The following is a 230,686-nucleotide window of genomic DNA, read 5'->3' on the forward strand; positions in this document are numbered from 1 at the left end:
GTCAAAGTGCTCTTGTTTTTAATTGTTTCGCGGTGTAGCTCAGCTGGCTAGAGCGTCCGGTTCATACCCGGGAGGTCGGGGGTTCGATCCCCTCCGCCGCGATTTAGGGCTTGGACCTTTAGCTCAGTTGGTTAGAGCAGACGGCTCATAACCGTCCGGTCGTAGGTTCGAGTCCTACAAGGTCCATATTATGGGTCTTTGATTTTATTATTTACATGGAGAATTACCCAAGTGGCTGAAGGGGGCGGTCTTGAAAACCGCTAGGTGGGTCAAACCACGCGAGAGTTCGAATCTCTCATTCTCCTTATTATCGCGGGATAGAGCAGTCTGGTAGCTCGTCGGGCTCATAACCCGGAGGTCGTTGGTTCAAATCCATCTCCCGCAATTATGGTTCGTTGGTCTAGTTGGTTTAGGACGCCTGCCTGTCACGCAGGAGGTCACGAGTTCGAGTCTCGTACGAACCGTATTTATAAAAGATCATCCTTATGGATAATCTTTTTTTGTTTTAAATTTTTTAGACCCGTTGGTCAAGTGGTTTAAGACACTGCCCTTTCACGGCAGTAACATGGGTTCGAATCCCGTACGGGTCATTTATTTATATGGAGAATTACCCAAGTGGCTGAAGGGGGCGGTCTTGAAAACCGCTAGGTGGGTCAAACCACGCGAGAGTTCGAATCTCTCATTCTCCTTAATAATAAAAAGAGTAGATACATATAAATATGCATCTACTCTTTTTTGTAACTCAGCGACATATTACTTAGATCCTTTATATTACATTTATTAAACCATTTATTGAAATCTGAAGCATTATTCCATTCAGTCATAACTATCAATTGCTTTTTACCCGAAATTTCTTGTAAAAGTTTAATCGAATTGATATTAAAATTTATATTATTACTTAGTTCCTTTAGTTTTGAATGAAATATTTTTTCATTGTTTTTATCTAAATTAAAATAAAGATAATTAACAAAATTACTTATATTATTAGTATTTTTTTGGAAAATAATTATATATTTAATTGTATTGTGAAATACTGAGGGTTTGTTACTCTCATCTATTATTTGATATTGGCCATAAGTATTCATTGATTTAAAAATTGATAACTTTCTATCGGGGTGCCTATTAGATATTTGTTCAAGAATATTTTTACTGCCAAAAGTTACTTTTATTTTATTTTTCATTATTTGCTCCTAGTTGTTAAATATTTTACAAACTACATTTATATATTTACACTAAAAGTATATTTAAACAAGTAAGAGGAGTTAAAATATGAAGATTAGAATATTAGGATATTATGGTGGATATCCATATGATGGAGTTGGAACTAGTGGTTATTTGGTTCAAAGTGGAAATTTTAATTTATTGTTAGATTGTGGTAGCGGCGTTTTATTAGGACTAGAAAAATACTTGGATCCGTTACAATTAGATGCAGTTTTATTATCACATTATCATCATGATCATAAGGCTGATGTAGGAGTTCTAGAATACTATTGGCAATTACATTCTGAAAATAGAAAAGAAAATACTCTTCCTATTTATGGAAATATAGATGACAAAATAAATTTTGATGGACTCACTTGGAATAATGATACAAAGGGTATTCCATATCATGAAAATGATACATTAAATTTAGGGCCATTTTTAATTAAATTTATGAAAACTCAACATCCAGTTTCTGCTTATGCGGTTAAAATTATTGAAAAAAGTACTAATAAAATGTTTGTCTTTACTGCTGATACAAAATACTTTGAGGGTTTAATTAATTTTTGTAAGAATGCTGATTTATTAATTACTGATACTAATTTTTATAAAAATAAGCAAGGTACTAAATGGCATATGACTTCTGAAGAATCTGGATATTTAGCCAAGCAATCTAATGCTAAAAATGTTATCATTAGTCATCTACCACAATATGGTAACCTTAATCAGTTATTATATGAAACAAGAGCTGAAGCTGGCTCTAATATAAACGTAAAGATTGCTAAGTTAGGGTTACAATTTAATATTTAAGTTAATATTGTTTACTTATAGTAACAATATGATATAAAATTTATATGTAGAAGAGGTGTGCCTAATTATGGAAATGCAACGTATAAATGAAGATACAATCAAAGTTATGATAAGTAATGACGAGTTATCTGAACGTGGAGTTGATGTATTATCTTTACTTGGTGATGAAGATCGTATTGAGTCTTTTTTGTATGGAATCTTAGAAGAAATTGATGCTGACAAAGAGTTTAAAGATACTTCTGCTGTTACATTTCAGGTAGTTCCTAATAAATCTGGATTGGAAATGTTTATCAAAAACAATCATTTGAGTGAAAATGATATTGATAAAAATAATTTATCTAGTGGCAAAATTAGTAAAGAAAAACTTTCTGAAATTACTGATAAAGATAATAAGTTTGAAGATACTTCTTTAGAAGGTATAAGTAATAATATTAAAAACAAAATTGACGAATTTAGTAAATTATCATTAACTGATGAAAGTAAAAATAATATATTAAATTATTTAAAGACACTAAAAAACAAGGTTGATGAATTAGAAGGTAAGAATGAAAATCATATGGTTAATAGTTCTATATCTCAATTAGTTAATGCTGCAAAAGGTATGGATAAAAATAGTAAGCCATCTAATTATATGATTAATAATATTGTCATTAAATTTAATTCATTTGATGATTTGGTTAGTTTATCTAAAGCCTTAAATAATAATATGCCAGAAACATATTTGTATAAATATGAAGGTAGTTATTATTTATATATGTCGTTACCAGAAGGATATAACGAAGATGATGCTCTTGTTTTTCAAAGAGATGTTGCGGTAGCACTGGAATATTCATCAAAGAGTAATATTCCTTTATCTAATTTGGAAGATAATGGTAAATTAATGATTTCAATTAGTGCATTACAAACGATAAAAAAATACTTTGCATAATTTAAAGCCAGTAGATTTTTCTGCTGGCTTTTTGCGTATATAAAATAATAGGGCGATAAAAATATTAACAGCAATTTATAATAATAGATTAGTTTTAGCTATTAATTCATCTAAAAACAAAAAATATCTTTGTCCAATATGTAAATCAGTAGTTATTTTAAAAAGAGGTACTGAAAAAATAAGTCATTTTGCTCATTCTAAAAATAATGATTGTCCCAATATTGGTGAACATGAAACGGATGAACATTTAACTGGAAAAATAAATTTATTTAAATTTATTAACAATAAGAGCACGAAAATTGAATGTTATATTACTAAAATTAATCAAAAGCCAGATCTTATTAATAATAAAATAGCATTTGAGTTTCAATGTAGTCCCATAACTCAAAAAAGACTTCTTGAAAGAATTAATGGCTATAAAAGTTTAGGAATACATTCATTATGGATACTAGGAAAAAATTATAGGAAAAAATTTAGTAGTAAAAATACTACTAAATTTTTTTATTATTCTTTTAACATTGGTTTTTATATTTTATTCTTACACAATAGTGGTTATGTAGAAATTAGATACAATTGTTTAGAAATAAATGGAATAATTAATTATCAATCTAAAATAATATATTCATTCAAAGAACTTTTATCTTTTATAAAAAGTAGACAGGCTTTATTGCAATATAATAATAATTTAAGACAAATCAATTATTTATTAAGAAATTTTAGAAAAAATATGATATTAGGCAATAAAGCAATTCTTAACCTTCAAAATGATTTTTATTTAAAAGGTCATAATATTGATGGAGCTCCATTATTATGTAACGAAAAGTATTTTTCTTATCCAATTTTTGATAATAAATTCTTTTTATGGAAAATTATTTGTTTAAATAACATTGAAGATGGAATTAATTTGGACTATTTATTCAAAACCTTATTTAAGTTTACATTTCCTTTAATAGAAAATATAAATATTTTTTATAAACATGAATTTAAAACTTTTATTAATATTCTGGTTAATGAAAATCTTATTAAAATTGAAAGCAATGTTATTCATTTATTAAAAGATCCCATATGGTTTAAAGATTATTTAGACAGAGAAAATATTCAAAATAAAAAAGACCTTTAAAATTTAAATAAAAAAGATCTTTACTTAACTATATGAAATCCAGAATTTTTGACTGATTTTTTTTGAGATTTTTTCATCATATCTTTTAAACTATTTTCTGTTAAATCTTGATTGCAACAAGCATTAAATAGTCCAGAATAGCAAACATTACTGGTTAAAACACCACTATTTGGTTTATTACAATTAAATATAACAGCAGACGCGGGTTTTTTAATTTTCATGTTTTTAACAATCTTTTGATCTTCTTCCACAGTATTTTTAGCAAGATTAGATCTACGATCTTCTTCAAACATTGGTATATCTAAATTATGTTTTTTAGCTGTTTCTAATGATAAATTGTCTGTATATTTTATACCTTGATCTAAAATCTTATTTTGCATATCCATTAAAAATGATTTTCCATTTTTCATACCTTGGAATAATGCTGCTTTATAATCTAAAACTACATCATGATATAAGTTATATAATTCATTTGAAGATAATACTTTTTTTATTTTATTATTAGAATGACAAAAATCAGTTTGGATTACTTTTAGGTTATATATAGGAATGAATTGAATCTTAAATTTTGAATCAATATCTTTTGATAACTTTAAGACAGTTTTTTCTGACTTTTCGCATTCTTTGCATAAAGGATCTACAAAAAGAAATATTTCAAACAAAATTTTACCTCCCTCAAATAATCAAAACATCTTTACAAATATATACAACATTCAGCATACCAAATTATTTATTAATTACAATAATTTTGCTTTTATATATATAAATTTTTTACTTATATTAAATTATGGTAAAATAATTTAATGAATGGCTTAAATAGAGGAGGTTTTCCTAGTGGTAAAAAATTGGGAACATTTTTTATTTCCTTATGAACAAGCAGTAGGGGAACTTAAAATAAAATTACGAGGAATAAGAAAAGAATTCTTGCAATTTGGTAAAAGAAGTCCAGTAGAGTTTGTTACTGGTCGTGTTAAGCCTGTATCAAGTATTAAAGAAAAAATGAATCGAAGGTATATATCTGAAGATCGATTATCTCAAGACATGGAAGATATTGCTGGCTTAAGGATAATGTGTCCTTTTGTTGAAGATATTTATCAAGTAGTAGATATTCTGCGTAAAAGAACAGATATAAATATTTTAGAAGAACGTGACTATGTTAATAAAGAAAAATCTAGTGGTTATCGTTCATATCATATTGTCTTTGAATATCCAGTTGAAATGTCAACTGGAGAACATAAGATATTATCAGAAATTCAAGTCAGAACTTTAGCTATGAACTTTTGGGCAACTGTTGAACATTCTTTAAATTATAAATACAATGGTGTTTTTCCAGAAGAATTAAAAAAACGTCTACAGGAATCAGCCGAAACTGCATTTAAATTAGATGAAGGTATGTCAGAAATTCGTGATGAATTAATTGAAAAACAATCTGAAAACCACAAAAATAATAGGGATGATTAATAATGAGAGTTTCAATATATAGTAATGATGGTTCAACTTCTAATGAAGTTGCAAGTCAACTAAAAGAGAAAATTGATAATTCCTCAAAACTACAATACGATGGACTAAATCCTCAAATTGTAATATCTGTTGGTGGTGATGGTACATTATTATCTGCATTTCATCATTATAATGATTCAATTAATAATATTAGATTTGTTGGAATCCATACTGGTCATTTAGGATTTTATACCGATTGGAGAGACTATGAAGTCCAACAATTGGTAGATAGTTTAGAAAATGATAATAGTCAAAGTGTTAGTTATCCACTATTGTCTATAAATATTAATTATAAAGATGGTGGGCCATCTGATAGTATGGTTGCCTTAAATGAATCAACGCTTAAAAGAATAAATGGAACTATGGTTACTGATATAAATATTAAGAATGAATTTTTTGAGAAATTTAGAGGTGACGGATTGTGTGTTGCTACTCCAACTGGATCTACTGCATATAATAAGTCAGTAGGTGGAGCAATTATTAGTCCTGAATTTGATGCTGTTCAAGTTTCTGAAATGGCTTCTATAAATAATAGGGTTTTTAGGACTTTAGGTTCTCCAATTATTATTCCTCCCGATGAATGGATCACAATTATTCCTGATAATCCATATCATAATATTTTAACTTGCGATCAATTGGTAGTTCAAAATAGGCCAATTCAATCTATTACTTATTCTATTTCAAATGATCGAATTTATTTTGCTCAATATCGACATACTCATTTTTGGAAAAGAGTAAGCAATTCTTTTATTGGGGTACATGATAATGACTGAATTTAATTGGGTGAACCATAACATTGAACCGATAAGATTAAGAACTTTTCTTGGGTCTAAGGGTGTCACTAGAACATTGCTGAAACAAGTTAAGTTTCACGGTGGGATGATGTTTGTAAACAATAGCGAAAGATACGCTAATTTTATGTTAAAAAATAATGACAAAATTAATTTAATTTTGCCTCCTGAAATTAGTGGTGATTACTTTAACGTTTCTAATTTACCCATAGATATTATTTATGAAGATGAACATTTTTTGGTAGTGAATAAACCAGCAGGAGTACCGTCAATTCCTTCAAGAATTTACACTAATGATACGTTAGTTAATCGTGTTAAGGGGTATTTTCAAAGAAAACAATATGAAAATCAAAAAATACATATTGTTAATCGATTGGATATGGATACTAGTGGCATAGTTATTTTTGCAAAACATCATTTTGCACACTCAGTTTTAGATAAACAATTTAAAGATGATAGTATTCAAAAATATTATATTGCCATTGTACAAGGTAATATTTACTCTAAACATGTTGATATTAATTTACCTATTGGTAGACAAAATGATTCATTTGTTAAACGAACCGTCAGTGATGTTGGAAAGATGTCTAGAACAGAATTTTGGGTTAATAAAAGGATAAATGGTTTAAGTGTGCTTAAAGTTAAATTACATACAGGAAGGACTCATCAAATTAGAGTTCACTGTAAAGCAATTGGGCACCCTTTGATTGGTGATTGGCTATATAATCCTGATAATCACATTATGAATAGGCAAGCTTTACACTGCTATAAAACCATTTTTTATAATCCATTTGTTGATAAATATGTTGAGTGTAATGCACCATTACCAGAAGATATGAAAAAAATTATTAAATAAAAGCTCCTTTATAAAGGAGCTTTTATTGTTTGTCTATATTAAAATTTTGCTTATATGATATACTATAATATTGAATAGAAGGAGATTTAATTATGAAAAAAATAGAAATTGCTAAGCAATTTTTATCAGACAATATTAATTTATTTAAATGCCCTACATGTGGTAAAGGTTATAAAAAAGTCAATGATTTTTCTATTATTTGTCCTAATAATCATTCTATGGATATATCTAAAAAAGGAACCTTATATTTTATCAGTCATAAAGTTAATACTGAATATGATAAGGAAATGTTAGTTTCTAGAAGAAAATTGATTAATGCAGGATTATTTGATGGTATTATCAATAAAATATCTGATTTAATACCTAGCGGGAAACAAACCATTTTAGATATTGGTAGTGGTGAAGGAACTCCTATAAAAAAACTTGAGGAAAATAGAAATAATCAAGATAGTGCAATTGGTTTTGATATATCAAAACCAGGAGTTAATTTATCAACTAGCGAATTAAGCAAAAATTTATTTTATTGTGTTGCTGATTTAGCACAATTGCCATTCAATGATAAAAGTATTTCAGTTGTTATGGATATGTTTTCTCCATCTTCTTATGAAGAATTTAATCGAATAATCAAAAAAGATGGTCACTTAATAAAAGTGATTCCTAATTCTAATTATTTAATTGAATTGAGAAGAAAATTATATAAAGATGATCATAAAAAGCAAGATTATGATAATACTAAAGTTTTGAATTTATTTATGGAACACTATCCTAATGCTGTTAAATATAACGTTAAATATACCTTTGCTTTACCTAAAAGTATTAGACAAGATATGATGTTAATGACACCTATGCATTGGGGTAAAAATGCTATTAACTTAGAAACAAACGAATTAGAGAATTTAAATTCAATTACAGTTGATGTAACAATATTAGATAATAAATTTTAATATAGGAGATAGTATAAATGACTAATCATATTGTTTTATTTGAACCACTTATGCCTGCTAATACAGGTAACATTGCCAGAACTTGTGCAGGAACTGATACTACTTTAGACTTAATCAAACCACTTGGATTCTCTGTTGACGATAAACACTTAAAAAGAGCTGGATTAGACTATTGGAATAAAGTTAATATTAATTATCATGAAAGTTTACCTGAATTTATGGATACCTTAGGTGATAAAGATAAATTACACTTAGTTTCAAAATTTGCTAGTAAAGATTATACTGATTGTGATTATTCGGATGATAATTATAATAATTACTTTATGTTTGGAAAAGAAACTACAGGGTTACCTGAACCATTTATGCGAAAAAATAGTGATAAAGCTATTCGTATACCTCAAGATGACACTCATATTAGAGCTCTTAATTTGTCTAACACATGTGCAATCGTTATTTATGAAGCACTTAGACAACAAAATTTTCCAAATTTAGAAAGAAGTCATGAATATGAACATGACAAATTAAAATAAATAATTTAAAGGAGTAATATATTTGGCTAGAAAACGAAAAAATAATTCTCATACAAAAAGATCAAATAAAAATTTATTCTCAATTGATAAAAAATATAATAATTGTTTATTTGGCTTATTTATGATATTTATTAGTTTATTTAGCTACTTACAATTAGGATTTTTGGGTATTACTATTAATAACTTTTTTCGTTTCTTTGTAGGTGACAGTGTTACTATTTTCTATTTAATTACTTTAATTACTGGAATCATATTTTTAATAAAAGGAAACAAACTTAGTCTAAATAAGAGAGTTATATTAGGTGTGATTGTTACATATTTAGGTCTATTAATGTTTTTATCTGCACTTTATTTTTCTGGATATAATAATAACGATTTTATTAGACAAACATTGAATATAATTTCTAACGACTTTATAGGAATGAAATCTAATAGTTCTGTTGGTGGTGGAATTATTGGAGCTTCCTCATTGACAATTTTTAACTTTTTAGTTTCTATTCTAGGAGCTGAAATTATTTCTATTATCATGATAATTGTTGGTGGCTTGATTTCATTTAACATATCAATGAATCAGATATTTGATAAATTTCAAAAGCATTCAGAAAAATTATCAGCAAAAATAGGTGAATCTTCACAAAAAATAGGTGAAAAAGTTCATGATATAAACAATAAAAAGCAAGTTAAAGAAGATACTAATAATAAAAAGTTAAATTCATACAATAATACTCCTAAGCCTAAATTATCTGGTTGGATGGATTCCTCAAAGAAAGATACAAAATCTGTATCCAAAAAAGAAAATGTTGAAGAATCAAGTGATGATATTAAAGACAATGATAAAGATTACAAATTAGCTAGTGAATATAATAACGATAATAAGAAATCTGAAAAAGTTTCTGATGTTATTAATAAACAAAATGATGATTTTAATGGTCCTATTATAGAAAATAATAGTGAAACTAATGACGAAGAATATGATTTGCCATCATCTAATCTATTATCTGAAATCAAACAAACTGATCAATCTGACGAGTATAAGGCAATTGATAAAAATACTGTTATATTGAAAAAAACGCTTAATAGTTTTGGTGTTGATGCAGAGATAAAGAATGTTAGTTTAGGACCATCAGTAACTGAATATGAACTTCATCCTGCAATTGGTGTAAAAGTTAGTAAAATTGTTAATTTAGCTGATGATTTGGCATTGGCACTTGCTGCTAAAGATATTAGAATTGAAGCGCCTATTCCTGGAAAGTCTTTGATAGGAATTGAAGTTCCTAATAAAAATGTTTCAACAGTTTCTTTTAAAGATGTTGTAGATTCTCAAGATAAAAACCATAGTTTAATGAGTGTCCCTTTAGGAAGGAATGTTAATGGGGATGTTATATCTACTGATTTAACTAAGTTACCGCATTTATTAATTGCAGGATCTACTGGGAGTGGTAAATCTGTTGCTATTAATGGAATTATTACTAGCATCTTATTAAATGCTAAGCCTAGCGAAGTTAAAATGATGCTTATTGATCCTAAAAAAGTTGAACTAGGTGTATATAATGGGATTCCTCATTTATTAACACCAGTTGTTTCTGAACCCAAAAAAGCAGCAAGATCATTGAATAAAGTTGTTACTGAAATGGAACATAGATATGATTTATTTGCTAAAAATAATCAAAGAAAAATAAGTAGTTATAATAAATATGTTAAAAAATTAAATAAAGAAGATGGTGGAGACCGTCAAACATTACCATATATTGTAGTAGTAGTTGATGAATTGGCTGATTTAATGATGACCGTTTCTAATGAAGTGGAAAGTGCAATCATTAGATTAGCTCAAATGGGACGTGCTGCTGGTATTCATATGATATTGGCTACTCAACGTCCCTCAGTAGATGTTATTACTGGTCTAATTAAATCTAATGTGCCATCTAGGATAGCATTTGCTGTTTCTAGTGGTGTTGATTCAAGAACCATTATTGATACTAATGGTGCTGAAAAGCTACTTGGACGTGGTGATATGTTATATCTACCTGTGGATAAAAATAAACCAATTCGTATTCAAGGTGCTTTCATTTCAGATGATGATGTGGAAAATGTTGTTGATTATATAAAAGAACAGCAAACTGCAGAGTATGATAATTCAATGATGGTTTCTGATGAAGATATTAAAAGAGAAGAAGAGGTTGAAGACCAAGATGAATTATTTGGTGATGCTTTAAAATTTGTTATTCATGAGCAAAAAGCAAGTACTTCACTATTACAACGTAATTTTAGAATTGGCTATAATAGAGCTGCTAGGATTATAGATGATTTAGAACAACGTGGTTATATTGGACCTCAAGAAGGTAGCAAGCCACGACAAGTTTACAAACAATCAAATGATGATTCTGATTAAATAAAAAATGGAACCATTATAATGGTTCCATTTTTTATTAATTTTGATTTTTAAGTATTTTAATTATCCTTCTAAATGATTATGATAATACTGTGTATAATGAACCTAGAACTAATCCACCTAAAGTGGAAATAATCATGATCCAAACGAAAATCATTGTAATGATTTGAAATCTAGATTTTTTCTTTTTAGCCATTAATTGCACCACTTTCTTAAAATATATATTATCAAGTTTACATTTGATATCTTTATATTGCAAATTCAATTAATAATATGAGAGGAGTTGAATATAATCGGTCCTTTTAAGTTTTTAGCATTAATATTATTTCAATCAATCTTAATTTTTATAATATCCTTAGTTTTTAATGCGATTAAAAAATCCCTTGGCAAACATTTTCCATTCAATTTTAATTCAAGTGATTTATTTCCATTTATTTTTGGATTATATATATATCAAATATCTTTGGATAAACATTCAATTTCTTGTTTACCACAAGTCTTAATGTTTTGGCTAATTTTAGGTATCATATTTGGAATATTTTATTTAATTAGATTTCAAGAATCCAGTATATTAAAATATTATAAAATATTCTGGAAAATGGGTATTATATACATGTTTGTTGCTTGGGTTGGTACAATTATTTTTTACGGATATCAAATATTATAAAAGTCATCTTTTTTAAGACGGCTTTTTTATTATAATTAATAGTGATATTGTGGTGGAATAAAGCCTTTTTGAGTGTTAAAATCTAATTAAGTAAACTTTATATTATATATAAACAAAATATTAACGATAAAAATTTTATTAAATAATAAAGAGGTGAGTTATATGGTTAAATTTAATCACGAAACGGTACTACTTAACGAGGCAGTTGATGGACTAGATATTAATCCAAATGGTATTTATGTTGACTGTACATTAGGCGGCGGTGGACATAGTCGTAAAATTTTAGAAAAATTAGATAAAGGCCATTTGTATTCGTTTGATCAAGACCAAGTTGCGATTGACTATAACAAAGAAAATTTAAAAGAATACATAGACGATGGTAAATTATCATTTATTAGAGATAATTTTAAAAATATTAATAAGGATTTAAATGAATTAGGAATCTATTCTGTTGATGGTATCATTTATGATTTGGGTGTTTCATCACCTCAATTTGACGATGCAAGTCGTGGCTTTAGTTATCAACATAATGCCAGATTAGACATGCGGATGGATCAAAGAAATTCATTAGATGCTTGGCAGATAGTTAATGAATGGCCATATAATAAGTTAGTCAAAATTTTCTTTAGATATGGTGAAGAAAAGTTTTCAAAACAAGTTGCCAGAGCTATTGAAAGTAATCGTGAAAGACATAGTATTGATACTACTGAAGAATTAGTAGAAATTATTAAGCAAGGCATTCCTGCTGCTGCTAGAAGACATGGTGGACATCCTGCTAAAAAGGTTTTCCAGGCATTAAGAATTGCTGTTAACGATGAGCTTGGTTCATTGGAAAGCTCATTAGAAGATGCAATTAAACTGATTGGATTTAATGGAAGAATATGTGTTATTACTTTTCAATCACTTGAGGATAGATTAGTTAAAAATATGTTTAAAGAACAGACTACTATTATGGATTTACCACATAACTTGCCTATCATTCCACCAGAAATGGAACCAGATTATAAATTAGTTAGTAGAAAACCTATTTTACCTAGTGATGAAGAACTTAAAGAAAATCATCGTTCGCATAGTGCTAGACTAAGAATAATACAAAGGATAAGTAAATAATATAGAAAAGAGTAATTGGGATGTCACAAAATAATTTAGCCAGAAAGAAATATAATAATTTTTATAATGGTAATACCAATAAAAAGAAAAATATTAATAGCACAGAAAAAATTAGTCTTTCTTTGTCTAAATTTGAAAAGGTGCTTTTGGTTACCGGAAGTGTAATTGTATTTACATTGATGTTATGTTTAGTTGGTGAAAAAATAAGTTTAAGTAACCATTCGACTAGTTTGCAATCAGTAGAGAATTCTTTAAATAAGGTTAACTCTGACAATAACTATTTAAAGCAAGAAATTGGGGAATTAGAAAGTGGTAATAGGCTTCAATCTGTTGCTAAAAAAGCCAATCTTTCTTTGTCTAATAAAAATGTAAGGAATGTAAACAAATGAGTAAGAAATTGAATAACAATCCTAAATTAAAAAAACGCCAAAGAAATCGTAGCCATATAGGACAATTTTTATTATTGCTATGTATGGGCGTTTTTTTGTGTATTGGTCTAAGATTTTCTTATATAGCTATTTTTAAAAATGTTCAAGGGGTTAATCTAAGTCAGCTAGCTAGAAATCTTTATACTCAAAGTAGTGTTATTCCAGCTAAACGTGGGACTATTTATGATGCTAATGGTCAACCTCTTGCTGAAGACACAAGTACATATACTTTGTACGCTGTTTTAGATAAGCATCAGATTGATACAGCTAATAATAATAAGCCTATGTATGTTACCGACAAAAAGAAATTTGCCAAAACTATTTCATCAATTATACCTATTTCCTATAAAAACGCATACAAAGCCCTAACACCAAAAAATAATACATTTCAAGTAGAGTTTGGAAGTGCTGGTTCAAATATATCGCTTATTACTAAGCAAAAATTAGAAGCACATAAGTTGAATGGAATGGGATTTATTCAACAACCATCTAGAATATATCCTAATGGAGAATTTGCTTCTCATATTATAGGATATGCATCTTCTGAGACTAATAAAATTGGAAATACTAGTCTTATTGGACAAATGGGGATTGAAAAAATATATAATAATCTTTTAACTGGTAAAGATGGATTTAGTCAAGAACAACTAAGTAATTCTGGAGTTGAGATTCCAGATAAGAATAATAAAAATAAAAAAGTAAAAAATGGTGATGATGTTTATACTACTTTAGATTATAGACTTCAATCATTATTAGAAACTGAAATGAATAGTGTTTATAAGCAAGCGCATCCTTCGACTATGAACGCCGTACTTGCTAATGCTAAAACTGGTAATATATTAGCAGCTACGCAAAGACCTACATTTAATGCAACAACTAAACAAGGGTTAGATAAAATTTGGAGAAATACTTTGGTTCAAGATTCTTATGAACCTGGATCAACTATGAAAGTATTTACAATGGCATCTTCTATTGACAGTGGAAATTATAATGGAAATGCTACCTATGCATCTGGTAAATATTTCATTGATGGAAAGTTAGTACCTGATTGGAACACTAATGGTTGGGGAGTTATTAATTTTGATAAAGGATTTGCTCTTTCTAGTAATGTTGCTATGGCTCATTTAGAACAAAATATGGGACCAAAAACATGGCGTAAATATATGGACAGATTTAAATTCTTCCAATCATCTAACACTGGTTTTCCTGGAGAAGAAACTGGTGGTTTACAATTCCAATATCCAATTGAGCAGGCTAATACTGCCTTTGGACAAGGAATTCAAGTGAACGCTTTACAAATGATTCGTGGACTAACATCGATTGCTAATGATGGTAAAATGTTACAACCTAGATTTATATCTAAAATTGTAAATCCAAAAAATAAGAAGACTATCAAATCTTTTGCTCCAGAAGTTGTTGGGAATCCAATTAAAGCAGATACTTCTAAGAAAGTTATAAAACATATGGAAGATGTTGTTTATAAACCATATGGAATTGGTGCTGATTATAAAATTCCAGGATATAAAATTGCTGCTAAGACTGGTACTGCTCAAGTTAGTGATGGTAAAGCAGGTTATGCTTCTGGAGATGATAGTTATCTATATTCAGTTGCAGGGATTGCTCCAGCTGATAAGCCAAAATATATTTTATATCTAACTATGAAACAACCTAAACTACCAGCAGGTAAAACTGCTTCTCAATTGATGTCACAAATATTTAATCCAGTTATGCGTTTAGCACTTGAAGAAAATGTTAATTCAAATGAAGAAAATAATATTGAAATACCAGATCTTCATAATGTAAGTACAGATACAGCCAAAGCTAAACTAGATAAAACAGGTGTTAAATATATCCTGATTGGTAATGGTGACAAAATATTGGATCAGTCTGTTGATTCAAATGAAAAAATAAATAAAAATCGTCTTGTCATTTTGCAAACTAATGGTGATAAAAAAATGGCTAATCTAAAGGGTTGGTCTAGGTATGACGTTGCAACTTATTGTAGGATGGCCGGCATATCAGTTGATTTAGATGGTGATGGATATGCATATCAACAAAGTATTTTACCAAATAGTTCAATCTATGATATGTCTAAATTAAGCGTCAAATTTAAATAGAAATGGAATGTATTTTATATTATGATAAACATTTTTTTACCAGCTATTTTAAGCTTTTTAATAACATTAATATTTATGCCAAGTTTGATTAGTTATTTTCGAAGTAAACATGAAGGTCAAATGATTAGAGAAGAAGGACCTAGATGGCATGAAAAAAAATCAGGAACTCCCACAATGGGTGGCTTACTTTTTATTGTTTCAATTATTATTGCAAGCATCTTTAATGGAATATTCATGCATAATTTGAATCCAACAATTTTAATTCTACTTTTTATATTATTTCTATATGGCTTATTAGGTATGTGGGATGATAGTATAAAATTATTTAGAAGACAAAATGAAGGACTAAAGGCTTGGCAAAAATTGTTAGGCCAAATTGTTGGTGGAGTTATATTTACATGGGTATATTCTCAAAATTTTCCTATGGCTTTAAGAATACCTTTTTATGGTGATATTAACATGGGCTGGTTTTATGTAATTTTTGTTATTTTTTATTTAACCGGATTTTCTAATGCTGTTAATTTAGCAGATGGGTTAGATGGATTAGTTGCAGGATTATCAATAATTTCTTTTGCAGCATATGGAGTAATTGCATATTGTCAAAGCCAAATCGATGTTGCTATTTTTTGTTTTGCAGTTGTTGGTGGATTGTTAGCATTTTTAATTTTTAATCATAAGCCAGCAAAAATATTTATGGGTGATATGGGATCATTAGCCCTAGGAGGTTCACTAGCTGCTGTATCAATTCTTTTACATCATGAATTATCATTGATCTGGATTGGTTTAGTTTTTGTTATTGAAACTTTAAGTGTAATGATTCAAGTTACTTCATTTAAATTAACTGGTAAAAGAGTATTTTTAATGTCTCCAATTCATCATCATTTTGAAATGTTAGGATGGTCTGAATGGAAAATTGATATTACTTTTTGGTTAGTTGCATTATTTACAGCAATTACTGGAATAATGTTTATTATTTAAAATATTAATGATTGAAAGGGCTTTTGGTTATGAAAAAAATAAGCAAGTATGAAAACAAAAATGTATTAGTGTTAGGTGCTGGAAAGAGTGGAACTAATGCTGCAAAATTATTAGTAAAATTAGGTGCTAAAGTTTTATTAAGTGATTCAAAGCCCTTAAATCAGATTACTGATAAAAATGAATTAGAAAAAATCGGTGTTGATGTTATCGGCGGTAAACAATCTGTTCAATTATTTAAAGATAATCAGTTTGATTTAGTTGTGAAAAATCCAGGAATACCATATGATACGCCCATAGTTGAAAAGGCTAAAGAATTAGGATTACCAATTATTGTGGAAGTTGAATTAGCCAGTGAAATTAATTCTGCAGAATTAATTGGTGTAACTGGTAGTAATGGAAAAACGACTACAACCACTATGATTAGTAAGATGCTGAATATGGAGAGGGATAATGGTAAATCACATGTTGCTGGTAATATTGGCATTCCAGCTAGTACCGTTACCGAAAAAGCATCTAAAGATGATGACGTAGTAATGGAATTGTCTAGTTTTATGCTTTTAGGAATTACTGAATTACATCCACATATTGCAGTTTTAACTAATATTTTTTCTAATCATTTAGACTATCATAAAACTCGTAAAAATTATGTAGACGCTAAGATGCGTATTACTATGAATCAAAATAGTGATGATTTTTTTGTAGTTAATTTTGACAGTGAAGAATGGAGAAAACTAAGCGAACGCAGTAAAGCCCAAGTAGTTCCATTTTCTAGAAAAGGTATTTCACAAGCCGGTTCTTATGAAAAAGACGGTAAATTATACTTTAAAGATGAATATATTATGGATGCTAATGAAATTAAAATTCCAGGAGAACAAAATGTTGAAAATGCTCTAGCTGCAATTGCGGTTGCTAAAATTAAACATCGTTCTAACGCTGCGATTAAACATGTTTTAACAACATTTGGTGGTGTTAGGCACCGTGTTCAATACGTTCTAACTTCTGATGGTAGAAAAGTATACAATGATTCTAAAGCAACTGACATTGAAGCAACTCAAATGGCCTTGCGTGGATTTAATGAACCAGTTGTTTTACTAGCAGGTGGATTAGATCGTGGATATAAGTTCGATAAATTAGTTCCTGACTTGAAAAAGCATGTTCATTCCATTGTTTTATTCGGTGAAACTAAAAATCTTTTAGAAGATGCAGCAAAAAAAGCGGGAGTAAAAAACATTAAATTAGTTGATAATTTAGATGAGGCTGTCCCCGTTGCGTATAATTTTAGTCATCCTGGTGATATTGTTTTACTTTCACCTGCTAATGCAAGTTGGGATCAATTTTCTACTTTTGAAGTTCGTGGAGACCAATTTATTAAGGATATTGAAAAAATAACAGGAAAGAAGGAAGAACAATGAGATTAATTGTTTCTGGTGGAGGAACTGGAGGGCATATTTATCCAGCCTTGGCTCTGATTGAAGAAGTAATTAAAAAGGAACCAGATTCCAAGATCCTTTATGTTGGGTCTACTAGGGGACTTGAGAAAGATATTGTTCCTAAAAAAGGAATTGATTTTAAAGAACTAGAAATTCAAGGATTTAAAAGATCAATATCTTTATATAATTTTAAGACAGTTGCTCTTTTCTTAAAAAGTGTTCATAAATCTAAAAAGATCATTAAAGACTTTAAACCAGACGTAGTTATCGGTACGGGTGGATATGTATCCGGAGCCGTTGTATATGCAGCCGCTAAACTTCATGTGCCTTCAATGATTCATGAACAGAACAGTGTAGTTGGTCTAACTAATCGTTTCTTAAGTAAATATGTTGATAAAATTGCAGTAGGATTTGAAGATGCCATTAAACAGTTTCCTAAAGATAAAACTACATATACTGGTAATCCAAGAGCACAACAAGTTGCTAATATTAAAAGTGATTTTAATTGGTCTGAATATGGACTTCAAAATGATGTCCCAACAGTACTGATTTTTGGAGGTAGTCAAGGTGCATTAAAAATCAATCAAGTTGTTTCTAATTCAATAAATCAATTTAATAAACGTAGCTACCAAGTTGTATTTGTTACCGGAGTTAAAAGATATGATTCTGTGATGGAGACACTTTCTAATGTAAAACTTTCTAGTAATATTATTATCAAAAAATATATTTCTGATATGCCTAGTGTATTACCTAAAGTTGATTTAATTGTTGGTAGAGCAGGGGCTACTAGCCTTGCTGAAATTACTTCATTAGGGATTCCATCTATTCTTATTCCCAGTCCATATGTCACTGCAGATCATCAAACTAAAAATGCACTTAGTTTAGTGAAAAATGATGCGGCACTTATTATTACTGAAAATGATTTATCTACTAATTCATTAATGAAAAATATTGATTTTGTTATGAATGATAAGAATAAAAGAGATGAAATGGCTAATAATTCTAAGAATATGGGATGTAGAGATTCATCAAGTAGATTATTCAATTTAGCTAAGTCAATTATTAAATAAGAGGAAATAATTTTATGAAGGACTTTTTACAGAATTACTTTAATAAAATAAAGAATTCGATTCTAAACTTTTTTAAAAATAGTTCATTTAAGAGTCGTATGGTTAAATTATATAAATATGTTATTGATAAATTTAAAATTAACTCTAAAAACTTTGAAAAAATAAATGGTGGTAAGTTTAAACAAAATTTAAAAAAATCTTTGTTATTATTTTTACCATTATTATTTTTTATCTTGATTCTTTCATATTTCATATCACCATTAAGTAAGATTGATTCAATTACAATTAATGGGAATGGTTATATTTCAAGATCTCATATATCAAGTAAAATGAATATTGAAAAAGGTGATAGTGTTTTTAAAGTAATAGGACATCGGAAAAATTTAACAAAATACATTTTAAGTGAAGATCATAGAATAAAATCGATATCATTTTCTCTTAATTCTTTTAATAAATTAGTTGTTAATGTTAATCCATATAAGCAAATTGGGTATGAAACAAGGAAATCTGGTCAATATTTGATTTTAGAAAATGGTAGTGTTTCTAATAATCCGGTTAATAATCCTAATGATAATAAATATCCTTATATTGTTAACTTTGATAATCGTAAAAATTTAAACACAATTATTGATAAGTATTTAAAACTCCCTAAAGATATACGTGATAATATAAGAGTTATATCTTATTCACCAACAAGAATTTATCCAGATGAATTACATGTGTATATGAGAGATGGTAATAAGATAATAATATTATTAAGCAATTTCAGTTACAAAATGCAATTTTATCGTTCAATAGCAACTAAATTAAAATCCAGAAGTGTTATTAATATGGAAGTTGGGGCATATTCTTATCCTATAAAAAAGTAGGATAATTGTATTCTTTAGTGTTAAAAAATAATGTGTTAAAATTAGTCTATAATTAATGGGTAAAAAAACGTTTTTCTAATAAAAAATTTTAATGGGGGTTCCCTTATACAATGAATTCGGAAATGTATGTTGGATTAGACATCGGAACTACATCAATAAAGGTGATTGTTGCTGAAAATGTTAAGGGACAGATGAACGTTTTAGGTTTGGGAAACGAACGTTCTGATGGAATTGACAGAGGAATAATTGTTGATATTGATAAGGCTTCTGAATCTATTAGAAGAGCTGTAGACCAGGCAGAAGAAAAATCTGGTATCCAGATTAATGATGTAATAGTTGGTATTCCTGCTAATCAATTGAAAATTGAACCATGCAGTGGGATGGTAGCTATTTCAGATCAATCTAGAGAAATTTCAAATGCAGATGTTAAAAATGTTACAGTTTCTGCTATGATTAAAAATTTACCACCTGAAAGAGAAATTGTGGACACTTTGCCTGATGAATTTGTTGTTGATGGTTTTGATGGTATTAAAGACCCGAGAGGTATGGTAGGTGTAAGACTTGAAATGAAGGGCCGTATTATTACAGGGCCTAAAACTATTATCCATAATATCAGAAAATCAGTCATTCAAGCTGGCTTAAACCCTTCTTCAATTATTAATAGTCCATTAGCTCAAGGAAAAACAATTCTTGATGATGGTGAACAAGACTTTGGTACAATCTTAATTGATATGGGTGGTGGACAAACTACTGCTTCTATCATTCATGATCATCAGCTTAAATTTACGACTGTTGATAGTGAAGGTGGAGAATATATTACCAAAGATATTTCAGTTGTGCTTAATACTTCAGTTGAAAGTTCAGAAAAGGTAAAAAGAGATTATGGATTTGCTGATGCACTTGAAGCATCTGAAAGTAATGAATTCCCAATTGAAGTTGTTGGTCAAAGCCAGCCAGTAAAACTTTCTGAAAAGTATTTGGCAGAAATCATACAAGCTAGAATTGATCAAATATTTAATCGCATTGCTAAAAGTTTAAGTAGTATTTCTGCTCTAGATTTACCTGGAGGAATTGTTTTAACTGGTGGTGTTGCTGCATTGCCAGGTATTTCAGAACTAGCAGCTGACCGCTTTAATTCTAATGTTAGAGTTTATATTCCTAATCAAATGGGATTAAGGCACCCTTCTTTTTCACTACCTTTGTCCTTAGTGACTTATCGTGCTAATATGAGTGAAATACAAGTATTAGTACGTTCTTCACTAGAAGGAAAGATTATTAGTGAAGATAGTAATGATGTTGAAGATGATAGTTTTATTCAAAATGATGTTTCAGATGATGACATGCAATCTGATGAAGTTTATGATAAAAATAAAAATGCTGATAGTAAAAATAAAAGAGGTATTATGTCTAAATTCAAAAGTGGTGCTAAAAATAAATGGCGTGGCTTTTACAAAGACTTTTTTGAATAAATAAAAAAGGATTAAACGGAGGAATTTTACATGGAATTTTCATTGGATTCTACAGAAGATCGTGGAGCAAAGATTAAAGTAATTGGTGTAGGTGKCGGTGGAAGTAATGCCGTTAACCGTATGATTGCTGAAGATGTTAAGGGTGTAGAGTTTATTGTTGCCAATACCGATGTGCAAGCTCTAAGTACATCTCAAGCTGAAACTAAAATTCAATTAGGACCTAAATTGACTAGAGGTCTTGGTGCAGGTTCTGACCCAGAAGTTGGGACTAAAGCAGCTGAAGAAAGTGAAGAAGCTATTGCTCAAGCACTTGAAGGATCAGATATGGTTTTTGTTACAGCTGGAATGGGTGGAGGTACTGGTAATGGTGCTGCCCCAATTGTTGCAAAAATTGCAAAAGACTCGGGAGCTTTAACTGTTGGAGTTGTCACAAGACCATTTACTTTTGAAGGCCCGAAGAGATCTAAATATGCAGCTGAAGGTGTAGCTGCTTTAAAGGAAAATGTTGACACTCTAATTGTGATTGCAAATAATCGCTTGCTAGAAATTGTTGATAAAAAGACACCGATGATGGAAGCTTTTCAAGAAGCAGACAATGTTCTAAGACAAGGTGTGCAAGGCATTTCAGACTTAATTACTAGTCCTGGATATGTTAACTTGGATTTCGCCGATGTTAAAACTGTTATGCAAAATAAAGGTTCTGCATTAATGGGAATTGGCGCTGCTAATGGCGAAAATAGAACTGCTGAAGCAACCAAGAAAGCTATTTCCTCACCATTACTAGAAGTTTCAATTGATGGTGCAAAACAAGTACTATTGAATATTACTGGTGGACCAGATATGTCATTATTTGAAGCACAAGATGCTTCTGATATTGTATCTCAAGCAGCAACTAGTGATGTCAATATTATTTTTGGTACATCAATTGATGAAGACTTAGGCGATGAAATTAGAGTTACTGTTATTGCTACTGGTATCGAAACCACACCAGAAGAATTAATGGAGAATAAAAGTAATGTAAGACAATCCTCATATAATAATAGTCGTGTTATGGATCAACCTGGAAAAGTTGTAAGTCCAAGAAGACACAAAGAATCTGATCATAATGATACTAATCATAAAGATGGCGGAGAACCGGTAAATTCAAAACCTAATAATAATCGATTTGCTAATGTTAAAAAGCAAGAATTTGATCCATTTGATGCTAATAATTCTTCAGATAATCAAAGTGATGATAGTTCAGCAGATGATGATTTACCACCATTCTTTAAGTTCCGCCACAAGAAAGACTAATCTTTATGTTTACATTTCTTGAAAGGAATGAATTAAATGACATCTAAATTTAGTTTTAGTAAATTTTTTGGAACTGATGACGAGGATTTATCTAATCCTAATGATCAGGAAATGGCTTCTAATCAAAAGATAGTTTCAATTAGTGATAATAAAAAAGGTGATAGCAAAATTGCTGTATTTGAACCTAGAATTTACACTGATGTTAAAACTATTGCTAAAAAACTTATTGATAATTCTGCGGTTATTATTAATTTTGATAGTGCAGATGATAAAACTACTAAAAGAATCATAGACTTTTTAAATGGTGTTATTTTTACTATTGATGGCAGAATTGAAAGAATTTCTGAAATGGTGTTCTTGTTTTCACCACATAGTTATGCTGTAGATGGTGAATTTAAAAAAAAGATAAACCGCAGATTAAATTAAAATTATTTGATTGAGGGATTTGATTAATTAAATGAACTCTAATGTTAAACAACATTTTAGGAAAGAAGAACTTCCATTTGTGGAATCATGCGATGATTTAGCAAATGAAGCTATTAATCAGTATCGACCAATTTTGACAAAGTTTTTAAATCCTAGAGAAATATATATATTAACTACTATTGTTAATGGCTATAATGATTTAGAGATTACTAGTTTTGGTGGTTATAGAACTTCTGAAATGAAGAGAGCAGTTATATATCCTGAATATTTTTCTCCTAACTACGGTGATTTTAATATCGTGGCCTATCAAATAATATATCCAATTAAGTTTTCTAAGCTAAAGCATAGCAAAATTTTAGGAACACTTATGGGTGCAGGAATTGAACGATCTACAATTGGTGATATCTTAACAGATGGCGAAATTTGGCAATTTTTATGTACAAAAGAAATTTCTGATTACTTAAAAATGACTATTGATAAAATTGGAAAAATTAAAGTTTCTATTAAACAAATTAATTTTTCTGACATTATAGTTCCGGAAGATGAATGGAAAGATAGGTCTCTTACTTTATCTTCTTTTAGAATAGACAATGTTATTGCTAGCTCTTTTAATATTTCGAGGAATGATGCTAAAACACTTGTTAGCCGTAAACGTGTTCATTTAAATTGGACGCTTTATGATCATCCTGATAATGAAGTTTCTGTAAATGATGTTATATCTGTTAGACAATATGGTAGGATAAAATTAAAAGGTCAAAATGGAGAAACAAAAAAGGGTAAAAAGAGAGCGCTTGTTTCAATATTAAGAAAATGATTTGGAGGAATTGATAAAATGGTACTTAGCCCACAAGATATTCATAATAAAGAATTTTCAGTTAAAATGAGAGGTTATAATATTGATGAAGTTAATGATTATTTAGATAGAATTATTAAAGACTATCAATTAACTTTGGAGGATAATGAATCATTAAAGAAAAAATTGTCTTCAGCTAATGAACAATTAGAGCATTTTAATGGAATGAAAGATTCATTAAATCAATCAATTATTGTTGCACAAAATGCTGCTGATAATTTGAAAAGCAATGCTGAAAGAGATTCCAAAGAAATCTATCAAACTTCTCAAAAAAAAGCTGATAAAATTTTGGATGATGCTAGTGATAAGGCTAACCTAATTATTAAAAATGCTTCAGATCGAGCAAAATCTTTATTAACAGTTAATGATGATTTGCATAAGAGTACTGCTCAATTTAAACAAAAAATTCAAAATTTATTAAGTAGTCAAATTGAATTATTAAATAACGATAAATGGGATCAAGTAATTAATTCTTCAGATGATAATTATGATAACGTTTTGAAAAAAGTAAATGAACTTGACAATAGTAAATCTGCAGGCGTAAAATCAGTAAATAATGATGAATCAAATGATAAAGACATCGAAGTATTTTATCCAGATGGTTCTTCTAAAATAATTAAATAGATAATTAAGTTAGAGAACAGAAAGTTTATATTGAAACATAAGCGAGCTAATGTATGGTGTGAGGTTAGTTGTTAATCAATATATTACAGATCATCTCTTTATTATACTTAAAATTAATCAAGATAGAATTATTATTCTAAAATTGGGTGGTACCACGGAAGATTTCGTCCCTTGTGATGAAGTCTTCTTTTTTTATTAAATTTTAAAGGAGTTGTTTGTTCATGCGAGTAAAAGATACTCTAAATTTAGGGAAAACTAAATTTAAGATGCGCGGTAATTTACCAGTTAAAGAAGCTGAGCGTCAAAAAGTATGGGAAGATAATCATGTTTATGAATTAAGACAAAAATTAAACCAAGGAAAGCCATCATTTATTCTTCATGATGGCCCTCCATATGCCAATGGTGATATCCATATGGGACATGCTATGAATAAAATTTCTAAAGATTTTATTGTTAGATATAAGTCAATGAATGGTTTTAGAGCACCGTATGTTCCAGGTTGGGATACTCATGGATTGCCTATTGAACAAAAGTTAACCCAAGCAGGTTATGATCGCAAAAAAATGTCTACTAACGACTTTAGAAAATTGTGTCATGATTATGCATTGAAACAGGTGGATCGTCAACGTAAAGAATTTGAAAGATTAGGTGTTTCTGCTGAATGGGATAATCCATACTTAACCCTTAAACCTGAATTTGAAGCAGCTGAAATTCGTGTTTTTGGTAAAATGGCTGAAAAAGGGTTAATTTATCGTGGTAAAAAACCAGTTATTTGGTCTTGGTCTTCTGAATCAGCATTAGCCGAAGCAGAAGTTGAATATCATGATATTACTTCACAAACTGCTTTTTATGCAGAAAAAGTTATTGATGGTAAAGGGGTATTAGACGAAGACAACACTTACATGGTTGTTTGGACTACTACTCCTTGGACTATTCCAGCGTCTGAAGGTATTACTATTGATGGCGGTTTTGACTATTCAGTAGTTCAACCTGAAGGTGATAATCGTAAATTTGTTTTAGCAACTGAATTAGTTGAAAAAGATGCTGAAGCATTTGGTTGGGACAACTATAAGATTGTTAAAACTGTTAAAGGTCAAGAACTTGAAGGGGTACTTGCAAAGCATCCATTTATGGATCGTAAGATTCTTACTATGATAGGTGACTTCGTTACTATTGATACTGGTACTGGATTAGTTCATACTGCGCCTGGATTTGGTGAAGATGATTATAATGTCGGTAAAGCTAATGGCTTAGATATTTTTGTGGATGTTGATGCACAAGGATATTTAACTAAAGATGCTGGTAAAGATTTTGAAGGTGTCTTTTATGATGATGCTAATGAAATTGCTTTGAATAAATTAAAAGATGCAGATTTATTACTTAAACAAGAACCCATTGTTCATAGTTATCCATTTGATTGGCGTACTAAAAAGCCAGTTATTTATCGTGCTACTGACCAATGGTTTGCTTCTGTTGATAAAATAAAGGATAACATTTTAAACGCAATTGAAGATGTTGATTTTAACCCTAGTTGGGGTAAAAAACGTTTACACAATATGATTAAAGATCGTGGTGACTGGGTAATTTCTAGACAACGTGTTTGGGGAGTTCCACTACCTATTTTCTATGGTGAAGATGGCGAAGCAATTATCACTAAGGAAACTACTGATTATGTTGCTGATTTATTTGCTAAATATGGTTCTGATATTTGGTTTGAAAAAGAGGCTAAGGAATTATTACCTGAAGGCTTTACTAGTGAACATTCTCCAAATGGTAAATTCACAAAAGAAAATGATATTATGGATGTCTGGTTTGATTCAGGTTCATCACACCAAGGTGTTTGTGCAGAACGTGATTATTTAAAATATCCAGCTGATTTATACCTTGAAGGTTCTGACCAATATCGTGGTTGGTTCAATTCAAGTTTAATTACTAGTGTGGCTTATGATAATAAAGCTCCATACAAGCAATTATTATCACAAGGATTTACTCTAGATGGTAATGGCCATAAAATGAGTAAATCACTTGGCAACACAATTGCTCCTATTGATGTAATTAAGAAAATGGGTGCCGAAATTGTTCGTTTATGGGTAACATCAGTTGATACATCTGCTGATGTTCGTGTATCAATGGAAAATTTTGTGAAAGTTTCTGATTCATACAAGAAAATTAGAAATACTATTAGATATATGTTAGCTAATACTAGCGATTTTGATCCTAAAGAAAATGCAGTTAGTTTTGATGAAATGCCATCAGTTGATAAATACATGCTAATTAAATTGAATAAATTTGTTAGTGAAATTAAGAATGATTATGATAACTATGATTTCTTAAGCTTAAATCGTAAATTACAATCATTTATTAATTCTGATTTATCAGCATTTTATTTAGATTTTGCTAAAGATATTCTATATATTGATTCAAAGGACAGTTTGACTAGAAGATCAATGCAAACAGTTCTATACAAAGCGGTTGTATCAATTACAAAATTGATTACTCCAATTCTTCCACATACTGCTGAAGAAATCTGGCCATTCTTGAAAGAATCCGAAGACTTTGCACAATTATCTGAAATGCCAGAAGTAGAAAATTATCCAAATGAAAATGATATTTTAGACAAATGGTCAAAATTCATGAATCTTCGTGATGATGTCCTAAAATCATTAGAAGAAGCTCGTGATAATAAACTAATTGGTAAACCATCAGAAGCAAAATTATCATTATATTTAAATGATAATAATAAAACATTAATGAATGAATTAAATGCTAATATTCAACAAATATTAATGGTATCTCAATTGTCTACTGATACTATCGAAAATGCACCTAGTGATGCTCAAAACTTTAAAGATGAAATTTCAATTAAGGTTGATCATGCAGATGGTGACACATGTGAACGTTGTCGTTTAATTAGTACTGATGTAGGGACAGATTCTGATTATCCTAAATTCTGTGGACGTTGTGCTAAAATTGTTCGTGCAAATTTCCCAGAAACTGCAACTGAAGGATTTGAAGAGAAATAATAAAAAATTCTGGGATGCTTTATCCCAGAATTTTTATTTTAAGGAGCATATTATGATAAAAGGTAAAGTAAATAATTTTAATCCAGAACATGATTTTGGATTCTTAAAAGGACAAGATAAAAATAAAGTTTTTTTCCATGCATCTTCAGTCACTAATAAAAAGGCCGATGATATTAATATTGGTGATCTTGTTGAATACCAAATTGCTGAGGGAAAAAAAGGTCCCCAAGCTGTGAAAATAACTTTTATTGAATCTGATAATTGAAAAAACATTTAAATATCGATAGAATAAAACTATTAGGATAAAGGTGATTATTTTATGGATTTGGAAGAAAAAGTTATTAAAAAAGAGCCTAAATATAAAGGCTCAATTATCAATGTTGAGGAACAAACTGTTAAATTACCTAACGGAGAAACTGCAACTAGAGATGTAGTTCATCATGCTAAAGCTGTTGGAATTCTTGTTGTAACTAAAAATAATAAGATGTTATTAGAAAAACAATGGCGTGCTCCAATTGCTAAAGCTACTTTAGAAATTCCAGCTGGTAAAGTTGATAATAGGGATGATGCATCTTCCAAGCATGCTGCTATTAGAGAACTTAATGAAGAAACTAGATATCATGCTAGAAATTTAAAGCGAATTACGGGCTTTTATTCAACAGTTGGATTTTCTGATGAATACATGGATCTTTATATGGCAACAGACCTAGAACCTGTTAGTGACGAATTGCCTAGAGATAAAGGGGAATATTTAAATATTAATGAATATAGTTTAGAAGAAGCTATGCAATTAATTGAAGATGGTAAAATTGAAGATGCTAAAACTATTACTGCAATTTTTTATTGGAAATTGTTGCAGAAAAAGTAGGTGTTTAGTGTTATGAAAAATGATACTGATAATTTAACTAGGGAAGCTTATAAAAAACACATAAAAGATTCCCGCAACAATCATATTAATAAAGAAGATAAACAAAAATTTGAATATACAAATAGTGGATTAAAAAGAAAATTAAATTGGACAATTTTTTTACTAATTATTGGAATAATAATTGTCTACTTAGTATTGTTCTTTTTTAATCCTTAGAATATGGAGTGCTAATTATGAAATTTGGAATTTTATGTGCAATGGATGAAGAAATTAAAACTTTAATTACTCAGTTAGATAATGATAAACGAACAGATATTCATGGAGTCGTTTTTCATGAAGGAAATATTCTTGGACAAGAAGTTGTTTTAGTTAAATCAGGAATTGGTAAAGTAGAAGCGGGATCAACTACTGCAATGTTAATTACCAATTTTAATGTGGATATTGTAATTAATTCTGGATCTGCCGGTGGAATTGGATCAGGCCTTTCTGTAGGTGATGTAGTAATTTCTAGTGAAACGGCTTATCATGATGTAGATGCTCGTCCCGCTGGATATGTTTATGGTCAATTACCTGGACAACCAGCCAGATTTAAAGCATCTGAATCATGGGTTAAGAAGATTGCTGAAGCATCAAAAGATGTTGGTATGAATGTAAAGATTGGATTAATTGTTACCGGAGATCAGTTTGTTGCATCAAAAGCTGATACAGATAATATATTAAAAGAATTTCCTGATGCATTATCATGTGAGATGGAAGGAGCTGCCGTCGGACAAATTGCTAACCAATTTGATATTCCTTATGTTGTCGTAAGGGCAATGTCTGATGTTGGCGATGAAGACGCTGATAATAGTTTTGATGAATTTATTCTTGAAGCCGGGAAACGTTCTGCAAAGATGTTATTAGACTTGTTTAATAATCGAAAATAGAGAGGGTTAGTTATACTTGAAAGAAGTTTATTTAGATAATGCTGCTACAACTAAGATGGATAATGAAGTTTTAGCAGATATGTATGATAAATTAAAAAATGTATATGGTAATGCTTCAACCCTATATAGAATAGGTAGACAGGCACATACTATTTTAGAAAATAGTAGGGATATAATTGCAAAAAGCATTAATGCCCAGTCTGATGAAATTATCTTTACTAGCGGTGGTACCGAAAGTGATAACACTGCAATTATGCAAACCGTTGAAGCTAGAAAAAATTTAGGTAATCATATCATTACGACTGCTATTGAGCATGAAGCCGTTTTAAAGCCATTAGAGTTCTTAGAAAAAAAGGGATTTAAAGTTACTTATCTTCCAGTAGACGAAGATGGTCAAATTAGCTTAGATGACTTAAAAGATGCTCTAGATGATGAGACAATTTTAGTTACCATTATGACTGGCAACAACGAAGTTGGTTCACATTTACCTATTCATGAAATAGGTGAATTATTAAAAAATCATCAAGCATGGTTTCATACTGACGCTGTACAAGCATATGGATTATCTGATATAGATGTAAAAGCTGACCATATTGATATGTTATCGACATCAGCGCATAAGCTTAATGGTCCTAAAATGATGGGTTTCTTATATAAAAATGATGACATTAGTTTTCCAAGCTTTATCAAAGGTGGGGATCAAGAGGATAAGAGACGTGCGGGTACAGAAAATATTCCAGCCATTTCTGGATTTGCAACTGCAGTTTCACTAGCAACACCTGATTTAAAGCAAAAATTATATGATCGTTATATTTCTTTTAAAGAGCAAATTATTAATCAATTTAATGAAAATGGTATTGAATTTGAAGTTAATGGCTCAATGAGTAGAGACAATTTACAACATGTTTTTAATATATGGATTAAGGGAGTTTCTACTGATCTATTACAAACTAATTTAGATTTAGATAATATTGCAGTTTCATCTGGTTCAGCATGTACGGCCGGAAGTATTGAACCATCACATGTTTTAATTGCAATGTACGGTAAAGATAGTCCCAGAATTAATCAATCAATCAGAGTAAGTTTTGGTAAATTTACTACTATGGATGATATTAATAGTTTTATTGAGTCAACAATTAAAATTGTTAAAAGAATTAAAAAATAACATGGGGTGATATTTAATGGCTTTTACAACAGAAAATCAAATTGACGGTGATAATCAAATTTATTCGATTAATCCATCAATCAAACGTTACACTTTAAGTGATACTGGTTTTATTAAAACTAATGCTGGTAATTTTGCTTTTGAACAATCTCTTGATACTGAAGATCCATATAATGGTATTAAATTAAAAATAACCTTTAAATCAGATTTAAAATCATTCAAAATGTCCACTGTAAGTGGTAATGGATTAAATAAAGTTAATATTTTTAAAAATATTAACAAAGATAAATTAGTCGAACAATTTCATTATTTAATGAATAACTTTATTAACAGAGAAGTATTTATTCAAAGCTAACAAAAAAGAAACACTCCAGGTGTTTCTTTTTTGTTGCAATTAATAATTAAAATATGTATTATATCAGATATGGGATATGCGACCTTCAAATCGTAGATTCTATGAATCTAGAAGAAATGATGGTGATTTTTGTATGACAGACAATAGTAATACTCGTGTTGTTGTTGGAATGTCAGGTGGTGTTGATTCATCTGTTTCAGCTTACTTATTAAAGCAACAGGGTTATGATGTTGTTGGAGTTTTTATGAAAAATTGGGATGATACTGATGAAAATGGTGTATGTACTGCAACTGAAGATTATAAAGATGTTGCTAAAGTAGCTTCTGAAATTGGTATTCCTTATTATTCTGTAAACTTTGAAAAAGAATATTGGGACCGTGTTTTTACTTACTTTTTAGATGAATATAAAAAGGGTAGAACACCTGATCCTGATGTAATTTGTAATAAAGAAATTAAATTTAGAGCGTTTTTAGATTACGCATTAGAATTAGGTGCTGATTATATTGCTACTGGTCATTACTCTCGTTTAGAAAGGGATAGTGACGGAAACAATCATTTACTAAGAGGTAGTGATGATAATAAGGATCAAACTTATTTCTTAAGTCAACTCTCAGAAGAACAGTTAGATCGTGTTATGTTTCCAATAGGTGATATGGAAAAGCCTAAAGTTAGAGAAATTGCCAAGGAAGCTGGTTTAGCTACTGCTGATAAAAAAGATTCAATGGGAATTTGCTTTATTGGAGAAAAGAACTTTAAATCTTTCTTAAGTAATTATTTACCTGCTACTTCTGGTAAAATGATGACTTTTGATGGAGAAGTTAAAGGTACTCATGATGGATTAATGTATTACACAATTGGTCAACGCCGTGGACTAGGTATCGGTGGAGATGGAACCGATAATCGTCCTTGGTTTGTTGTAGGAAAAGATTTATCTAAGAATATTTTGTACGTAGGTAAAGGATATGAAAATAAGCATTTGTATGCTGACTATTTAGAAGCCTCCGATATTTTTTGGATAAACGATATTTCTAATCGTGGTAATGATTTCCGTTGTACTGCTAAGTTCCGTTATCGTCAAAAGGATGTTGGTGTTACTGTTCATCTTAATGATGATGGTAAATCATTAAGAGTTGATTTTGATGAATCTGCTAGAGCAGTTACCCCAGGACAAGCAGTTGTTTTCTATGATGGTGACGAATGTCTAGGATCAGGTATTATTGATGCTGCATTTCAAAATGATAAAGAATTACAATATATTTAACGAAAAAGTCTTTAAAGTTTTTTAAAGACTTTTTTTATTTAATACTTTGAATTTATATCAATAAATTGAGATAATATACATAATCATTTTTGAACGAGGGATAAAATTGAAATTATATTTTATAAGACATGGAAAAACTAAATGGAATTTAGAAAGTAGATACCAAGGTGCAGGTGGTGATTCTGATTTATTACCACAAAGTTATAAAGAAATGGAAAAACTTGGAAGTTATTTAGAAAATATTAATTTTGCGCATGCTTATTCTAGCCCAATTAAAAGAGCTAGAATAACTGCTGAAAGAGTTATCTCACAATTGAAACATCGCCCAAACTTAACTTTATGGAGTCGCTTAGAAGAATTCAATCTAGGAAAAATGGAAGGCCAAAAGTTTGACGATGTAAAAATTAGGTATCCACAATCATTTGATAATTTTAGAAATCACCCTGAAAAATATGATGCTAAAGAAATAGATGGAGAAAGTTTTCAAGATGTTATTGATCGAATGAGACCTGCTGTTAATTATATGGTTAAAAATCATAATAATGATGATAACTTAATTGTTTTTAGTCATGGAGCAGCTTTAAAAGCTTTAATAAATTCATTATTAGGAACCCCAATTAAAAATATTAAACAGCGTGGTGGCCTTGCTAATACTAGTACTACCATTTTGGAAACTAATGATTGTGGTAATAGTTTTAATCTAGTTAAATGGAATGATACTGAATACTTAAATAAACATTTAAAATCTACTGATTTAATATAGGTGGTTAATTATGGTAAAAAATAATGAGAATCTAAAAAATTCACAATTAAAGATTCAAAAGGAACACGAGGAAAAACAAAAAAAAGCAGACGAAACTTTACACAAATTAGTTAATGATATTGATGAACATCCTAATGATTATCGTACTTACTATGATTTAGGAGCTTTTTTAGTGGAGTTGCATAATTTTACGCAAGCTGAAGAATTAATAATGAAAGCATTAGGTTTATTTGCCGATAAGAATAAAAAAGCAAAAGCAGTACTTACTTATGGGTTAGGCAATGTTTACTATGCAGCAGGTGAGTTTGATAAGTCTATTGAGCAATTTAACTCTTTAAGTAGCAGTGATATGAAAGCTGACGCTTACATTATGCTAGCTCAAAGTTACATGAGTAAAAAAGATTATAAAAAAGCAGTAGTATTTGCATTAACTGCTCAAGGATTTAGAAAACAAGATCCAGATGTTAATTATCTTTTAGGTAGTAGCTTGATGGCACTTGGTAATTTTTCTGAAGCTGCACAATTTTTAGATAATACATTACATGCTCAACCTAAAAATGGAAAAGCAAATTTTGATCGTGGAATTGTAGCAATGGTGTTAGAAGAAGACTTTGATTATTACTTTGAAAATGCAAAAAAATATGATAAAAAATATTTTGATAACGGACAAAAACGTTTAGCTGATATTGAAAAATTTGTTCAAGCAAAGCAAGGTAAAAAGTAAGGAGGATTATGCCCGTGTCAGAATCTATAAGTTTATTTTCAGACGTTAATGATAATTCTGATGATGATCAACTATATGTCAAAGGAAAAGTTGCGGCGACCTTCTTTGAAAGTAAAGATAGCTTTTATAAAGTAATTCTGGTTAAGATAATGGATACTAATATTAATGAATGGAATGAAGATGAAATTGTTATTACTGGTAATTTTGCTGATGTGGTTGAAGATAATGAATATTGCTTCTATGGTGAAGTTATAGAACATCCAAAATATGGTAAGCAATTTAAAGCCTTAAATTATGAAAGTAATGTGCCTACATCTCGTGAAGGCCTTATATCTTATTTGTCTGGTGAAAATTTTTCTGGAATCGGTAAAAAAACTGCAAAAAGGGTTGTTGATGCACTTGGAACTAACTTAATTCAAGAAGTTTTAAATGATTCTAATATTTTAGATAAAGCTAGCTTAAATAGTAATCAAAAAGCTACTATTACTAGTGCCATTAATAAAAATAATGGGATGGAACAGGTTATAATTGGATTAAACAGTTATGGCTTTGGTAGTGGTTTATCTTCGACAATTTATAATAAATATAAAAATGATACTTTAGAAGTTATTAACGAAAATCCATATCGTTTAGTGGAAGATATTAATGGTATTGGTTTTAAAAAAGCAGATGAAATTGCTGCAAAAATTGGGATGCCATCAAATAATCCTGCCAGAATAAGAGCAGGATTGATTTCTGCTCTACAAAATTTATCAATAAAAAATGGAGATACTTATACTTTTACAGGCCCAATTGTCGATGAAACCTTAAAACTATTAAACAATGGGACTACCCAAGTTATAAATGGTGAAGACTTATCTAGTCAGTTCATTGAATTAGCTAGGAACCAAAAAATAGTTGGTGAAGATGATCGAGTTTATTTAAAATCCCTATATGATGATGAATGGAATATTGCTGAACATCTTAATCGAATTATTAAAAACTCTGATTCTAGTAACTATAATGATGAAAATATTAATAAAAAAATTAGATTAGTAGAGAAAAAACTCAATATTAAATATGATGATTCACAGAATGCCGCTTTAAAAGATGCGGTTAATTCCAAAATGTTTTTATTAACTGGTGGTCCAGGAACTGGTAAAACTACTATTATTAAGGGGATTACTTATCTTTATGCTTATTTAAATGATTATTCTTTGGATTTAAATTCATATAAGGACAAAGAATTTCCAATTCTTTTGGCTGCACCTACTGGTCGTGCTGCTAAGAGAATGAATGAAGCAACTGGGATTCCTGCTAGTACAATTCATCGATTATTGGGATTAAATGGTCATGAAGGAGACAATGAAGAGCCTACCAAAGATTTAGATGGTGGCTTGTTGATTGTTGATGAAGTTTCAATGGTGGATACTTTTCTGTTTCAATCATTGGTTCGTGCTATCCCAAACAATATGAAAGTAATTCTTGTTGGGGATAAAGACCAATTGCCATCAGTGGGACCCGGACAAGTATTTAATGATTTATTAAAATCTGATTGCATAAATAAGATGCATTTAAATACTATTTATAGACAGGATAGTAATTCTACTATCATTCCTTTGGCCCATAGTATTCAGCAGGGCAAACTTCCTGATGATTTTACAGATAAAAAGCCTGACCGTAGTTTTATACCTTGTACTCCTAATCAAATGAGTAATGTTATCGAACAAATTGTTACCAAGGCTAAAATCAAAGGATTTACTGCTAATGATATCCAAGTGTTGGCTCCTATGTATCGTGGAGCAGCCGGAGTTAACAAACTTAATGATGTTATTCAATCTATTATGAATCCAAAAGCTGAGGGATTAGTCGAAGTTGATTATCGAGGTATAATATACCGGGAAGGAGATAAAGTATTACAATTAGTAAATAGTCCTGAAGATAATGTTTTTAATGGTGATATTGGACAAATAATTGAAATTATTAAAGATGATGCAAAATCTAGTAATGATAAGATTAAGATTGCTTTTGATCAAAGTGAAGTAACTTATAGTAGAAAAGATTGGCTACAAATCACCTTAGCTTACTGTACTACTATTCATAAAGCTCAAGGTAGCGAGTTCAAAATGGTTATATTACCAATAGTTCCACAATTTTCTAAAATGTTAAAAAAGAATCTTTTGTATACTGCTATTACTAGATCAACAAATGCTTTAATCATGATTGGTGATTATAATTCATTCCTAAGCTGTGCTAAGAGTGAATCTGATAACCGAAATACTAGTTTAAAAGAAAGAATTCAAAAATTATTAAATGGTAGCATCAAACCCACTAATAATAAATATAAAGTTGAATCTGACGAAAAAAATATTAATGATTATCGTTTAACTAGTAGTATGATCAGGGATGAATTAATTGATCCAATGATTGGCATGGAAGGTATTAAGCCTTAAAAATTCATGCTTTATTTATCATTTTATGTTAAAATTAACCATTGAATTATTTGATCGATTAGGAGGAAAATTCCATGACAGAAAATTCTGATAATAAGGGAATTAAAATTTTTTCTTTAAGTTCTAATAAGCCTTTAGCTGAAAAAATTGCTAAAACATGTGGAGTTGAACTGGGAAAAGCTACAATTAAAAGATTTAGTGATGGCGAAATTAAAATTCAAATTGATGAAAGTATCAGAGGTGATTCTGTTTATATTATTCAGTCAATGTCTGATCCTATCAATGATAATGTCATGGAACTATTTATTATGATTGATGCTGTTCGTAGAACTAGTGCTAAATCCATCAATGTTGTTATTCCTTATTATGGATATGCTAGATATACAGCTAAGAAGCGTGAACGTAAGCCAATTGTTGCTAAATTAATTGCATCTGTTTTGGAAAATGATGGCATTGATCGTGTTGTAACTTTAGATTTACATTCTCCACAAATTCAAGGTTTCTTTAATAAACCTGTTGATAATCTTAAAATGGATAAAATTATGTCTAATCATATGAAAAAAAATTATAATTTAGATAATGCAGTAGTTGTATCACCAGATCATGCTGGAGTTGCTCGTGCTAGGGGCTTTGCAGGTTTAATAGATTCACCAATTGCGATTGTTGATGACCGTGATCCTGGCAACGTAAAGCATATTCCCACGTTTGTTATTGGTAACGTTAAAGATAAGATTGCAATTATTGCTGATGATATGATTGATACGGGTAACGGTGCAATTAAAGCTGCTAATGTTTTGGCAAAGCATGGAGCCGCTAAAATTTATGTTGTTAGTACTCATGGAGTTTTTGCCAAAGATGCTTTAGAAAGAATTGAGCAATCACCAATTGAAAAGGTAATTGTTTCTGATTCTATATATCTTGATAATTCTAAAAAGACTAACAAGTTAGATATTGTTTCAGTTGCTGATTTAATCGGAAATGCAATTACTAGAATTCATGAAAATAAGTCAGTAGGTAAATTATTTAAATAAAGTTTTGTAAGCATCTGATTAAATCGGGTGCTTTTTATTTTAATTCGATATGATTTTCTGCTATACTATTTTTTGTTATAAATTATGGTAGGTGATAAATAGTGAAGTGGAAAAAATCAATTGTAGGAATGGCAACTGCTGCTTTGGCATTAGTCTTGGTAGCATGTGGTAGCCAAAATGCTCAAGATAAGCAAATTAGTAATAAAGAATTAAATTTAAGTTATCCAACTGAAATATCTTCAATGGATAATACCAAGGCTTCTGATGCTTCTAGTTTGACTATGTTATATCATACAACTGAAGGATTATATCGATTAGGTAAGAATGATAGTATCGATAATGCCTTAGCAAAAAGTTACAAAGTGTCTAATGATGGGAAGCAATACACTTTTAATTTAAGAGAAAATGCAAAATGGTTAAATGGAAAAAATGTTACTGCTAATGATTTTGTTTACTCATGGCGTCGAGCAGCTGATCCAAAATCAGCTTCTCAATATGCATATTTATTTGGACAAATCCGAAATTATGATGCTATTCAAAAGGGTCAAATGAGTCCTGATAGTTTAGGTGTTAAATCCGATGGTAATTATAAATTAGTAGTTAACTTAAATAAACCGGTCCCTTATTTTAGAAGACTTTTATCATTCCCAGTATTTTTCCCATTGCAACAATCAGTAGTGGATAAATATGGTAAATCATATGGTGAAAATAGTTTAAAGACTAATTCTGATGGTCCATTTATCTTAAAGAAATGGAATGGAACTAATGAAAATTGGCAATTAGTTAAAAATAATAAATATTGGAATGCAAAAAATGTTCATTTACAAAAGATAAATGTTTCTGTTGTAAAGAACCCAAGTACTTCATTAAATTTATTCCAACAAGGTAAACTAGATATTACTCCACTAAACGGTGATCAAGTAGTTAATTATAAGAACTCTAAAGGATTTAAATCATTTACTGGTGGAGCAACAGTTTATATGTTGTTGAACCAAAAGAAAAATCCTATTTTGAGAAATGAAAATGCTAGAAAAGCCTTATCAATGGCAATCAATAGAGATGAATTATCTAATAATGTTTTACGTGACGGTTCAGTTCCAGCCAAGGGATTAGTTCCATCTAAACTTGCAAACATGAAAGCTAATAATAAAGGCAAGACATTTGGTGAACAATCTTATGTTAAAGATGCAGTTTCATATAATTTAGATAAGTCTAAATCTCTTTGGCAAAAGGCTATGAAAGAAGAAAAAATGTCTTCTGTTAAACTATCATTATTAACTGCGGATGATGATCAATCAAAAGCTAATGCTGAGTTTTTACAAACTCAATTAAATAAATTACCAGGATTATCAATCAATGTTACTTCAATTCCTGATAAGACTAGAATGAGTCGTCAAGATAATGGTCAATTTGATATTGCTGTTAATAAATGGGGAGCTGACTTCTCAGATCCAATTAACTTTTTACAATTATTTGAATCTAATAACTCAATGAACTTTTCTAAGTGGAGTAATCATGATTATGATAACTATATAAACATGTCTAATAATCGTGATGCTAATGATTCTGGAAAACGCTTTAATGATTTAGTAAACGCTGAGAAAATATTAATGCAAAATCAAGGAGTTATTCCATTGTATCAACCTGCTACTGCAGAATTATGGAATACACATATTGATGGGTATATTTGGAATCCAGCAGGTATGAGTAGAAATTGGATTAATATTAACATTAAGTAAATAAAAAGCCTTTAACATATTATTGTTAAGGGCTTTTCTTGACTTTAGATAAAAAATCATTTTAAACTGTTTATAGTCTCTAATTAATAAATGAGGGTGATTATTATGTATAAAGCTTCAGATAAACGCTATGATAATATGAAAGTACGTCGAGCAGGTAATTCTGGATTACAATTACCTGCATTATCATTTGGAATGTGGCATAGTTATGGGGATGATGCCAATTTTAAAGATAGTGAAAAAGCAATGCTTAATGCATTTGATAAAGGAATCTTTAGTTTTGATTTAGCTAATAATTATGGACCTGGTTCTGGTGCAGCCGAAAGAATGTTTGGTCAAGTTTATCGTGCTGATTTAAAACCTTATCGTGATGAATTAGTTATTACTACTAAGGCTGGTTATCATATGTGGCCTGGACCATATGGATCATTCTCTTCTAAAAAGACTTTAGTTGCTGCAATTGATCGCTCATTAAAACGTATGGGACTGGATTATGTTGACATATATTATAGTCATAGATTTGATCCTAATACTAGCTTAGAAGAAACTGCTGAAGCACTTGATGGAATTGTAAAGTCAGGTAAAGCTTTATATGCTGGTATTTCTAATTATAATGGCGAACAAACTAGAGAAATTATTAAATACTTTAAGGAATTGCATACACCATTTGTTGTTAATCAAATGTCATACAATTTATTAAATAGACAAGTTGAAGAAGATGGGACTATTGATGCATTGAAAGAAAATAAAGATGGTTTGATAGCCTATGGTCCACTTGCAGAAGGTGTATTAACTGATAAATATTTAAATGGAATGCCTGAAGAGCTTAAATTACACTTTACAAATAGTTTTATGTTGAATGATAAAGATAATGTAGTTGAAAAACTTAATAAATTAAATCATTTAGCTAAAAATCGTGATCAAAGTCTTGCCCAAATGAGTTTAGCTTGGTTATTACATGATCCTGTAGTAACTAGTGTTGTTACTGGTGCTTCTAAGCCAGAACACTTAGATTCTAATTTAAAAGCTTTAGATAATTTGCATTTTACTCCTGATGAATTAGATGAAATAAATAATATTTTAAAAAAATAAGCTTTAATTAAAGTTATGTCTTTTTAGACATAACTTTTTTATATACAAAACATTATTTATTACGTTATAACATAAAACTATGTGATTTTTATATAAATTTAAAGGAGAGATAAAATGGGGAGTTCCTAAAAAAATTAAATCTATATGAATTAATTTTTTTAGTTATATGTTTAATAATTGGTGGGAAAATTTTTAATTTAATGAATAATATTTCTGCTAATGCTGGAACAGGGGGGTACTATTGGTTGGATTATAACTGGAATAGGAATGTTATCATTAGCTTTCACTTTTTAAAATTTAATAAATAAACGACCAGACTTACAAGTAGAAGTTTATAGTTATGCAGAAGCAGGATTTTGAAATTACATGGGATTTAATTCTGCATGGGGATATTAGTTGTCAGTCTGGCTAATGAGAATATTAGTCATATAAAAAACACCTCCGAATTATATTATTTTACCAAATTAAAATAATAATTTATCGAAAGTGTTTTTATTTATCTGTTTAATATAGTTCCCATCGAAGATGCTTTTTTATATAATAAAAGGGTATTTTATTGTTTTATAATCAATATCATAAAAGCGACTGCCAAGATTATCGCCATCTACTTTACCATATTCCAATGAAGGAATAGATAGGTGTATATTATTTCCATAAAAATTATGAATTGATTTTGATTTATGATTTTGGCCAATTAATATTATTAGAATTGTATATATTAATTTAAATATATTTCTTTTTTCTATTATTGATAATTTTAATGACTTTCCTTTATCATTATTTTGCATTTTGTTTTCTACTGAACAAAATATTGCTTTTTTAAAACTATATTTTGTTGAATCCACTTTTACATTTGTATTAAAAGAATCAATATTGTATAGCATTGGAATCAAAGTGATTAAGTGTTTTAATCTATGCAGCTTGTTATTACCATTTTTAGGATCTGTATCAAGCCCTATAATTATTTGATTGATAAAAATACCATTTTCTTGTTTTATGTTTTCCTTAAAGCTTCCAATACTAATTTTTTGAAATTTATCGTTGTTTATTATATTTAGAAGATTTTCTTTCCAGTCTAACTTATTATCATTATTAGATTTAACAAATTTATTGTTTTTTCCAAATGGTAGGATTCCTATTGGAATATTAGGAGTCTTTTTATCATTAATGACTGAACTTAACACTTCATTGATGGTTCCATCTCCACCAATTATAATTATGCATTTAGGAAATTTGTTTTCTTTATGCCATTTATTTAAATAATAATGCATAATTGATTTTGCATGATTTATTTTCCTTGTAATTCTAAGTTTATAGTTAGTTTTATTAGATTCTAATATATTTTTTATTTTAGGCCAATTCTTTTGAGCTTTTCCATTATTAGCTTTGGGATTCAAAATTATTAGGTAATCTGAAGGCAATTTATTTTCTCCTTTTTTGTTTAATGAAAAAGGGCGAATTCTATTAAGAATTCGCCTTTTAAATAAGATTAGACAATTATTTTGTATTCATTATAAGCATTGGTAAAATTAATGGATGTCTTTCAGTCTTATTATATAAGAATTCTTGCAAGTCTTCTATAATTGCATTTCTAATACTAGATTCATTTGCATTTCTATTACGCATAGCTCTTCGAATAGTTCTAAATACTAAACGTCGACCTTCATCTAATAACTGACCAGACTCTCTCATATAAACAAATCCTCTTGATAATAAATCAGGGCCTGATTGAATTTCTTGATCTTTTAAATTAATAGTTGCAACAACGACTACAAGACCTTCTTCAGATAATAATTGACGATCACGAAGTACCACATTGCCAACATCACCTATACCATTTCCATCAACATAAACATCTCCGGAAGTGAAATGACCAGCTATTCTTGCTGAATCCTTAGTTAGGGCAAGAACATCACCATTTTGCATAATAAAACTGTTCTTTAATGGTACTCCACATTGTTCGGCCAATTTTGTATGAATTTTTAACATACGGTATTCACCGTGAATAGGCATAAAGAATTTAGGTTTCATTAATCTTAGCATTAATTTTTGTTCTTCTTGACCACCATGTCCAGAAGTGTGTATTTTATTAATTTTACCATGAATAACTTTGGCTCCAGCTTCTTCTAACTCATTAATAACTCTATTTACACTTATTTTATTTCCAGGAATAGGGTTACTTGAAAATACAACAGTATCATTAGGTTGTATTGAAATTTGTCTATGAGTTCCATTAGCTATTCTTGAAAGGGCAGCCATTTGTTCACCTTGTGAACCTGTACATAATATTAATGTTTTTTCAGCAGGCAATGATTGAAGTTCTGATGCATCAACGAATGTATCATCTGGAACATCTAAATAACCTAATTCTTTACCATTCACAATTGCTGCTTCCATACTACGACCAAAAACAGCTATCTTTCTACCATGTTTGATGGCAACATCACATGCAGTTTTAATTCTGGAAATATTTGATGCAAATGTAGCAAATATTATTCTGCCAGTTTCTTCATCAAATATATGTTTAACTGCATGACCAATCCAGTTTTCAGATTTAGTCCAGATAGGACGCTCGGCATTTGTACTATCCGACATTAAACATAGTACACCTTCTTGTCCAAGGCGAGCCATTTCTTGTAAATCAGGTGGCTGTCTTGTGACAGGGGTCAAATCAAATTTATAATCACCAGTTTCAACAATTACACCAGAAGGTGTATGCACAGCGATTCCAATTGTATCAGGAATTGAATGTGTCGTTCTAAAAAACGAAACCTTGGTTTTATTAAATTTAAGCACACTCTTAGGTGTAATTTCATGTAATTCAGTTGTTCTTAATAAGCCATGTTCTTCTAGCTTACTTTTTATCAATGCTAGCGCTAATGGACCAGCGTAAATTGGAACGTTTAAGTCTTTGATTAGATAAGGCACACCACCAATATGATCTTCGTGACCATGGGTGATAACTAAAGCTTTAATCTTATCCTTATTTTTAACTAGATATTGGTAATCAGGAATAACATAATCTATTCCTAATAAATCATCTTCCGGAAATTTAATTCCAGCATCAATTAAAATAATTTCATCCTGGAATTGAACTCCGTAAGTATTTTTACCAATTTCGCCAAGTCCACCAACGCCATAAATAGCAGTTTCATTATTTTTGACGTTTAGTTTATTCATAATTATTTAAACTCCGTGATTTTAAAATCTGGGCTTTTTTGTTCATAAGCCAAGTGATTTCCTTCTAAAGGTTCGATAAATTCAATGTTATGATCAGTGTTCTTATCTACCAATTCTCTTGCTTCAACTTCTGTTTTACAGTCTAGATAAAGAGAATTAGTAAATTCCCTTTTTGGATTAGACTTTGTGTTTTCTTGATATAAAACTTTGAATATCATTTTAATAACTCCTTTTATGTTTTTTAACCGTACGATTGTGCGACTGCACAAATGATTAAGTTAATTTTATCATAGAAATTTTAATAAGTATAGTAAGCAGAAAAACGATAATAATGTTAAAATTTGATCTATATTAAAATAAATTAAGAGGTGAAATCAATGTTAATTTTTGAAATGATAGTTGGTTTTATCACAGCAATCATTATTTATAACGTTATTCATCATTTCTTTATTACAAGGCCTATTGATATAGGTAATAAAGAAACTATAAATGTTTTAGATGACTTTATTTATCATTTAAATGATAATTTAGATAATACTTTAAATATTGTTGAAAGAAATAATAATTCTGTAGTATGGGGAAGAAACATATATGATTATGAGTATATTTTAAAATATACTCATAATCATTTTAATGAAGAGCACCTAAGAATAAATATAAATAGTTTAATAAAAACTTTTAATAATAGTAAAAAATTTAATCATGACGTAATTGTAACTGATTTTTTTATTAGGGATGGTTTAATTCATATTGATTTAGCTTACCTATTAAATTCTGCAACTTATGAATATGTATTGGACATGAAGAAATTAGATAAATAAAAAGCTTGAGGATCATTTAGATTCTCAAGCTTTTTATTATTATTCAACAAATAAGTCGTTTTCTTTCTTAGAGAAAGGATTTTCTTTGTCAATATGATCATAGAATAATGTACCATGTAAATGATCAATTTCATGTTGGCAAACAATTGCAGGATAGTTTTTAAGCCTAATTGTATGTTCCTTACCATTCACATCTTGATATTTTAAAGTAATTCTGGCAGACCTATGAATATATCCTTCAAAATCCTTGTCTACTGATAGGCAACCTTCACCTTCAATCAAAGCACATCTTTGAACTGAGTTAGATAAAATAACGGGGTTGATGATTACATCCTTAAATATAGGATTTTCATCTTCATCTTCTGCTGGTACTAATACAGAAGCCATCATTTTTGATTCGCCAACTTGTGGTGCTGCAAGACCTACTCCAGCTCTTAGTCCATACTTTTTACATAATTTAGGATCTTGACTTACCTCAAGATATTCCATTAGATTCTTTGCTAGTTGTTTGTCTTCATTACTTAGAGGGAAATCAACTTTTTTTGCTTGTTGTCTAAGTACTTTATTTCCATCTCTAACAATATCTTTCATTAAAAACAAATCATTTACCTCCTTTGTTATTAGATAAATTATATCATAAGCAATTTATATTTGTTCTTTATAATTTTATCAATCGGTTCATTGATATATAATATCATTTGGAGGTGATTTAATGTTAAAAAATTTATTAATAAGTGGAGATAATAAGCGAATTTTAGCTTTTGTTAATTTTTTAATCAGTATTGATTATCCAATTAATTTACATATTTTAAATACGGATTTAAGTGTTAGTATTAATAATTTAATATCTACAGTTTTATGTGATCAATTTAATGTATCAATCTCTGATACAAGTGATTATAGTAATATTGATGGTTTTATTTACTTATATGATTTTCCAGAAAACATTAAGGATGATAATATTGACTTTTTAAAGGAAAAAATATCTAATTTTAGATTGTCTGTTAATGATATAATTGAAAAAGGTTTCACTGGGACAATTATTCTTAATGGATTTAGAGATGACTTATTGAATTATTTTGCTAATAAGTTTACTGGTAAGTCATCTAATTATTTAATAGGTACTGGTACATTACCTAGTACTTTGGTTTTAAAAAATATCTTAAAAAGATATTTTAATGTTGGATCATCAGATATAACAATCAGTATCTTTGGTAATAATATCAATAATTTTATATCTTGGAGTAGATCTTATATTGGACAAACGCCAATTCTTTCTTATTTATCTGATAAAAATAACTTATTTAAAGACGATGTTTTAGATGACATTAATTATCGTTTAGACGTAAAAGCTCTGTCAGAAGATGAGATTTTACAATTTAAATCAATAAAGGATATTTTAGATTCTTTATATTTAGATTTGCCACATATTATGGACTTATCGAACTTAAAATTAAGTAATGGTAAATTGTCATCATTAAGTTCTCCAGTTATTATTAATAATAAAGGATTATATCAATACATAAAGGTTTCATTATCCGATAATGAGGAGTCTACTCTTAATTCAATAGTTGACGAATCAAATATTGTTATAAATGAAATAATTAATGGGAGCAAAAAATAATGAATAATAACTACTCATACCCAATGTTTGAAAGTTGGAATAGGGATGAAGTTTTAACAATGATGAATTTATATACATCTGTAGAAAAAGCTTATGAAGATAAAAATGGTGTTGATAAAAGTTTAATTATTAAGCTTTATAACAATTTTAGATCCATCAATCCTTCTAAGATGGAACAAAAACAATTAGATAGAGATTTCTATCTAATTTCTGGCTATAGTTTATATAAAACTTGGCAAGCTGCTAAAAATAATAAATCAAAGAATGTCAGAATGAATTAGTAATTATTGGAGATGTTATTTTGAATAAAGACTGGCTCAAGATGATGGATGAAAAAATTCAATTCTGGTTACAAATAGCTAGAAAAAATGCTTTAGAATCGGTTAATAAAGACTTGAAGGTTGATACTAAAACTAGTAGAAAAGATTTAGTTACAAACGTTGATAAGGATAACGAACAATTTTTTGTAAGAAAAATTAGAGAAAATGATCCTAATTCCAAAATTCTTGGAGAAGAAGGATTTGGTGATAAATTTAATTCAATGGAAGGACATGTTTGGATAATAGATCCTATTGATGGAACTATGAATTTTGTTAAAGAACGAAATTATTTTGCGATAATGGTTTCATTGTATGTAGATGGAAAAGGTTTATTAGGATATATCTTAGACGTTGTTAATAATGATTTATATCATGGTATATTTGGAAAAGTTTACAGAAATAATGAGCTATTGAATAAACCAGATGATATTCATCTTGATTATGGACTTATGGGGATGAGTGCACCATTATTAATTGAAAATGCATATAATATGCAAACAATCGCTAAACAAAGCGAAGGAGTTAGAATATATGGTAGCGCAGGAATTCAATTAATATCTGTTATAAAGGGTGAATTAGTTGGATATATTTCCCATTTAAAGCCATGGGATATTGCGTCCGGTAGAGTAATGTGTGAAAGCTTAGGTCTCACTGTTACCACTATTGACGGGAATAAGCTCAATATGGTATCATCAGAAACTGTATTGGTAGCGACGAAGATTGCACATAAGGAAATACTTGATTTAGTAAAGTAATGCCTTATGTGTAAATTTATATAAATTAATAACTTGGTCCGAGTTGCTAAGTAAGAGATAAGTGGATACTTCGAAAGGAAGGTAAACATATGAAGACAAGAGACGATATTAGAAATATTGCTATTATTGCCCACGTTGACCACGGTAAAACAACTTTGGTTAACGAATTACTAAAACAATCAGATACTTTAGATGAACACGTTCAAATTGAAGATCGTGCCATGGATACAAATGATATCGAACGTGAACGTGGTATTACAATTCTTTCAAAGAATACTGCTGTTAGATATGGAGACAAACAAATTAATATTTTGGATACTCCAGGACATGCTGACTTCGGTGGAGAAGTTGAACGTATCATGCGAATGGTTGATGGTGTATTATTAGTTGTTGATGCTTTTGAAGGTACTATGCCTCAAACTCGTTTTGTTTTGAAAAAAGCTCTAGAACAACATTTAACACCAGTTGTAGTTATTAATAAGGTTGATCGTCCTGGCTCACGTCCTAGTGAAGTTGTTGATGAAGTTCTTGATTTATTTATTGAATTAGGTGCTGATGAAGAACAACTAGATTTCCCTATTATTTACACTTCAGCTATGAACGGAACTTCAAGTTATGATGATGATTTATCAACTCAAGAACACACTATGAAACCTGTTTTCGATACTATTGTTGATGCTATTCCAGCACCTATCGATAATTCAGATGAACCATTACAATTCCAAGTTGCAATGCTTGATTATGATGATTTCGTTGGCCGTATTGGAATTGGTCGTATTTTCCGTGGAACTATTAAAGTAGGTGACAGTGTTACTGTTATGAAACTTGATGGTTCAACTCAAGATTTCCGTGTTACTAAACTTATGGGATTCTTTGGTCTTAAGAAATTAGACATTAATGAAGCAAAAGCTGGAGATTTAATTGCTATCTCTGGTATGGAAGATATTAATGTTGGTGAAACTGTCGTTGATCCTTCTGCTAAAGAAGCATTACCAATTTTAAGAATTGATAAGCCAACATTACAAATGACTTTTGGTACAAATACTTCACCATTTGCTGGACAAGAAGGTAAATTTGTTACTGCTCGTCAATTAATTGATAGACTAGAACGTGAATTGCATACCGATGTTTCATTACGTGTTGATGAAACTGATGATCCAGGTTCATGGACAGTTTCTGGTCGTGGTGAATTACATTTATCAATTTTAATTGAAAACTTACGTCGTGAAGGTTATGAACTACAAGTTTCACGTCCACAAGTTATTATCCGTGAAATTGATGGCGAAAAATGTGAACCATTCGAATCAGTTCAAATTGATACTCCAGAAGAATACTCAGGTTCAATCATTCAAACATTATCTGAAAGAAAAGGTAATATGCAAAACATGGAAAATGTTGGTAATGGTCAAACTCGTTTGACATTCCTAGCTCCTTCTCGTGGATTGATTGGTTACTCAGCTGAATTCTTATCACTTACTCGTGGATATGGAATTATGAACCATACCTTTGAAAAATACTTGCCAGTTGTTAAGAACTGGAACCCAGGTAGAAGAAATGGTGCTTTAGTTTCAATTAATAAGGGTAAGACTACAACCTATGCTACAATGGGTATTGAAGATCGTGGTACTATCTTTGTTGATCCAGGTACTGAAGTATATGAAGGTATGATTGTTGGTAAAAACAGTCGTGACAATGATATTTCAGTTAATATCACTAAGGGTAAGAAACAAACCAACGTTCGTGCTGCTGGGTCAGATGACACTTCTAAGATTAATGAACCACAACATTTAACTCTAGAAGAATCTCTAGAATTCTTAAATGAAGATGAACTTTGTGAAGTTACACCTGAAAATGTTCGTTTAAGAAAGAGTATTCTAAATACTAATGAACGTGAAAAACAATCAAAACGTAATCGTCATAACAATTAAAAATATTTTAAAGAGTGAGCGATAAGCTCACTCTTTTTTTGTTTATTATTAAATGCAATATGTTTACTATGCTATAATATGATTAATATTAGTAAATTTTTGGAGATGTATTTATGTTTTTTAAACGACATATGTCGAATTTGAGAATTAGTTTATCGACGATGGATTACTATATTTTTGTTCCATATATTTTACTATCATTTATTGGAATTATTATGGTATATTCTTCAAGCTCAAATATTGCAACCCAAAACGGTGGTTCTCCTACGGGATATTTAATTAAGCAAGGTATGTATGTAATTGTTAGTTTGATTCTAATATTATTTTGCTTAATGGGTAACAATAAAATTGTAAGGAATCCTAAATTCTTAGGAATATTTTTATGTTTACTTTTTTTATCGCTTATTTATCTGAAATTTTTTGGACACAGCATTAATGGTGCTGCTGGTTGGATTGATTTAGGTCCTGTACATATTCAACCTGCTGAAGTTGTAAAGATATATATAATATTAAGATTTGCCTCATTTATTACCAAGAAAGAACCTTATTTAGAAAATCATTGGTGGTCAATTATGAGGGGACAGGTTATGACTACTATGGTTTTACTTTTATTAGTTGTTATACAGCCTGATCTTGGTGGAACCATTATTTGTTTTACAATATTGTTTATATTATTACTTTCTAGTGGAATAAATTGGCGAGGAGCATCTTTGCTATTATCTTTATCTTTTGTATTGTCTTATATCATTGTTAGAATATTAGCTTTTATATTTAGAAATGGTACTGATAACTATCAACTGCAAAGAATTATAACTTTTACTAATCCCTTTAAATTTACCCAGGGTAGTGGTGCTCAGTTGGTTAATTCATATTATGCATTAAGTAATGGTGGTATTTTTGGTGTCGGTTTAGGTAATAGTATCCAAAAGACAGGTTATTTGCCTGAACCTAATACTGATTTTATTATGTCAATAATTTCAGAAGAACTGGGTTTAGTTGGTGTATTATTTATTTTATTTTTATTGTTAGTAATTATAGTTAGATGTTTTCAACTGGGAATTAGGTCTCATAATACTTATGATTCATTAATATGCTATGGGCTTGCTTCTTATTTAACTGTTCAAGCTTTTGTTAATGTTGGTGGTGTGACCGGAATGTTACCAATTACTGGTGTTACTTTTCCTTTTATTAGTTATGGAGGATCAAGTATGGTTACATTAGCGCTTTGTATAGGAATGGTACTTGTAATTAGTTCAAAGCAGAAGAAAACAAGACCTAATTTATAAATATTTAATTGGTGGTGATTTGTCTTGGATAATATTTTGGAAGAAAGAAAATCATTAATTGTTTATGTTTATTCAACAAAACAAATTAGACAACTTAAAAAATATGGACTGATTTATTATGTATCATATAAAATGCATTATTTAGTTATGTATGTTAATTCCTCAAATTTTAATATGGTTAAAGAAAAGCTTAAAAAATTAAGGATAGTTAAATCAGTTGTAGATTCTCCATATATCAATCTATATAATCAATTATCTCAAAAAGAAGATATTGATGAACAAAAAGATGATGAGGAATATTAGAAAAGGAGTCCTTTTAATTGCGTGTTATATCTGGAAAATTTGGTAGTAGAAATTTAAAATCAGTTCCTAGTAATAAAACAAGACCTACTACTGACAAGGTTAAAGAATCATTATTTAATATGATAGGTCCTTATTTTAATGGTGGTAACTTCTTAGATTTGTTTGCGGGTTCTGGCGCTGTTGCTATAGAAGCAGTATCAAGAGGATTCGATAAAGCTACTTTGGTTGATAAACAGTATGCTGCTATTAAAACCATTAATGAAAATGTTAATATTACAAAACAAAACCAGTCATTTAATATTTTAAAAATGAATGCTGAAAATGCATTGCAATCATTATCAAATCAAAATGAAAAATTTGATATTATATTCCTTGACCCACCATATAAGGATCAGAAAATGATAAAACAATTGCAAGAAATATATGAATTAAAATTACTTAATGAAAATGGTATTGTTATTTGTGAAACCGATGATAATGTTTCTTTAAGCGATAATGTTAATCATTATCGCTTATCTCAGCAAAAAAAATATGGAATTACAATTATTTCTATATATAACTTACAGGGGTGATTAATGTTATGACGATTGCTATTTTTCCAGGTAGCTTTGATCCAATTACCAATGGTCATTTGGATTTAATTAAGCGAGCTAGTAAACATTTTAACAAACTTATTGTTACTGTTGGAAAAAATACTAGTAAAAACGGATTATTTTCTCTAGATGAAAGAATGAAAATGGTAAAAGATAATGTTGATAAGATAGATAATGTTGAAGTAATGATAGCTGATGGATTGATTGTTGATTTTGCTAAACGTATTTCAGCAAGTGTAATTATTCGTGGCTTAAGAAATGTTAAAGATTTTGACTCTGAAAATGCAATTTCAAATATGAATCATAATTTAGATAATTCCATTGAAACAATGTTTTTAATTGCAAAGCCTTCGTTTCAGGCAGTTTCTTCAAGTTTAATTAAAGAAATTTGTTATTTTAATGGTGATATATCTAATTATGTTCCTAGTAATGTAGAAAAAAGTTTGAAGGAGAAAATGAAATAATTGTTTAAAAATAGAAACAATAGACATATATTAATACTTTCCATAGTATTAATTTTAGGAATAATAGTAATGTTTACTCCATTTTTACCTAAATATATAGAAGGTCCAGGAGATGCCATAAATTTAAAACCAATTATTAATATTGATCATCATTATGATAAAAATAAAGGTAAATTTATGTTGACTACAGTTAGAGAATCTAAAGCATCTCCTGCTAGTTACCTTTATGCTAAAACCAATCCTCATTATTCTATTGAAAATATTGATGATATAACTAATGGCGAAAATAATCAAACCTATATGAAGGTACAAACATTTTACATGATGAATTCTATTAATGAAGCTATATATAACGCTTATCATTATGCCAATCAAAAAGTAACTATGAAGTATAATGGAATATATGTTTTGAACATAGATGATAAATCTAAGTTTAAGAATAAACTATCTGTTGGTGACACAATTATTAGCGTTGATGGACATAAATTTAATAGTTCTTATAATTTTAGAAAGTATATTAATGATAAAAAAATTGGTCAGCGCGTTAATATTGAATTTAATCACGATGGAAAAATAGTGAGCGCTAAAGAACCATTAATTAATTTAATGGGATCCAAACATCCTGGAATTGGTATCATTTTAATTGATAACGATTCAGTTAAACCAGAAATACCAATTAAAATTAATCCAGGTGCTGTTGGGGGACCTTCAGGTGGATTAATGTTTTCTTTACAAATATATGAACAGTTAACTGGGAAAAACATCAGACATGGAGAAAGTATTGCTGGTACTGGAACCATTGATAAAAATGGGAATGTTGGAGAAATTGGTGGAATTGATAAAAAAATTATTGCTGCTAAGAATGCAGGAGCTAAATATTTCTTGGCACCTTATGTTAAACCAACTAAAGATATTTTGAAATTTGAAGAAAACAATATGACCAACTATCAATCTGCAGTTGAAACCGCTAAAAAGTATGCACCTAATATGAAAGTTATACCAGTAACTAATTTTAAAGATGCATTAAACAAATTAAATAATATTTAAAGAACACATTTTTGTGTTCTTTTTTCGTATATATAATTGAAAGGGAGGAAAAGGTGAATAAGACGAAGTTAGAATTCATAATTATTAACATAAAGAAGATTTTAAATGATAATATTAATAAAATTATAATTGTTTTATTATTGTTATTAATTTCTTTAGGATTATCTTTTATAGTTTATGTACAGAAAAGTAATAAAAAGGTTTCATACAATAATTCAATAAGTTTGCAGAATAATAAATCTGATGCTAGTAACAGTTCTTTGAATAATGATATTAATAGTGAAATTTATGTTGATTTGAAGGGAGAAGTTAAACATCCAGGTGTTTATAAGGTTAAATCTGCTGATAGAGTTACCAATGTTATTAAATCTGCTGGTGGTTTTAAAAAACATGCAGATCAAAAAAGCGTAAATCTGTCTCAAAAATTAAATGATCAACAGGTTATTATTGTAAATAAAATAAGTCTAAATAGTGATATTCCTAATTCATCTAATGATGTATCGACTGCTAATTCTAAAAAAGTTAATTTAAATACATCAGATAATAAAAAGCTCCAAGAATTAGACAGTGTTGGTGAAAAAAAAGCTGATAAAATTATAGATTATCGTAATCAACATAATGGCTTTAAAAGTATTGATGAGCTAAAGCAAATTAGTGGGTTTGGTGATAAAACTTTTGAAAAATTAAAAGATTATTTAGAAGTATAATTATTTGATATAATGATAATTAATAATTATTTAGGGGTGAACATAAAATGAGTAAAAAAAGAATTCCTTGGGATCAATATTTTATGTTACAGGCAGTTTTATTATCAACTAGAAGTACTTGTAATCGATTGTCAGTTGGTGCCACTTTAGTAAGGGATCGTAGAATTATTGCTGGTGGATATAATGGTTCTGTTTCAGGTGATGACCATTGTATAGATGTTGGATGTTATATGCGTGATGGACACTGTATTAGAACGATTCATGCTGAAATGAATGCAATATCTCAATGTGCAAAGTTTGGTGAAGCTACTGATGGGGCTGAAATTTATGTGACTGATTTTCCATGCTTACAATGCACTAAAACTTTGTTACAAGCTGGAATTGTTAAGATTAATTATTTAAGGAACTATCATAATGATGAATATGCGAAAGAGTTAATTAAAATGAAAAACGTTAAGTTACATAAAGTAGAATTGAATTCTGAAACTATTAATCAAATTAAATTTAGTTCTTATTTACCAAAATAAATCGAAAAATTATATATATTTCCTGCAATGCTGTGTATATGTATAAGTATTTTATTTTTTGGCAATAAAATTTTAGGAATGATATTGATATTATTATTGTTAATACGTATTTTTGCTTTGAAAGAGATAAAAGTATGTTTATTTTGCATAATATTATCAATATTTTTTTGTTTATTATGTTTTAATGAATATAATAAAGATATTTATTCAGATGCTAACACAAATAATTTTAACTTCTTGGTATATCCAGATGAAATAAAATTTAAAGATAATACTTATAGTGGTGTTTTTACAGATACTTACTCAAATCAGAAATATTTATTATATGGAAATATTAGCGCTGATTATTTGGGTAATATGAAAAAAAGTTTTTACCTGAATGTTCAGGGTGATGTTACCAACATCAATGAACCGACTAATATTAATGAATTTAATGCTAAAGAATATTATCAATCGAATAATGTATATAAGATTATATATATTAAAAAAGTGGTTAAGATTAAGTTGTTGAATAAAAGTAATTTTTTTAGCTTTTTACATGATTTTAGGAAGCAATTACTATGTTATGGTGATGCATTACCAAAACCACTTAATTTGTATTTTAATAGTCTCTTTTTAGGAGAGATGGATGATTCTTTTAGTGAAGAACTTTCAGGGGTTAAAACTTTAGGCCTAATCCATTTATTCAGTGTTTCAGGTCTACATGTGTTTTATATAGTTAGTGTTTTAACAATGATACTCATTCATTTAAGGATTAGTAGAGAACGTTATTTAATCTTTTTAATAATTATACTACCGATATTTTTTATTATTTCAGGATCATCAATTGGATTACTTAGATCTATAATATCTGTTGAAATAGGACTAATTTTTGGTTTATTTAAAAAGAAAATGGGCTCATTGGATATATGGAGTATAACTATTATAATTAATTTATTTTTAGAACCGCAAATGTTGCTACAATTTGGTTGTCAATTGAGTTATTTGTTATCTTTTAGTTTAATTTATACCAATAAATTTTCTATAATAAAACAGACAATCTTTATGAACTTAATTAGCTTACCTGTTATTATTTATAAATTGTTTGAGTGGCATTTTTTAACAATGTTAGCTAATTTTATTGTTATACCAATTTTTTCTATCTTTATTATGCCAATTATTACTATAACTGCAATTTTGTATCCTTTATTTCCATTTTTAGGAATCTTTACCGCAATGTTCTTACAATTATTTGATAATATAATTAATTTTATAGGATCATTACCTGGAAATATTACATTTGGAAAACCAAATATATTTATATGTTTAATTTTATTTTTTATTACTTTACTTTTAGTTTCTAATTATTCTAATAAAAAATTATTTTTATTAATATCTATTTATTTATTATTATATTTGTCGATACATTTTCCATTTTATGGTGAAGTTACAACTTTTGATGTAGGACAAGGTGATAGTTTTTTAATTAGAGAACCATTTAATAAGTCTATTAATATGATTGATACAGGAGGAAAAATAAGATTTAATCAATCTAATAAAGTTAAATATCAAGCCCCAAGAATTTCAATTAATTACTTAAAAAGTATTGGTATTAATCATTTAGATAATTTAGTTTTAACACATCAAGATGCAGATCATACTGGGGATGTACCTAGTATTCTTAATAATTTAAAAGTTAAAAGATTATTTATCGGTATTGGTACTAATGATAATCAAAATTTTATGAAAAAAATATTGCCAAATATAAGAGATACTCAAATATTTTTCATAAAAAGTGATATGCGCATACCTAATTTTCCTTTTTATATTTATCATCCATTTAATCCAGGATTAGGAACTAATGAAGATTCTGTTGTTCTTAGCACTCAGCAAGGCGGACTAAAATTTTTATTTATGGGTGATTTAGGTCAAGAAGGCGAAAAAAATATAATCAAAATGTATCCTAATATAAAAGCTGATGTTTTAAAGTTAGGACATCATGGAAGCAAAAATTCTAGTAGTGATGAATTTTTGCGATATATTAATCCTAAAATTTCTATAATATCTGCTGGTAGAAAGAATCGATATAATCATCCAAATAAAGAAGTGCTAGATAAGCTTAAAAAATATAATTTATCATATTTTAATACACAAGATTCAGGTATGATATCATATAAATATAGTATCTTTGGTACTTATTGGACGAAAGCTTTAAAAGGAGAATGATTTTGCAAATTAATGAATTATTTCAGTCTTTAAAAGAATTAAATATTAAGCCTATATATTTAATTAAAGGGAATCAAGATTACTTAATACAAAAAATTAGAAATAAATTTCTTTCACTCATCCCTGAAAGCGAAAGAACAATGAACTATGCTAATTATGATATGGAGACTACCAATATATCGAATGCTGTCGAAGATGCAATGTCATTACCTTTTTTTGGTGAAAAACGTTTAGTTATTGTTAATAACCCTTATTTCTTAACTGGCAATCGTAGCAAAGAGAAAATTAATCAGGATATAGATAGTTTTGTAAATTATGTAAATAGTCCACAAAATAGTACCATTATGCTAATCATTGCTCCTTATGATAAGTTGGATTCTAGAAAAAAAATTACTAAAACAATTAAAAAAAATTCTGAGATTATTGACTTAAGTAATATGTCTGATTCAGACATTAAAAATTATTTAAAATCTAAAATTAACAATAATGGCTACACAATAGATAATGAAGCTTTAAATCAGTTGATACAGAGAACTTCTAATGATTTATCTAGTGCAATGAGTGAATTATCTAAGTTATTTCTTTATTGTTATAATCAAAAATCAATTAGTGTTAGTGATGTAAATAATGTTGTTACCAAGTCTTTAGATCAAAATGTTTTTGATCTGGTTAATTATGTAATAAATAATAATATTAATGAATCAATTAACTTATATCATGACTTAATTAACAGTAGTAATGAACCTTTACAAATAAATGCTATATTATTAAGCCAATTTAGGTTATTAATTCAAGTGAAAATTATGTCTGAAAAGGGTTATAGTCAAGGAAAATTAGCCAGTAAATTAAAAATTCATCCTTATAGAATCAAATTAGCACTACAAAAAGTTAAAAATTATAATTATAAAAAATTGTCTATAGCCTATTTGGGACTTGTTGATATTGAATCACAAATTAAATCTACTCAAAAATCGGCCGATTTATTATTTGAAATGTTTATGATTAAATTTGTTAATTAAAAAAGGACGACTATATTAATATAGTCGTCCTTTTTTGAAAATATATATTATATTTTCTTTGTTATTTCATCATTCCAGCTAAACGAGATTTGTTACGTGCAGCCTTATTAGGTTTAATTAAACCTTTAGAGCTTGCATGATCCAAAGCGCTAACAGCATTGTTGAATAATTCTTCAATATTGTCAGCACCCTTAGCTTCAGCTTTTTCAAACTTCTTAACAGCAGTTCTCATTTCGCTTAATTGGGATGCGTTACGTTTATTTGCTTTTTCGTTTGTTTTTACACGTTCAATAGCAGATTTGATAACAGGCATGAAATTCACCTCCATAAAATATCGAATTTTAACAAAAAATCCTCAAATTTCAACGACTTTTATTATACAAAATACAGTATACAAATGCAATAGTATTATCATAATTACATTTTTTGAAATTTAATATTTTCCTTGATTATTTATTTATAACATAGTAATATTACCTATGTAAATTATTACCTAAACTTAGTTTTAACGTTATCTCACTTTACGTATTACTCAGTTTAAGGTATATTTTATAAAATTCGAAAGGTGGGAAATGCAAATGGCACTTACACAAGCTAACAAAAATGATATTATCAAGAAATATGCTCGTCATGATGGTGATACTGGTTCTGCTGAAGTACAAATTGCTGTATTAACTGCAGATATTACTGAAATCAACAAGCATATGAAGGCTAACAAGAAAGATTTTCATTCACAACGTGGTTTGATGAAAAAAATTGGTCATCGTCGTAATTTATTACGTTACTTACGTAACAAAGACGTTACTCGTTACCGTGACTTAATTAAGAGTTTAGGTTTACGTCGTTAATAAAAAGAAAGATGGAACTATTTTTAGTTCCATCTTTTTTTATACATATTATTTTGTAAATTGAAAACAGTTATTAAAAAACATAAAATATGATACACTGTAAGAAGTTATATTTTGTTCGTATTTGGATATTGGAATTTCCAAAAATAAAAGTTAAAAAATTTTGTTACATCATGAGGTGAATTATGAAAAGTAGTATAAAAATTATTCCTTTAGGTGGCGTTAGGGAAGATGGTAAGAATTTATATGCCATAGAAATTAATGATGGAATTTATATTTTAGATTGCGGTTTAAAATATCCTGATAATGGAATGCTAGGTATTGATGTAGTTATTCCTGATTTTTCATATTTAGAAGATAATAAGGATAAGATAGTGGGAATCTTTTTATCTAATGGACAAGCTGATTCTATTGGTGCTTTGCCATATTTTTTGAGCAAATTTAATGTGCCAGTTTTTGGCTCAAAATTAACTATTGAACTAGCTAAAAATGCAATAAATGAAAATCCAAACTCAAGAAGCTTTGATGACTATAACGTTATTAACTCAAAGAGTGAAATTATTTTTGATGATGTGACTGTTACTTTCTTTAAGACTAGTTATTCAATCCCAGATTCTATGGGCATTGTACTGTCTGTTGATGACGGACAAATTGTGTACACTGGAGATTTTAAATTTGATCCTGCTTTGAAGGGGAAATATAAAACTGCATATGGTGATATTGCAAGAGTCGGTGATAAGAATGTAATTGTTCTTTTGAGTGATTCTGGTAATGCTGATAATCCTTATCCAATGGATAGTGAACTAAAAGTTGAAAAATATATTTTTGATGTATTTAAAGATAATGACGAAAGAATCATTGTAGCTGCTAATTCTGCTAATATTTTAAGACTACAACAAGTATTTGATGCAGCTTATAAGTCTAATCGCAAGATATATATTGGTCATGACCTATCTAAAAAAGTGATTACTGCTCTTGATATGGGATATCTTGTATTACCTGATAAAGATATGATTATTCAATCTGTTAAAGAGATGAATGATTTATCTAAAAATGAGATTGTTATTTTAGAAACAAATCCTGTTGGTGAACCAATTAAAGTAATTCAAAGAATGGCATCGCAAAAAGAAAAAAGTGTTAACTTAATTCCCGGTGACATTGTTTTAATTACAACTACTCCATCTCCAGCCTTAGATAATACTATGGCTAAAACTAGAGATATGGTTTATCGAGCTGATGGTGAAGTCAAAACTATTTCTGATGATTTAAACATTTCTAATCATGCTAGTGATGAAGATTTGCAAATGTTAATTGATTTATTAAATCCAGAATATGTTATTCCCGTTGGTGGTGAGTACATGATGATGGAAGCGCATAGACAAACCGCTAATGAATTAGGGATTGATAATCAACATATCCTTTTGATGAATAAAGGTGATGTTGCTGAATATGATGGATCGAAAATGCATCGAGGTAGCTCAGTTGAAGCTGGCAATACAATGATTGATGGTATTGGTATAGGTGATATTGGGAACATTGTTTTGCGTGATAGAAAAGTACTTTCTGAAGATGGTATTTTTATTATTGTTGTTACAATTGATCGCAAGAAAAAGTTAATTATATCTAGGCCAAAAATCACATCTAGAGGTTTTATTTATGTTAAATCTAATAAAGAATTGATGAATGAAGCATCTCAAATTGTATCTAAGACAATTCAACTAAATCTAGATAATAAAGAGTTTGATTGGAGTCATTTGAAGCAAGCAGTGAGAGAACAAATTAGTCATTTCTTATTTGATAAGACCAAACGCAGACCAGTTATATTGCCAGTTATTATGGAAGTAAATCAACATCATAGAAAAAATAAACATAGTTTTAAAAAGCATTCAAATGAGAGCAAAAAATAGGTGTTTTAAATGAACGAAAATTATTCATCTAATGAAGAAGTCATTAATGAATCTAAATTAGATATTAAGCAAAATAATATCCAACAAGCCATCAATAAATTGTTGCCCATTTATAATGAAGAAGAGGTATTTCCAGTAACAACATTACTAACAAAATGTTATTTTTTGAGTGAAAAATTGATTGATGCTAAAAAAATTGCTTACGATAATCTTAATGACTTCTTACATTCGCTTTCTGATTTTAAATTATTGATCTTGGTTTTAGTGAAAAATAGGGAATTTATTAAAGCAAGGGAAATAACTGAACAAATTCGTAGGATATCAAAACAATGGTATAAGATTTCCATAGATATTATTAGTAAAGAAGAAGGGTTCGTTTTGGAAAACGAACCTGCATATTTACAAAATATTTCGAATGAATTTTATCATATGAGCTTTAACAATAATTTATATGAACAAAAAGAGACTTTATTAAAAGGTGAAAAGTTACCATTTAATAAATTTATTAGTTATACAAAATATTTATTATTGGATCCTTTTGTGCAAGAAACTATTAAATCAGAGTTAGTTGATACTTTAAGAAAAATTGGTTATCAAGATATTATAAAATTTAGATGGATAAATGATAATGTATATTCAGTTAATATGAAAGAATTACAGCCATTATCTAAGTTAGAATCATATAATAATATTATGTCTAAAGTTGCTGCAGATTATGCTAATAACGATCCAATCTTATATTTAAGGGTTAAATCTTATTTTGAATATCAAAGCATTACTTTATATCCATTAAATGACCAAATAATTAATAATGTAAATGATTGGTATAAATTGTCTATTGATTTATATTTATACGGTCAAAATAATAATTTCAATAAAAAGAGCAATTATTATAAGTTAATATCTCTTATAATTAATAAATTTAGTGAAATTAGTTAAAATTTTGTTAAACTTACAGTAAAATTGCTATTTAAGTATTTACAAATAAAAATACAGTAGCTATAATATTAAAAGAATTCTTCTTGAGATTGATATGTTATTTTGTCTTTTTGAGAAGATGTAGTATAATAACTCATAAAGATACATTGTATTAATTCAATGTAAATCTTTCGAATTTATAGGAGGTTTTCATAAATGGCAAAAGAACATTATGAAAGAACAAAACCCCATGTAAATATTGGTACTATTGGCCATATTGATCATGGTAAAACTACTTTAACTGCAGCTATCACTAAAGTGCTATCAGAAAAAGGTTTAGCTAATGCTGAAGATTATGCACAAATTGATGCTGCTCCAGAAGAACAAGAACGTGGTATTACAATTAATACTGCCCACGTTGAATATTCAACTGAAAAACGTCACTACGCTCATATTGATGCCCCAGGACATGCTGACTACGTTAAAAACATGATTACTGGTGCTGCTCAAATGGATGGTGCTATTTTAGTTGTTGCTGCAACTGACGGCCCTATGCCACAAACTCGTGAACATATCTTACTTGCTCGTCAAGTTGGTGTTGAACACATTGTTGTATTCTTAAACAAGACTGATTTAGTTGATGATGACGAATTAGTTGACTTAGTTGAAATGGAAGTACGTGAATTACTTTCAGAATATGATTACCCAGGTGATGATATTCCTGTTGTTCGTGGTTCAGCTCTTAAAGCATTACAAGACGATCAAGAACAAAAAGATGTTATCTTACACTTAATGGATATTGTTGATGAATACATTCCAACTCCACAACGTGATGACACTAAGCCATTACTATTACCAGTTGAAGATGTATTTACTATTACTGGTCGTGGTACTGTTGCTTCTGGCCGTATCGATCGTGGTGTTGTTAAGGTTGGAGACGACGTTGAAGTTATTGGTCTTGTAGAAGACATTATTAAGACAACTGTTACAGGTCTTGAAATGTTCCGTAAGACTCTTGATGAAGGTGAAGCTGGAGATAACGTTGGTATGTTACTTCGTGGTGTAAACCGTGAACAAGTTGTTCGTGGACAAGTTGTTGCTGCTCCTGGTTCAATCAAGACTCATACTGAATTTGAAGCACAAGTTTATGCTTTAAGTAAAGAAGAAGGTGGACGTCATACTCCATTCTTCTCAAACTACCGTCCTCAATTCTACTTCCATACAACTGATGTTACAGGTGTTATTACACTTGAAGATGGTGTAGAAATGGTTATGCCTGGTGATAATGCTAAGTTTAACGTTAAGTTAACTAAGCCTGTTGCCATTGAAAACGGTACTAAGTTCACTATCCGTGAAGGTGGACACACTGTTGGTGCTGGTGTAGTTTCTGGTATTGACGAATAAAAAGAATTTATTCTTTTGTAAAGATTCGAAAAGTTAGCTTTTCGAATCTTTTTTTTATTGTTAATGGGTCAAATTCCCTTTAAATATTTACTTTTTACTGCTCATACGTTAAAATACGTATGTGCGCAATTAGAAGAAAATTGTATTAAATTATATTTTCATGTCGGAGGGAAAATAATGTCTACAAAATGGGAAAAGAAAGGTACTAATGATGGAGAATTAACATTCGAAATTAGTACTGACAAAATTAAAGAAGGTTTAGATAAAGCCTTTAATAAAAACAAGAAAAATATTAGTATTCCTGGTTTCCGTAAAGGAAAAGTTTCTCGCCAAATTTTTAATGAAATGTACGGTGAAGAAGCATTATACCAAGATGCTTTAAATATTTTATTACCAGAAGCTTACAGTAATGCTGTAAAAGAAGCTGGTATTGAACCAGTTGCTCAACCAGAAGTTAACATTGATTCATTAGAAAAGGGCCAACCATGGGTTCTAAAAGCTAATGTAACTGTAAAACCAGATGTTGAACTTGGTGAATATGAAGGTGTTGAAGTTGAAAAGCCAAACACCCGTGTATACCAAAAAGATATCGATGCTGAAATCGAAAAGAAACGTCAAAACCAAGCTGAATTAGTTCTTAAAGAAGGTAAAGCAGCTGAAAAAGGCGATACTGTAGTAATTGACTTTGATGGATATGTTGATGGCAAAGCATTTGATGGTGGTAAATCAACTAACTACTCACTTGAGTTAGGTTCAAATTCATTTATTCCAGGTTTTGAAGATCAATTAGTTGGTCATAAAGCTGGTGATGATGTTGATGTTAAAGTTACATTCCCTGAAAATTATCAAGCTAAAGAATTAGCTGGTAAGGAAGCTACTTTTAAGACTAAGTTACACGAAGTTAAGGCAAAACAATTACCTAAGTTAGATGATGAATTTGCTAAAGATGTTGACGAAGATGTTGATAGCTTAGATGAATTAAAAGACAAGGTAAAAGCTCAACTTAAAGACCAAAAGAAAACTGATGGTGAAAACCAATTAGAAGATGAAGCTATTAAGGCCGTAGTTGCTAATGCTACTGTTAAGGATATTCCTCAAGCAATGATTGATGAAGATGTTCAACGCCAAATGGATCAATACCTTGCAAACATGCAACAACAAGGTATTAATTCACAAATGTACTTCCAATTAACTGGTACAAAACCAGAAGATTTAAAGAAACAATTTGCTTCAGGTGCTGAAGAACGAGTAAAAACTAACTTAGTTCTAGAAGCAATTGTTAAAGATGCTAAGATTGAACCTACTAAGGAAGAAATTGATAAACAAGTTAAAGACTTAGCTACTCAATATGGTATGAAAGAAGAAGCTGTTCGTGGTGCTTTGACTGATGACATGTTGAAACATGATATTTCTATCCAAAACGCTGTTAAGATGATTACAGATAATGCTAAGAAAGAACCAAAATCAAAAATGAAAAAATAATTTTTGATTAAAAAAGAGTTCAATTAACTTAATTGTTAGTTGAACTCTTTATTTTGTTAAAGGTTATAAATGTGATACTATTTATTAAGTTAGCTTTATAGCTTAAAGAGGTGAATGATTTGTTCGAAGATGATAAAAAAGATGGTCCTGTAACTTGTTCTTTTTGTGGTAAATCACAAGATCAAGTAAAGAAAATTGTTGCTGGTCCAGGTGTTTATATTTGTAATGAATGTATTGATTTGTGTAAAGAAATAGTTGATGAAGAACTTGCGCAAGAAGATAATGATAAAACTATTAAAGCATTAAGTCCTAAACAAATTGTTGAAAAGCTGGATGAATATGTAATTGGTCAAGACGATGCTAAAAAAACATTGGCTGTTGCAGTTTATAATCACTATAAACGAGTAAACAATTTAGATAGTGATGATGGAACCGATTTACAAAAAAGTAATATTTCTGTAATTGGGCCTACCGGTTCAGGTAAGACATATTTAGCTCAATCATTAGCCAAAATCCTTAATGTACCTTTTGCAATTGCTGACGCTACTACATTAACTGAAGCTGGTTATGTAGGAGATGATGTAGAAAATATTCTATTGAAATTACTACAAAATGCAGATTTTGATGTAGAACGTGCTGAAAAAGGTATTATCTATATTGATGAAATTGATAAAATTGCCAAAAAATCAGAAAACGTTTCTATTACTAGAGATGTTTCTGGTGAAGGTGTTCAACAATCACTATTAAAAATTCTTGAAGGTACTGTTGCTAGTGTTCCTCCACAAGGTGGTAGAAAGCATCCACAACAAGAAAATATTCAAATTGATACTAAAAATATTTTATTTATTGTTGGTGGTGCATTTGATGGAATCCAAGGCATTATTAAACATCGTTTAGGTGATAAGACTATTGGTTTTGGAACTGATTCTGCAGAAGCAACTGAAATTACTGATGATAATGTTATGCAACATGTTATTCCAAGTGATTTGCTACAATTTGGTTTAATTCCTGAATTTATTGGTCGTTTGCCTATTCTAACTGCATTGAAGAAATTAAATGAAGATGATTTAGTTAGAATTTTAAATGAACCTAAGAATGCTTTAGTAAAACAATATACTAAGTTGATGAACTTAGACGGTGTAGATCTAACCTTTAAACCGGAAGCGYTAAAGGCAATGGCCAAATTAGCTATCGCTAGAAATACTGGTGCTCGTGGATTAAGATCTATTGTTGAAGATACAATGAGAGATGTCATGTATAATGTGCCAAGTGACGATAATGTTAAAGAAGTTGTTGTTACTAAAGAAGCTGTTGATGGCGAAAAAGAACCTGAACTTATTTATGACAATAAATAACTAAAATCAAAAACGCCTTCCTAATTATTTTAGGTAAGGCGTTTTAATTTCTTTTAAATAAATAATGATAAAATGTGTTAAAATACATTAAGAACTTTAAATGATAAGGGGAAGTACTACCAATGGACGTAAACAATGTTAATATTGATATTAGTGCAGTGGAGCCTAAACAATATCCTTCAAATGGATATCCTGAGATTGCTTTAGTTGGTCGCTCAAACGTAGGAAAATCTTCATTAACTAACGTTTTGATTAATCGTAATAGTTATGCAAGAACTTCAAATACCCCAGGTAAAACTCAGACTTTAAACTTTTATAATGTTGATGATAAAATGTTTTTTGTCGATATTCCTGGTTATGGTTATGCTAGAATTTCTAAAAAAGAACGTGAAAAATGGGGCCAAATGATTGAAACATATTTGACCACTCGTCGCCAATTAGACGGTGTTATTTTATTAATTGATGGTAGAAGAAAGCCAAGTAACGATGATTTGCAAATGTATGAATTCTTAAAATATTATAATATTCCTACATTAATTTTAGCCACTAAGATGGATAAAACTCCTAAAAGTAAATGGAATAAGGAAACAAGTTTGTTAAATAAAACCATCGAATTGAATGAAGACGATGAAATTATGTTATTCTCTGCTCAAACTAAATACGGTAAGGATGAAGTTTGGCAATGGATTGAAAAACATACGGGGGTAAAATAATTGAATTTTAATGAATATCAAAAGGCTGCTAATAAAACACTTCGTGGAAACGAACAAGTTTTAACTAACTGTGCATTAGGCTTAGGTAGCGAAACTGGACAAGTAGTGGATCTGGTTAAGAAATATACCTTTCATGGTGAAGAATTAAATCGTGAACAATTAGTTAAAGAAATGGGCGATGTTTTATGGTATCTATCACAGATAGCCGAATGGAATAACGTTCCTTTTGAGGAAGTAGCCGATTTTAACATTAAACGATTGAATAAAAGAAAAGATGCAATGTTAAAAGATTAAAAAAGGCTTCACAATAATATTATTGTGAAGCCTAATTAGATTACTTTTCTTTTTTCTTGTTTTTAGAATTCTTATTTCCGTTTTTGAGGAATTTATCGCGCTTTTTATCATTTGAGTCAACTTTTGCAATTTTATCGAACATAGCATTTAAGTCGTTATTACGTTGTATATTTAAACTCATAAGTATACATCTCCTTGCTTTTATAACTATATACTATCAAATTATTGTTTATTTGTCATATTAACTGGATTAATTAATTGAGGTGATAAATTTGGCTACTCCACATATTGAACATAAACTAAGATTATTACCAGACTTGCCTGGGTGTTACTTAATGAAAGACAGACTGGGTAAGATCATCTATGTTGGAAAAGCAAAAAATTTAAAAAATAGAGTTAGATCTTATTTTAAAAGTAGTCATGAAGGTAAAACAGCTAAATTAGTTTCTAATATTCGTGATTTTGAAACGATTATAACTTCTACCAATAAGGAAGCCTTTTTATTAGAGATTACTTTAATTCATAAGCATCGTCCTCATTTTAATATTCAATTAAAACAAGGAAATAGTGGATATCCTTATATTAAAATTACTAAAGAAAGAGATCCACAAATTAAAATTGTTAACCATATTAAACGTGATGGTGGATATTATTTTGGTCCTTATCCTAATGTATATGCTGCCGATGAAACTTTACATTTTTTGCAAAAAGTATATCCTTTGAGAAGATGTAATGGTTATCAGAATAGGCCATGTTTGTATTATCATATGGGGCAATGTTTAGGAGCTTGTTTTAAGAAAGTTCCTAAGTCTGTATATAATGAACAAATTAAACATATTAAATCATTTTTAAATGGAAATGTTGGGATTGCTAAAAAAATGCTCACTGCCAAAATGCTAAAAGCATCTGGAAATATGGAGTATGAAAGAGCTGCTGAAATAAGAGATCAATTAAAATATATTGAAATTACGGTCGAAAAGCAAAAAATTATTTCTAATGATACAACTCCTCGTGATATCTTTAATTACTATGTGAATGACGGTTGGATTTCTATCCAAATATTCTTTATTCGACAAGCCAGACTGCTTAAGCGAATTAAAAGGACTTTTCCAATTATTGATTCTCCAGAAGAAGAAATGGATAATTTTATTGCTGGATTTTATTCTCAAGAAAATCAACCTTTACCTAATGAAATTCTTATTCCTGAAAAATTAGATAAAGACATGATTGCAGAAGCCTTGGATGCACCAGTTAGAGTACCAAAACGTGGGCAAAAAAAGGATTTAATAGATATGGCCTATAAAAATGCAAAGCTAGTGTTAGATGAAAAATTTAGGCTAATGGAACTAGATAATATAAAAACTGTAGGTGCAATGGAAGATTTATGCAATTTATTAAACATTCCTAATGGTCATCGAATTGAGTCATTTGATCATTCTCATATTCAGGGTGCTGACTTAGTGTCTGCGATGGTCGTTTTTGATGATGGTAAGCCTAATAAGAATGAATACCGTAAATATAAACTTAAAAATGAAGATCATGCTGATGAAGCTGATAGCACACGTGAAGTTATTAGAAGAAGATATAGTTATCTTCTAAAGTCTCATCTTCCATTACCAGATTTAATATTGATGGATGGTGGGGTAATTCAATTAAATGCAGTAAAAGATGTTTTAGAAAATGAACTAAATTTACAAATTCCAGTTGCTGGGATGGTTAAAAATGATAAACATAAGACTGCTGATTTATTATTTGGTCAGCTAGATGAACATGTTTATTTAAATCCTAAGAGTCAAGCATTTTACTTAGTTCAAAGAGTTCAAGACGAGGTTCATAGGTTTGCCATTAATTTTCATAGAAAAGTTCATACCAAGCATTCATTAAGCTCAGAGTTGGATAATATTGATGGAGTGGGTCCTAAAACCAGAAATAAGTTATTAAGAGAATTTGGATCCTTAAATAACATTTCTGAATCACCTATTTCAAAAATTGAAGCCTTAGGTATATCACATAAGGTGGCTCAAAATATAAAATTTACCTTAACCAAGGTAAAAAAATAATTATGAATTATATTGAGTGTTTTACGTTAAATATAAATGCCGTTATACTCAATAAATAAAATAAAAAGTAGAGTTGATATAAAATATGTTCGTTGATCAAGTTAAAATAAATGTAAAAGCTGGTAATGGTGGTAATGGAATCGTTGCCTTTAGAAGAGAAAAATTTGTTCCTAATGGTGGGCCTGCCGGAGGTGACGGTGGACATGGTGGAAGTGTCATTTTTGCCGTTGAAACTGGAATGAGTACACTAATGGATTTTCATTATAAACGTAAATTTGTTGCGGAACGTGGTGCAGATGGTGGAAATAAAAAAATGACTGGTCGTAGTGCTGATGACCTAGTTGTATATGTACCTGAAGGAACTTCTATTTATGATAATGACACTAATCAACTCCTTTACGATTTAGTTGATAAAGGTGATAGTTATACAGTGGCCGCTGGTGGTCGTGGTGGTCGTGGTAATACTCACTTTGCTTCAGCTAAAAATTCTGCACCAGAAATTGCTGAAAATGGTGAACCTGGTGAAGAACGTAGTATTAGATTAGAATTGAAAGTTCTAGCTGATGTGGGATTAGTTGGCTTTCCTTCGGTTGGTAAATCAACATTATTATCGACAGTTACTAGTTCTAAACCAAAAGTTGCTCAATATCATTTTACGACTTTAGTTCCTAATTTAGGGATGGTTAAATTAGATGATGGTAGAGACTTTGCTATAGCTGATTTACCTGGATTGATTGAAGGGGCATCTTCTGGAGTTGGCTTAGGTTTTCAATTCTTGCGTCATGTTGAGAGAACTAGAGTAATTTTACATTTAGTTGATATGAGTGGACAAGAAGGCAGAACTCCAATTGAAGACTATCAAAAAATTAATGATGAATTATCTAAATACGATAATAATTTATTAAAACGACCACAAATTATTGTCGCAACTAAAATGGATATGCCAGATTCTGAAGAAAATTTAAAAGAATTTAAAAATGCTTTATCCAAAAATAATGATAATGTTTATGAGGTAATTCCAATTTCTTCTGTAACACATAGTGGTTTGAGTAAATTAATAAGTGAAACAGCTGAACTATTAGAAAAGACCCCTAAATTCCCTATTACTGATAATGAAGAACCAGTTGAAGATGAATCAGAATACAAATTTGATGCTGATGAAAAACCATTCGAAATTAGCCGAGATGAAGATGGTACTTGGATTTTATCTGGTAAGAAAATTGAAAAATTATTCAAGATGACAGATACTACACATGATCAAAGCATGTTGAGGTTTGCAAGACAACTTCGTGGTATGGGTGTTGACAATGCTTTAAGAAAAGCTGGAGCTGAAAATGGTGATTTAGTTTCAATTCTTGATTTTACATTCTCTTATGTTGACTAATATTTAAAGATGGGAATTGTTCCCGTCTTTTTTTATGTATTGAAATGTATCTTTATATGCTACAATTTATATTAGTGATTTTTTTAGATACGAATAAATAAAAAGGAATAGATCTTTATGCAATTAGAATTTTTAGGAACTGGTTCTGGTGTACCAGGTAAATTTAGAAATGTTTCAGCAACGGCTTTAAAACTATTAGACGAATGTAATTCCGTTTGGCTATTTGATTGTGGAGAAGGTACTCAACAACAAATTTTACGTTCAAACTTGAAGCCACGTAAAATTAACAAAATATTTATTACTCATTTACATGGTGATCATATTTTTGGGTTACCAGGTTTATTAAGTTCTCGTTCATTTCAAGGGGGTAATACACCTGTTACAATTTATGGTCCTAAAGGGGTTAGAGACTTTGTTGAAATTAGTTTAGGGGTTTCTCAAACTAAATTATCATATAAAATAAATTATGAAGAATTTGATGAACCAGGTGTTTTATTAAATAATAAACAATTTGAAGTCTATGCTGATAGTTTAGATCATCAAATTGAATCTTTTGGCTATCGTGTAGTGGAAAAAGATCATCAAGGAGAACTATTAGTTGATAAGCTAAAAGCTGCTAAAATACCTTCCGGGCCTGTTTATGGTAAATTAAAAAACGGTGAAACAGTGACCTTAGATGATGGTAGAACCATTGATGGAAACGACTTTATTGGTGAATCTCAAAAAGGAAGAATTATCACTATCATAGGTGATACTAGAAGTAATCCTAATAGTTATAAATTAGCTGAAAATGCTGATGTTTTAGTTCACGAAAGTACTTTTGGTAAAGGTGAGAGCAGATTAGCACATAATTATTATCACTCAACTAACATGCAAGCTGCTAAGTTAGCTAAAAAAGCAAATGTTGATAAACTACTTTTGACACATATTTCAGCAAGGTACACTGGAAAAATGGCTATAGAATTACAAAAACAAGCACAAAGTATCTTTAACAATACTAGAGTGGTTAAGGATTTTGATGTGATAGATGTACCCTTTGAAAAAAACAATTAAAGGATGAAATATAATGATACCTGCAAAATTCGATTGGCAGTTAAATCAAAATGTATTAAGTGATGAACAAAAAGACATTGCTACTGAATTAGGGATTAGTCCACTAATAATTTCAATTTTGTTTAGTCGTGGTTATAAAAACATAGATGATATTAAGTCATTCTTAACCCCACAAATTGAAAATTTGCGTGATCCTTATTTAATGCATGATATGCAAAAAGCATGTGATCGGATAAAAAAAGCGATTGAAAATAATGAAAAAATTACAGTTTATGGTGATTATGATGCTGATGGCATTACTAGTACTTCTGTTATGTATGAAACTCTAGTTAATTTAGGTGCTAATGTAACATATTTTATTCCTAATCGCTTTAAAGATGGGTATGGTCCTAATCCTAAAAAGTACGAAGAGATTATTAATGATGGGACAAGTCTAATTGTAACGGTTGATAATGGAATATCTGGTAATAAATCAGTTGAATTAGCAAATAATATGAATTGTGATGTGATTATTACTGATCATCATAAAATTCCTGATGATCTTCCAGAGGCATATGCAATTGTTCATGCCAGATATCCAGGGGATGAATATCCTTTTGGAGACTTTTCAGGAGTAGGCATAGCATTCAAAGTAGCAACTGCATTATTAGAAGAAATACCTGAAGAATATTTTGATTTAGCTGCAATTGGGACTGTAGCGGACTTAGTATCTTTAACAGATGAAAATCGTATTTTAGTAAAGTATGGTTTACAAGAATTATCGGATACTCAACGTCCAGGATTAATGCATCTTGAACAATTAGCAGGTTTGAAAGCTGATAATATTAATGAACAAAGTATTAGTTTTGGCTTAGCACCTCGTTTAAATGCTTTAGGTAGAATTAGTGATGCAACAACTGGTGTAAAATTATTGACCACATTTGATGATGAAGTAGCCGATGATTTAAGTCATGATACTGAAAACGAAAATAAAAAAAGAAGAAAGCTAGTTGATGACATTTTTCTACAAGCATCGAAAATGGCATCAAACAATACGGATAAGCATACAATTATTGTATATGGTGATAATTGGCATGAAGGTGTTGTTGGAATTGTTGCTAGTCGTTTAGTTGAAAAATATAATAAACCAACTATTGTTATGAGTCACAATCCTGAAACTGGTATATATAAAGGTTCAGGTAGGAGTGTTGAAGGGTTTGATTTATTTGATGCCATAAATGGTATTCATGAGAATATGGTTTCATTTGGTGGACATAGTATGGCAATCGGATTAAGTATTAGGAGTGACGATTTAAATACCCTAATTAATCATTTTGAAGATTATGCAGTTAATAATGGTATTGAAAAGTTGCAAAAGCCTAAATTATTAATTTCCAAAAAAATTCAAGTAAGTGATGTCACTAAACAGCTATTTGATAATTTGCAAATGTTATCACCATTTGGAACTGATAATGAATATCCAATTTTTGAATTTGAACCACAGATGGTTACTAATGTTCAGACAATGGGAAAAAGTAATGAACACTTGAAATTTCAGATGCTTGATGATAATTCAAAAATTAATGTTTTAGCTTTTAAAAATGGTAAATTAGCTAGTCATTTAGAATCATTATCTGATTGTGTTCATGTTGCAGGCCATTTAGAAAAGAATACTTGGAAAGGTAGAACTACAATTCAAGTCATGAACGATGATATTTATAGTGATGATGTTGAAATAGTTGATTTAAGGTCTAATCAACTAAATAAATCTATGTTTCAGTATAGTAATTCACTATATGTTTTCTTTCATGAAAAAGTTTATAAGCAGATTTTACCTTTTATAGAAAAATATTCTAAAGCATGCTTATATAATAATTTGTCTTTAGAAGAGAATTTTGATAATATAATATTTGTTGATTGTCCGGATTCTTTTGAAAGCTTTAATTTAGTTTTAAATGCTATTAGTAAAAATAATAAGTTGATTCTTTATCTTTATAATAATAATATTTTGCATGAAATGCCTACTCGATCACAATATGCTGACTTGTTTAGATTTGTTGAAGGTCATAAAGATATTAAAATATATGATGATATTGATTTATTAAGTGATTATTTGCGGATTGATAAAAGTAATTTAGCTTTTATGATTAATGTATTTAAAGAATTGAATTTTATTTCAATTGAAAATGGTATTATGAATGGTAATCGTAATCCTGAATCAAGTGATATAACTTTAACTAAAAGTTATATTCTTAGAAAACATCAATTAAATGTTAAGAAAAAATTGTTAGATGTTGATAATACAACTTTGAACCAAATTATTCGTAGTTGTTTTTGATGGGATGAAAGGAAGTTATTTAGCCAATGGCACTTGATTTGTATAAATATGTTGCTAGTTATGACAATTTTCCGGAAAAAGGAGTTACTTTTAGAGACATTTCTCCTCTTATGGAAAATGGTGAAGCGTATCATGAGGCTACAGATAAAATTGTCAGATATGCAAGAGATAAGAAAGTGGATTTAGTTGTTGGTCCTGAAGCTCGTGGATTCATTGTTGGTTGTCCAGTAGCTTATGATTTAGGTATTGGATTTGTGCCTGCAAGAAAAAAGGGTAAACTTCCAGGCAAGGTTGTAGGGGCATCTTATGGATTAGAATATGGTAAATCATCTCTATACATTCATGCTGATGCTGTTAAACCAGGACAAAGAGTTTTAATTACTGATGATCTATTAGCAACTGGTGGAACTATCGAGGCTACCATTGAATTAGTTGAAAAATTAGGTGGTATTGTTGTGGGAACAGCTTTTATCATTGAAATTTCTGAATTAAAAGGTCGAGATAAAATTAAAGATTATGATCTTTTAAGTCTTTTACAATATTAAAATTATTTATGATGTGATTTGTTCACATCATTATTATGGAGAGTTGGCAGAGCGGTAATGCATCGGACTCGAAATCCGACGAACCGGTTTTTCCGGCGGGCAGGTTCGACTCCTGTACTCTCCTTATAACATTTTATAAGTACTAATATTTATATTAGTACTTTTTTTATATCCTAGTATTAGGATATTTATATATATAAATGCTATAATTAGCTTATAACTTTTAAAGAAAAGAGTTTTAGTCTATGAAGAAAAAAGTTATAACAATATTTACAATTATCTTTACTATTATTATATTGTCTTTTCAATTATTTGGCTTATCTCAAAATAATATTAATGCATCGGCTGATAATAAAAGAATTGGTTTAACTTTAGATTGTTCAAGAGTTTATTACTCTACTGATAAAATAAAACAATATATTAATTTATTAAGTGAAAACAAAGCAACATATTTACAATTACATTTAAATGATAATGAAAATTTTGGCATTGAAAATTCTACCTTAAATCAAACGGTTGATAATGCTACTAAAAAAGGTGATGTTTATTATAATAAAAAGACACATTTACCATTTTTAAGTAAAGATCAATTATTAGATGTTATTCAGTATGGTTATGAAAAAGGAATTCAAGTTGTACCAGAAATAGATTTACCTGGGCATGCTCAGTCTTTATTTAAATTATTATCTTATACAAAGAATGGTAATAAGTTGGTTAAAAGAGTAAGAAATGCTGATGGATACAATGAGATGTTTTATGGTAAGAAAGAAACCATTAACCTATCTAAAAAAATATTAAGTGAATATGTCGGGATGATGCCCAAAGGATTCTACTTTAGCGTAGGTGCTGATGAGATTACTATTAACAATAGAAAAGATCAAAATGCAGCTGTAAAATATATAAATAGCATTGATGATTATATAAATTCTAAAGGATTAAAATTAGAAATGTGGAATGATAGTTTCCATAAAGCAGTTCTTAAAAATTACCATAAAAATATATTAATTAATTATTGGAGCCTTAGTGGTGACGTTAGTGATAAAGAAGATTATAAGGCCAATATTAAATTAAGAGCGACATTACCACAATTAAATGCTGCTGGTTTTAAAACTATTAATTATAACAGTTATTATTTATATATAATTACTGATCCACTTTCTTTTACCAAATCGTCAATTAAAGAATGGCGAGATGATATTAATAAATGGAAGATGAATATGTGGAATGATGAATCACTTAAACAAAAAACTAAGAGTAAGAATAATATAGGGGCTTCATTGTCTATTTGGGGAGAATACCCAAATAAATATGATGGAAATAGTACCTACAAAAATACTGAATATTTTGTTAAATATTTTCTTAAAAAAGCACGTAATTATTAAAGTAAATTAATTAATTAGATAAATTATGTTATATTTATATTGTATTACATAATTTTTAAGGAGTTTATAATGTTAAAATTAAACGTAAATACCAATTTAGGTAACCAAGAAATTAAATTATCTGATAATAGTACAGGTCAATTATCAGGAGTTAGAATTCCTGTTGGCATGGGACAACAAGTGGTTCAATGGACATTTATTTCAACTGGTCAAAAACATGAAAACTTTGTATATACAGGTCAATTATCAGAAGGTCAAATTATTAATTCTATGAATAATTCAGACCAATATAAAATTCACCTAGAAAAATAATAAAAAGCACACTTATGTGTGCTTTTTATTCTATATACTTTGTTATTAAAGTGATTGATAGTAAAATAATATTATTCTTTTATGAAAGTTGAGTGAGTAAATTGAAGGTCGGAATTGATAAAATTGGTTTTTATTCACCTGATAAATACATTGATATGGTGGATTTAGCAAATGCTAGAAATGAAGATCCAAATAAATATTTAATTGGAATTGGTCAAAAAAAGCAAGCTGTAATCCCTAATACTCAAGATGTTGTAACAATGGCTGCAAATGCTAGTCAAAAAATTATTAATGATGATGATAAGAAAAGTATCGACTTAATTATTTTTGGGACAGAAACTGGCGTTGATAATTCAAAATCAGCAGCTATATATTTACAAAACTTATTAAAGTTGAATGCATCTGCTCGTGCTTTTGAAATCAAACAAGCATGTTATGGTGCCACAGCAGGGTTACAAATGGCTAAAGAGTATGTAACCAATCATCCTAATAAAAAGGCTTTAGTGATTGGTGCTGATGTGGCTAGATATGGTCTTAATACTCCTGGTGAAGTAACACAAGGTGGTGGAGCTATTGCTATGGTAGTTTCAACTAATCCTTCCATTGCTTCTTTTGATGGTGAAAGTGCATTTCATTCAGATGATATTATGGATTTTTGGCGACCATTATATCGTACAGAAGCGGTGGTAGATGGCCATTATTCTAATAATGTTTATGTTGATTTCTTTAAAGATACTTGGGATAAGTATAACCAAATGAATCAACTTTCGGTTGATGACTATAAAGCACTAGCTTTCCATCTACCATATGTAAAAATGGGGATTAAAGGATTAAGAGCAGTTTTGCCTGAAGCTTCTGAATCAAAACAAGAAGAATTAAAGAATGAATTTAATTTTAGCAAGATATATAGTGAAAATATTGGTAATTTATATACAGGATCATTATATTTAAGTTTCTTATCATTAATTAATAATTCAAATGATTTACAAATCGGAGATAGAATTGGCTTATTTAGTTATGGTTCTGGAGCTCAAGGTGAATTTTTCTCAATGAAATTAGAACAAAATTTCAAGAATAATGATTCAGTAGAAGATATTAACTCGATGCTTAACAATAGAGAAAAATTAACAATTGATGAATATGAAAAAATGTTTAATAACTGGATTCCTATTAAAAATGTTAATATGAACTTAAATTGGCAATCTGATGATGCTGAATTTTTCTTAAAAGCACTAAAAGATAATCAAAGAATTTATGACCATAAATAGGGGAAATTAATATGAATTTATATTTAGCTAGTCCGTTTTTTGATGATGAACAAATCGACAGAATTTCTAGAATAGAGACTGCTTTAGCGAAAAATAATACCGTAAATAGTGTATTTAGTCCAAGAAAATCAGAAGTTAAAGATTGTGAAGTTGGCACTAAACAATGGTCTAAAAAGGTATTTAAATTAGATACTGATGAAATAAAAAAAGCTGATGCCATTATCGCAATTATCGACTATGTTGAAGATAATGTAGATAGTGGTACAGCTTTTGAAATTGGGTATGCTAAAGCTATAAATAAACCAATTATTATTTTTCACGAAAAAGATAATAATGTTAATTTAATGTTAAGTAATAGTTCGATCGCCTATTTAACTAAGGTTGAAGAAGTGAAAAACTATGATTTTAATAATTTACCAGAATCTTATTATGAGGGGAAAGTATTTTAACTAATATTATCTCTATACAATCCAATTACTTTACCTAATATTTTAACGTTATCTAATATAATTGGACTCATATAGTCATTTTCTGGTTGTAATCTATAATGATCACTTTCTTTGAAAAATCTCTTGCATGTTGCTTCGCTTTTATCGTTCATTGCAATTACAATGTCACCATTTTCAGCAATTGACTGCTTCTTAACAATAACTTTATCATTATTAAATATTCCAATATTAACCATACTTTCGCCTTTTATATTCAGCATAAATATATCGCTGTCATTATTATATTGGTCAGGTAAAGAAAAATATTCATTTGAATTTTCTACTGCAAGAATGGGTTCACCAGCAGCAACATTTCCTAATATTGGTATTTGATTGGAATGGGAGTTAACTCCTAACTGCTTTAATCCATCTTCGGTAATTTCAATTGCTCTTGGTTTAGCATTGTTTTTGATTAGAAGTCCTTTTTGTGAGAGACGACTTAAATGTCCATGCACAGTTGATGTAGATGCTAAGCCCATTTCTTTAGCAATTTCTCTTACTGTTGGTGGATAACCTTGATTATTGATTGAGTTCCAAATGAATTTTAAGATATTTATTTGTTTAGAAGATACTTTATCCTTTGGTAAGGTCATATACGATGCCTCAATTCTTGATTTTATTTAGCTTTAATATTAGCATAATAAGGAAATGTAAACAAACGTTCGCAATTTTATAAAAAGGAGACTTTAAAATGGCAGAAGACAAAGTGTTAAAAGAACTTATTCCAAGAATTAATGAATTATCAAAAAAGAAAAAAGAACAAGGCTTGACTGAAGCTGAAAGTGCTGAAAGAAAAGATTTGCATCAAAAATATCTAAAGCGCTTTAAAGAAAATATGAGAAGCCAAATTGAAATGGTTCAGGTTTATAATAAAAAGGGTAAAGAAATAACCTCTGATAAGGTTAAAAATATCCAACGTAAAAAAGGCCTACGTGACGACTAATATATTAAAAATAATTTTGAAATTTATTTATACTTTGTGTAAAATAAAATATATGTTCGTATATGAAGCTAGGAGGGATATCTGTGAATACATTTCTATGGATTGTAGTTGTTTTAATAGCATTAATCCTAGGATTAATCGGTGGTTTCTTTATGGCTCGTAAGTATATGGAAAAATATCTTAAAGATAATCCACCAATTAATAAAGATCAATTAAGAGCAATGATGTTGCAAATGGGACAAAAACCATCTACCAAAAAGTTAAATCAAATGATGAATAGTATGAAAGCTCATGCTAAATAAAATAAAAAGGATTAAAACCTATTAGATTTTAATCCTTTTTATTTTTCTTTTTTAGCTGGATCTACATATTTAAAATTAGGATCTATTTCGTCATCTAATCTGTCAAAAGCATCTTGCATTTGCATTTCAATCTTACTTTGACCATCTTCATTTAATTTTAGTTTCTTATCAATATATATTGGGTTACCAAAATTAATGGTAGATTTTTTTCTAGAAAACAGGGATTTAAATGTTAATGGTCCTTGATAAGTTACCGGTAGTAAAGGTGTCTTAGATAATTTTGAAATTAAAGTTGCGCCACCTTTTAAACTTTGTGAATGTCTAGTTCCAGATGGAAAGATAATTAATGATTTATCTGACTTTTGTAAAATTCTAACTGGTTCTTTTATAACTGATGGACCAGGATTTTCTCTATCGACACTTAAAACATTTGCATGAACTAAAATATATCTTAAAATTGGATTTTTGAATAGTTCCTTTTTTGCCATAAATGCGAATTCTTTAGGGCTAGCAGCTAATGCATAATATAATGGATCAAACCAAGTCCTATGTGGAGCAACTAAAACATAATTTCCTTTAGGAATTCTATCCTTATTTTTGAATTTTGGTTTACCATTTATTGTATATAAAATGACTCTAGCTAATACTCTTAAAAAAGAATACATACTGTTTCTCCTCTCAATACTTTATAAAATAATAATATTCTATTACTATTGCTATATGCAACCTAAAATTAAGGTGGAAATTAAATTGAACAAATTATTACACGAAAATGAAAGAATAGATCAATTATATAGTAACGACATTAAAATCATTCAAAATCCTGAAGTTTTCTCCTTTTCTCTAGATGCAGTTCTCCTGGCTAACTTTGCTAAACTGCCTAATAAAGATAAATCTAACACGGTGGATTTGTGTGCTGGTAATGGTGCAGTTGGAATGTTTATGTCACATAAAACTAACGGAAAAATATTTGAAATTGAACTTCAGAATAAATTGGCTGATATGGCTAAAAGAAGTGTTTTATTAAATCGTTTAGAAGACAAGATAAAGGTAATTAACTCTGATTTATCAAAATTTAATAAATATCTTGCTAAAGATTCTATTGATGTTATAACTTGTAATCCACCATATTTTCCTGATTTACCTACAAGTAAGAAGAATCCTAATAAATATTTAGCAATTGCTAGGCATGAAATAACTACCAATTTAGAATCGATAATGTTAGCAAGTAGTGAGATGCTAAAAACTAATGGGAAAATTTATTTGGTTTATCGTCCAGATCGCTTGCTAGAAATTATGGATACTATGTTAAAACATGGTCTAGCACCAAAAAAATTACAATTTATATATCCACGAAAAAATAAAGATTCTAATATGGTTCTAATTGAAGGGATTAATAAAGGAAAAAAATCTGGGATGAAAATTTTACCACCGATAATTACATATAAAGATAATAGTAATGAATATAGTGATTATGTAAGGAAACTACTATATGGTAAATAAATATTATATGTATGTACTATTGTGTGGTGATAATTCTCTTTATGGTGGATTTACTAATAACTTACAGAAACGTTTATTAAAACATCAATCAGGTAAGGGGGCAAAATATACTAGATCTCATTTACCAGTAATGATGATATATTATGAGTCTTTTGAAAATAAAAGGGATGCTTTAAAAGCTGAATATGCATTTAAGCATCAATCTAGAAATCAAAAAATAAAATATTTATTAAACAATGGTGTGAATGGAAAGTTTTTTAGATGATTATGTAATTTTAACATTGATTAATTATTGTTAATGATTTATTATTAGATATGGTAATTTAATTACTAATTCACACTCAATGTGATAATTTGGCTAGTGCTTTTTGATAAGTCACCATATTAGTTGATCATTGAGGAGGAAAAAACTATTTGGAGGGCTATTATAATGGCTGTTATTTCTATGAAACAATTGTTAGAAGCAGGTGTTCATTTTGGACATCAAACTCGTCGTTGGAATCCTAAGATGAAGAAATACATCTTTACTCAACGTAATGGTATTTACATCATTGATTTACAAAAAACTGTAAAAATGATTGACAATGCTTACAAATTTGTTAAGGATGAAGCATCAAAGAATGCCGTATTCTTATTTGTTGGTACTAAAAAACAAGCACAAGATTCAATTCAAGAAGAAGCAACTCGTGCTGGTCAATTTTATGTTAACCACCGTTGGTTAGGTGGAACTTTAACTAACTGGGATACTATCCAAAGTCGTATTAAGTACTTAAAAGATCTTAAGAAAATGGCTGAAGACGGTACTTTTGAAAGATTACCTAAGAAAGAAGTTTCTTTATTAAAGAAACAAACTGACAAGTTAGAAAAATTCTTAGGTGGTATCGAAGATATGCCTAAGATTCCTGATGTTATGTTTATTGTTGATCCTCGTAAAGAACAACTTGCTGTTAACGAAGCTCACAAATTAAATATTCCTATCGTTGCTATGGTTGATACTAACACTAACCCAGACGATATCGATGTAATTATCCCATCAAATGATGATGCTATTCGTGCCGTTCGCCTAATTACTTCTAAGATGGCTGATGCTATTGTTGAAGGTAACCAAGGTGAAGAAGAAGTTGACGAAAACACTTTCAAAGATGGCAATGATTCAAAAGATGAAAGTGAAAACAAATAATTAATTAAATAATTATTTACATTTGTGCACTTAGGCTGACTCATGTGTTTGGACCGAAAGGCCTAATGCAGAGTCAGCTTTTTTTATAAAATAGAATAAATATTTTAAGGAGGCCATTTAAATGGCAAAGATTACTGCTGCTCAAGTAAAAAACTTACGTGACAAAACTAGTGTAGGTATGATGGATGCTAAAAAAGCTTTAGTTGCTTCTGATGGTGATGAAAAAGCTGCTTTAGAATTTTTACGTGAAAAAGGTATCGCAAAAGCTGAAAAGAAGAGTGACCGTGTTGCTAATGCAGGTTTAACACGTGTTGTTACTAACGGTAATGCAGCTGCTATTGTTGAAATCAACGCTGAAACAGATTTCGTTTCTGGTAATGATGATTTCAAAGACTTAATTGATATGGTTGCAGCCAAGATTGTTGAAGAACAACCAGCTGACGTTGAAGCTGCACTTAAGTTAGATGTTGATGGTGAAACTATCAATGATAAGATTATTAATACGACTCAAATCACTGGTGAAAAGATTACTTTACGTCGTTTTGAAATCTTTAATAAGGCTGACGATGCTAACTTTGGTGCTTACTTGCATAATGGTGGTTTAATTGGTGCTTTAGTACAAATTAAGGGTGCTGATGAAGAAGTTGCTAAGCATGTTGCTATGCACATTGCTGCTACTAATCCTGAATACTTAGACAGAAACTCAGTTCCTGCTGATCGTTTAGATAAAGAACGTGAAGAATTGAAGAAGGAAGCCTTAGACGAAGGTAAGCCTGAAAAAATTGTTGAAAAAATGGTTGAAGGTCGTTTAAACAAATTCTTATCAGAAATTAGTTTAGCTGACCAAGAATTCGTTATGGATTCAGACAAAACTGTTGCTCAATTTGTTAAAGACAATGGTGGAGAACTTGAAGCCTTTGCTCGTTACGAAGTTGGAGAAGGTATCGAAAAAGAAGAACAAAGTTTTGCTGATGAAGTAAATAGTCAAATTAAATAATTTAATTATTAAGATAAGGAGGGGGTGCTATATTTTGGCACTCCTTTTTTTATAATTTATTTAATTTTAGTTTATTAATCTGTTTTTGTTATTTATGTTATGCTAAAATTATATTAATGAATTATTTTAATGGAGGAAGTTCAATGTCAGACGTAAAATACAAACGTATCGTCTTGAAACTAAGTGGTGAAGCCTTAGCTGGGGATAAGGGATTTGGAATTAACCCTCCAGTTATAAAAAAAATTGCTGAAGAAATAAAAGAAGTATATAAATTAGGTATCCAGGTTGCTATTGTTGTCGGTGGTGGTAACATGTGGCGTGGTGTTGCCGGTGCAAAAATGGGGATGGAAAGAACTCAAGCTGATTATGTTGGAATGCTTGCAACCATAATGAATGGACTTTCGTTACAAGATAATTTAGAATCAATTGATGTTCCAACCAGAGTACAAACTTCAATTGAAATGAGACAAATTGCTGAACCATATATCAGAAGAAAGGCTGTTCGTCATTTACAAAAAAATCGAGTAGTTATTTTTGCTGGTGGTACTGGTAATCCATACTTTTCAACTGATACTACAGCTGCTTTAAGAGCTGCCGAAGTCCATGCTGACGCTATTTTGATGGCTAAAAATGGTGTAGATGGAATTTATTCAGCTGATCCTAATGAAGATCCCAATGCGGTTAAGTATGATGAATTAACTCAAATGGATATCATTAATAAAAACTTAAATGTTATGGATACTACTGCAAGTTCATTATCAATGGATAATAATATTCCTTTAGTAGTATTTAATTTAAATGAAAATGGGAACATTAAAAAGGTTGTTCAAGGTGAAAAAATTGGAACAACTGTTAGGGGGAAATAAATAATGATTACTGCAAAAGAAGTTTTAGATAATGCAAAAAGTAAAATGCAAAAGACTACCGAATCATTAAAACATGATTTAGGTGGAATTCGTGCTGGTCGTGCTAACCCTAGTTTATTATCAGGTGTTACAGTTGATTATTATGGGGCTACCACTCCATTGAACCAAATTGCTGCAATTACTGTTCCTGAAGCTAGAGTTATTATGGTTAGTCCTTATGATAAATCAGCTTTAAATAACATTGAAAAAGGTATCTTAGAAGCTGATTTAGGAATTAATCCAGCTAATGATGGTGATAAAATTAGAATGGTTATTCCACAATTAACTGAAGAACGTCGTGCCGAAGTATCTAAAAAAGTTAAAGCAACTGGTGAAAGCAATAAAGTTGCTATTAGAAATGTTAGACGTGAAGCAATGGACGCAGTTAAAAAAGGTAATAAGAGCGATGATTTTAACGATGATGAAGCACATCGTCTAGAAGAGCAAGTTCAACAATTAACTGATAAGGAAATTAAACATGTTGATCAAATCGTTTCTGATAAAGAAAACGAAGTAATGAACGGATAAGGGAGATATTTATGTCAGAACAAGAATTAACCCCAGGTACAAAAGAATTTGAAAAAATGATTTTTAAATTAAACAAAGATATGGATAATTCAAATATTCAAGCTTTAGAATATAACGGTAACAAGTTACAAGAAATTCAAGATAATGTATATGTAATGCCTGCTTATGTTACTGACGATTTTAATTTATTCTTTGTTATTTCTAAATTAATTGAAGATGATTGGATTGTTGCATTTACCCAAGCTACTATAGAAGATAAGAATGAAATCACTGATTTAACTGATCCAATTCCTACAGGTAAAGGTTTAAACATGCTTGGTGAACAAAGTGCAGCAGATGCAAACCAATTATTGAAATATTTCCAAACATTAGTTGATACTAAACGTGGAGAATGGAGACTAATTCAATAAAATTTAATTGGCAATTTAGGATGAGGATACCACTCATCCTTTATTTGTTTATAGTTAATTTATAGGTGATAATATGTTTAATAAAAATAATTCATTAGAAGACCATCAATTAGATCCTAATAACATTCCTGCTCACATTGCTATTATTATGGATGGAAATGGAAGATGGGCTAAGCAAAGGCATTTGCCTAGAATTGCTGGACATAAGCAAGGTATGGAAGTTGTTAGAACGATAACTAAATCAGCCAGTAATCTTGGAGTCAAGGTATTAACTCTATATGCCTTTTCTACTGAAAATTGGCATCGACCTGAAAAAGAGGTTAAGTATTTATTAGGATTGCCGGAACGTTTCTTTAATAAATTTGTTCCAGAATTGATAGAAAATAATGTTAAAGTAAGTGTTATGGGAGAAGTCGACAAATTACCTAATAGTACAAAAAAAGCGGTTCAAAAGGCCATCTATGATACTAAAGATTGTAATGGAATGATTCTAAATTTTGCTTTGAATTATGGTAGCCATGATGAAATTGTTTCAGCAATTAAAAAAATATCTAGTCGTGTTAAAAACGGTAGCTTAAATGTTGATGATATTAATGATAATGTTGTTGAAGAATCTTTAATGACAGCTAATTTGAAAAATCTATCTAATCCGGATCTATTAATTAGAACTAGTGGAGAAGAACGTTTATCAAATTTTCTTCTATGGCAATTGGCCTATAGTGAATTCGTTTTTGATAAAACTAAATGGCCTGACTATAAGGATTCTAATTTAAAAGAATGTATTCATGAATATCAAAATCGTCATCGTCGATTTGGTGGTCTAAAAAATAAATAAATTGAGGAATTAAAAATGAAACAAAGAGTTTTAACTGCGATTATCGCATTAATAATTTTTATTCCAATTGTTTTAATTGGTGGAATATTTATAGATATTGCGGCCTTATTACTAGGAATAGTCGCTGTATCTGAAATTTTAGTTATGAAAAAGAAATTGGTTGTTTCTCCTGAAGCAATGCTATCATTTTTAGGTGTAGCAATAGTTATAGTACCTGATCAATGGTATGCACATTTACCAAGCTTCTTATCATCACAATTTTTATTTTATTTAGTAGTTATGTTGTTATTACTTAGAAACGTGTTTACTAAAAATAAATTTTCGTTTGATGATACAGGAGTGATGACTTTGAGCATGCTATATGTAGGTGTTGGATTTCATTATTTTGTTTCAGCAAGATCTGATAGTGTAGCTACTCTATTTTATGCGTTATTTATTGTTTGGCTAACCGATAGTGGAGCCTACATATTTGGTAAGCAATTAGGTAAACATAAATTAGCTCCGCATGTTAGTCCTAATAAAACGTGGGAAGGATCCATTTGCGGGTCTTTAATAGCCACTGTAATAGGAACTATTTGGATGCTAATTTATAATATTGGAAATGTTTCTATTTTATCAGCAATTCTTATAACACTATTACTTTCTATTGTGGGACAATTAGGCGATTTAGTAGAATCATCATTAAAACGTTTTTATAGAGTCAAAGATTCCGGTAAAATTTTACCTGGACATGGTGGGATTCTAGACCGTTTTGATAGCTTGCTTTTTGTATTACCAATACTACATTTGTTTGGTATTATTTAGCTAATTATTTAAAGGAGCGATTTTTTTGATTATAACTATCATAGCTTTCATAATAGTTTTTGGAATTCTTGTATTTGTTCATGAATTTGGACATTTCATAGTAGCCAAAAAATCTGGTATTATGGTTCGCGAATTTTCTATTGGAATGGGACCAAAATTATTTTATTATCGACACAATTCAACGACCTATACGGTTAGATTGTTACCATTGGGTGGATATGTTCGTATGGCTGGATCTGCTGATAATGAATCACAAGAATTAGAACCAGGAACACCCGTTAGTTTACAATTTGATGATAATCAAATTGTAAATTCAATTAACACTAGTAAAAAACAAACTTTATATCAAGGAATACCCCTTGAAGTAACAAATTGTGATTTAGAAAAGAATCTTTTCATTGAAGGCTTTGAAAATGGGAAGGAAGAATCTAAAAAAAGATACGCAGTTAGTCATGATGCTGTCATAATCGAGCATGATGGAACAGCTGTTCAAATAGCTCCTAATGATGTTCAATTTCAGAATGCTCCAGTATGGAAAAAATTAATTACTAATTTTGCTGGTATTTTTAATAATATTCTTTTAGCAGTTATTGCTTTTTCTATTTTATCTTTCTTACAGGGTGGTGCCCCTTCAAATACTAATACCGTTAATGTTACACCAAATAATTCTGTTGCTAGAGATGCTGGTATTAAAAATGGAGATAGAATATTAAGTATTGATGGACAAAAAACTAGTACTTGGAAAGATTTGACTGTTGCTATTCAATCTAAACCCAATCAAAAAGTTAATTTAAAAATTGCTAATAATGATTCTGAAAAAAATATTTCTTTAAAAACACAATCTGCTAAAAATGGTTCTACTAAATATGGAGTTATTGGGGTAACACAAACTTTAAATAATTCATTTATTGCCAAAGCTTTGTCTGGATTTAATCAAACATGGAACTTTACTAAACTGTTAGTTGCTAAGTTAATATCTATGTTTTCTGGACATTTCAGTTTAAACGATTTGGGCGGCCCCGTTGCTATTTTTGCTAATACTTCGCAAGCTGCTAAGTTGGGAATTGATGGAATAGTTTACTTTATAGCTTTCTTATCAATTAATTTAGCTATTATTAATTTTATTCCAATTCCTGCTTTAGATGGTGGTAAAATATTATTGAACATTATTGAAGCAATTAGAAGAAAGCCAGCATCGGAAAAAGTTGAAACTATTGTTACTTTGGTGGGCTTTGCCTTTATTGTTATTCTTATGATTTTGGTTACTTTAAATGATATACAAAGATACTTTTTACATTAATTAAGTAAAACTAAAGGAGATTTTTATGAAACAGTCTAAAATGTTAATTCCTACATTAAAAGAAGCTCCAAAGGGGGCTGAAGCATTAAGCCATAAATTAATGCTAAGAGCTGGATATATTAAACAAGTTTCAGCAGGAATGTATGCTTACCTACCATTAGCATATCGTGTTATTTCTAAAATTGAAAATATAGTTAGAAAAGAAATGAATGGTATTGATGCAAATGAAACATTAATGCCTGCAGTTTTACCAGCAAAATTATGGGAAGAATCAGGACGTTTGGAAACATATGGTCCTGAGTTGTTTAAGTTAAAGAATCGCCATGAGACAGATTTTATTTTAGGACCAACTCACGAGGAAACCTTTACAAGTTTAATTAGAGATTCTATAAAATCATATAAAAAATTACCTCTAATTTTATATCAAATTCAACCTAAATATCGTGATGAAAATCGTCCTCGTTATGGCTTATTACGTGGTCGTGAATTTATTATGGAAGATGGATATTCATTTTCTATTAACGATACAGATTTAGATAAAATATATAATAATATGGAAAATGCCTACCGTTCAATTTTTAATCAAATAGGTTTAAGTTACAGAACCATTATTGGTGATGGTGGAGCCATGGGTGGATCAGATTCTATTGAATTTTCTGCTCCTGCTGCTGTTGGTGAAGATACAATTGTTTATTCAGATGATAGTAATTATGCCGCTAACTTAGAAATGGCTAAAAGTATGTTAGAACCAGGTCAAAGTCATCCGGAATTAAAGGATCTCCACAAAGTTGCTACTCCAAACATTAAAAATATTACAGATGTTGCTCAATTGTTTGATACTGACAAAGAAAATGTCATTAAGAGTGTTTTGTTTATGATTGATTCAAAACCAGTACTAGTAATGGTTCGTGGTAATGATGAAATTAATGATGTTAAAGTTAAAAATTATTTTGATGGTTCTCAATTATTATTAGCTAATGAAGAACAGATTAAAGAATATATGGGTACTAACATTAATTATGTTGGTCCATTTAATCTAAAAGATGATATTACTATTTTAGCTGATAATAATATTAAAAATATGCATAATGTTTATGTTGGATCTAATGAAGATGGCAATTATTTTGCTAACGTTAATCCAACTAGAGATTTTGAAAATGTTTCTTATAATGATTTAAGAACCGTTAAAGAAGGAGAAATTTCTCCTGACGGTTCTGGAGTATTAAAATTTACTCGCGGAATTGAAATTGCCCATATTTTTAAATTAGGAACTAGATATTCAAAGGCCTTAGGTGCTAATGTATTAGATGAAAATGGTCGTCAAAAACCAGTTATTATGGGATCATATGGGATTGGTATTAGCAGACTATTAACAGCAGTTGCCGAGCAACAATCTGATGAGAATGGATTAATTTGGCCTAAAAATATTGCTCCATTTGATATTCATTTGATTCCTGTTAACGTTAAAAAAGATGATCAAGTTAAAGTATCTAATGAAATTGAAAAAGGATTATTAGATAATGGATATGAAGTATTAACTGACGATAGAAAAGAACGAGCAGGTGTCAAATTTGCTGATTCCGATTTGATTGGTATTCCTATAAGAATTACTGTAGGTAAAAAAGCTACTGATGGAATAGTTGAAATTAAAATCAGAAAAACTGGTGAAACTATCGAAGTTAAAAAAGAAGAAGTTGTTAATACTGTTCAAATTCTTTTTAAAGATTTGAAATAGTTAGATTAAAGATCAGTTTAAAATATATAACTGGTCTTTTTTCATCTTTTGTAATATTGGAGGTTTAATCTTTGTTAGATAAAGAAAAACTATTTTTAAAATTAATAAATCAACTCCAATTAAATGGAGATGAGTCTTACTTTAAAAATGGTCGAATTGAGCAAATTGAAATTCATAAAAAATCAAAAAGCTGGGAATTTTTCTTAAATTTACCCAATATTTTGCCTTATGAAGCTTTTATTGATTTTTATAATCGATTTCATGCAACCTTTGATGAGATTGCTCATTCTTCTGTAAATATATCGACGCAAAATAATGAGTTTGATAATAATATTTTAGGTAAGTATTGGAATTGGGTAGTCAAGAATACCGATATTTCAGAATCTTTAAAACAAGAATTACTTAAGCATAATGACTTAAAGCTAAAAAATCAAAGAGTTGAATACGTTGCTGAAAATGAAATTGTAAAAAACTTTTTGGTTAGTAAAGCTTTGGCACCAATTGAAGAAACCTATCAAAAACTTGGTTTTCCTAAATTTAATATTCATGTTTATGTTGATGAAAGTGCTTCACAAGAAAAAATAAAAGACTTTCAACTTCAAAAAGAAAAACGTGATGCCCAATTAGCGCAAAAAGCAGTTAAAGCAATTAAAGAATCTACTGCTAAAAGGCAAAAAAGTAGTAATAAAGCTGTTCCTAAAGGTAAAGTAATGATTGGTAGACCAATTAAAGACGATGTTGAAATTACTAAAATGAGTGATATTGTTCAAGAAGAAAGACTAGTTATTATTAATGGCCATATCTTTGATAAGGAAATTAGATCGTTACGTTCTGGTCGTCAGTTAATGATCTTAAAAGTTACAGATTATTCTTCTTCCATTGAAATTAAAAAATTTTCTAATAATGAAGACGATGAAAAACAATTTGCTGCTATTCAAGAGGGAGATTGGATTAAAGCACGTGGTGGAGTACAAGAGGATAATTATACTCATGAATTGACTCTAAATGCTTATGATATTAATCCTTTGAAGCATGAGGAACGAAAAGATACTGCTGAAAAGAAACGTGTTGAACTTCATCTACACACTCAAATGAGTCAAATGGATGCAACCAATAGTATTGGTGATTTTGTTGCAAGAGCTAAAAAATGGGGGCAATCAGCAATAGCAATCACAGATCATGCTGCTGTTCAGGGTTTTCCTTTTGCATATACAGCTGCCAAAAAGAACGATATGAAAATGATTTATGGGGTTGAAGCTAACGTTGTAGACGATGGAGTTCCAATTACTTTTAATGCTGATGATCGCGAATTATATGATGCAACGTATGTAGTATTTGATATTGAAACGACGGGTTTATCTGCTATTTATGATAATGTAATTGAAGTTTCAGCTGTTAAAATGCAACACGATAATGTAATTGATCAATTTGAAGAATTTATTGATCCTGGCTTTCATTTATCTGACTTTACAACACAGTTAACTTCTATCACTGATGAAATGGTGCAAGGCTCTAAATCTGAAGAAGAAGTTTTTAAACTGTTTAGAGATTTTTGTGGTGATGCAATTGTTGTTGGTCATAATGTTACATTTGATGTTGGTTTTATGAATGTTGGCTACGCTCGATATGGTATGGAAAAGATTCAAAATCCTATTATTGATACACTACCTTTAGCACGTTTTTTATATCCTAATTTTAAAAGTTATCGTTTAAACACCTTAGCTAAGAAGTTTGATGTGTCTCTTGAACACCATCATAGAGCGGTATATGATGCTGAAAGTACAGGCCATTTAAATTATATTTTTGTTAAAGAGGCTGAAGATAAATATGGCATCACAAAAGTAAATGAGTTCAATGCTCATATGAGTGAACACGATGCATACAAGCATGCTCGCCCATTTCATGCAATTTTACTAGCTAAAACTCAAACTGGACTAAAAAATATGTTTAAGCTAATTTCTTTATCCAATGTTAAATATTTTTATCGGGTACCTAGAATCCCTAGGAGTGTGTTAGAAAAATACCGAGAAGGCATTTTGGTTGGGTCAGCTTGTTCTAGTGGTGAAGTATTTACTTCAATGATGCAAAAAGGTAAACAAGAAGCTACTGAAAAGGCGAAATTTTATGATTATTTAGAGGTACAACCGAAAGCAGCTTATCAACCGTTGATTGATTCACAATTAATTCATGATGAAAAACATCTAGAAGAAATTATTTCCAATATGGTTGAAACCGGTAAAGAACTTGAAAAGCCAGTTGTCGCTACTGGGGATGTTCATTATTTAGACCCACATGATTATATTTATCGAAAAATATTAATTAATTCTCAAGGTGGAGCTAATCCATTAAATCGTCAAGAATTACCAGATGTACACTTTCTTACAACTAACGAAATGTTAGATAATTTTAATTTTTTAGGAGAAGATTTGGACAATAGGATTGTAGTTGAAAATTCTAATAAAATAGCTGATATGATTGATGATGATATTCATCCAGTTCTTGATAAATTATATACACCACACATGAACGGTGCTGAAGATGAAATTAAGAATAGTACAATGGACAAAGCTCACGAATTATATGGCAATCCATTACCTGAAATAATTCAAAAGCGTTTGGATCGAGAATTAAAAAGTATCATTGGAAATGGATTTTCCGTTATTTATCTAATTGCTAAGCGTCTAGTATCTAAAAGTAATAAAGATGGTTACTTAGTAGGTTCTCGTGGATCTGTAGGATCTAGTTTAGTTGCTACTATGGCAGGAATAACTGAAGTGAATCCTTTACCACCACATTATCGTTGCCCTAAATGCAGATATTCTCATTTCTTTACTAAAGGTGAATATGGTTCTGGTTATGATTTGCCACATAAAGAATGTCCTAATTGTGGAACACTAATGGTTGGGGATGGACATAATATTCCTTTTGAAACTTTCTTAGGGTTCAAAGGAAATAAGGTTCCTGATATTGATTTAAATTTCTCTGGAGATTATCAACCAATTGCTCATAATTATTTAAAAGTGCTTTTCGGTGAAAAGAATGTTTATCGTGCTGGAACGATTGGAACGGTTGCTGATAAAACTGCCTATGGATTCGTTAAAGCATATGAGCGTGATACAGAACAGGTAATTAGAGGCGCTGAAATTGATCGTTTAGCTAAAGGTGATACTGGTGTTAAGCGAACTACTGGACAACATCCAGCTGGTATTATTATCGTGCCAGATGATATGGATATTTTTGATTTCACTCCAATTCAATATCCTGCTGATGATCAAAATGCAGCATGGGAAACTACTCACTTTGATTTCCACTCAATTCATGACAACATTTTAAAGATGGATGTTTTGGGACATGATGATCCAACTATGATTAGAACACTCCAAGATTTATCAGGAGTTGATCCTCAATCTATACCAATGGATGATCCTGGAGTTATGGGACTATTTTCTGGTACTGATACAATTGGAGTTACTCCCGAACAGATACAATCTAAAACTGGGACTCTTGGTGTTCCAGAATTTGGGACCAAATTTGTTAGAGGAATGTTAGAACAAACTAAACCTAATAATTATTCACAGTTATTACAAATTTCAGGATTATCACATGGAACTGATGTTTGGTTAGGAAATGCTGATGAACTAATTAGGGATGGTAAAGCTACCATTGCCAATGTTATTGGGTGTCGTGATAACATTATGACTGATTTAATTAATTGGGGACTGGATTCAGAAACATCCTTCCAAATCATGGAATCTGTTCGTCATGGTCGAGGAATTCCAGATGAATGGCAAAAACAAATGCATGAAGCCAATATTCCACAGTGGTATATTGATTCTTGCTTGAAAATTAAGTATATGTTCCCACGTGCGCATGCCGCTGCTTATGTTCTAATGGCTTTACGTGTTGCATACTTTAAAGTTTATTTTCCTTTAGTATATTATTGTGCATATTTCTCAGTTCGTGCTGATGACTTTGATTTAGTATCTATGTGCAATGGGAAAGAAGCAATAAAAAATAAAATGAAGGAAATTAATGATCAAGGTAATGATGCATCATCCAAAGACAAAAATTTACTAACAGTTTTGGAATTATCTAATGAAATGGTAGAACGTGGTTTTGATTTTGAAATGGTTAACTTAGAAAAGTCAGACGCTGAAAAATGGTTAATAGATGGTAAAAAATTGATTGCTCCATTTAGAGCTATTCCTAGTCTGGGATTAAATGTTGCAAAACAAATTGTTGCTGCTAGGGCTGATAAACCATTTATTTCTAAAGAAGATTTATCTAAGCGAGGAAAAGTTTCTAAAAAGATAATCGAATTTATGACTGATAACCATGTTATTGATGGTTTACCTGATGAAAATCAATTAAGCTTATTTGACATGATGTAGTTAAAATTGAATTATATATGTATGTGTGGTATTATGAAATTTGATTAGTATCCATGGAAGGGAGTGAGCAGAAATGCTCGCTCTTTTTATTGGTTTTTTTAGGAGGCGTTTCATTGAGTGAAATTACAGAGACAGTTGAGAATTTAGTAAATCCAATTCTTGCTGAACATGACTTTTATTTATATGACATTGAATTTGTTAAAGAAAGTAAAAGTTGGTATTTAAGAGTATATATTGATAAGAAAAATGGAATTAATATTGAAGATTGTGCACTTGTATCTGATGAACTAAGTGAAAAACTAGATTCCATCGAACCAGATCCAATCCCACAAGCATATTTTCTTGAAGTTTCCTCTCCAGGAGCAGAAAGACCTCTAAAGAAACCTTCTGATTTTGAAAATGCAATTGGTGAATATATTCATGTTTCTCTTTATGCACCAATTGATGGAAATAAGATTTATGAAGGTACTTTAAAAGAAGATAACGACGATGATTTAGTTATTAACATTAATATGAAGGGTCGATTTAAAGATTTATCGATTCCTAAAAAATCTATTGCTAAAGCTAGATTAGCAATTAAATTTTAATTAAGGGAGAAAATTAACATGAGTAAAGAACTCTTAGGCGCTTTAGACGCTTTAGAAAACGATAAAGGAATTGCAAAAGAAACGATTATTGATGCTTTGGAAGCGGCTTTAACTTCTGCTTACAAACGTAATTACAATCAAGCACAAAACGTTGAAGTTTCATTTGATGATAAAAAGGGTAAGGTTCATGTTTACGCCGTAAAGCAAGTGGTTGAAGATGTTGTGGATAATCGTTTGGAATGCAGCTTATCTGATGCTTTACAACTTAATCGCGGTTATGAATTAGGTGACGATATTAGATTTGAAGTTACTCCTAAAAATTTTGGTAGAATTGCCGCTCAAACTGCTAAACAAGTTATTATGCAAAGAGTTCGTGAAGCAGAAAGAACTATTGTTTATAATAAATATAGTAAATACCAAGATGAACTAATGACTGGTGAAGTTGAAAGAGAAGATAATCGTTTTGTATATATCGATTTAGGTCAAGTGGAAGCAGTTATGCCTCGTAATGATCAAATGCAAAATGAAGAATATCGTCCTCAAGACCGTATTAAAGTTTATGTTAATAAGGTTGAAGATGCTACTAAGGGCCCTCAAATTTTTGTTAGCCGTACTGCACCTGGATTATTGAAGAGATTGTTTGAAGAAGAAGTTCCTGAGATCTATGATGGAACTGTTGAAATTGTTTCAATTGCTAGAGAAGCCGGTGATCGTGCTAAAGTAGCTGTTCGTTCTACTAATGATGATATTGACCCTGTTGGTACTACAGTTGGACCTAAAGGACAACGAGTACAAACTATTGTTAATGAACTGGGTGGAGAAAATATGGACATTGTTCAATGGACAGATAATCCGGCTGAATTTATTTCCAATTCTTTGAATCCTTCAGAAGTTGTTGATGTCGTATTCGATGAAGAAAATGAAAATGCATGTACTGTAATTGTACCTGATTATCAATTATCATTGGCTATTGGTAAAAAAGGACAAAATGCTCGTTTAGCAGCTAAATTAACTGGATACAAAATTGATATCAAGTCAGAATCAGAGATATCTAAAGATCCATCTGATACAATTGATGATGACTCTTCAGATGAAGAATTTTAATTTTAAGGAGTGATAATTCGATGAAACGTAGAAAAATTCCGATGAGAAAAGACATTGTCACCGGAGAAATGGCTCCAAAAAAAGAATTGATAAGAGTTGTAAGAGATAAAGAAGGAAACGTTTCAATTGATGAAACTGGTAAGAAATCAGGTAGAGGTGCTTATGTTTCAATCAATGTAGATGTTGCTAAAAAAGCTAAACAGAATAAAACTTTTAATGAAGTATTTTCTGTTGATCTTGATGACTCATTTTATGATGAATTAATCAAATATGTTGATCATAAACAAGCTAGAAAAGAACTATTTAAAAATGGAAAATAAAGATAGAATTTTAAATTTCATAGGACTTGCTAAGCGTGCAGGTAAGGTTACAACTGGAGAGGATATTTTATTAAATGCAATTAAAAAAAATAAAATAAAATTTCTATTTATTCCATCCGATGCTGGTAAATCAAGCTATAAAAAGTTTATGGATAAGTCAAGCTATTATGGTATTCCGGTGAACAATATGTTCGTTAAAAATGACCTAAGTAACGCAATAGGTATGAAAAGAACAATTATTGGAATTTCAGATTCCGGATTTGCCAAACGTTTGAATGAAATGACAAATAATTGTAAAGGAACGTGATGGTATGGGTAAAAAGAGAATTTATGAACTATCAAAAGAAATGAGAGTAGCCAGTAAGAAAATTTTAGATACTGCTAGATCAAAGGGTATGGATGTAAAAAACCATATGTCTACTTTAAGTGATAGTGATGAAAAAGTAATCAGAAATATTTTGGGTAAAAAAACTAATCATTCTAAAAAACCTTCAGAAAGACATCACAATAAGAATTCAATGAATAATAACTCAAATCAACATCAACAATCTAATAATCATAGTAACAACAGTAATAACCATGTAAATAATAATCATAGTAACAATAATCAAAAATCAAACTTTAACAATAATTTTAAGCAAGGTAAAAAGAACAAGAAAAAATTTAATAAGCGTCATAATCGTCATAACAGATTTGCTGGAATGTATACCAAGAATCAAAGAATTAGACAAAATAATAAGAAAAACAAAGCACCAGAAAGAAAGGAACGTCCATTACCAGAAACATTTGTTTACAATGCTGGAATGAATGCACAAGAAATTGGTAAAGCTCTTCATAGAGAACCAGCTGAAATTGTTAAAAAATTATTCATGCTAGGGGTTATGGTTAACCAAAACGTATCCTTAGATAAAGATACAATTGAACTTTTGGCTGCTGATTATGGTATTAAAGCAGAAGAAAAAGAAGTTGTTAATGTATCAGATCTTGATAAGTTCTTTGAAGAAGAAGAAAATAATAAGGAACATCAAGAAGATCGTGCGCCTGTTGTTACTATTATGGGACACGTTGATCATGGTAAAACTACTTTATTAGACTACTTGAGAAATTCACATATTACTGCTGGTGAAGCAGGAGGAATTACTCAAGCAATTGGTGCTTATCAATTGAAGAAAGATGGCAAAACTATCACTTTCTTAGATACTCCAGGACATGCTGCTTTTACTGCTATGCGTGCTCGTGGTGCTGATATTACTGATATTACAATCTTGGTAGTTGCAGCCGATGATGGTGTTATGCCACAAACAATTGAAGCAATTGATCATGCTAAAGCTGCTAAAACACCAATTATTGTTGCTATTAATAAAATTGATAAGCCAGGTGCAAATCCTAATCATGTGATTGAACAATTAACTGGTCATGGCTTAGTCCCAGAAGACTGGGGTGGTGACACTATCTTCGTTGAAATTTCAGCTAAGATGGGAACTAATGTTGACGAATTAATCGATATGATTTTACTTGAATCAGACGTTATGGAATTAAAAGCTAATCCAGATCAAAATGCTGCTGGTTCTGTAATTGAAGCACGTTTGGATCGTGGACGTGGACCAGTTGCAACATTATTAGTTCAACAAGGAACAATGCATGTTGGAGATCCAATTGTTGTTGGTGATACTTTTGGTCGTGTTAGAACAATGATGAATGAAAAGGGTAAGAACTTAGATAAAGCTACTCCTTCTACTCCAATTGAGGTTACTGGTTTAAATGATGTTCCAGAAGCTGGTGATCGTTTCATTGTCTTTGATGATGAAAAGACTGCTCGTGCAGCTGGTGAAGAAAGAGCCAAAGAAGCTCAAATGGAAGAACGTAAGAAAAATAATAGTGTAACATTAGACAATCTATTTGATTCAATTAAAGAAGGCGAAAAGAAAGAAGTCGACGTCATTATTAAAGCTGATGTTCAAGGTTCAGTTGAAGCTTTAGCATCTAGTTTACAAAAAATTGATGTTGAAGGTGTTAAGGTAAATATTGTTCATAGTTCAGTTGGAGCTATTAATGAAAGTGATGTTGCTTTAGCAGAGGCAAGTAATGCTATTATTTTAGGATTTAATGTACGTGCTACTTCACAAGCTAGAGAACAAGCAGATACTGATAAAGTAGACATTCGTTTACATCAAGTTATTTATGATGCGATTGACGAAGTTGAATCAGCCATGAAGGGTATGTTAGCACCTAAATATAAAGAAGTTGTTACTGGTGAAGTTGAAGTAAGACAACTATATAAAGCATCTAAAGTTGGTACTATTGCCGGTGGTATGGTAACTAACGGTTATGTTAGAAGTGATAGTAAGATTCGTTTGATTCGTGATAATGTTGTTGTTTATAATGGGGAATTAAATAGTTTGAAACGTTTCAAAGATGATACTAAAGAAGTTAAACAAGGTTTCGAATGTGGACTTACAATTGAAAACTACAATGATATCAAAGAAGGCGACGTTGTAGAAGCCTACAAAATGGAACAAATACCTGTTAAATAAGAGGTGAATTTTAATGGCACAATATAGAGTTGGTAGATTAGAACAAGAAATTCAACGCGAAGTTAACGATATTTTGTTAAAGAGAGTAAGAGATCCTCGCGTTCAAGGAGTTACTATTACTGGTGTAGATGTAACTGGGGATTTGCAACATGCAACAATCTATTACAGTATTTTATCTGATCAAGAAAGTGATGAAGATGAAACACAAAAAGGATTGGATAAGGCGACTTCTTTAATAAGAGGTGAGCTTGGTTCTCGTTTGAGCATTTATAGAACACCTGAACTAATTTTTAAATTAGATGGCTCCATTCAATATGGAAGTAAAATTGATCAACTTATTAATAAATTAAAAAAATCAGATAGATAAACAAAAGGCAGATTTGAATCTGCCTTTTTTATTTATTTTAATTTATTAGTATAATTTCATTATGATATAATTTTAGTTAATAATTATATTTTAGGAGAAAAAGTATGTTAAATGGAATTGTTCCTTTATTTAAGGAAAAGGGTATGACAAGTTTTGACTGTATCAGGAAGATGCGTGGCATACTAAAAATGAAAAAAATAGGCCATAGTGGTACTCTAGATCCTAATGTTGATGGAGTCTTACCAATATGTATTGGAAATGGAACTAAAGTTGTTGATTATTTAATGTCATCAGGAAAAGTTTATCGGGGTAGTATAACTTTAGGTTTTTCAACAACCACTGAAGATTTAGATGGTGATGTTGTTGATCGTAAATCCTTGAAAAAACAGTTATCAGATGAAAAAATAAATGAATTGCTAAATAGCTTTGTATCTGATGATTTAATTCAAATTCCACCAATGTATTCAGCTATTAAAGTAAATGGTAAAAGATTGTATGAATATGCTAGAAATAATGAAAAAGTAGAAAGACCAGAGCATCATGTTCAGATTAACTATTTTAAACAAATAAAAGATAGTTTCTATGATAGTAAAAAGCATGAACAAACTATTTATTTTGAAGTTGGTTGTGGTAAAGGAACATATGTTAGAACTTTAGCAGTTGATTTCGGTAAAAAAATAGGAATGCCTGCTGTAATGTCTAATTTAACTAGAATTAAAAGTGGTAACTTTACAATTGATCAAACTGTTAAACTATCTGATGTTGAAGATGCAATGCATAAAGATAATATTGATAGTGTGATGTATTCTATTGATCATGCTTTACTACAATACAAACATGTTGAAATGTCAGATTCACAGTGGAAATTAGTACAAAATGGTGTATGGTTACGTCCAGATGAATTAGATATTAATGATGAAAAATGTGTTCTTACCTATAAAAAAGATATAAAAGCTTTATATTATTTTAGCAAAGACAAACAAGCATTTAAGCCAGAAAAAATGTTTAGTAATAAATAGAGAGGATACTTTCTAATGGAGATTATTAAAATTCACCATCCAATAGATAATAATTTTAAAAGCAGTGATAAATGTGTACTTGCTATGGGATATTTTGATGGTATTCATTTAGGACATCAAAAAGTCATTGAAAAAGCAAAAGAGATTGCTATAAAGAAACATTTAGATTTGGCAATTCTTACTTATGATCACAAGCCCTCAATTGTTTATAAACAAATTAGCAGTCATGAAAGAAGAAACATAACTCTTAATGATTATAAAATGAAATTATTTAAAACTTTTGGGGTAAAAAAAGTATTCTTAGTAAATTATAGTTTCGATTTTCAAAATCAATCACCAATAGAATTTGTTAATAATTATTTAATAAGATTCAATGTCGACACTGTTGTTGCTGGTGTGGATCATACTTATGGGTCTAAAGATGCTGATATGAAGAACATGATCGGATACTCTGATGGCCGTTTTGATGTCTGTGCGGTTGATTTAAGTAGTTTTAATGATAAAAAAATTAGCTCTACTGCTATTAGGCATAATCTTGATCAAGGAGATATTAAAACTGTAAATAATCTTTTGGGTCGTCCTTTTAAAACTTTTGGCTTAGTAGTTCATGGATTAGCCAGAGGTAGAGAATTAGGGTATCCTACAGCTAATATTGAACATAGCGAATTTCAATGGCTACCAAGTATTGGAATTTATGTAGTTAATATAACCATCGGTGACAAAACATATAATGGAATGGCATCAATTGGAAGAAACGTTACGTTTGGAGATAAGAATCCAATTACAGTTGAAATTAATATTTTAGATTTTGATCATAATATTTATGGCGAAAATGTATCTATAGATTGGTTATATCGTATCCGTGGTGAAGTTAAATTTGATGGGGTTGATAACTTAATTAATCAACTATCAATGGACGAGAAATTTACTAGAAAATTTTTTAATAAAAAACAAGGGTAGTTTTCTTGACTTATATATGATGCTTTGTTAAATTATATATTGTAGTTAGCACTTAGTTAATAAGACTGCTAAGAGTGCTAACTATTAAAGGAGTGATTGATATATGCTCAGTGAAAGGCAAAAAACCGTTTTAGAAGTAATCGTTAGTGATTATACAAAATCTGGTGTACCTGTCGGTTCCAAAGCATTATCGAATCAACTACCCATACATGTCAGTTCAGCTACCGTAAGAAATGATATGGCTTATCTTGAAAAGATTGGTTTAATTTCCAAAACACATTCTTCTTCTGGAAGAATTCCATCAATTGAAGGATATCGATATTATGTTGATAATTTACTTAATCCTAATCCTATTGATAATAGTGATATTAGAATTATTAGAACAGCATTAGGTGGTCATTTTGGAAAAATAGATGAGATTGTTGAGCAATCTGCTAATATCTTATCGAATTTAACAAATTATACTGCTTTAGCTTTAAAACCTAAGCAGCAAGTAAGCCGTAGATTAAGAAGCTTTCATTTAGTTCCTCTTGGCAATAGACAGGTAATGGCAATTTTAATTACTGATAGTCAAGACGTCATTAATCAAATTTTTCATATTTCTGATGATATTAATGGTGAACAATTAGATTCCGTTGTAAAGTTAATTAATGATAAAATGGTTGGAAAATCTTTATCATATATTTTAAAATCATTATTGGAAGGTGATTTTACTAAAGAAATTGTTAAGTATATCAATAATCCAAAAGGAATATTGGCTACTCTTAACAATATATTAACCGAAGCTTCTAAAAATCAATTCTATATCGGCGGTGAATTGAATTTGTTAAGTTTTACTGATAATAATGATATCAGTTATCTAAAGCCAATATACTCATTATTGAATGATACTGATGATATTTCTCAATTTATAAATAATTCTGGGAAATCAATTTCAGTTAAAATAGGTCCTGAAATAAGCAATAGTTTATTAAAAGACTATAGTGTTATTACTGGGACTTATGATGTTGGTGAATATGGTAAAGGAGTAGTTGCCGTATTAGGTCCTACTAGAATGCCATATTCAAGAATTATTGGAATAGTAGAAAGCTTCCGAGATGAATTATCAAAGAAACTATTAAACTATTATAATAAATATGATCAGTAAAGGGAGGTATTCACTTGTCAAATAAAGACGAAAAGAAAGACTTAAAGCAATCTGATCCTAAAAAAGATGTATCCAAAAAGGAAGCTAAAGCTGCCAAAAAAGATGCAAAAAAGGAAAAGAAAGATGCTAATCAAGCTAAAATAGAAAAGCTTGAACAAAAAGTGGATGAAGTTTCTGATCAATATTTGAGAGCAGAAGCCGAAATGCAAAATATGCAAACTCGTTTCAAACGTGAACGTGCTGATATTTATAAATATGATGGTCAAAAATTGGCCACAAGTATTTTGCCAGTAGTTGATAACTTAGAACGTGCTTTAAGTACTGAAGTTACTGATGATGCTGGGAAACAACTTAAACAAGGTGTTGAATTAGTTCTTAGTCATATGAATAAGGCTTTGTCTGAAAATGGCATTGAGGAAATTGATGCTGAAGGACAAAAGTTTGATCCAACACTTTGTCAAGCTGTCCAAACTGTTGATGCAGATGACAATCATCCTGCAGATACAGTTGTAGAAGTTTTACAAAAGGGCTACAAACTAGCTGATCGAGTAATTAGACCAAGCATGGTTGTAGTTGCACAATAATAATAAATAAAAAGGGGAAAGATAATTATGGCAAGTAATAAGATTATCGGAATTGATTTAGGAACAACTAACTCAGCCGTTGCTGTTCTTGAAGGTAAAGAACCAAAAATCATTACAAATCCAGAAGGATCACGTACTACACCATCTGTAGTTGCATTTAAAGATGGCGAAACACAAATTGGTGAAGTTGCAAAGCGTCAAATGATCACTAACCCTAACACTATCTCATCAATTAAGAGTCACATGGGTGAAGAAGGATACACTGTTGATGTTGATGGTAAGAAATATACACCACAACAAATTTCAGCAATGATCTTACAATACATTAAAGGATTCGCCGAAGATTACTTAGGCGATACTGTTAGCGAAGCAGTTATTACTGTTCCTGCTTACTTTAATGATGCTCAAAGACAAGCTACTAAAGATGCTGGTAAAATTGCTGGTTTAGATGTAAAACGTATTATTAATGAACCAACTGCTGCTTCATTAGCTTATGGTCTAGACAAACAAGATAAAGATGAAAAAGTTCTTGTTTATGACCTTGGTGGTGGTACTTTTGATGTTTCCGTTCTTGAATTAGGTGACGGTGTATTCCAAGTTCTATCTACTAATGGTGACACTCACTTAGGTGGGGATGACTTCGATAAGAAGATTATGGATTACCTAGTTGCACAATTTAAAGATGAAAACGGTGTTGACTTATCAAATGATAAGATGGCATTACAACGTTTGAAGGATGCTGCTGAAAAAGCTAAGAAAGACTTATCAGGTGTTTCTGAAACTGAAATTAGCTTACCATTCATCGCTTCAGGCGAAAATGGTCCATTACATCTACAAACTAAGCTAAGCAGATCTAAGTTTAATGAATTAACTTCTGATTTAGTTGATAAGACCAAGAAACCATTTGATGAAGCTCTTAAAGATGCTGGTTTAAGCACATCAGATATTGATGAAGTTATCTTAAATGGTGGTTCAACTCGTATTCCAGCCGTACAAGAAGCTGTTAAGAGCTGGACTGGTAAAGAACCAAACCATTCAATTAATCCTGATGAAGCCGTTGCTTTAGGTGCTGCTGTACAAGGTGGTGTCTTAACTGGTGATGTTAAGGATGTTGTACTATTAGATGTTACCCCATTATCATTAGGTATTGAAACTATGGGTGGAGTATTCACTAAGTTAATTGACAGAAATACTACAATTCCAACTTCAAAATCACAAGTATTCTCAACTGCTGCTGATAATCAACCTGCTGTTGATATTCATGTACTACARGGTGAACGTCCAATGGCAGCTGATAACAAGACATTGGGTAATTTCCAATTGACTGATATTCCTGCAGCTCCTCGTGGTGTCCCTCAAATCGAAGTTAAATTTGATATTGATAAGAATGGTATTGTTAATGTTTCTGCTAAGGATAAAGGTACTGGTAAGGAACAAAAGATTACCATTAAGGATTCTAATGGTCTATCAGATGACGAAATTAACAAGATGATGGACGAAGCTAAGAAGAATGAAGAAGCCGATAACAAACGTAAGGAAGAAGTAGATCTAAAGAATGAAGTAGATCAACTAATTTTCCAAACTGATAAGACTTTGAAAGAAGTTGACGGTAAGGTTTCTGAAGATGAAATCAAGAAAGCCAAAGATGCAGAAGATGCATTGAAGAAGGCTAAGGAAGATAATAACTTAGACGATATGAAAGCTAAGAAAGACGAATTAAGCAAACAAGTTCAAGAATTAGCTACTAAGTTATATCAACAACAAGCTGCCGATCAACAAGGCCAAGCAAAAGATGGTCAAGCTGATGGTAAAGACTCATCAAAAGAAAATGGCAACGATGGTGACACTGTAAATGGTGATTTCCACGAAGTTCACAATGATGATGACAAAAACAATAAGTAATCATTGATTACTAAATGAAAAGTCAAAGTCTGACTCGTTGGGCTTTGGCTTTTTATTGAATATATAATAATTTTATGGGGGATAAAAATGGCTGAAAAAGATTATTACGGTCTTCTTGGAATATCCAAAGATGCAAGTCAAGATGACATTAAGCATGCTTATCGTAAAATGTCAAAAAAATATCATCCCGATATTAATAAGGCTCCAGGTGCTGAAAAAAAGTTTAAAGAGATTAATGAGGCTTATGAAGTTTTAAGTGATCCTCAAAAGCGTCAAAATTATGACCAATTTGGTTCAGCTGATGGTCCTGCTGGCGGCGGCTTTGGCGGCGCTGGTGGTTCTGGCGGCGGCTTTGGCGGCTTTGGCGGCTTCGGTGGCACCGGTGGCGGTGGCTTTGATGATATCTTTAGTCAATTCTTTGGCGGAGGTGGTCAAAGAGCACGTCGTGATCCAAACGCTCCAAAACCTGGCCGTGACTTACAATATCAAATGACAATTAAATTTGAGGATGCTATTTTTGGTAAGAAAACGACTATTAAATATAATCGTCAAGCCCAATGTAGTACTTGTAAGGGATCTGGTGCTAAACCAGGTACTCATCCTGAAACATGTCATAATTGTAGCGGAAGTGGTTATGTAACTTCTGTGCAAAATACACCTCTAGGGAGAATGCAAACTCAACATCCTTGTCCTGTATGTAATGGAACTGGTAAGGAAATTAAAGAAAAATGTCCTACTTGTGGTGGATCTGGTCATAAACAAGAAAGTCATGAAGTAGAAGTTAATATCCCTGCTGGTGTTGATGATGGGCAACAAATGAGATTACAAAATCAAGGTGAAGCTGGTACTAATGGAGGTCCTTATGGTGACTTATTCATTATTTTCCAAGTAAAACCAAGCAAAGATTTTGAACGTCATGGTTACAATTTAGACTATAATCAACCTATATCATTTGTTCAAGCTACATTAGGTAGTGAAATTGATGTTAAGACTGTTTATGGTGACGTTAAACTTAACATTCCTGCTGGAACTCAATCTGGAACAACCTTTAGACTAAGAGGAAAAGGTGTTCAAAGATTAAATAGCAGCAGTAAGGGTGATCAATTAGTTCATGTCAAAATTGATACACCTAAGAGTTTGAATCGTGATCAAAAACAAGCTTTACGAGCTTTTGCTGAAGCTAGTGGCGAAAAAGGTTATAAAAACGGTGGTTTCTTTGAAAAAATGAAAGATGCCATTAATGGTAAAAAATAATAAAAAGAGTTGATGTCATTAGCATCAACTCTTTTTTAATTTGTGCATTATGTTACTGGTTGTTATAATTAAATATAATAATTAATCAGTTGAAAGTAGGAATAAAAATGGATATCAAAAAAATGAAGGAGCACCAAAAATACATTCGTAATTTTTCGATTGTAGCGCATATTGATCATGGTAAATCAACTTTAGCTGATCGTATTTTAGAAATGACAGATACAGTTGCTAAACGTGATATGCAGAATCAATTGCTTGATGATATGGATCTTGAAAGAGAACGTGGAATTACTATTAAGTTAAATGCGGTTGAATTAAAATACCATTCCAAAGATGGTCATGATTATGAATTTCATTTAATTGATACACCTGGACATGTGGATTTTTCATATGAAGTATCTAGAAGTTTAGCTGCTTGTGAAGGAGCCATTTTAGTTGTAGATGCTGCACAGGGAGTTGAAGCTCAAACATTAGCCAATGTTTATTTAGCAATTGATGATGATCTAGAGATTGTACCAGTTATAAATAAAATTGATTTGCCATCTGCACAACCAGATATGGTAAAAAAAGAAGTAGAAGATGTTATTGGATTGGATGCAGACGATGCTGTTTTGGCAAGTGCTAAGAAGGGAATTGGAATTGAAGAACTATTAGAAAAAATTGTTCATGAAGTTCCTGCTCCTCAAGGTAATGTTGAAGATCCACTTAAAGCATTGGTCTTTGACTCTGTTTATGATGATTATCGTGGAGTTGTATTAAGTGTTCGCTTGTACGATGGTACTGTTGAACCAGGAGATAAAATTCGTCTAATGAATAGCGGGAGCGAATATGAAGTTACCGAAGTAGGTGTGAACTCTCCTCATCCAGTTAAGAGAGATTATCTTATGTCAGGTGATGTGGGATATATTACTGCAAGTATTAAAGATATTACCCAAACCAGAGTGGGTGATACTATTACTAAAGTTGATAATCCTGCTGAAAAGGCTTTACCTGGATATCGTGAAATGGAACCTATGGTTTATTCTGGATTATATCCCACTGATAATGCCAAATTTGGTGATTTAAGAGAAGCACTTGAAAAACTTAAGTTAAATGATGCAGCTTTGGAATTTGAACCTGAATCATCACAGGCTCTAGGATTTGGTTTTCGTTGTGGATTCTTGGGTCTATTGCATATGGACGTAGTTCAAGAACGTTTAGAACGTGAATTTAATCTTGACTTAATTACTACAGCACCATCTGTTACTTATCATGTTGAAACTACAGATGATGGTGTAAAAGATGTTGAAAATCCTTCTGAAATGCCAGATGCATCTGAAATTAAAAGTGTTGAAGAACCATTTGTTAAAGCAACAGTAATGGTCCCTAATGATTATGTAGGTCCAGTGATGGAATTATGTCAAGATCGTAGAGGACAATTTGATACTATGGAATATATTGATGACTATCGAGTAAATGTTGTTTATTATATTCCATTGTCAGAAATTATTTTTGACTTCTTCGATAAATTAAAATCTGCAACCAGAGGTTATGCCTCATTAGATTATGAAATTTCTGATTACAAGCCATCTGATTTAGTGAAAATTGATATTCTATTAAATGGTGAAAAAGTGGATGCACTTAGCTTTATTTCTCATCGTTCTTTTGCTGCAAGTCGTGGAAGAGTAATTGTAACCAAATTAAAAGATATTATTCCTAGACAAAACTTTGAAATTCCTGTTCAAGCTGCTATTGGGGCAAAAGTAATTGCTAGAACAAATATTAAAGCTTATAGAAAAGATGTTACTGCTCATTTATATGGTGGTGACCGTACTAGAAGAATGAAGTTACTAGAAAAGCAAAAAGAAGGTAAGAAACGTATGAAGTCTGTTGGTAAAGTTGAGATTCCTCAAGCAGCATTCATGGCAGTCTTACAAACTGATGAAGAAGAAAAAGGTAGTAAATAATTTGACTATGATTTAAATATCATATATTATTATATTTAATAAAGAGTCTTTAACTTAGTCCCGTGAGGCTAGTAAGATACGGCGAATCTTAATTAAGTCTACTTACCTATACACGGTTAAGTAGGCTTTTTTGCTAAGTTAAAACTACTCTTAATTTTTAATTAGGGTGGTATTTTTAAATGGAAAATAAAGATGTTGTTCTAGATGTTGATGAAAAACCAAGATTCTTTTTATGGTTAATGTTATCAATACAGCACCTATTTTCAATGTTTGGTAGTACAGTGATTGTTCCACTATTAGTAGGACTTAGTCCTAGCATTGCATTGTTTGCATCAGGAGTAGGAACTCTATTGCATATTTTAATTACACAGAAGAAAATTCCTGCTTACATGGGGTCTAGTTTTGCCTTTATAGTTCCAATGAAATATTTAATGCAAGCAACAGGATATCCTGGAATTGCTCAAGGTGTTATTGCAGTTGGATTAATTTATTTAACAGTTGCACTTATTATTTGCTTCTTTGGTTCTGACTGGATTGATCATATTTTACCAGCAATAGTAGTAGGACCAATTGTAATTGTAATTGGTTTATCTTTAGCTGGTAGTGCCGCAAATAATGCAATGATGAATAATGGAAAATATGATTTAAAATTTGTTTTTATTGCTCTAATTACATTGTTATTGGCTATAGCATTTAATATTTATTTAAAGGGTTTCTTAGGATTCATGCCAATTTTGTTAGCGATTGTTTGTGGATATATAATTTCTATTTTTATGGGGGAAGTTAATTTAAATACAATTGCTAGTGCACCTTGGTTTTCTCTGCCTAAATTTGAGATTCCATTTGTTTCATATAATGTTCACTTAGAATGGGGTGCTATATTGGCCATTGCTCCAATCGCTTTTGTTACAATTACTGAACATTTAGGGCATATAATGGTTTTAAATGAATTAACTGGTCATAACTATTTTAAGAATCCAGGATTAAGTCGTACTTTAAGCGGTGATGGGATGGCATCTATTTTCGCCGGCTTAGTAGGCGGACCAGCGGTAACTAGTTATGGTGAAAATATTGGCGTGATGGCTATTACTAAAATTCATAGTGTTTATGTACTAATTGGAGCTGCTTTATTTGCAATTGTTTTCTCATTTGTAAATAAATTAAATGTTATTATTATGCAAATGCCATTACCAGTGATTGGCGGAATTAGCTTTTTGTTGTTTGGTACAATTGCTTCAAGTGGAATTAAAATTCTAATTGAAAATGATATTGATATGAATATTAAACGTAATTTGATGATTATCTCATCTATCTTGGTGATTGGAGTAGGTGGCTTTATGTTAAAAATTGGAACATTACCACTGAATGGACTAGCAATTGCAACTGTATTAGGAATTATGTTAAATTTGGTTTTACCAAAAGAAAATAAATAATTTTGCTTTAAATACCGATTAAAAATGGTGATATTAATGATATAATTATTATGTATGTTTATATATATGACTATACCCAGCCATTTTTAATGGGTATTTTTTATTGAAATAGTATATGAAAAAATTAAGGAGAGGTATTAAATATGAATAAACCATATTTATCTGTAATAGTAGCTTGCTACAACGTTCAAGATTACGTTGCTGCTTGTCTTGAATCTATTGCACAAACCGATTTTCCTAAAGAAAATATGGAAGTATTGATGATTGATGATGGTTCCACTGACGATACATCAAATATTGTTGATCAATATGCAAAAAAATATGATTCTTTTAAGGCATTACATAAAGACAATGGTGGAATTAGTTCTACTAGAAATTATGGAATAAAACATGCCCAAGGAGAATATATTGCTTTTGTTGATGGGGATGATTTAGTTCCAGCAGATGGATATTCTAAGTTATCTTATAATGCAAATCAAAATAATGCAGATGTAGTTGTTGGATTTGTTAAACGTTTTGATAAAAATCGTTATAAGAATTCTTATTTACATTCTTTCGCTATTCATGATAACGCTAATCATACTAATATTTATGATAATCATGATTTGTTATATGATACTACAGTTTGGAATAAATTATATCGCCGTAATTTTTTATTAGACAATGATATTAAATTTATTGAAGGCATTATCTATGAAGATATACCATTTACCTTACAAGTACATTTAAAATCTAAAGTTACGGATATAATTGAAGATGTTGTGTATAAATGGCGTTGGCGTGAAAGTAATGATTCAATCACTCAAAGTAGAAGTGCATTATCTAATTTTCAAAGTAGACTAGATGCTTTGAATATGTGTCGAGAGATGCTTAAAAAGGCTGGTCAAGGTGAAAATAGTCCTTTATTTAAAGACTTTAAATATAAGATTTTATTCTTGGACATTTTTATATTTATTGAAAACATTGGTGACAATGAAGAAAGTTATATTTATAAATCACAAGAAATGGTTTATAAATTTTTACGTGATTGGAATCTATGGGATTCTAAACCAATGAATAATTTACCAGTTAAACAACAAGTTGTTTATTATGCATTAAGACATGGAGAATTTAATATTCTTGACACTTATACTTATCGTCAATCAGTTGGACACTTTAAAAAAGGTTTTCATGGATTATCATATAAGTATTACATGCCAGAAATATTTGACTATAGTGATGAAATATCTTCGGCAATTGAATTAGGTAGTGATAATGCAAAAATCAATCAAAAAATGACCAATTATAAAATTGATGAAGACGGTCAGTTTATCGGTCGTGGTTTCTTTATTATTAGAAATATGAGATTGTCTAAGCACTTATTTAGTTTAGGTAATGTTAATGAATTGTTTTCAGCTAAGTTAGTTAATATTGATAATGATAAAGAAATGAAAATCAATATAAATAGGCCGAAAACATCATTGCCTCAAAGATTATTAAATGCTCGTGGTAAATGGACTAATGCTAGATACCAATTTAGCTTTGACATTAATGATGCTATTGAAAAATTGGGAACTGGGACATGGAAAGTATTAATAACCGATTTAATTGCCAATAAATATTTGGTAAGTCGTTATATTTCATCACCTAACAAAAAGACTAAGAATAAATTTATTTTGCCTTATGTAAATGAAGATAAGCATACCAAAATTAGTGCTCGTTTTAATAGTGTTAATGATTTTGTAATTAACTCAAATAGTTTATATCAAGAAGATATTAAAGAACCCATTATTTCTAATGTTTTAAAATCAGGAAAAAATTTAGTCTTTGATGTTATAAATACTGGCAACAACCATATTAAGGCTGAGCTTATAATGCCAGATGAAACGAATATTATTGGTAAGGTTAATGAAAATAACATTGTGTTTGATAACGCTGGTTGGAATACAAACATGCTTAATCAAAAAGCCTTGTTAGTTATGAAAGATAGTTTTACTAATAGTCAGATTAATTATGTATTCGATCAAAATAAACCAAGTGCTCAAATTAATACTGATGATAATATGAGTTACACTGTATTTTATAATAATAGAGATGGTATTGAAATTATCTATGAAAATACACCTTTTATTACTAATAGTATTAATCTTAATTCATCTAATTTATTAAAATTGTCCATTAATATTCCTGATTATCTTAAAAATGAAAATTTGAATATTAATAATAGTAAAATTGAAATGATAAGTAGTGATAAAACAGTTAGAAAAGTTTTTGACAATAGTAATAATGATTTTCAATTAAATGGAGATTTATTATCTTTAAATGTTCAAATAACTAATAAAGAAAAGAACCAATTAAATATTTTATCAGGTAAATATATTTTTAAAGTTTATTTATATGTTAATGATAAAATTAAAGTTTTTAGATTATTAACTGATGAATCACATTTAGTTCCTAAACAGAGTCTATCTTTTAATGGTAAAGATAAGATATATTATCAAATCCAGAATAGTAATAATAATGATTTAGAACTTAAAATTAATCAACCTTTTTCGAATTTTATTGATTCTAAAAAGGTATTTAGATCACTTTCATACTCGTTATTATATCCATTTATGCGTTTTCTACCATTAAGAAAAATTATGGTATTTGATTGTTATTGGTCTAGTAAGTTTGATAGTAATGAAAGATTAATGTATGAATATATGCAAAAAAGTCATCCTGAAATTAAAACAGTTTGGTTTTTTAAAAATACTCAAACACCTATTAATGGTGAAGCCACTAAAGTTAAAGTAAATAGTTTTATGTATTGGTATTATTTAGCTGTTTCTAAATACATTATTCAAAATACTAATATGCCTAATCGATATGCTAAACGTAAGGGTCAAATTGAAGTAGAAACACTTCATGGAACCTTTTTGAAACATATGGGATTTGATGAGCCTCATTTTAAATTTGCTAGTCATGGAGTTCAAAGTCGTTTTGCTAAGAGAAATCGTCGATGGGATTATATGGTAGTACCTTCTGATTATATGGGGGAAATTGCTACTAAAGCTTTTGATTATGATCAAAAACTAATCAAGTCAGGTTTTCCTAGAAATGATGAATTATATACAAATAACAATGATGGTTATATCAATTCAGTTAAAAATAGATTGGGGATTCCATTAGATAAAAAAGTAATTTTATATGCACCTACTTATCGTGAAGATGAAGGTTTCGATTTTCAACTGAATTTGGATAAAATGCAAGCCAAACTTTCTGATAAGTATGTATTATTAGTTAGATTGCACTATTTTGTGGCTCACTCAAATAGTTTTTATAGTAATCCTGGATTTGTTTTTGATGTTAGTGATTATAATAATATTAATGATCTATATTTGATTAGTGATGCAATGATTACAGATTATTCATCAGTAATGTTTGATTATGCACATTTAAAACGTCCAATGTTATTTTATGCTTATGATAAAGATTGGTACTTGGATGATGAAAATCGTGGTGTTTATTTAGACTACGATAAAGAGATCCCGGGGCCAATTATAAAAACCGAAGATGAATTGATTAATCGTATTCAACATTTAGATGCGGTTGCAGATAATTATCATGATAAACTGATTGATTTTTATGATAAATTTGCTCAATATGGACAAAATGGTGATGCTTCAAAAGAAGTAGTAGAAAAGATTTTGTCTACTAAAAATAGTGAATTAGATCAAGTTCCTGAAAAACGTTTAATTTCTAGAAAATTTGGTCATTTATTTAAGGTGAATTATTTACAGGCTTCTATCCTTAATAGATTATCTAATATGCTTACTAAAAAGAATATTATTATTTTTGAAAGTTTCTTTGGAACTCAATATTCAGATAATCCTAAAGCAATTTATGAATACATGAAAAGGAATCATCCTGAATATAAAATGTATTGGAATGTAAATAGGGAGTATATTGATTACTTTAAAGAAAATAATATTCCTTATGTTATTAGATTTAGTTATAGTGGGATATTGAAACAAGCTAGAGCAAAATATTTTGTTACTAATGTTAGAAGACCATTTAGATGGAAACCTGGTAAGGGCACTAAATTAATCCAAACTTGGCATGGAACGCCATTAAAGACATTAGCTGCTGATGTTAATTTGGTTACGATGCCTGGAATTAACGCTGCTAGATATCATAAAGATGTATTTAAAGATAATCGTCGTTGGGATAAAATGATTGCTCCTAATATGTATTCTGCTAATATTATGCAAAGAGCATTTAGAATGAATGCTAATCAAATGATGCTAGATGGTTATCCAAGAAATGACGTTTTAGTTAATTCTTCATGGAAGGATATTGCTTCAATTAAAGAAGACCTAAATATATCTGCAGATAAGAAAGTTATATTGTATGCCCCAACTTGGCGTGATAATGAATATGTTAAGGCTAATGAATTTACTGCAAAACTACATTTGGACCTTGCAAAAATTAAATCACATTTTGGCAACAATGTAATTGTTTTAGTTAGAACTCATTATTTAATTGCCAATAATTTAGACTTATCTGATTATTCAGATATTGCTTTAAATGTTAGTTTGTATCCAGATATTGCTGAATTATATTTAATTAGTGATGTTTTGATCACAGATTACTCATCAGTAATGTTTGATTACGCTGTTCTAAAACGTCCAATGATTTTCTTCACTTATGATTTAGATGATTATGCTAATGAAATTAGAGGTTTTTACTTTGATTTTGTTAAAGATGCTCCTGGGAAAATAGTTAAAACTAATGATGGGGTTATAGATGAACTTGATCATATATTATCTGATAATTGGACTATGAATGATAATTATAAAAAATTCATTGATAAATTTACTCCATGGATGGATGGAAAATCATCTGAACGTGCTGTTAATCAATTCTTAAATGAAGATAATATGAATGAGAATTTTGACGATAATATTTCTAAATATAATCTACAAAATGAAATGAAAATTCATGATGGAGCTTCATTATGGAACTCTGGAAAAGATTTTACAGACCACGAAGATGTTAATTTTTCTCATAATTATAATGATAAGGGTAGTACTGTTAGAGTTATTAAAGTTATGCAATTAATTGATCCTGATTTTAAGGAAAAAATTGGAATGAAGTATGTCTTAATACAACTTAATGGAAAACATCTATGGGTCAATATTGAAGACCTCTATTAAAAATAAAAAAGTCATTAAAGTATATTAATTGCTTTAATGACTTTTTTTATTGATATATATTTCACTTGTTTAATTAAAATGTATATAATAATTAATAAAATCGCTTACATTTTTTGAAAATACCCTTTATTTTATTAATTAAATAGGTTATAATTTATTTTGTTATGAAGTTCACAATTAAAAAATGCTTATTAATCATTATGTTAAGTATTATTTCATTGATTAATTGGCTGTTTATATTATTTTTGTGGCTGTGTTTGTATTAAGTAAAAATATTTAAATGTGAATTATAAATTTGATAGATAAATAATTCACAATATAATGATTTGATTTTATAGATAGGGGTATTGATATTATGCAAAAGTCTGCAGATGCAAAAAAATCAACAAAGACGCCAAGAACTATTTCTTGGTCTAGTACTATTATGTACTTTGTTATTTCATTAGTTATTAATGCGATGGGAAATGTTTTAACATTAGTTACAAGTGTTAAAATTCATCCTTCATTTTTAGGATCAGCTTATTGGACAGCTGCTGAAAATAATCTAGGGTTTGCAGTTCTAGGAAATGGACAATGGGTTTTGTTTTGGGCATTCTTTGGACTAGGAATGTTGATTGCTGTATTCAATGCAATTTTAGTTGGACATTGGAGTTGGAGCAGAATTATTGGTAACGCTGCCTTCTTAGGACCATTTTCATTGTTAATAAATTACTTTAATGGATTAGTTACTCAATGGTTACCAGAAGCTCATAGCATTGGCATGATTTTACTATATGTTTTCTTAAACTTCTTTGGAGTTGCTTTAATTGCAATCGCAATTTCTATTTATCAACGAGTAAATATTGCTCTACATCCAGCTGATGACTTAATGCAAATTCTTAGATTTAAATATTGTGGTGGTAATGCTGCCAAAGCAATGTGGTTCTCATATATTCCACCTACAATAATGGCAATTATCGCTATTATTATTACTCATCAATTTACTAATTTTGGTTTAGGAACTGTATTTGCCTTCTTCTTCCAAGGTGGAATTACAGGTATTGCAGATGCTTTTGTATTTAGAAACTTAAAACATCAAGCTATTGATGTTGGATCAACAAAAGAATAATTGATTCAAAAGTCTTGTTTAATATTTAATAGCAAGACTTTTTTATTAATTGGTGGACAATTTAAATAACTTAATATAAACTTTACATTAAGTATATTATTTGTCATGGATATTTTATTTAATATTTTTTTAGTTGGGAGGTGTGATAAATGTTAAATAGAACAAAAAAGTTTTTAAGAGATAATGGATATTATTATAAAAAAACATATATCAGACCACTACTTACACCCGATAATGTTTATGTTTTTAGATTTGGGAAAAAACGATTAAATAATCGCTTGATTATTAGATACGGTCATCGTTGGACTGGAAGGCAAAAAATTAATGAGATTGATTTAAGACTTCATAAACAAAAGCATCCTCGAATTTTTAAAGATGAAAATTCTTTGCTGATATATTTAGAGGGACACTTAAAGCAACATGAGGAAAAATTAAAACAAATAAAGGAACAAAAAAGAAAAGAAGCTGAAAATAGTGCGTCCGATTAGTTGGATGCACTATTTTTGTATATTTGATAGGAGCATTAATTTGGATATTATTAAATATTTATCAAATGATTCTACTGAAAGAATTGCTAAAAAATTACTAGGCAATATAATAAGTTTTAAAGATAATTATGGTAATATTTTTAGTGGATATATAGTTGAAGATGAAGCGTATTTAGGGATAAATGATAGAGCTTGTCATTCTTATAATAATTATCATTCAAGCAAGAATAATTCTATGTATTTAAGGGCAGGGACTATTTATATTTATTCTATGTTTGGGCATAATCTGTTGAATATAATTACTCAATCTGAGGGGATACCAGAAGGAGTATTGATTAGAGCAGTTCAACCGATTAAAATAACAGATGCTATGATTAATAATAGAAATAAAAACAATTATGAAATTACTAATGGTCCTGGTAAATTAACCCAAGCGTTTAACATTAACCTTAATTTAAATGGTAAAAAATTAGATGAAAGCCAATTATCTTTAGATATTACTAATGGAGCTATACCTGAACACATTAATTTATCATCTAGAATTGGTATTAAAAATAAGGGGATATGGGACAGTAAAAAATTACGATTTTATGTATCTGCTAATCCCTATGTTTCAAAAATCAAAATGCGTAATTGTAATTTCAAAACATGCGGATGGAAAAATAAGGAGAATTTAAAATGCAATGGACAAAACTTTCAGTATTAACCAATAATGAATCACAAGATGCAATAGTAAATATTCTAATGGATTTTGGTTCATTAGGAGTAGAAGTTGAAGAACAAAATAATGAAATAGTAATTACTTCTTATTTTCCAGAAGATTTTAATATTAATGATCAGATTCCATTAATTCAAAATAGAGTGGAAAAATTAAATGAATATGGATTAAATCCGGGTAAAGGTAAAGTTGTTTCTAAAGAATTAAGTGATAATAATTGGAGTAAAGAATGGGAAAAATATTATCATGCAACTAGAATTACAAAATACCTTACAATTTCTCCAGTATGGGAAAAATATAAAAAATCTTTTGAACAAGAAATGGTTATCAAATTAAATCCCCAAAAAGCATTTGGAACAGGCGTTCATCCAACAACCAAATTATGTATGCAAGCTATGGAAATTTATCTAAGAGAGAACCAGTCGATTTTAGATGTTGGGACAGGATCTGGAGTTTTAAGTATTGCTGCAAAACTATTAGGTGCTGATTCGGTTAAAGCTTATGATTATGACGACGATGCAATTGACTCTGCAAAAGTAAATATTGAACTTAATGGATATAAAAATGAAATTTCTGTATCTAAAAACAGTCTTTTAGATGGATTAAAAGAAAAAAGTGATGTTATTTTGGCAAATATGCTACCTGAAGCGGTATTACCTTTAATACCACAGGCAAAAGAAACATTATATGCAGGTGGATTTATTATTATTTCTGGAATCATTAATGAAAAACTAGATATTACATTACAAACTCTCCAATCTAATGATTTTATTTTAGATCAAGTAATGACATTAGGTGATTGGCGTGGAATTGTTGCTCATTTAAAAGGGGAAGGTGAATAATTAAGATGCAACACTATTTTACTAATAATACTTTAAGTTTAAATGAAACTTTTTTAATGTCTAATGATATTGCTCACCATTTTATATCGGTATTAAGATCTAACAATGGTGATAAATTTGAAATTGTTGATAGTAATCATAGACTTTTTATTGCAGAAGTTATTGATAAAGATGTAAGTAAAGCTAAAGTAATAGAAATAAAAAATAAATCAGTGGAGTTACCTGTGGACGTGACAATTATTTGTGGGTTACCCAAAAAAGATAAATCTGAATTAATTGTTCAAAAAGCAACTGAATTAGGTGTTGATCATATTATTTTCTTACAAACAGCTTGGTCAATTGCACAATGGAAAAACAACAAAGTATCTAAAAAAATTAATAGATTAAGTAATATTGTTAGAAGTGCAGCTGAACAATCCCATCGTAATAAAATACCAGATGTTAAATATTTAGATTCTATAAATGATTTATTAAAGGAATCATATGATCATAAGTTAATTGCTTATGAGGAATCTGCTAAAAATGGTGAAAAGGCTGATTTAATTAATTCCTTAAACAATACTAAACCAGCTGATAGCATTGCTGCCTTCTTTGGACCCGAGGGAGGTATTTCTCCTGATGAAGTATCTAGACTCAAAGAAAATGGTTATAAAACTTGCGGTTTAGGTCCTAGAATTTTGAGAACTGAAACAGCACCTTTATATTTTCTTTCATCAATTTCAATGTGGTTTGATTTGTTAAAGTAAAAATTAAACAATTATGATAGAATTTATAAAAATGATTAAAAAGAAGTGATTAGAATGTCTAAACATAAAGTATGGTCTGCTGAAGACTTATTTAATGAAGTTAATAAATATATGAATAAAGATCACGTTGACATTATTAAAAAAGCATACAATTATGCTTCTGATTGTCATGAAGGACAATCTAGACAATCTGGAGAACCATATATTGTTCATCCAATTCAAGTAGCTAGTATTTTGGCTCAACTAAGAATGGACCCTGAAACTATTAGTGCTGGGTTATTACATGACGTCGTTGAAGATACTAATGCGACCTTAGATGATATTGATGAAAAGTTTGGCAAAAATGTTGAAATTATTGTTGATGGGGTAACTAAGCTAGGCAAAATAAAATATAAATCTAATCAAGAACAATTAGCCGAAAATCATAGAAAACTTTTATTGGCTATGTGTAGCGATATTCGTGTAATGATTGTTAAGCTAGCTGATCGTTTGCATAACATGAGGACTTTAAGACATTTGAAACCTGAAAAGCAGTGGCGTATTTCCAATGAAACCCTTGAAATTTATGCACCTCTAGCTGATAGATTAGGGATTGGAACAATTAAGTGGGAACTTGAAGACATCTCACTTCGTTATTTAAATCCACAACAATACTATAAAATAGTTCATTTAATGAACTCTAAGCGTAATGAACGTGTTGCATATGTAAATGAGGCTGTTAAAGAAGTTAAAAAGCAAGTTAGTGACATGAATTTACCTAATGTTGAAGTGTATGGACGCCCTAAACATTTATACTCGATTTATCGTAAAATGGTTATTAAACATAAAAAATTTGGGCAAATTTATGATTTATTGGCTGTTAGATGCATAGTCGATTCAATTAAAGATTGTTATGCTGTATTAGGCGCTATTCATACTAAATGGTCACCAATGCCTGGACGCTTTAAAGACTATATTGCCATGCCTAAAGCTAATATGTATCAATCACTTCATACCACTGTTTTTGGACCAGGTGGTAAACCACTAGAAGTACAAATTAGAACTAAAAAGATGCATCAAATTGCTGAATATGGGGTTGCGGCTCATTGGGCTTATAAAGAAGGGATGACTGATGAAGTTCAAGCTTCTTCTGATAATAATCGTTTAAACTGGTTTAAACGCATTATTGAAATTCAAGAAGATACTGATAATGCATCCGAATTTATGGATGGTGTTAAAGGTGAGCTTTTTGGTGACCATGTTTATGCTTTTACACCTCAAGGTGATGTTTTAGAATTACCTAAGGGTGCTGGACCTTTAGATATGGCTTATTTAATTCATACAGATGTTGGTAATCATACCACTGGTGCTAAAGTTAATGGAGTGATTGAGCCTTTAGACTATGAGATTAAAACGGGTGATATAGTTGCCATCATGACGTCTACTAGTTCAACTGGACCTAGTCAAGATTGGGAAAACTTGGTTACTACTAGTCGAGCAAAGCATAAAATTAGACAATTCTTTAGACATAAGGATCGTGAAAAGAATATTGCAATAGGTAAAGATTTATTAAATCAAGCTATTAAAGATAATGGTTATGATATTAGTGATGTTTTAACAAAACCCAATATGGATAGATTGCTTAATAAAACTTATTATAAAAGTATTGATGATATGTATGCCGAATTGGGCTTTGGCAATAAGCAACCAAATGGATTAGTTAATATTTTAACTTTACAAATTCGTGATGATGCTGAGAAAAAACGTCAAGAACAAGAACAAAAAGATATTTTAGAAAATCATCAGACTATTGAAAAAAATAATAATCATCCTAATAATAAAAACAGTAAGTTAAATAAACCTTCTGATGGCGTTGTTATTAAAGACGTAGACAATTTATTAATTCGATTAAGTCATTGTTGTGCACCTGTTCCAGGAGATAAAATTGTTGGATATATAACCAAAGGTAGAGGAGTTTCAGTGCATCGTGATAACTGTCCTAATGTTATAGAAGATGATGATCGTCTGGTTAATGTAAATTGGGATATTCCTGATGATTCACATACTTTGTTTAATGCATACGTTCAAGTTGAAGGATATAACAGAAACAGCATGCTTAATGATGTTATTAAAAATGTTAGTGGTGTATGTAAGCAAATTAATTCTGTTGAGGGAAAAGTCGATCATGATAAAACCGTAACTATTTCTTTGAAAATAAGTGTTAAAAATTTAGCACAATTGGAAATGGTTATGAATCATGTTAAGAACGTTCATGATGTTTATTTTGTTAAAAGGCCATTTAAATAAAAGGGAGTTTTATTTTTGAAAGTTGTATTACAAAGAGTAAATAAAGCTAGCGTTTCAATCAATGATCATTTGTTTAACAAAATAAATAAGGGATACTTATTATTAGTTGGAATCAAGGATAGTGATTCTTCAGATGATATTGACTATTTAGTACGTAAAATTACTAATTTAAGAATTTTTGAAGATGATAATGGAAAGACAAACTTAAACTTATCATCTGTAAATGGAGAAATATTATCTATTTCTCAATTTACTTTATATGCTAATACCAAGCATGGGAATCGCCCATCCTTTGTTGATGCTGGAGAACCAAATTTTGCATCTGAAATGTATGATTCATTTAATCAAGAGCTATTAGATGCTGGTAATTCAGTGAAAACTGGTCAATTTGGTGCTGATATGCAAATTGATTTACAAAATGATGGTCCATTTACAATTGTTTTTGATACAGAAAATAAATAATATTAAAAGGGAGCTTTTTGCTCCCTTTTTATGATAGGAGAGACTTAATTATGCAAAAAAATATTTTTTGGGATTTTGATGGAACCTTATTTGATACTTATCCAATTATGGTTGATAGTTTTGCTGATGCGTTAGAAGAAATGAATATTGATGAAATGGAAATTGATAAATATGATATTTTATTAACAATGCGTCAACATTCTCTAGGGACAGCATTACAAAAATTTGCTGCTGAATTTAGCATTAACAAAGAAGAATTATCTGTTATTTATCATAGATTTGAAAAAGATAATATGGTTAATGCCAAACCGTTTTTAAATGTTGATAAAGTTGTAAAAATGGTCGCTGATCAAGGTGGTAAAAATTATTTATTAACTCATCGTGATAATTTTGCTTTAAATTTACTACAAGATTTTAACCTAAGAAAATTCTTTGCTGATATTGTTACAAAAAATCAGGCTTTTAAAAGAAAGCCTGATCCAGAATCATTAAATTATTTAATTCAGAAACATAATATTAGTCGATCAGATGTTATTATGATTGGTGATCGTAAGTTAGATATTGATGCTGCGCACAATGCATCAATTAAGGGATGCTTATTTGATAATAATAATATAATTAAATCGAAGGGTAGTCCTGAAATAGAAATTAATAATTATTATGATTTTTTGCAAAAATATTTTAAATAAATTTATTTAAAATATTATCAACTGCAAATCCATAGGTTTCTCCAAACATATTTAAATGAGCCATTAGGTAATAAAATTGATAATATATCAACCTTTGTTGCCAACCTTGTTCCAATGGATATGCTTCATTGTATCCTTGATAGAATTGTTCATTAAATCCACCAAAAACAGTAGTGATACCGATATCCATTTCACGATCTCCGTAAAATACATCAGGATCAATTAGTAAAGGTAATCCCTTTTCATTAAACATAAAGTTACCTGACCATAAATCTCCATGTAATAAAGAAGGGATTATATCTCTTTCGTTAAAGTCTGAAATGAAATTATTTTTTAATTTTTCATATCTTTTTTGCCGATAGTCATTCCATAGACCATTTTTTTGAGCCATATTAACTAATGGATTTAGTCTTTGCTCTATATAAAAATCAGTCCAGCTATTATTCCACTTATTATTTTTGGGGATTTTGCCTAGGTCAAAATCGTTATCTAAACCAAATTTTGAATTATGGATTTTATGAACATTTGCAACCATTTTTCCCAATTCGTATTGGTTACCATTATTTTTAACGTTAATCCAATCTTGAATTAAAAAGCCGTCTTCTTCTATTTGTCCATATTGTATTATGTGTGGAACTCTAGCTGCTTTTGATAAAAGATGAATACCTTGCGCTTCATGTTCAAAAAATTTTTTACCTCTGTTAGGCTGTACTTTCATAAAATATTTTTTATTATCTGCTAATAATGAATATGAGTCATTAATATCGCCACCACTTACTGGAGTCAATTGTTCAATTTTATTAAAGGGTAATTGAGACAACCATTTTTCGTCTAATTTTTTCATAATTATTACCTCCAATACTTATATTATAATAAATAATTTTATAAATGCTTACAAGTAAGCCTTGACTTTTTTGCATAATTACATTAATCTAAAAATTGAATAGAATAGTTCGCTGATGAAAAAGAAAAGTACGGAATTTTTCTGAAAAAGAGAGCGTCAATTTGGTGAAATGACGACTGTTAAAATTCCAGAAATGACACTTTGGAGGCTAATGATCTTTATTTTTATGATTAGATCATTCGTTTTATACGTTACATAATAGTCAAAGTAAAGGTGGTACCGTGCTTTTTTGCGCCCTTGTCTATATTTTTTAATATTAGACAAGGGCTTTTTTTATTCGCCCTGTTTTTAATTTTAAATTGGAGGTATTGCTAATGAGATATCAACGTCCAAAAGGAACAGCAGATATTTTGCCTGGAGAATCAGAAAAATGGCAATATATTGAAGAAACCGCTAGAATGATATTTTCTGATTATCGTTATCAAGAAATTAGAACCCCAATGTTTGAAAACTTTGATGTTTTTTCAAGAACATCAGGAGAAACTTCAGATATTGTAACTAAAGAAATGTATGATTTCTATGATAAAGGTGATCGTCACGTAACATTAAGACCAGAAGGAACTGCTGGGGTAGTTCGTTCTTTTGTGGAAAACAAACTTTACGGTCCTGATACACAAAAACCAGTTAAAGTTTTTTATATGGGACCAATGTTTAGATATGAAAGACCACAATCAGGTCGTTTAAGAGAATTCCATCAAATTGGGGTTGAAGCTTTTGGTAGTGAAGCTCCAGAATTAGATGTAGAAGTTATTGCGATGGCAATGGACTTATTACAACATTATGGAATTAATGATTTACGTTTAGCTATTAATACTTTAGGTGATAAAGAAACTAGGGCAAACTATCGCAAAGCGCTTATAGACTATTTAACTCCTCATTTTGATAGCTTAAGTGAAGATTCTCAGGAAAGACTGAATAAAAATCCACTGCGTGTTTTAGATAGTAAAGAACCTGCAGATCAACCTTTTGTTGATAATGCACCTTCAATTTTGGATTATTTATCAGATAATGCTGAGCAACATTTTAATAAAGTTACTACTTTGCTAGACGAATTAGGAATTAAATATAGTATTGATCATACTATGGTTCGTGGATTAGATTACTATAATCATACTATTTTTGAAGTTATGGCTAATTCTAAAGCCTTAGGTGAAGGTTATACTACTATCTGTGCTGGTGGACGTTATGATGGTTTAGTTAAAGAATTAGGTGGACCAGAAATGCCAGGAGTAGGATTTGGTTTAGGAGTTGAAAGATTGTTACTTCTTATGGAATCTGAAAAGGTAGAATTTCCAGCATTTAATCCATTAGATGCCTATGTTGTAGGTATTGGAGATAAAGCAAATATAGAAACTTTAAAGATTGTTCAATCATTGAGAATGAATGGATTTGCTGCAGATCGTGACTATTTAAGTCGTAAACCTAAAGCTCAATTTAAGAGCGCTAATAAACTTAATGCTAACTTTACTTTAACCATTGGTGACCAAGAAATTGAAGATGGTACAGTTCACGTTAAACATATGGAAACTGGTAAAGAAGTTACTTTTAAATTAGAAGATGTAAAAAATAATTTTGGAAAGTTAATCGAAGAAAACTTCGAATAATAAGGGGAGGAAAAGATTATGGAACGCACAACTTATTGCGGACTAGTTGATGAAAAATATCTGAACCAAGAAATTTGCCTAGATGGATGGGTTTCAAGAAGAAGAGATCTTGGTAAATTAATATTTATTGATTTAAGAGATCGAGAAGGACTTGTTCAATTAGTATTCAGTGATGAATATAGTAAAAAAGCATTGGAAACTGCTGATCAATTAAGAAATGAATATGTCATTCAAGTTAAAGGAACTGTAGTTTCCAGAGCTGAAAATGAAATTAACGAAGACATGAAAACTGGAAAAATTGAAGTAGATGTTAATGATGTAAAAATCTTCAATAAAGCTAAGAACCCTCCTTTTGATATTAAAAATAATATTAATGTTTCTGAAGAAACTAAGTTAAAGTATCGTTACTTAGATTTAAGACGTCCAGAAGTACAAAAGGGAATCATGTTAAGAAACAGAATTATGCAATCTGTTCATAGCTATTTTGATAAAAATGGATTTATTGATATTGAAACTCCTAATTTAACAGTTTCAACTCCTGAAGGAGCTCGTGATTACTTAGTACCTTCAAGACTATATCATGGATCATTTTATGCATTACCACAATCACCTCAATTATTTAAACAATTATTAATGGGTGCTGGATTCGACCGTTACTATCAAATTGCTCGTTGTTTCCGTGATGAAGACTTACGTGGAGATCGTCAACCTGAATTTACACAAATCGATATGGAAACTTCATTCTTAAATGCTGAAGATATCCAAAAACTAACAGAAGGCTTAATTTCTAAGGTAATGAAAGATACTTTAGGATTAGACATTAAAGCACCTTTTAAACGTATTACTTGGCAAGAATCAATGGATCGTTTTGGTACCGATCAACCAGATGTTAGATTTGGTATGGAACTAAAAGATTTATCAGATATTGTGAAAGATGTTAATTTTAAAGTGTTTTCAAATACCATTAAAGATGGTGGCCAAGTTAAAGCAATCGCTGTACCTGATGGTGCTGAAAAGTATTCAAGAAAAGACATAGATAAATATGCCTCATACATTGAACGTTTTGGTGCTAAGGGATTAGCTTGGATGAAGATTACTGATGATGGATTTACAGGACCAATTGCTAAATTCTTTGATGATGATACCGAAGAAGCAATTAAAGATCGTATGGACGCAAAATCAGGTGATTTATTACTATTTGCTGCAGATCGTGATAAAGTTGTTGCCGATACTTTGGGTTACTTACGTTGTGCAATTGCTGAAGAATTAGATATGATTCCAAAGAACGTATTTGACTTCTTATGGGTAGTCGACTGGCCATTGTTTGAATACGATGAAGGTGCTGAAAGATGGGTACCTGCTCACCATCCATTTACTATGCCTAATGAAGGTGATGAACATTACCTTAATGAAGGTGAAAATCCACATGCTGCACATGCTCAAAGCTATGATATTATTCTAAATGGTTTGGAATTAGGTGGCGGTTCTATCCGTATTCATAACAAAGAATTACAATTAAAGATGTTAAGAGCGTTAGGATTTGATCGCAAGAAAGCTCAAGCAAGATTTGGTTACTTCTTAGATGCTTTAGACTATGGCTTTCCACCTCATGGCGGTTTAGCTATTGGATTAGATCGATTTGCTAGATTATTAGCACAAACTGAAAATATTCGTGATGTTATTGCATTCCCTAAGAATTCAAAAGCAACTGAACCAATGACCAATGCTCCTGCTCCCGTATCACAAAAACAATTAGATGATTTGGGACTTGAAAGTGAAGATACTTATAAAGAATAATTTTTAAAAGGAACTTCCTATTATTGAGGAAGTTCCTTTTTTATCTGAAATAAATATGATTAATTTATTATTAATGTTATACTATTTGCATCTTTATAAGAGGGGTAATGAAAATTATGGATGATGTTCAACAGATTTTAAAAAGACATCAGTATGTAGCAAAAGCTTCTACAGCAGTTATGTATGGGATCATGGTGTCAATTGCTATGAACTTCTTTTGGACTCCAGGTAATATTTATTCATCTGGTTTTACAGGTTTATCACAATTAATAAATACTTTATCAACTAGATATTTTCCAATTACAATACCACCTTCAATTGGTTTGTTTATGTTAAATATTCCTTTCTTTGTTTTAGCTTGGAAACAAATTGGTCATCAGTTTACTTTTTTTACAATTTTAACTGTTTTCTTAGCCAGTTTTATGATTAAAGCTATTCATCCTGTCTATTTAACTCATGATCCAATGATATGTGCTATTTTTGGTGGGGTCGTAAATGGATTAGGTACTGGAATGAGTTTGAAAAATGAGATTTCAACTGGTGGATTGGATATACTAGGGATAGTTATCCGGCGAAAAACAGGGCGTAGTATTGGAACTATTAATATAGCTTTTAATGTCTTTATAATTACGGCTGCTGGTTTTGAATATGGTTGGCCTTATGCATTTTATTCTGCAATTGGAATTGTTGTTAATGCCAAGGCTATTGATTTTGCTTATACTAGACAACAAAGAATGCAAGTATTAATAGTGACTGATCATCCTAAAAGTGTTATTGATAGTATTCAAAGTCATATGCCCAGGGGAATTACAATTATTCACAATGCTGAAGGGGCTTATAATCACAATAAAAAAGAAATATTATTTACAACCATATCTAGATATGAAATGTCTGAATTAGAAGAAGCATTGGCTGAATCTGATCCACACGCATTTGCAAGTATCACAGAAGCTGAAAATATTTTAGGTCACTTTTATGAGCATAAGCTAAAATAAAATATTGAGTTAATTGTTAATTGACGAATGTGTTATAATAATTGATTGTATAAGGTTTCAATTAACATTAATATGGTGGGATAAGTTTTGAAAGTTATATATTTGTTTTTAATAAAAATTGTATCTTTATTATGTTTATTTAGAAAAAAAGAAAATGTTATCTACATAATGAGTTTTGATAATAATCCAGGGTTGATTAAATCAATGGCTAGAAATTTGCCAAAAGGTAAAAAATTAATTGTTTTTTATCAATCTGATAATGAAGCGGTCGCAACTGATTTAGCAGCTTATGGTATTAAAACTATCCAATTTAAAGATGGAATTAATCTTATATTTAATGTGATTCCTAAGATTATGACTGGTCAAATCATCTTTTGTGATAATTATTTTGCTTTTATTGGTGGTATTATTCATAGTAGTAAAACTAAAATTGTTCAATTATGGCATGCTAATGGTGCAATTAAAAAGTTTGGTTGGGAGGATCCTTCTACTGACGAACGTAGTAAGAGCGATAAACGTCGTTTCCAGAAAGTTTATAATCATTTTGATGATTATGTAGTTGCTTCTAAAACAATGGGACAGGTATTTGAAAAAAGCTATCATGTGCCATTTAATAGAATGAAGATGTTAGGATATCCTCGTTCTGATCGTCTTTTTAAAGAGAAGTGGCGTGATATTGCTAAAAGAAGAGTTTATCATTTTGCTCCGCAATTAAAAGATAAGCGCGTTATTTTATATGCACCTACTTATCGTAATGATGGAAAATCTTTTAACCCACCTAAAAAAGTTATTTCAGCTTTAACAGCTGATCCTAATGCGATTGTAATTATTAAATTGCATCCGCTTTTAAATAAAATAGAACAAAAAATGCAAAGAGAAGCGACCTCTGATAATGTTTTATTTTTTAGTCAATTATCGACTACTGATTTATTAGTTGTTACTGATACTTTGGTTACTGATTATTCTTCAATAGCGTTTGATTATTCTTTATTACCTAATGCCCATTCAATGTTGTTTTATATGTTTGACATTGATCAATATAAGAGACATCCAGGAATACAGGATGATATGATTAATTGGTTGCCAAATAAACCAATTAAAAATACAGATTTTTTAGCAAGTGCAATTAAAGAAAATGCAAAAACTGATTTTACTAATTTTAATAATATTTGGAATAAGTATAATGATGGTTTTGCTACAGATCGTGTAATAGAGAAATATATAAAAAGTTTAAAGTAAAGGAAGTGTGATCGACTTGAAGGAAGTCATTACATTAATTAAAGAACAAATTAATAATATAGGAATAATGTTTAGAATCTCTAAATACCAAGATAAATCTGATTATCAAAGTCATTATTTAGGGTTAGTTTGGGAATATTTATATCCACTAATTCAAATTGGTATTTATTGGTTAGTTTTTGGTATTGGTTTGAAAAAGGGTACCTCCAATGGTATTGATTACCTAACATGGATGGTAATTGGAATTACCCCATGGTTTTACATGAACGCAACCACACTTGATTCATCTAAAAGTATCTATCAACAAGTTGGTATGGTTTCTAAGATGAAGTTTCCAGTTAGTGTTTTGCCTACAATTAAGGTTATTTCTAATTTGAGTTCATTTTGGGCAATGTTAATTTTTTCAATTTTCATAGCATACGTAAAGGGTGGCATTGTTCCTAATGTTTATTGGTTACAGTGGTTCTACTATTTCTTTGCAATGATATGTTGGTTAGTAGCTTTTGGAACTTTCAATTCTACAGTTACCATTTTAGTTCGTGATTATCGTATCTTCTTACAATCATTAATGCGTGTTTTATTCTATATGTCTGGAGTACTATTTAACTTTGAAACAAATGCATTTCCAGCTTTCTTTGTTAGAATTTTACAATTAAATCCATTCTTCTATATTGTATCGGGCTTTAGAGAATCAATGTTAGGACAAGATTGGTTCTGGCAAAAGCCATTGTTGATGCTTATTTTTTGGTTAATGGTATTGTTCTTCTTACTGGTAGGTTCACATTTACATTACAAGTTTAGAGCAAGATTTGTTGACTATATTTAATTCTAAAAGGAATTGATTATCTTTATGATTAAATTAAAAAACAAAATAATTAAAATGATTAAACTTTTTATAAGATTTTGTTTAATTATTTTGAATGATATATTGATTATTTTTCCTGTTAAAAAAAATTTAGTTGTTTTTGAAAGCTTTAAAGGAAAAGATATTAACGATAATCCAGCAGCTATCTATGATGAGTGGATTAAAGAATTTCCAGAATATAAAAATTTAGCTTACTTTGCTGTCAAGGTTTCTGAATTTAAAACTTTGAAGACAAAATATCCTGATGTCAAAATGGTAAGAAGATTTTTACCTAAATGGGTTTGGATAATGGCAAGATCTAATTTTTGGATTTTTAATTCTAGAACTCCTAACTGGTGGAAAAAAAATAAGGGTACTACTTATATGCAAACCTGGCATGGGACACCGTTAAAGAAATTAGGAATTGATATTGCTAATGTTAAAATGCCAGGAACTGATACTGATAAATATAAAAGACGTTTTGTTAATGAAGCTCATCGTTGGGATTATTTAATTGCACCTAATCAATATTCGCATCAAATTTTTGCTAGGGCTTTTGACTTTAATAATAAGTTTTTAGATATTGGTTATCCTAGAAATGATGTTTTATATAACAGTGACAATTCTAAAAGCATTGCAAAATTAAAATATAGTTTAATTGGTAACAAAAAGGCTAAAGTAATAACATATGCACCTACTTGGCGTGATGATGATTATAAAACAAAAGGTGTTTATAACTTTGAATTACCATTTAGTTTAAAACAATTTTTTGATAACGTTGATGAGAATACTATTTTAATAATAAGACCACATTATTTAGTTAAAGATGCTATTGATATTAGTGGATATGAAGACCGAGTTAAAATTATGGCAGAAGAAGATATAAGTAATTTATATTTGATTTCTGATTTATTGATTACAGATTATTCATCAGTAATGTTTGATTATGCTAATCTTAGACGTCCGATGTTATTTTTTGCTTATGATTTAAATCATTATGAAGAAGAACTAAGAGGATTTTATTTTGATTATAAGAAAGATGTACCTGGTCCACTAGTTCAAGATGCTAATTCATTTTATAATAAGATCAATGAATTTAATGAAATTGGTAAATTTAAAGATTATGATAATCAATTTAATTTATTTTATGATAAGTTTTGTTCTTGGGAATCCGCTAACTCGTCTAAGACTTTTGTAAAAATTATGAGGGGGATTAATAATGAAAGATAATTTCTTAATTGGTTCACATGTTAGTATGAATGGTTCTAAAATGTTTTTGGGATCAGCTGAAGAAGCTAAAAGTTATGATGAAAATACTTTTATGGTTTATACAGGTGCTCCTCAAAATACTAGAAGAAAACCAATCGATGAATTAAGAGCCGATGATGGTAAAGCTTATATGAAAGATAATGACTTAGAAGAAGTTGTTGTCCATGCTCCATATATTATTAATCTCGGTAATGTTAATAAACCACGTAATTTCCATTTTGGAATTAACTTTTTACATGACGAGATAAAGCGTGCAGAAACAATAGGTGCCACACAAATTGTTTTGCATCCAGGATCACATGTTGGTGCTGGAGCAGATGCTGCTATTAAACAAATTTCAGCAGGCTTAAATGAAGTTATTGAACCTGATCAAAAGATTCAAATAGCTTTAGAAACCATGGCAGGTAAAGGAACCGAAGTGGGTCGTAGCTTTGAAGAACTAGCCAAAATTATTGATGGCGTTAAAGATAATGAAAAATTGTCGGTTACTTTTGATACTTGTCATACTAGTGACGCCGGTTATGATATTAAAAATGACTTTGATGGTGTTTTAAATGAATTTGATCATATTATTGGTCTTAATAGACTTAAAGTTGTTCATTTAAATGATTCTAAGAATCCAATGGGAAGTCAGAAAGATAGACATGAAATTATTGGGTTAGGTGAATTAGGATTTGATTGTCTTAATTATGTAGCTCACCATAAAAGTTTAGTTGATGTTCCTAAAATTATGGAAACTCCAGCTGTTACAATTGATAAAGACAAGAAGAAAAAAGTTTCTCCTCACTATTTTGAAGTTCAAATGTTAAAGAATGAAAAATTTAATCCAAACTTAATGGATGATATTATTAATCAATAAAAAAGAGCCCTAGGGCTCTTTTTTATTTTGTATCTATATTTAAACTTTCCATTATTATAGTCGCAGTTTCTTCTATTGATTTGTCGGCAACATTAATTTGTAGACAATTTAGTTTATTATATAACTCTTTTGCATAATCCAATTCTTTTTTTATATTTTCTGAATTTGAATAAGGAGTATCTTCTTCTAAACCGTAAGAAAGCATTCTTGCTTGTCTTATTTTTTGAATTTTTGATATATCGCTTGTTAATCCAAATATTTTTTCATTATTGATTTTCCAAATTTCTTCTGGTAGTTGAGTTTCTGGACCAATGGGAACATTTGATACTTTTAATTTCTTATTTGCTAAGTATAAAGATAATGGTGTTTTAGAAGTTCTAGAAATACCTAGTATAACCACATCAGCTTCTTTTAAATTTTGGGGATTATTACCATCGTCATTCTCTACTGAAAATTCCATTGCTGCAATTCTTTTAAAGTATTCTTCATTTAAGTCATGAACCATTCCGCTAACTCTTTCAGGTTTACTGCCTAAACGATTACTAATGGCTTTCATAGGAGATTGTATGCAGTCAACACTTTGCAAATCATTTTCTTCTGCAAAATTTTCTATAATATCACTTAATTTGGGATTAACTAGGGTATGAAAAATAACTGCTTGTTTTTCAGCAGCAATTTTTAAAATTCCATTTAGTATTGATTCGGTTGTTATAAAAGGATATCTTTCATAGTCTAAGTTAGTTTCATTGAATTGAGATCCTGCAGTTTTTGCTACTTGCATAGCAGTTTCACCACTAGAATCAGATATTGCAAATATAGGCAATTTATCCATATCAACAAGCTCCTTTAATTAATTTAAATGCTTGTAATTATTTTATCATAAAATAATTACATAATTTCTCAATTGTGATATTGACGTGTTATACATTGTTTTGTATAATTATTAAGAACAGTTTTAATCAATGCTACATAGCAATTAAAGCGGTTATATTTCGAGCTCGGAGGGAGGGAATTTTCATATGTCAAAAACAGTCGTTCGCAAAAACGAATCTCTTGATGATGCTCTTCGTCGTTTCAAACGTACAGTTTCCAAAAACGGTACTTTACGTGAATACCGTAAGCGAGAATTCTACGAAAAACCTAGTGTTAAACGTAAATTAAAATCTGAAGCAGCAAGAAAGCGCAACAACAAGAAGAAAAGACGTCGCTTTTAATTAAAAAACGTTCCTGTTATTTCAGGAACGTTTTTTTACTAGTTTACAACTAACTTGGGAGGTATTATAAATATGAGTATTTCAAATAGTATTAACAATGACTTAAAGAATGCAATGAAGTCACATGACAAGGTTGCTTTAACTGTTATCAGAATGATTAAAACTGATTTGATGAATGAAAAAATTAAATTGGGTCATGATTTATCAGAAGACGAGGAATTAACAGTAATTAGTCGTGAAGTTAAACAACATAAAGAATCCATTGATGACTTTAAAAAGGCTGATCGTGATGACTTAGTAGAAACTCAAGAATCCGAAATGAAAGTTTTAGAAAAATATGCTCCTAAGCAATTATCACAAGCAGAAATTGATGAAGTTGTCTCTGAAACAATTAATTCAGTAGGTGCTTCTAACATGTCTGATTTTGGTAAAGTTATGGGTGCGGTAATGCCTAAAGTCAAAGGAAAAGCTGATGGATCTTTAGTACAAAAATCAGTTAAAAATAATTTAAAATAATTGTTTAAAACAAGATTAAATTTGATTAATCTTGTCATACATAATGTATAGCTTTTTAAAATTTATAAACTATGCTAAGATTTGGTTATTATATTACAAAAGGAGTCGCTATATTGACAGAAAATACTTCAGTGAAAAAAGAATTTACTCTAAATAATTTAGATTTTGAGCCAATATTATTGGGCCCACAAAATAAAAATATTTCAATTCTTGAAGAAGGTATGGATGTTTCTATTAATGCCTTCGGAACTAAAATTAAAGTTTCAGGTAATGAAGATAATGTTAATCAGGTTATCTCAATTTTAGATAATTTAGTAAAGTTATTGCAAGATGGTATAACATTAAATAGTAGTGATTTCGTTAGTGCTATTAATATGTCCAAAAATGGTACTTTAGAATATTTTAGAGATTTGTATAATCAAATTTTGATTAAGGACGCCAAAGGTAAACCTGTAAGGGTTAAGAACTTTGGACAAAGACAATACGTTCAATCAGTAAAACGTAATGATATAACATTTGGAATAGGTCCTGCTGGAACCGGTAAAACATATTTGGCAGTGGTTATGGCAATTGCTGCTTTAAAGCATGGAGATGTTGATAAAATTATCTTAACTCGTCCAGCTGTTGAAGCCGGTGAAAGTTTAGGCTTCTTACCTGGAGATTTAAAAGAAAAAGTTGATCCATATTTAAGACCAATTTATGATGCTTTACATGCTATTTTAGGTCGTGAACATACTACTCGTTTAATGGAAAGAGAAGTTATTGAAATTGCGCCTTTAGCATATATGCGTGGTCGTACCTTAGATAATGCTTTTGTCATTTTAGATGAAGCTCAAAATACAACTACTGCTCAAATGAAAATGTTTTTAACACGTTTAGGATTTGGCTCAAATATGATTGTTAACGGTGATATTTCACAAATTGATTTACCTAGACATGCAAGTAGTGGTCTTGTTCAAGCACAGAAAATTTTAAAGAATGTAAAGAAAATCAGATTTGTTACATTTAATTCTAATGATGTAGTAAGACATCCAGTTGTTGCTAAGATAATTGATGCTTATGAAAATTATTCTGATAATCAAAAATAGTGAAGGTAGGAATTTATATGGATTTAGAAATCTATGATAAAACAAATAATGGAGTTTCTGATAAAGACACATCTTTAGTTCAAGATGTTTTAGAATATGCTGGTAAATATCTTGATTTAAAGGAAAATACAGAAATGTCAGTTACTTTTGTGAATAATGACAAAATTAAAGATATTAATAAAGAATATCGAGGTGTAGACCGAGCTACTGATGTTATTAGTTTTGCAATTGAGGATGGAGACGATGATTTTCCTTTAATAATGGATGACGAAATGGCTAATGAGATCCCTGAAAATATTGGAGACATATTCGTTTCTATTGATAAGGTAGCAGAACAAGCTGAATTTTTAAATCATTCATATGAAAGAGAATTAGGTTTCTTAGTAGTGCATGGATTCTTGCATTTAAATGGGTACGATCATATGGAGCCCGAAGATGAAGCCGTTATGTTTCCTTTACAAAGAAAGATAATGGATAGTTATGGGCTTAAAAGGTAACAAGCAAATTCATAAAAATAAGCATTTTATAGTGTCTTTTTTACATGCTTTGCAAGGCATTATAACTTTAATTAAAGATGAACGTAACTTTAGGTTTCATTTATTTAGTAGCTTAGTAGTAATTATCTTTTCATTTTATTTAAAAATAAACTTAAACGAATGGCTTTGGATATTATTAGCTTTATTTTTAGTTCTTTTATCTGAAACGATTAATACAATCGTCGAAACAGTGGTAGACCTATTTGTTGGAGATAAATATAATAATTTAGCTAAAAAATCAAAAGATGTTGCTGCTGGCGGTGTATTGATTGCTTCACTATTTTCTATATTGGTTGGATTAATTATATTTTTACCAATTATTTTACAAAAACTAAATTAGACAGGGGATGTACTTTATGGATTTTGATCCTAATTTTCATTCAGGATTTGTAGCAATTGTAGGTAGACCTAATGTTGGAAAGTCTACATTTTTAAATCGTATTATAGGGCAAAAAATTGCTATTATGAGTGATAAAGCTCAAACAACTAGAAACAAGATACAAGGAGTTTATACAGATGATGATTCACAAATTATTTTCTTAGATACTCCTGGTATTCATAAACCAAGTAATCAATTAGATGATTTTATGGATAAATCTGCTTTTTCTGCTTTAAAAGATATTGATGCAGTATTATTCATGATTAGTGCCACTGAAACTAGAGGCGCTGGTGATAACTTTATTATTGATCAACTTAAAAAAATTGATAAACCAGTTTATTTAATTATTAATAAAATTGATGAGATTAATCCTAATAAATTATTAGAGATTATGGATACTTATAAAAAAGCACTTAATTGGAATGAAGTATTTCCAATTTCAGCACTTCAAGGTAACAATGTTGATGAATTGATGGATAATTTGAAAGATAAGTTACCAGCTGGGCCTCAATATTATCCTGAAGATGAAGTAACAGATCATCCTGAACGATTTATTGTAGCTGAGTTGATTAGAGAAAAAATTCTTTCTTTAACCCGTCAAGAAATTCCTTATTCAGTAGCTATTGATATTTTAAGTATGAAAACTAAAGATAATGGTAATGTTGATATTCAAGCTGACATTTTAGTAGATCGTCCTGGCCAAAAGGGTATCTTAATTGGTAAACAGGGATCGATGCTTAAGAAAATAGGTACTTTGGCACGTCAAGATATTGAAGATTTATTAGGTAGYAAAGTTTATCTAAAATTGTGGGTTAAAGTTCAAACCGGTTGGCGAGACAATCCATCAATTTTAAAATCATTAGGATATAACAAGAAAGAAAATTATTAATAATTTGGTTGGTGAATATTGATGAATTCACAAACATACATGAATTTTCACGGAATTTTATTATATCGTAAAAATTTTAAAGAACGCGATATGTTGGTCAAGTTTCTAACAGCTGAAGTTGGCAAAAAAATGTTTTTTATTCGAGGAGCACGTAAAAGAGGCTTTAAAATGATGCCTGAGATTTTGCCTTTTACCTATGGACTATATTCTGGGAAAATAAGTAGAGATAATTTATCTTATATTTATAGTGTATTAGATACAGACCATTATGAAAATATTAGTCAGGATATTTATTTAAATGCTTATTCTACTTATATAATGTCCTTAATTGATGTTGCTTTTCCAGATTCAACTCCAATATTAGGATGGTTTAATAAACTTTTTGAAGCTTTAAAATTAATTAATAACGGCATTGATGCAGCAATTATTACTAATATCATTGAAATACAATTACTAAATGTTTTTGGTGTACAACCAGAATTTAGAGGTTGTACTATTTGTGGTCGAAACGACTTATCCATGGATTATTCTGAAGCATATGGAGGCTTAATTTGTGCTAAACATTATCACATGGATCCACATCGACTTCATTTAGATGCTAAAACTGTATTTTATTTAAGAAAATTTTCAGTAATAGATATTCAAAAAATTAATAATATCAATGTTAATGAAAATACTAAAAGAAACTTAAGAAATGTTTTAGACAAATTATATCAAGATACTGTTGGTATAAATTTAAAGAGCAAACATTTCCTAGATCAAATGAAGGATTTAAAATTATAGAATTGACTTTTTCATTTTGCTAAATTATTATTAAATTAAATGAATTAATAGGTAAAGATAAAAGAATTTTATTATATGACTATTTATCAGCGAGTCTAGGATAGTGTAAGCTAGTCATTATTGTCTATAATAATTGGCGCTTTTTGAACCAAACTAATTAAGCTGCTAGTTCTTTATTAGAGCTAGAAGTAGGGTGGAACCGCGAATAAATTCGTCCCTGCTGTAAATTGCATTTTATTATGCTTTTTTACGGCAGGGATTTTTTGTGTCTCGCCTAATAAACAGGAGGAATTATTTATGACAAAGAAGTTGTCAATGCAAGAAATTATTTTAAAATTACAACAATTTTGGTCATCTAAGGGTTGTATGTTAATGCAAGCTTATGATACAGAAAAAGGTGCAGGAACTATGAGTCCATACACTTTCTTAAGAGCAGTAGGACCAGAACCATGGAATGCTGCATATGTTGAACCTTCTAGAAGACCTGCTGATGGTAGATATGGTGAAAATCCTAACCGTTTATATCAACATCATCAATTTCAAGTCATTATGAAACCATCACCAGAAAATATTCAAGAACTTTATCTAGATAGTCTAAAGGAATTAGGTATTAATCCAATTGAACATGATATTCGATTTGTTGAAGATAACTGGGAAAATCCTTCAATGGGTTGTGCCGGTGTTGGTTGGGAAATCTGGCTAGACGGTATGGAAGTTACTCAATTCACTTACTTTCAAATTGTTGGTGGACAAGAAATGAACCCTGTAGCTTCAGAAATAACTTATGGTCTTGAAAGATTAGCATCATATATTCAAGATGTTAATAATGTTTTTGATTTAAATTGGAACGATAATGTTAAATATGGGGATATTTTTAAAGAACCTGAATATGAACATTCAAAATATAGTTTTGAGGAAAGTAATCAAGACATGTTATTAAATATGTTTGATAACTTTGAGACAGAAGCTAAGAAACAAATTGCAAATGGTTTAGTTCACCCTGCATATGATTATGTTTTGAAGTGTAGTCATACCTTTAATTTATTAGATGCTAGAGGAGCAGTTTCAGTTACTGAAAGAGCTGGCTATTTATCTAGAATTAGAAAGATGGCTAGATCTATTGCAAAGGCATTTATTAAAGAACGTGCAAAACGTGGATTCCCATTAATTAAAGATGATAAAAAACGTAAAGAACTACTAGCAGATTATAACAAGGAGGAAAAATAATGGCACATACATTCTTATTAGAAGTTGGTCTTGAAGAAATGCCAGCTCATGTGGTTACTCCAAGTATTAAACAATTAGTCAAAAGAACTAAAGACTACTTAAAAGATCAAAGAATTGAATTTGACGATATTAAACCTTTTTCAACGCCACGTCGTTTAACAATTCAAATTACTGGTTTGGCAGATAAACAAGAAGATATTGATGAATCTGTTAAGGGACCTGCTAAAAAAATTGCTCAAGATGATGACGGTAATTGGAGTAAAGCTGCTATTGGTTTTACTAAAGGACAAGGTGCTACAACTGATGATATTACTTTTAAAGAAGTAAAAGGTACTGAATATGTATTTGTTGAAAAGCATATTGATGGTAAACCTGTCAGTGAAGTGCTAATGGGTATGAAAGATGTCATTACTAGTATGACTTTCCCAACTCTTATGAAATGGAATGTTTATGATTTAGAATTTATTCGTCCAATTAGATGGATGGTTGCATTATTAGACGATAAAGTTTTACCAATTAAGATTTTGGATGTTACTGCTGGTAATGTTAGTCGAGGTCATCGTTTCTTAGGTCAATATACTACTATTGAATCTGCTGATAATTATGAAAAAACTTTACATGATCAATTTGTTATTGTTGATGCTGATAAACGTAAAAAATTGATTAAAGATCAAATCGAACAAATAAGTAAAGATAATAATTGGGTTGTTAATATTAATCCTTCTTTATTGGAAGAAGTTAATAACTTAGTTGAATGGCCAACTGCATTTTATGGTAATTTTGACAAAAAGTATTTGGAATTACCAGCTGATGTTTTGATTACTTCAATGCGCGATAATCAAAGATTCTTTTATGTACAAGATCAAGATAAAAATATTTTACCTTACTTCATTTCTGTAAGAAATGGAAATAAAGATTATCTCGAAAATGTCGCTGTGGGTAATGAAAAAGTATTAACTGCTCGCTTAGAAGATGCAATGTTCTTCTATAAAGAAGATCAATCAAATGATATTGATTTTTATGTAAACAAACTTAAAAAAGTTAGCTTCCACGATAAAATTTCAACAATGTATGAAAAAATGCAACGTGTTGAAGTAATTACTCAAGTTTTAGGTAAGCATGTGGGTCTAAGTGATACTGAACTTTCTGATGTTAAAAGAGCTGCTCAAATTTATAAATTTGATTTAGTTACTGGTATGGTTGGTGAATTTTCAGAACTACAAGGAATAATGGGTGAAAAATATGCATTACTTAAAGGTGAAAATAAATCTGTAGCAACTGCAATTCGTGAACATTACATGCCTATCTCAGCTAATGGTGATTTACCAGCAACAAAAGTTGGTGCAGTATTAGCCGTTGCTGATAAATTTGATAGTATTCTAACTTTCTTTGCTGCTGGTATGATTCCTAGTGGATCTAATGATCCATATGCTTTAAGAAGACAAGCAAACGGAATTGTTAGAATTGTGAACAATCAAAAATGGAACTTTAATTTAGAAAACATGATGAACTCATTTATTAAAAGTGAAAATGAGCATGAAGTAGCTCCATCATTAGATCAAACAAAAGAATTTAATGATATTGTTGGCTTTATTAATGACCGTATTATTAAAGTGTTAAAAGATGATAAGTTAAGACATGATATTATTGATGCAATTTCAGAAACTAAGAATCATAACATTTTATTCATTTTTGAAGTTGCAAATGTCTTAAATCAACATAAAGATGATGATGAATTTAAAAAATCTATTGAAGCTTTAACTCGTGTATTAAGAATTTCCAACAAACAAAGTTTTAATAATGATGACTTAAATATTGATGAATCATTATTTGAAAAGGATTCTGAAAAGAAATTATATGAAAAAGTTTCTACAATTAGTGAAAACTACTATCAATTAGGTGCAAATGCTGAATTTGATAAATTAATGTCATTGAAAGATGTTATCAATGATTATTTTGATGAAACAATGGTAATGGCAAAAGATGATAATATTAAAAATAATCATTTAAGACAAATGACAATTATTGCTAATATGATTAATTGGTTTGCTGATTTAGATAAATTAATTGTTAAGTAATATAATTAGACAAAATCACGATAGATTGTTAAAATATTAAATACTTGTACGTAATAATTAATGATAAAAGTCGCACTTTTTATTTTAAGTGCGACTTTTATATCTGAAAAAGGGGCGATAAATATGATTCCTGAAGATGTTATTGATAAAGTCAGAGATCAAACTAATATTTCTGATGTTGTGGGTCAATTTGTATCTTTGCATAAATCTGGTAAAAATTTATTTGGATTATGTCCCTTTCATGAAGAAAATACGCCTTCTTTTTCAGTAAATGAACAAAAGCAAATTTTCCATTGTTTTAGTTGTGGTCGTGGTGGAAATGTTTTTAAATTTTTGATGGAATTACAAAATTTATCATATCCTGAGGCAATCAATAAAGTTGCCGATATGCAAGGAATTAAAATAGATGATAAATATGTACAATCATCAAACAATAGTAAAAAAATTGATTCTGATGAACAAATCTTAATTGACATCCATACTCAATCTACAGATTTATATCATCATATTTTAATGAATACTGAAATGGGGCAATCTGCTTTAGATTATCTTCATAATCGTGGCTTGAAAGATGAAACAATTGATAAATATCAATTGGGATTTGCACCAAGTAATTCAATTTTAAAGACTTTTTTGGTTCAGAAAAAATATAAATATCAAGATTTAAGAAAATCTGGTTTGTTTTTAGAAGATGACAATGGTGATTTGAAAGATCGATTTTTCAATCGAATAATTTATCCAATCACTAATGAATTTGGAAATGTTATTGCATTTTCTGGAAGAATTCTAAATAAAGATGATAATCAAGCTAAGTATTTAAATAGTCCTGAGACTACAATATTTAATAAGCGCAAAGTACTTTTTAATTTTTCTAATGCTAGAAATACCATTAGAAAGGAAAAAACAACTATTTTGTACGAAGGATTTATGGACGTTATTTCTGCATATCAATCTGGAGTACATAATGGAATAGCTTCAATGGGAACAAGCTTAACCGATGAGCAAATATATTTGTTACAAAGAAATACTACTAATTTATATGTTTGTTATGATGGGGATGCACCTGGGCAAAATGCTATTAATAGGTCTATAGGAATTCTTGAAAAAACACAATTAAAATTAGGTGTTATTCAAATGCCTAGTGGTATCGATCCTGATGAATATCGTCAGCAAAATGGTGAATCTAAATTTAAGTCATATATGCATTCTGCTTTAGAATCTGTAATTTCATTTAAAATGCATTTCTTAAAGTTGAATCGCAACCTAGATAATGAAAATGATAAGATTAATTATATAAACGATGTGATTCGTGAAATTGCTAAAATTTCTCAACCCATTGAACGTGATGTATATATTAATCAAATCTCTGAGCAATTTGGTCTAAATAAAATTGATTTAACTAACCAATTAAATAAATTGGTTAATCGAAATAATTTAGGACACAAAACTAGCGCTTATAAATCAAATGGTTCATCTAAGATTTATGATACAATTTCAATTGCTAACGTTAAACCTGTTGGAAGAGTCGAAATGGCTGAAAGAAGCTTATTAAATCGCATTCTAAATAATCATGAAATGTGGTTAAGAATAATGGGAAAAGAAGGTTTCTGCTTTGTTGATGATAAATATCAATTAATTTATATTCTGGCTCAAGAATATTTTAAAAACCATGCAGAATATAAAGCCGATGCTTTTCAAGATTTTGTTAAAGAAGAAGATTTACAACAATTATTAATAAATATTGATTTAATTGACTTATCAGGTGAACCTACTAACTTAGAGATAGATGATTATGTTAATATAATAATGAATGATGCTCCCATTGAAAAACAGCTTAAAACTAAACAGGCTGAATTAGATGAGGCCAAGAAGCTAGGCGATGTAGATCGTCAAATAGATATAACTACAGACATTATTAATTTACAACGTAAGAAACAAATTAATAATTAAGCTTAATTTAGGAGGCAGTTTAATGGCTGGAAAATCAAATAAAAAAGAACTAAAAGAATCAGTTAATGCACTAATTAAGAAACAAAAGAAAGTCGGACATGTAACTTATGACGATTTAAATGATAGTATTGCGGTTCCATTTAAGTTAACAAAGAAACAAATGTATAATCTTCTAGAAAAAGTTGAAGATAAAGGAATTAGTGTTGTAGATAAAAATGGTGATCCTGACCCAAGAGCGCTAGAAGCTGCCAAAAAAGTTACCCAATCAGAATTAAAGAATTCTTCCTCAGCTCCTACAGGAGTTAAAATTAATGATCCTGTTAGAATGTATCTTAAAGAAATTGGTCGTGTGTCACTTTTAACAGCTGACCAAGAAGTTGAGTTAGCTTTGAGAATTGAAAAGGGCGATGAAGAAGCTAAACAAGAATTAGCAGAAGCTAACTTACGTTTAGTTGTTTCAATTGCTAAGCGTTATGTAGGTCGTGGAATGCAATTCTTAGATTTAATTCAAGAAGGAAATATGGGGCTTATGAAAGCTGTTGAAAAGTTTGATTACCGTAAAGGATTTAAATTTTCAACTTATGCTACCTGGTGGATTAGACAAGCTATTACTCGTGCCATAGCTGATCAAGCTAGAACAATTAGAATTCCTGTTCATATGGTTGAAACCATCAATAAATTAATTAGAATTCAACGTCAATTACTTCAAGATTTAGGACGTGAACCTACTCCAGAAGAAATTGGTGCTGAAATGGATATGCCAACTCAAAAAGTTCGTGGTATTCTTAAAATTTCTCAAGAACCAGTTTCACTTGAAACTCCTATTGGTGAAGAAGACGATTCTCATTTAGGGGACTTTATTGAAGATCAAGAAGCAACTAGTCCAGCTGATCATGCTGCATATGAATTGTTAAAAGAACAATTAGAAGGTGTGCTTGATACTTTAACTGATCGTGAAGAAAATGTACTAAGACTTCGTTTTGGTTTAGACGATGGTAGAACTAGAACACTTGAAGAAGTTGGTAAGGTATTCGGTGTTACTAGAGAAAGAATTAGACAAATTGAAGCTAAAGCTTTACGTAAATTACGTCATCCTTCACGTAGTAAACAATTAAAAGACTTTTTAGAATAAAATTTATTGAAACAGGTAGATTAATTACTACCTGTTTTTTTGTTATAATTAATTATTAAATAAATTTTAGAAAAAGGTGTTTAAATGGATGCAAATCACTTATCACAACGTTTAAAAGCAGTTGCAAATTATGTTCCAAATGATAGTCGTGTAGCCGATATTGGATCTGATCATGCTTACTTGCCTGTTTATTTATTAAAAAAAGATTTAATAGAATATGCCATCGCTAGTGAAGTGGCTAAAGGTCCTTTACAAAACGCAAAAAATGAAATTTTAAAAGAAAATTTATCAGATAAAACTGATACGAGGTTAGCTGATGGACTACTTTCTATCAAAAAAGAAGATGAAATTAACTGTGTTGTAATAGCTGGAATGGGTGGAATCTTGATTCGCGATATTTTAGAGAACGGACAAAGTCATCTTAATGGTAAGGAATTACTAGTTCTTCAACCTAATGTTGGTGAAGATATTTTAAGAAAATGGTTAATGGATAACTATTACTCAATAATAAATGAACATATTCTAAGGGAAGATGGACATAATTATGAAATAATTGAAGCTCAAAAGGTTAATGATAAAATCATTTATACACTGGAAGAATTAAAATTTGGCCCAATATTGTTAGAAAAAAGATCTCCTGTTTTTATTGAAAAATGGCAAAATGAGATTAAACGCTTAGAAAATATTATTTCCAGTATGGATAATATGAAGGGACCAAAGCCAATAATAAAAATTAACAAAATGAAAAAAGAAATTAAAGAAATTAAGGAAGTTTTATAAATGAAGGTAATTGAATTAGTAAAGCAATTTGAAAAATTTGCTCCTAAAAATATTGCAGTTGATGGAGATCCAATTGGACTACAAATTGGATCGTTAAATCAGGATGTTCATAAAATTATGACAACTTTAGATGTAAGGCCTGAAGTAGTTGACGAAGCAATTAATAATCAGGTTGATTTTATTTTTTCTCATCATCCTTTGATGTTCCGCCCAGCTAAAAATTTAGATCTTAGTAATCCACAAAATAGTATGTATGCGAAAATAATTGAGCATCATATTACTGTTTACTCGGCTCATACTAATTTAGATAATGCTGTTGATGGCATGAATGATTGGTTAGCAGATAGTTTGCAATTAAAAGATACTAAAGGATTAGTTTATCAAACTAAAATGAACAACCATGAATACTTTATGGGGAGAATTGGGATGCTTTCTAATACCATGACAGTTTACGAATTTGCTGAATTCTGTAAAAAACAATTTAATATTAGCGGTCTTCGATTAATTAGTAATACCCCGGATAAATTAGTGAATAAAGTAGCCATTTTAGGTGGTGATGGCGGTAAATTCTTTAATATCGCTAAGAATAAAGGTGCCGATGTTTATGTTACCGGTGATGTATATTATCACGTAGGTCATGACATGTTAGCTTCTGATTTTTCAGTTGTTGATCCAGGACATCATATTGAAAGCATTTGTAAGCCTTATTTAGCAGTAATGTTTAGAAAATGGGCAAAACAATTGAATTGGAATGTAGAAGTGATAGAGTCTGATATAAATACAGATCCATTTACATTCATTTAAAAGGAGTTAACCTAATATGCATAAATATGAATCATTATTACCAAGATTTTTAAGCTATGTGAAAATTAATACCCGCTCTAATAAAAACACTAATAAAATACCTTCTTCTAAAGAACAAGTTAGTTTTCTCAAAGATTTAAAAATTCAATTGAAGTCAATTGGATTAGAACATGTTAGAACCAATGAATCAAGTGGATATGTATTCGCCACTTTACCTTCAAATATTAATAAAAAAGTAAAAAAGATTGGTTTTATTTCACATGTTGATACTGCTGATTTTAATTCTGAAAATGTAAATCCACAAATAATTGAAAAATATGACGGTAGGTCTGTGATTAATCTGGGTAATGGAGAATACAAATTAGACCCCAAAGTATTTCCTAGTCTAAAAAAATATGATGGGCAAACTTTAATTACTACTGATGGTAATACTTTATTGGGAGCTGATGATAAAGCAGGAGTCACTGAAATTATAACTTCTATGGATTATTTAATTCATCATCCGGAAATTAAGCATGGTGAAATTGAAATTGGTTTTGGTCCAGATGAAGAAATTGGAACAGGTGCTGATAATTTTGATACTAAAGATTTTGGTGCTGATATTGCTTACACAGTTGATGGTGGATCATTGGGTCAATTGCAATATGAGACATTCAATGCTGCTTCAGCAACTGTAGATATTAAAGGAACAGATGTGCATCCTGCAGAGGCTAAAGGCGTTATGGTTAATTCTGCATTAATTGGAATGCAATTCAATGAAAGCTTACCTAAGTATGAACGTCCAGAAGTTACAGATGGACGAGATGGCTTTTATTTCTTAACTAATTTAAATGGGACGGTAGACCATACTAAATTAAATTATATTATCAGAGATCATGACAAAAAGCGTTTTAATGACAGAAAAAAATATTTTAATAAAATTGCAGAGGAAATGAATAAACAATTTGATGAATCTCGCATTAATATTGATATAAAAGATCAATATTATAATATGGCAGAAGTAATCAACCAAGATATGACAGTTGTTGATTTAGCAAAAGAAGCAATGAAAAATGTGGATATTAATCCTGATATTTTCCCAGTTCGTGGTGGTACAGATGGATCTAAAATTTCTTTCATGGGTTTGCCTACGCCTAACATTTTTGCCGGTGGTGAAAATATGCATGGTCGTTTTGAGTATGTTTCACTACAGACGATGGAAAAAGCTTGTGATTTATTAATTGAAATTGCTAATTTAAGCGCTAAAAAATAATTAGTCAATAATGGTCAAATTATTTTTAATTAAATTAATGTTTTGGTAAAATTTACTTATAAGTTGATTAATCAATTTATAAGTATTTTTTATTATATAAAGTAGGTGGAATATATTGAATCCAGATGATTTAACAGAAGCGGTAACAAAAGCATTGGCTGAAGCACAAAAAGTTGCAGTTAACCGTAAGCATCAAGAAATTACGATTGCTCATTTATTTAAATTTTTGGTTCAACCTGGTGAATTAGATCGTCAGATTTATTCTGAATTAGGTTTAGACGTAAAAAAATTAGAAGCAGAAATTGATAAAGAATTAGATAGTATTTCAACTGTTGAGGGCAGTAATGTCTCTTATGGACAAAATATTTCATCAAATATGTATCAATTAATGCAAAATGCCAATCAAATTAAAGATAAATTAGGTGACCAATATGTTGCCGTTGATACATTAACGATTGCTTTAATGGATGTTAGTGGTGACAAATTAAGTGATTATTTAAAAGAAAATGATATTACTAAACAAAAAGTAACCAATGAAGTAGAAAAAATTCGTGGAGGTGAAAAAGTGACTTCTAAGAACCAAGAGGATAATTTCCAAGCATTGAAAAAATATGGTATTGATTTGGTTAAAGAGGCTCGTGCCGGTAAATTAGGTCCAATTATTGGTCGTGATGAAGAAATATTAGATGTTATTAGAATCCTTTCTCGTATGACCAAAAACAATCCAATCTTATTAGGTGATCCTGGTGTTGGAAAAACAGCAATTGTTGAAGGCTTAGCTAAGAGAATTGCTGTAAATGATGTTCCTGATAATTTAAAAGATAAGCAATTATTTGAATTAGATATGAGTTCATTAATTGCTGGTGCTAAATATCGTGGTGAATTTGAAGAACGATTAAAAGCTGTTCTAAAAGCAGTGAAAAAATCTGAAGGTAAAATCATCATGTTTATTGATGAAATTCATAATATCGTTGGTGCTGGTAAGTCTGAAGGTAGTATGGATGCTGGTAATATGTTAAAACCAATGTTAGCACGTGGTGATTTACATTTAATTGGTGCTACTACTTTAGATGAATATCGTAAATATTTAGAAAAAGATAAAGCACTAGAACGTCGTTTCCAAAGAGTCCATGTTAATGAACCAAGTGTTGATGACACTATTACTATTTTAAGAGGAATTAAAGAACGTCTTGAAATACATCATGGAGTAAGAATTCATGATAATGCATTAGTAGCTGCAGCCAAATTATCTGATAGGTACATTACTGATCGATTCTTACCAGATAAGGCTATTGATTTAGTTGATGAAGCTTCTTCTACGATTGAAGTTGAAATGAATTCTAGTCCTACCGAATTAGATCAAGCTCATCGTAAGCTTATTCGTGCCGAAGTTGAGGAAGCTGCTTTAAAGAATGAAAGCGACGATGAATCTAAAAAACGTTTATCAGAATTAGAACCTCAATTAGCCAATTTAAAAGAAACAGTTAATAATTTAAATGCTAGATGGCAACAAGAAAAAAGTTCTATTCAAAGATTAGGAGATAAGAAGTCTGAACTAGATAAAGCCAAAAATGATTTACAACAAGCCGAAAGTTCTTATGATTTAAATAAAGCTGCAGTCTTACAACATGGAACTATTCCTAAGCTAGAAGAAGAACTTAAGCAAATGGAAAGTCAAGATCATAATGATGATTGGTTGGTTAGTGAATCTGTTACTGAAAATGAAATTGGTAATGTTTTAAGCAGAGAAACTGGAATTCCAGTTAACCGCTTAATGCAAGGTGAACGTGATAAATTACTTCATTTAGATGATAATTTACACAAACGTGTCATTGGACAAAATGAAGCTGTTGAAGCAGTTTCTGATGCAGTTTTAAGATCACGTGCAGGTTTACAAGATCCAAGTAAGCCTTTAGGATCTTTCTTGTTCTTAGGACCTACTGGTGTAGGTAAAACAGAATTAGCTAAGTCACTTGCTGCCAATTTATTTGATTCCGAAGATCATATGGTTAGAATTGATATGTCTGAATATATGGAAAAAGCTTCTGTTTCTAGGCTAGTAGGAGCTGCTCCCGGATATGTAGGATATGAAGAGGGTGGTCAATTAACAGAAGCAGTTAGAAGGAATCCATATACAATTGTTTTATTTGATGAAATTGAAAAAGCACATCCAGATGTATTTAATATTTTATTGCAAGTTTTAGATGATGGTCGTCTAACTGACGGTCAAGGTCGTACAATCGACTTTAAGAATACTATTTTAATTATGACTTCTAATTTAGGTTCTGATTTGCTATTAAAAGGTACGGATGAAAATGGTGACATTAGCAGCGAAGCCAAAAATCAGGTCAATGATTTGTTAAAAACAAGCTTTAAGCCTGAATTTTTAAATCGTATTGATGATGTAATTATGTTTAAACCGTTATCCATTAATGACGTCAAATTGATAGTCAAAAAATTAATTGATAAATTATCTTCACGTCTACAAGATCAACAAATTAAAATTGAAATTAGTGATGAATCGTTAGACTGGATTGCTAAAAATGGATATGAACCTCAATATGGTGCTCGACCATTACAAAGGTTTGTAACTCGTTATGTTGAAACACCTTTAGCCAAATTGATTATCGGAAATAAAATAGAGCCTAAATCCACTGTTAATATTAATTTAGATGGTGACAAGTTATCTTTTAAATAAATAAAAAGAGCTTAAGCTATAAAAGCTTAAACTCTTTTTTGTTTGCTTATTTGTTTGCATTACCAGAAATTAAAGTGACACAGTTAACTAAAATAAGTGCAGTAATTACTGTTACAACTGCGATACTAATTGAGGAGTAAGTTTGACTCTCCAATTGACCTACGATATATCCGATAATTTCACCAAAAATAGCTGACCAAAAAACAACTGTTAAATTTTTTGTAAGAAATTTCATTACTATCCACCTCGCAATTCATAAAAATTTTATCACATATCTATCTTTAAATACAATTATAAATATAATCATATGAGCATGATAAAATTATTTGTTATAATATTCAAATAGAAAGGGATGATTATATTATGAATTATGTACCTTTAAATGTAATAAGTTCATATAGTTTATTAGATAGCACTATTTCAATTGATAATTTAATTTCAGCGGCTAAGCAAAGAGGCTATAATGCTTTAGCTTTAACTGATGAAAATGTTATGTATGGTGCTATTGAATTTTATAATAAGTGCATAAAAAATAATATTCATCCAATTATCGGTTTAACAATTGAGCTTAATGGATTAAATGACGACAAATTTAAACTAGTTTTAATTGCTAAAAATAATAATGGTTATCAAAACTTAATGAAGATATCCACTAAAAAGATGACTAACGAATCTGAAAAAATATCATTATCTGACATAAAACCGTTCCTAAATGATTTATTTATCATTATTCCTAATTACGGCAACATTGCAAGCTGGATTAAGCAAGATAATTTGGAAAAAATTTCAAATATTTTGAATGAAGTTATTGGGTACAATAATAACTTATATTTTGGTATTAGTGATAAAGATCTTAATAACGGATATTATGATTCTATAATTAAACTCAAGTTGGATATTAAGCTTGTTGCTTTCTCCAAAGTTCAAAATATAGATAAAGATGATTCTTTTGCACTTAAAGTTTTACGATATGTAGATAATGGTGAAAAATTTTCTAATCCACTTGAAGAAAGTAATTTAAAAGATAATAACTGGTTAAAACCTAAAAGTGATTTTATTAATAATTTTGTTTCATCTGGGCATCAAGATATTGTACAGAATAATGAAACGATTATTTATGAAACCAATGTGAAAATTGATAAGAAACAACCACAACTACCTAAATTTAAAAACGATTATGGCTTGTCATCAAAAGAATATTTAAAACAGTTGTGTAAAAAGGGATTATTAGCAAGATTTAATGAATTAAATATACTTAAGGATAATCAAAAACAATATTATAAAAGATTAAAATATGAGTTGTCAGTTATTGACCGTATGAATTTTGATGACTATTTTTTAATTGTTTGGGACGTAATTAATTATGCACATAAAGCTAATATTATGACTGGTCCAGGAAGAGGGTCAGCTGCTGGATCTTTAGTAGCATATTGCTTATATATCACTGATGTAGATCCAATTAGTTATGATTTACTATTTGAACGTTTTTTAAATGAAGAACGTGCTCAAATGCCAGATATTGATTTAGATATACCAGATGATAAAAGAGAAAAAGTCTTAGACTATGTTCATAATAAATATGGGGATGACCATGTTGCACAAATTGTTACTTTTGGAACAATGGCAGCCAAACAAGTTCTAAGAGATGTAGGCAGAACTTTTGGGTTATCTCCTTATCAAATGAGTGATTGGAGTAATGCAATTCCTAGTAATCAGTTACATATTACTTTAGGTGCTGCTTATGATCAATCACAAAAGCTTAAAAACTTAGTTAGTGATAATCATCTCAATCGGCTTTTATTTGATACTGCTAAAAAATTGGAGGGACTGCCAAGACATTATTCAACGCATGCTGCTGGTTTAATTTTAAGTAAAGATAAATTAGTGAAAACTTCACCTCTGCAAAATGGCAGTGAAGGTATTTTGATGACTCAGTATTCTAAAAACTACGTTGAAGAGATAGGACTTTTAAAAATTGACTTTTTAGGATTGAGGAACCTTTCATTACTTGCAGATATTTTTAATCATGTAAAAAGCGAAGCAAACAATAAGTTTAGCATTAGAAAAATTAATTTAGACGATTCAAAAACCTTGTCATTATTTAAAATGGGGGATACTAACGGTATTTTCCAGTTTGAATCTGCTGGTATTAAGAGAGTATTAAAAGCATTGCAACCAGATAATTTTAATTTGGTTGCTGCAGTTGATGCTTTGTATCGTCCAGGTCCGATGGGTAATATTGAATCTTTTATTAAACGTAAAAATGGACAAGAAAATGTTACTTATGCTGATGACACATTAAAACCTATTTTAGGACCGACTTTTGGTATTATTGTTTATCAAGAGCAAGTTATGCGAGTTGCTTCTACAATGGGTGGATTTACTTTAGGTGAAGCTGATTTACTTAGAAGGGCTATGAGCAAGAAAAAGCATGATGTAATGGATTCAATGAAATCTAAATTTATTAATGGAGCTTTAGAAAAAGGATATAGTGAAATATCTGCCAAACAAACTTTTGATTACATTGATCAATTTGCCAGTTATGGTTTTAATAAATCACATGCTGTTGCTTATAGTAAAATGGCATTTGAATTAGCTTATTTAAAAGCTCATTATAGTATGCAGTTTTTTGTTAGCATATTAAATTCAGTGTTGAATAATAATAAAAAAACTAAGATTTATTTAACAGAATTAAAAAAACGCAATATAAAAGTTGATGGACCTAATATTAATATTAGTGATAAGGAATTTAAAATAAATAATAATAATATTTTATTCGGCTTAGGTTCTATTAAGGGACTACGTAGTGATTTTATTAACGATTTAATTGATGAGCGAAATACTAACGGTCTATTTAATAACTTAGAACAATTTCTGCAAAGAATTGATTCTAAATATAGAAAAATAGATTTGATTAATGCGCTTGTTTATTCGGGTGCAATGGATGATTTTGGATATAACCGTTCGGAATTGTTAGCATCAATCCCTGAATTTATTGATTCCATTAATTTAAGCGGTAATTCAATGGAATTATTTGATGCACTAAAGCCCAAAATAAAACATTTGGATGAAATGCCTTTAAATGAAAAATTACAAAAAGAAAATGAATATTTGGGTGCATATTTATCTGGACATCCTGTAGAACAATATATAAATATTTTTAATAGTATTAATATTATTTCATCTGACAGTGTATTAGAATATAAGGGTGAGATATACACCGTTTTGTATTTAGATTCTATCAAACAAATTAGAACAAAAAATGGTAAGAAAATGGCTTTTGCTCATGGTACTGATTTATCCGGTGGCTTAAGCATCACCATTTTTCCTAATGTTTTTACTATCATTAAGGATTGGTTTAAAAACGGAATTGTAGTTTTAATTAAAGGCAAAGTTGAACAACGAGATGGTGCTCAAATTATTGCTAATAAAATATATCCTGCAGCGAATGTTAAAAGTGATTTAATAAAAAATAATAGAGGAACTTCGAATAAAAAGTGGTATTTAAAAATAGATAGTGATCATGATTCACCTAAAAACATAAATATTCTATATCAAGAAATAAAGAATAATTATGGAAATAATCGGGTTATTATTTATCGTGAAAAAAATAAAAAAACAACTTTGCTTAATCATAATTATGATTTGAATTATAATTCAAATTTATTTAGTAAACTAATTCATATATTAGGAAATGGTAACGTTGTTTATAAATGATAATTTATTACAGAAACTATAAAGAAAATAGCAGACATAGATTTTAAAAAGTGATACAATTTACATTGAAATCCATTATGTATTGAATTATATATTTGATACAAAATAAAAGGAGAGATTTTACTTATGAAAAAAACAAAAATCGTAAGTACATTAGGACCTGCTAGTAATGATGTTGAAACTATTGCTAGTTTAATTAACTCAGGAGCTAATGTTTTCAGATTTAATTTTTCACATGGTGATCATGAAGAACATTTAGGTCGTTTAGACAAAGTTCATGAAGCTGAAAAGAAGACAGGTAAATCAATGGGTATCATGCTTGATACTAAAGGTGCTGAAATTCGTACCTCTAAGCAAAAAGATGGTAAGATTGATTTTCATACTGATGACCAATTCAGAATTTCAATGGATAGCAGTCTAGAAGGTACTAAGGACAAAATTGCCGTTACTTACCCAGGCCTATTTGATGATGTTAAAGTTGGTGGACATGTTTTATTTGATGATGGTATTTTAGATGCTGTTGTTGAAGACAAAGATGCTGATAACAAAGAATTAGTTGTTACTGCTCAAAATAATGCCACTTTAGGTTCACGTAAAACTGTTGATGCTCCAGGAGTATCAATTAATTTACCAGGTATCACTGAAAAAGATTCAAGTGATATTCGCTTTGGTTTATCAAAGATGAACATTAACTACATTGCTGCTTCATTCGTAAGAAAACCTCAAGATATCTTAGATATCCGCAAATTACTTGAAGAAGAACATATGGAAGATGTTCAAATTTTCCCTAAGATTGAATCACAAGAAGGAATTGACAACTTTGAAGAAATCATGAAGGTTTCTGATGGTTTAATGATTGCTCGTGGAGACATGGCTGTTGAAATTCCTGCTGAAAATGTTCCAATCGTTCAAAAACATATGATCCACAGATGTAATGAAATGGGTAAACCAGTTATCACTGCTACTCAAATGCTAGATTCAATGATTGAAAATCCACGTCCTACACGTGCTGAAGCTTCAGATGTTGAATATGCTGTATTAAGTGGTACTGATGCTACTATGCTTTCAGGTGAAAGTGCTAATGGTGCTTACCCAGCTAAAGCTGTTGGAATGATGAACAAATTAGATGTTAAAGCTGAAAACCATTATGCTGAATACGGTGACGCACGTCCTGAATTCAAAAATGGTGATGTAACTGAAGCATTTGGTAAACAAGTTGCTCAAATGGCTAAAGACTTAGACATTAAGACAATTGTTACTACTACTACTACTGGTTACTCAGCTCGTATGATTTCTAAATACCATCCAAATGCTGATATTTTAGCATTAACTTTTGATGATCGTGTACGTCGTGGCCTAACAGTTAACTGGGGTGTTCAACCAATTGTTGTTGATAAACCAGAAACTACAGATGGTATGTTTGATTTTGCTGCTAAGAAAGCTGTTGAATCAGGCTTATCTAAGGAAGGCGATTTAGTATTAATCGTTGCTGGTGTTCCAGTTGGCGAAAAAGGTACTACTAACGTTATGCGTGTTAAATTAATCGGTTCAGAACTATCACAAGGACAAGGAATTGGTGATAAGACCGTTATTGGTAAAGCTTTTTTAGCAAGTAACGCTGCCGACGCAAACAGCAAAGCTGTAGACGGTGGCGTGTTAGTGGCTAAGAACACTAACAAAGACTTCTTACCAGCAATGAAGAAAGCTAGCGCAATTATCGTTGAAAATGGTGGAATGACATCACATGCAGCGGTAGTTGGTATTTCATTAGGTATTCCAGTTATCGTTAGTGCAACTGGCGCAACTGAAGAAATTTCTGATGGACAAACAATCACTGTTGATGCTCGTCATGGTATTGTGTATAGTGGTGCTGCTAATTCATTATAATAATTAAATAATAATTATTTGATAAAAAGGGTACGCATTTTGCGTATCCTTTTTTGCTATCGAAATATTATGAAAATTAGTGTAAAATTATAATATAAATAATCGAAATGAGGTATATTAATGAACAATATATTAGGTAGAATAGTTTCTGGAAAAGTTACTGATGAAAATGATAAAAGTTATTTTGTTCAAATTGAAGGGGTAACATTTTTATTAGATAAATCAGAAATTGTTAAACCATTGCATATTGGAAGTAAATTTAGTGGCTTTGCTTATGAAAATGAAGACCATAAAATGCAAATTACAAGAGATGCACCTAAGGTTCAAATTGACCATTTTGCTTTTGGGCAAGTTGTACAAAGTAAATATGGTCTAGGTGTATTTGTTGATATTGGTTTGCCTAATAAAGATATTGCTGTATCAATTGATGATTTGCCCGAACTTACTAAATTGTGGCCTAAACATGGCGACTATCTTATGATTGCTTTGAAAGTAGATAAAAAGGGTCGTATATGGGGAGAATTAGCTGATGAACAAATATTTAAAGATATTTCCACTCCAGGTGGTAAGGAGCTAATGAATCATAATTTACAAGCTACTACTTATCGTCTTAAATTAGCAGGTACTAGAGTTATTACTGATGATTATCATTTAGGATTTATTCATCCTAGTGAACGTGATGTTGAACCTAATCTTGGTAAACATGTTAATGTGCGAGTCATTGGTGTATTACGTGATGGGACGTTAAATTTATCAATGAAACCTCGTGGTTATGAAGCTATTGATGGTGATTCGAAAATGTTATTTGCAGTTTTAAAACATTCTGATGACTATAAGTTACCATATACTGACAAAAGTAGCCCAGATGATATTAAAAAGTATTTTGGTATTAGTAAGGGACAATTTAAACGTGCGGTAGGTCATTTATTAAAGAATCGTTTAGTTGAACAAATTAATGGTGAATTAAAACTGACTCAAAAGGGTATTGAATTTAGTATTGAAGAATAGGTGACTAATTTATGAATGAGACAATTAATGATTATTTACACTTTTTATTAATTGAACGTGGCTTATCTGAAAATACAATTAAAAGTTATCATCAAGATTTAGCAGAGTTTGCAAATTATCTTTCCAAAAAACATATAAATAGCTTTAAAGATGTTGATTCACGTACTATTTTAAATTATATGAAATATATGAAAGAAAACGGTAAAGCGAGAAATTCAATTATCCGTTTTATTTCGACTATGAGAAAATTCTTTAAGTATTTATTAAGATTTCATTATATTAAGAATGATCCTATGATTAAAATAGACACACCTAAGCAAGCTCAACATTTTCCATCAGTTTTAACTACAAAAGAAGTAGATAGACTGTTAAGTACACCCGATACTAATGATAAATATGGAATTCGCGATCGTGCTATATTTGAAGTTATGTATGCTACTGGTTTGCGTGTAAGTGAAATGGTTCATTTAAAGATGGATAATTTACATTTAGAGATGGGCATTATTCAAACTTTAGGTAAGGGCGATAAAGAAAGAATTATTCCAATTGGAACTCAAGCAATTAAGTGGATTAATTTCTATGTAAGCAGTAGTCGTTCTAAATTGTTAAAAAATCGTCGTAGTGATTATTTATTTTTAAATGCTCATGGTGGTGGTTTAAGTCGTCAAAGTATTTGGCAAAAAATAAAGCATTATGTAGCATTGGCAGGTATAAAGAAAGATGTCACGCCACATACTCTGAGACATTCTTTTGCCACTCACATTTTGGAAAATGGAGCAGATTTAAGAATTGTTCAAGAATTATTAGGGCATTCTGATATTTCTACAACTCAAATATATACCCATATTTCTCATGAACATTTGAATCAGTCATTTAATAAGTACCATCCAAGAGCATAACTTTTTATTAGGGAGGATTTTATAATGTTATTAAAATATCGTAGTGAATATGAAAAAATAGTTATGGATATGCTTTCCTTAATACCTGACATGAATAATGAAATTTTAAAATCTGAGTTAAATTGGTATAAAAATTCAGATGATCGAGTTATATATTTATGGAAAAATGAAAATAATAATTGGGCTGGAATGCTATCAATTGAATCTAAGAATTCATTATTGGTTGTTCGTAGAATTATACTAACTCCTGATTCTTGGAATATGAATAATTGTTGTATTATGTTAAATCAACTATCAGATTTATATATGAATAAACGAATAATTGGGACTATGGATACAACTGAAATTTGTGAGATTTGGGAGAAACGTAATGGAACCAAGCAATAATGTCATGAATATTCATATAAATGATTTTGATGGTCCATTAGAATTATTGTTGCATTTAATTAAACAATCACAAATGGATATATATGATATTGAAATTGAAAAAATAACTAATCAGTATGTTGATTATTTAAACAAGATGAAAGAATTGAACGTTAATGTAATTGGCGAATATTTTGTTATGGCTTCAAATTTAATGGTGATTAAATCTAAATTGCTGCTACCAAAAAAAGATGACTTAGAAGATGAAGACGATGATTATGAAGATCCTAGAAATGAACTTGTTAATCAATTAATTATTTATCAACAATACAAAGAAGCTTCAAAAGTATTAAAAAAGATGCAAAAGAAAAGTAGTATGCATCATAGTATTACAGCCAAAGTACCGACTGTCACAGAAATGTTAGATCTGAATGGTAATAAAATAATGAATGTTGATTTAATAAAAAATGCTTTTGATTCAATTATTAAAAAGCATCAGCACAATAAGCCTTATGTGCATGAAATTAATGAATGGCACTACACTGTAAAGGAACAGTCTAATTGGATTCTTAAAAAGATAGAAAACAAAGATATTTTAGAATTTAATTCTTTATTCAACATTGATGATAACTTAGAAAAAATTATAACTACTTTTTTGTCAATCTTAGAGTTAATGAAGGAACATTTGATTTTTGTTGAACAAATTGATAATAGAATATATATTCGTAAAAAATAGATTGGAGTGTATATTGATTGGTAAGTAATTTAGCCAAAATTAGTGGCTTGATTTATGTTTCTGGGGATGACGGGATTTCATCATCTAACATCTCTAAATTATTAGAAATGAATGAATCTGACATCACAAATAGTATTGATAAGCTCAATGGTAATTTAAGCAATGATCCAGATAGTCCTTTTACAATAATAAAATATGATGATAAGTATACTCTTGCTACCAAAGAGGAATTAGATTCAATTATTAAAAAATACATAATTGATGATGATGAAATTTCACTTACTCAAACTTCTTTGGAAGTCTTAACCATTATTTCTTACAATCAACCAATTACTAGGGTCGAAATCGATGATATAAGGGGAGTTAATAGTAATAAAACAATTCAAAAATTAATAAAGCAAGGAATAATTAGAGTAAGTGGTCATAAAAAAGTACCAGGTAATCCTAAACTTTATGAAGTTACTGAAAATTTTTTGAAATTATTCGGAATATCAAGTTTAGAAGAATTACCTAAAATCGATAAGAATTTAATTACTAAGGAGGAAAAGTAATGGCTGAAAGATTACAAAAAGTAATGGCAAAAGCAGGAGTCGCTTCTAGAAGAAAATCAGAAGTAATTATTGCTTCTGGGAGAGTCAGTGTTAATAATAAAGTTGTAACTGAGCTAGGTACTAAAGTTAAAGTTTCAGATTCAGTCGAAGTAGATGGGGTACCAATTGGTGGGAAAGAAAAGAAAGTTTATTTTCTTTTTTACAAACCTAGAAGAATTATTTCATCAGTTTCTGACGAAAAAAATAGAAAGACAGTTGTAGATTTCTTTGAAGACATTCCAGAAAGAATTTACCCAGTTGGTCGTTTAGATTATGATACATCTGGATTGTTATTATTAACTAACGATGGTGATTTAGATAATCGTCTTACTCATCCAAAATATGAAGTTGAAAAAACTTATGTTGCTAAAGTGGAAGGTATTCCAACAAATGATGAACTTAAGCAATTACGATTAGGAATTAAAATTCATGGTAAAAAAACAAGTCCAGCTAAGACTAATATATTAGAAACTGATCCTAAAAAGAAAACTGCAGTTGTTCAATTAACAATTCATGAAGGAAAAAATCATGAAGTTAAAAATATGTTTAAGGCAATTAATCATCCAGTTAAAAAATTAAAACGTGAGTCATATTCCTTTTTAAATCTAAGAGGTTTACAATCTGGAGAATTCAGGCCATTAAAGAAAATAGAAGTTGAAAGACTTTATGAGATTACTGATAAAAAGTCTTAATGATTGTTTTTTGCTTAATATTTTGGTACATTATTATAAATAAAAATAATATATGGTTTATCTTCAGGGCAGGGTTAGATTCCCGACCGGCGGTATAGCCCGCTACCCATCTTTTGATGGTTGATTTGGTTAAATTCCAAAGCCGACAGTAAAGTCTGGTATAAAGAAGATCTATTTTTAGCGTGCAAAAGTCCCTGTTATTCATTTAGCAGGGACTTTTTTTGAAGATAATCCTCATTTGGAGGAATTTTTAATGTTTAGTTCAAATAAATTCAGTTTACAAAGGATTGTTCAAATTTCAATATTAAGTGGTTTAGCTTATTTATTGTCTTATATATCAGTTTCTATTATCCCCATTGCGCCTTATATGAAATTAGATTTTGGTGATATTCCTATTTTATTAGCAACAATTTTGTTATCAACTAGTAGTGGTATCATTGTGTCCGTTATGAGGGCCTTCCTATATTTTATTTTTACAGGTCCTTCAATAATTAATTTGATAGGGGTTTCTTCGTTACTGCTTGCTAGTTTAACAATTGTTTTATCAATGTCACTCGTTGATAGACTATTCTCCAAAAAAATTAAGTATGTTTTAATGGTTTTATTTGAAACTATCTCTTTAACCTTAATCATGAGCTTGGCAAATTATTTTATTATAACGCCTTTATATATTAATTTGGCAGGATTCCATTTTAATTTTAGCCTTGCAGATTCAATCCTATATGTCGTAATTCCTTTTAATATTATTAAAGGGCTTTTTATAGGAATTGTATTTGTGATAATCTTAAATCGTAGTAAGGTTTGGTCTACTTATAAGAAAAGAGATTGATTAATGAATAAAAAGCTTTTACTTTTAATGTTATCTAATAAACAACCGAGAAGACTAAAGTTAATTAAGAATTTATTAGATGGTAAAAGAACTGTTTCAACTTTATTTTGGGGCAGTCGTTATCATATATTAGAATATTCAGGAATGATGAAGAACTTTGATTCTTTACAAAATGAAGATAAATTAATAAATGAATTAATTAATAATGGATATGTTTTTTCATATAATAAATATCAATATAAATTAACTAATAAGGGTAAACAAAAAAAGGATTCATTATTTGAATCCTTTTATTTGCCTAAAGAATTATCATATGGTTTTGATTATGATATTGAAAAGTTTAAAAATAGGTTTTTATTACTTATTCAAGTCACTTCAGAATATAGTTATCATAATAGTAGTTATTATCCAGTTCAGGCAGATTTTTATGATACCAATTTAATTAAAAATTTGTTTCATAAATATAAAAATGATAATTTTATTGATGACATTTATAGCTTTATTAAGTCCTTTTTATCTTCATTAGATGAAGATAAGGCTAATATATTTGCAAATTTATTGATTGGACACAATAATTATGGATTAACTTATGAACAATTATCTAATCGATATAATTATTCTAAAATGGAAATATACTTTATTAATATTGATTTATGGATCTTAATGATTAAATTTATTGAAAATAGCAATTCTTTTTTGAATTCTTTACTTGAAAATATAGTACAAAGTAGAATTAATTCAAGTGCTAGAAGAACATTTTATGAATTTAACAATGGTCTTACTATTTTTGCTATTGCTAAAAAATATAATCTTAAAGAATCTACAGTTAAAGAGCATTTACTAGAAAATGCAATTTTTTTAGATACGGAACAATTTCCATATGATATGATTTTATCTGATAATGAAGTTGCTATTTTAAACAAGAAATATCTAAATCAGTCAATTGATTTCTGGAATTTTAATAAGTTAGATATTGCCAATATAGACTTCTTTAAGTTTAGATTATATCAAATAATGAGGAGTAAATAGTTATGAATTATTTACGTCAAAAATTAAAAAAATGGTTTGGCTTTGATGATTTTCGCCCTGGACAGTTTGAAGTTTTATCGTCTTTGAGTCAAGGTGAAAATACTTTTGGAATGTTGCCAACTGGAACTGGTAAAACGCTTATATATCAATTCTTTGGTCGAATGATAAATCAGCCAGTTGTTATTATTTCACCCTTAATTTCTTTAATGCAAGATCAAGTTGATCGCATGAGATATTTAGGATCCAAAAAAACAGTTGCTATTACTTCAGGACTAAATTTTGTAGAGAAAAAAAGAATTTTGAATAATCTAAATAAATATAATTATATATACATTTCTCCAGAAATGATATCTCAAATTGATGTTTTAAAGTATTTTAATAAACTAGATATTGGTCTTTTTGTTATTGATGAAGCTCATTGTATTATTCAATGGGGGACTGATTTTAGACCTGAATATCTTAATTTACATAGAATAATTCAATCTTTAAATAATCCGCAAGTGTTAATGTTAACAGCGACTGCTTCTAAAACAGTGCGTTCTGAAATTGTTCATAAACTAGGATTGCATAATGTTAAATATATAGTTAAGTCTACTAATCGTTCAAATATAATGTTATCTGTTAAATATTGTGATGATACTAATGATAAAAACAATAAGTTACTTTCATTGGTTAACAAATTATGTAGTCCAGGGATTATTTATTTTTCTAGTAAAAAAATGGCCAATATGGCTACAATCTTTTTAAGACAGAAAGCTCATTTGAAAGTTGAAGCTTATCATTCAGATTTGAATAATGAAAATCGTTATCGTATTCAACATCAATTTATGAATGATCAAATAGATGTTATATGTGCTACTAGTGCTTTTGGTATGGGAATTGATAAAAGTAATATTAGATATGTTATTCATTATCATATGCCCTCAAATATTGAATCATATGTTCAAGAAATGGGACGTGCTGGTCGAGATATGAAAGAAAGTATTTCTGTTATTCTTTATCAAAAAAATGATGAAATGCTTCAATACAATTTATTAATGGATAACATTCCAGATGATGATATCATTTCTTTTTATTATCGTAATTATAAAAAAATTCATAATGATGATGAACAAACTAAATTATTAAAATATTACTATGATAATGATTATTCAGAAGAGAAAGTTATTAGTATTTTTAAGGCAAGGCGGCTAGATCAAAAAAATAGTTTAGCAGAGATGCTATCTTATGTTTTGAATAATCATTGTCGTCGTAAAAAGCTTTTATCTCATTTTGATGAAAAGTTTAGTGCTCATAATGAATATTGTTGTGATGGTGATCATACGAAATTAAATTTACATGCAGCTAACTTAATTAGGTCTAATATTAAAATAAATAATAAACATAATTATGATTKGAATTCCATAATTAATTCTCTTTTCAACAAAATGCATTAAATAATGTATAATGAATTGTATTAACAATAAGATTGGGAGGGTTATTATTTTGAATAATAACAATAAAGATGAATCAAATGGTTTATCAAGAATGGAATTAAGGAAGAAAAGCAGAGGTCATAAATTAATAGCTATTATATTAGTTACGATTGTTGTAGTTATTGGTTTATTTACACTTGTTTTCGGGATGATGAGTAATCCTAGTGATAATGGTCAGAGTCAATCTTCAAGTTCATCCTCAAGTATGATAAAATCAAAAGGTAAAAAGGCTTCTTCCAAGAAAGATAAAGCTATTAAAAAGTCTACTTCAAATTCTAATAAGGTTGATCAAAGTAGTTCTAGCAATACTGAAAATGCTAGTCATGAAGATGATAAAAAAGCTTCCAATAGTAGTTCCTCTAAAACATCTAGCGCAAGCTCATCTTCAAATAAACCAGCCAATAATAATTCTAGTGCATCAAGTAGTAGTTCTGTAAGCAATCAGTCATCTGATAATAGTAATGATAGAGATTACGCTGTTGTTGGTCAAAATGGTGAAAATGATTTATATAGAATTGCAAAGAATAGTGGTCTTACTGTTGATCAATTAAAGCAATTAAATGGTTTAACTAGCGATAATGTTTCTGTGAACCAGAAAATTAGAGTAAAATAATATTGATTGGGGTATATTAAATGAACTTAAAAAAAATTCAAGTAGCAATTGATGGCCCAGCATCCGCTGGTAAAAGTACAGTTGCTAAATTAGTTGCTAATAATTTTTCATATGTTTATTGTGATACTGGTGCGATGTATCGTTCTATAACACTTAAAGCCATGAGATTGGGATATAATTTAAGTGACGAAATAAGAGTGGTTGAAATGTTGAAAGATACAGACATTTCATTTGAACCTAATGCAGAACAACAAAAGGTATTTTTGGATGGACAAGAAGTTACTAACGAGATTCGTCAAGAAGATGTAACCAATTCAGTTTCTGAAATAGCTAGTTTGAGTGGTGTTAGATTTGATTTAGTTAAAAGACAACAACAAATAGCTAGTAATGGTGGAATTGTTATGGACGGTAGAGATATAGGGACTACAGTTTTACCAAATGCTGAAGTAAAAATATTTTTAATTGCTAGTGTTCAAGAGCGAGCAGAACGTCGTTTGAAGGATAACGCAGAAAAAAATATTCATGTTCCATTAGATCAATTAAAAAAGGAAATTGAAGATCGTGATTATAAGGATTCACATCGTCAAATTTCACCTTTAGTTAAAGCTGATGATGCAATTGAAATTGATACCACTTCGATGTCAATAAGTGATGTAGTTAATGAAATATCTAAAATTATTAAAAATAACGGATAACTTAGTCATATAACTAGATTTTCTTTAAAAGTTAGTCTAAAATGTTAAGTATAGTTGTCTCAAGGAGGAATTATCAGATGAGTGAATCAGATGAAAAAACAAATAAAGATTTATTAGAAGCCTTGGATAGTGTGGACCAAGTCAATATTAATGATGTAGTTAGTGGTGAAGTTTTAGCTATTGATAATGACCATCAATTAATTATTGGAATTGATAATGCTGGTGTCGAAGGTGTTGTTCCTCGTCACGAAATTTCATCAAGTTCTAACAATGATGAAGACTCACAATACAAAGTGGGAGATAAGGGCAAATTTGTTGTTCTTTCAAGAATTGGTGACGATAAAGAAGGCGGAAGTTTTCTACTTTCTGTTCGTCGCTTACAAGAACGTAAAGTTTGGGATGAATTACAAGAAAAATCTAAGAATGATGAAACTATCACTGTAACTGTTAAAAATGCTGTTCGTGGAGGATTAGTTGTTGATGCTGGTGTTCGTGGATTTATTCCTGCTTCAATGATTACAAATCATTTTGTAAGAAACTTAAATCAATATGATGGTCAACAATTTGAATGTAAGATTGTTGAAATTATTCCTGAAAAGAACCGTTTAGTTCTATCACATAGTGATGTAATGGAACAAAAACAAGAAAAAGCTCTTGAAGAAGTTATGGGTAAATTAAGTGTTGGCGACGTTGTTGAAGGTAAAGTTGCTCGTATGACTAACTTTGGTGCCTTTGTTGATTTAGGCGGCGTTGACGGATTAGTTCATGTTTCAGAAATTTCATATGAACGTGTTAACAAGCCTTCTGATGTATTAAAGAATGGTCAAGACGTTAAGGTTAAGGTTATTGCTTTAGATAAAGATAAAGGTCGTATTTCATTATCAATTAAGCAAACTATGCCACAACCATGGGATGAAATTGAAGAAAAAGCCCCACAAGGTAGTATTGTTGAAGTTACTATCAAACGTTTAGTTGATTTTGGTGCTTTTGCCGAAGTAATTCCTGGTGTGGAAGGACTAATTCATATTTCACAAATTTCTCATGAACATGTTAATACACCTGCTGATGTATTAAAAGTTGGTCAAACTGTTAAAGCTAAGATTCTTGATGTTCAACCTGAAAATCATCGTTTAGCTTTATCAATGAGAGCACTTGAACCAGAACCTGAAAATGGTGATGATTCTTCAAAGGAAAATGCTAAGGTTTCTGATAACTCTACTGAAGATGCTCCTGAAGAAGAAAACGGATTTACTTTAGGTGACATTGTAGGTAAAGGATTAGACAAAGATAATCAATAATAGTTTACAATCTTTAAAAATATCCTTCTTTTCATTGAAGGATATTTTTTTATTATTAATAGAAAGGGTGACTTTGAAATGGTATTACCCGTTGTTGCGATTGTTGGACGTCCTAATGTAGGTAAGTCTACAATTTTTAATAGAATTGCTGGAGAAAGAATATCTATCGTTGAAGATACTCCAGGTGTTACAAGGGATCGAATTTATTCTCATGGAGAATGGCTAGGTCATGAGTTTAGCATGATTGATACAGGTGGAATTGAAATAAATGATCAACCATTTGTTAAACAAATTACAGCTCAGGCAGAAATTGCTATTGATGAAGCAGATGTTATTGTATTTATGGTCAATGGTAAGGAAGGTATTACAAATGCTGATGATAATGTTGCTAGAATCTTATACAGAACTAATAAACCGGTTGTATTGGCAGTAAATAAAGTAGATAACTTTGAAGCCCGTGCTGATATATATGATTTTTATTCATTAGGTTTTGGTGATCCATATCCAATATCCGGTGCACATGGATTAGGACTTGGTGATATGTTAGACGAAGTTATTAAGAATTTTTCTGAAAAAACTGATAATGCCGATGACGATAGTATCAAGTTTAGCTTGATTGGACGTCCTAATGTGGGTAAATCATCATTAGTAAATGCTATTTTGGGTGAAAAACGAGTGATTGTTTCCGATGTTGCTGGTACAACCAGGGATGCAATTAACACTAAATTCATTCAAGATGGTCAGGAGTATACAATGGTTGATACTGCTGGTTTAAGAAAACGTGGAAAAGTATATGAAAATACTGAACGTTATTCTGTAATGCGTGCAATGCGTTCAATTGATAACAGTGATGTTGCACTAATTGTTATTAATGCTGAAGAAGGTATTCGTGAACAAGATAAACGTATTGCTGGTTATGCGCATGAAGGCGGAAAAGGTGTAATCATTGTTGTTAATAAATGGGACACTTTGAAAAAAACAAGTTCTACTCAACGTGAATTTGAAGCTGGAATTAGAACACAATTTCAATATCTATCATATGCACCAATTTTGTTCGTATCAGCACTTACTAAGCAAAGATTAACTAAACTACCGGGTATGATTAAACAAGTTAATGAAAATCATTCTAAAAGAATTTCTTCTTCTAATTTGAATGATGTTATTATGGACGCTATTGCAATGACACCAACTCCTAGTATTAAAGGTAGAAAGCTTAGAATTTATTATGCTACTCAAATTAGAACTGCTCCACCTACAATTGTGGTTTTCGTAAATGATGAAGAGCTTATGCATTTTTCATATGAAAGATATTTGGAGAACCAAATTAGAAATCATTTTGACTTTTCTGGAACTCCAATTAAAATTATTACTAGAAAACGTAAGTAATTTTGCATATTTTTTTACTAAAATAGCCATTAAATAATTGAATTGTAGGGCTTTATGTGATATCTTGAAGTAATGTAATGACACCAATCATGTTGTTATTACATATGTCGAAAAGCATTGATTGTTTTCCGAACTATTGGGAGGTGAAAACACATGGCTAACAAGGCAGAATTAGTAAGCAATGTTGCTGAAAAAACTGGTTTAACTAAGAAGGATGCAACTGCTGCTGTAGATGCTGTTTTTGGTTCAATCCAAGACAACATGGCTAAAGGCGAAAAGGTACAACTTATCGGTTTTGGTAATTTCGAAGTACGTGAACGTGCCGCTCGTAAGGGTCGTAACCCTCAAACTGGTGCAGAAATTCAAATTCCTGCAAGTAAAGTACCTGCATTCAAGCCAGGTAAAGCTTTAAAGGATGCTGTTAAATAAACAGCTCACTTTATTGATAAAAGAGCCAGTTCGGCTGATTATGTCGAACTGACTCTTTTTTATATTATCTCCAAATTATGTTGATAGGAGGAATTATATATGAGTTATTCTGAAAAAGCATTAGATTTTTTAGAATCTGGCAAAATTGATGATTTTAATAAGCAATATGATTTAGCATATCACCACGATAGTGATGAAATGCTTTATTCACTAGCTGAAGAATTATATTCATATGGTTTCAGTGATCAAGCTAAAAAAATATATCAAAAATTATTAAAGAAATTTCCTGATGAGGATAGTTTAAGAGTGGACATCTCAGATATTTTAATTAGTGAGGGTAAAACAGATGAAGCATTAGCTCAACTAAGTATTATTTCATCTGAATCTGATGCTTATTTACAATCTTTAGTTACTCAAGCGGATTTATATCAAACTCAAGGATTATTAGATGTAAGTCGAGAAAAACTACTAAAAGCTAAGGAATTAGCTCCTCATGAAAATGTTATCACTTTTGCTCTAGCGGAACTTTTGTTTACCATGGGTGAATATAATAAAGCGATACCATTGTATTTAGGATTAATTAAAGAAGGAGTAACCAACATTTCTTCGGTTAATTTAGTTGAAAGAGTTGGTATTTCTTATGCTAATGATAGTAAATTTGAGCATGCAATTGGATATTTAAAGCAAATTAAGACTATTGATATGACTTCTGATGTAAAATTTGAAACAGCTTTTACCTATTTACAGCTAAAAGATTATGATAAAGCAATTGAATTGTTCCAAGAATTGCGTGAAAGTGATCCACAATATGCGACTTTATATCCATACTTAGGACAAGCTTTAGAAGAACAAAACAAATCAGAAGATGCTTTATTAGTATATCAAGAAGGTCTTAGTGTCGATCAATATAACGAAAAATTATATTTGTTAAGCGCTCGTGCTGCAACTAAAGTTGATAATAAGGAACTTGCAGAAAATTATCTAAAAGAAGGAAATAAGATTGATCCTGATGATATTGAAATTGTTCTTGAATTGTCTAACTTGTTTGTTTCTGAAGAAAAATATGAAGATAACATTGGATTATTATCTTCATATCTAGATGATCATGAGCTGGATCCTCAATTTTATTGGAATTTAGCTATATCTTATGATGAAATTGATGATATTAAAAATGCACATAAATATTATCTAGCTGCTAAACCATACTTTATGGATAATACTACTTTCTTAAAATCTGCATCTTTATTCTTTAGAGAAAGTGGAGATATCAAAAATGCTATATCATTACTTGAAATGTATGTTACAGCAGTGCCTTCTGATGATGAAGCTGCAATGATGTTAGAAGATTATCGAAACTATTAATCATTGATAATTTTTGTTGATAATTTTTTATAATATATAACCGATGCTAAATCCAGATTAAGATGGTTTGAAAGCTCAAATTCATTTTCTCCTGGATTTTTTATTACATAATTTAAAATATAGCCTTGAAATAAATCTGTCGGATTTAAACTAAAAGATAAATATTCTTCACTCGGTTTTAGGTATTTATGCAATCCAGGTAAAGTTAAATGTGGATCATTTGCAATTCTTTGTTTCAAAAATATATCTTTGGATGATTGTTTACCTTGAATTGGTTTAATAAAATTATTATATTGGTTAATAAACTTTTTTTCATAACTGTTAAAGTTAATTTTTTTAAATACTCTATAAAAATTGATTTTTAAAAATTCTGAAGATTTAAATCCTTTGCTAATTAATAATAGTGTCATTTTAGTATAAGGATGAACATTTGGATCATTTAAAATGTTTGGCATTTGTTCAATCCATTTGATATTAATTTTAGATTCTTTGTTACGATCTCTTCCTTTTAAGGTTAAGGTAGGTAATTTGTCAGAAAAATCATGACTAAATAAATATTTAAAATAAATATTTATGTGTGACAATACTTTGTTATATGTTGAATTGTTGATTTGTCGTTTTTCCACTAACATGTTCATATACTGCTGTATATCACGATCAAATAATTGATTAACATGATGATTTTTTTGATACCCAATATTAAAATTTGATAAATATTCGAACATATCAATTAAAGTACTTGTATATTCTTTAATTGTGACTTTGGCTAGTCCATTAATATTTAAATTTTTTTCAAAACTTTTTTGATAAGGATAATTATTTGTTGTCATTTTTACACCTCTTAAATGTCAAAAGTTACTTTAACTAACATAATAACACAAAAACATAAAACTTTGTAAATAATACTATTTATCTGTTAATATTTATATAGTAAAGATAGGGGTATAAACAATGATAAAGATTAAAAATTTACCTGATGAATTTGAAAAAGCTCGCCCTGTTATGCAGAAAATCGAATCTGCTGGATATGAAGCTTACTTTGTTGGGGGTAGCGTGAGAGACACAATAATAGGTGAAAAAATCCATGATGTTGATATTGCATCTAGTGCCTATCCTGAAGAAATAAAAAAACTCTTTAAAAGAACTGTTGATACTGGAATTGAACATGGAACTGTGATGGTTCTTGATAATAATCAAGGGTATGAAATTACAACCTTTAGAACGGAATCTGGGTATCAAGACTATCGTAGACCAGATAAAGTTACATTTGTACGTTCTTTAAAAGAAGATTTAAAACGTCGTGATTTTACCATTAATGCTTTAGCAATGCGCGAAAATGGTGAAGTAACTGATTTGTTTGGTGGTATTGAGGATATAGATAAAAAAATTATTCGTGCTGTTGGCAATCCTAATGAAAGATTTAATGAAGATGCTTTAAGGATGATGCGCGCAGTGAGATTTGCTAGCAAATTAAATTTTAATATTGAAAAAGAAACTTTTAATGCCATTGAGAGGCATAGTTCATTATTAGAAAAAATTGCGATTGAGAGAATTTATGTAGAATTTATTAAGATGATGAAAGGGTTAAAACCCAAGCAGGGAATTGATGATATGATAAGTACTAATATGTATTTACATGTCCCTTTGTTTGCTGATTATAGAAAACAATTATCAGATATTTCACGTTTTAAAAATTTGAACTTAAATAATGAAATAGAGATATGGAGTTTAATCTGTTTTGAATTCGATTTAAATAGAGAACAAATTAGTAAATTTTTGAAAGCCTGGAAAGCATCTAATGAGGTTATAAATAATACTCAAACTTGTTGTTATGCGTTAAATGCTATTAAGAATGATAATATGAGTGATTTTTTAATGTATCTCACGGGTGAAAATTTATTACTAGAAGCAAACTATATCGCATCTTTTTACGATTATTCGATTGACAATGAATTATTGAAAAAGCAATATAGTAGTTTACCAATAAAAAATAAAAAGCAACTTGCAATTAATGGCGGTATTTTAATTAAGAATGGAATTTTAAAACCAGGGCCAATGCTGGGTAAAGTATTAAATGTAATTGAAAAACAAGTTGTTATTGGTAATTTAGATAACAATACTGAAAATATAATTAATTTTACAAAACAATATTTGAAAGAGTGATTTTGTGCAAACTTTAAGAGCAGAGGACTTAACAAAGACTTATGGTGAAAAAACGCTTTTTAAAAATTTAAATTTTATTATTAATGAACATGATCGAATTGGTTTAATTGGGACCAATGGTAGTGGAAAAACTTCTTTATTGAACGTTATTTCTGGAGCTGATCATGATTCTACTGGTAATATTATTACCTCTAAAACATATTCAATTGGATATTTAAAGCAAGAACCAGTTTTAGATGAATCTCTGACGGTACTTGATGCTGTTTTCGCTGGTAGTCAAGATATTTTTAATACCATTAGATATTATGAACATACTTTAGATGTTTATTCAAAGCATCCAGATGATGAAAAAGCTGAGCATCAATATTTAGCTGCTGAATCAAAAATGAACGAAGAGGATGCTTGGAATGCTGAAAGTGACGTTAAAACAATTTTAACGCAACTTAAAATTAATGATATGAATCAAAAGGTATCAACTTTATCAGGTGGTCAAAAACGTCGTGTAGGTTTGGCACAAGTATTGATACAGTCTCCTGATTTATTAATATTAGATGAACCTACTAACCATTTGGATTTTGATTCCATTGATTGGTTACAAGATTTATTAGCTAAATATAAAGGATCATTACTCTTTGTAACTCATGATCGCTACTTTTTAGATAATATTGCCAATAATATTTGGGAATTGTCTTTTGGAAAACTATATGAATATGAAGGTAATTATGAAAAATATGTTCAACAAAAAGCTGAACGTGTTGATTTTGAAGTGAATGCTGAACATAAAAAACAACGATTGTATAAACAAGAATTAGCTTGGATGAAAAAAGGAGCTAAAGCTCGTTCTACCAAGCAACAAGCTCGCATTAATCGTTTTAATGATTTGAAAAATGATGTTGGTAATTTACAAACTGATGAAGATGTTGATATCACGCTTGGTCAACAACGCTTAGGTAAAAAGGTTATTGAGTTAAAAGATACTAATTTGACTTTAGATAATAAAAAAATTCTAGATGATTATAGCCTTTTGGTACAACCAAATGAAAGAATCGGTATAAGTGGAGAAAATGGAGCTGGTAAGTCATCATTATTAAATGTTATTGCTGGTAAAATTAAGCCAGACAGTGGTGTTGTTGAAATTGGTGAAACTGTTAAGATGGCATATTATACTCAACAAACTGAAACAATTCCAGATGATAAGCGAGTAATTAAGTATTTAACGGATGTTGGAGAAAACGTAACTGATAATACTGGAAATAAAATTAGCGTTACTGATTTACTAGAACAATTTTTGTTTCCTAAATTTATGCACGGAACTTTAATTCGCAAGTTATCAGGTGGAGAAAAGCGTCGTTTATATTTATTAAAATTACTTATGCAACAACCTAATGTATTGCTGTTAGATGAACCTACTAACGATCTTGATATATCTACATTGACAGTTCTTGAGGATTACATTAAAGGCTTTGCTGGAACAGTTATTACAGTTTCTCATGATCGTTACTTTTTAGATAAAGTATCCAATAAATTACTTATTTTTGATGGTAATGGGAAAATTGAACAGCATGTTGGATTGTTTACTGATTATTTGGCTAGTTTAAAAAATGACAACAGTAATAAAGATAATGTTAAAAAGCATAAAAAATCAGATGAAAATAAACCTAAAGAAAACAATGAAAATAAAAAAACAAAATTAACTTATGCTGAGCAGATTGAATTTGATGGCTTAGAAGATGAAATTGATAAATTAGATTCTAAAAGTTCATCCCTTCAATCAGAAATGCAAAATTATGGCGATGATTATGATAAGTTAGCTGATTTACAATCACAGGTTGATGATTTAAACAAACAATCTAATCAAAAAATGCAGCGTTGGGAATATTTAAGTCAATTTGCAGAATAGGAGTTTATACAATGCTTGAAGATACTTATTTAAATTTAGCAAAATATATTTTAGAAAATGGTCATAAAAAAGGTGATCGAACAGGTACCGGAACAATTAGTATATTTGGATATCAAATGCGTTTTGACTTAAGCAAAGGTTTTCCATTACTTACAACTAAAAAGGTTCCTTTTGGATTGATTAAAAGTGAACTTTTATGGTTCTTACATGGCCAAACTAATATTAAATATTTGCTACAACATAAAAATCATATTTGGGATGAATGGGCATTTAAAAATTTTGTGCAATCAAAAGACTATGATGGTCCTGATATGACTAATTTTGGATTACGTGCAAATGAGGATAAAGAATTTAAAAAAGTTTATTTAGCGGAAAAGAAGAAATTCTGTCAAAAAATTTTAGATGATGATGATTTTGCCGATAAGTATGGTGATTTAGGTTTAGTTTATGGTAGTCAATGGCGTCATTGGAAAAAATCTACTGGTGGGACTATTGATCAAATTAAAAATGTTATTGAACAAATTAAAACTAACCCTAATTCTAGAAGACTAATTGTTTCTGCTTGGAATCCGGAAGATATTCCTTCAATGGCATTACCACCATGTCATACTATGTTCCAATTTTATGTAAACGATGGTAAATTAAGTTGTCAATTATACCAACGCTCAGGTGATGTATTCTTAGGAGTTCCATTCAATATTGCTAGTTATGCTTTATTAACTTCTTTAATTGCTAAGGAATGTGGATTGAAACCTGGTGACTTTGTTCATACTTTAGGGGATGCGCACATTTACTCTAATCATATTGATCAAATTGAAACTCAATTATCAAGGAAACCATATCAAGCTCCTAAATTGTGGTTGAATCCTGACAAAAAGAGTATCTTTGATTATGATATGGATGACATTAAAGTGATCGATTATAAACATCATGATCCAATTAAAGCACCAGTTGCTGTTTAAAATGGGGAGATTAATATGATTTCTTATTTATGGGCTGAATCAAAAGGCCATGTTATTGGTATGAACGGTAATTTACCTTGGAAGTTACCAGCAGATATGCATTATTTTAAACAAACTACTACTAATAATATAATATTGGCTGGTAGTAAGACCTATAAGAGCTTTGGGAGGCCGTTACCCCATCGTTTAAATGTTGTTTTAACACATCAAGAAGATAATAGATTTCCTGATGAAGTAATGGTCATTCATAATGTAAATGATTTTTTGCAATTTGCTAATAATAATAAAGAAAAAGAAATATTTGTAGTTGGTGGTGCACAAATATTTAAACTATTGCTTCCATATGTTGATCGGCTATATCGTACCTCAATTGATTATAAATTTGATGGGGATACAGTAATGCCTAAAATTAATTATGATGAATTTAATTTAATTAAAGAAACAATTGGAAAATTAGATAGTAAAAATATATATCCGCATAAATTCGATGTATTTGAAAGAAAATAATTTAACTTTCAGTGAAGGTGATAATAATGTCAAAAATTAAAATTGTTACTGATTCAACGGCAGGTTTAACCGATGAAGAAATTACTGAGTATGATATTAATATCATTCCTTTATCAGTTATGATTGATGATACTGTTTACACAGAACGTGAAACAATAACTAATGAAGAGTTTTATGAAAAAATGAAAACTGCAAAGGGGTTGCCAAAAACTAGTCAGCCACCTTTGGGTAAATTTATTAATAAATTTGATGAATTAGGTGCTGATGGTAGTGAAATTTTGTCAATTAATTTAGACAGTAAAATTAGTGGTACTTATAAAACTGCTTGTGAAGCAGCAAATTTATCTAAATCTAACGTGAAAGTTATTGATAGTTTAACCACTGATCGTTCATTAGCTTTTCAAGTAATAAAAGCAGCTGAGATGTCTAAACAAGGTAAAAGTATAAATGAAATCATTAAATCAGTTGACGAAGTCCGTAAAAATACCAAACTTTATATGGGAATCTTAAATTTAGACAATATCGTTAAAGGCGGTCGTTTAAAACCATGGGCAGGAGCAATATCTAATTTATTGAATATTAAAGTAATCGTTAAATTAGTTAATGGTGAAATAACAGTTGATTCTAAGGGACGTGGCTTAAAGTCAATTCATAAATATTTCACTCAACATGTTTATCCTGAAATGCAGGAAATACTTAAACATAAAAATATAAAAAGCATTGGTATTTCATATGTTGGCTCTACAGATCTCACTAATAAAATTAAAGATGAAGTACAAGCCATCTGTCCAAATATACAGGTAGTAATGCGTGAAACTGTCCCTATCATAGCTACTTATGGCGGATTAGGTGCATTTGCTTTAATGTATTATAGTGAATAATATTAATTTTATCTGGAGTGATTAAAACGAAAAGAATATTAAAATATATTTTGCTACTCCTTATTTTATTCATTTTATTAATATCTGGTGTTTATGCATATAAGAATTATTATTCTAGTTCTAATAGTCAATATGATCCTAAGCAAAAAATTTCCTTTGTCTCAGTTGGAGATTCTTTGACACAGGGTGTTGGTGACAACACTAATAGTGGTGGATATGTAAATAGAATCAAAGACAAATTTGTTAATGATAAAAATGCTAAGTTAAATGTTTATAATTATGGTATTGCTGGACAACGAACTGATCAAATTGATAAAAGAATTATTAATAATACTAATGGCCTATTAACTCATATTAAACATTCAAATGCCGTCATTTTAACTTCTGGTGGTAATGATTTATTACAAGCATTACAAAAAAATGCATTGATTAATGATAAAGATGAATTCAATAAAAATATGACGGTTAATCTTGTAAACTATAAAGATAATTTGAGTTCTTTAATCAAGCACATACGGAATATAAACAAGAAAATACCTATTTATATTTTTAGTATATATAATCCAGTTTATGTATATTTTCCAAAAGTTCATGCAATTGAAAATTATGTTAGTAAATATAATGATATTATTGATAATGAAAGTAGTAATCAAAAGTGGATTCATTTTGTTAATATTAATTCGTTATCATATGGACAATATAGAACTGAAAGACAAAAGAATAAGCTATTGGAATCTAGTGATGACTCATTTAATCCGCTATCTTTAGATGATTTATATAGCAATGAAAAAGAACTAAATGAATACTTATCCTCAAAAGATCATTTTCATCCTAATTCAAAAGGATATGATTTTATGACTAATAAATTATTTAAAATAATGGAAAAATACAACGATTGGTATTAAAAATCAGAGGAGTATATTTAAATGCATAAAACTAGAAAAAATAGTATTTTTAAGTATTTATTTTTTATTTTGATTATATTAATAATATCCGGTTTTGGATATTTATGGTTTCAAATTCATGGTAGTACTGTTAATCCTTCTCAAAATAATAATACCTCTAAAGACCACACACCAATTTCTGTTCAACTAAATAAAAATCAAATTAATGCACTTTCTTCTTATTATTTAAAAAATTTTGACGAACACCATAATTCTTCAATGGATTATAAATTTATTTTAGATAAAAAAGCTTATGTTTATGGGAATATCAAAATTTTAGGTTCTAAAGTTAACTATGTTTTATCGATGAATCCTAAATTATTAGATGATGGAAATATTGAATTAGATACTAATAACTTAGAAATTGGTCATCTTGATATTCCAGCTAAATTTGTGATAGCTTATGTTGGCAAAAAATATCATATTCCTAATTGGATAGAACTTAATAGTAAAGAAAGCAAAATTATATTACACATTAATGAATTAGGTGGTAAAAATAAAGTTTCATATCAAGCTAATAAAATTGATATGAGTGGTGATGGAGACTTTAGATTTAAGGCATTAGTTCCTAATAGTTAATTTGGAGGATTTTAATGAAAACTTTTTATCAATTCTTGATGACTGAGCGTAATTCTGGTAGTAATGAGCCGGTCGCTCAATTTGCTAACAATGCGTTTTATGATCAATCATTTCCTAAGCAGTCAATTTATTATGATGAAATTTCTCAGTATTTAGAAGAAAATGCAAGTTATTTGCCTAGTATGACTATCTTTGATGAAGCTTGGCAATTATTTCAAGATTATAATAATTAAACAAAAATAAACCTAGATTATTATTTAGGTTTATTTTTTTATAATAATAAGCTATAAAATATAGTACAATTAAAATAATAGATAGGAGCGAATATATATGATTCAATGGTTTCCAGGACATATGGCTAAAGCCATTCGTCAGTTTGAAGAAAATGTACATTTAGTTGATATTGTTTTTGAGTTAGTAGATGCTAGATGTCCTTTTAGTTCTATTAACCCTGAAGTTGAAAAGGTTAGTAAAAATAAACCACGTTTAATGATTTTAACTAAAGCTGATTTAGCTAATCCTAATGTTACTAATCAATGGATAAGCTATTTTAAAAATAAAGGTTATGCTGCAATTTCAGTTGATTCTAAAAATAATACTACTGGCAAATATATTACCAAAGTAGTAAAGGATTTATTAAAAGATAAAATTGCTGCTAGTAAAGATAAAGGTCTCGATAATAAAGTTATTAGAGCAATTTGCGTAGGAGTTCCTAATGTTGGTAAATCAACATTATTGAATCAAATTGTTAAAAGACGTGCTGCTCAAGTTGGTAATCGTGCTGGTGTTACAAAGGGTCAACAATGGTTAAAGGCTGGTAATGAATTAGAATTATTGGATACTCCTGGTATCTTATGGCCTAAATTTGAAAATGAAGAAGTGGCTAATAAATTAGCTTTAACAGGTGCAATCAAAGATAGTATTTATGCTAGTGATGATGTAGCATTATTTGCATTGAATTTCTTTAGACAACATAATCGTGATGGACTAATTAAAAGATATCGTTTAAGTGAAGAAGATATGGAATTAAGTGACGTTGATCTATTATTAAAGATTACTAAAAATGTTGGAATGCGCGATGATTATGAAAGAGCATCAATGCGTTTAATTTTAGATAGTCGTAAGGGTAAAATAGGACCATTTACACTAGACAGCGTAGATGAATTAGATAAGGAAAATTAAAATGAACAATAAATTATCTATTAATGATTTTAAAAAGTTATTATCTAAAGTTACAACATTATCTGATGATATTTTTAATGATTATAAAAATGATTCTCGTAAAGGAATACAAGTTGCTTTAAAACAAAGAATAAATCAATTGAACTATTTAGAAAAATCTAAAATGGATTTTCAAAAAAGACTTAAATATGAAAATCATTTTTGGAATGAGGAAATTAATTATATTGCTGGAGTAGATGAGGTTGGCAGAGGGCCATTAGCTGGCCCTGTGGTAACTGCTGCAGTTGTATTACCACATAATTTTAATGTTTATGAAGTTAATGATTCAAAAAAATTATCACCTAAAAAGCGCCTGGAATTATCTAAAATGATTAAACAAAAAGCTTTATATTATAGTATTGGTATTGCATCAAATAAAATAATTGATAAAATTAATATTTATGAAGCCACTAGAGTAGCAATGAAAGATGCAATTAATAATTTGGATATTAATCCTGAAATTGTAATTGTTGATGCAATGAACATCGACATCCCAAATAAACAAGTTAGATTAATTAAAGGGGATGCCAAAAGTGCTAGTGTTTCAGCCGCAAGTATTTTAGCTAAGGTATATCGTGATCATTTAATGGATCAGTATAGTAAAAAATATCCAGAATATGATTTTAATCATAATGCCGGATATGGAACCAAGAAACATTTACAAGCACTTAGTGAATACGGTGCGACACCTATTCATCGTAAATCTTTTAAACCAGTTTTAGATTTAACTAATTATTAAATACGTAATTATTTTTAAAACCCAATTAGGAGATTTGAAAATGAAATTACGTACTTTATTGCTTAAACTAAAACTAACTAGCGGTTTTGGTATTAAATCAGAATATGCATTTTATAAATTTTTAAGAAATAAATATACAGTTTTACCCGTTGAAATTAATTTTAGCGCCTTAGATATTGCTAAATGCGTTAATTTGTCCAATAGGTACTATGATAAATTTTGTAAATCATTTAATAGTAAAGAAGTTAATGATAGTTTAAATTATCATTTAGAACATGTTAAATTTATTTCCATTTTAGATGAAAGTTATCCGATTGGATTAAAAGAATCCTATTTACCGCCTATCATTATTTTTTATTTTGGTAATATTTCTTTAATAGAAAATAAAATGTTGGGGGTTGTTGGTTCCAGAAAAAATACGGATTATGCTTTTAAAAGTTTAAATATGTTAATTCCCGAAGTAGTTCAATCAGATATTGTAGTTGTTTCTGGGTTAGCTGCTGGGGTTGATAAATTAAGCCATCAGTGTACCATTGCTAATGGGGGAAAAGCGGTTGCTGTTATTGGAACCGGATTAGATATATATTACCCTAGAGAAAATGAACAATTACAACGTAATATTGCCATCAATCATTTATTAATTAGTGAATATCCAGTTGGTAGTAAACCTTTACGTTTTCATTTTCCTGAGAGAAATCGTATTATTGCTGGTTTAATTGATACTTTATTAGTTATAGAAGCAAAAAATAAATCAGGTAGTTTAATTACTGCTAATTTAGCATTACAAAATAACCGGAATGTTTTAGCAATTCCTGGAAGAATTGATAGTTTGCATTCAGTTGGATGTAATGAGTTAATTTTAGCAGGAGCAAAACCAGTTTTATCTGCTAAAGATATTATTGAAGAATTTTATTATAAATAAAATATTTTGATTTAAGATTATAAATTAATGAGGGATATGGATGACTACAAAAACAACTAAAAAAAAGAAAAGACGATCACCCAAGAAAAAATTAGTTATTGTTGAATCGCCTACTAAAGCTAAAACAATTCAAAAATATCTTGGTAGAACATATCGTGTGATTGCAAGTAAAGGGCATGTGCGTGACTTGCCTAAAAGTAAGATGGGTGTTGATATTGAGAACGACTATGCTCCTCATTACATTTCTATTCGTGGTAAAGGAGATACAATTAAAGACTTACGTTCAGAAGCTAAAAAAGCCAAAAGCGTTTATCTAGCATCTGACCCTGACCGTGAAGGAGAATCTATTGCTTGGCATTTATCACATTTATTAGGCTTAGATGAAAATGATGAAAATCGAGTTGCCTTTCATGAAATTACTAAGGATGCGGTTAAAGAAGCATTTAAGCACCCTCGTACGATTGATATGAGTTTGGTTGATGCCCAACAAGCCCGTCGAGTATTAGACAGATTAGTGGGTTATTCAATATCACCACTATTATGGAAAAAAGTTAAGAAGGGTCTAAGTGCTGGTCGTGTTCAATCAATAGCACTATGGCTAATTATTCAAAGAGAACGTGAAATTAAAAAATTTGTTCCCAAAGAATATTGGACAATTGATGCTGATATGAAAAAAGCTAGTAATGACTTTAAAGCTAACTTTTATGGCTTGAACGGTAAAAAAACTGAAATTAATGATAACGAAGAAGTCAAATCAATTTTAAGCAAAATTGATAAGAACAAGTCCTTTGATGTTACTAGTGTTGTTAAGAAAGAGCGAAAACGTCAGCCCCAACAACCGTTTACAACTAGTACAATGCAACAAGATGCTAATAATAAATTAAACTTTAAAACTGGAAAGACAATGATGAATGCTCAGCAGTTATATGAAGGAATTAATATTGGTAAAGAGGGTAATCAAGGTTTGATTACTTATATGAGAACTGATTCAACCAGAATTTCTATGGTTGCTAAGCACGAAGCATCTAGTTTCTTGCATGAAAATTATGGAGCTGAATATGCTGCAGTTAAACCAATTAAAGGTAAGTTACCTGAAGGAGCTCAAGATGCCCATGAAGCTATTCGTCCTACTTCAGTGCATCGTACTCCTGCTAGTTTAAAGAGCTATTTGAGTAATGATCAGTATAAACTTTATAATTTAATATGGTGTCGTTTCTTATCAAGTCAAATGACTCCAGCTATTATGGATACAATGACTGTTAATATGAACCAAAATGGAGTAGATTTTAGAGCGAATGGTTCTAAATTAAAATTTGATGGTTTCTTAAAAGTTTATAAACGTGGTAAAGAAAAAGATAATATATTACCTGAGATTAAAAAAGGCGATCAAATTACCATGTTAAAAGATAATCCTGACCAACACTTTACTCAACCACCTGCAAGATATAGTGAAGCAAAATTAATTCATGCGCTTGAACAAAATGGTGTTGGGCGTCCTTCAACATATGCACCAACACTTGGCACAATTCAACGTCGCTATTATGTAAAATTAGTGGGACGTAAGTTTGAGCCTACCGAATTAGGTGAAATTGTTAATGATATTATTGAGCAATATTTCCCTGATGTTATTAATATTGATTTTACTGCCGATTTGGAGAATAATCTTGATGAAATAGAAGAAGCTAAGCAAAATTGGATTAAGGTAGTAGATAAATTCTATAAACCATTTTCTAAAGAAGTTGCAAATGCTGAGAAAAATATGAAGGATGTTCAAATTAAAGATGAACCTGCTGGTTATAATTGTGAAATTTGTGGTGCCCCAATGGTTATTAAGATGGGACGTTACGGTAAATTTTACGCATGTTCTCGTTTCCCAGATTGTCGTAACACAGAAGCAATTGTTAAGAAAATTGGGGTTACTTGTCCCAAATGTAAAAAAGGTGATGTCATTGAACGAAAGTCTAAGAAAAATAGAATCTTTTATGGTTGTTCAAGATATCCAGAATGTGATTTTGTTACTTGGAATAAGCCAATTGGTAGAGACTGTCCTAAAGATGGTGAATATTTGGTTGAGAAAAAAGTTAAAGGTGGCATGCAGGTAGTTTGTCCTAATGGTGATTATAAAGAGGATGTTCAAAAATAATAATGTAGCTCTTAATTTTATTTAAGGGCTCTTTTTATTAGAATGAGTGATTTAAAATGGAAAAATATAATGATAAAGAATTAATTGATTGGTTTATGGAATATATAAAAGACGAACGGCAATATTCTGATAATACAGCTGTTGCTTATAAAAACGACATAGATCAATTTGTGCATGGGATGCACGATAATAATCGTAAATTACTACAAATAGATGATTTAGATGTTGAAACTTATTTAAATCATTTACGTAAAAATGATGATAGTAGGAATACTATTGCCAGAAAGATATCATCTTTAAGTTCATTTTATAATTTTATGATGAAGAATGATTTAATCAATGAAAATCCATTTTCTTTTGTTAATTTAAAACGACATAGTGGCTATTTACCTAGGTTTTTTTATCAAAAGGAATTATTGGAGCTTTTTAAAGGAGCTAGTTTAGGAAATAATAAAAAGTTAAATTATCGTAATTATGCTTTATTGGAAACTCTTTATGATACAGGGATGCGTGTTAGTGAATGTGCGGATTTATCTTATGATGAAATTGATTTTGAAAATAGAATTATTACTGTAATTGGTAAAGGTAATAAACAAAGATATTTACCATTTGGAAAGTATCTAATTAAGGCATTGGATGATTATGCAAAAAAATGTCGTAGACCATTGATGCAAGAATATCATCAACAGCATGACTTTGTTTTCGTTAATCAACATGGTAAACACATTACTAGTCGTGGCATTGAATATGCTATGGATGAAATTATAAAAAATACATCATTAACAACAAAAATCCATCCACATATGCTTCGACATACTTTTGCTACTGAAATGCTTAATAATGGTGCTGATTTAAGAACAGTACAGGAACTATTAGGACATAGTAGTTTATCAACAACTCAAATATATACCCACGTTACTAGTGAGAATCTTTTAAAAAATTACAATAAATTCTTTCCCAGGGCTTAGCATGTGAAAAAATTGTTTTATTTTTAATTATTTTTATTGTAAACTTAAGATATTATGAATTTTCGGAGGGTTATGATGCTAGTTAATTTAGGTAATGAGTACTTGAAAGTCATAATCAACACAAAAGGTGCTGAAGTTACAAGTATAAAGAATGATCAAAACATTGAATATATTTGGCAAGCAGACAGTAATTTTTGGGGTAGACATGCCCCAATTTTATTTCCAATAGTTGGTCGCCTAAAAGATGACCAATATGAATATGGTGGCAAAAAATATTCTATGGGGCAACATGGATTTGCTAGAGAGATGGAATTTTCAGTTACCAAAAGGACTAATGATGCTGTTACAATGCAGTTAAAATCGAATGCATCAACATTTGAAATGTACCCATTTCATTTTACTTTAACAATTAGTTATTTATTATCTGGTTCTAAATTGAAAGCTGAAATAAGTGTTATTAATGATGGTTCAAATGAAATGTTGTTTTCAGTGGGAGCCCATCCTGCCTTCAATGTTCCTTTAGATAACTTATCTGAGAAAGACTATAGTGAATATTATATTAATGTTTTTCCACAAAGAACTTATGAACAAGTTCCTTTTAAAGCACCTTATATTGATTTAAACAGTGTTTCCGATATTGATTTATCTAAATCGTTACAATTAAAACATGAAATCTTTTATGATGATGCTAAGGTTATCAAAACAAGTGATAAGAAACTAATTTGTCGTTTAGGTAATAAGAATCTTGATCATGGTGTTGAAGTTGAAGCTAATAAACCAGAATATGCAGGATTATGGTCTGCCAAAAATGCACCATTTGTTTGTTTAGAACCATGGTGGGGTGTAGCTGATGATATTAATGCTGATGGTATCTTAGCTCATAAAAATGGAATCAAACATTTATTATCAGAACAAACATTTAATACTGATTATTCAATTAAAATTTTTTAAAGAGGCCACTTTATTGATGGTTTCTTTTTTATAACTAATTATAAATTAAAAGTTACTTTAACTATAATCATAAAAATAAAAAACCTAAAAATAAGGTTATTTATTTTTATGATTATATATTAATCCAAATGGAACTAAGTTTTCATTTCCTTCTTTAATTCGAATTATATTCTTTCTATGTCTAATGAAAATAAAAATGGTTAACAACAAACCAATTGTACCTAACCATGGATCATTGTCTAAAAATAATAAGATTACAATTAATGGAAATGAGATCATACTTGCTAAACTTACCATGCTAGTTATATAAGTGAATGAAAGTTCAAAAATACATGCGCATAAAAATAAAATTGGATGAATAGCTAATAACATTCCTGCACTAGTTGCAACAGCCTTGCCACCTTTGAATTTATCAAAAATTGAAAATGTGTGTCCTAAAATTGCAAATATTCCAAAAATAATGGGTGATATGTTTACATTAAAAAAGAAAGGTAGCGAAGTTGCTAAGGTTCCTTTTAAGATATCCATAATCATAACAATAGTACCTGCTTTCTTACCTAGTACTCTATAAGTATTAGTTGTACCAATGTTACCAGAACCGTGCTGTCTAACATCTACATTAAAGAACCATTTTCCAATCCATATACCACTAGGGATAGAACCTAATAAGTAGGCAATTATTAATAAAATAGCTAGTTTCAAACTTTTTTCCTCCATAAATATATTATTATTTAATTTTACCATTTATATTGATTATGACAACTTTATAAAAGAGAACAAATGTTCTATATTATATTTATTCCCCTTTAAAACGCGTATTAAATAAGGTAATATATTATATTGTAGTAAAGGAGTGTTTTGTAATGCCTAAAGATACACAGAATTATGATGACTCTTCAATTCAGGTTTTAAAAGGATTGGAAGCAGTTAGAAAACGTCCCGGAATGTATATTGGTTCTACTGATAGCAAGGGATTACATCATTTAGTATATGAAATCGTTGATAATGCAGTTGATGAAGCATTAGCCGGTTTTGGTGACGAAATTGACGTTACAATTCATCCAGATAATAGTATCACGGTTGTAGATCATGGTCGTGGTATGCCAGTTGGAATGCATTCATCTGGTAAACCTACGCCTGAAGTTATTTTTACTGTATTACATGCTGGGGGTAAATTCTCAGAAAATGGTGGATATAAAACTTCTGGTGGTTTACATGGAGTTGGTTCTAGTGTTGTAAACGCACTTTCAACTAGCTTAAGCGTATCTATTGTCCGTGATGGATATAAATATGAGGAAGATTTTAAAGATGGTGGTCATCCAGTAGGAACTTTAAGAACTATTGGTAAGACTAGTGATCATAGTGGAACTACTGTGACATTTAAACCTGATAATAGTATTTTTACAACAACTATTTTTAATTATAATATTTTAAAACAACGTTTAAGAGAATCTGCTTTTCTATTAAACGGTATTAAAATTAATTTGTCTGATGAAAGAAGTGGACAAGAACAAAAAGATACATTCCATTATGAAGATGGAATTAAAGAATTTGTTGCTTACCTAAATGAAGACAAGCATACATTGGGTAACAACATTATGTATTTTGATGGTAAAAAAGATGGCGTTGAAGTTGAAGTCGCTGCTCAGTACAACGATGGCTATACTGAAAATACTTTATCTTTTGTTAACAATGTGCGTACTAAAGATGGTGGAACTCATGAGTCTGGTTTTAGAAGTGCTTGGACTAAATCTTTTAATGAATTTGCTCGAAAAGTTAAATTATTAAAACCAAAAGAAAAGAACTTAGATGGTTTAGATGTTCGTGAAGGTTTATCATCTGTTATTTCTATTAAAGTTCCTGAAGAAATGCTTCAATTTGAAGGCCAAACTAAAGAAAAATTAGGTAGCCCTGAAGTAAGATCGATAGTCGATAACGTTGTTTCTGAACAACTAGGATACTATCTAATGGAAAATGGTGATTTTGCACAAAGTCTAGTTCAAAAATCATTAAGAGCTCGTAAAGCACGTGAAGCTGCCCGTAAAGCACGTGATGAAAGTAGAAGTGGCAAAAAGCACCATAAAAAAGAACGCTTATTGTCTGGAAAGTTAACGCCTGCTCAATCAAAAGATGTTTCTAAGAATGAATTATTCTTGGTCGAAGGTGATTCTGCTGGTGGCTCAGCTAAACAGGGGCGTGATCGTAAACATCAAGCAATCTTACCTTTAAGAGGTAAAGTATTAAATACCGAACGTGCTAAATTAGACGATGTCTTAAAAAATGAAGAAATTAGTACCATGATTTATACTATTGGTGCTGGAGTTGGCCCTGAATTTAATATTAAGGATGCTAACTATGATAAGATTATCATTATGACTGATGCTGATGATGATGGAGCTCATATTCAAATTCTATTATTAACATTTTTCTATAAATACATGCGTCCAATGATTGAACAAGGAAGAGTTTATATTGCTTTACCTCCATTGTTTAAGATTCAGCAAAAGCAAGGACGTAGCAACAAAGTAGATTACGCTTGGACTAATGACGAAATGGATGAAAAACTAAAGAATTTTGGTAAACATCCTTCATTACAACGTTTTAAAGGTCTAGGTGAAATGAATGCTGATCAGTTGTGGGAAACTACTATGGACTCTGATAATCGTACCTTAATTCAAGTAAACATTGATGATGCAGCATTAGCTGAAAAGAGAGTTACTACTTTAATGGGTGATAAAGTAGAACCACGTCGTGAATGGATTGAACAAAATGTTGAGTTTAATCTTGAAGAAGATGAGAGTATTCTAGATAAAACTAAAAAAGAAGATACTGAATAAAGGAGGTTAATTTAGTTGGACAAAAAATCAATTATTGAAAAATTAACCCTAGAACAAATTATGAGTGAACGTTTTAGTCGTTATTCTAAATCAATCATTCAAGAAAGGGCTTTACCAGACATCAGGGATGGATTGAAACCCGTTCAACGTCGTATTCTTTATGCAATGAATAAAGATGGTAATACTTATGACAAGGGATTCAGGAAGTCAGCTAAATCAGTTGGTAATGTAATGGGTAATTTTCATCCGCATGGTGATAGTTCAATTTATGAAGCTTTAGTGAGAATGAGTCAAGATTGGAAATTACGTGAACCATTGATTGACATGCATGGTAACAATGGTTCCATGGATGGAGATCCTGCTGCTGCAATGCGTTATACGGAAGCTCGTCTAAGTAAAATTTCATCTGAAATGTTACGTGATATTGATAAAGATACGGTTGATTGGGTACCTAATTTTGATGATACTGAAGAAGAACCAACTGTATTACCATCACGCTTTCCTAATTTATTAGTTAATGGAGCAACTGGTATTTCTGCAGGATATGCAACTGAAATTCCTCCTCATAATTTATCAGAAGTATTAGATGCTCTTATATACTTGCAAAAGCATCCAGATGCATCTTTAGATGAACTAATGCAGTTTATTAAGGGACCTGACTTTCCGGTTGGTGGAATTGTTCAAGGGTTAGATGGTATTAAAAAAGCATATCAAACTGGTCGTGGCAAGATTGTTATTCGTTCCAAGACTAATACTGAACAATTACGTGGTAATAAATCCCTTATTCGTGTTACTGAAGTTCCTTATGATGTCAATAAGTTGCAAATGGTTAAGCAAATTGATGAAATTAGAATTAATAAAAAAATTGATGGAATTGCAGAAGTTAGAGATGAAAGTGATCGTAATGGTCTTTCAATTGCAATTGAGTTAAAAAGGGATGTTGATGTTAAAGGTATTTTAAATTACCTATTTAAGAATACTGATTTACAAGTGAACTATCATTTTAATGTGGTTGCTATTAATCATATGCGTCCCGAAAGACTACCATTAAAAACAATTTTAGACTCTTATCTTGGTTATCAAAGGAATGTAGTTACTAACAGAACTAAATTTGATTTAAAAAATGCAATGAATCGTCAACATATTGTTAATGGTTTGATTAAAGCATTATCAATTTTAAACAAGGTAATTAAAACTATTAGATCAAGTAATAATAGAAAAGATGCTTGTCAAAATTTAGTTAAGGAATATGATTTCTCCAGTAAACAAGCTGATGCAATTGTAAAATTACAATTGTATCGTTTAACTAATACTGATGTTACTGAATTGCAAGAAGAAAATGATAGATTAAGCAAAGCCATTATTGAATATAATACGATTATAAATGATCCAAATGAATTAGATAAAGTATTGACTAAGGAATTTAAGCAAATTCAAAAAAATTATGGTAATTCTCGTCGCACAAAGATTGAAGAACATGTACAAGAGCTTAAAATTAGTAAGAATGTGACTGTCCCTGATGAAGATGTGGTTGTTTTAGTTAGTCGTGATGGTTATTTAAAACGTAGTAGCATTAGATCTTATAAAGCTTCTGATGTTGAAGAAAATGGACTAAAAGAAGATGACTATCCAATCTTTTCATCTGAAATGAGTACATTAGATCATATATTTATGTTTACCAATAAAGGCCATTTAATTTATCGCCCAGTTCATGAAATAGCTGATGCTAAATGGAAAGAAACAGGTGAACATATTTCTCAAACCATTGGTTTAGATAATGACGAACAAATTATAAACATATTTACTTTTAATTCATTAAAAGAAACTGGTAAATTTTTGATTGCAACAAGTGATGGATATATTAAACAAACAGAATTTAGCAAATTATTACCAGGTCGTACTTATCGTTCTCATGCAACTATGTATGAAAAATTAAAGAGCGATGATGCAAGAGTTATTAATGTTAAATATGTTAGCAAAGATGATAATCCAGAAGTTGTACTTGTATCGAATGTTGGTTTGTCAACTAAATTTGAAATTTCACAAGTTTCAACTAATGGTGCAAGAACCACCGGTGTTAAATCTATGGAACTTAGAGATGATGAATTTGTAGTTAACTTCCAATTAGTTAATGACGATGATATGTTAGCAATGATTACTCAACGTGGTTTTTATAAAAATATGCTATCTAAAGATATTCCTTTAGCAAGTCGTGGTCGTAGAGGAGTGCAAGTTTTAAAACCATTAAAACGCAATGCTCATGAAGTAGCTGATTTTATAAAACTCCAAAAAACTGAAGACGATTTTACTCCAATTAGGGTCTTTACAGATCGTAATAGGCACCATGATATTATTCCAAGTGACCATCCTGTTAATGATAGACAATCCAATGGATCTGCCGTTATTGATCTAAATCACGAGGGAATTCCACTTAAAATGAAAATATTGAATCCTAATGTAGTTGTTAATAAATAATTTTATATAAAAGTAATTCTTTATAATTATAATAAAATTCTTGTTATTTATAATTTTATAGTTTATCATTATAACTTGAATCGTATAACTATAATAATTTGTTATCATTAAAAATTAGGAGTAAGTTATGAAAAAGACTAGACAAGAAAATATTTTTTCATCCAAAACATTAACGTATTTTTTACAATTAGCTGATACTATGAATTACACTCAGGCTGCACAAATATTGGGTATAACTCAGCCAGCATTAACCCAACAGATTAAAAAATTAGAAAAAACAATTGGTTCGCCATTGTTTTATTCTATTGGTAAAAAGCTTAAATTATCAGCAGCTGGAAATATTATGCTTAAATCAACAAAGGAAATTTATAGTATTTTAAATGAAACAGCAGATGAAATTGAGCAATCTAATAGTGCAACTAGTGGAGAAATTAATATTGGTGTATTATCATCAATTCAAGATAAAGTTCTTGAAGATTTTAGCATCGAAATGTATAAAGAAAATCCTTCTTTGACAATTAACCTTCGTATGTTAACTCGTAAAGAAATTTGGGAATCTTTAGAAAATAACCAAATTGATTTAGCTATTATGTACTTGCCAGACTCATCTATTAAAAATTGGAAACCTTATGAAGCTAAAAAGATTATTAGTGATGACTTGATGTTTATTCATCATAATAAAAAGTTATCTAACAATAGTAAAGTGAGATTCCAGGATACTATAGATACTCCTTGGGTTACTTATCCAGAAGGTTATTTCTTAGACTTTATTTTAAAAGAAAAATTTAAAAATCAATTAGTAGATTTACCTACAAGTGCCGCTCGTTTTACAACGCCTAATCAAATTTTAAAATTTGCATTAGAAACTGGTTCAAACACGGCATTGCCTAGTTCATTTATGATTGACAAAGATGTTAATAAAATGGAAAATATAGATGCATGGGTTTCTAAAATGACCCCCAATATTAAGTTTGATTTAGCATTTGTTTATCGTAAAAACAAACGTCTAATTCCTCGTATTGGTAATTTCTTAGATCAATTTGATAAGTTTTTAGAAGAAAAAGATTACTTATCTAGACTTAAGGAAAAAGATTAAAATTTTAAAGGGGATTTTTTAATGGCTAAAGAATTAGTTTTTGGGCATCAAAGTCCAGATACAGATGCAATTTGTGCTGCTATTGAATATGCATATTTACAAGAAAAATTAGGTTATGACGTCGAAGCTGTCGCTTTAGGAGAACCTAATGAAGAAACAAAATTTGTTTTAAATCAATTTAATCAAAAAGCTCCTCGTGTTATTAAAGAAGCTAAGCCAGAAGTTGACTCAGTTATGTTAGTTGACCACAATGAACCACAACAAAGTGTTTCTGATATTGATAAATTAAATGTTACACATGTTGTTGATCATCATCGTATTGCTAACTTTAATACCGAAAAGCCATTATTCTACCGTGCAGAACCAGTTGGTTGTGTAAGCACTGTATTATTTGAAATGTTTAATGAAAAATCAGTTGAGATTCCTCAAAAGATTGCTGGATTAATGTTATCAGCAATTATTTCAGATACTTTACTATTAAAGTCACCTACAACAACTGATGTTGATAAAAATGCAGTAAAAGAATTAGCAAAAATTGCCAATGTTGATTATGAAGATTATGGTATCAAAATGCTAAAAGCTGGTACTAACGTTGATGCCAGATCTGATGAAGACTTAATTGATGGTGATGCTAAATCATTTACAATGGGTGGAAAATCTATTCGTATCGATCAAATTAATACTGTAGATTTAAATGATGTGTTAAAACGTAAAGATAATTTGAAAAAAGCAATGAAATCAGAAGCAGAATCTGAAGGTTATGATTTATTCTTAGTTATTGCTACTAATGTTTTAGATAGTAATTCAGAATTAATTGTTGTAGGTGAACCCAAAGATGCTGTTGAGAAAGCCTTTAATAGTAAGCTTTCTGAAGAAGATACAATTGCTTTACCTGGTGTTGTTTCAAGAAAGAAACAAGTTGTGCCACCATTAACTGATATTTTAGATTAATTTTATATCAATACTCCTTGGGAATTTAATTCCTTAAGGAGTATTTTTTATTCGTTAAGCTTGCATTATATATAAAAATGAGTATTATATAATATATATCGTACAAGATATATTCTTTTGCTAAGGAGTTGCTATTTATGACTAAATACAATAAGGAAGACTTAAAAAAGATTTTGACAGATGAACAATATAATGTAACTCAAAATGCAGGTACTGAAATGCCATTTACAAATAAATATGATGATTTTTTTGAAGATGGATTGTATGTTGACATTGTTTCTGGAGAACCACTTTTTACTTCCAGAGATAAGTATAATTCTGGCTGTGGTTGGCCAGCATTTACGAAACCAATTGATCAAAAAAATATTAATAGTAACTTAGATACTTCACATGGAATGGTTAGAAATGAAGTTAAGAGTAGTCAAGCAGATTCTCATTTAGGCCATGTATTTCCTGATGGGCCTAAAGATAAGGGTGGTTTAAGATATTGTATAAATTCTGCATCATTAAAATTTATTCCAGTAAATAAATTAGAAGAATCAGGATATGGAGAATACCTAGACAGCTTTAAATAAGAGAGGATGATTAAATTATGAATAAAGACACTGCAATCTTTGCTGGAGGATGTTTCTGGTGTATGGTAGAACCATTTGATCAGCAACCTGGTATTGAAAAGGTAATTTCTGGATATACAGGTGGGCATGTTCCTAATCCAACTTATGAAGAGGTATGTTCACATACTACTGGTCATACCGAAGCGGTTGAAATAACTTTTTATCCTTCAATAATTTCCTATAAACAATTAGTTGACATTTATTGGAGACAAACAGATCCAACAGATGCTTCAGGTCAGTTCCAAGATAGAGGAGATAGTTATCGTCCAGTTATCTTTGTGAATAGTGATGAACAAAGAAAGATTGCTGAAAATTCTAAAGAAGAATTAGCCAACAGCGGTATGTTTGATGAACCAATTGTTACTAAAATTGAAGATGCTAAAACATTTTATCCCGCTGAAGAATATCATCAAGATTTTTATAAAAAGAATCCGTTAAGGAATCAAATTGAAGAACTTGGTGGTCGTCAACAATTTAAAGATACTAAGTGGAAAAAATAAAAAAGAGCTCATTCATGAGCTCTTTTTTATTAATTATCATAAATAGTTACTTTAACCAACAAATATGATAAAATAAAAAGAAAATAAAAGGATAGATAATAGTTGGCTTTAAGAAGAACACACATTGCTTTATCAGAAGCAATTACACTAGGTTTTATAAATATAGAACATCAATCATTATTAATATCTGGAACAGAGATAATCGGCATATGGATTGGAGCCCAGTTACCTGATATTGATCAAAAACAAACAAAGATAAATAAAAAGGTTGGATTAGCAGCAAAGCCAATGACTTGGTGGGGACATAGAACGTGGTCGCATACAATATGGATAATAGCCTTATTATTTTTTATATCATACTATTTATCTAATAATGACTATTTCAATGGGCAGTTGTTATTTGATAATCCTTTATTAAAACTATTATATTATGGTGTTTCCTTTGGGACGTTATTACATATAATTGAAGATTCTTTCTCAATTGAAGGTGTTCGATGGTTTTATCCGTTCGATAAAAATGTTAATGTTCGTAAAAAAGGATTTTTTAGATACAAAGTTGGTGGGAAAAAAGAAAATCTTATTTTATTTATTTCAATATTAATAATTATATTTAATTTAATAATATATGTGATTAGTTTTAATTATTAGTCTGGGGATATGCATTTAGCATGCCCCTTTTTATTTTTCATTAGCAAACGCGAACGTTTTTAAAGAAAACTGCTGAAATAGTTCGTATTTTTAGTTGACCAATGTAAAGTTAGTTGATAATATGAAGTTATTAAATATAAGGAGGGAGATGTTTTTATGGATGTAGCATTAGTTATGGGATCTATATCGGATTGGGATAAAGTTAGAGTCACGACCGAATTGCTTAAAAAATTAAATGTATCATTTGATAAACATGTTATTTCTGCCCATAGGATGCCCAATGAACTACAAGCGTTTGCTTCTTCAGCAAAATCCGAACATTATAAAATAATAATTGCGGCAGCAGGTGGAGCAGCACATTTACCTGGAATGATGGCTGCAAATACAGATTTACCGGTTATTGGGATTCCAATACAAACTAAGTCATTGAATGGAATGGATTCACTATTATCAATGGTTCAAATGCCAGCAGGTGTTCCAGTGGCGACAGTTGCCATTGGAGATGCTGGAGCAAAAAATGCAGCTATTTTAGCAGCACAAATAATCGCTTTAAATAATCAAGCAGTTGCAGATAAATTGAATACATTTAGAAGAAATCAAACTAAGGAGGCAATTAATAGCAATGAAAGGCTCGAATAAATTAGTTTTACCTCAAAATACCATTGGAATTTTAGGTGGTGGACAATTAGGACAGATGATGGCACTATCTGCAAAATCTATGGGATATAAAATTGGTATTTTAGATTCCACGCCTCATTCATCGGCATCTCAGGTAGCCGATTTTCAAATAATTGCTGAATATAATGATCAAAAAGCATTAAATAATTTAGCAAATAAATCTAATCTAATTACCTATGAGTTTGAAAATGTAGATCAAAACTCAATTAAAAAAATAAAAGACAAAGTTTTAGTTCCACAAAAATTAAATGAGTTGTCGATTATTAGTCATCGTAAAAGAGAAAAAGATTTTTTATTTAATAACAATTTACCAGTTGTAAATTATCAGTATGTTAATAGTGAAAGTGATTTAGAGGCTGCTATAAGTAAAATAGGATTTCCTAGCATATTGAAGACATGTGAAGGTGGTTATGACGGGCATGACCAAATTGATATTAATAATGAAAAAGACATGAACAATGCGTTAACAAAATTAAATAATCGTGAATGGATACTAGAAGAAAAAGTAAAGTTTAATAAAGAAGTATCAATTATGGTTGCCAGAAATAATCAAGATCAGATAGGAACTTTTCCTTTAAGTGAAAACATCCATAAAAATCATATATTGCATACTAGTATTGTTCCAGCCCGTGTAAACAATTTAGTTCATGAAAAAGCAAAAAGTATTGCCGTAAAAATAGCTCAAAAATTAGATTTAACAGGAGTACTTGGCATTGAATTCTTTTTGCTACCAAACAATGAATTGATTGTTAATGAAATGGCTCCAAGACCACATAATTCAGGACATTATACGATTGAAGCATGTAACATATCACAATTTGAAGCACATATTAGATGTATTTGTGGTTTATCAATTCCTAAAATAAAAATGGATCATAAAGCCGTGATGGTTAATTTATTAGGATCTAATATTGAAGTCGCAAGAAAAAGCCTCAATAATCACCCTGATTGGCATTTACATGACTATGGTAAAGCTGACATCAGGAATGGACGTAAGATGGGACATATTACTGTAATAGGCGATTCTATAGATGATTTATTAAATAAAGTTGAGCAATTTAAATAATTAGGAGCATACAACAATGGATAAATTAGTCGACTCAGGCAAAACTAAACAATTGTTTCAAACTAATGATAAAAACGTTTTAAAAGTTCATTATACAAATCACACTACTGCTGGTGATGGTAAAAGAAATGAACAAATCGAAAATAAAGGGGCAGTCAATAATCAAATATCTAGTTTAATTTTTCAATATTTAAATAAATTTGACATCCCTAATCATTTTATTGAACAAACATCAAATACAGACCAGTTAAATAAAAAGGTGAATATGATTCCATTAGAAGTAGTAGTAAGAAATTTGTCATCAGGACATTTTCAGAAAAGATTTGGCACTAATAACTTGCAGCAATTATCAAAACCAGTTGTTGAATTCTTTATGAAAAATGATGAGCTTCACGATCCAATGGTAAACGATTTAGATGCCCAAGCTTTGAATATTGCAAATGAACATCAATTATCTAAAATGCGTGATTTAGCTTTAAAAATAAATATAGCATTAATCAATTTATTTAAAGAAATAAATATTACATTAGTCGACTTTAAAGTGGAATTCGGAATAGATGAAAGCAATCATATAATTTTGGCTGATGAAATTTCACCAGATTCATGTCGACTAATAGATACAGATACAAAGGAATCGTTAGATAAAGATGTCTTTCGTAAGAATGAAGGAAATATGATGAAAGGCTACTACAAAGTTTTACATAAATTACAAAAAGAACTGGCATAAGGAGCAATAATATTATGTATTTGGCTAAATTATATGTAAGTCACAAACCATCAATTTTAGATCCTCAGGGCGAAGCTATTAAAAAAGCATTACACAGTTTAAATCATCAAAGTGTTGAATCAATTTCGCAGGGAAAATATTTTGAAATTAATTTAAATGAAAATAATCAAGAAGATGCCGAGAATGTTTTAAAAAAAGCATGCGAAGAATTATTAGTTAATCAAAATATGGAAACATACCACTATGAGATAAAGGAAGTGTAATCCAATGAGATTTGCAGTAATTAGTTTTCCAGGGTCTAATTGTGACAATGATTTATATTATGCAATCAAGGATGGAATTAGAGAAAATTGTGACATGGTCTCTTCCGAAGATACTAACCTTAATATGTATGATGTGATTTTACTACCAGGAGGATTTTCCTTTGGCGATTACTTAAGAAGCGGAGCAATTGCAAGTTTATCTCCTATCATGAAGAGCATAAAAGAAGCTGCCAACAATGGAAAAATAATTATTGGTATTTGTAACGGCTTCCAAATTCTCACCGAATCACATTTACTTCCCGGATCTTTAATTAAAAATAATAATATGCAATTTGTTTCTAATTGGGAAAAATTATCAGTATCAAATAATCAAACCATTTTTACCAATGAATACAAAAAGAATGAACAAATTAACATTCCTGTCGCACATGGTGAGGGACATTATTATTGTGATCAAGACACTTTAGCTAGCCTTAAAGATAATCACCAAATTGTGTTCACTTATAACAATAATCCTAATGGTAGCATTTCTGATATTGCAGGGATTGTCAATAAAGAAGGTAATGTATTAGGAATGATGCCACATCCAGAAAGAGCAGTCGAAGATATTTTAGGTAGCAAGGATGGACTAAAATTATTTAAATCAATTTTAAATCACAATGTAAGGAGCTAACTATGTTAAAAAAGCATATTGAACCATCAGCCGAAGAAATTCGTGATCAAAAATTATATGTTCAAATGGGATTAACTGAAAAAGAATATAAAATAATTGTAGATAAATTAATTCATAGATTACCTAATTATACGGAAATTGGTTTGTTTTCGGGGATGTGGAGTGAACATTGTTCATATAAAAATTCAAAATCTATTTTAATAAAATTTTGGTCAGACGGATCACGAGTTTTACAAGGCCCGGGTGAAGGAGCTGGAGTTTTAGATATTGATGATGGACAAGCAGTTGTTTTTAAAGCAGAAAGTCATAATCATCCCAGTTTTGTAGAACCATATGAAGGAGCCGCAACCGGAGTTGGTGGTATTATTCGTGATATTTTTTCAATGGGAGCTAAACCCATTGCATCATTAGATAGCCTAAGATTTGGCGATTTAGATAGCCAAAAAAATCGCTTTTTATTATCTCAAGTCGTTTCAGGAATTGCTAATTATGGTAATTGTATTGGAATTCCAACAGTTGGTGGTGAAATTGGATTTGACGATACATATAATGGAAATCCATTAGTTAACGTAATGTGTGTTGGATTAATGAATAAAAAGGATATGGAAACTGGTCGTTCAAAGGGTTTAGGTAATTCCATTATTTATGTAGGTGCTAAAACTGGACGTGATGGAATTAATGGTGCTACTTTTGCCTCAAGTGAATTTAGCGAGAAAGAAGAAGCAGAACGTTCAGCAGTTCAAGTTGGTGATCCTTTTATGGAAAAGCTATTAGTAGATGCTTGTTTAGAAATAACTAAGTATCATTCGGATATCTTAGTTGGTATTCAAGATATGGGAGCTGCGGGAATTGTATCATCTTCTGCAGAAATGGCAGCTAAAGCAAATAGTGGAGTGGACTTAAATCTAGATTTAGTTCCTAAACGTGAATCTGGAATGACTCCATATGAAATGATGCTCTCTGAATCTCAAGAAAGAATGCTTTTATGTGTCAAAAAAGGGTATGAAGACGAGGTTATTAATATTTTCAAAAAATATAAACTTGAGGCTAAAGTTATTGGAAAAGTTAACGATGATGGTCAATATCGATTGAGCTTTCAAGACGAGATAGTTTGTGATATTCCAACCAAAAGCCTAGTTGATGATGTTCCAGAATATTCGCATCCAGTCATAAAACCTAAGCGATTGTTAAAAAAAATAAATGATTATTATCCAGCATTTGATGATACATATCAGATACTAAAAGAATTATTATCACAGCCAACTATCGCTTCAAAAAACAGCATTTATCGTCAATATGATAGTCGGGTTCAAGCGAATACTGTTTTGTCACCAGGTAGTGACGCAGCAATAGTAAGAATTAGACACACCAACAAGTCATTAGCAATGACTACTGATTGTAATAGTAGATATATATATTTAAATCCTTATATTGGTGGACAAATTGCTGTTGCAGAAGCAGCTCGTAATATTGTAGCCAGTGGAGGACATCCAATTGGCATTACTGATTGTTTAAATTTTGGTAATCCTGATGATTCCGACAGCTATTATTCAATGGATCAATCGGTTGAAGGAATGTCAGAAGCTTGCAAAAAGTTTGACACTCCAGTAATCGGTGGAAACGTTTCACTATATAACGAGACCGATGGTAATTCAATTTATCCAACCCCAATGGTAGGCATGGTTGGTTTAATTGAAAACAATAGCAATGTTATGGATCAACATGCTAAAAAAGCTAACGATTTAGTATACGTTATTGGCCAAACATATGACGATTTTAATGGCTCAGAATTACAAAAAATGCTAAATAAAAAAATTAGTGGTGACATTAAACATTTTGATTTAAATGAAGAATACGATAATCAAAAGTTAGTACAAAATATTATCAAACAAGGATTAGTTAATAGTGTTCATGATGTTAGTGAAGGTGGTTTGGCAGTAGCACTTATGGAAAGCTTGTTTAAAAACAAACTAGGATTCAATGGTGGAATGGATATATCAAAAGAACAATTATTTTCAGAATCACAATCAAGATTTATAGTAACTATTGATCCTATTAATAGAGATAAATTTGAAAAAATTACTGGTTTAAAAGCAACGATGATTGGATATACAACCAAAGACAATAAAATAAATATGCAATTAAGTAACGGAAAATTAACTGGTGAGATGATTAATTTGCGTAAAGCATGGGAGGATAGTCTAGCATGCTACATGAAATAAAAAGTTTAAATGAAGAGTGTGGTATTTTTGGTATTTTGAATTCAAAAGATGCTTCTGAGAATGCATATTTAGGGATGCATAGTTTACAACATCGTGGTCAAGAAGGTGCTGGGATTATCTCTTTTGATGGAAATAAAGTTTATTCTTACAAAGGTCAAGGACTCTTATCAACTGTTTTTAAAGACAAAAATAATTTAAAAAAGTTAATAGGAAATTCAGCGATTGGTCATATTCGTTATGCTACCGCTGGTAGTCGTGGATTACAAAATATTCAACCTTTCTTTTTTAATGATCCTAGAATGCCATTTGCTATATCACATAATGGTAATTTAACTAATGCTGAAACTTTAAGAAAACATTTAGCTGAATGTGGTGCACATTTTCAAGCAGATTCTGATAGTGAACTTTTAGGGCTGTTGATTATGTTAGACAAGCATGATAAATTTATGAATCGTTTAAAAGCATCCCTAAGAAAATTACGTGGCGGATTTGCATTTATTATTATGACTGCTAAGGGCATGATTGGTATTGCTGATCCGCATGGACTTAGACCCATTGTTTTAGGCCAAAATAAAGATGGAAGTTATATCTTATGTAGTGAAACATGTGCTTTAGACCAAATTGGTGCTCAATATATTAGAGATTTACAACCTGGTGAAATGATAACAATTAATGACAATGGATATACAATCAATCATTTTACCAAATCGCAAGGCTTGACCGTTTGTTCATTGGAATATATTTATTTTGCTAGGGCTGATTCAGTAATTCATGGAGTTAGTGTTCATGAAGCTAGAAAAAATATGGGGGCAGCCATTGCTCAAGAGCATCCCGTAAAAGCAGATGTTGTGTTGGGAGTGCCTAATTCTTCTTTAGACGCTGCAATTGGATATGCTCAAGCAAGTGGCATTCCGTTTGATATGGGAATGATTAAAAATCAATATGTTGCCAGGACTTTTATTGAACCTACCCAGGATAAGCGTGAACGTGGTGTTTCAATGAAACTAGCGGCTGTAAAGTCAGTGGTTCAAGGTAAAGACATAATATTAGTGGATGATTCAATTGTAAGAGGGACTACTAGTAAATATATCGTTAAATTACTTCAAGCAGCTGGTGCTAAATCAATTCACGTTAGAATTGCATCGCCAGTTATCAAATATCCATGCTTTTATGGTGTCGATATTGAAAGCAAAGCCGAATTAATTGGTGCTAATAAAACGGTTGAAGAAATTAGAGAATCCATCGGGGCAGACTCATTAGCATATTTAAGCATCCCTGGCATGATTAACTCTATTAATATTGATTCTAATAACCAATATCATGGATTATGTACAGCATATTTTGATGGCAAGTATCCAACAAAATTATATGACTATCAGGATAAATACGATGCAGAAACCAAACAAATCGAGCAAAGTAAAGGGGTGAAATAATTTGCCTAATGAATATCAAAAGGCGGGCGTCAATATTGATAATGGAATAGCAGCCGTTAAAAATATTAGTCAAATCGTTAAATCTACTCAAGATAAAAATGTAATATCTGGGATTGGTGGTTTCGGTGCTGAATACGGTTTAGCAAATGATATCAGTAATCTTAATAATCCAGTACTAGTATCTGGGACTGATGGTGTTGGCACCAAATTGTTATTAGCAATTCAAGCTAATCAACATAATACTATTGGGATTGACTTAGTAGCAATGTGTGCTAACGATATTTTGGCACAAGGTGCCCAACCACTTTTCTTTTTAGATTATTTAGGAGTTGGCCAATTGGAACCAAATAAGGTTAAAAAGATAGTTTCCGGTATTGCTGAAGGTTGTAAACAAGCTGGATTGTCACTAATTGGTGGTGAGATGGCCGAAATGCCGGGTATTTATCAAGCCAAAGATTATGATTTAAGTGGGTTTGCAGTAGGTATCGCTGATCATAGTTCATTACTTTCTAAAGAAAATGTTCATGAAAATGATATTTTGATTGGCTTGTCATCATCTGGTATTCATTCAAATGGATACTCATTAGTTCGTAAAATTATTGATGATGCAAATTTAGATTTAAATAAGCAATATCAAGGGATGTCAGAGAAACTAATTAATATTTTATTAAAGCCAACCAAACTTTATTACAATAGCGTTTATCCTTTAGTAAAATCAAACCTAATCAATGCAATGGCTCACATTACTGGTGGTGGAATTGCTGACAATTTATCAAGAACGATTCCAGAAAATTTAACCGCAAAAATTAACCACGGTAGTTGGCATGTACCAGAAATCTTTAATTTTTTAAAAGCAAAAGGCAAATTAAGCCAACATGAAATGGACCAAGTTTTTAATCAAGGGATTGGGATGATATTAGTAGTCGATCCTAAGAATTTAAAGAAGGTGATTAATGAGCTGAATGCAAGAAACGAGAATTACTATGAAATTGGTAAGGTGGTGAAAAGGAATGAACAAGCAGTTGAATTCATTTAATCAAAATAAAAAATTAAATGCTGCTGTCTTTGCTTCAGGAAACGGTACCAATTTTGAAGCGATTATGAAAGCTAAATTACCAATTAACATAGGAGTGCTAGTGTGTGATCGTCACAATGCTTATGTAGTCAAAAGAGCAGAAAAATATCATGTTCCAGTTTTTATATCAGAAGTTAAAAAGGGAATTAGTAAAAAAGAACGAGAAAAGAATATTTTACAGTGTTTGAAAGCTAATGACATTTCAACAATTTTCTTAGCTGGTTATATGCGAATTGTTGGTTTAACCTTATTAAACGCTTTTCCCAAACGCATTTTAAATATCCATCCCGCACTATTACCTAATTTTCCTGGAAAACAAGGTATTCTAGATGCATACAATGCCAACGTAGATGTAACCGGTGTAACAATCCATTATGTAGATGCTGGAGTTGATACTGGAAAAATTATTGCACAAGCAAAAGTTAAAAGATATCCAAAAGATAGTTTAGAAGATTTGGAAAACAGGATTCATCATGTCGAGCATCAATTATATCCAAATACCATTCATGAATTAATTAATAAAGGGGTACTATAAATTGAAAAAATTAGCATTATTAAGTGTTTACGATAAAACCGGAATTGTTGAATTTGCTAAGAAACTAGAAGCCAGAAACTTTCAAGTTATTTCTACAGGCGGTACATTAAAGAAATTATTGGATAATGGTGTAAAAGCAATCGCCGTAGAAAATATAACTAACTTTCAAGAAATGCTTGATGGACGTGTTAAAACACTGCATCCTAGAATTTATGCTGGTATTTTAGCAAAACGTGATAATCCAGTACATATGAAACAATTATCAGCTGAAAACATCCAGCCCATCGATTTAGTATGTGTAAATCTTTATCCATTTAAAGCAACGATCGAAAAACCGGGTGTAACAGATGATGAAGCAATTGAAAACATTGATATTGGCGGTCCTTCAATGTTGAGGGCAGCTGCTAAGAATAGCCAAGATGTAATCGTATTAACCGATTTTAATGATTACGATGATTACATCGAAAGATATGATGAAAATAAACTAGATAGTAAATATCATCATCATTTAGCAGCCAAAGTGTTTAGACAAACTGCGGCTTATGATGCTTTAATTGCTAAATACTTAACCAACGAGGAATTCCCTGCTAAATTAACTTTAACTTACGAAAAAGTAGAAAATATGCGCTATGGTGAAAATAGTCACCAACAGGCTGCATATTATAAGCAAGCCATCCCTGAAAAGTACTCCTTAGCTAATGCAAAACAATTACATGGTAAAGCTTTGTCATATAATAATATTAGGGATGCTGATGCGGCACTAAGAGTAATTGCTGAATTTCATAATCAACCAACTGTCGTTGCACTAAAACATATGAACCCCTGTGGCATTGGAACAGCCAATAATTTGTTAGATGCCTGGCAAGAAGCTTTTGATGCTGATCCAATATCTATTTTTGGTGGAATTATTGTTTTAAATCGTGAAGTTGATTTAGCAACTGCCCAAAAGATGCATTCTATCTTTTTAGAAATTGTAATTGCTCCTTCATTTACTGATGAAGCATATGATGTTTTGGCTAAAAAGAAAAATATCCGTTTAATTACACTTTCATTTGGTTCTATTGATCAAAACGGACATGATGGAGTTAGTGTATTAGGTGGAATGTTAGTACAAAATCGTGATCTTCTACATGAAGAACCAGCTAATTTTAAAGTTGTTTCTAAAGTTAACCCCACTGCAGATCAATTAAAAGCTTTGGCATTTGGTCAAAATGTTGTTAAGCATGTTAAGAGTAATGCGATTGTGGTGACAACTGATACTAAAACTCTTGGGGTTGGTGCAGGCCAAATGAATCGGATTGATTCAACTAAAATTGCGATTGATAAAGCCCAACCTAAAGCTGGTTATGATAAAGCTATTTTAGCGTCTGATGCTTTCTTCCCTATGGATGATTGTGTTGAATTTGCGGCCAAGCATGGTATCAAAGCGATTGTTGAGCCTGGTGGTAGTATTAAAGACCAGGCTTCAATTGATAAGGCCAATGAATTAGGTATAGCTTTAGTATTTAGTGGCAAACGTCATTTTAAGCATTAATAGTTTGGTAAGTATGGCTTAGATATTAGGTAGCACGATGGTTCGATTCCATCCATACTTATCTTTAATTTATTGATATAGATTAGGAGTGCTAATAATGGAAAATTGGTTGGTAATTGGTTCGGGTGGTCGTGAATACTCAATCTCCCAATGTTTAGCTAAAAAAGATAATCGTAGTGTGTATGTTGCACCAGGTAACCCAATGATGGAAAGAATGGATAATGTTCATTGTGTTCAAATTAATGAAATGAATTTTAATGATTTAACCGTATTTGCTCAAAGTCATCGTTTTGTTTGTACAATTGTCGGACCTGAACAACCTTTGTCCAAGGGAATTGTTGATGTCTTTAAAAAATCCGGCCTAAAAATTTTTGGTCCTGATCAATATACGGCACAATTAGAAAGCTCCAAGGTATTTGCTAAAGATATGATGCAAAAAGCAAGTATTCCAACAGCTGATTTTCAAGAATTCTATGACACTAATAGTGCTTTGGCATACGTAGATAGTCATAATTTACCATTAGTGATAAAAGCAAATGGACTAGCAGGTGGTAAAGGTGTAATCATTGTGAATACCAAGTCACAAGCTACTAATGCAATTAATCATTTATTTTCCTTACCTAATCAACAATCAATAATTATTGAAGAGTATTTAGATGGTGAAGAATTTTCATTTATTGTTATGGCAAATGGCGAAGAATTTATTCCCATGCCATTAGCACAAGATCATAAAAGATTAATGAATAATGATGAAGGACCTAATACTGGCGGGATGGGAGCATATAGTCCTTTGCCTCAATTTGGCAATGAGGTTACTCAAAATGCAATTAATAAAGTGATAAAGCCATTACTAAGTACAATGGTAAATGAAGGGCATCCCTTTGTTGGATTTTTATATGCAGGATTAATTATGACTAAACAGGGTATTAAGGTCATTGAATTCAATGTTCGAATGGGTGATCCTGAAACTCAAGTGATCCTACCGCAATTAAAAAGTGATTTAGGTGATTTAATCATTAACTTATTAGATGGTAAAAAGATTCATGCAAAATGGGGTGCATCTGAATATTATTTAGGAACAGTGTTGGCTGCTAAAGGTTACCCTAAAAAGCCATCAGATCATTTAGAATTACCTAAATTTCCTGATGGTACTAATATTATCTATTCAGGAGTTCAAGATGATAATGGTCTTATTTATAGCCATGGTGGGCGAGTGTTGATGGTTACTACTAAAAGTAATAATATTCTAAACGCACAACATCAAATTAACGAATTAATTTTAAAATCAGTCAATCAAAATGATTACTTGTATCGTAGTGATATAGGTTTAAAAGCTATAAAATAGAAAATTATGGAATAAAAAAGCTGTCCATTAGCCAATCATTAGGTTAATGGACAGCTTTTATTTAAATGTTAACATTTTTGTTTTGAATAAATGTATTTAGTAAATTTATTATGCTTATAAATTCGATAATTATGAACATTTCAAATGGAAGCTCTTTATATATAAAATAAAAATAAATTATAAATATAATTAAACTTACGTTTACTAAGAACTTAAAATTTTTGTTTGCTTTAGTAAAGTTTAAAATGGCTTGTATTATCATCAAAAAAGCTAATACTGCAAGCATAAATACCAACATATGAGCATAATGTCCACTTGATCCAGAATACATCATTGATACAAGTCCAAAGAACATAGCAAATCCTATTTCAAAGATGGATAGTACAAAGTTTATTATTACTGTCATATATGAATATAACACAACCTTTTTTTGTTGAAATTTTAAAAAATTAGATGCCTTTATGGCGGGAATTAATGCCATTCGTCCACGGGCTGGAGACTCCATCTTTATTCTTCTATTTTTTACCTAAAATTAATTTTATTTTAGAGACCTTTTTTATCAAATTGAGCATTCCCATTGAAGGTTAATGTTTTTTACTATTATCTCTTTTTAAATTATCAATTATGATATTGCTTTCATTACTATTTGAGCTCATCTTTTGATCATTTTTAATGATATATTTATAAGAAACATTATTATCTTTTTCCATATTTCTTATATCATTACCTTTAAATAAAGATTCATCATCTAATTGGACTATTTGATCATTCTTTACGTCAAAATATATATTTTTATTACTTCCATCATCTGTGTTATCAAAAATCGGTGATTTTACTTGCTAAGTGTAATTATCATTAGATTGATTTAATATTTGTTTTGTAGAATTGTTAGATGATCTTCCATATAAAGTGATTATGATAACTATTATTGATTTTATAGTAATTGAAATTTTTTAGACATATTTACAGATTCTTTATTAAAGTAAATCATGAAAACGTTTAGAAAATTAAATATTTATAATAACTCGTTATATTTGACTTATGCATTTATTTAAAGTATTATTCATGATAATAAATTATACGAAAGGAGGACTATCACATTATGAAACGTTTATTTAATAACCAATGTAAATGTTGTTGTATTTTAAATGTTAGCACTAATGTGGTAGCCCTTTTTAGCATGTAATGTTTTATCTTATATAGAATGAATTAGTACATATAATTTTTAACTTACATAACTAGAGCCACTAGATATTAGGCTAGCATTTTTTGTTAGCGCTTATCTAGTGGCTTTTTTGTTTGATTTATATAATATTTTAGAGGAGTGAAAGGTATGAATTTTTATAAAGCATTATTATCTTCTGCATTATTAATAACTGCTGGGGGTGTTTTGACTGCTTGTGGTAACAATGAAACAAGTAAAAGTAAGTCACAAACTCTAAACTTATCAGCTAATAGTCGTTTAGATACTATTGATATATCTAAATCTGGTGGGTATGGATCAACCGGTAATGTATATGAAAGTTTTTATCGCTTGGGAGAAAAAGGGGCAATTACTCCAGGACTTGCTTCTAAAGGTTATAGCAGTAGGGATGGTAAAACATGGACTTTTAAAATAAGAAGCGCTAAATTTAGTAATGGCGATCCAATTACTGCAAATGATTTTGTATATTCTTGGCGTCGTACAGTTAATCCTAAAACAAAGGCTCAATATTCTTATTTATTTAATGCTGTTAAAAATGGCCAACAAATTAATGCTGGTAATATGAGTCCTAATAAATTAGGCATTAAATCAATAGATAAACATACAGTACAAATTAATTTGAACAAACCAGTTGCTTACTTTAAAACACTGATGGCATATCCATTATTTGGTCCACAAAGTAAAAAGACTGTACAAAAGTATGGAAGCAAGTATGGTACTAATTCAAAATACATGGTCTATTCTGGTCCATTTAAAATCGTTAATTGGAATGGAGTAGGTGATAAGTGGTCATATGTAAAGAATAACAACTATTGGGATAAGAAGGCTGTAAAATTAAATAGAATTAATTATAGCTTTGTTAGTGATAGTACAACTAGTTTAAATTTGTATAATCAAGGGCTACTAGATGTGACCCCATTAGCTACTGATCAATTACAGAACTATAGAAATGATAATACAATGAAAGACTACTCTTATTCAATGATTTCTTACTTAAGGTATAATTTTAATAGTCAAAATAAAGCATTGCATAATAAAAATATTCGCCGTGCTATATCATTATCAATTGATAGGTCATTATTATCACAAAAGGTATTGTATTTAAAAGGTTCATCTGAGGTTACAGGTTTTGTTCCTAAGGGCTTAGCATACAGTCCAATTAATAAAAAAGATTTTTCAGAGCAACAATCAGTCAATAATACATTAAATTACAATCCCAAATTAGCCAAAGCTTTATTTAAGAAAGGGCTAAAAGAGTTGGGGATGAATAGTGTATCTATTAATTTATCAAATAGTAATGATAACAATAATTCAAACGTTGCTGCTCAATACTTAAAAGAACAATTAGAAAGTAATCTTAAAGGGATGAAGGTTCAATTAACCAGTTTGCCGGCAAAAATTTATACACAAAATGAACAAGATGGAAAATTTGATGTGGGCTTAGACACATGGGGCGGTGACTTTAATGATCCAATTACCTTCCTTCAAATTCCACAAAAAGGAACACCTTATAATTATGGAAAATATGAAAATAATAAATATGATAATTTAATTAATAAAGCAGAAAATGAAGATGCTAACAATCAGGGAAAACGTTGGGATGATTTAATTGATGCTAGTAAAGAATTAAGCAAAGATCAGGGTGTAACACCATTATTTCAAAATAGCGCTTATTATCTACAAAAAAATAACATTCACGGAATCATCCATAATACTGCAGGAACTCAATGGAATTATAAATATGCTTATATAGGTTAAAATGTTTTACAAAGAATTCTTCATATGAAATAATGTATTTTCGCGCTATAAGTAAAATACATTATTTAAAAGGAGATTTAATTTATGAAATTACAATTAGCAATTGACTTAGAAGATATTGATGGTGCAATGAACTTAATTGAAAAAACCAAAGACAGTGTGGATGTATTTGAATACGGAACTCCTTTAGTAATTAACTTTGGTTTAGAAGGCCTAAAGAAGATTAGAGATAGATTCCCGGATATTACATTATTAGCTGATGCTAAAATTATGGATGTTGCTTCATATGAAGTAAGTCAAGCATTCAAATATGGTGCTGATATAACAACTATTTTAGGTGTGGCTGAAGATCAATCCATCAAGGATGCAATTAAGACAACTCATGAAATGGGCAAAGAATTACTTGTAGATATGATTGGTGTTCAAGATATCGCTAAACGTGCTCAAGAACTAGATAAAATGGGCGCTGATTATATCGGTACTCATACTGGTTATGATTTACAAGCACTGGGTAAAACCCCATTTGAAGACTTACACACCATTAAAGAAAATGTTAAAGAAACTAAAACAGCTGTTGCGGGTGGAATTAAGGTCAATACAGCAGAAAAAATCATTAACGAACAACCTGATTTATTGATTGTTGGTGGTGGTATTTCTACAGTTGATGATCCTGCTAAAGCTGCTAAAGAAATTAAGGCAATGATGAAATAATGAATTATTTGGAAAATATTTTAGCAGAATTATCTAATTCTGCTAAAAATATAGATAATCAAAATATTTCTAATGAAATTATTAAAAGTAATCAAATATTCACTCATGGTTTGGGCCGCTCAGGCTTAGTTTTAAAAATGTTTGCGATGAGATTGGCTCAATTAGGCCACAATAGCAACGTTGTTGGTGAAACAACCACAAAATCAATTCATAAAGATGATTTGTTGATTTTGGCATCTGGTTCAGGCAATACAGCACAAGTTAAAATTGTTGCTCAAGAAGCTAAAAAAGTTGGTGCTAATGTCATTTTAATTACATCAAATGAAGATTCTGAAATTGGTAATATTGCTGACTATGTTGTTAATATTCAAAGTAAATCTAAATATGAAAATGATGATTCAATAACTATTCAACCAATGGGATCATTATTTGAACAAACTTTAATGTTATATTTAGATTCAGTTGTCTTACAATTAATGAATGAAGAAAATATAAATGAATCTGATATGATGAATAATCATGCAAATTTAGAATAGTTATTTTAATGAAAAGCTCTATATTAATATAGAGCTTTTTTGTTTTAACATTTTATAACTACTTCGTATAATATATATTATGTAAAGTAGAAAAATAAATAAAAATATAGAACACTTTCCTGCTCCCTACTTAAAACATTAATAAAAAAGCCAAAGATTTTATCTTTGGCTTTTAAAAACTTTTTGAATAACTTAGATAACTTTTTATATAAGTTTTTAGATTATTATATAAATTTAAATTAGAAATATTGTAATTATCATCGTTCCAAATTGACAATTGCATTCCAATATTCTTTTTACTTTTATCTAGATGATTAGTATCATTATTATTCCAAATTTGTGGATCCCATTGTTTTAAACTATTTTTCCAAAATTGTATATTATGCTGGTTAAATAGTTTTTCATTAGCAATTAAGTATAAATAATAAAAATTACAGTTAATGGTTTTAAGGCCTGCTTTATTCAATTCTGGCATCGTAGCTCTTAATGCCATATTTCGATCACTTTGTTCTTTATTAGCCCTTTGGCCACTATAACTCCAATAATCTATTAAAATATTTTTATTATATTGATTAATAACATTTTTATGAAAAGCATCATTCCACATAATCATCTTTATATTATGTTGGTTAACGTAATTATCCATATCATTAATATATTTAACTATTTGATTTTCTTGTTTGTTATTAGCTACAGTTATTTCATCCCCACCAATTGATATATGAGCATGAGGTTTGATTAAAGGTAAATATTCACTAATTATCCTTTTAGATAATTTTATTGTTTTAGGATTAGAATAGTCCATTTCATTATATCCATCATTTCTAACAATTTGTCTATATAAAGTATCTTCACCGTTTATTTTTAATAAATTAAAGATACTTTGTGCATGCCCTGGTACATCTACCTCAGGGATAATTTCAATGTTTTGATTGTATCCGTAGTTAATAATATCTTTTAACTGTTCTTTACTTAAAAATGGTAGTTTAGTTWTTTTATTATAATATACACCAGACTTATAGTAAGAATCTTTCGTGTTTTGATGCAATGTATTACTTTCTAAAGCAAAGTTTTCATTGTCGGTTAAATGAAGGGTTAAGTATGTCCCTTTATATTCATGAACTTCATTAATATATTTTTTAATAGTGTTTACATCTTTAAATGAACGTGCACAGTCTAAACTAATCCCGACTTGTTTTTTAACAGCTTTTACATTTGTTAATTGTCGATAAAATATTATTGCTATAACAGCAAATACAATTGTTATAAGTAAAAATACAATTGTATAAAAACTTTTAGAAGATTTCATATATATCCCCTTACTTTAATTAACCATTATTTATTTCATTAATGATATCTTGCTCAAATTTTTTAGGGGCTTTAAAAGGAGAATACCTTTTTACTAAGTTACCTTCACGACCAATTAGAAACTTAGTATAGTTAAATTTTATTCGTCCATGTTTTGATTGATCTTTTAAATATTTAAATAATGGCAATTCATTTTTACCATTAACTCTTGCTTGTTTAGATATTGGAAAAGTAACTCCAAAATGTATTTGACAATATTCACTAGTTTTCTGATTAGATTTTAACTCCATATGAAATTGATTGGATGGTACTCCTATAACGATAAGCCCATCATCACTATATTTTTGATATAAATACTCAAGATCTTTCAACTGCCCCGCCAAGCCACATTTACTGGCAGTATTAACAATCAATATAACCCTATCTCTAAAACGATTAAAATCAATTGTTTGTCCATTCATTTCAGTTAATTTAAAATCATATATATTTTTAGCCATTGAATAAGATCCTTTCTAAAGAAAAAAGATTATGAATCTTTATCATAATCTTAATATTAATCATTATTATACAAAACAATTTTTAACTAGTTCCAATGATTCTTAATTAATTTTTGAACCGTTGGAATATTGAATAATCCAACCAAAACAATTAATTGAATTGGAACTAAAATCAATTCTTTAATTAATCTAGAAATGATTATAACTTTCCAATCAATTCCATTATATAACGTCAACCAAAGCGTATTTAAGAAAATATGAATAACTAGGCTGATAATAATTTGAGCTGAAATTAAATTTCTTGTTTTAAATTGATAATCTTTAAACAAGAAGGATCCATATATAAATCCAGTTAATATAGCAGAAATAGTAAACCCAGGAATATATAATCCACTTCCACCTATAAAAGTGAATAAAATATCCATTATCCCTAAAACCATTGCCATCCATATTGGTCCATATAGGTAACATAACAATACCGTAACAATAAAAGTTGGCGTAATTACAATATATTGAGTATGTATTCCAACTTTGTTTAAAATAAAGCTTAAAGCCATCATTATAGCAATAATAGTAATATCGGACACTCTAAGCTTAGGTAAACTAAAAAATTTCTTCTTAATACTCATAAGACATCTCCTAAATGGAGCTGCCACGGACAAATTATAAAGTTGGCACACATAATATAACTATTGGTGGCGAATGCGGACAATATATCGCAAATTAAATTTTCGTCTAACGTTCACATTCCGTTCCGTTAGCACTTAACGCATAAAGTCCTACTCCTAATATTTGTTAGCAATTAAAATATATCATTAAAAATAATTCTTTACAATCTATTTATCTGAATCAATCATCCATCCCAAAGCTAAAGCTTTTTCGCCAAGATGAGTCCCAATCACTGGACCAAAGTAACTTTGCTCAACTGTCATGTCAGGATACATTTCTTTAATCTTTTTGGCCCAAACATTCCCTGATTCGGGATCATTAGCATTTATCACCATTGCTTTAATTGGGTAGTCAGCGTTGTTTACAGCTTCCTTAAATATTTCTTCAGTACGTTTTAAAGCCTTTTTACGGGATCTAACTTTTTCGAAAGCTACGATTTCATTAGTTTTATCGTCAAATGTAAGCAGTGGCTTAATCTTTAATAAACTACCTAGAAAAGCAGAAGCATTAGATAATCTGCCACCTCGTACTAAATTCTGCAAATCATCTACTACAAAAACTTCATTGATGGTAGCTCTGATTTCATCCATTTTAGATACAATGTCATCAATATTTTGATTGTCTTGTGCCATCTTTGCAGCTTCGATTGCTAGATTACCCATTAACTTAACAGTTAGCTTAGAATTGTAAGGAATTACCTTTATATTTTCAATAGTGGGTGCCAAAGATACTAATGAATTATAAAATCCAGAAATAGTACTTGCTAAATGAATACTAATAACGGCATCATAACCTTCATTGGCTAGTTTATTGTAAGTATCAACCATTTCCCCCATAGGTGGTTGTGAAGTACTAGGAAAAGATTCTGAGTTACGTAGCTTATCATAGAATTCTTCTGTTGAAATATCTACCCCTTCGTTGTAACTCTTTCCATCAATAATTACTGGTATTGGTACTACATTTATATTATATTTTTCTTGTTCTTCTTTAGACAGATATGAAGTACTATCTGTAACAATTGCAATTTTCATTATTAGTTTTTTCACCCTTTAATTCAAATTAATAATTACTTAAAAATTATATTTATTTATAAATTATAACATTAAAATATCTATTACCGTAAGTGAGATTGGTTTTTTGATAATGATATATATAATATGTATACTAATATTATGTGTCGATAAAAGTAACGAAAGTGAGATGATATTATGTCATTTGATGGATCATTCACTCATGCAATGACAAAAGAATTAAATAAAACTTTATCAAATGGTAGAGTATCAAAAATTAATCAACCATATGATAATGAAGTGATTATGGCAATTAGAGCTAATCATAAAAATTATCCTTTATTAATGTCTGCAAATCCTAACTATGCTAGAGTCCAAGTAACTAATGTTCCTTATAATAACCCTAGTGTACCTACTAATTTTACAATGACTTTGAGAAAACATCTAAATGGTTCTATATTGAGCAAAGTGTCACAAGTAGACAATGATAGAGTCATAAGATTTCATTTTATCACTAGAAACGAAATTGGTGATTTAAAAGAAATGTTGTTAATAGTAGAAATTATGGCTAGACATAGTAATGTTATTCTAGTTGATAAACAAGATGATATGCGAATTATAGATGCAGTTAAGCGTATCGGTGCGGATAAAAATAGATATCGTACTTTATTACCAGGCGATCAATACATTACCCCACCTAAGCAGAATATGTTTAATCCATTTGAAGCTAGTGATTCAAATATTAGTAGCATTCAAGAATTAGAAAGCAAATATCCTAATCAAGAGATGCTAGCATCTAATATCCAACACATTACTCAAGGACTGGGCAAAGACACTTCTTTATATTTAGCCAATTATTTACATCAAGATGGTAACGTCAAAACTTTATTCAATAGATTCTTTGAAAAATTTAACCAACCAGTACCAACACTCTTATTTAATGAGAATAATAAAGAAGGTTTTAGTGTTTACCCGTTCATTAATAATAGTAAAAATATACAATTTAGTAGTCTGAGTGAATTATTGGATAAATATTACGCTAGTCGAGCTCAAAAAGATCGAGTTAAGGAACAAGGTGGTACTTTAATTCATATCGCTAAAAATGAATTGAAGAAGAATCGTAATAAGAAAAAGAAACTACAAAAAACATTAGATAATACTAAAAAAGCCGATGAATATAGAATTAAGGGTGAAATATTAACGACTTATTTATATAAAATTGAAAGTGGGATGAAATCCATTGAATTACCTAACTTCTATGATGAAAATAAATTAGTAAAGATTAACTTGTCTAATCAATTATCCCCTTCTGAAAATGCTCAAAAATATTTTAAGCGTTATCAAAAATCTAAAAATGCGGTTATCTATGTTAATGAACAGTTAAAGAAAACCAATGAAGAAATTGAATATTTTGAAAATGTATTATCTCAAATTGAATTAGCAAATCCAGCTGATCTAACTGATATTAAGACAGAATTTAAGGAAGAGGGTTATTTAAAGAAGAATCATAATTCAAACGCATCTAAAAAGAATAAGCGTCAAAAGATTAGTAAACCTGAAGTCTTCACTTCCGATAATGGCATTCAAATTTTAGTTGGTAAAAACAACTTGCAAAATGATAAATTAACTTTAAAGGATGCCGATAAAAGAGATATTTGGTTGCATACACAAAAGATTCATGGATCTCATGTAATTATTAAATCATTTGATCCTGATGAAAAAACAATTCAACAAGCTGCTGAATTAGCTGCATATTTTTCTAAAGCACGCGATTCCGCAACTGTTCCTGTTGATTATGTAAAAGTTAAACATGTTAGAAAACCAAATGGTGCAAAACCAGGTTTAGTTATTTATGAAGGACAAAAGACAGCGTTTGTTACACCAAAGGAAAAAGATGTTAAGCATTTAAGAGAAAATAATAAATAGTTTATAAAAAAGATGCTCATTAGAACAATTATTTCTAATGAGCATCTTTTTGTATATTTAATTTTTAAGACAAGTTACCGATGCAAGATTAGCAGTACTAAACAATAAAATCATGGGGTGCAAAAATAAGTAATAGTTTATTTTTAATCATAAACTATCATCCTTTCCATAATGAATTTGAAAAGAAGATTTAATATGTTTTCAAATTCATTATAGTCATATTCTTGGGATTTTATCTTTAAATTTTAAACTTTTCTATTCATTTAATCTGAATTTTAATTTAGCACCAATCTCTTGTGAACTATTACCATGATCAATGTGTATGTTTAATTGTTTAAACGGAAAGGTTGCACGCATAGTAGTAATTCGATTTTGATTAGTATTTAATTTGTCAATAATTTTGCTATCAAACCTTTTAGTATAAAATTTAACGAGTTCACGAATCCAATTAATACCAGTTGCTTTACTTAAAAAGATTGTTTCAGTTAATCTTAATGGACGAATTCCTACATATTCTGATTCACCGTTATCTTTTTCGTTAAATAGTATCTGTACTAATCCAATCCAATTGGATTGATCAATGTGTGCAGATGCTTCTTTAATATTTTTTGTTAGTTGATAGTAATCAAGGCCTATATAAGGCATCTCATAATTAGTAACGTGATCCAAATCATTATTTAAATTACTAATTAATTTTTCAGATGAAATAAAGTAGTTAGTATCATTAGTAACAAAGAAATTTAGTGCATAGCTTACATTTTTAGGTAAGATAACTCCTGTATCTTGATCAGGTGGTAATATTTGGACATTTAATTCAGTATATTTTTTTAACTGTTTCATTAAAAAGTGTCTATTACCAGGAACAAAAACACGGACAGGCTCTTCTAATTCAATAATATTTAAAATATCACCTAATTGGATAGGCTCAATGTATTGTTTATCACTAATTTGCGGTGACAATGATAAAGCATTAGGATTATTATTCATTATTACTGTTTTATAACCTAATTTGTGTAATTGAATAAGCACTTCTGCTGTATAATAATCAGCTGCCGTATTAGGTCCTAATTTATTACCACCGCGACCAATAACTAACGCAGTTTTTTGTGACTCTTTATGCGATTCATTTTCTTTTTCAAAACTACTATAAAAAGATTCTATATTTTGTTCTAATTCTCCAGCTGAAGATTCAATTGACTTATAGGTTGGATATTCATTATATTGATGATAAATATCACGTACCTTTTGGATAGGGATATTCCAAGTTTCAGCCATCATTCCATCACCAAACCCAAATTGATGGGCATGCTCAATAGTATTTAGCTCCATAGGGTGATTAACAATTAACTTTTCAACATCCAATAATTTTTTTAATTTATAAAAATAAAATTGATTTATTTTAGTTAACTCTTCTAAATCATCAACCTGGTATCCCCTTCTAATGGCTTCAATTAATACTAATAATCGATTTGATTGGGGATGAATTAGTCTGTTAATTAGTTCATCATTATCGAGATTTTTCATGCTTGGGAGTACATCTCTAGGACTAAACTGAGAACTCCTTAGGGCTTTTAGCATAGCTTCCTCTACGGTTCTACCGACACCAATCGTTGATCCTACAGATTTCATTACGGTATTTAGTCTTTGACTAGCCTGTGGGATATTTTCAAATGGCCAAATAGGGATCTTAACTACTATATGGTCTAAGGACGGTTCCATAACGGCAGTTAAATGATTATACTTTTCCGGCAATTGAATTTCATTTAACTGTTTACCAAGCATTAAATTAGTACAAGTATAGACTAATGGATAACCAGTTGCTCTTGCAGAAAAAGCGGTACTTTGATTTACTAATGGATTAATCTTGGTTATAAAATATAGATTATCTTTTGCACTTAAAGCAAATTGTAAGTGGCATACTCCTACAATATCAAGATTTTCCATAATTTTAAAAGTGGCCGTTCTTAAATTCTGATATTCAATGTCAGTTAATGTCTGGATTGGAGATACAACAATTGAATCACCAGAATGTACACCAACAGCATCAACATTTTCTAATCCATTAACTAAAATCTTAGTACCATTTTCATCCCTAATCCCTACCATTTCAATTTGTTTAAAACCCACAACACTTTTTTCAACTATACATTTTTTATTTTGTTCATCAAATGTATTTTCCAAAAAGTAAGATAATTCATCTGTATTTTTACATACTTTTCGTTTAACAGAATCTTTTTGATTAATTGGTTTAATTATAACGGGAAAACCAATTTGTCTAACTACGTCAAATGCTTCAGATTCATTATTAACGATTTTAGATGGTATACATGGTTCATCCGATTGTTGAATTACTGTTTTCATTCGATTAGAATCATTAACTGTTTTTAATGCTGATTCTGATATCCCTAATACTTTAACATTCAAGTCTCTTAAGATACCTTGATTCATTAATTCCTGAGTAATATGAATGGCTCTTAAGCCACCTACAGTGGGAATAATTGCATCTGGCTTTGATTTCTTAATTACTTCTAATACATTTTTCAAATTAATTTCTTTTACAAAAGTATTAGCAGATTGAATTTCAGTCATGGTTAAAGAGAATGGATTATTGTCCATAATTAAGGCTTTAATTCCATTTTTTTTAAGAGCAACCATCATTTGAAAAGCCGCAGAATCCAATTCAGTTTCATTGCCAATCGAAGATGGACCACTTCCAAGTATTAAGACTTTTTTTATTTCATTATTAAACATTTCAGTTATCTCCTTTGTGAGCTAACGTTTTCTAAAAATTCTTCAAATAAGTCAACAGTATCTTCAGGTCCGGGCCCACCATCTGGAGAAAATTGAACTGAAAATGAAGGGAAATCACGGTGTCTAATACCCTGGACAGTACCATTTACTAAATCAATAAAAGTTATTAATAATTGATCATGTTTAATTGATTTAGGATCGACTGCGTACCCTTGGCTTTGTGATGCATATATAATTTGATTAGTGATAATTTGTCTAATGGGATGATTACTGCCATGATGCTCAACCTTTAATTTATAAGTTTCAGCACCGTTAGCTAACGCAAATAACTCGTGTCCCAACCCCATAGCAAACATTGGCAATTTTTCTTGGGTCTCTCTTATCATATTTAGTACTGACTCAGGTAAATCATTAGGCGAACCAGGACCGGTAGATAAAATTACTCCATCGGGATCTAAATCCATAATTTCCTTACTGCTTGTATTCCATGGCATTACAATAACGTTACAATCTAATTCAGCTAGACGGCGTAAGATGCCATATTTTAAGCCAAAGTCAATTAATATGATGTTATAGCCATCGCCTGTGTTAGGAAATGGTGCTTTGGTAGAAACCTGTTTTACCTGTTGATTAGTTAATACTGCTGCATTTAGTTGGTCAAAAGCATGTTCATCATTAACATCAACAATACTAGCCTTCATCGATTTATTTCTTCTAATACGGTGGGTTAATTCTCTAGTATCAATCCCCGCAATGCCAGGGATGTTATGTTGTTTTAAAAAACGATCTAAAGTTAAATTGCCTAATCTATTTGTAGAAATATTAGAGTATTCACGCACAATGATTCCTTTTGCGTTGGTAATAATGGATTCAAAACTTTTATGGTTAATACCAGTATTCCCAATTGATGGCTGGGTAAAGGTAATAATTTGATTATGATAAATTTGATTAGTAATAATTTCTTGATATCCTAACATATTTGAATTAACCACAATTTCACCTGTTGTAGTGGCTTGCGATCCAAATGCTTTACCCTTGTAAGATGTCCCATCTTCTAATATTAAATAACGTGTTGCCATAACATGCTCCTTAAATATATATTTAAGAATTAATTACTTATCAATGATTTCTACTGAATCTTTACCATCAATTTCATTAACTTGAACTTTAATTTTTTCAGTTCTAGATGTTGGAATATTTTTACCTACGAAATCTGCTCTAATTGGTAATTCACGATGCCCACGGTCAATTAATACTGCTAAACGGATATTGTCAGGACGACCTAATTCTGAAATTGCAGAAAAAGCAGATTTAATAGTTCTACCTGTAAATAAAACATCATCAACTAAGATTACATTTCTATTGTCTAAAGAAATTTTATCATCATCGGCAACTTTTGGATCATCAGCTGTATGTTTAACATCATCACGATATTTGGTTATATCTAGCTGCACTACTGGAACCTCTTTGTTTTCTAATTTTTGTAAACGATTAGCAATACGTTTTGCTAAGTAAACTCCACGGGTCTTAATACCTAAAATTACTAAGTTATTAACCCCTTTATTTTTTTCAATAATTTCATAAGTGATTCTAGTCAATGCACGTTGCATTGCCATTTTGTCTACTACAACTTTTGACATTAAATATATCCTCCTAATTATTTTATACTATTTCTTAAATTATTAATTGTTTGTTTAAAAACTTTAGGCAGTGGTGCATCAAAAACCATTAATTTACTAGTTTTAGGATGCTTAAATCCTAACTTAGCAGCGTGCAAAAATTGACCATTACCCTTAATTGTTTTTCTAGGCCCATATAATGGATCGCCAACTAAGGGATGTCCAATATATTTCATATGAACTCTAATTTGATGAGTGCGTCCAGTTTCTAACACGCATGATACTAATGTATATTCACCTAATCTTTCCAAGACTTTAAAATGAGTTACAGCATGCTTACCATCATCTACAATAGCTTGCTTTTTTCGATCCTTTTTAGATCTTCCAATGGGCGCATCAATTTTACCTTTGTCTTCTTTAATATTTCCATGTACTAAAGCAACATATTCTCGAATATTACTCTTGGCTTTTAATTGTTCTGATAATGATTTGTGAGCATCATTATTTTTAGCAATCATTAATAATCCTGATGTGTCTTTGTCAATTCGATGAACAATTCCTGGTCTAAAAGTACCATTAATATTGGACAAAGGGGTATGAAATAATAAAGCATTTACTAAAGTATGATCAGGATGACCAGGTGAAGGGTGCACAACCATCCCTTGCGGTTTATTCACAACTAAGACGTCATTATCCTCATAAACGATATCTAAGGGAATATTTTCTGGCTCTAAATCTAATGTTTTAGGTTCTGGGATATTAATAACTACATTATCCCCTTGTTTTAAATCATATTTTGGCTTTTTTAATTCATCATTCACCTTTACCATTTGTTCTTCAATTAAATTTTTTGCTCTTGAACGACTAATATCGTTAAAATGATTAGCAATTGATTTATCTAGTCTTTTATCGTTTTCGGTTGCACAAAATTCAAGTTTATTTTTAATTTAAATCACCATCTCTTAATATTGCTATGAATAAAATTATAATTCCAATTGTAATGCATGAATCAGCAACATTAAAAACTGGAAAATTAATAAAGTCTAATTGGACCATATCCACGACATAGCCTTGAAATAATCGATCAATAAAGTTACCAATTATCCCTGATAATAAAATTACAAAGCTTATTTCATATACTTTTTTGTTCCTTAATTTATACATAAAATAACCAATCACAAATATTGCAACAATGCTAATTAAGCTAAACAACCATTGTTGTCCTTGTAAGATACTCCAAGCGGCACCATTATTATGCAAATTAGTAAACGATATTAAACCTGGAATTAAATTAGTAACATCATTTTCAGAAATATGAGTCGCAATTAAATATTTAGTAATTTGATCAGCACTAATTAAAACAATCATACTCAATATAGCATAAAATATCGGCATTATAATTCTCCTTTAAAATAGTCCTTTAATTTTACCATCATTGTCGATGTCCATGTCTAATGCAGCAGGATGAGTAGGCAATCCTGGCATCGTAAGAACTTTACCAGTTAAAGCAACTATAAAACCAGCTCCTAAGCGAGGTTGTAATTCTCTTACGTGAATAGTGAAATTCTCAGGCGCACCAAGTAATTTAGCACTATCGGTAAATGAATATTGTGTTTTTGCTATACATACAGGCATTTCATCCCAACCACGTTTTTTAATGGTCTTAAGTTGACTCTGAGCTTTAGAACTTAATTCAACATTGGAACCACCATATATGTTTTTAACTACCTTATTAATTTTAGTTAATATATCATCATTTTTGTTATATAAAGGTTTAAAATTATGTTGCTCATCACAAGCTTCAACCAATTCATTAGCCAAATCAATAGCACCTTTGCCACCTTTGGCCCACACATCGGTATTAATTGCTTTAACCCCTTGATTATTAATATATTGATCTAATGCTTTCATTTCATTAATAGTATCGCTAGTAAATTTATTAATTGCTACAACAACTGGTTTACCATATTGCTTCATATTTTTAATATGGCGTCCTAGGTTATCAGCGCCATTTAATAATGCTTCAACATTTTCATTATCTAAATCATTTTTGTTAACGCCACCATTAAGCTTTAATGCACGAATTGTGGCAACAATAACAATTGCATCCGGGTTTTTACCAATTTTAGGTGCAGTAATATCTAAAAATTTTTCTCCACCTAAATCAGCCCCAAATCCAGCCTCAGTAATGGCATAATCAGCAGAATTAATGGCTGCTTTTGTGGCTAAAATACTATTACAACCATGGGCAATGTTAGCAAATGGACCGCCATGAATAAATGCTGGGGTATGTTCTAACGTTTGTACTAAGTTTGGTTTAATGGCATCTTTTAATAATAAAGCAAGCGCTCCAGTAACACCTAAGTCGTTTACTGTTATTGGTTCTTTATCATAAGTATATGCAATTAAAATTTTTCCCAATTTATTTTTCAAGTCTTTTAAATCATTACTTAAACATAAAACAGCCATAATTTCGCTGGCCACTGTAATATCAAAACCATCTTCCCGTGGAACGCCTGAAGTACGTCCACCTAATCCAACAATTGTGTGACGCAATTCACGGTCATTAATATCTACTACACGTTTCCATTCGACCTGTCTAGGATCAATATTTAATTGGTTGCCATGGTGAATATGATTATCAATTAATGCAGATAAAGTGTCATGAGCTTCGGTAATGGCTGGAAAGTCACCAGTGAAAAACAAATTAATATCTTCCATCGGTGCTACTTGAGCATATCCACCACCAGTAGCACCACCTTTGATTCCCATAACTGGTCCTAATGATGGTTCTCTTAAAGCAATTGCACAATTCTTATTGATTTGATTGAAAGCATCCCCTAAACCAATAGTTAGAGTAGTTTTTCCTTCTCCAGCAGCAGTTGGATTGATTGATGTTACTAAGATTAATTTACCATCTTTTTGTTTGTTGATTGGTAAATTAATCTTTGCTTTGTAATCTCCATATTTTTCAATATCTTTTTCAGACAAACCTAACTTTTTTGCAATTAAGTTAATTTTTTCTAGTTTAGTTGATTGTGAAATTTCAATGTCTGTTTTCATGGATTGTGCAACTCCTTTACCCTTTTTTGCTAATTATACTATTTAGTTCAATAATTGAGTTAACTGGTAATAAAAATTCATGTTTCTTATTATTAATTATGATAATAGCACGATGCTTTGTGAATCTGTAATCATCAATATCATCGATGTTAACTTTAATCCATCTTGGGTTTAGTAATCTACCAATTGTTATTTGATTTTTTTCAATAGTTATTTTACGAAATGACAATTGAAAAATAGAAAATAATAAAAATATTATAAAGAAGAATAATGTTATTTGCTGAAAATGAGTTACTTCAAGCCAGAATATTATTCCCACAAACAGTAAGGCAAATGTCCAACTCCATGTAATTATGGATGAAAGTATTCCAGGTTGATATAAAAATGTTCTTTTTTGAGTTATCATAGAAAAACACCTTCTTATAGGAGAAATTATATTATGTTTAAATTATACACTGATGCAGCTACTATGAACAAATCTGGTGATAGTTCTGGTGGAATTCTTATAATTCACGATAAAAATCAAAGGCAAATTAAAACTAAGTTAAATGCCAAAAACAATCATAGTGCAGAGTTTGAAGCATGTTTAATTGGTTTTAAAAAAATCAAAGAAATCGCAAAGCAAAATGAAACAATCATTTACTATACTGATAGCAAGATAGTTTATGAAAGTTTAGAAAAACGTTATGCAAAACATTATCAGCCACAATTAGATAAAATTTTGTTATTACAAGACTCATTTTCGTTAGTAATAAATAATTGGATTTCTGATAAAAAAAATGAAGGTGCTCACAATTTAGCGCAGCAAGCCCTTCATTCTTTTTACTAATTAATTTTTTTAATGTAATTTGCAATTGGCTTGCGGTATTGGTCCAGATCAATATTGTTTTTATCTACAATACTATGAGCTAATAATTTACCAATTAATGGACCAGTTGTTAATCCAGATGATCCAAGTCCACCGCCAACTAACATATTTTCATATTGTGGGATGTTGCCAAAAAATGGTGCAAAATCAGAAGTGTATGCTCTAGTACCTACTTTTATTTTAACCAAATTTTCTTGATTTAAACCATCTACTAATCGATTGGCACTAGCTAGCAAATCATCAATAACTTCACTTGTTGGTTGTAAATCAAAACCTTTGTCATTTTCATGAGTAGCGCCAACAATTAATTTACCATTACTAAATGGAATGAAATCTCTTTCGCCCTCAGGCATTAACACTGGCATATCGGTATTTGAATGTATACTATTTGTTGATAATTCGATTAATTGTCCTTTTTGTGCTCTTACGTCGACTTCTAATGGTAAATTAGATAAAGTGTTTTTCATCCATGCACCAGTTGCTATAATGATGTAATCATATTCAATGGAATCTTGTTCTAATTGAATTTTTCCTTCATCATTAATGGCAACTTTTTTATTTACAATTTTTAAATTATTTAACTGAGCAAGATTTTTTAAATGTTTAGTAAACCTTCCACCATCAATTCTTGCTCCACCAGTTACCAATACTCCTGGTAAGACTTTAGTTAGTAAAGGAATTTTACTTTTAACCTCATTAGCATTTAACTTGTAAACATCACCAATAGTTTTTGTTTCTTTGGTTCTAACCAAAGCTTTTTGATATAGCTCATTTAGTTTATCTTGGTTATCCCTAGTAATAATTGTTCCACATTGATCATATATATCTTTAGACATATTAGTTTCTTTAGCAATATTAGATAGCAAAGTTGCTCCATCACGAGCAAGATTATACCATTTTTTATTTCTGCGCTTGGATAACCATGGTGAAATTATTCCAGCAGCCGCCTTAGTAGCCTGTCCTTTACCATCATCATACATAGTAACATTAAATTCATGTTTGTAATCTAACTTACTTAAATAATATGCAGCAGTGGATCCTACAATCCCCCCACCAATAATCGCAATATTCTTTTTCAAGTTTTTCACCTTTTACTTTCTAATTTTATGACCCCAAAATTGGAAATAATCGGTCCTCAATGATCCGTTATAAAGTTTTCTAGTTTTAGTGGCCTTTTGTCCATATGATTTATCGAACTCTAAATCACTAGTTAAGAAGTATTTGGACCAACTATCCATAGGTCTAAATACTTTTCCTAAATCTTTATATAATTTTATTACACTGGCTTTATCACTTAATCTTTCACCATATGGAGGGTTAGATACAACCACTCCATTAATTTTATCTGTTTTAAAATCTTGAACAGCAAGTTGTTTAAATTGAATATCATGTAGCAAGCCCACTTCTTGTGCATTAACTTTAGCGGCATCAATTAAATTTCCGTCCACATCTGATGCCATAATATCAATTTCTTTATCATAATCGGCTTTACTATCTGCTTCATCACGGATTTTAGACACCATATCATTATCTACCCATTTCCATTTTTCACACGAGAAATCACGATTAAATCCGGGAGCAATGTTTCTAGCCATTAATGCTGCTTCGATAGGGATGGTTCCAGAACCACACATAGGGTCCAAGAAAGGCATATCTGGATACCAATTAGTTAATAATATTAATGCGGCTGCCATATTTTCTTTTAATGGAGCTGGCCCTTTAGCCACACGGTATCCACGTTTAAATAGGCTTTCTCCAGTAGTATCTAGAGTTACAATAACATGATCTTTATTAATTCTAGTTTCTAAACTATAAAGTGCTCCAGTTTCTGGAAGACGTGTACGACGATGATAAGTTTCGCTTAATTTGTTTACCACCGCCTTTTTAGCGATTGATTGGACATCCGGAACACTATGTAATGTAGAATTATGTGAACGACCATTCATTGGGAATTGTGCATCCATTGGTAACAATTTATCCCAGGGTAATTGTTTGATATTTTGGAAAAGCTCCTCAAAAGTTTTAGCATTAAATTCACCTACAATGATTTCAATACGATCAGCTGTTCTAAGCCATAAATTAGCTTTAATAATATCTTCAATTGAACCTTCGAATCTTACACGACCGTTTTCAACTTTAGTTTCATATCCTAAGTCACGTAATTCTCTACCAACAAGGGCTTCAATCCCAGCTGCACAAGTTGCCATTAATTTAAATTTTTGCATTTATATTACCTCTTATTAAAAATATAATTTTAAGTATAAAAAAAGAGTGGAAGAAAACTTCCACTCGTCCTGAATGGTGTACATCCCTGTAAGCCATGTTTTGTGCTTCAAAATTAAGTCAGGCCTTTAAAATTTTGAAGTAGTAATCATCTATCTCAGAAACATAAGTTTCTCCCCCACACTTGGTTCAATTTCCGTGTGTGAAGCTCCCCTACCAAAGTTTGGGTTTCCCGCTCGAGGGGTTTACCGCGTTCCACCAATATTGTTTCCAATATTGTATCGTCACTGTGGCACTTTCAGAAGTACTAAAGCATAGATAAATCCTTAGCTTTTTTCTTCGCCATTACTACATAAGTAGTCCCCCGGCTTATTTTTTCACCGAGCACGAACACTACAAGCATCGCAGCTTGTGCGAGAGTGGACTTTCCTCAGCCAACTTAAGCTGGCCGCGATTACTCAGGACATACACCAATTCTATACAATTTTATATGGTTAATTAGTTAGATCCAAAGACTCTCATTTCTAAGTTAGAAACTCGTTTTAATAAGTCCGCTTCAACACTATTAACCTGCTCATGATTAGATGTTTGTGGATTGTTAGCAGCAAATTCTGCTGATCTTTGATTAAATTGATAACTACTTTGGTTATTAATTTGACCTTCTAGGTCTTTAATTTCTTCTTTTAGTTTTTCATTTTCTTCTTTTAGATCATTAAAGTTTTTACCAAAGGCTTGATAATCTTTAATTACACTATCTAAAAATGTATCAACATCATTAGGATCATACCCACGCATTTTTTGCTTAAATTCTTTTTGCAAAATATCTTTAGGGGTATATTGAATATTATTCATATTTCACACCTCATATCTGAAATAATCACGAACAAATATTATCTTAACACATTATTTAATTATTTCAAATCTATTCTTCAAAGTTTTTTCTATTATTCTTATATTCAATTGCAGCTTCTTGTAAATCATCAAAGTCAATCATCTTTAAATCATAATCATTATGATCTGAATATTGTTTGATTTGATTGTAATCATATTTAGTTTTACCCTCATGATCTAAATCATATATTAGCAATGCTTTATCTGTGTGCGTTAACATAAATTTTTGATATGCTTTTAATTGCATCGGTGATTTATATGGTTCATTAGAAACACTAGCTGAAAAATCAGAATTTTGGATACATCTTTGTAATGACATTTTATTATCATCATTCCATTGTTCACCAAATTTTTGAAATGGTAGCATAACAGATGTTTTAAACTCATCTGGATATTCTGTTTTAAGTTGATTTGCTACTTCGACACTCCATTGCTCTATTCCTAATTGTCCGCCAGTAATTATCCAATTAACACCATCCATAATTTCTTGTGATAAATTATCTTTAATCACTTTATCTATTACAGTTTTCTTTGGATCATTATTTTTGAAAATACCTAATTCATAACTTCGATATCCAGTTATCCATAATCTACTCATTTTTTCACTTCCTAGGTTATTAAGATTTTTGTACTAATGGTATAATGTTGTTAATTAAAATTTGAATTATAATTATATATTAAATGAAAGGTGGTAATAATGGCAATTCATTATCCTAATGGTTCATCTTATAAAGTTTCTACTAATAAATCTTTAAAGAAGAATCATAATGATAAACATTCTCATCATAAACTAACTATTTATGGTGATCGTGGGATGACCCTTGAACAGGAAATTAATGACAGCAATAATTATTATCTTCATAAAAATATAGCTGTGATTCATAAGAAGCCCACTCCTGTTCAAATTGTTAAAGTTGATTATCCTAAGCGTAGTGCTGCTGTGATTAAGGAAGCTTATTTTAGAAAGGCTTCTACTACCGATTATAATGGGGTTTACCGTGGAAAATATATTGATTTTGATGCGAAAGAAACCAAAAATAAAATTTCTTTTCCATTAGCTAATTTTCATAAACATCAAGTTGAACATATGCGACAATGTGTACAACAAGGTGGCCTTTGTTTTGCACTTATTAAATTCGTTCAAACAGATGAGCTATTTTTATTTAAGGCCACTGATTTATTTACATATTGGGACAATCAATTTAATGGTGGGAAAAAATCAATAAAAAAGGATATAATTAAAAAACTGGGTATTAATATTCAATATTCATTAAATCCTACTATTCCCTATTTAAAAGCAGTAGACAAGTTATTAAATAGTAAAGGAGAATCATAATGTCACAAAAGGATTCAAAAGATAATACGCGTGTACAGCGTAATCAGGGTAAGTATAAAAAGAGTCGTGCTGGTAAAATAATAAAAAGGACTATTTTAGGTGTTTTAGCCTTTGTTTCTTTAATGATTATTATTGGAACTGGAGTATTTGCATATTATGCATCTAGTGCTCCCAAGATAACTTATAATTCTTTGTCCAGTGATAATTCAACGAAAATTTATGATAACTCTAATCATGTAATTTATAGAATGGGAGCTCAAAATCGAGATTATGTTAAATCTAAAGATATCCCTAAAAGGTTAAAAGATGCTGTCGTTTCAATTGAAGATAGACGCTTTTATAAGCATCATGGGGTTGATCCTATTAGAATTTTAGGAGCTGCACTATCTAATGTAATTTCTGGAAATGAAGGACAAGGTGGATCTACTTTAACTCAACAATTGGTAAAGCTATCTGTTTTTTCAACCAATGCTAAAGATAGAACCAAGAAACGTAAATCTCAAGAAGCATGGTTAGCATTACAAGTAGAACGAAAATACTCTAAACAAAAAATATTAGAATTCTATATTAATAAAGTATATATGGGTGGCAATAACGCTAGTGTTTATGGTATGCAAACTGCTTCTGAATATTATTATGGCAAGAGGTTAAATAAACTTTCATTGGCTCAAACTGCTATGTTAGCAGGAATGCCTCAAGCACCAGTATCTTACAATCCTTATAATTATCCAAAATTAGCTAAAGAAAGAAGAGATACTGTATTAGATGCAATGGCAAGTAATAACGCTATTACAGCTAAACAAGCCAATGCAGCTAAAAATGAAAGTATCAAGAATGGTTTAACTTACAATCATAAAACTAATGATTTAACTAATGTGAATGAAAAATATGTTGATTCATATGTTAGTAAAGTGTTACAAGAATTAAAATCACGTGGTTATAATTCTCAATCAGGATTAAGTGTTCACACTAATTTAGATTTATCTGCACAAAAGAAATTGTATGATTTAGCTAATAACGATAATCGTGTAGGATTCCCTAATGATACTATGCAAGTTGGAGCAACTTTAGTGGATCCAAAAACTGGTGCTGTTAATGCAATGATTGGTAGTCGTAAAACTGATATTCAATTTGGATTAAATCGAGCTGTTCAAACAGACAGATCTAGTGGGTCTACTGCAAAGCCACTTATGGATTATGGCCCAGCACTTGAATATTTAAATTATCCAACCTATCAATTGGTCCATGATACTCCATACACTTATCCAGGAACTAACGTTCAATTGAAGGATTTTGATTACCGTTATCAAGGCACTATTACTATGCGTAAAGCTTTAGCTGAATCTAGAAATATTCCAGCTATTAGGACATTGCAAAATGTGGGCATTAATAACGCTACTAGATTCTTATCTTCATTGGGGATGAATTTTAATAGTACTCTTAACCTACAAAATGGTATTGGTCTTTACATTTCTCCGGAACAAGAAGCTGCTGCTTATGCTGCATTTGCAAATAACGGTACTTATCACAAACCTTACTTGATTAATCGAGTTGTTACTCCAGATAATGTATCTCATAATATTTCATCAAACGGAGTTCAGGCTATGTCACCTTCTACAGCATTTATGATGAATTATATGCTTAAGGGTGTTATGAACTTGCCTTATGGTTCAGGAACTGAAGCTAAAGTTCCAGGACTATATGAAGCTGGGAAAACTGGTACTACTCAATATCCTGAAGGATCATATCAAGGTTATTTACCTTCTTATGCAGCTATGGATTCATGGTTTACTGGATACACTCAAAATTATTCTTTATCTGTATGGACAGGATATGATCATCAATTCCAAGCAGGTAATTATATAAATGCTGCGCAAACAGCAATTGCTCAAAAAATATACAAATACGAAATGCAGTATATTTCTCAGAATAAATCTAATGAGGATTGGGTTAAACCTAATGATGTTACATCTGTTAAATTAAATGGATTAAATGAATACTTTAAGAATGGTCATCAGTCTATTCAAAATGATTCAACCACTAATAGTAAATTTAATACTTCATCCAGATAAATAATAAATAAAAGAATCCCGCACCTATTAAATAATAGGTGCGGGATTCTTTTATTTATCTAACTTTATTATAGGTATTTTAAAGTCATCATTATTGTTTGATTTCTTATTGTTTAATTTATTATGACTTTCCCGCTTATTTCTCATATTTTCAACATCAGCAGGAGTTCTAATATTAGACTTATTCCAATTGATCAATATTCTATCAATATATTTTAAACTATAAACTTGATTTAATACAGCCTCTCTTAAGGCAAGTGAAATTAACTTAGTATCATATTTATCTTTATCTATCCAAGCGCTTATTTCTTCCAGTTCTATTGGAGAAAGTGGCCTACCAAATTCAGATTCAATTTGTTTAAATACATTTTTTCTTTCAGTTGCAGTCATATTATTTTCTTTATTAGTATTCTCTGCAACCTTATCTTTATGATTAATATCATCAGATACATCATTTAGTTGACTTAATTTGTCGTACATTAATTCAAAATCATATACATCAAATGAATTGCCATTTTTATTCTTTAATGTTTTAATTCGCATTATTTTTTTCTGAATTAGTTCATGCAATATTTCATATGCTTTATTTTTAGAGAATCCTGTAGCATTAATAATGATTTCTATATCTGGTAAATAATTCCCCATATCAATGTTTCTTTTAATTTGCAAATACATGATTATTTCGTCACTATTCATTCCTAACTTTGTATAATTTTTTAATAAATAGTTAGAAATACTAGTTTGTCCTGACTGTAACAACAATTTTGCAAATCGATCCATAAATATATCACCTTATTTCATAATTACACATTAGAAATTGATTGTATAACTTTTCCATTTTTTAAATCAATAGTTATATAGCACAATTTATTTTTATTATCAAAATAACTAACTAACCACGCAGGCTTATTGTTAAATAAAGTTGGTGCTGTACTAATAAGTTTGTTAATTTGAATTCTACTATTAGCAATATTAGTTGCAGAATCTTGAGAAATAGTATTTTTTAGTGGAACAATATTGATATTGCCGGTTTTTTTATCGATAATTACATAATTTTCATTTTGATATTTATCTTTACCTTGAATGGTATAGTAGGTTCTATTTAAATCAGACATAAAAAATTTATTGAATTTAACTATTTTAGCTTTTTTTTCAGCAATGCCCTTAGCCTGGTTTTTTGCATTAGCTAAAGGTTGACGTGCCCATAAAAAGAAACCTATTATCATTAAAATAATAATAAATATTAAAAATATAATCCATTTATAACTTTTCTTAATATATTTAACATTTACGGATGGTAATTTCAATTTGCTAACCTCCTAGAAATTATTAAATGTCCTTATTTCATTTTTACTATTTATTTTAAACATTTTTATATGATTAGAGATCATATTTTTAATAGATTTCATACTACTTTCATTAATTAATGAAAAGTCATTTATTAAAATAACTCCCTTATTATTTGATAGCTGGATAATATGTTTAATAGAATTTTTAATCATAAGATTATATAAATCCGTTAAGTTACCCTTGTCATTATACATATCACTAAAATTTATGCTTTGAACTATTAAACGATTTATTGATTTATTTATATTTCTTATAGCCATAAATAAATCATAATTACCAATAATTGTTGCACCTTTTGAATTGGTAAATTTTTTAATTATTTTATCTTTATTTCCATTAATTTTTTGACATAAAATTAATAAACTATCGTTTCCATTTTTCTTTATATTTTCATAAATTTCATCTATTTTTTCTTGAGTATTTGCCATAATAAATGTGTTGTTATTTTCAAGATCTAATGTATTTAAATCTATTTCTTTTTTGTTATTATTGTAAAAAATCTTATAATCATTATTTAAATTAGTCTGATATGAACTTTTAATCATACTTGTATTATTATTATCTAACTCAAGCTTGTTTAAAATAAATTCTGATTTGTCTGATGAATAAATTGCAGTATCCATGAACAAAATATTATTAAACAAAGTATAAATTTTGTTTTTTAATAAATCATCGTTTTTAATTAATCCACCTACTAAAGTACTATTATCAGCATTTTTATCTATATTTAAATAATTTTGAAAAGTTACTTTTTTATCCATATAAACAAGGTTTTTAATTAATAAAATATTATTATTAAAGAATTTATTAAGATTAAAAATACGGTCATTAAAAGTTGTTATAATAGCTTTTTCACTACTCTTTAAGCTGTCATTATTTTTAATAATATTTTTAGATAATGATCTTATTTGCTTAATTAATGAAGACTGTTTATCAATATATTCTTTATTGATTTTGATAAAATTAAAAAGCTCAATATTGTTAATTGGATTTTTAAAGCCTTTTTTTAAGGTAATAAAGTTTTGCTTATTTATAAATAATTCTTCAAAACTCTTTTGTAGTTTCAATGAATAATTTTCATATTCTTTAATTAATGAATCTATATTTTGTACTAATTTTATGGTTGATTTATCATTCTGAAAAATATTATATAAGTTTTGATTATGAGTTTGATATAAAAGATATTGAGCATGACGAATTAAAATATTGTTTTGATTAATTTTAAAATTAACACGATAATGCTTTAATATTTGTTTATTAAAATTAACAGCATCTTTGATAACTAAGTATGGTTTATACTTTGCTAGCATATGACGATTATTATATAAATACTCATGTGAAATAACTACTACATTTGAATTATTAAAATCATTCTTTAATTTATTCATGTAGTACCCCTTATTGTTAGTATTACCAATAGTTTTTAGGAACACATTTTGATCATTTTTCATATCCAAATTTAGCTCATGTAGATCACCAGTTTTAGTGAAAGTTAACCAAATTAAAATTTTACATTTTAAAAATTCGGTTCGTTTAGAATTACTTTTAATATTTAAGGCGTCTCTAAATTTATTTAGATCTATATAATCATCTATTGAATGTAAAACTAAATTTTTAAAATTATTTTTTGTTATTTTATTGATTCTATTAATTGTTTTAGATAAGTCTTCATGAATTGAATGTTTATGAACTGCAACAACTATTTTATTTTCATTATTTAATAAATGGACTAAAGGAAATAAGAATCCTAAATTGTAATCTAACTCATTATTTTGTTCTACCAATAAATTTTTTGAATTATCACTATTTTTATAATTATCATAAATAGAATTCATAAGTTTACTTTCTTCAGAGTTCCATTTATATACCCCATTAAGTATATTTTTTTGTTGACCTTTACTTTCAGGATAATTTATTTTCCTTATTTTCAATCTTTCTTGATATTGAATCTTTCTTATTTTTAGTCGATTAATATCCAATAATTTGTCATTAAACATATCTGTATTCTTTTTATATGCATATTTAAAAACATCGATTGTATTTTTAGGCAATGTTGGATTTATTGATATTAATTGCTTAATAGTTTTTTTAGGAATCTTTTCAATTTGATTAAATAAAATTATTAATAATTTTGCTGTGGCAAAAGCATCACTACTAGAAGAATGAGGATGTTGATGTAAAATGTTTAAATTTTGACTTAGGTCAATTAGTCGATAACTTTTTTCTGTTGGTAATAATAATTGACTTAAAGTAACAGTATCAATTGCCATGTTATCCATCATCTTTTGTCCTACTCTATCCAATTCTTTATTGATAAATGGAAAATCAAAATCTACATTATGAGCAACAAAAACAGTATCTTTTAGCAATGAAGAAATTTTACTTGCAAATTCATTAAAAGTAGGAGCATTTTTAACTAATTCATTTGTTATTCCTGTTAACTTTGTTATGTCACTAGGTATATCCATTTCTGGATTTATAAATGAATTAAATGATCCAATAATATTTTTATTTCTAACAAATGTACAACTAAATTGGATTATACGATTGTCGTTCGATTGACTAGTTCCAGTAGTTTCAATATCTACTACTGAAAAAATTGTACTACTCATTATTGTATCCACCAATCTTTGCTTTAATCATTAATATTAATGATACTACATTTTACCAATTATTATCTATTTTTTGGGTAACTCAAATAAATAATTTAAGTCATTTTTATTATATTAATTATATGATAATATTATTATTAAGAGAAAGTGAGCGATAATATTGACAAAACAAGCTTTTGGTAAAAGTCATGCCAAAATAATTTTAATGGGTGAACATAGTGTGGTGTATAATCAACCAGCTATTGCTCTACCTATTCCTAAGATAGAATTAAAAATTAAAATTAATGAAATAGATGCTGGTCAATTATTAAATAGTAAATATTATATTGGTCCCATCCAAAGTGTTCCAAATGATTTATTAGGAATTAAAAATTTAGTTAACACTATTTTGACAAAAATTAATAAAACAGATGAATCCTTTGAAATGACAATTGATAGCGAAATTCCTTCTGAAAGAGGAATGGGATCATCAGCGGCAACATCGATTGCAATTATAAGAGCTTTATATAATTACTTTGATACCAATATTAGTAAAGAAGAATTATTGAAGTTAAGTGATGTTGAAGAAACTATTACACACGGTAACCCTTCAGGATTAGACAGTGCCACTACTGGAGCTGATAATCCAGTATGGTTTATTAGAAACAACACATTAGAAGAAATCAATTTTAATTTAAATGCAACACTAGTAATTGCAGATTCAGGTATTAAGGGTCGTACTGATATTGCAATTAATTATGTTAAACAGCAACTTATAAATGATAATAAAAGAACACAAAAATCAATAAATAAGATTGGTAATTTGGTAACAAAAGCCAGACAAGATATTGAAAAAAATAATCCAGAAGAATTAGGAATATTAATGTCTGAAAATCAAAAAGAATTAAAGAATTTAAAAATAAGTAATTCTAAAATAGATGAGTTAGTTGAGATTGCTAATATAAATGGTTCATTAGGAACTAAATTAACTGGTAGTGGTCTTGGTGGATGTATTATAGCTTTGGCTAGAAATGATAATGAAGCAGAATCAATAGCTAATGCTTTAACTAAAGCCGGTGCTTTAGATACTTGGATTCAACCTTTTAA

At 29.8% G+C, this 230,686-nt stretch carries 219 protein-coding genes, 8 tRNA genes, 1 other RNA gene, 1 pseudogene and 2 riboswitches (1 of these 231 cut by a window edge); of the genes and pseudogenes, 192 read left to right on the plus strand and 37 right to left on the minus strand.

Translation table 11 applies throughout. The annotated features are described in order from the left end of the window. Positions 1-28: 28 nt before the first annotated feature. The 7 genes from C7N71_RS01965 (at position 29) to C7N71_RS01995 (ending at position 689) form a co-directional block, all read left to right on the plus strand. A tRNA-Met gene (locus tag C7N71_RS01965) sits at positions 29-102 on the plus strand. A 10-nt stretch (positions 103-112) separates the two neighbouring features. Continuing rightward, positions 113-186, plus strand: a tRNA-Ile gene (locus tag C7N71_RS01970). A 31-nt stretch (positions 187-217) separates the two neighbouring features. Further along, positions 218-305, plus strand: a tRNA-Ser gene (locus tag C7N71_RS01975). 6 nt (positions 306-311) lie between these two features. Then, a tRNA-Met gene (locus C7N71_RS01980) sits at positions 312-385 on the plus strand. A gap of 4 nt (positions 386-389) precedes the next feature. After that, positions 390-464, plus strand: a tRNA-Asp gene (locus C7N71_RS01985). Between the two features lie 53 nt (positions 465-517). After that, positions 518-590, plus strand: a tRNA-Glu gene (locus C7N71_RS01990). A gap of 11 nt (positions 591-601) precedes the next feature. After that, a tRNA-Ser gene (locus C7N71_RS01995) sits at positions 602-689 on the plus strand. A 36-nt stretch (positions 690-725) separates the two neighbouring features. On the opposite strand, the gene C7N71_RS02000 is transcribed toward C7N71_RS01995, so the two are convergent. After that, positions 726-1,181, minus strand: coding sequence for a hypothetical protein (locus C7N71_RS02000; protein ID WP_105987519.1), 456 nt, complete (start codon positions 1,179-1,181; stop codon positions 726-728). Positions 1,182-1,269: 88 nt separating this feature from the next. Between C7N71_RS02000 and C7N71_RS02005 the strand changes: the two genes are divergently transcribed. From C7N71_RS02005 to C7N71_RS08205, 4 genes and pseudogenes are all read left to right on the plus strand, one after another. Then, on the plus strand, positions 1,270-2,010 hold the full coding sequence (locus C7N71_RS02005; RefSeq protein ID WP_105987520.1) for an MBL fold metallo-hydrolase: 741 nt from the start codon (positions 1,270-1,272) through the stop codon (positions 2,008-2,010). 67 nt (positions 2,011-2,077) lie between these two features. Further along, the gene (locus C7N71_RS02010; RefSeq protein ID WP_105987521.1) at positions 2,078-2,938 is read left to right on the plus strand and encodes an adaptor protein MecA; all 861 of its coding nucleotides are present in this window, start codon (positions 2,078-2,080) and stop codon (positions 2,936-2,938) included. Between the two features lie 100 nt (positions 2,939-3,038). Beyond that, positions 3,039-3,563, plus strand: a pseudogene (locus tag C7N71_RS08305) (competence protein CoiA); the annotation flags it as partial. Between the two features lie 42 nt (positions 3,564-3,605). Beyond that, positions 3,606-4,058 carry a hypothetical protein gene (locus C7N71_RS08205; protein WP_225361867.1) on the plus strand — a complete coding sequence of 151 codons (453 nt, stop codon included), beginning with the start codon at positions 3,606-3,608 and terminating at the stop codon, positions 4,056-4,058. Positions 4,059-4,078: 20 nt separating this feature from the next. Here the strand turns inward: C7N71_RS08205 and C7N71_RS02020 are convergent, their stop codons facing one another. After that, positions 4,079-4,720 (minus strand): DsbA family protein, encoded by a 642-nt coding sequence (locus tag C7N71_RS02020; protein ID WP_157944341.1) that lies wholly within the window; start codon positions 4,718-4,720, stop codon positions 4,079-4,081. 172 nt (positions 4,721-4,892) lie between these two features. Between C7N71_RS02020 and C7N71_RS02025 the strand changes: the two genes are divergently transcribed. From C7N71_RS02025 to C7N71_RS02050, 6 genes are all read left to right on the plus strand, one after another. After that, positions 4,893-5,519, plus strand: coding sequence for a GTP pyrophosphokinase (locus tag C7N71_RS02025; protein ID WP_105964778.1), 627 nt, complete (start codon positions 4,893-4,895; stop codon positions 5,517-5,519). A 2-nt stretch (positions 5,520-5,521) separates the two neighbouring features. Next, entirely contained in the window at positions 5,522-6,331 is an 810-nt protein-coding gene (locus C7N71_RS02030; RefSeq protein WP_105987523.1) for an NAD kinase, read from the plus strand. Continuing rightward, positions 6,324-7,205, plus strand: a complete 882-nt coding sequence (locus C7N71_RS02035; protein WP_105987524.1) for an RluA family pseudouridine synthase — start codon at positions 6,324-6,326, stop codon at positions 7,203-7,205. Before C7N71_RS02030 ends, C7N71_RS02035 begins: the two co-directional genes overlap by 8 nt. A 92-nt stretch (positions 7,206-7,297) precedes the next feature. Then, positions 7,298-8,149 carry a methyltransferase domain-containing protein gene (locus C7N71_RS02040; protein WP_105987525.1) on the plus strand — a complete coding sequence of 284 codons (852 nt, stop codon included), beginning with the start codon at positions 7,298-7,300 and terminating at the stop codon, positions 8,147-8,149. Between the two features lie 17 nt (positions 8,150-8,166). After that, on the plus strand, positions 8,167-8,679 hold the full coding sequence (locus C7N71_RS02045) for a tRNA (cytidine(34)-2'-O)-methyltransferase (protein WP_105987526.1): 513 nt from the start codon (positions 8,167-8,169) through the stop codon (positions 8,677-8,679). Between the two features lie 22 nt (positions 8,680-8,701). After that, on the plus strand, positions 8,702-11,068 hold the full coding sequence (locus tag C7N71_RS02050; protein WP_318530530.1) for a DNA translocase FtsK: 2,367 nt from the start codon (positions 8,702-8,704) through the stop codon (positions 11,066-11,068). 79 nt (positions 11,069-11,147) lie between these two features. Here the strand turns inward: C7N71_RS02050 and C7N71_RS02055 are convergent, their stop codons facing one another. Beyond that, the gene (locus C7N71_RS02055) at positions 11,148-11,264 is read right to left on the minus strand and encodes a DUF4044 domain-containing protein (protein ID WP_105956281.1); all 117 of its coding nucleotides are present in this window, start codon (positions 11,262-11,264) and stop codon (positions 11,148-11,150) included. An 87-nt stretch (positions 11,265-11,351) separates the two neighbouring features. On the opposite strand from C7N71_RS02055, the gene C7N71_RS08310 reads away from it, so the two are divergent. The 27 genes from C7N71_RS08310 to C7N71_RS02190 all read left to right on the plus strand — a co-directional run bounded on the left by C7N71_RS08310 (position 11,352) and on the right by C7N71_RS02190 (position 39,781). Then, complete coding sequence (locus C7N71_RS08310; protein ID WP_105987527.1) at positions 11,352-11,735, plus strand: DUF3397 family protein; 384 nt, start codon at positions 11,352-11,354, stop codon at positions 11,733-11,735. Positions 11,736-11,897: 162 nt separating this feature from the next. After that, positions 11,898-12,845, plus strand: a complete 948-nt coding sequence (gene rsmH, locus C7N71_RS02065; protein WP_105987528.1) for a 16S rRNA (cytosine(1402)-N(4))-methyltransferase RsmH — start codon at positions 11,898-11,900, stop codon at positions 12,843-12,845. A 20-nt stretch (positions 12,846-12,865) separates the two neighbouring features. Next, positions 12,866-13,234 (plus strand): cell division protein FtsL, encoded by a 369-nt coding sequence (gene ftsL / locus C7N71_RS02070; protein ID WP_105987529.1) that lies wholly within the window; start codon positions 12,866-12,868, stop codon positions 13,232-13,234. After that, the gene (locus tag C7N71_RS02075; RefSeq protein WP_105987530.1) at positions 13,231-15,390 is read left to right on the plus strand and encodes a penicillin-binding transpeptidase domain-containing protein; all 2,160 of its coding nucleotides are present in this window, start codon (positions 13,231-13,233) and stop codon (positions 15,388-15,390) included. Before ftsL ends, C7N71_RS02075 begins: the two co-directional genes overlap by 4 nt. A 21-nt stretch (positions 15,391-15,411) precedes the next feature. Further along, positions 15,412-16,368, plus strand: coding sequence for a phospho-N-acetylmuramoyl-pentapeptide-transferase (gene mraY, locus C7N71_RS02080; RefSeq protein WP_105987531.1), 957 nt, complete (start codon positions 15,412-15,414; stop codon positions 16,366-16,368). A gap of 29 nt (positions 16,369-16,397) precedes the next feature. Next, the gene (gene murD / locus C7N71_RS02085) at positions 16,398-17,780 is read left to right on the plus strand and encodes a UDP-N-acetylmuramoyl-L-alanine--D-glutamate ligase (RefSeq protein WP_105987532.1); all 1,383 of its coding nucleotides are present in this window, start codon (positions 16,398-16,400) and stop codon (positions 17,778-17,780) included. Next, positions 17,777-18,868, plus strand: a complete 1,092-nt coding sequence (gene murG / locus C7N71_RS02090; RefSeq protein ID WP_105987533.1) for an undecaprenyldiphospho-muramoylpentapeptide beta-N-acetylglucosaminyltransferase — start codon at positions 17,777-17,779, stop codon at positions 18,866-18,868. Before murD ends, murG begins: the two co-directional genes overlap by 4 nt. Before the next feature lie 14 nt (positions 18,869-18,882). Further along, positions 18,883-19,737, plus strand: coding sequence for a cell division protein FtsQ/DivIB (locus tag C7N71_RS02095; protein ID WP_105987534.1), 855 nt, complete (start codon positions 18,883-18,885; stop codon positions 19,735-19,737). A 110-nt stretch (positions 19,738-19,847) separates the two neighbouring features. Next, positions 19,848-21,206 (plus strand): cell division protein FtsA, encoded by a 1,359-nt coding sequence (gene ftsA, locus C7N71_RS02100; RefSeq protein ID WP_105987535.1) that lies wholly within the window; start codon positions 19,848-19,850, stop codon positions 21,204-21,206. Between the two features lie 30 nt (positions 21,207-21,236). After that, positions 21,237-22,499 (plus strand): cell division protein FtsZ, encoded by a 1,263-nt coding sequence (gene ftsZ / locus C7N71_RS02105; protein WP_105987536.1) that lies wholly within the window; start codon positions 21,237-21,239, stop codon positions 22,497-22,499. Between the two features lie 36 nt (positions 22,500-22,535). Further along, a complete protein-coding gene (locus C7N71_RS02110; RefSeq protein WP_105987537.1) occupies positions 22,536-22,925 on the plus strand; it encodes a cell division protein SepF in 390 nt (129 codons plus the stop codon). 31 nt (positions 22,926-22,956) lie between these two features. Then, on the plus strand, positions 22,957-23,739 hold the full coding sequence (locus tag C7N71_RS02115) for a YlmH family RNA-binding protein (protein WP_105987538.1): 783 nt from the start codon (positions 22,957-22,959) through the stop codon (positions 23,737-23,739). Positions 23,740-23,757: 18 nt separating this feature from the next. Next, positions 23,758-24,402, plus strand: coding sequence for a DivIVA domain-containing protein (locus C7N71_RS02120; RefSeq protein ID WP_105987539.1), 645 nt, complete (start codon positions 23,758-23,760; stop codon positions 24,400-24,402). Between the two features lie 221 nt (positions 24,403-24,623). Further along, positions 24,624-27,425 carry an isoleucine--tRNA ligase gene (ileS, locus tag C7N71_RS02125; RefSeq protein WP_105987540.1) on the plus strand — a complete coding sequence of 934 codons (2,802 nt, stop codon included), beginning with the start codon at positions 24,624-24,626 and terminating at the stop codon, positions 27,423-27,425. A 52-nt stretch (positions 27,426-27,477) separates the two neighbouring features. Further along, positions 27,478-27,690, plus strand: coding sequence for a cold-shock protein (locus tag C7N71_RS02130; protein WP_105964759.1), 213 nt, complete (start codon positions 27,478-27,480; stop codon positions 27,688-27,690). Between the two features lie 54 nt (positions 27,691-27,744). Further along, complete coding sequence (locus tag C7N71_RS02135; RefSeq protein WP_105987541.1) at positions 27,745-28,293, plus strand: NUDIX hydrolase; 549 nt, start codon at positions 27,745-27,747, stop codon at positions 28,291-28,293. Positions 28,294-28,305: 12 nt separating this feature from the next. Beyond that, positions 28,306-28,509, plus strand: a complete 204-nt coding sequence (locus C7N71_RS02140; protein ID WP_105987542.1) for a hypothetical protein — start codon at positions 28,306-28,308, stop codon at positions 28,507-28,509. A gap of 17 nt (positions 28,510-28,526) precedes the next feature. After that, on the plus strand, positions 28,527-29,219 hold the full coding sequence (locus C7N71_RS02145) for a 5'-methylthioadenosine/adenosylhomocysteine nucleosidase (protein WP_105987543.1): 693 nt from the start codon (positions 28,527-28,529) through the stop codon (positions 29,217-29,219). A gap of 16 nt (positions 29,220-29,235) precedes the next feature. After that, positions 29,236-30,384, plus strand: coding sequence for a cysteine desulfurase family protein (locus C7N71_RS02150; RefSeq protein ID WP_105987544.1), 1,149 nt, complete (start codon positions 29,236-29,238; stop codon positions 30,382-30,384). A 16-nt stretch (positions 30,385-30,400) separates the two neighbouring features. Continuing rightward, the gene (locus C7N71_RS02155; protein ID WP_105987545.1) at positions 30,401-30,739 is read left to right on the plus strand and encodes a cysteine desulfurase; all 339 of its coding nucleotides are present in this window, start codon (positions 30,401-30,403) and stop codon (positions 30,737-30,739) included. A gap of 133 nt (positions 30,740-30,872) precedes the next feature. Further along, positions 30,873-32,000, plus strand: coding sequence for a tRNA 2-thiouridine(34) synthase MnmA (gene mnmA / locus C7N71_RS02160; protein WP_105987546.1), 1,128 nt, complete (start codon positions 30,873-30,875; stop codon positions 31,998-32,000). Between the two features lie 106 nt (positions 32,001-32,106). Then, complete coding sequence (locus tag C7N71_RS02165; RefSeq protein ID WP_105987547.1) at positions 32,107-32,763, plus strand: histidine phosphatase family protein; 657 nt, start codon at positions 32,107-32,109, stop codon at positions 32,761-32,763. A 10-nt stretch (positions 32,764-32,773) separates the two neighbouring features. Further along, positions 32,774-33,487 (plus strand): tetratricopeptide repeat protein, encoded by a 714-nt coding sequence (locus tag C7N71_RS02170; protein ID WP_105987548.1) that lies wholly within the window; start codon positions 32,774-32,776, stop codon positions 33,485-33,487. Positions 33,488-33,495: 8 nt separating this feature from the next. Further along, positions 33,496-35,919 carry an SF1B family DNA helicase RecD2 gene (gene recD2, locus C7N71_RS02175; protein ID WP_105987549.1) on the plus strand — a complete coding sequence of 808 codons (2,424 nt, stop codon included), beginning with the start codon at positions 33,496-33,498 and terminating at the stop codon, positions 35,917-35,919. Positions 35,920-35,993: 74 nt separating this feature from the next. Continuing rightward, the gene (locus tag C7N71_RS02180; RefSeq protein WP_105987550.1) at positions 35,994-36,950 is read left to right on the plus strand and encodes a ribose-phosphate diphosphokinase; all 957 of its coding nucleotides are present in this window, start codon (positions 35,994-35,996) and stop codon (positions 36,948-36,950) included. A 101-nt stretch (positions 36,951-37,051) separates the two neighbouring features. Beyond that, positions 37,052-38,689, plus strand: coding sequence for a peptide ABC transporter substrate-binding protein (locus tag C7N71_RS02185; RefSeq protein ID WP_105987551.1), 1,638 nt, complete (start codon positions 37,052-37,054; stop codon positions 38,687-38,689). Between the two features lie 105 nt (positions 38,690-38,794). After that, positions 38,795-39,781 carry an aldo/keto reductase gene (locus C7N71_RS02190; protein WP_105987552.1) on the plus strand — a complete coding sequence of 329 codons (987 nt, stop codon included), beginning with the start codon at positions 38,795-38,797 and terminating at the stop codon, positions 39,779-39,781. Positions 39,782-40,314: 533 nt separating this feature from the next. Here the strand turns inward: C7N71_RS02190 and C7N71_RS02195 are convergent. The 3 genes from C7N71_RS02195 to C7N71_RS02205 all read right to left on the minus strand — a co-directional run bounded on the left by C7N71_RS02195 (position 40,315) and on the right by C7N71_RS02205 (position 43,179). Then, positions 40,315-41,202: a diacylglycerol kinase family protein gene (locus C7N71_RS02195; protein WP_157944342.1), complete on the minus strand. Its 888-nt coding sequence runs from the start codon at positions 41,200-41,202 to the stop codon at positions 40,315-40,317. Positions 41,203-41,278: 76 nt separating this feature from the next. After that, entirely contained in the window at positions 41,279-42,961 is a 1,683-nt protein-coding gene (gene rnjA / locus C7N71_RS02200; protein WP_105987554.1) for a ribonuclease J1, read from the minus strand. Between the two features lie 2 nt (positions 42,962-42,963). After that, positions 42,964-43,179, minus strand: a complete 216-nt coding sequence (locus tag C7N71_RS02205; RefSeq protein ID WP_105987555.1) for a DNA-directed RNA polymerase subunit epsilon — start codon at positions 43,177-43,179, stop codon at positions 42,964-42,966. Positions 43,180-43,338: 159 nt separating this feature from the next. On the opposite strand from C7N71_RS02205, the gene C7N71_RS02210 reads away from it, so the two are divergent. Continuing rightward, a complete protein-coding gene (locus tag C7N71_RS02210) occupies positions 43,339-43,782 on the plus strand; it encodes a hypothetical protein (protein ID WP_105987556.1) in 444 nt (147 codons plus the stop codon). Positions 43,783-43,821: 39 nt separating this feature from the next. Here C7N71_RS02210 and def read toward each other — a convergent pair whose 3' ends face one another. Next, on the minus strand, positions 43,822-44,382 hold the full coding sequence (gene def / locus C7N71_RS02215; protein ID WP_105987557.1) for a peptide deformylase: 561 nt from the start codon (positions 44,380-44,382) through the stop codon (positions 43,822-43,824). Between the two features lie 112 nt (positions 44,383-44,494). On the opposite strand from def, the gene C7N71_RS02220 reads away from it, so the two are divergent. The 13 genes from C7N71_RS02220 (at position 44,495) to holA (ending at position 56,560) form a co-directional block, all read left to right on the plus strand. After that, complete coding sequence (locus C7N71_RS02220; protein WP_105987558.1) at positions 44,495-45,406, plus strand: Rossmann-fold NAD(P)-binding domain-containing protein; 912 nt, start codon at positions 44,495-44,497, stop codon at positions 45,404-45,406. Then, a complete protein-coding gene (locus tag C7N71_RS02225) occupies positions 45,406-45,687 on the plus strand; it encodes a UPF0223 family protein (RefSeq protein ID WP_105987559.1) in 282 nt (93 codons plus the stop codon). Before C7N71_RS02220 ends, C7N71_RS02225 begins: the two co-directional genes overlap by 1 nt. A 20-nt stretch (positions 45,688-45,707) precedes the next feature. Then, entirely contained in the window at positions 45,708-46,481 is a 774-nt protein-coding gene (locus tag C7N71_RS02230; RefSeq protein WP_105987560.1) for an inositol monophosphatase family protein, read from the plus strand. 89 nt (positions 46,482-46,570) lie between these two features. Then, on the plus strand, positions 46,571-48,409 hold the full coding sequence (gene typA, locus C7N71_RS02235; protein ID WP_105964738.1) for a translational GTPase TypA: 1,839 nt from the start codon (positions 46,571-46,573) through the stop codon (positions 48,407-48,409). 113 nt (positions 48,410-48,522) lie between these two features. Beyond that, positions 48,523-49,695, plus strand: a complete 1,173-nt coding sequence (locus C7N71_RS02240) for an FtsW/RodA/SpoVE family cell cycle protein (protein ID WP_225361868.1) — start codon at positions 48,523-48,525, stop codon at positions 49,693-49,695. A 24-nt stretch (positions 49,696-49,719) separates the two neighbouring features. Beyond that, positions 49,720-49,998, plus strand: a complete 279-nt coding sequence (locus C7N71_RS02245) for a YlbG family protein (RefSeq protein WP_105964737.1) — start codon at positions 49,720-49,722, stop codon at positions 49,996-49,998. A 17-nt stretch (positions 49,999-50,015) separates the two neighbouring features. Next, positions 50,016-50,570, plus strand: coding sequence for a 16S rRNA (guanine(966)-N(2))-methyltransferase RsmD (gene rsmD / locus C7N71_RS02250; protein ID WP_105987561.1), 555 nt, complete (start codon positions 50,016-50,018; stop codon positions 50,568-50,570). An 8-nt stretch (positions 50,571-50,578) separates the two neighbouring features. After that, positions 50,579-51,055: a pantetheine-phosphate adenylyltransferase gene (coaD, locus tag C7N71_RS02255; RefSeq protein WP_105987562.1), complete on the plus strand. Its 477-nt coding sequence runs from the start codon at positions 50,579-50,581 to the stop codon at positions 51,053-51,055. Continuing rightward, positions 51,056-52,102 (plus strand): SepM family pheromone-processing serine protease, encoded by a 1,047-nt coding sequence (locus C7N71_RS02260; protein ID WP_318530531.1) that lies wholly within the window; start codon positions 51,056-51,058, stop codon positions 52,100-52,102. 53 nt (positions 52,103-52,155) lie between these two features. Further along, on the plus strand, positions 52,156-52,809 hold the full coding sequence (locus tag C7N71_RS02265) for a helix-hairpin-helix domain-containing protein (protein WP_167387714.1): 654 nt from the start codon (positions 52,156-52,158) through the stop codon (positions 52,807-52,809). 47 nt (positions 52,810-52,856) lie between these two features. Beyond that, positions 52,857-53,336, plus strand: coding sequence for a ComE operon protein 2 (locus tag C7N71_RS02270; RefSeq protein ID WP_105964732.1), 480 nt, complete (start codon positions 52,857-52,859; stop codon positions 53,334-53,336). Between the two features lie 237 nt (positions 53,337-53,573). Further along, on the plus strand, positions 53,574-55,541 hold the full coding sequence (locus C7N71_RS02275; protein ID WP_157944343.1) for a DNA internalization-related competence protein ComEC/Rec2: 1,968 nt from the start codon (positions 53,574-53,576) through the stop codon (positions 55,539-55,541). Then, complete coding sequence (gene holA / locus C7N71_RS02280) at positions 55,538-56,560, plus strand: DNA polymerase III subunit delta (RefSeq protein WP_105987566.1); 1,023 nt, start codon at positions 55,538-55,540, stop codon at positions 56,558-56,560. The genes C7N71_RS02275 and holA overlap by 4 nt, the downstream gene beginning before the upstream one ends. A gap of 61 nt (positions 56,561-56,621) precedes the next feature. Here the strand turns inward: holA and rpsT are convergent, their stop codons facing one another. Next, complete coding sequence (gene rpsT, locus C7N71_RS02285) at positions 56,622-56,873, minus strand: 30S ribosomal protein S20 (protein WP_105987567.1); 252 nt, start codon at positions 56,871-56,873, stop codon at positions 56,622-56,624. 265 nt (positions 56,874-57,138) lie between these two features. Between rpsT and rpsO the strand changes: the two genes are divergently transcribed. The 8 genes from rpsO to C7N71_RS02325 all read left to right on the plus strand — a co-directional run bounded on the left by rpsO (position 57,139) and on the right by C7N71_RS02325 (position 65,481). Then, positions 57,139-57,408 (plus strand): 30S ribosomal protein S15, encoded by a 270-nt coding sequence (rpsO, locus tag C7N71_RS02290; RefSeq protein ID WP_105964728.1) that lies wholly within the window; start codon positions 57,139-57,141, stop codon positions 57,406-57,408. Positions 57,409-57,593: 185 nt separating this feature from the next. Beyond that, entirely contained in the window at positions 57,594-59,315 is a 1,722-nt protein-coding gene (locus C7N71_RS02295; RefSeq protein WP_105987568.1) for a ribonuclease J, read from the plus strand. 9 nt (positions 59,316-59,324) lie between these two features. Beyond that, positions 59,325-60,254: a hypothetical protein gene (locus C7N71_RS02300; RefSeq protein WP_105987569.1), complete on the plus strand. Its 930-nt coding sequence runs from the start codon at positions 59,325-59,327 to the stop codon at positions 60,252-60,254. Positions 60,255-60,449: 195 nt separating this feature from the next. After that, entirely contained in the window at positions 60,450-61,637 is a 1,188-nt protein-coding gene (gene tuf, locus C7N71_RS02305) for an elongation factor Tu (RefSeq protein ID WP_105987570.1), read from the plus strand. Positions 61,638-61,814: 177 nt separating this feature from the next. Further along, a complete protein-coding gene (gene tig, locus C7N71_RS02310; protein WP_105987571.1) occupies positions 61,815-63,119 on the plus strand; it encodes a trigger factor in 1,305 nt (434 codons plus the stop codon). Positions 63,120-63,238: 119 nt separating this feature from the next. Beyond that, entirely contained in the window at positions 63,239-64,474 is a 1,236-nt protein-coding gene (gene clpX / locus C7N71_RS02315) for an ATP-dependent Clp protease ATP-binding subunit ClpX (RefSeq protein WP_105987572.1), read from the plus strand. Positions 64,475-64,596: 122 nt separating this feature from the next. After that, the gene (yihA, locus tag C7N71_RS02320; RefSeq protein WP_105987573.1) at positions 64,597-65,187 is read left to right on the plus strand and encodes a ribosome biogenesis GTP-binding protein YihA/YsxC; all 591 of its coding nucleotides are present in this window, start codon (positions 64,597-64,599) and stop codon (positions 65,185-65,187) included. After that, complete coding sequence (locus C7N71_RS02325; RefSeq protein WP_105956231.1) at positions 65,188-65,481, plus strand: nucleoside triphosphate pyrophosphohydrolase family protein; 294 nt, start codon at positions 65,188-65,190, stop codon at positions 65,479-65,481. It begins immediately after the preceding gene. A gap of 40 nt (positions 65,482-65,521) precedes the next feature. Here the strand turns inward: C7N71_RS02325 and C7N71_RS08155 are convergent, their stop codons facing one another. Continuing rightward, on the minus strand, positions 65,522-65,662 hold the full coding sequence (locus tag C7N71_RS08155) for an SPJ_0845 family protein (protein ID WP_165807772.1): 141 nt from the start codon (positions 65,660-65,662) through the stop codon (positions 65,522-65,524). Positions 65,663-65,753: 91 nt separating this feature from the next. Between C7N71_RS08155 and uvrC the strand changes: the two genes are divergently transcribed. From uvrC to C7N71_RS02375, 10 genes are all read left to right on the plus strand, one after another. After that, positions 65,754-67,541, plus strand: a complete 1,788-nt coding sequence (gene uvrC / locus C7N71_RS02330; protein ID WP_105987574.1) for an excinuclease ABC subunit UvrC — start codon at positions 65,754-65,756, stop codon at positions 67,539-67,541. Between the two features lie 85 nt (positions 67,542-67,626). After that, positions 67,627-68,925: a GTPase ObgE gene (gene obgE, locus C7N71_RS02335; protein WP_105987575.1), complete on the plus strand. Its 1,299-nt coding sequence runs from the start codon at positions 67,627-67,629 to the stop codon at positions 68,923-68,925. 117 nt (positions 68,926-69,042) lie between these two features. Next, a complete protein-coding gene (gene rnz, locus C7N71_RS02340) occupies positions 69,043-69,978 on the plus strand; it encodes a ribonuclease Z (RefSeq protein WP_105987576.1) in 936 nt (311 codons plus the stop codon). A gap of 13 nt (positions 69,979-69,991) precedes the next feature. Next, entirely contained in the window at positions 69,992-72,295 is a 2,304-nt protein-coding gene (recJ, locus tag C7N71_RS02345) for a single-stranded-DNA-specific exonuclease RecJ (RefSeq protein WP_105987577.1), read from the plus strand. A gap of 26 nt (positions 72,296-72,321) precedes the next feature. After that, positions 72,322-72,840, plus strand: coding sequence for an adenine phosphoribosyltransferase (locus C7N71_RS02350; protein WP_105987578.1), 519 nt, complete (start codon positions 72,322-72,324; stop codon positions 72,838-72,840). A gap of 37 nt (positions 72,841-72,877) precedes the next feature. Next, positions 72,878-72,964: transfer RNA gene (locus C7N71_RS02355), tRNA-Ser, on the plus strand. A 121-nt stretch (positions 72,965-73,085) separates the two neighbouring features. Further along, a complete protein-coding gene (locus C7N71_RS02360) occupies positions 73,086-74,222 on the plus strand; it encodes a family 20 glycosylhydrolase (RefSeq protein WP_105987579.1) in 1,137 nt (378 codons plus the stop codon). A gap of 69 nt (positions 74,223-74,291) precedes the next feature. Beyond that, the gene (locus tag C7N71_RS02365; RefSeq protein ID WP_105956153.1) at positions 74,292-74,534 is read left to right on the plus strand and encodes a hypothetical protein; all 243 of its coding nucleotides are present in this window, start codon (positions 74,292-74,294) and stop codon (positions 74,532-74,534) included. Positions 74,535-74,635: 101 nt separating this feature from the next. Next, on the plus strand, positions 74,636-75,802 hold the full coding sequence (locus C7N71_RS02370) for a hydroxymethylglutaryl-CoA synthase (RefSeq protein WP_105987580.1): 1,167 nt from the start codon (positions 74,636-74,638) through the stop codon (positions 75,800-75,802). 11 nt (positions 75,803-75,813) lie between these two features. Continuing rightward, positions 75,814-76,251, plus strand: coding sequence for a nucleoside 2-deoxyribosyltransferase (locus C7N71_RS02375; protein ID WP_105987581.1), 438 nt, complete (start codon positions 75,814-75,816; stop codon positions 76,249-76,251). Here the strand turns inward: C7N71_RS02375 and lexA are convergent. Continuing rightward, on the minus strand, positions 76,248-76,883 hold the full coding sequence (gene lexA, locus C7N71_RS02380; protein WP_105987582.1) for a transcriptional repressor LexA: 636 nt from the start codon (positions 76,881-76,883) through the stop codon (positions 76,248-76,250). The genes C7N71_RS02375 and lexA overlap by 4 nt on opposite strands. Before the next feature lie 98 nt (positions 76,884-76,981). Here lexA and C7N71_RS02385 point away from each other — a divergent pair, with 98 nt between their 5' ends. Both C7N71_RS02385 and C7N71_RS02390 read left to right on the plus strand, forming a co-directional pair. Next, the gene (locus C7N71_RS02385) at positions 76,982-77,233 is read left to right on the plus strand and encodes a DUF896 domain-containing protein (protein WP_105987583.1); all 252 of its coding nucleotides are present in this window, start codon (positions 76,982-76,984) and stop codon (positions 77,231-77,233) included. Between the two features lie 83 nt (positions 77,234-77,316). Further along, entirely contained in the window at positions 77,317-77,535 is a 219-nt protein-coding gene (locus C7N71_RS02390) for a YneF family protein (protein WP_105987584.1), read from the plus strand. 38 nt (positions 77,536-77,573) lie between these two features. On the opposite strand, the gene C7N71_RS02395 is transcribed toward C7N71_RS02390, so the two are convergent. Further along, on the minus strand, positions 77,574-78,200 hold the full coding sequence (locus tag C7N71_RS02395; RefSeq protein WP_105987585.1) for a lysophospholipid acyltransferase family protein: 627 nt from the start codon (positions 78,198-78,200) through the stop codon (positions 77,574-77,576). A 55-nt stretch (positions 78,201-78,255) separates the two neighbouring features. On the opposite strand from C7N71_RS02395, the gene C7N71_RS02400 reads away from it, so the two are divergent. The 35 genes from C7N71_RS02400 (at position 78,256) to C7N71_RS02570 (ending at position 119,796) form a co-directional block, all read left to right on the plus strand. After that, entirely contained in the window at positions 78,256-79,038 is a 783-nt protein-coding gene (locus C7N71_RS02400) for a tRNA1(Val) (adenine(37)-N6)-methyltransferase (RefSeq protein WP_105987586.1), read from the plus strand. Further along, entirely contained in the window at positions 79,028-79,303 is a 276-nt protein-coding gene (locus C7N71_RS02405; RefSeq protein WP_105987587.1) for a GIY-YIG nuclease family protein, read from the plus strand. The genes C7N71_RS02400 and C7N71_RS02405 overlap by 11 nt, the downstream gene beginning before the upstream one ends. 165 nt (positions 79,304-79,468) lie before the next feature. After that, the gene (gene rpsB / locus C7N71_RS02410) at positions 79,469-80,218 is read left to right on the plus strand and encodes a 30S ribosomal protein S2 (RefSeq protein ID WP_105964707.1); all 750 of its coding nucleotides are present in this window, start codon (positions 79,469-79,471) and stop codon (positions 80,216-80,218) included. A gap of 121 nt (positions 80,219-80,339) precedes the next feature. After that, positions 80,340-81,215 carry a translation elongation factor Ts gene (gene tsf, locus C7N71_RS02415; protein WP_105987588.1) on the plus strand — a complete coding sequence of 292 codons (876 nt, stop codon included), beginning with the start codon at positions 80,340-80,342 and terminating at the stop codon, positions 81,213-81,215. 143 nt (positions 81,216-81,358) lie between these two features. Further along, complete coding sequence (pyrH, locus tag C7N71_RS02420; protein WP_105964705.1) at positions 81,359-82,081, plus strand: UMP kinase; 723 nt, start codon at positions 81,359-81,361, stop codon at positions 82,079-82,081. Positions 82,082-82,084: 3 nt separating this feature from the next. After that, positions 82,085-82,648, plus strand: coding sequence for a ribosome recycling factor (frr, locus tag C7N71_RS02425; protein WP_105987589.1), 564 nt, complete (start codon positions 82,085-82,087; stop codon positions 82,646-82,648). Between the two features lie 11 nt (positions 82,649-82,659). Then, positions 82,660-83,058 carry a hypothetical protein gene (locus C7N71_RS02430; RefSeq protein WP_105964703.1) on the plus strand — a complete coding sequence of 133 codons (399 nt, stop codon included), beginning with the start codon at positions 82,660-82,662 and terminating at the stop codon, positions 83,056-83,058. Positions 83,059-83,131: 73 nt separating this feature from the next. Beyond that, positions 83,132-83,893, plus strand: a complete 762-nt coding sequence (locus C7N71_RS02435) for an isoprenyl transferase (protein WP_105987590.1) — start codon at positions 83,132-83,134, stop codon at positions 83,891-83,893. Between the two features lie 15 nt (positions 83,894-83,908). Further along, a complete protein-coding gene (locus tag C7N71_RS02440) occupies positions 83,909-84,697 on the plus strand; it encodes a phosphatidate cytidylyltransferase (protein WP_105987591.1) in 789 nt (262 codons plus the stop codon). Between the two features lie 25 nt (positions 84,698-84,722). After that, positions 84,723-85,997, plus strand: a complete 1,275-nt coding sequence (gene rseP / locus C7N71_RS02445) for an RIP metalloprotease RseP (RefSeq protein ID WP_105987592.1) — start codon at positions 84,723-84,725, stop codon at positions 85,995-85,997. Between the two features lie 25 nt (positions 85,998-86,022). Further along, complete coding sequence (locus tag C7N71_RS02450; RefSeq protein ID WP_105987593.1) at positions 86,023-87,732, plus strand: proline--tRNA ligase; 1,710 nt, start codon at positions 86,023-86,025, stop codon at positions 87,730-87,732. Between the two features lie 71 nt (positions 87,733-87,803). Next, positions 87,804-92,123, plus strand: coding sequence for a PolC-type DNA polymerase III (locus tag C7N71_RS02455; protein ID WP_105987594.1), 4,320 nt, complete (start codon positions 87,804-87,806; stop codon positions 92,121-92,123). A gap of 113 nt (positions 92,124-92,236) precedes the next feature. Further along, complete coding sequence (gene rimP / locus C7N71_RS02460) at positions 92,237-92,710, plus strand: ribosome maturation factor RimP (protein ID WP_105987595.1); 474 nt, start codon at positions 92,237-92,239, stop codon at positions 92,708-92,710. A gap of 18 nt (positions 92,711-92,728) precedes the next feature. After that, on the plus strand, positions 92,729-93,814 hold the full coding sequence (gene nusA / locus C7N71_RS02465; RefSeq protein WP_105987596.1) for a transcription termination factor NusA: 1,086 nt from the start codon (positions 92,729-92,731) through the stop codon (positions 93,812-93,814). Positions 93,815-93,834: 20 nt separating this feature from the next. Continuing rightward, positions 93,835-94,134, plus strand: a complete 300-nt coding sequence (rnpM, locus tag C7N71_RS02470; RefSeq protein ID WP_105987597.1) for an RNase P modulator RnpM — start codon at positions 93,835-93,837, stop codon at positions 94,132-94,134. Then, positions 94,124-94,441, plus strand: a complete 318-nt coding sequence (locus C7N71_RS02475) for a L7Ae/L30e/S12e/Gadd45 family ribosomal protein (RefSeq protein ID WP_105987598.1) — start codon at positions 94,124-94,126, stop codon at positions 94,439-94,441. The genes rnpM and C7N71_RS02475 overlap by 11 nt, the downstream gene beginning before the upstream one ends. A gap of 4 nt (positions 94,442-94,445) precedes the next feature. Continuing rightward, positions 94,446-96,668 (plus strand): translation initiation factor IF-2, encoded by a 2,223-nt coding sequence (infB, locus tag C7N71_RS02480; RefSeq protein ID WP_105987599.1) that lies wholly within the window; start codon positions 94,446-94,448, stop codon positions 96,666-96,668. A 13-nt stretch (positions 96,669-96,681) separates the two neighbouring features. After that, positions 96,682-97,035, plus strand: coding sequence for a 30S ribosome-binding factor RbfA (gene rbfA / locus C7N71_RS02485; RefSeq protein WP_105987600.1), 354 nt, complete (start codon positions 96,682-96,684; stop codon positions 97,033-97,035). 104 nt (positions 97,036-97,139) lie between these two features. Continuing rightward, positions 97,140-98,054: a tRNA pseudouridine(55) synthase TruB gene (gene truB / locus C7N71_RS02490; RefSeq protein WP_105987601.1), complete on the plus strand. Its 915-nt coding sequence runs from the start codon at positions 97,140-97,142 to the stop codon at positions 98,052-98,054. A 15-nt stretch (positions 98,055-98,069) separates the two neighbouring features. Next, a complete protein-coding gene (ribF, locus tag C7N71_RS02495) occupies positions 98,070-99,014 on the plus strand; it encodes a riboflavin biosynthesis protein RibF (protein ID WP_105987602.1) in 945 nt (314 codons plus the stop codon). 103 nt (positions 99,015-99,117) lie between these two features. Further along, positions 99,118-100,161 carry a heat-inducible transcriptional repressor HrcA gene (gene hrcA / locus C7N71_RS02500; protein ID WP_105987603.1) on the plus strand — a complete coding sequence of 348 codons (1,044 nt, stop codon included), beginning with the start codon at positions 99,118-99,120 and terminating at the stop codon, positions 100,159-100,161. A gap of 14 nt (positions 100,162-100,175) precedes the next feature. Next, entirely contained in the window at positions 100,176-100,745 is a 570-nt protein-coding gene (gene grpE, locus C7N71_RS02505) for a nucleotide exchange factor GrpE (protein WP_105964688.1), read from the plus strand. A gap of 27 nt (positions 100,746-100,772) precedes the next feature. After that, positions 100,773-102,647, plus strand: a complete 1,875-nt coding sequence (dnaK, locus tag C7N71_RS02510) for a molecular chaperone DnaK (RefSeq protein WP_105964687.1) — start codon at positions 100,773-100,775, stop codon at positions 102,645-102,647. 87 nt (positions 102,648-102,734) lie between these two features. Further along, a complete protein-coding gene (gene dnaJ, locus C7N71_RS02515; RefSeq protein ID WP_105987604.1) occupies positions 102,735-103,901 on the plus strand; it encodes a molecular chaperone DnaJ in 1,167 nt (388 codons plus the stop codon). A gap of 107 nt (positions 103,902-104,008) precedes the next feature. Next, entirely contained in the window at positions 104,009-105,847 is a 1,839-nt protein-coding gene (gene lepA / locus C7N71_RS02520) for a translation elongation factor 4 (protein ID WP_105987605.1), read from the plus strand. A 179-nt stretch (positions 105,848-106,026) separates the two neighbouring features. Next, the gene (locus tag C7N71_RS02525; protein ID WP_105987606.1) at positions 106,027-107,280 is read left to right on the plus strand and encodes a solute carrier family 23 protein; all 1,254 of its coding nucleotides are present in this window, start codon (positions 106,027-106,029) and stop codon (positions 107,278-107,280) included. A 143-nt stretch (positions 107,281-107,423) separates the two neighbouring features. Next, the gene (locus tag C7N71_RS02530) at positions 107,424-112,457 is read left to right on the plus strand and encodes a bifunctional glycosyltransferase/CDP-glycerol:glycerophosphate glycerophosphotransferase (RefSeq protein WP_105987607.1); all 5,034 of its coding nucleotides are present in this window, start codon (positions 107,424-107,426) and stop codon (positions 112,455-112,457) included. Between the two features lie 355 nt (positions 112,458-112,812). After that, positions 112,813-113,565, plus strand: coding sequence for a fructose permease (locus tag C7N71_RS02535; protein ID WP_105987608.1), 753 nt, complete (start codon positions 112,813-112,815; stop codon positions 113,563-113,565). Positions 113,566-113,714: 149 nt separating this feature from the next. After that, on the plus strand, positions 113,715-114,053 hold the full coding sequence (locus C7N71_RS02540) for a hypothetical protein (protein ID WP_105987609.1): 339 nt from the start codon (positions 113,715-113,717) through the stop codon (positions 114,051-114,053). A gap of 40 nt (positions 114,054-114,093) precedes the next feature. Further along, positions 114,094-114,759 (plus strand): DNA-3-methyladenine glycosylase, encoded by a 666-nt coding sequence (locus tag C7N71_RS02545; RefSeq protein ID WP_225361870.1) that lies wholly within the window; start codon positions 114,094-114,096, stop codon positions 114,757-114,759. Continuing rightward, a complete protein-coding gene (prmA, locus tag C7N71_RS02550) occupies positions 114,732-115,613 on the plus strand; it encodes a 50S ribosomal protein L11 methyltransferase (RefSeq protein ID WP_105987610.1) in 882 nt (293 codons plus the stop codon). Before C7N71_RS02545 ends, prmA begins: the two co-directional genes overlap by 28 nt. A gap of 5 nt (positions 115,614-115,618) precedes the next feature. Continuing rightward, positions 115,619-116,359, plus strand: a complete 741-nt coding sequence (locus C7N71_RS02555; RefSeq protein ID WP_105987611.1) for a 16S rRNA (uracil(1498)-N(3))-methyltransferase — start codon at positions 115,619-115,621, stop codon at positions 116,357-116,359. Between the two features lie 54 nt (positions 116,360-116,413). After that, a complete protein-coding gene (locus tag C7N71_RS02560) occupies positions 116,414-118,645 on the plus strand; it encodes a RelA/SpoT family protein (protein WP_105987612.1) in 2,232 nt (743 codons plus the stop codon). Positions 118,646-118,660: 15 nt separating this feature from the next. After that, on the plus strand, positions 118,661-119,107 hold the full coding sequence (gene dtd / locus C7N71_RS02565) for a D-aminoacyl-tRNA deacylase (protein WP_105987613.1): 447 nt from the start codon (positions 118,661-118,663) through the stop codon (positions 119,105-119,107). Between the two features lie 50 nt (positions 119,108-119,157). Further along, complete coding sequence (locus C7N71_RS02570) at positions 119,158-119,796, plus strand: HAD-IA family hydrolase (protein ID WP_105987614.1); 639 nt, start codon at positions 119,158-119,160, stop codon at positions 119,794-119,796. Here C7N71_RS02570 and C7N71_RS02575 read toward each other — a convergent pair. Continuing rightward, complete coding sequence (locus C7N71_RS02575) at positions 119,789-120,640, minus strand: fructosamine kinase family protein (protein ID WP_105987615.1); 852 nt, start codon at positions 120,638-120,640, stop codon at positions 119,789-119,791. The genes C7N71_RS02570 and C7N71_RS02575 overlap by 8 nt on opposite strands. 374 nt (positions 120,641-121,014) lie before the next feature. Between C7N71_RS02575 and hisS the strand changes: the two genes are divergently transcribed. From hisS to C7N71_RS02610, 7 genes are all read left to right on the plus strand, one after another. Then, positions 121,015-122,304, plus strand: a complete 1,290-nt coding sequence (gene hisS, locus C7N71_RS02580) for a histidine--tRNA ligase (RefSeq protein WP_105987616.1) — start codon at positions 121,015-121,017, stop codon at positions 122,302-122,304. 18 nt (positions 122,305-122,322) lie between these two features. After that, on the plus strand, positions 122,323-124,101 hold the full coding sequence (aspS, locus tag C7N71_RS02585; RefSeq protein WP_105987617.1) for an aspartate--tRNA ligase: 1,779 nt from the start codon (positions 122,323-122,325) through the stop codon (positions 124,099-124,101). A gap of 116 nt (positions 124,102-124,217) precedes the next feature. Next, positions 124,218-125,096: a YitT family protein gene (locus tag C7N71_RS02590; RefSeq protein ID WP_105987618.1), complete on the plus strand. Its 879-nt coding sequence runs from the start codon at positions 124,218-124,220 to the stop codon at positions 125,094-125,096. 87 nt (positions 125,097-125,183) lie between these two features. Continuing rightward, positions 125,184-126,335 carry a CDP-glycerol glycerophosphotransferase family protein gene (locus tag C7N71_RS02595; protein ID WP_105987619.1) on the plus strand — a complete coding sequence of 384 codons (1,152 nt, stop codon included), beginning with the start codon at positions 125,184-125,186 and terminating at the stop codon, positions 126,333-126,335. A 16-nt stretch (positions 126,336-126,351) separates the two neighbouring features. Continuing rightward, a complete protein-coding gene (locus C7N71_RS02600) occupies positions 126,352-127,161 on the plus strand; it encodes an ABC transporter permease (protein WP_105987620.1) in 810 nt (269 codons plus the stop codon). A gap of 24 nt (positions 127,162-127,185) precedes the next feature. Continuing rightward, entirely contained in the window at positions 127,186-128,409 is a 1,224-nt protein-coding gene (locus C7N71_RS02605) for a CDP-glycerol glycerophosphotransferase family protein (protein WP_105987621.1), read from the plus strand. Continuing rightward, on the plus strand, positions 128,399-129,307 hold the full coding sequence (locus tag C7N71_RS02610; RefSeq protein WP_105987622.1) for a deoxyribonuclease IV: 909 nt from the start codon (positions 128,399-128,401) through the stop codon (positions 129,305-129,307). The genes C7N71_RS02605 and C7N71_RS02610 overlap by 11 nt, the downstream gene beginning before the upstream one ends. A 22-nt stretch (positions 129,308-129,329) precedes the next feature. Here C7N71_RS02610 and C7N71_RS02615 read toward each other — a convergent pair whose 3' ends face one another. Continuing rightward, complete coding sequence (locus C7N71_RS02615; RefSeq protein WP_105987623.1) at positions 129,330-130,139, minus strand: pyruvate, water dikinase regulatory protein; 810 nt, start codon at positions 130,137-130,139, stop codon at positions 129,330-129,332. A gap of 187 nt (positions 130,140-130,326) precedes the next feature. Between C7N71_RS02615 and rpsU the strand changes: the two genes are divergently transcribed. The 15 genes from rpsU (at position 130,327) to clpB (ending at position 146,633) form a co-directional block, all read left to right on the plus strand. Further along, positions 130,327-130,521: a 30S ribosomal protein S21 gene (gene rpsU / locus C7N71_RS02620; RefSeq protein WP_105956104.1), complete on the plus strand. Its 195-nt coding sequence runs from the start codon at positions 130,327-130,329 to the stop codon at positions 130,519-130,521. 72 nt (positions 130,522-130,593) lie between these two features. Continuing rightward, positions 130,594-131,037 carry a GatB/YqeY domain-containing protein gene (locus C7N71_RS02625; RefSeq protein ID WP_105987624.1) on the plus strand — a complete coding sequence of 148 codons (444 nt, stop codon included), beginning with the start codon at positions 130,594-130,596 and terminating at the stop codon, positions 131,035-131,037. 113 nt (positions 131,038-131,150) lie between these two features. Continuing rightward, a complete protein-coding gene (locus C7N71_RS02630) occupies positions 131,151-132,125 on the plus strand; it encodes a PhoH family protein (RefSeq protein ID WP_225361871.1) in 975 nt (324 codons plus the stop codon). Positions 132,126-132,142: 17 nt separating this feature from the next. Then, positions 132,143-132,622 (plus strand): rRNA maturation RNase YbeY, encoded by a 480-nt coding sequence (gene ybeY / locus C7N71_RS02635; RefSeq protein WP_105964665.1) that lies wholly within the window; start codon positions 132,143-132,145, stop codon positions 132,620-132,622. Between the two features lie 31 nt (positions 132,623-132,653). Further along, a complete protein-coding gene (locus C7N71_RS02640) occupies positions 132,654-133,001 on the plus strand; it encodes a diacylglycerol kinase family protein (RefSeq protein WP_404799018.1) in 348 nt (115 codons plus the stop codon). Between the two features lie 16 nt (positions 133,002-133,017). Further along, entirely contained in the window at positions 133,018-133,929 is a 912-nt protein-coding gene (gene era, locus C7N71_RS02645) for a GTPase Era (RefSeq protein WP_105987627.1), read from the plus strand. A gap of 21 nt (positions 133,930-133,950) precedes the next feature. Continuing rightward, the gene (gene recO, locus C7N71_RS02650; RefSeq protein WP_105987628.1) at positions 133,951-134,712 is read left to right on the plus strand and encodes a DNA repair protein RecO; all 762 of its coding nucleotides are present in this window, start codon (positions 133,951-133,953) and stop codon (positions 134,710-134,712) included. Between the two features lie 297 nt (positions 134,713-135,009). Then, on the plus strand, positions 135,010-135,939 hold the full coding sequence (gene glyQ / locus C7N71_RS02655; protein WP_105987629.1) for a glycine--tRNA ligase subunit alpha: 930 nt from the start codon (positions 135,010-135,012) through the stop codon (positions 135,937-135,939). Further along, the gene (gene glyS, locus C7N71_RS02660) at positions 135,939-138,017 is read left to right on the plus strand and encodes a glycine--tRNA ligase subunit beta (protein ID WP_105987630.1); all 2,079 of its coding nucleotides are present in this window, start codon (positions 135,939-135,941) and stop codon (positions 138,015-138,017) included. Before glyQ ends, glyS begins: the two co-directional genes overlap by 1 nt. A 123-nt stretch (positions 138,018-138,140) precedes the next feature. Then, positions 138,141-139,967, plus strand: coding sequence for a DNA primase (gene dnaG, locus C7N71_RS02665; RefSeq protein ID WP_225361872.1), 1,827 nt, complete (start codon positions 138,141-138,143; stop codon positions 139,965-139,967). Between the two features lie 22 nt (positions 139,968-139,989). Continuing rightward, positions 139,990-141,099 carry an RNA polymerase sigma factor RpoD gene (rpoD, locus tag C7N71_RS02670; RefSeq protein ID WP_105987631.1) on the plus strand — a complete coding sequence of 370 codons (1,110 nt, stop codon included), beginning with the start codon at positions 139,990-139,992 and terminating at the stop codon, positions 141,097-141,099. A gap of 84 nt (positions 141,100-141,183) precedes the next feature. Continuing rightward, positions 141,184-141,879, plus strand: coding sequence for a tRNA (adenine(22)-N(1))-methyltransferase (locus tag C7N71_RS02675; RefSeq protein ID WP_105987632.1), 696 nt, complete (start codon positions 141,184-141,186; stop codon positions 141,877-141,879). Further along, on the plus strand, positions 141,880-142,683 hold the full coding sequence (locus tag C7N71_RS02680) for a Nif3-like dinuclear metal center hexameric protein (RefSeq protein WP_105987633.1): 804 nt from the start codon (positions 141,880-141,882) through the stop codon (positions 142,681-142,683). It begins immediately after the preceding gene. Between the two features lie 16 nt (positions 142,684-142,699). After that, positions 142,700-143,935 carry a peptidase T gene (gene pepT, locus C7N71_RS02685; protein WP_105987634.1) on the plus strand — a complete coding sequence of 412 codons (1,236 nt, stop codon included), beginning with the start codon at positions 142,700-142,702 and terminating at the stop codon, positions 143,933-143,935. Between the two features lie 115 nt (positions 143,936-144,050). Beyond that, entirely contained in the window at positions 144,051-146,633 is a 2,583-nt protein-coding gene (gene clpB, locus C7N71_RS02690) for an ATP-dependent chaperone ClpB (protein WP_105987635.1), read from the plus strand. Between the two features lie 46 nt (positions 146,634-146,679). Here clpB and C7N71_RS02695 read toward each other — a convergent pair whose 3' ends face one another. Further along, complete coding sequence (locus C7N71_RS02695; RefSeq protein WP_105987636.1) at positions 146,680-146,868, minus strand: DUF2929 family protein; 189 nt, start codon at positions 146,866-146,868, stop codon at positions 146,680-146,682. A 128-nt stretch (positions 146,869-146,996) separates the two neighbouring features. Between C7N71_RS02695 and dnaE the strand changes: the two genes are divergently transcribed. The 17 genes from dnaE to C7N71_RS02780 all read left to right on the plus strand — a co-directional run bounded on the left by dnaE (position 146,997) and on the right by C7N71_RS02780 (position 165,644). Then, positions 146,997-150,350, plus strand: coding sequence for a DNA polymerase III subunit alpha (dnaE, locus tag C7N71_RS02700; RefSeq protein WP_105987637.1), 3,354 nt, complete (start codon positions 146,997-146,999; stop codon positions 150,348-150,350). 126 nt (positions 150,351-150,476) lie between these two features. Beyond that, on the plus strand, positions 150,477-152,237 hold the full coding sequence (gene pyk, locus C7N71_RS02705) for a pyruvate kinase (protein ID WP_105987638.1): 1,761 nt from the start codon (positions 150,477-150,479) through the stop codon (positions 152,235-152,237). A 120-nt stretch (positions 152,238-152,357) separates the two neighbouring features. Further along, complete coding sequence (locus C7N71_RS02710; RefSeq protein WP_105987639.1) at positions 152,358-153,245, plus strand: CvfB family protein; 888 nt, start codon at positions 152,358-152,360, stop codon at positions 153,243-153,245. Positions 153,246-153,256: 11 nt separating this feature from the next. After that, a complete protein-coding gene (gene xerD / locus C7N71_RS02715; protein ID WP_105987640.1) occupies positions 153,257-154,144 on the plus strand; it encodes a site-specific tyrosine recombinase XerD in 888 nt (295 codons plus the stop codon). Positions 154,145-154,168: 24 nt separating this feature from the next. Beyond that, positions 154,169-154,531 (plus strand): reductase, encoded by a 363-nt coding sequence (locus C7N71_RS02720; RefSeq protein WP_105964649.1) that lies wholly within the window; start codon positions 154,169-154,171, stop codon positions 154,529-154,531. Continuing rightward, positions 154,515-155,246, plus strand: a complete 732-nt coding sequence (locus C7N71_RS02725; RefSeq protein WP_105987641.1) for a segregation and condensation protein A — start codon at positions 154,515-154,517, stop codon at positions 155,244-155,246. Before C7N71_RS02720 ends, C7N71_RS02725 begins: the two co-directional genes overlap by 17 nt. Before the next feature lie 17 nt (positions 155,247-155,263). Further along, positions 155,264-155,797, plus strand: coding sequence for an SMC-Scp complex subunit ScpB (gene scpB / locus C7N71_RS02730; protein WP_105987642.1), 534 nt, complete (start codon positions 155,264-155,266; stop codon positions 155,795-155,797). Continuing rightward, a complete protein-coding gene (locus C7N71_RS02735) occupies positions 155,797-156,528 on the plus strand; it encodes a pseudouridine synthase (protein ID WP_105987643.1) in 732 nt (243 codons plus the stop codon). The genes scpB and C7N71_RS02735 overlap by 1 nt, the downstream gene beginning before the upstream one ends. 55 nt (positions 156,529-156,583) lie before the next feature. After that, a riboswitch (FMN riboswitch) is annotated at positions 156,584-156,703 on the plus strand. Between the two features lie 78 nt (positions 156,704-156,781). Continuing rightward, on the plus strand, positions 156,782-157,357 hold the full coding sequence (locus C7N71_RS02740) for an ECF transporter S component (protein WP_105987644.1): 576 nt from the start codon (positions 156,782-156,784) through the stop codon (positions 157,355-157,357). A gap of 3 nt (positions 157,358-157,360) precedes the next feature. Further along, complete coding sequence (locus C7N71_RS02745) at positions 157,361-158,386, plus strand: helix-turn-helix domain-containing protein (protein WP_105987645.1); 1,026 nt, start codon at positions 157,361-157,363, stop codon at positions 158,384-158,386. A gap of 2 nt (positions 158,387-158,388) precedes the next feature. Next, the gene (locus C7N71_RS02750) at positions 158,389-159,822 is read left to right on the plus strand and encodes a RecQ family ATP-dependent DNA helicase (protein ID WP_105987646.1); all 1,434 of its coding nucleotides are present in this window, start codon (positions 158,389-158,391) and stop codon (positions 159,820-159,822) included. A gap of 49 nt (positions 159,823-159,871) precedes the next feature. Further along, a complete protein-coding gene (locus C7N71_RS02755; protein WP_157944344.1) occupies positions 159,872-160,474 on the plus strand; it encodes a LysM peptidoglycan-binding domain-containing protein in 603 nt (200 codons plus the stop codon). Positions 160,475-160,494: 20 nt separating this feature from the next. Next, positions 160,495-161,169, plus strand: coding sequence for a (d)CMP kinase (gene cmk / locus C7N71_RS02760; protein WP_105987648.1), 675 nt, complete (start codon positions 160,495-160,497; stop codon positions 161,167-161,169). A gap of 77 nt (positions 161,170-161,246) precedes the next feature. Beyond that, positions 161,247-162,467 (plus strand): 30S ribosomal protein S1, encoded by a 1,221-nt coding sequence (gene rpsA, locus C7N71_RS02765; RefSeq protein WP_105987649.1) that lies wholly within the window; start codon positions 161,247-161,249, stop codon positions 162,465-162,467. A 78-nt stretch (positions 162,468-162,545) separates the two neighbouring features. Further along, positions 162,546-163,853 carry a ribosome biogenesis GTPase Der gene (der, locus tag C7N71_RS02770; protein WP_105987650.1) on the plus strand — a complete coding sequence of 436 codons (1,308 nt, stop codon included), beginning with the start codon at positions 162,546-162,548 and terminating at the stop codon, positions 163,851-163,853. Between the two features lie 153 nt (positions 163,854-164,006). Continuing rightward, a complete protein-coding gene (locus tag C7N71_RS02775; protein WP_105956075.1) occupies positions 164,007-164,282 on the plus strand; it encodes an HU family DNA-binding protein in 276 nt (91 codons plus the stop codon). Between the two features lie 99 nt (positions 164,283-164,381). Next, on the plus strand, positions 164,382-165,644 hold the full coding sequence (locus C7N71_RS02780) for a tetratricopeptide repeat protein (protein ID WP_105987651.1): 1,263 nt from the start codon (positions 164,382-164,384) through the stop codon (positions 165,642-165,644). Here the strand turns inward: C7N71_RS02780 and C7N71_RS02785 are convergent. Further along, entirely contained in the window at positions 165,641-166,474 is an 834-nt protein-coding gene (locus C7N71_RS02785; RefSeq protein WP_105987652.1) for a phage integrase N-terminal SAM-like domain-containing protein, read from the minus strand. The genes C7N71_RS02780 and C7N71_RS02785 overlap by 4 nt on opposite strands. A 124-nt stretch (positions 166,475-166,598) precedes the next feature. Here C7N71_RS02785 and C7N71_RS02790 point away from each other — a divergent pair, with 124 nt between their 5' ends. The 14 genes from C7N71_RS02790 to C7N71_RS02855 all read left to right on the plus strand — a co-directional run bounded on the left by C7N71_RS02790 (position 166,599) and on the right by C7N71_RS02855 (position 180,524). After that, entirely contained in the window at positions 166,599-167,807 is a 1,209-nt protein-coding gene (locus C7N71_RS02790; RefSeq protein WP_105987817.1) for a CCA tRNA nucleotidyltransferase, read from the plus strand. Positions 167,808-167,811: 4 nt separating this feature from the next. Beyond that, a complete protein-coding gene (locus C7N71_RS02795; RefSeq protein ID WP_105987653.1) occupies positions 167,812-169,707 on the plus strand; it encodes an ABC-F family ATP-binding cassette domain-containing protein in 1,896 nt (631 codons plus the stop codon). 11 nt (positions 169,708-169,718) lie between these two features. Beyond that, positions 169,719-170,669, plus strand: a complete 951-nt coding sequence (locus tag C7N71_RS02800) for a thymidylate synthase (RefSeq protein WP_105987654.1) — start codon at positions 169,719-169,721, stop codon at positions 170,667-170,669. A gap of 15 nt (positions 170,670-170,684) precedes the next feature. Continuing rightward, entirely contained in the window at positions 170,685-171,176 is a 492-nt protein-coding gene (locus C7N71_RS02805; RefSeq protein ID WP_105987655.1) for a dihydrofolate reductase, read from the plus strand. A 26-nt stretch (positions 171,177-171,202) separates the two neighbouring features. After that, the gene (locus C7N71_RS02810; RefSeq protein ID WP_105987656.1) at positions 171,203-172,057 is read left to right on the plus strand and encodes a DegV family protein; all 855 of its coding nucleotides are present in this window, start codon (positions 171,203-171,205) and stop codon (positions 172,055-172,057) included. 50 nt (positions 172,058-172,107) lie between these two features. Beyond that, positions 172,108-172,962, plus strand: a complete 855-nt coding sequence (locus C7N71_RS02815) for a GDSL-type esterase/lipase family protein (protein ID WP_157944345.1) — start codon at positions 172,108-172,110, stop codon at positions 172,960-172,962. Between the two features lie 21 nt (positions 172,963-172,983). Continuing rightward, on the plus strand, positions 172,984-173,580 hold the full coding sequence (locus C7N71_RS02820; RefSeq protein WP_105964631.1) for a YpmS family protein: 597 nt from the start codon (positions 172,984-172,986) through the stop codon (positions 173,578-173,580). A 14-nt stretch (positions 173,581-173,594) separates the two neighbouring features. After that, positions 173,595-173,813 (plus strand): YozE family protein, encoded by a 219-nt coding sequence (locus C7N71_RS02825; RefSeq protein WP_105987658.1) that lies wholly within the window; start codon positions 173,595-173,597, stop codon positions 173,811-173,813. 97 nt (positions 173,814-173,910) lie between these two features. Then, on the plus strand, positions 173,911-174,762 hold the full coding sequence (gene ylqF / locus C7N71_RS02830) for a ribosome biogenesis GTPase YlqF (RefSeq protein ID WP_105964629.1): 852 nt from the start codon (positions 173,911-173,913) through the stop codon (positions 174,760-174,762). Position 174,763: 1 nt separating this feature from the next. Beyond that, the gene (locus tag C7N71_RS02835; RefSeq protein WP_105987659.1) at positions 174,764-175,540 is read left to right on the plus strand and encodes a ribonuclease HII; all 777 of its coding nucleotides are present in this window, start codon (positions 174,764-174,766) and stop codon (positions 175,538-175,540) included. 40 nt (positions 175,541-175,580) lie between these two features. After that, entirely contained in the window at positions 175,581-176,462 is an 882-nt protein-coding gene (gene dprA, locus C7N71_RS02840) for a DNA-processing protein DprA (protein ID WP_105987660.1), read from the plus strand. Positions 176,463-176,502: 40 nt separating this feature from the next. Continuing rightward, complete coding sequence (topA, locus tag C7N71_RS02845; protein ID WP_105987661.1) at positions 176,503-178,605, plus strand: type I DNA topoisomerase; 2,103 nt, start codon at positions 176,503-176,505, stop codon at positions 178,603-178,605. Between the two features lie 56 nt (positions 178,606-178,661). Next, positions 178,662-179,573: a tyrosine recombinase XerC gene (locus C7N71_RS02850; protein WP_105987662.1), complete on the plus strand. Its 912-nt coding sequence runs from the start codon at positions 178,662-178,664 to the stop codon at positions 179,571-179,573. Positions 179,574-179,648: 75 nt separating this feature from the next. Then, on the plus strand, positions 179,649-180,524 hold the full coding sequence (locus tag C7N71_RS02855) for an aldose 1-epimerase family protein (protein ID WP_157944346.1): 876 nt from the start codon (positions 179,649-179,651) through the stop codon (positions 180,522-180,524). Between the two features lie 96 nt (positions 180,525-180,620). Here the strand turns inward: C7N71_RS02855 and plsY are convergent, their stop codons facing one another. Further along, positions 180,621-181,241, minus strand: a complete 621-nt coding sequence (gene plsY / locus C7N71_RS02860) for a glycerol-3-phosphate 1-O-acyltransferase PlsY (RefSeq protein WP_105987664.1) — start codon at positions 181,239-181,241, stop codon at positions 180,621-180,623. 146 nt (positions 181,242-181,387) lie between these two features. Here plsY and parE point away from each other — a divergent pair, with 146 nt between their 5' ends. The 18 genes from parE (at position 181,388) to purD (ending at position 201,196) form a co-directional block, all read left to right on the plus strand. Continuing rightward, positions 181,388-183,361, plus strand: a complete 1,974-nt coding sequence (gene parE / locus C7N71_RS02865) for a DNA topoisomerase IV subunit B (RefSeq protein WP_105987665.1) — start codon at positions 181,388-181,390, stop codon at positions 183,359-183,361. 15 nt (positions 183,362-183,376) lie between these two features. After that, positions 183,377-185,836, plus strand: a complete 2,460-nt coding sequence (gene parC / locus C7N71_RS02870) for a DNA topoisomerase IV subunit A (RefSeq protein WP_105987666.1) — start codon at positions 183,377-183,379, stop codon at positions 185,834-185,836. Between the two features lie 127 nt (positions 185,837-185,963). Then, the gene (locus tag C7N71_RS02875) at positions 185,964-186,932 is read left to right on the plus strand and encodes a LysR family transcriptional regulator (protein ID WP_105964621.1); all 969 of its coding nucleotides are present in this window, start codon (positions 185,964-185,966) and stop codon (positions 186,930-186,932) included. A gap of 21 nt (positions 186,933-186,953) precedes the next feature. Beyond that, positions 186,954-187,883, plus strand: a complete 930-nt coding sequence (locus tag C7N71_RS02880) for a manganese-dependent inorganic pyrophosphatase (RefSeq protein ID WP_105987667.1) — start codon at positions 186,954-186,956, stop codon at positions 187,881-187,883. 137 nt (positions 187,884-188,020) lie between these two features. Next, positions 188,021-188,458, plus strand: a complete 438-nt coding sequence (gene msrB, locus C7N71_RS02885; RefSeq protein ID WP_105987668.1) for a peptide-methionine (R)-S-oxide reductase MsrB — start codon at positions 188,021-188,023, stop codon at positions 188,456-188,458. A 17-nt stretch (positions 188,459-188,475) separates the two neighbouring features. Next, on the plus strand, positions 188,476-188,997 hold the full coding sequence (msrA, locus tag C7N71_RS02890; RefSeq protein ID WP_105987669.1) for a peptide-methionine (S)-S-oxide reductase MsrA: 522 nt from the start codon (positions 188,476-188,478) through the stop codon (positions 188,995-188,997). Positions 188,998-189,099: 102 nt separating this feature from the next. Then, positions 189,100-189,645 (plus strand): metal-dependent hydrolase, encoded by a 546-nt coding sequence (locus C7N71_RS02895; RefSeq protein ID WP_105987670.1) that lies wholly within the window; start codon positions 189,100-189,102, stop codon positions 189,643-189,645. A 156-nt stretch (positions 189,646-189,801) separates the two neighbouring features. Then, positions 189,802-190,284: a 5-(carboxyamino)imidazole ribonucleotide mutase gene (gene purE / locus C7N71_RS02900; protein WP_105987671.1), complete on the plus strand. Its 483-nt coding sequence runs from the start codon at positions 189,802-189,804 to the stop codon at positions 190,282-190,284. Next, positions 190,268-191,389 carry a 5-(carboxyamino)imidazole ribonucleotide synthase gene (purK, locus tag C7N71_RS02905; RefSeq protein ID WP_105987672.1) on the plus strand — a complete coding sequence of 374 codons (1,122 nt, stop codon included), beginning with the start codon at positions 190,268-190,270 and terminating at the stop codon, positions 191,387-191,389. The genes purE and purK overlap by 17 nt, the downstream gene beginning before the upstream one ends. A gap of 16 nt (positions 191,390-191,405) precedes the next feature. Continuing rightward, positions 191,406-192,116: a phosphoribosylaminoimidazolesuccinocarboxamide synthase gene (gene purC / locus C7N71_RS02910; RefSeq protein ID WP_105987673.1), complete on the plus strand. Its 711-nt coding sequence runs from the start codon at positions 191,406-191,408 to the stop codon at positions 192,114-192,116. A gap of 14 nt (positions 192,117-192,130) precedes the next feature. Continuing rightward, complete coding sequence (gene purS, locus C7N71_RS02915) at positions 192,131-192,379, plus strand: phosphoribosylformylglycinamidine synthase subunit PurS (protein WP_105964613.1); 249 nt, start codon at positions 192,131-192,133, stop codon at positions 192,377-192,379. Between the two features lie 4 nt (positions 192,380-192,383). After that, the gene (gene purQ, locus C7N71_RS02920) at positions 192,384-193,052 is read left to right on the plus strand and encodes a phosphoribosylformylglycinamidine synthase subunit PurQ (protein ID WP_105987674.1); all 669 of its coding nucleotides are present in this window, start codon (positions 192,384-192,386) and stop codon (positions 193,050-193,052) included. Positions 193,053-193,054: 2 nt separating this feature from the next. Beyond that, on the plus strand, positions 193,055-195,274 hold the full coding sequence (gene purL / locus C7N71_RS02925; protein ID WP_105987675.1) for a phosphoribosylformylglycinamidine synthase subunit PurL: 2,220 nt from the start codon (positions 193,055-193,057) through the stop codon (positions 195,272-195,274). Continuing rightward, positions 195,259-196,707: an amidophosphoribosyltransferase gene (gene purF / locus C7N71_RS02930; RefSeq protein ID WP_105987676.1), complete on the plus strand. Its 1,449-nt coding sequence runs from the start codon at positions 195,259-195,261 to the stop codon at positions 196,705-196,707. The genes purL and purF overlap by 16 nt, the downstream gene beginning before the upstream one ends. A 1-nt stretch (position 196,708) precedes the next feature. Then, positions 196,709-197,743 (plus strand): phosphoribosylformylglycinamidine cyclo-ligase, encoded by a 1,035-nt coding sequence (gene purM / locus C7N71_RS02935; RefSeq protein ID WP_105987677.1) that lies wholly within the window; start codon positions 196,709-196,711, stop codon positions 197,741-197,743. After that, entirely contained in the window at positions 197,718-198,317 is a 600-nt protein-coding gene (gene purN / locus C7N71_RS02940; RefSeq protein ID WP_105987678.1) for a phosphoribosylglycinamide formyltransferase, read from the plus strand. Before purM ends, purN begins: the two co-directional genes overlap by 26 nt. Before the next feature lies 1 nt (position 198,318). Continuing rightward, entirely contained in the window at positions 198,319-199,851 is a 1,533-nt protein-coding gene (gene purH / locus C7N71_RS02945) for a bifunctional phosphoribosylaminoimidazolecarboxamide formyltransferase/IMP cyclohydrolase (protein WP_105987679.1), read from the plus strand. A 97-nt stretch (positions 199,852-199,948) separates the two neighbouring features. After that, a complete protein-coding gene (purD, locus tag C7N71_RS02950) occupies positions 199,949-201,196 on the plus strand; it encodes a phosphoribosylamine--glycine ligase (protein WP_105987680.1) in 1,248 nt (415 codons plus the stop codon). 61 nt (positions 201,197-201,257) lie between these two features. Here purD and C7N71_RS02955 read toward each other — a convergent pair whose 3' ends face one another. Next, positions 201,258-201,701: a hypothetical protein gene (locus C7N71_RS02955; protein WP_105987681.1), complete on the minus strand. Its 444-nt coding sequence runs from the start codon at positions 201,699-201,701 to the stop codon at positions 201,258-201,260. 79 nt (positions 201,702-201,780) lie between these two features. Beyond that, positions 201,781-201,906: a hypothetical protein gene (locus tag C7N71_RS08250; protein WP_263850882.1), complete on the minus strand. Its 126-nt coding sequence runs from the start codon at positions 201,904-201,906 to the stop codon at positions 201,781-201,783. Between the two features lie 623 nt (positions 201,907-202,529). Between C7N71_RS08250 and C7N71_RS02960 the strand changes: the two genes are divergently transcribed. The 3 genes from C7N71_RS02960 (at position 202,530) to hxlB (ending at position 205,405) form a co-directional block, all read left to right on the plus strand. Beyond that, a complete protein-coding gene (locus C7N71_RS02960; protein ID WP_105987682.1) occupies positions 202,530-204,158 on the plus strand; it encodes a peptide ABC transporter substrate-binding protein in 1,629 nt (542 codons plus the stop codon). Positions 204,159-204,242: 84 nt separating this feature from the next. After that, positions 204,243-204,869, plus strand: coding sequence for a 3-hexulose-6-phosphate synthase (gene hxlA / locus C7N71_RS02965; protein ID WP_105987683.1), 627 nt, complete (start codon positions 204,243-204,245; stop codon positions 204,867-204,869). After that, a complete protein-coding gene (hxlB, locus tag C7N71_RS02970; RefSeq protein ID WP_105987684.1) occupies positions 204,869-205,405 on the plus strand; it encodes a 6-phospho-3-hexuloisomerase in 537 nt (178 codons plus the stop codon). The genes hxlA and hxlB overlap by 1 nt, the downstream gene beginning before the upstream one ends. A gap of 172 nt (positions 205,406-205,577) precedes the next feature. Here hxlB and C7N71_RS02975 read toward each other — a convergent pair whose 3' ends face one another. The 4 genes from C7N71_RS02975 to C7N71_RS02990 form a co-directional block, all read right to left on the minus strand. Beyond that, a complete protein-coding gene (locus C7N71_RS02975; protein WP_105987685.1) occupies positions 205,578-206,714 on the minus strand; it encodes a family 20 glycosylhydrolase in 1,137 nt (378 codons plus the stop codon). 19 nt (positions 206,715-206,733) lie between these two features. Then, positions 206,734-207,210 carry a glutathione peroxidase gene (locus C7N71_RS02980; protein WP_105987686.1) on the minus strand — a complete coding sequence of 159 codons (477 nt, stop codon included), beginning with the start codon at positions 207,208-207,210 and terminating at the stop codon, positions 206,734-206,736. Positions 207,211-207,296: 86 nt separating this feature from the next. Beyond that, positions 207,297-207,839: a folate family ECF transporter S component gene (locus tag C7N71_RS02985; RefSeq protein WP_105987687.1), complete on the minus strand. Its 543-nt coding sequence runs from the start codon at positions 207,837-207,839 to the stop codon at positions 207,297-207,299. Positions 207,840-207,906: 67 nt separating this feature from the next. Continuing rightward, positions 207,907-207,999: riboswitch (THF riboswitch) on the minus strand. A gap of 47 nt (positions 208,000-208,046) precedes the next feature. Continuing rightward, on the minus strand, positions 208,047-208,910 hold the full coding sequence (locus C7N71_RS02990; RefSeq protein ID WP_105987688.1) for a DegV family protein: 864 nt from the start codon (positions 208,908-208,910) through the stop codon (positions 208,047-208,049). Between the two features lie 177 nt (positions 208,911-209,087). On the opposite strand from C7N71_RS02990, the gene C7N71_RS02995 reads away from it, so the two are divergent. Next, positions 209,088-210,815: an NFACT RNA binding domain-containing protein gene (locus tag C7N71_RS02995; RefSeq protein WP_105987689.1), complete on the plus strand. Its 1,728-nt coding sequence runs from the start codon at positions 209,088-209,090 to the stop codon at positions 210,813-210,815. A 255-nt stretch (positions 210,816-211,070) separates the two neighbouring features. On the opposite strand, the gene C7N71_RS03000 is transcribed toward C7N71_RS02995, so the two are convergent. The 7 genes from C7N71_RS03000 to C7N71_RS03030 are packed head-to-tail and all read right to left on the minus strand — an operon-like array spanning position 211,071 to position 218,654. Next, positions 211,071-213,566: a carbamoyl phosphate synthase preATP-grasp domain-containing protein gene (locus C7N71_RS03000; RefSeq protein ID WP_105987690.1), complete on the minus strand. Its 2,496-nt coding sequence runs from the start codon at positions 213,564-213,566 to the stop codon at positions 211,071-211,073. Positions 213,567-213,571: 5 nt separating this feature from the next. Continuing rightward, entirely contained in the window at positions 213,572-214,645 is a 1,074-nt protein-coding gene (locus tag C7N71_RS03005) for a carbamoyl phosphate synthase small subunit (RefSeq protein ID WP_105987691.1), read from the minus strand. Between the two features lie 33 nt (positions 214,646-214,678). After that, a complete protein-coding gene (pyrR, locus tag C7N71_RS03010; RefSeq protein WP_105987692.1) occupies positions 214,679-215,206 on the minus strand; it encodes a bifunctional pyr operon transcriptional regulator/uracil phosphoribosyltransferase PyrR in 528 nt (175 codons plus the stop codon). A 17-nt stretch (positions 215,207-215,223) separates the two neighbouring features. Then, positions 215,224-216,132: an RluA family pseudouridine synthase gene (locus C7N71_RS03015; protein ID WP_105987693.1), complete on the minus strand. Its 909-nt coding sequence runs from the start codon at positions 216,130-216,132 to the stop codon at positions 215,224-215,226. Beyond that, the gene (gene lspA / locus C7N71_RS03020) at positions 216,128-216,574 is read right to left on the minus strand and encodes a signal peptidase II (protein WP_167387717.1); all 447 of its coding nucleotides are present in this window, start codon (positions 216,572-216,574) and stop codon (positions 216,128-216,130) included. Before lspA ends, C7N71_RS03015 begins: the two co-directional genes overlap by 5 nt. An 18-nt stretch (positions 216,575-216,592) precedes the next feature. Beyond that, positions 216,593-218,248, minus strand: coding sequence for a formate--tetrahydrofolate ligase (locus C7N71_RS03025; RefSeq protein ID WP_105987695.1), 1,656 nt, complete (start codon positions 218,246-218,248; stop codon positions 216,593-216,595). A 16-nt stretch (positions 218,249-218,264) separates the two neighbouring features. After that, positions 218,265-218,654 (minus strand): EbsA family protein, encoded by a 390-nt coding sequence (locus C7N71_RS03030; protein WP_105987696.1) that lies wholly within the window; start codon positions 218,652-218,654, stop codon positions 218,265-218,267. A 33-nt stretch (positions 218,655-218,687) separates the two neighbouring features. On the opposite strand from C7N71_RS03030, the gene C7N71_RS03035 reads away from it, so the two are divergent. Continuing rightward, the gene (locus C7N71_RS03035) at positions 218,688-219,077 is read left to right on the plus strand and encodes a ribonuclease HI family protein (protein ID WP_105964591.1); all 390 of its coding nucleotides are present in this window, start codon (positions 218,688-218,690) and stop codon (positions 219,075-219,077) included. On the opposite strand, the gene C7N71_RS03040 is transcribed toward C7N71_RS03035, so the two are convergent. The 5 genes from C7N71_RS03040 to C7N71_RS03060 form a co-directional block, all read right to left on the minus strand. Then, positions 219,074-220,195: an NAD(P)/FAD-dependent oxidoreductase gene (locus tag C7N71_RS03040; protein WP_105987697.1), complete on the minus strand. Its 1,122-nt coding sequence runs from the start codon at positions 220,193-220,195 to the stop codon at positions 219,074-219,076. The genes C7N71_RS03035 and C7N71_RS03040 overlap by 4 nt on opposite strands. 12 nt (positions 220,196-220,207) lie before the next feature. Beyond that, positions 220,208-221,341 carry a THUMP domain-containing class I SAM-dependent RNA methyltransferase gene (locus C7N71_RS03045; protein WP_105987698.1) on the minus strand — a complete coding sequence of 378 codons (1,134 nt, stop codon included), beginning with the start codon at positions 221,339-221,341 and terminating at the stop codon, positions 220,208-220,210. An 84-nt stretch (positions 221,342-221,425) separates the two neighbouring features. Then, positions 221,426-221,805: RNase P RNA component class B (gene rnpB, locus C7N71_RS03050), an RNA gene on the minus strand. A gap of 32 nt (positions 221,806-221,837) precedes the next feature. Then, positions 221,838-222,191: a cell division regulator GpsB gene (gene gpsB, locus C7N71_RS03055; RefSeq protein ID WP_105987699.1), complete on the minus strand. Its 354-nt coding sequence runs from the start codon at positions 222,189-222,191 to the stop codon at positions 221,838-221,840. Positions 222,192-222,261: 70 nt separating this feature from the next. Further along, a complete protein-coding gene (locus C7N71_RS03060; protein ID WP_105987700.1) occupies positions 222,262-222,828 on the minus strand; it encodes a DUF1273 domain-containing protein in 567 nt (188 codons plus the stop codon). A gap of 99 nt (positions 222,829-222,927) precedes the next feature. Between C7N71_RS03060 and recU the strand changes: the two genes are divergently transcribed. Further along, a complete protein-coding gene (gene recU / locus C7N71_RS03065; RefSeq protein WP_105987701.1) occupies positions 222,928-223,566 on the plus strand; it encodes a Holliday junction resolvase RecU in 639 nt (212 codons plus the stop codon). Further along, on the plus strand, positions 223,566-225,638 hold the full coding sequence (locus C7N71_RS03070; protein ID WP_105987702.1) for a transglycosylase domain-containing protein: 2,073 nt from the start codon (positions 223,566-223,568) through the stop codon (positions 225,636-225,638). Before recU ends, C7N71_RS03070 begins: the two co-directional genes overlap by 1 nt. Positions 225,639-225,689: 51 nt before the next feature. Here the strand turns inward: C7N71_RS03070 and C7N71_RS03075 are convergent, their stop codons facing one another. Genes C7N71_RS03075 through C7N71_RS03085 form a run of 3 tightly spaced genes read right to left on the minus strand, consistent with a single transcriptional unit; the run spans position 225,690 to position 229,600 of the window. Continuing rightward, on the minus strand, positions 225,690-226,418 hold the full coding sequence (locus C7N71_RS03075) for a DnaD domain-containing protein (RefSeq protein WP_105987703.1): 729 nt from the start codon (positions 226,416-226,418) through the stop codon (positions 225,690-225,692). 23 nt (positions 226,419-226,441) lie between these two features. After that, positions 226,442-226,945 (minus strand): PepSY domain-containing protein, encoded by a 504-nt coding sequence (locus C7N71_RS03080; RefSeq protein WP_105987704.1) that lies wholly within the window; start codon positions 226,943-226,945, stop codon positions 226,442-226,444. A gap of 12 nt (positions 226,946-226,957) precedes the next feature. Next, entirely contained in the window at positions 226,958-229,600 is a 2,643-nt protein-coding gene (locus C7N71_RS03085; protein ID WP_105987705.1) for an exonuclease domain-containing protein, read from the minus strand. A gap of 160 nt (positions 229,601-229,760) precedes the next feature. On the opposite strand from C7N71_RS03085, the gene mvk reads away from it, so the two are divergent. Next, a protein-coding gene (gene mvk, locus C7N71_RS03090) for a mevalonate kinase (protein ID WP_105987706.1) crosses the window boundary here: on the plus strand, positions 229,761-230,686 show its 5' portion. Its footprint extends 4 nt past the window's final position; only the first 926 of its 930 coding nucleotides appear in the window; it begins with the start codon at positions 229,761-229,763; its stop codon lies beyond the right edge, outside the window.

The organism is Apilactobacillus timberlakei (assembly GCF_002993965.1).
GTDB classification, from domain to species: Bacteria; Bacillota; Bacilli; order Lactobacillales; family Lactobacillaceae; genus Apilactobacillus; species Apilactobacillus timberlakei.

Excerpts from the sequence above, each read along its gene's own strand:
- C7N71_RS02000 (WP_105987519.1), bottom strand. The coding sequence starts at position 1,181 with ATGAAAAATAAAATAAAAGTAACTTTTGGCAGTAAAAATATTCTTGAA.
- C7N71_RS02005 (WP_105987520.1), top strand. The coding sequence starts at position 1,270 with ATGAAGATTAGAATATTAGGATATTATGGTGGATATCCATATGATGGA.
- C7N71_RS02010 (WP_105987521.1), top strand. The coding sequence starts at position 2,078 with ATGGAAATGCAACGTATAAATGAAGATACAATCAAAGTTATGATAAGT.
- C7N71_RS02030 (WP_105987523.1), top strand. The coding sequence starts at position 5,522 with ATGAGAGTTTCAATATATAGTAATGATGGTTCAACTTCTAATGAAGTT.
- C7N71_RS02035 (WP_105987524.1), top strand. The coding sequence starts at position 6,324 with ATGACTGAATTTAATTGGGTGAACCATAACATTGAACCGATAAGATTA.
- C7N71_RS02040 (WP_105987525.1), top strand. The coding sequence starts at position 7,298 with ATGAAAAAAATAGAAATTGCTAAGCAATTTTTATCAGACAATATTAAT.
- C7N71_RS02045 (WP_105987526.1), top strand. The coding sequence starts at position 8,167 with ATGACTAATCATATTGTTTTATTTGAACCACTTATGCCTGCTAATACA.
- C7N71_RS02055 (WP_105956281.1), bottom strand. The coding sequence starts at position 11,264 with ATGGCTAAAAAGAAAAAATCTAGATTTCAAATCATTACAATGATTTTC.
- rsmH (WP_105987528.1), top strand. The coding sequence starts at position 11,898 with ATGGTTAAATTTAATCACGAAACGGTACTACTTAACGAGGCAGTTGAT.
- ftsL (WP_105987529.1), top strand. The coding sequence starts at position 12,866 with ATGTCACAAAATAATTTAGCCAGAAAGAAATATAATAATTTTTATAAT.
- C7N71_RS02075 (WP_105987530.1), top strand. The coding sequence starts at position 13,231 with ATGAGTAAGAAATTGAATAACAATCCTAAATTAAAAAAACGCCAAAGA.
- mraY (WP_105987531.1), top strand. The coding sequence starts at position 15,412 with ATGATAAACATTTTTTTACCAGCTATTTTAAGCTTTTTAATAACATTA.
- murD (WP_105987532.1), top strand. The coding sequence starts at position 16,398 with ATGAAAAAAATAAGCAAGTATGAAAACAAAAATGTATTAGTGTTAGGT.
- murG (WP_105987533.1), top strand. The coding sequence starts at position 17,777 with ATGAGATTAATTGTTTCTGGTGGAGGAACTGGAGGGCATATTTATCCA.
- C7N71_RS02095 (WP_105987534.1), top strand. The coding sequence starts at position 18,883 with ATGAAGGACTTTTTACAGAATTACTTTAATAAAATAAAGAATTCGATT.
- ftsA (WP_105987535.1), top strand. The coding sequence starts at position 19,848 with ATGAATTCGGAAATGTATGTTGGATTAGACATCGGAACTACATCAATA.
- C7N71_RS02110 (WP_105987537.1), top strand. The coding sequence starts at position 22,536 with ATGACATCTAAATTTAGTTTTAGTAAATTTTTTGGAACTGATGACGAG.
- C7N71_RS02115 (WP_105987538.1), top strand. The coding sequence starts at position 22,957 with ATGAACTCTAATGTTAAACAACATTTTAGGAAAGAAGAACTTCCATTT.
- C7N71_RS02120 (WP_105987539.1), top strand. The coding sequence starts at position 23,758 with ATGGTACTTAGCCCACAAGATATTCATAATAAAGAATTTTCAGTTAAA.
- ileS (WP_105987540.1), top strand. The coding sequence starts at position 24,624 with ATGCGAGTAAAAGATACTCTAAATTTAGGGAAAACTAAATTTAAGATG.
- C7N71_RS02130 (WP_105964759.1), top strand. The coding sequence starts at position 27,478 with ATGATAAAAGGTAAAGTAAATAATTTTAATCCAGAACATGATTTTGGA.
- C7N71_RS02135 (WP_105987541.1), top strand. The coding sequence starts at position 27,745 with ATGGATTTGGAAGAAAAAGTTATTAAAAAAGAGCCTAAATATAAAGGC.
- C7N71_RS02140 (WP_105987542.1), top strand. The coding sequence starts at position 28,306 with ATGAAAAATGATACTGATAATTTAACTAGGGAAGCTTATAAAAAACAC.
- C7N71_RS02145 (WP_105987543.1), top strand. The coding sequence starts at position 28,527 with ATGAAATTTGGAATTTTATGTGCAATGGATGAAGAAATTAAAACTTTA.
- C7N71_RS02155 (WP_105987545.1), top strand. The coding sequence starts at position 30,401 with ATGGCTTTTACAACAGAAAATCAAATTGACGGTGATAATCAAATTTAT.
- mnmA (WP_105987546.1), top strand. The coding sequence starts at position 30,873 with ATGACAGACAATAGTAATACTCGTGTTGTTGTTGGAATGTCAGGTGGT.
- C7N71_RS02170 (WP_105987548.1), top strand. The coding sequence starts at position 32,774 with ATGGTAAAAAATAATGAGAATCTAAAAAATTCACAATTAAAGATTCAA.
- recD2 (WP_105987549.1), top strand. The coding sequence starts at position 33,496 with ATGCCCGTGTCAGAATCTATAAGTTTATTTTCAGACGTTAATGATAAT.
- C7N71_RS02180 (WP_105987550.1), top strand. The coding sequence starts at position 35,994 with ATGACAGAAAATTCTGATAATAAGGGAATTAAAATTTTTTCTTTAAGT.
- C7N71_RS02190 (WP_105987552.1), top strand. The coding sequence starts at position 38,795 with ATGTATAAAGCTTCAGATAAACGCTATGATAATATGAAAGTACGTCGA.
- rnjA (WP_105987554.1), bottom strand. The coding sequence starts at position 42,961 with ATGAATAAACTAAACGTCAAAAATAATGAAACTGCTATTTATGGCGTT.
- C7N71_RS02205 (WP_105987555.1), bottom strand. The coding sequence starts at position 43,179 with ATGATATTCAAAGTTTTATATCAAGAAAACACAAAGTCTAATCCAAAA.
- C7N71_RS02210 (WP_105987556.1), top strand. The coding sequence starts at position 43,339 with ATGTTAATTTTTGAAATGATAGTTGGTTTTATCACAGCAATCATTATT.
- C7N71_RS02220 (WP_105987558.1), top strand. The coding sequence starts at position 44,495 with ATGTTAAAAAATTTATTAATAAGTGGAGATAATAAGCGAATTTTAGCT.
- C7N71_RS02225 (WP_105987559.1), top strand. The coding sequence starts at position 45,406 with ATGAATAATAACTACTCATACCCAATGTTTGAAAGTTGGAATAGGGAT.
- typA (WP_105964738.1), top strand. The coding sequence starts at position 46,571 with ATGAAGACAAGAGACGATATTAGAAATATTGCTATTATTGCCCACGTT.
- C7N71_RS02240 (WP_225361868.1), top strand. The coding sequence starts at position 48,523 with ATGTTTTTTAAACGACATATGTCGAATTTGAGAATTAGTTTATCGACG.
- coaD (WP_105987562.1), top strand. The coding sequence starts at position 50,579 with ATGACGATTGCTATTTTTCCAGGTAGCTTTGATCCAATTACCAATGGT.
- C7N71_RS02270 (WP_105964732.1), top strand. The coding sequence starts at position 52,857 with ATGAGTAAAAAAAGAATTCCTTGGGATCAATATTTTATGTTACAGGCA.
- holA (WP_105987566.1), top strand. The coding sequence starts at position 55,538 with ATGATTTTGCAAATTAATGAATTATTTCAGTCTTTAAAAGAATTAAAT.
- rpsT (WP_105987567.1), bottom strand. The coding sequence starts at position 56,873 with ATGCCTGTTATCAAATCTGCTATTGAACGTGTAAAAACAAACGAAAAA.
- rpsO (WP_105964728.1), top strand. The coding sequence starts at position 57,139 with ATGGCACTTACACAAGCTAACAAAAATGATATTATCAAGAAATATGCT.
- C7N71_RS02295 (WP_105987568.1), top strand. The coding sequence starts at position 57,594 with ATGAAAAGTAGTATAAAAATTATTCCTTTAGGTGGCGTTAGGGAAGAT.
- C7N71_RS02300 (WP_105987569.1), top strand. The coding sequence starts at position 59,325 with ATGAACGAAAATTATTCATCTAATGAAGAAGTCATTAATGAATCTAAA.
- tuf (WP_105987570.1), top strand. The coding sequence starts at position 60,450 with ATGGCAAAAGAACATTATGAAAGAACAAAACCCCATGTAAATATTGGT.
- tig (WP_105987571.1), top strand. The coding sequence starts at position 61,815 with ATGTCTACAAAATGGGAAAAGAAAGGTACTAATGATGGAGAATTAACA.
- yihA (WP_105987573.1), top strand. The coding sequence starts at position 64,597 with ATGGACGTAAACAATGTTAATATTGATATTAGTGCAGTGGAGCCTAAA.
- C7N71_RS08155 (WP_165807772.1), bottom strand. The coding sequence starts at position 65,662 with ATGAGTTTAAATATACAACGTAATAACGACTTAAATGCTATGTTCGAT.
- obgE (WP_105987575.1), top strand. The coding sequence starts at position 67,627 with ATGTTCGTTGATCAAGTTAAAATAAATGTAAAAGCTGGTAATGGTGGT.
- rnz (WP_105987576.1), top strand. The coding sequence starts at position 69,043 with ATGCAATTAGAATTTTTAGGAACTGGTTCTGGTGTACCAGGTAAATTT.
- recJ (WP_105987577.1), top strand. The coding sequence starts at position 69,992 with ATGATACCTGCAAAATTCGATTGGCAGTTAAATCAAAATGTATTAAGT.
- C7N71_RS02350 (WP_105987578.1), top strand. The coding sequence starts at position 72,322 with ATGGCACTTGATTTGTATAAATATGTTGCTAGTTATGACAATTTTCCG.
- C7N71_RS02360 (WP_105987579.1), top strand. The coding sequence starts at position 73,086 with ATGAAGAAAAAAGTTATAACAATATTTACAATTATCTTTACTATTATT.
- C7N71_RS02365 (WP_105956153.1), top strand. The coding sequence starts at position 74,292 with ATGTTAAAATTAAACGTAAATACCAATTTAGGTAACCAAGAAATTAAA.
- C7N71_RS02375 (WP_105987581.1), top strand. The coding sequence starts at position 75,814 with ATGAATTTATATTTAGCTAGTCCGTTTTTTGATGATGAACAAATCGAC.
- lexA (WP_105987582.1), bottom strand. The coding sequence starts at position 76,883 with ATGACCTTACCAAAGGATAAAGTATCTTCTAAACAAATAAATATCTTA.
- C7N71_RS02385 (WP_105987583.1), top strand. The coding sequence starts at position 76,982 with ATGGCAGAAGACAAAGTGTTAAAAGAACTTATTCCAAGAATTAATGAA.
- C7N71_RS02395 (WP_105987585.1), bottom strand. The coding sequence starts at position 78,200 with ATGTATTCTTTTTTAAGAGTATTAGCTAGAGTCATTTTATATACAATA.
- C7N71_RS02400 (WP_105987586.1), top strand. The coding sequence starts at position 78,256 with ATGCAACCTAAAATTAAGGTGGAAATTAAATTGAACAAATTATTACAC.
- C7N71_RS02405 (WP_105987587.1), top strand. The coding sequence starts at position 79,028 with ATGGTAAATAAATATTATATGTATGTACTATTGTGTGGTGATAATTCT.
- rpsB (WP_105964707.1), top strand. The coding sequence starts at position 79,469 with ATGGCTGTTATTTCTATGAAACAATTGTTAGAAGCAGGTGTTCATTTT.
- tsf (WP_105987588.1), top strand. The coding sequence starts at position 80,340 with ATGGCAAAGATTACTGCTGCTCAAGTAAAAAACTTACGTGACAAAACT.
- pyrH (WP_105964705.1), top strand. The coding sequence starts at position 81,359 with ATGTCAGACGTAAAATACAAACGTATCGTCTTGAAACTAAGTGGTGAA.
- frr (WP_105987589.1), top strand. The coding sequence starts at position 82,085 with ATGATTACTGCAAAAGAAGTTTTAGATAATGCAAAAAGTAAAATGCAA.
- C7N71_RS02430 (WP_105964703.1), top strand. The coding sequence starts at position 82,660 with ATGTCAGAACAAGAATTAACCCCAGGTACAAAAGAATTTGAAAAAATG.
- C7N71_RS02435 (WP_105987590.1), top strand. The coding sequence starts at position 83,132 with ATGTTTAATAAAAATAATTCATTAGAAGACCATCAATTAGATCCTAAT.
- C7N71_RS02440 (WP_105987591.1), top strand. The coding sequence starts at position 83,909 with ATGAAACAAAGAGTTTTAACTGCGATTATCGCATTAATAATTTTTATT.
- C7N71_RS02450 (WP_105987593.1), top strand. The coding sequence starts at position 86,023 with ATGAAACAGTCTAAAATGTTAATTCCTACATTAAAAGAAGCTCCAAAG.
- nusA (WP_105987596.1), top strand. The coding sequence starts at position 92,729 with ATGAGTAAAGAACTCTTAGGCGCTTTAGACGCTTTAGAAAACGATAAA.
- rnpM (WP_105987597.1), top strand. The coding sequence starts at position 93,835 with ATGAAACGTAGAAAAATTCCGATGAGAAAAGACATTGTCACCGGAGAA.
- C7N71_RS02475 (WP_105987598.1), top strand. The coding sequence starts at position 94,124 with ATGGAAAATAAAGATAGAATTTTAAATTTCATAGGACTTGCTAAGCGT.
- infB (WP_105987599.1), top strand. The coding sequence starts at position 94,446 with ATGGGTAAAAAGAGAATTTATGAACTATCAAAAGAAATGAGAGTAGCC.
- rbfA (WP_105987600.1), top strand. The coding sequence starts at position 96,682 with ATGGCACAATATAGAGTTGGTAGATTAGAACAAGAAATTCAACGCGAA.
- truB (WP_105987601.1), top strand. The coding sequence starts at position 97,140 with ATGTTAAATGGAATTGTTCCTTTATTTAAGGAAAAGGGTATGACAAGT.
- ribF (WP_105987602.1), top strand. The coding sequence starts at position 98,070 with ATGGAGATTATTAAAATTCACCATCCAATAGATAATAATTTTAAAAGC.
- hrcA (WP_105987603.1), top strand. The coding sequence starts at position 99,118 with ATGCTCAGTGAAAGGCAAAAAACCGTTTTAGAAGTAATCGTTAGTGAT.
- dnaJ (WP_105987604.1), top strand. The coding sequence starts at position 102,735 with ATGGCTGAAAAAGATTATTACGGTCTTCTTGGAATATCCAAAGATGCA.
- lepA (WP_105987605.1), top strand. The coding sequence starts at position 104,009 with ATGGATATCAAAAAAATGAAGGAGCACCAAAAATACATTCGTAATTTT.
- C7N71_RS02525 (WP_105987606.1), top strand. The coding sequence starts at position 106,027 with ATGGAAAATAAAGATGTTGTTCTAGATGTTGATGAAAAACCAAGATTC.
- C7N71_RS02530 (WP_105987607.1), top strand. The coding sequence starts at position 107,424 with ATGAATAAACCATATTTATCTGTAATAGTAGCTTGCTACAACGTTCAA.
- C7N71_RS02535 (WP_105987608.1), top strand. The coding sequence starts at position 112,813 with ATGCAAAAGTCTGCAGATGCAAAAAAATCAACAAAGACGCCAAGAACT.
- C7N71_RS02540 (WP_105987609.1), top strand. The coding sequence starts at position 113,715 with ATGTTAAATAGAACAAAAAAGTTTTTAAGAGATAATGGATATTATTAT.
- prmA (WP_105987610.1), top strand. The coding sequence starts at position 114,732 with ATGCAATGGACAAAACTTTCAGTATTAACCAATAATGAATCACAAGAT.
- C7N71_RS02555 (WP_105987611.1), top strand. The coding sequence starts at position 115,619 with ATGCAACACTATTTTACTAATAATACTTTAAGTTTAAATGAAACTTTT.
- C7N71_RS02560 (WP_105987612.1), top strand. The coding sequence starts at position 116,414 with ATGTCTAAACATAAAGTATGGTCTGCTGAAGACTTATTTAATGAAGTT.
- C7N71_RS02570 (WP_105987614.1), top strand. The coding sequence starts at position 119,158 with ATGCAAAAAAATATTTTTTGGGATTTTGATGGAACCTTATTTGATACT.
- C7N71_RS02575 (WP_105987615.1), bottom strand. The coding sequence starts at position 120,640 with ATGAAAAAATTAGACGAAAAATGGTTGTCTCAATTACCCTTTAATAAA.
- hisS (WP_105987616.1), top strand. The coding sequence starts at position 121,015 with ATGAGATATCAACGTCCAAAAGGAACAGCAGATATTTTGCCTGGAGAA.
- aspS (WP_105987617.1), top strand. The coding sequence starts at position 122,323 with ATGGAACGCACAACTTATTGCGGACTAGTTGATGAAAAATATCTGAAC.
- C7N71_RS02590 (WP_105987618.1), top strand. The coding sequence starts at position 124,218 with ATGGATGATGTTCAACAGATTTTAAAAAGACATCAGTATGTAGCAAAA.
- C7N71_RS02605 (WP_105987621.1), top strand. The coding sequence starts at position 127,186 with ATGATTAAATTAAAAAACAAAATAATTAAAATGATTAAACTTTTTATA.
- C7N71_RS02610 (WP_105987622.1), top strand. The coding sequence starts at position 128,399 with ATGAAAGATAATTTCTTAATTGGTTCACATGTTAGTATGAATGGTTCT.
- C7N71_RS02615 (WP_105987623.1), bottom strand. The coding sequence starts at position 130,139 with ATGGATAAATTGCCTATATTTGCAATATCTGATTCTAGTGGTGAAACT.
- rpsU (WP_105956104.1), top strand. The coding sequence starts at position 130,327 with ATGTCAAAAACAGTCGTTCGCAAAAACGAATCTCTTGATGATGCTCTT.
- C7N71_RS02625 (WP_105987624.1), top strand. The coding sequence starts at position 130,594 with ATGAGTATTTCAAATAGTATTAACAATGACTTAAAGAATGCAATGAAG.
- ybeY (WP_105964665.1), top strand. The coding sequence starts at position 132,143 with ATGGATTTAGAAATCTATGATAAAACAAATAATGGAGTTTCTGATAAA.
- recO (WP_105987628.1), top strand. The coding sequence starts at position 133,951 with ATGAATTCACAAACATACATGAATTTTCACGGAATTTTATTATATCGT.
- glyQ (WP_105987629.1), top strand. The coding sequence starts at position 135,010 with ATGACAAAGAAGTTGTCAATGCAAGAAATTATTTTAAAATTACAACAA.
- glyS (WP_105987630.1), top strand. The coding sequence starts at position 135,939 with ATGGCACATACATTCTTATTAGAAGTTGGTCTTGAAGAAATGCCAGCT.
- dnaG (WP_225361872.1), top strand. The coding sequence starts at position 138,141 with ATGATTCCTGAAGATGTTATTGATAAAGTCAGAGATCAAACTAATATT.
- rpoD (WP_105987631.1), top strand. The coding sequence starts at position 139,990 with ATGGCTGGAAAATCAAATAAAAAAGAACTAAAAGAATCAGTTAATGCA.
- C7N71_RS02675 (WP_105987632.1), top strand. The coding sequence starts at position 141,184 with ATGGATGCAAATCACTTATCACAACGTTTAAAAGCAGTTGCAAATTAT.
- C7N71_RS02680 (WP_105987633.1), top strand. The coding sequence starts at position 141,880 with ATGAAGGTAATTGAATTAGTAAAGCAATTTGAAAAATTTGCTCCTAAA.
- pepT (WP_105987634.1), top strand. The coding sequence starts at position 142,700 with ATGCATAAATATGAATCATTATTACCAAGATTTTTAAGCTATGTGAAA.
- C7N71_RS02695 (WP_105987636.1), bottom strand. The coding sequence starts at position 146,868 with ATGAAATTTCTTACAAAAAATTTAACAGTTGTTTTTTGGTCAGCTATT.
- dnaE (WP_105987637.1), top strand. The coding sequence starts at position 146,997 with ATGAATTATGTACCTTTAAATGTAATAAGTTCATATAGTTTATTAGAT.
- pyk (WP_105987638.1), top strand. The coding sequence starts at position 150,477 with ATGAAAAAAACAAAAATCGTAAGTACATTAGGACCTGCTAGTAATGAT.
- C7N71_RS02710 (WP_105987639.1), top strand. The coding sequence starts at position 152,358 with ATGAACAATATATTAGGTAGAATAGTTTCTGGAAAAGTTACTGATGAA.
- xerD (WP_105987640.1), top strand. The coding sequence starts at position 153,257 with ATGAATGAGACAATTAATGATTATTTACACTTTTTATTAATTGAACGT.
- C7N71_RS02720 (WP_105964649.1), top strand. The coding sequence starts at position 154,169 with ATGTTATTAAAATATCGTAGTGAATATGAAAAAATAGTTATGGATATG.
- C7N71_RS02725 (WP_105987641.1), top strand. The coding sequence starts at position 154,515 with ATGGAACCAAGCAATAATGTCATGAATATTCATATAAATGATTTTGAT.
- C7N71_RS02735 (WP_105987643.1), top strand. The coding sequence starts at position 155,797 with ATGGCTGAAAGATTACAAAAAGTAATGGCAAAAGCAGGAGTCGCTTCT.
- C7N71_RS02740 (WP_105987644.1), top strand. The coding sequence starts at position 156,782 with ATGTTTAGTTCAAATAAATTCAGTTTACAAAGGATTGTTCAAATTTCA.
- C7N71_RS02745 (WP_105987645.1), top strand. The coding sequence starts at position 157,361 with ATGAATAAAAAGCTTTTACTTTTAATGTTATCTAATAAACAACCGAGA.
- cmk (WP_105987648.1), top strand. The coding sequence starts at position 160,495 with ATGAACTTAAAAAAAATTCAAGTAGCAATTGATGGCCCAGCATCCGCT.
- rpsA (WP_105987649.1), top strand. The coding sequence starts at position 161,247 with ATGAGTGAATCAGATGAAAAAACAAATAAAGATTTATTAGAAGCCTTG.
- der (WP_105987650.1), top strand. The coding sequence starts at position 162,546 with ATGGTATTACCCGTTGTTGCGATTGTTGGACGTCCTAATGTAGGTAAG.
- C7N71_RS02775 (WP_105956075.1), top strand. The coding sequence starts at position 164,007 with ATGGCTAACAAGGCAGAATTAGTAAGCAATGTTGCTGAAAAAACTGGT.
- C7N71_RS02780 (WP_105987651.1), top strand. The coding sequence starts at position 164,382 with ATGAGTTATTCTGAAAAAGCATTAGATTTTTTAGAATCTGGCAAAATT.
- C7N71_RS02785 (WP_105987652.1), bottom strand. The coding sequence starts at position 166,474 with ATGACAACAAATAATTATCCTTATCAAAAAAGTTTTGAAAAAAATTTA.
- C7N71_RS02800 (WP_105987654.1), top strand. The coding sequence starts at position 169,719 with ATGCTTGAAGATACTTATTTAAATTTAGCAAAATATATTTTAGAAAAT.
- C7N71_RS02805 (WP_105987655.1), top strand. The coding sequence starts at position 170,685 with ATGATTTCTTATTTATGGGCTGAATCAAAAGGCCATGTTATTGGTATG.
- C7N71_RS02810 (WP_105987656.1), top strand. The coding sequence starts at position 171,203 with ATGTCAAAAATTAAAATTGTTACTGATTCAACGGCAGGTTTAACCGAT.
- C7N71_RS02820 (WP_105964631.1), top strand. The coding sequence starts at position 172,984 with ATGCATAAAACTAGAAAAAATAGTATTTTTAAGTATTTATTTTTTATT.
- C7N71_RS02825 (WP_105987658.1), top strand. The coding sequence starts at position 173,595 with ATGAAAACTTTTTATCAATTCTTGATGACTGAGCGTAATTCTGGTAGT.
- ylqF (WP_105964629.1), top strand. The coding sequence starts at position 173,911 with ATGATTCAATGGTTTCCAGGACATATGGCTAAAGCCATTCGTCAGTTT.
- C7N71_RS02835 (WP_105987659.1), top strand. The coding sequence starts at position 174,764 with ATGAACAATAAATTATCTATTAATGATTTTAAAAAGTTATTATCTAAA.
- dprA (WP_105987660.1), top strand. The coding sequence starts at position 175,581 with ATGAAATTACGTACTTTATTGCTTAAACTAAAACTAACTAGCGGTTTT.
- topA (WP_105987661.1), top strand. The coding sequence starts at position 176,503 with ATGACTACAAAAACAACTAAAAAAAAGAAAAGACGATCACCCAAGAAA.
- C7N71_RS02850 (WP_105987662.1), top strand. The coding sequence starts at position 178,662 with ATGGAAAAATATAATGATAAAGAATTAATTGATTGGTTTATGGAATAT.
- C7N71_RS02855 (WP_157944346.1), top strand. The coding sequence starts at position 179,649 with ATGCTAGTTAATTTAGGTAATGAGTACTTGAAAGTCATAATCAACACA.
- plsY (WP_105987664.1), bottom strand. The coding sequence starts at position 181,241 with ATGGAGGAAAAAAGTTTGAAACTAGCTATTTTATTAATAATTGCCTAC.
- parE (WP_105987665.1), top strand. The coding sequence starts at position 181,388 with ATGCCTAAAGATACACAGAATTATGATGACTCTTCAATTCAGGTTTTA.
- C7N71_RS02875 (WP_105964621.1), top strand. The coding sequence starts at position 185,964 with ATGAAAAAGACTAGACAAGAAAATATTTTTTCATCCAAAACATTAACG.
- C7N71_RS02880 (WP_105987667.1), top strand. The coding sequence starts at position 186,954 with ATGGCTAAAGAATTAGTTTTTGGGCATCAAAGTCCAGATACAGATGCA.
- msrB (WP_105987668.1), top strand. The coding sequence starts at position 188,021 with ATGACTAAATACAATAAGGAAGACTTAAAAAAGATTTTGACAGATGAA.
- msrA (WP_105987669.1), top strand. The coding sequence starts at position 188,476 with ATGAATAAAGACACTGCAATCTTTGCTGGAGGATGTTTCTGGTGTATG.
- purE (WP_105987671.1), top strand. The coding sequence starts at position 189,802 with ATGGATGTAGCATTAGTTATGGGATCTATATCGGATTGGGATAAAGTT.
- purK (WP_105987672.1), top strand. The coding sequence starts at position 190,268 with ATGAAAGGCTCGAATAAATTAGTTTTACCTCAAAATACCATTGGAATT.
- purC (WP_105987673.1), top strand. The coding sequence starts at position 191,406 with ATGGATAAATTAGTCGACTCAGGCAAAACTAAACAATTGTTTCAAACT.
- purS (WP_105964613.1), top strand. The coding sequence starts at position 192,131 with ATGTATTTGGCTAAATTATATGTAAGTCACAAACCATCAATTTTAGAT.
- purQ (WP_105987674.1), top strand. The coding sequence starts at position 192,384 with ATGAGATTTGCAGTAATTAGTTTTCCAGGGTCTAATTGTGACAATGAT.
- purL (WP_105987675.1), top strand. The coding sequence starts at position 193,055 with ATGTTAAAAAAGCATATTGAACCATCAGCCGAAGAAATTCGTGATCAA.
- purF (WP_105987676.1), top strand. The coding sequence starts at position 195,259 with ATGCTACATGAAATAAAAAGTTTAAATGAAGAGTGTGGTATTTTTGGT.
- purN (WP_105987678.1), top strand. The coding sequence starts at position 197,718 with ATGAACAAGCAGTTGAATTCATTTAATCAAAATAAAAAATTAAATGCT.
- purD (WP_105987680.1), top strand. The coding sequence starts at position 199,949 with ATGGAAAATTGGTTGGTAATTGGTTCGGGTGGTCGTGAATACTCAATC.
- C7N71_RS02955 (WP_105987681.1), bottom strand. The coding sequence starts at position 201,701 with ATGGAGTCTCCAGCCCGTGGACGAATGGCATTAATTCCCGCCATAAAG.
- C7N71_RS08250 (WP_263850882.1), bottom strand. The coding sequence starts at position 201,906 with ATGGAAAAAGATAATAATGTTTCTTATAAATATATCATTAAAAATGAT.
- C7N71_RS02960 (WP_105987682.1), top strand. The coding sequence starts at position 202,530 with ATGAATTTTTATAAAGCATTATTATCTTCTGCATTATTAATAACTGCT.
- hxlA (WP_105987683.1), top strand. The coding sequence starts at position 204,243 with ATGAAATTACAATTAGCAATTGACTTAGAAGATATTGATGGTGCAATG.
- hxlB (WP_105987684.1), top strand. The coding sequence starts at position 204,869 with ATGAATTATTTGGAAAATATTTTAGCAGAATTATCTAATTCTGCTAAA.
- C7N71_RS02980 (WP_105987686.1), bottom strand. The coding sequence starts at position 207,210 with ATGGCTAAAAATATATATGATTTTAAATTAACTGAAATGAATGGACAA.
- C7N71_RS02985 (WP_105987687.1), bottom strand. The coding sequence starts at position 207,839 with ATGAGTATTAAGAAGAAATTTTTTAGTTTACCTAAGCTTAGAGTGTCC.
- C7N71_RS02990 (WP_105987688.1), bottom strand. The coding sequence starts at position 208,910 with ATGAAAATTGCAATTGTTACAGATAGTACTTCATATCTGTCTAAAGAA.
- C7N71_RS02995 (WP_105987689.1), top strand. The coding sequence starts at position 209,088 with ATGTCATTTGATGGATCATTCACTCATGCAATGACAAAAGAATTAAAT.
- C7N71_RS03000 (WP_105987690.1), bottom strand. The coding sequence starts at position 213,566 with ATGTTTAATAATGAAATAAAAAAAGTCTTAATACTTGGAAGTGGTCCA.
- C7N71_RS03005 (WP_105987691.1), bottom strand. The coding sequence starts at position 214,645 with ATGGCAACACGTTATTTAATATTAGAAGATGGGACATCTTACAAGGGT.
- pyrR (WP_105987692.1), bottom strand. The coding sequence starts at position 215,206 with ATGTCAAAAGTTGTAGTAGACAAAATGGCAATGCAACGTGCATTGACT.
- C7N71_RS03025 (WP_105987695.1), bottom strand. The coding sequence starts at position 218,248 with ATGAAAACAGACATTGAAATTTCACAATCAACTAAACTAGAAAAAATT.
- C7N71_RS03030 (WP_105987696.1), bottom strand. The coding sequence starts at position 218,654 with ATGATAACTCAAAAAAGAACATTTTTATATCAACCTGGAATACTTTCA.
- C7N71_RS03035 (WP_105964591.1), top strand. The coding sequence starts at position 218,688 with ATGTTTAAATTATACACTGATGCAGCTACTATGAACAAATCTGGTGAT.
- C7N71_RS03045 (WP_105987698.1), bottom strand. The coding sequence starts at position 221,341 with ATGCAAAAATTTAAATTAATGGCAACTTGTGCAGCTGGGATTGAAGCC.
- gpsB (WP_105987699.1), bottom strand. The coding sequence starts at position 222,191 with ATGAATAATATTCAATATACCCCTAAAGATATTTTGCAAAAAGAATTT.
- C7N71_RS03060 (WP_105987700.1), bottom strand. The coding sequence starts at position 222,828 with ATGAGTAGATTATGGATAACTGGATATCGAAGTTATGAATTAGGTATT.
- recU (WP_105987701.1), top strand. The coding sequence starts at position 222,928 with ATGGCAATTCATTATCCTAATGGTTCATCTTATAAAGTTTCTACTAAT.
- C7N71_RS03070 (WP_105987702.1), top strand. The coding sequence starts at position 223,566 with ATGTCACAAAAGGATTCAAAAGATAATACGCGTGTACAGCGTAATCAG.
- C7N71_RS03075 (WP_105987703.1), bottom strand. The coding sequence starts at position 226,418 with ATGGATCGATTTGCAAAATTGTTGTTACAGTCAGGACAAACTAGTATT.
- C7N71_RS03085 (WP_105987705.1), bottom strand. The coding sequence starts at position 229,600 with ATGAGTAGTACAATTTTTTCAGTAGTAGATATTGAAACTACTGGAACT.